Origin of the sequence: Rhodopseudomonas palustris, assembly GCF_003031265.1 — a bacterium.
Taxonomy (GTDB): Bacteria; Pseudomonadota; Alphaproteobacteria; order Rhizobiales; family Xanthobacteraceae; genus Rhodopseudomonas; species Rhodopseudomonas palustris_H.
Genome location: NZ_CP019966.1, coordinates 2,340,354 through 2,571,039, shown reverse-complemented (window position 1 = coordinate 2,571,039; position 230,686 = coordinate 2,340,354). Strand labels below are relative to the sequence as shown.

General features: G+C 65.1%; 202 protein-coding genes and 3 pseudogenes (1 of these 205 running past the window's edge). 87 read left to right on the top strand and 118 right to left on the bottom strand.

The genetic code is table 11. The annotated features are described in order from the left end of the window. Window positions 1–776: the 3' portion of an isopenicillin N synthase family dioxygenase gene (locus tag RPPS3_RS11840; RefSeq protein ID WP_107344282.1), read on the top strand. 271 nt of this gene lie to the left of the window's left edge; the window shows 776 of its 1,047 coding nt (coding positions 272–1,047); its start codon lies beyond the left edge, outside the window; it ends in the stop codon at window positions 774–776. A gap of 110 nt (window positions 777–886) precedes the next feature. On the opposite strand, the gene RPPS3_RS11835 is transcribed toward RPPS3_RS11840, so the two are convergent. Both RPPS3_RS11835 and RPPS3_RS11830 read right to left on the bottom strand, forming a co-directional pair. Then, entirely contained in the window at window positions 887–2,059 is a 1,173-nt protein-coding gene (locus RPPS3_RS11835) for a trans-sulfuration enzyme family protein (RefSeq protein WP_107344281.1), read from the bottom strand. Between the two features lies 1 nt (window position 2,060). Beyond that, the gene (locus tag RPPS3_RS11830) at window positions 2,061–3,458 is read right to left on the bottom strand and encodes a pyridoxal-phosphate dependent enzyme (protein ID WP_107344280.1); all 1,398 of its coding nucleotides are present in this window, start codon (window positions 3,456–3,458) and stop codon (window positions 2,061–2,063) included. A gap of 470 nt (window positions 3,459–3,928) precedes the next feature. Here RPPS3_RS11830 and RPPS3_RS11825 point away from each other — a divergent pair, with 470 nt between their 5' ends. From RPPS3_RS11825 to RPPS3_RS11805, 5 genes are all read left to right on the top strand, one after another. Continuing rightward, window positions 3,929–4,312 (top strand): NifB/NifX family molybdenum-iron cluster-binding protein, encoded by a 384-nt coding sequence (locus RPPS3_RS11825; RefSeq protein WP_107344279.1) that lies wholly within the window; start codon window positions 3,929–3,931, stop codon window positions 4,310–4,312. After that, on the top strand, window positions 4,309–5,232 hold the full coding sequence (locus RPPS3_RS11820; protein WP_107344278.1) for a radical SAM protein: 924 nt from the start codon (window positions 4,309–4,311) through the stop codon (window positions 5,230–5,232). Before RPPS3_RS11825 ends, RPPS3_RS11820 begins: the two co-directional genes overlap by 4 nt. 45 nt (window positions 5,233–5,277) lie before the next feature. Next, a complete protein-coding gene (locus tag RPPS3_RS11815) occupies window positions 5,278–6,153 on the top strand; it encodes an AAA family ATPase (protein ID WP_107344277.1) in 876 nt (291 codons plus the stop codon). 43 nt (window positions 6,154–6,196) lie between these two features. After that, the gene (locus RPPS3_RS11810) at window positions 6,197–6,694 is read left to right on the top strand and encodes a cupin domain-containing protein (RefSeq protein WP_107344276.1); all 498 of its coding nucleotides are present in this window, start codon (window positions 6,197–6,199) and stop codon (window positions 6,692–6,694) included. Window positions 6,695–6,974: 280 nt separating this feature from the next. Further along, complete coding sequence (locus tag RPPS3_RS11805; protein ID WP_107344275.1) at window positions 6,975–7,463, top strand: Lrp/AsnC family transcriptional regulator; 489 nt, start codon at window positions 6,975–6,977, stop codon at window positions 7,461–7,463. A gap of 164 nt (window positions 7,464–7,627) precedes the next feature. Here RPPS3_RS11805 and RPPS3_RS11800 read toward each other — a convergent pair whose 3' ends face one another. After that, window positions 7,628–8,929, bottom strand: a complete 1,302-nt coding sequence (locus tag RPPS3_RS11800; protein ID WP_107344274.1) for an O-acetylhomoserine aminocarboxypropyltransferase/cysteine synthase family protein — start codon at window positions 8,927–8,929, stop codon at window positions 7,628–7,630. Between the two features lie 273 nt (window positions 8,930–9,202). Here RPPS3_RS11800 and RPPS3_RS11795 point away from each other — a divergent pair, with 273 nt between their 5' ends. From RPPS3_RS11795 to RPPS3_RS11770, 6 genes are all read left to right on the top strand, one after another. Next, the gene (locus tag RPPS3_RS11795; protein WP_107344273.1) at window positions 9,203–10,396 is read left to right on the top strand and encodes a PLP-dependent transferase; all 1,194 of its coding nucleotides are present in this window, start codon (window positions 9,203–9,205) and stop codon (window positions 10,394–10,396) included. 224 nt (window positions 10,397–10,620) lie between these two features. Continuing rightward, window positions 10,621–12,156 carry a nitrogenase component 1 gene (locus RPPS3_RS11790; RefSeq protein WP_107344272.1) on the top strand — a complete coding sequence of 512 codons (1,536 nt, stop codon included), beginning with the start codon at window positions 10,621–10,623 and terminating at the stop codon, window positions 12,154–12,156. After that, window positions 12,156–13,547: a nitrogenase component 1 gene (locus RPPS3_RS11785; protein WP_107344271.1), complete on the top strand. Its 1,392-nt coding sequence runs from the start codon at window positions 12,156–12,158 to the stop codon at window positions 13,545–13,547. The genes RPPS3_RS11790 and RPPS3_RS11785 overlap by 1 nt, the downstream gene beginning before the upstream one ends. A gap of 20 nt (window positions 13,548–13,567) precedes the next feature. Beyond that, window positions 13,568–14,743 carry a YncE family protein gene (locus RPPS3_RS11780; protein WP_107344270.1) on the top strand — a complete coding sequence of 392 codons (1,176 nt, stop codon included), beginning with the start codon at window positions 13,568–13,570 and terminating at the stop codon, window positions 14,741–14,743. Window positions 14,744–14,985: 242 nt separating this feature from the next. Further along, entirely contained in the window at window positions 14,986–15,996 is a 1,011-nt protein-coding gene (locus RPPS3_RS11775) for a hypothetical protein (protein WP_107344269.1), read from the top strand. Next, entirely contained in the window at window positions 15,997–16,617 is a 621-nt protein-coding gene (locus RPPS3_RS11770; protein WP_107344268.1) for a dimethylsulfonioproprionate lyase family protein, read from the top strand. A gap of 81 nt (window positions 16,618–16,698) precedes the next feature. Here the strand turns inward: RPPS3_RS11770 and irrA are convergent, their stop codons facing one another. Further along, window positions 16,699–17,190: an iron response transcriptional regulator IrrA gene (gene irrA / locus RPPS3_RS11765; RefSeq protein ID WP_107346569.1), complete on the bottom strand. Its 492-nt coding sequence runs from the start codon at window positions 17,188–17,190 to the stop codon at window positions 16,699–16,701. 497 nt (window positions 17,191–17,687) lie between these two features. On the opposite strand from irrA, the gene RPPS3_RS11760 reads away from it, so the two are divergent. From RPPS3_RS11760 to RPPS3_RS11735, 6 genes are read left to right on the top strand one after another with little or no spacing between them, the layout of a single operon-like run. Then, the gene (locus RPPS3_RS11760) at window positions 17,688–18,188 is read left to right on the top strand and encodes a hypothetical protein (RefSeq protein WP_107344267.1); all 501 of its coding nucleotides are present in this window, start codon (window positions 17,688–17,690) and stop codon (window positions 18,186–18,188) included. Window positions 18,189–18,195: 7 nt separating this feature from the next. Beyond that, window positions 18,196–18,528 carry an HMA2 domain-containing protein gene (locus RPPS3_RS11755; protein ID WP_107344266.1) on the top strand — a complete coding sequence of 111 codons (333 nt, stop codon included), beginning with the start codon at window positions 18,196–18,198 and terminating at the stop codon, window positions 18,526–18,528. A 17-nt stretch (window positions 18,529–18,545) separates the two neighbouring features. Next, the gene (locus RPPS3_RS11750; protein ID WP_107344265.1) at window positions 18,546–18,869 is read left to right on the top strand and encodes a hypothetical protein; all 324 of its coding nucleotides are present in this window, start codon (window positions 18,546–18,548) and stop codon (window positions 18,867–18,869) included. Next, window positions 18,856–19,197, top strand: coding sequence for a hypothetical protein (locus RPPS3_RS11745; protein ID WP_107344264.1), 342 nt, complete (start codon window positions 18,856–18,858; stop codon window positions 19,195–19,197). The genes RPPS3_RS11750 and RPPS3_RS11745 overlap by 14 nt, the downstream gene beginning before the upstream one ends. Then, entirely contained in the window at window positions 19,190–19,528 is a 339-nt protein-coding gene (locus RPPS3_RS11740; RefSeq protein ID WP_107344263.1) for a hypothetical protein, read from the top strand. Before RPPS3_RS11745 ends, RPPS3_RS11740 begins: the two co-directional genes overlap by 8 nt. After that, window positions 19,525–21,627, top strand: a complete 2,103-nt coding sequence (locus RPPS3_RS11735; RefSeq protein ID WP_107344261.1) for a heavy metal translocating P-type ATPase — start codon at window positions 19,525–19,527, stop codon at window positions 21,625–21,627. The genes RPPS3_RS11740 and RPPS3_RS11735 overlap by 4 nt, the downstream gene beginning before the upstream one ends. Window positions 21,628–21,664: 37 nt before the next feature. On the opposite strand, the gene RPPS3_RS11730 is transcribed toward RPPS3_RS11735, so the two are convergent. From RPPS3_RS11730 to RPPS3_RS11680, 11 genes are all read right to left on the bottom strand, one after another. After that, complete coding sequence (locus tag RPPS3_RS11730; RefSeq protein ID WP_107344259.1) at window positions 21,665–22,741, bottom strand: thermonuclease family protein; 1,077 nt, start codon at window positions 22,739–22,741, stop codon at window positions 21,665–21,667. Between the two features lie 375 nt (window positions 22,742–23,116). Continuing rightward, window positions 23,117–24,694: a gamma-glutamyltransferase gene (gene ggt / locus RPPS3_RS11725; RefSeq protein ID WP_107344256.1), complete on the bottom strand. Its 1,578-nt coding sequence runs from the start codon at window positions 24,692–24,694 to the stop codon at window positions 23,117–23,119. 77 nt (window positions 24,695–24,771) lie between these two features. Further along, on the bottom strand, window positions 24,772–26,430 hold the full coding sequence (locus RPPS3_RS11720) for an ABC transporter ATP-binding protein (RefSeq protein ID WP_107344254.1): 1,659 nt from the start codon (window positions 26,428–26,430) through the stop codon (window positions 24,772–24,774). Then, window positions 26,427–27,266, bottom strand: coding sequence for an ABC transporter permease (locus tag RPPS3_RS11715; protein ID WP_107344251.1), 840 nt, complete (start codon window positions 27,264–27,266; stop codon window positions 26,427–26,429). The genes RPPS3_RS11720 and RPPS3_RS11715 overlap by 4 nt, the downstream gene beginning before the upstream one ends. A 12-nt stretch (window positions 27,267–27,278) precedes the next feature. Continuing rightward, entirely contained in the window at window positions 27,279–28,301 is a 1,023-nt protein-coding gene (locus RPPS3_RS11710) for an ABC transporter permease (RefSeq protein ID WP_107344249.1), read from the bottom strand. Next, entirely contained in the window at window positions 28,298–29,887 is a 1,590-nt protein-coding gene (locus RPPS3_RS11705) for an ABC transporter substrate-binding protein (RefSeq protein WP_107344247.1), read from the bottom strand. The genes RPPS3_RS11710 and RPPS3_RS11705 overlap by 4 nt, the downstream gene beginning before the upstream one ends. A gap of 78 nt (window positions 29,888–29,965) precedes the next feature. Further along, window positions 29,966–31,555: an acetolactate synthase large subunit gene (locus RPPS3_RS11700; RefSeq protein WP_107344245.1), complete on the bottom strand. Its 1,590-nt coding sequence runs from the start codon at window positions 31,553–31,555 to the stop codon at window positions 29,966–29,968. Then, a complete protein-coding gene (locus tag RPPS3_RS11695) occupies window positions 31,555–32,853 on the bottom strand; it encodes an ArgE/DapE family deacylase (RefSeq protein ID WP_107344243.1) in 1,299 nt (432 codons plus the stop codon). The genes RPPS3_RS11700 and RPPS3_RS11695 overlap by 1 nt, the downstream gene beginning before the upstream one ends. 49 nt (window positions 32,854–32,902) lie before the next feature. After that, on the bottom strand, window positions 32,903–34,354 hold the full coding sequence (locus tag RPPS3_RS11690) for an NAD-dependent succinate-semialdehyde dehydrogenase (RefSeq protein WP_107344241.1): 1,452 nt from the start codon (window positions 34,352–34,354) through the stop codon (window positions 32,903–32,905). 37 nt (window positions 34,355–34,391) lie between these two features. Further along, window positions 34,392–35,666, bottom strand: a complete 1,275-nt coding sequence (gabT, locus tag RPPS3_RS11685; RefSeq protein WP_107344239.1) for a 4-aminobutyrate--2-oxoglutarate transaminase — start codon at window positions 35,664–35,666, stop codon at window positions 34,392–34,394. 167 nt (window positions 35,667–35,833) lie between these two features. Then, window positions 35,834–36,727 (bottom strand): LysR substrate-binding domain-containing protein, encoded by an 894-nt coding sequence (locus RPPS3_RS11680; RefSeq protein ID WP_107344237.1) that lies wholly within the window; start codon window positions 36,725–36,727, stop codon window positions 35,834–35,836. Between the two features lie 800 nt (window positions 36,728–37,527). On the opposite strand from RPPS3_RS11680, the gene RPPS3_RS11675 reads away from it, so the two are divergent. From RPPS3_RS11675 to RPPS3_RS11650, 6 genes are all read left to right on the top strand, one after another. After that, window positions 37,528–38,004, top strand: a complete 477-nt coding sequence (locus RPPS3_RS11675) for a tripartite tricarboxylate transporter TctB family protein (protein ID WP_107344235.1) — start codon at window positions 37,528–37,530, stop codon at window positions 38,002–38,004. Then, complete coding sequence (locus RPPS3_RS11670) at window positions 38,004–39,506, top strand: tripartite tricarboxylate transporter permease (RefSeq protein ID WP_107344233.1); 1,503 nt, start codon at window positions 38,004–38,006, stop codon at window positions 39,504–39,506. Before RPPS3_RS11675 ends, RPPS3_RS11670 begins: the two co-directional genes overlap by 1 nt. A 79-nt stretch (window positions 39,507–39,585) precedes the next feature. Then, window positions 39,586–40,578: a tripartite tricarboxylate transporter substrate binding protein gene (locus RPPS3_RS11665; protein ID WP_107344231.1), complete on the top strand. Its 993-nt coding sequence runs from the start codon at window positions 39,586–39,588 to the stop codon at window positions 40,576–40,578. Between the two features lie 125 nt (window positions 40,579–40,703). Next, window positions 40,704–41,699, top strand: coding sequence for a CoA transferase subunit A (locus RPPS3_RS11660; RefSeq protein WP_107344230.1), 996 nt, complete (start codon window positions 40,704–40,706; stop codon window positions 41,697–41,699). After that, complete coding sequence (locus RPPS3_RS11655; protein WP_107344228.1) at window positions 41,696–42,490, top strand: CoA-transferase subunit beta; 795 nt, start codon at window positions 41,696–41,698, stop codon at window positions 42,488–42,490. The genes RPPS3_RS11660 and RPPS3_RS11655 overlap by 4 nt, the downstream gene beginning before the upstream one ends. Window positions 42,491–42,514: 24 nt before the next feature. Then, complete coding sequence (locus RPPS3_RS11650) at window positions 42,515–43,300, top strand: enoyl-CoA hydratase (RefSeq protein WP_107344227.1); 786 nt, start codon at window positions 42,515–42,517, stop codon at window positions 43,298–43,300. A gap of 29 nt (window positions 43,301–43,329) precedes the next feature. On the opposite strand, the gene RPPS3_RS11645 is transcribed toward RPPS3_RS11650, so the two are convergent. Further along, window positions 43,330–44,004: a cytochrome b/b6 domain-containing protein gene (locus tag RPPS3_RS11645; RefSeq protein WP_107344225.1), complete on the bottom strand. Its 675-nt coding sequence runs from the start codon at window positions 44,002–44,004 to the stop codon at window positions 43,330–43,332. Between the two features lie 3 nt (window positions 44,005–44,007). Beyond that, entirely contained in the window at window positions 44,008–44,448 is a 441-nt protein-coding gene (locus tag RPPS3_RS11640) for a c-type cytochrome (protein ID WP_107344224.1), read from the bottom strand. A gap of 598 nt (window positions 44,449–45,046) precedes the next feature. Here RPPS3_RS11640 and RPPS3_RS11635 point away from each other — a divergent pair. The 3 genes from RPPS3_RS11635 to RPPS3_RS11625 are packed head-to-tail and all read left to right on the top strand — an operon-like array spanning window position 45,047 to window position 46,818. Continuing rightward, entirely contained in the window at window positions 45,047–45,574 is a 528-nt protein-coding gene (locus RPPS3_RS11635; RefSeq protein WP_107344222.1) for a hypothetical protein, read from the top strand. Window positions 45,575–45,586: 12 nt separating this feature from the next. Then, on the top strand, window positions 45,587–46,192 hold the full coding sequence (locus tag RPPS3_RS11630) for a hypothetical protein (protein WP_107344220.1): 606 nt from the start codon (window positions 45,587–45,589) through the stop codon (window positions 46,190–46,192). Next, window positions 46,189–46,818, top strand: a complete 630-nt coding sequence (locus RPPS3_RS11625) for a hypothetical protein (RefSeq protein WP_107344219.1) — start codon at window positions 46,189–46,191, stop codon at window positions 46,816–46,818. The genes RPPS3_RS11630 and RPPS3_RS11625 overlap by 4 nt, the downstream gene beginning before the upstream one ends. On the opposite strand, the gene RPPS3_RS11620 is transcribed toward RPPS3_RS11625, so the two are convergent. Genes RPPS3_RS11620 through RPPS3_RS11610 form a run of 3 tightly spaced genes read right to left on the bottom strand, consistent with a single transcriptional unit; the run spans window position 46,813 to window position 49,732 of the window. Then, entirely contained in the window at window positions 46,813–47,583 is a 771-nt protein-coding gene (locus tag RPPS3_RS11620; RefSeq protein WP_107344218.1) for an ABC transporter ATP-binding protein, read from the bottom strand. The two genes, RPPS3_RS11625 and RPPS3_RS11620, sit on opposite strands and share 6 nt — an antisense overlap. Further along, window positions 47,580–48,671 carry a FecCD family ABC transporter permease gene (locus tag RPPS3_RS11615; RefSeq protein ID WP_107344217.1) on the bottom strand — a complete coding sequence of 364 codons (1,092 nt, stop codon included), beginning with the start codon at window positions 48,669–48,671 and terminating at the stop codon, window positions 47,580–47,582. The genes RPPS3_RS11620 and RPPS3_RS11615 overlap by 4 nt, the downstream gene beginning before the upstream one ends. Beyond that, window positions 48,668–49,732 (bottom strand): ABC transporter substrate-binding protein, encoded by a 1,065-nt coding sequence (locus RPPS3_RS11610; protein ID WP_234820189.1) that lies wholly within the window; start codon window positions 49,730–49,732, stop codon window positions 48,668–48,670. The genes RPPS3_RS11615 and RPPS3_RS11610 overlap by 4 nt, the downstream gene beginning before the upstream one ends. 524 nt (window positions 49,733–50,256) lie before the next feature. Here RPPS3_RS11610 and RPPS3_RS11605 point away from each other — a divergent pair. Continuing rightward, entirely contained in the window at window positions 50,257–52,410 is a 2,154-nt protein-coding gene (locus RPPS3_RS11605) for a TonB-dependent receptor (RefSeq protein ID WP_234820188.1), read from the top strand. A 69-nt stretch (window positions 52,411–52,479) separates the two neighbouring features. Here RPPS3_RS11605 and RPPS3_RS11600 read toward each other — a convergent pair whose 3' ends face one another. From RPPS3_RS11600 to RPPS3_RS11580, 5 genes are all read right to left on the bottom strand, one after another. Further along, window positions 52,480–53,028, bottom strand: coding sequence for a cytochrome b (locus RPPS3_RS11600; protein WP_107344213.1), 549 nt, complete (start codon window positions 53,026–53,028; stop codon window positions 52,480–52,482). A gap of 367 nt (window positions 53,029–53,395) precedes the next feature. Beyond that, window positions 53,396–54,523: an acyl-CoA dehydrogenase family protein gene (locus tag RPPS3_RS11595; RefSeq protein WP_107344211.1), complete on the bottom strand. Its 1,128-nt coding sequence runs from the start codon at window positions 54,521–54,523 to the stop codon at window positions 53,396–53,398. Window positions 54,524–54,530: 7 nt separating this feature from the next. Continuing rightward, entirely contained in the window at window positions 54,531–55,718 is a 1,188-nt protein-coding gene (locus RPPS3_RS11590) for an acetyl-CoA C-acetyltransferase (protein WP_107344210.1), read from the bottom strand. A 58-nt stretch (window positions 55,719–55,776) separates the two neighbouring features. Next, complete coding sequence (locus RPPS3_RS11585; protein WP_107344209.1) at window positions 55,777–56,544, bottom strand: 3-hydroxyacyl-CoA dehydrogenase; 768 nt, start codon at window positions 56,542–56,544, stop codon at window positions 55,777–55,779. 18 nt (window positions 56,545–56,562) lie between these two features. Continuing rightward, complete coding sequence (locus RPPS3_RS11580; protein ID WP_107344208.1) at window positions 56,563–58,254, bottom strand: acyl-CoA synthetase; 1,692 nt, start codon at window positions 58,252–58,254, stop codon at window positions 56,563–56,565. A gap of 153 nt (window positions 58,255–58,407) precedes the next feature. Between RPPS3_RS11580 and RPPS3_RS11575 the strand changes: the two genes are divergently transcribed. Continuing rightward, a complete protein-coding gene (locus RPPS3_RS11575) occupies window positions 58,408–59,400 on the top strand; it encodes an AraC family transcriptional regulator (protein WP_107344206.1) in 993 nt (330 codons plus the stop codon). A gap of 24 nt (window positions 59,401–59,424) precedes the next feature. Here RPPS3_RS11575 and RPPS3_RS11570 read toward each other — a convergent pair whose 3' ends face one another. The 7 genes from RPPS3_RS11570 to RPPS3_RS11540 all read right to left on the bottom strand — a co-directional run bounded on the left by RPPS3_RS11570 (window position 59,425) and on the right by RPPS3_RS11540 (window position 67,046). Then, window positions 59,425–60,069 carry a helix-turn-helix transcriptional regulator gene (locus RPPS3_RS11570; protein ID WP_234820187.1) on the bottom strand — a complete coding sequence of 215 codons (645 nt, stop codon included), beginning with the start codon at window positions 60,067–60,069 and terminating at the stop codon, window positions 59,425–59,427. Window positions 60,070–60,300: 231 nt separating this feature from the next. Next, window positions 60,301–61,047 carry a helix-turn-helix transcriptional regulator gene (locus tag RPPS3_RS11565; protein WP_107344204.1) on the bottom strand — a complete coding sequence of 249 codons (747 nt, stop codon included), beginning with the start codon at window positions 61,045–61,047 and terminating at the stop codon, window positions 60,301–60,303. A 129-nt stretch (window positions 61,048–61,176) separates the two neighbouring features. Next, window positions 61,177–61,731, bottom strand: coding sequence for a flagellar biosynthesis repressor FlbT (locus RPPS3_RS11560; protein WP_107344202.1), 555 nt, complete (start codon window positions 61,729–61,731; stop codon window positions 61,177–61,179). 68 nt (window positions 61,732–61,799) lie between these two features. Next, window positions 61,800–64,487 (bottom strand): DUF1522 domain-containing protein, encoded by a 2,688-nt coding sequence (locus RPPS3_RS11555; protein ID WP_107344201.1) that lies wholly within the window; start codon window positions 64,485–64,487, stop codon window positions 61,800–61,802. Between the two features lie 379 nt (window positions 64,488–64,866). Beyond that, window positions 64,867–65,343, bottom strand: a complete 477-nt coding sequence (locus RPPS3_RS11550; RefSeq protein ID WP_107344200.1) for a hypothetical protein — start codon at window positions 65,341–65,343, stop codon at window positions 64,867–64,869. Continuing rightward, on the bottom strand, window positions 65,340–65,990 hold the full coding sequence (locus RPPS3_RS11545) for a PepSY domain-containing protein (protein ID WP_107344198.1): 651 nt from the start codon (window positions 65,988–65,990) through the stop codon (window positions 65,340–65,342). The genes RPPS3_RS11550 and RPPS3_RS11545 overlap by 4 nt, the downstream gene beginning before the upstream one ends. A gap of 474 nt (window positions 65,991–66,464) precedes the next feature. Then, window positions 66,465–67,046 (bottom strand): TetR/AcrR family transcriptional regulator, encoded by a 582-nt coding sequence (locus RPPS3_RS11540; protein WP_234820186.1) that lies wholly within the window; start codon window positions 67,044–67,046, stop codon window positions 66,465–66,467. A 326-nt stretch (window positions 67,047–67,372) separates the two neighbouring features. On the opposite strand from RPPS3_RS11540, the gene RPPS3_RS11535 reads away from it, so the two are divergent. Then, complete coding sequence (locus RPPS3_RS11535) at window positions 67,373–67,963, top strand: hypothetical protein (RefSeq protein ID WP_107344196.1); 591 nt, start codon at window positions 67,373–67,375, stop codon at window positions 67,961–67,963. Between the two features lie 185 nt (window positions 67,964–68,148). Next, a complete protein-coding gene (locus tag RPPS3_RS11530) occupies window positions 68,149–69,567 on the top strand; it encodes a sensor histidine kinase (protein WP_107344195.1) in 1,419 nt (472 codons plus the stop codon). A gap of 14 nt (window positions 69,568–69,581) precedes the next feature. Here the strand turns inward: RPPS3_RS11530 and RPPS3_RS11525 are convergent, their stop codons facing one another. Further along, window positions 69,582–71,876: a CHASE2 domain-containing protein gene (locus RPPS3_RS11525; RefSeq protein WP_107344194.1), complete on the bottom strand. Its 2,295-nt coding sequence runs from the start codon at window positions 71,874–71,876 to the stop codon at window positions 69,582–69,584. Between the two features lie 171 nt (window positions 71,877–72,047). Between RPPS3_RS11525 and RPPS3_RS11520 the strand changes: the two genes are divergently transcribed. Beyond that, window positions 72,048–72,452: a hypothetical protein gene (locus tag RPPS3_RS11520; protein ID WP_107344192.1), complete on the top strand. Its 405-nt coding sequence runs from the start codon at window positions 72,048–72,050 to the stop codon at window positions 72,450–72,452. A gap of 14 nt (window positions 72,453–72,466) precedes the next feature. Here RPPS3_RS11520 and RPPS3_RS11515 read toward each other — a convergent pair whose 3' ends face one another. Further along, on the bottom strand, window positions 72,467–74,185 hold the full coding sequence (locus RPPS3_RS11515) for a FecR domain-containing protein (protein ID WP_107344191.1): 1,719 nt from the start codon (window positions 74,183–74,185) through the stop codon (window positions 72,467–72,469). Between the two features lie 11 nt (window positions 74,186–74,196). Beyond that, window positions 74,197–75,525 carry a tetratricopeptide repeat protein gene (locus RPPS3_RS11510; RefSeq protein ID WP_107344190.1) on the bottom strand — a complete coding sequence of 443 codons (1,329 nt, stop codon included), beginning with the start codon at window positions 75,523–75,525 and terminating at the stop codon, window positions 74,197–74,199. A 280-nt stretch (window positions 75,526–75,805) separates the two neighbouring features. Here RPPS3_RS11510 and RPPS3_RS11505 point away from each other — a divergent pair, with 280 nt between their 5' ends. Further along, window positions 75,806–76,267 (top strand): SRPBCC family protein, encoded by a 462-nt coding sequence (locus tag RPPS3_RS11505; protein ID WP_107344189.1) that lies wholly within the window; start codon window positions 75,806–75,808, stop codon window positions 76,265–76,267. A gap of 163 nt (window positions 76,268–76,430) precedes the next feature. Here RPPS3_RS11505 and RPPS3_RS11500 read toward each other — a convergent pair whose 3' ends face one another. Continuing rightward, on the bottom strand, window positions 76,431–77,315 hold the full coding sequence (locus tag RPPS3_RS11500) for a DUF4238 domain-containing protein (protein ID WP_107344188.1): 885 nt from the start codon (window positions 77,313–77,315) through the stop codon (window positions 76,431–76,433). Window positions 77,316–77,424: 109 nt separating this feature from the next. On the opposite strand from RPPS3_RS11500, the gene RPPS3_RS24495 reads away from it, so the two are divergent. Continuing rightward, complete coding sequence (locus RPPS3_RS24495) at window positions 77,425–78,153, top strand: hypothetical protein (protein ID WP_159060670.1); 729 nt, start codon at window positions 77,425–77,427, stop codon at window positions 78,151–78,153. 1,019 nt (window positions 78,154–79,172) lie between these two features. Here the strand turns inward: RPPS3_RS24495 and RPPS3_RS11490 are convergent. After that, window positions 79,173–80,798, bottom strand: coding sequence for a peptide chain release factor 3 (locus tag RPPS3_RS11490; RefSeq protein ID WP_107344186.1), 1,626 nt, complete (start codon window positions 80,796–80,798; stop codon window positions 79,173–79,175). Between the two features lie 229 nt (window positions 80,799–81,027). Between RPPS3_RS11490 and sugE the strand changes: the two genes are divergently transcribed. Further along, a complete protein-coding gene (gene sugE / locus RPPS3_RS11485) occupies window positions 81,028–81,342 on the top strand; it encodes a quaternary ammonium compound efflux SMR transporter SugE (protein ID WP_107344185.1) in 315 nt (104 codons plus the stop codon). Window positions 81,343–81,445: 103 nt separating this feature from the next. Here the strand turns inward: sugE and RPPS3_RS11480 are convergent, their stop codons facing one another. Both RPPS3_RS11480 and RPPS3_RS11475 read right to left on the bottom strand, forming a co-directional pair. Continuing rightward, window positions 81,446–82,456 carry an inorganic phosphate transporter gene (locus tag RPPS3_RS11480; protein WP_107344184.1) on the bottom strand — a complete coding sequence of 337 codons (1,011 nt, stop codon included), beginning with the start codon at window positions 82,454–82,456 and terminating at the stop codon, window positions 81,446–81,448. A 14-nt stretch (window positions 82,457–82,470) separates the two neighbouring features. Then, complete coding sequence (locus tag RPPS3_RS11475) at window positions 82,471–83,115, bottom strand: DUF47 domain-containing protein (protein ID WP_107344183.1); 645 nt, start codon at window positions 83,113–83,115, stop codon at window positions 82,471–82,473. Window positions 83,116–83,715: 600 nt separating this feature from the next. On the opposite strand from RPPS3_RS11475, the gene RPPS3_RS11470 reads away from it, so the two are divergent. Next, window positions 83,716–86,304, top strand: coding sequence for a DUF4407 domain-containing protein (locus RPPS3_RS11470; RefSeq protein WP_234820185.1), 2,589 nt, complete (start codon window positions 83,716–83,718; stop codon window positions 86,302–86,304). A 152-nt stretch (window positions 86,305–86,456) separates the two neighbouring features. Here the strand turns inward: RPPS3_RS11470 and RPPS3_RS11465 are convergent, their stop codons facing one another. The 6 genes from RPPS3_RS11465 to RPPS3_RS11440 form a co-directional block, all read right to left on the bottom strand. Further along, entirely contained in the window at window positions 86,457–87,428 is a 972-nt protein-coding gene (locus RPPS3_RS11465; RefSeq protein WP_107344181.1) for a branched-chain amino acid ABC transporter permease, read from the bottom strand. Window position 87,429: 1 nt separating this feature from the next. Continuing rightward, complete coding sequence (locus tag RPPS3_RS11460) at window positions 87,430–88,305, bottom strand: branched-chain amino acid ABC transporter permease (protein WP_107344180.1); 876 nt, start codon at window positions 88,303–88,305, stop codon at window positions 87,430–87,432. A gap of 39 nt (window positions 88,306–88,344) precedes the next feature. Then, window positions 88,345–89,091, bottom strand: a complete 747-nt coding sequence (locus RPPS3_RS11455) for an ABC transporter ATP-binding protein (protein ID WP_107344179.1) — start codon at window positions 89,089–89,091, stop codon at window positions 88,345–88,347. Then, the gene (locus tag RPPS3_RS11450) at window positions 89,084–89,839 is read right to left on the bottom strand and encodes an ABC transporter ATP-binding protein (RefSeq protein WP_107344178.1); all 756 of its coding nucleotides are present in this window, start codon (window positions 89,837–89,839) and stop codon (window positions 89,084–89,086) included. Before RPPS3_RS11450 ends, RPPS3_RS11455 begins: the two co-directional genes overlap by 8 nt. Window positions 89,840–90,025: 186 nt before the next feature. Next, the gene (locus RPPS3_RS11445) at window positions 90,026–90,673 is read right to left on the bottom strand and encodes a hypothetical protein (RefSeq protein WP_107344177.1); all 648 of its coding nucleotides are present in this window, start codon (window positions 90,671–90,673) and stop codon (window positions 90,026–90,028) included. Window positions 90,674–90,868: 195 nt separating this feature from the next. Beyond that, window positions 90,869–91,216 (bottom strand): ArsC family reductase, encoded by a 348-nt coding sequence (locus RPPS3_RS11440; RefSeq protein WP_107346568.1) that lies wholly within the window; start codon window positions 91,214–91,216, stop codon window positions 90,869–90,871. 218 nt (window positions 91,217–91,434) lie between these two features. Here RPPS3_RS11440 and RPPS3_RS11435 point away from each other — a divergent pair, with 218 nt between their 5' ends. The 5 genes from RPPS3_RS11435 (at window position 91,435) to RPPS3_RS11415 (ending at window position 96,749) form a co-directional block, all read left to right on the top strand. Next, the gene (locus tag RPPS3_RS11435; RefSeq protein WP_107346567.1) at window positions 91,435–92,913 is read left to right on the top strand and encodes a pyruvate kinase; all 1,479 of its coding nucleotides are present in this window, start codon (window positions 91,435–91,437) and stop codon (window positions 92,911–92,913) included. A gap of 110 nt (window positions 92,914–93,023) precedes the next feature. Next, window positions 93,024–93,995, top strand: coding sequence for a hypothetical protein (locus tag RPPS3_RS11430; protein ID WP_107344176.1), 972 nt, complete (start codon window positions 93,024–93,026; stop codon window positions 93,993–93,995). Window positions 93,996–94,183: 188 nt separating this feature from the next. Then, window positions 94,184–95,986 (top strand): NAD(P)/FAD-dependent oxidoreductase, encoded by a 1,803-nt coding sequence (locus tag RPPS3_RS11425; RefSeq protein WP_107344175.1) that lies wholly within the window; start codon window positions 94,184–94,186, stop codon window positions 95,984–95,986. 108 nt (window positions 95,987–96,094) lie between these two features. Then, entirely contained in the window at window positions 96,095–96,373 is a 279-nt protein-coding gene (locus RPPS3_RS11420) for an AbrB/MazE/SpoVT family DNA-binding domain-containing protein (protein WP_107344174.1), read from the top strand. Then, window positions 96,360–96,749: a type II toxin-antitoxin system VapC family toxin gene (locus RPPS3_RS11415; RefSeq protein ID WP_107344173.1), complete on the top strand. Its 390-nt coding sequence runs from the start codon at window positions 96,360–96,362 to the stop codon at window positions 96,747–96,749. The genes RPPS3_RS11420 and RPPS3_RS11415 overlap by 14 nt, the downstream gene beginning before the upstream one ends. A gap of 15 nt (window positions 96,750–96,764) precedes the next feature. Here RPPS3_RS11415 and RPPS3_RS11410 read toward each other — a convergent pair whose 3' ends face one another. The 3 genes from RPPS3_RS11410 to RPPS3_RS11400 form a co-directional block, all read right to left on the bottom strand. Next, window positions 96,765–97,322 carry a flavin reductase family protein gene (locus tag RPPS3_RS11410; RefSeq protein WP_107344172.1) on the bottom strand — a complete coding sequence of 186 codons (558 nt, stop codon included), beginning with the start codon at window positions 97,320–97,322 and terminating at the stop codon, window positions 96,765–96,767. A 65-nt stretch (window positions 97,323–97,387) separates the two neighbouring features. Continuing rightward, window positions 97,388–97,786, bottom strand: coding sequence for a hypothetical protein (locus RPPS3_RS11405; RefSeq protein ID WP_234820184.1), 399 nt, complete (start codon window positions 97,784–97,786; stop codon window positions 97,388–97,390). Window positions 97,787–98,043: 257 nt separating this feature from the next. Then, entirely contained in the window at window positions 98,044–98,688 is a 645-nt protein-coding gene (locus RPPS3_RS11400) for a glutathione S-transferase family protein (RefSeq protein WP_107344170.1), read from the bottom strand. An 85-nt stretch (window positions 98,689–98,773) separates the two neighbouring features. On the opposite strand from RPPS3_RS11400, the gene RPPS3_RS11395 reads away from it, so the two are divergent. Then, on the top strand, window positions 98,774–99,754 hold the full coding sequence (locus tag RPPS3_RS11395) for a helix-turn-helix transcriptional regulator (protein WP_107344169.1): 981 nt from the start codon (window positions 98,774–98,776) through the stop codon (window positions 99,752–99,754). Between the two features lie 91 nt (window positions 99,755–99,845). Here the strand turns inward: RPPS3_RS11395 and RPPS3_RS11390 are convergent, their stop codons facing one another. After that, window positions 99,846–100,745: a LysR family transcriptional regulator gene (locus tag RPPS3_RS11390; RefSeq protein WP_107346566.1), complete on the bottom strand. Its 900-nt coding sequence runs from the start codon at window positions 100,743–100,745 to the stop codon at window positions 99,846–99,848. 110 nt (window positions 100,746–100,855) lie between these two features. Between RPPS3_RS11390 and RPPS3_RS11385 the strand changes: the two genes are divergently transcribed. The 6 genes and pseudogenes from RPPS3_RS11385 to RPPS3_RS24755 all read left to right on the top strand — a co-directional run. Further along, window positions 100,856–101,488, top strand: coding sequence for a DsbA family protein (locus RPPS3_RS11385; protein WP_107346565.1), 633 nt, complete (start codon window positions 100,856–100,858; stop codon window positions 101,486–101,488). Between the two features lie 79 nt (window positions 101,489–101,567). Beyond that, window positions 101,568–102,467, top strand: a complete 900-nt coding sequence (locus tag RPPS3_RS11380; protein ID WP_199852225.1) for an MBL fold metallo-hydrolase — start codon at window positions 101,568–101,570, stop codon at window positions 102,465–102,467. Between the two features lies 1 nt (window position 102,468). Further along, entirely contained in the window at window positions 102,469–102,858 is a 390-nt protein-coding gene (locus RPPS3_RS11375; RefSeq protein WP_107344167.1) for a nuclear transport factor 2 family protein, read from the top strand. Window positions 102,859–103,278: 420 nt separating this feature from the next. Further along, the gene (gene gltS / locus RPPS3_RS11365) at window positions 103,279–104,475 is read left to right on the top strand and encodes a sodium/glutamate symporter (RefSeq protein WP_107344166.1); all 1,197 of its coding nucleotides are present in this window, start codon (window positions 103,279–103,281) and stop codon (window positions 104,473–104,475) included. A 160-nt stretch (window positions 104,476–104,635) separates the two neighbouring features. After that, window positions 104,636–104,779, top strand: a pseudogene (locus RPPS3_RS24760) (AAA family ATPase); the annotation flags it as partial. Then, window positions 104,776–104,952: pseudogene (locus RPPS3_RS24755) on the top strand (helix-turn-helix domain-containing protein); the annotation flags it as partial. The pseudogenes RPPS3_RS24760 and RPPS3_RS24755, both read left to right, overlap by 4 nt. Window positions 104,953–105,168: 216 nt before the next feature. Here the strand turns inward: RPPS3_RS24755 and RPPS3_RS11355 are convergent. The 8 genes from RPPS3_RS11355 to RPPS3_RS11315 form a co-directional block, all read right to left on the bottom strand. Further along, window positions 105,169–107,433, bottom strand: a complete 2,265-nt coding sequence (locus tag RPPS3_RS11355) for a S8 family serine peptidase (protein ID WP_107344164.1) — start codon at window positions 107,431–107,433, stop codon at window positions 105,169–105,171. Further along, on the bottom strand, window positions 107,426–108,505 hold the full coding sequence (locus RPPS3_RS11350) for an AAA family ATPase (protein ID WP_234820183.1): 1,080 nt from the start codon (window positions 108,503–108,505) through the stop codon (window positions 107,426–107,428). Before RPPS3_RS11350 ends, RPPS3_RS11355 begins: the two co-directional genes overlap by 8 nt. 554 nt (window positions 108,506–109,059) lie before the next feature. Next, window positions 109,060–110,052, bottom strand: coding sequence for a nucleotidyltransferase domain-containing protein (locus RPPS3_RS11340; RefSeq protein ID WP_159060669.1), 993 nt, complete (start codon window positions 110,050–110,052; stop codon window positions 109,060–109,062). A 574-nt stretch (window positions 110,053–110,626) separates the two neighbouring features. Continuing rightward, complete coding sequence (gene guaA, locus RPPS3_RS11335) at window positions 110,627–112,249, bottom strand: glutamine-hydrolyzing GMP synthase (RefSeq protein ID WP_107344161.1); 1,623 nt, start codon at window positions 112,247–112,249, stop codon at window positions 110,627–110,629. 299 nt (window positions 112,250–112,548) lie between these two features. After that, entirely contained in the window at window positions 112,549–113,850 is a 1,302-nt protein-coding gene (locus RPPS3_RS11330; RefSeq protein WP_107344160.1) for an RsmB/NOP family class I SAM-dependent RNA methyltransferase, read from the bottom strand. Between the two features lie 188 nt (window positions 113,851–114,038). Continuing rightward, window positions 114,039–115,064 carry an NADP-dependent oxidoreductase gene (locus tag RPPS3_RS11325; protein WP_107344159.1) on the bottom strand — a complete coding sequence of 342 codons (1,026 nt, stop codon included), beginning with the start codon at window positions 115,062–115,064 and terminating at the stop codon, window positions 114,039–114,041. Between the two features lie 262 nt (window positions 115,065–115,326). Then, window positions 115,327–116,823 carry an IMP dehydrogenase gene (guaB, locus tag RPPS3_RS11320; RefSeq protein ID WP_107344158.1) on the bottom strand — a complete coding sequence of 499 codons (1,497 nt, stop codon included), beginning with the start codon at window positions 116,821–116,823 and terminating at the stop codon, window positions 115,327–115,329. A gap of 352 nt (window positions 116,824–117,175) precedes the next feature. Beyond that, window positions 117,176–117,424, bottom strand: coding sequence for a hypothetical protein (locus RPPS3_RS11315; RefSeq protein WP_107346564.1), 249 nt, complete (start codon window positions 117,422–117,424; stop codon window positions 117,176–117,178). Between the two features lie 192 nt (window positions 117,425–117,616). Between RPPS3_RS11315 and RPPS3_RS11310 the strand changes: the two genes are divergently transcribed. Further along, on the top strand, window positions 117,617–119,092 hold the full coding sequence (locus RPPS3_RS11310) for an MFS transporter (protein ID WP_107344157.1): 1,476 nt from the start codon (window positions 117,617–117,619) through the stop codon (window positions 119,090–119,092). 15 nt (window positions 119,093–119,107) lie between these two features. On the opposite strand, the gene RPPS3_RS11305 is transcribed toward RPPS3_RS11310, so the two are convergent. Both RPPS3_RS11305 and RPPS3_RS11300 read right to left on the bottom strand, forming a co-directional pair. After that, window positions 119,108–119,287, bottom strand: coding sequence for a hypothetical protein (locus tag RPPS3_RS11305; RefSeq protein ID WP_107344156.1), 180 nt, complete (start codon window positions 119,285–119,287; stop codon window positions 119,108–119,110). Window positions 119,288–119,448: 161 nt separating this feature from the next. Next, the gene (locus RPPS3_RS11300; RefSeq protein ID WP_107344155.1) at window positions 119,449–120,162 is read right to left on the bottom strand and encodes an RlmE family RNA methyltransferase; all 714 of its coding nucleotides are present in this window, start codon (window positions 120,160–120,162) and stop codon (window positions 119,449–119,451) included. 197 nt (window positions 120,163–120,359) lie between these two features. Here RPPS3_RS11300 and RPPS3_RS11295 point away from each other — a divergent pair, with 197 nt between their 5' ends. Then, the gene (locus tag RPPS3_RS11295) at window positions 120,360–120,935 is read left to right on the top strand and encodes a hypothetical protein (RefSeq protein WP_107346563.1); all 576 of its coding nucleotides are present in this window, start codon (window positions 120,360–120,362) and stop codon (window positions 120,933–120,935) included. Between the two features lie 24 nt (window positions 120,936–120,959). Here RPPS3_RS11295 and RPPS3_RS11290 read toward each other — a convergent pair whose 3' ends face one another. Further along, window positions 120,960–122,027, bottom strand: coding sequence for a Ppx/GppA phosphatase family protein (locus RPPS3_RS11290; protein WP_107346562.1), 1,068 nt, complete (start codon window positions 122,025–122,027; stop codon window positions 120,960–120,962). 240 nt (window positions 122,028–122,267) lie between these two features. On the opposite strand from RPPS3_RS11290, the gene RPPS3_RS11285 reads away from it, so the two are divergent. Continuing rightward, window positions 122,268–124,649 carry a xanthine dehydrogenase family protein molybdopterin-binding subunit gene (locus tag RPPS3_RS11285; protein ID WP_107344154.1) on the top strand — a complete coding sequence of 794 codons (2,382 nt, stop codon included), beginning with the start codon at window positions 122,268–122,270 and terminating at the stop codon, window positions 124,647–124,649. Between the two features lie 329 nt (window positions 124,650–124,978). Here the strand turns inward: RPPS3_RS11285 and RPPS3_RS11280 are convergent, their stop codons facing one another. Both RPPS3_RS11280 and RPPS3_RS11275 read right to left on the bottom strand, forming a co-directional pair. Next, on the bottom strand, window positions 124,979–126,193 hold the full coding sequence (locus RPPS3_RS11280; RefSeq protein ID WP_107344153.1) for an ABC transporter substrate-binding protein: 1,215 nt from the start codon (window positions 126,191–126,193) through the stop codon (window positions 124,979–124,981). Window positions 126,194–126,388: 195 nt separating this feature from the next. Beyond that, window positions 126,389–127,189 carry a hypothetical protein gene (locus RPPS3_RS11275; protein WP_107344152.1) on the bottom strand — a complete coding sequence of 267 codons (801 nt, stop codon included), beginning with the start codon at window positions 127,187–127,189 and terminating at the stop codon, window positions 126,389–126,391. A gap of 101 nt (window positions 127,190–127,290) precedes the next feature. Between RPPS3_RS11275 and RPPS3_RS11270 the strand changes: the two genes are divergently transcribed. From RPPS3_RS11270 to RPPS3_RS11255, 4 genes are all read left to right on the top strand, one after another. After that, entirely contained in the window at window positions 127,291–127,767 is a 477-nt protein-coding gene (locus tag RPPS3_RS11270; RefSeq protein ID WP_107346561.1) for a YaiI/YqxD family protein, read from the top strand. Window positions 127,768–127,777: 10 nt separating this feature from the next. Further along, on the top strand, window positions 127,778–129,595 hold the full coding sequence (locus tag RPPS3_RS11265) for an ABC-F family ATP-binding cassette domain-containing protein (RefSeq protein ID WP_107344151.1): 1,818 nt from the start codon (window positions 127,778–127,780) through the stop codon (window positions 129,593–129,595). Between the two features lie 103 nt (window positions 129,596–129,698). Continuing rightward, window positions 129,699–130,355: a TetR/AcrR family transcriptional regulator gene (locus RPPS3_RS11260; protein ID WP_107344150.1), complete on the top strand. Its 657-nt coding sequence runs from the start codon at window positions 129,699–129,701 to the stop codon at window positions 130,353–130,355. Window positions 130,356–130,366: 11 nt separating this feature from the next. Beyond that, a complete protein-coding gene (locus RPPS3_RS11255; RefSeq protein ID WP_107346560.1) occupies window positions 130,367–130,669 on the top strand; it encodes a hypothetical protein in 303 nt (100 codons plus the stop codon). Between the two features lie 10 nt (window positions 130,670–130,679). Here the strand turns inward: RPPS3_RS11255 and RPPS3_RS11250 are convergent, their stop codons facing one another. The 6 genes from RPPS3_RS11250 to RPPS3_RS11225 form a co-directional block, all read right to left on the bottom strand. Next, window positions 130,680–131,915: an NAD(P)/FAD-dependent oxidoreductase gene (locus RPPS3_RS11250; protein WP_107344149.1), complete on the bottom strand. Its 1,236-nt coding sequence runs from the start codon at window positions 131,913–131,915 to the stop codon at window positions 130,680–130,682. A 231-nt stretch (window positions 131,916–132,146) separates the two neighbouring features. Continuing rightward, on the bottom strand, window positions 132,147–133,064 hold the full coding sequence (locus tag RPPS3_RS11245) for an SDR family NAD(P)-dependent oxidoreductase (RefSeq protein ID WP_012495736.1): 918 nt from the start codon (window positions 133,062–133,064) through the stop codon (window positions 132,147–132,149). An 18-nt stretch (window positions 133,065–133,082) separates the two neighbouring features. Further along, window positions 133,083–133,550: a MaoC family dehydratase gene (locus RPPS3_RS11240; RefSeq protein WP_107344148.1), complete on the bottom strand. Its 468-nt coding sequence runs from the start codon at window positions 133,548–133,550 to the stop codon at window positions 133,083–133,085. Between the two features lie 92 nt (window positions 133,551–133,642). Continuing rightward, complete coding sequence (locus RPPS3_RS11235) at window positions 133,643–134,617, bottom strand: NADPH:quinone oxidoreductase family protein (protein WP_107344147.1); 975 nt, start codon at window positions 134,615–134,617, stop codon at window positions 133,643–133,645. Then, window positions 134,617–135,237 (bottom strand): 2-hydroxychromene-2-carboxylate isomerase, encoded by a 621-nt coding sequence (locus RPPS3_RS11230; protein WP_107344146.1) that lies wholly within the window; start codon window positions 135,235–135,237, stop codon window positions 134,617–134,619. Before RPPS3_RS11230 ends, RPPS3_RS11235 begins: the two co-directional genes overlap by 1 nt. A 440-nt stretch (window positions 135,238–135,677) precedes the next feature. After that, window positions 135,678–136,397: a glutathione binding-like protein gene (locus RPPS3_RS11225; RefSeq protein WP_107344145.1), complete on the bottom strand. Its 720-nt coding sequence runs from the start codon at window positions 136,395–136,397 to the stop codon at window positions 135,678–135,680. A gap of 150 nt (window positions 136,398–136,547) precedes the next feature. On the opposite strand from RPPS3_RS11225, the gene RPPS3_RS11220 reads away from it, so the two are divergent. Beyond that, window positions 136,548–137,570 carry a methionine synthase gene (locus tag RPPS3_RS11220; RefSeq protein WP_107344144.1) on the top strand — a complete coding sequence of 341 codons (1,023 nt, stop codon included), beginning with the start codon at window positions 136,548–136,550 and terminating at the stop codon, window positions 137,568–137,570. A 191-nt stretch (window positions 137,571–137,761) separates the two neighbouring features. Here the strand turns inward: RPPS3_RS11220 and RPPS3_RS11215 are convergent, their stop codons facing one another. The 3 genes from RPPS3_RS11215 to RPPS3_RS11205 form a co-directional block, all read right to left on the bottom strand. Then, entirely contained in the window at window positions 137,762–138,436 is a 675-nt protein-coding gene (locus RPPS3_RS11215; protein WP_107344143.1) for a hypothetical protein, read from the bottom strand. Between the two features lie 106 nt (window positions 138,437–138,542). Beyond that, window positions 138,543–139,064, bottom strand: a complete 522-nt coding sequence (gene gpt, locus RPPS3_RS11210; RefSeq protein ID WP_107344142.1) for a xanthine phosphoribosyltransferase — start codon at window positions 139,062–139,064, stop codon at window positions 138,543–138,545. 159 nt (window positions 139,065–139,223) lie between these two features. Then, window positions 139,224–139,961: a competence/damage-inducible protein A gene (locus tag RPPS3_RS11205; protein ID WP_107344141.1), complete on the bottom strand. Its 738-nt coding sequence runs from the start codon at window positions 139,959–139,961 to the stop codon at window positions 139,224–139,226. Between the two features lie 222 nt (window positions 139,962–140,183). Between RPPS3_RS11205 and RPPS3_RS11200 the strand changes: the two genes are divergently transcribed. The 8 genes from RPPS3_RS11200 to RPPS3_RS11165 all read left to right on the top strand — a co-directional run bounded on the left by RPPS3_RS11200 (window position 140,184) and on the right by RPPS3_RS11165 (window position 147,610). Further along, complete coding sequence (locus RPPS3_RS11200; protein WP_107344140.1) at window positions 140,184–141,602, top strand: circularly permuted type 2 ATP-grasp protein; 1,419 nt, start codon at window positions 140,184–140,186, stop codon at window positions 141,600–141,602. 109 nt (window positions 141,603–141,711) lie between these two features. Next, window positions 141,712–142,656, top strand: a complete 945-nt coding sequence (locus RPPS3_RS11195) for an alpha-E domain-containing protein (RefSeq protein WP_107344139.1) — start codon at window positions 141,712–141,714, stop codon at window positions 142,654–142,656. A 51-nt stretch (window positions 142,657–142,707) separates the two neighbouring features. Then, a complete protein-coding gene (locus RPPS3_RS11190) occupies window positions 142,708–143,535 on the top strand; it encodes a transglutaminase family protein (protein ID WP_107344138.1) in 828 nt (275 codons plus the stop codon). 107 nt (window positions 143,536–143,642) lie between these two features. Further along, on the top strand, window positions 143,643–144,389 hold the full coding sequence (locus RPPS3_RS11185) for a peptidase (protein WP_107346559.1): 747 nt from the start codon (window positions 143,643–143,645) through the stop codon (window positions 144,387–144,389). Between the two features lie 18 nt (window positions 144,390–144,407). Then, window positions 144,408–144,917 (top strand): GNAT family N-acetyltransferase, encoded by a 510-nt coding sequence (locus tag RPPS3_RS11180; RefSeq protein WP_107346558.1) that lies wholly within the window; start codon window positions 144,408–144,410, stop codon window positions 144,915–144,917. 255 nt (window positions 144,918–145,172) lie between these two features. Continuing rightward, complete coding sequence (locus RPPS3_RS11175) at window positions 145,173–146,333, top strand: GNAT family N-acetyltransferase (protein WP_107344137.1); 1,161 nt, start codon at window positions 145,173–145,175, stop codon at window positions 146,331–146,333. 81 nt (window positions 146,334–146,414) lie between these two features. Continuing rightward, window positions 146,415–147,167: an SDR family oxidoreductase gene (locus tag RPPS3_RS11170; RefSeq protein WP_107344136.1), complete on the top strand. Its 753-nt coding sequence runs from the start codon at window positions 146,415–146,417 to the stop codon at window positions 147,165–147,167. Window positions 147,168–147,190: 23 nt separating this feature from the next. Next, window positions 147,191–147,610: a protease inhibitor I42 family protein gene (locus RPPS3_RS11165; RefSeq protein ID WP_107344135.1), complete on the top strand. Its 420-nt coding sequence runs from the start codon at window positions 147,191–147,193 to the stop codon at window positions 147,608–147,610. A 7-nt stretch (window positions 147,611–147,617) separates the two neighbouring features. Here RPPS3_RS11165 and RPPS3_RS11160 read toward each other — a convergent pair whose 3' ends face one another. Together RPPS3_RS11160 and RPPS3_RS11155 are read right to left on the bottom strand one after the other, a co-directional pair. Then, the gene (locus tag RPPS3_RS11160; RefSeq protein WP_107344134.1) at window positions 147,618–148,115 is read right to left on the bottom strand and encodes a cupin domain-containing protein; all 498 of its coding nucleotides are present in this window, start codon (window positions 148,113–148,115) and stop codon (window positions 147,618–147,620) included. Further along, window positions 148,105–149,205, bottom strand: a complete 1,101-nt coding sequence (locus RPPS3_RS11155) for a RuBisCO large subunit C-terminal-like domain-containing protein (RefSeq protein WP_107344133.1) — start codon at window positions 149,203–149,205, stop codon at window positions 148,105–148,107. The genes RPPS3_RS11160 and RPPS3_RS11155 overlap by 11 nt, the downstream gene beginning before the upstream one ends. A 180-nt stretch (window positions 149,206–149,385) precedes the next feature. Here RPPS3_RS11155 and RPPS3_RS11145 point away from each other — a divergent pair, with 180 nt between their 5' ends. Then, the gene (locus tag RPPS3_RS11145; protein ID WP_107344131.1) at window positions 149,386–150,636 is read left to right on the top strand and encodes a NupC/NupG family nucleoside CNT transporter; all 1,251 of its coding nucleotides are present in this window, start codon (window positions 149,386–149,388) and stop codon (window positions 150,634–150,636) included. Window positions 150,637–150,840: 204 nt separating this feature from the next. Here the strand turns inward: RPPS3_RS11145 and RPPS3_RS11140 are convergent, their stop codons facing one another. Next, window positions 150,841–151,125, bottom strand: a complete 285-nt coding sequence (locus tag RPPS3_RS11140) for an usg protein (RefSeq protein WP_107344130.1) — start codon at window positions 151,123–151,125, stop codon at window positions 150,841–150,843. Window positions 151,126–151,568: 443 nt separating this feature from the next. On the opposite strand from RPPS3_RS11140, the gene groES reads away from it, so the two are divergent. The 3 genes from groES (at window position 151,569) to RPPS3_RS11125 (ending at window position 154,696) form a co-directional block, all read left to right on the top strand. Next, the gene (gene groES, locus RPPS3_RS11135) at window positions 151,569–151,883 is read left to right on the top strand and encodes a co-chaperone GroES (RefSeq protein WP_013503045.1); all 315 of its coding nucleotides are present in this window, start codon (window positions 151,569–151,571) and stop codon (window positions 151,881–151,883) included. A 152-nt stretch (window positions 151,884–152,035) separates the two neighbouring features. Further along, window positions 152,036–153,676 carry a chaperonin GroEL gene (gene groL / locus RPPS3_RS11130; RefSeq protein ID WP_107344129.1) on the top strand — a complete coding sequence of 547 codons (1,641 nt, stop codon included), beginning with the start codon at window positions 152,036–152,038 and terminating at the stop codon, window positions 153,674–153,676. A 240-nt stretch (window positions 153,677–153,916) separates the two neighbouring features. Beyond that, the gene (locus RPPS3_RS11125; RefSeq protein ID WP_234820182.1) at window positions 153,917–154,696 is read left to right on the top strand and encodes a UPF0149 family protein; all 780 of its coding nucleotides are present in this window, start codon (window positions 153,917–153,919) and stop codon (window positions 154,694–154,696) included. A 57-nt stretch (window positions 154,697–154,753) separates the two neighbouring features. Here the strand turns inward: RPPS3_RS11125 and RPPS3_RS11120 are convergent, their stop codons facing one another. The 4 genes from RPPS3_RS11120 to RPPS3_RS11110 form a co-directional block, all read right to left on the bottom strand. Beyond that, entirely contained in the window at window positions 154,754–157,324 is a 2,571-nt protein-coding gene (locus RPPS3_RS11120) for an autotransporter outer membrane beta-barrel domain-containing protein (protein WP_234820181.1), read from the bottom strand. A 619-nt stretch (window positions 157,325–157,943) separates the two neighbouring features. Beyond that, on the bottom strand, window positions 157,944–160,715 hold the full coding sequence (locus RPPS3_RS11115) for an autotransporter outer membrane beta-barrel domain-containing protein (protein WP_107346556.1): 2,772 nt from the start codon (window positions 160,713–160,715) through the stop codon (window positions 157,944–157,946). A 256-nt stretch (window positions 160,716–160,971) separates the two neighbouring features. Beyond that, window positions 160,972–161,151, bottom strand: a complete 180-nt coding sequence (locus tag RPPS3_RS24490) for a hypothetical protein (RefSeq protein ID WP_159060668.1) — start codon at window positions 161,149–161,151, stop codon at window positions 160,972–160,974. Between the two features lie 292 nt (window positions 161,152–161,443). Then, entirely contained in the window at window positions 161,444–161,758 is a 315-nt protein-coding gene (locus RPPS3_RS11110) for an ArsR/SmtB family transcription factor (protein ID WP_107344127.1), read from the bottom strand. A 114-nt stretch (window positions 161,759–161,872) separates the two neighbouring features. On the opposite strand from RPPS3_RS11110, the gene RPPS3_RS11105 reads away from it, so the two are divergent. Both RPPS3_RS11105 and RPPS3_RS24745 read left to right on the top strand, forming a co-directional pair. Next, window positions 161,873–162,622 (top strand): SDR family NAD(P)-dependent oxidoreductase, encoded by a 750-nt coding sequence (locus tag RPPS3_RS11105; RefSeq protein WP_107344126.1) that lies wholly within the window; start codon window positions 161,873–161,875, stop codon window positions 162,620–162,622. A gap of 304 nt (window positions 162,623–162,926) precedes the next feature. Next, on the top strand, window positions 162,927–163,064 hold the full coding sequence (locus RPPS3_RS24745) for a hypothetical protein (RefSeq protein WP_234820180.1): 138 nt from the start codon (window positions 162,927–162,929) through the stop codon (window positions 163,062–163,064). Window positions 163,065–164,341: 1,277 nt separating this feature from the next. Here RPPS3_RS24745 and RPPS3_RS11090 read toward each other — a convergent pair. Together RPPS3_RS11090 and RPPS3_RS11085 are read right to left on the bottom strand one after the other, a co-directional pair. Further along, window positions 164,342–164,671, bottom strand: a complete 330-nt coding sequence (locus tag RPPS3_RS11090) for a hypothetical protein (RefSeq protein ID WP_107344123.1) — start codon at window positions 164,669–164,671, stop codon at window positions 164,342–164,344. 137 nt (window positions 164,672–164,808) lie between these two features. Further along, window positions 164,809–166,005 (bottom strand): DUF2778 domain-containing protein, encoded by a 1,197-nt coding sequence (locus tag RPPS3_RS11085; RefSeq protein ID WP_107344122.1) that lies wholly within the window; start codon window positions 166,003–166,005, stop codon window positions 164,809–164,811. 396 nt (window positions 166,006–166,401) lie between these two features. Here RPPS3_RS11085 and cowN point away from each other — a divergent pair, with 396 nt between their 5' ends. Continuing rightward, window positions 166,402–166,680: a N(2)-fixation sustaining protein CowN gene (gene cowN / locus RPPS3_RS11080; RefSeq protein ID WP_107344121.1), complete on the top strand. Its 279-nt coding sequence runs from the start codon at window positions 166,402–166,404 to the stop codon at window positions 166,678–166,680. Between the two features lie 36 nt (window positions 166,681–166,716). Here the strand turns inward: cowN and RPPS3_RS11075 are convergent. The 8 genes and pseudogenes from RPPS3_RS11075 to RPPS3_RS11040 all read right to left on the bottom strand — a co-directional run bounded on the left by RPPS3_RS11075 (window position 166,717) and on the right by RPPS3_RS11040 (window position 177,666). Beyond that, window positions 166,717–167,411, bottom strand: a pseudogene (locus tag RPPS3_RS11075) (DUF899 family protein). 89 nt (window positions 167,412–167,500) lie between these two features. Then, window positions 167,501–169,207 carry an IlvD/Edd family dehydratase gene (locus RPPS3_RS11070; protein WP_107344120.1) on the bottom strand — a complete coding sequence of 569 codons (1,707 nt, stop codon included), beginning with the start codon at window positions 169,205–169,207 and terminating at the stop codon, window positions 167,501–167,503. Between the two features lie 329 nt (window positions 169,208–169,536). Then, window positions 169,537–170,751 carry an acyltransferase family protein gene (locus RPPS3_RS11065; RefSeq protein WP_107344119.1) on the bottom strand — a complete coding sequence of 405 codons (1,215 nt, stop codon included), beginning with the start codon at window positions 170,749–170,751 and terminating at the stop codon, window positions 169,537–169,539. A gap of 108 nt (window positions 170,752–170,859) precedes the next feature. After that, window positions 170,860–172,290: an aldehyde dehydrogenase family protein gene (locus RPPS3_RS11060; protein WP_011157708.1), complete on the bottom strand. Its 1,431-nt coding sequence runs from the start codon at window positions 172,288–172,290 to the stop codon at window positions 170,860–170,862. A gap of 246 nt (window positions 172,291–172,536) precedes the next feature. Next, the gene (locus RPPS3_RS11055) at window positions 172,537–174,558 is read right to left on the bottom strand and encodes a putative bifunctional diguanylate cyclase/phosphodiesterase (RefSeq protein WP_107344118.1); all 2,022 of its coding nucleotides are present in this window, start codon (window positions 174,556–174,558) and stop codon (window positions 172,537–172,539) included. 202 nt (window positions 174,559–174,760) lie between these two features. Further along, window positions 174,761–175,705 carry a DMT family transporter gene (locus tag RPPS3_RS11050; protein ID WP_107344117.1) on the bottom strand — a complete coding sequence of 315 codons (945 nt, stop codon included), beginning with the start codon at window positions 175,703–175,705 and terminating at the stop codon, window positions 174,761–174,763. A gap of 191 nt (window positions 175,706–175,896) precedes the next feature. After that, window positions 175,897–176,730, bottom strand: coding sequence for an aldo/keto reductase (locus tag RPPS3_RS11045; protein ID WP_199852211.1), 834 nt, complete (start codon window positions 176,728–176,730; stop codon window positions 175,897–175,899). 30 nt (window positions 176,731–176,760) lie between these two features. Then, entirely contained in the window at window positions 176,761–177,666 is a 906-nt protein-coding gene (locus RPPS3_RS11040) for an intradiol ring-cleavage dioxygenase (RefSeq protein WP_107344116.1), read from the bottom strand. Between the two features lie 230 nt (window positions 177,667–177,896). Between RPPS3_RS11040 and RPPS3_RS11035 the strand changes: the two genes are divergently transcribed. Continuing rightward, window positions 177,897–179,165, top strand: coding sequence for a serine hydrolase domain-containing protein (locus RPPS3_RS11035; protein WP_107344115.1), 1,269 nt, complete (start codon window positions 177,897–177,899; stop codon window positions 179,163–179,165). A gap of 91 nt (window positions 179,166–179,256) precedes the next feature. Here the strand turns inward: RPPS3_RS11035 and RPPS3_RS11030 are convergent, their stop codons facing one another. From RPPS3_RS11030 to RPPS3_RS10975, 12 genes are all read right to left on the bottom strand, one after another. Continuing rightward, window positions 179,257–180,702 carry a hypothetical protein gene (locus RPPS3_RS11030; RefSeq protein WP_107344114.1) on the bottom strand — a complete coding sequence of 482 codons (1,446 nt, stop codon included), beginning with the start codon at window positions 180,700–180,702 and terminating at the stop codon, window positions 179,257–179,259. 104 nt (window positions 180,703–180,806) lie between these two features. Next, window positions 180,807–182,345, bottom strand: coding sequence for a class I adenylate-forming enzyme family protein (locus tag RPPS3_RS11025; RefSeq protein WP_107344113.1), 1,539 nt, complete (start codon window positions 182,343–182,345; stop codon window positions 180,807–180,809). Window positions 182,346–182,560: 215 nt separating this feature from the next. Further along, window positions 182,561–183,340 (bottom strand): enoyl-CoA hydratase/isomerase family protein, encoded by a 780-nt coding sequence (locus RPPS3_RS11020; protein WP_107344112.1) that lies wholly within the window; start codon window positions 183,338–183,340, stop codon window positions 182,561–182,563. 136 nt (window positions 183,341–183,476) lie between these two features. Beyond that, complete coding sequence (locus RPPS3_RS11015) at window positions 183,477–185,459, bottom strand: acetyl-CoA carboxylase biotin carboxylase subunit (RefSeq protein WP_283812316.1); 1,983 nt, start codon at window positions 185,457–185,459, stop codon at window positions 183,477–183,479. Beyond that, on the bottom strand, window positions 185,456–187,078 hold the full coding sequence (locus RPPS3_RS11010) for an acyl-CoA carboxylase subunit beta (RefSeq protein ID WP_107344110.1): 1,623 nt from the start codon (window positions 187,076–187,078) through the stop codon (window positions 185,456–185,458). Before RPPS3_RS11010 ends, RPPS3_RS11015 begins: the two co-directional genes overlap by 4 nt. A gap of 138 nt (window positions 187,079–187,216) precedes the next feature. Beyond that, the gene (locus RPPS3_RS11005) at window positions 187,217–188,821 is read right to left on the bottom strand and encodes an AMP-binding protein (protein ID WP_107344109.1); all 1,605 of its coding nucleotides are present in this window, start codon (window positions 188,819–188,821) and stop codon (window positions 187,217–187,219) included. Between the two features lie 165 nt (window positions 188,822–188,986). After that, window positions 188,987–189,853: a 3-keto-5-aminohexanoate cleavage protein gene (locus RPPS3_RS11000; protein WP_107344108.1), complete on the bottom strand. Its 867-nt coding sequence runs from the start codon at window positions 189,851–189,853 to the stop codon at window positions 188,987–188,989. A 120-nt stretch (window positions 189,854–189,973) separates the two neighbouring features. After that, a complete protein-coding gene (locus RPPS3_RS10995; protein ID WP_107344107.1) occupies window positions 189,974–190,798 on the bottom strand; it encodes a helix-turn-helix transcriptional regulator in 825 nt (274 codons plus the stop codon). Between the two features lie 163 nt (window positions 190,799–190,961). After that, window positions 190,962–191,612, bottom strand: a complete 651-nt coding sequence (locus tag RPPS3_RS10990) for a glutathione S-transferase family protein (protein WP_107344106.1) — start codon at window positions 191,610–191,612, stop codon at window positions 190,962–190,964. 120 nt (window positions 191,613–191,732) lie between these two features. After that, the gene (locus RPPS3_RS10985; protein WP_107344105.1) at window positions 191,733–192,887 is read right to left on the bottom strand and encodes an acyl-CoA dehydrogenase family protein; all 1,155 of its coding nucleotides are present in this window, start codon (window positions 192,885–192,887) and stop codon (window positions 191,733–191,735) included. A gap of 140 nt (window positions 192,888–193,027) precedes the next feature. Continuing rightward, on the bottom strand, window positions 193,028–194,167 hold the full coding sequence (locus RPPS3_RS10980; RefSeq protein ID WP_107344104.1) for an acyl-CoA dehydrogenase family protein: 1,140 nt from the start codon (window positions 194,165–194,167) through the stop codon (window positions 193,028–193,030). A gap of 102 nt (window positions 194,168–194,269) precedes the next feature. Next, window positions 194,270–194,584 carry a c-type cytochrome gene (locus RPPS3_RS10975; protein WP_107344103.1) on the bottom strand — a complete coding sequence of 105 codons (315 nt, stop codon included), beginning with the start codon at window positions 194,582–194,584 and terminating at the stop codon, window positions 194,270–194,272. Between the two features lie 209 nt (window positions 194,585–194,793). Between RPPS3_RS10975 and RPPS3_RS10970 the strand changes: the two genes are divergently transcribed. Further along, entirely contained in the window at window positions 194,794–196,917 is a 2,124-nt protein-coding gene (locus RPPS3_RS10970; RefSeq protein WP_107344102.1) for a hybrid sensor histidine kinase/response regulator, read from the top strand. Between the two features lie 49 nt (window positions 196,918–196,966). Here the strand turns inward: RPPS3_RS10970 and RPPS3_RS10965 are convergent, their stop codons facing one another. The 4 genes from RPPS3_RS10965 to RPPS3_RS10950 form a co-directional block, all read right to left on the bottom strand. After that, window positions 196,967–197,407 carry a hypothetical protein gene (locus RPPS3_RS10965; protein WP_107344101.1) on the bottom strand — a complete coding sequence of 147 codons (441 nt, stop codon included), beginning with the start codon at window positions 197,405–197,407 and terminating at the stop codon, window positions 196,967–196,969. Window positions 197,408–197,567: 160 nt separating this feature from the next. Further along, complete coding sequence (locus RPPS3_RS10960) at window positions 197,568–198,359, bottom strand: hypothetical protein (protein WP_107344100.1); 792 nt, start codon at window positions 198,357–198,359, stop codon at window positions 197,568–197,570. 4 nt (window positions 198,360–198,363) lie between these two features. After that, the gene (locus tag RPPS3_RS10955; protein ID WP_107344099.1) at window positions 198,364–199,731 is read right to left on the bottom strand and encodes a hypothetical protein; all 1,368 of its coding nucleotides are present in this window, start codon (window positions 199,729–199,731) and stop codon (window positions 198,364–198,366) included. A 127-nt stretch (window positions 199,732–199,858) separates the two neighbouring features. Beyond that, window positions 199,859–200,713: a transporter gene (locus RPPS3_RS10950; RefSeq protein ID WP_234820178.1), complete on the bottom strand. Its 855-nt coding sequence runs from the start codon at window positions 200,711–200,713 to the stop codon at window positions 199,859–199,861. Window positions 200,714–201,476: 763 nt separating this feature from the next. Here RPPS3_RS10950 and RPPS3_RS10945 point away from each other — a divergent pair. Continuing rightward, on the top strand, window positions 201,477–202,283 hold the full coding sequence (locus tag RPPS3_RS10945) for a sulfite exporter TauE/SafE family protein (RefSeq protein WP_107344097.1): 807 nt from the start codon (window positions 201,477–201,479) through the stop codon (window positions 202,281–202,283). A 165-nt stretch (window positions 202,284–202,448) separates the two neighbouring features. Beyond that, the gene (locus RPPS3_RS10940) at window positions 202,449–202,670 is read left to right on the top strand and encodes a hypothetical protein (protein ID WP_107344096.1); all 222 of its coding nucleotides are present in this window, start codon (window positions 202,449–202,451) and stop codon (window positions 202,668–202,670) included. A gap of 12 nt (window positions 202,671–202,682) precedes the next feature. Here the strand turns inward: RPPS3_RS10940 and RPPS3_RS24485 are convergent, their stop codons facing one another. The 9 genes from RPPS3_RS24485 to hutW all read right to left on the bottom strand — a co-directional run bounded on the left by RPPS3_RS24485 (window position 202,683) and on the right by hutW (window position 210,998). After that, window positions 202,683–202,967, bottom strand: coding sequence for a hypothetical protein (locus tag RPPS3_RS24485; protein ID WP_159060667.1), 285 nt, complete (start codon window positions 202,965–202,967; stop codon window positions 202,683–202,685). Between the two features lie 324 nt (window positions 202,968–203,291). Beyond that, window positions 203,292–204,146 (bottom strand): energy transducer TonB family protein, encoded by an 855-nt coding sequence (locus RPPS3_RS10930; RefSeq protein ID WP_107344094.1) that lies wholly within the window; start codon window positions 204,144–204,146, stop codon window positions 203,292–203,294. After that, window positions 204,143–204,580 carry a TonB system transport protein ExbD gene (exbD, locus tag RPPS3_RS10925; RefSeq protein WP_107344093.1) on the bottom strand — a complete coding sequence of 146 codons (438 nt, stop codon included), beginning with the start codon at window positions 204,578–204,580 and terminating at the stop codon, window positions 204,143–204,145. Before exbD ends, RPPS3_RS10930 begins: the two co-directional genes overlap by 4 nt. A gap of 5 nt (window positions 204,581–204,585) precedes the next feature. After that, the gene (gene exbB / locus RPPS3_RS10920; protein ID WP_107344092.1) at window positions 204,586–205,374 is read right to left on the bottom strand and encodes a tonB-system energizer ExbB; all 789 of its coding nucleotides are present in this window, start codon (window positions 205,372–205,374) and stop codon (window positions 204,586–204,588) included. Further along, window positions 205,367–205,903: a heme utilization cystosolic carrier protein HutX gene (gene hutX, locus RPPS3_RS10915; RefSeq protein ID WP_107344091.1), complete on the bottom strand. Its 537-nt coding sequence runs from the start codon at window positions 205,901–205,903 to the stop codon at window positions 205,367–205,369. Before hutX ends, exbB begins: the two co-directional genes overlap by 8 nt. Window positions 205,904–205,919: 16 nt before the next feature. Continuing rightward, window positions 205,920–206,252, bottom strand: coding sequence for an antibiotic biosynthesis monooxygenase family protein (locus RPPS3_RS10910; protein ID WP_107344090.1), 333 nt, complete (start codon window positions 206,250–206,252; stop codon window positions 205,920–205,922). A 77-nt stretch (window positions 206,253–206,329) separates the two neighbouring features. Continuing rightward, window positions 206,330–208,669 (bottom strand): TonB-dependent hemoglobin/transferrin/lactoferrin family receptor, encoded by a 2,340-nt coding sequence (locus RPPS3_RS10905; protein WP_107344089.1) that lies wholly within the window; start codon window positions 208,667–208,669, stop codon window positions 206,330–206,332. 218 nt (window positions 208,670–208,887) lie between these two features. Then, window positions 208,888–209,550, bottom strand: coding sequence for an SDR family oxidoreductase (locus RPPS3_RS10900; RefSeq protein WP_107344088.1), 663 nt, complete (start codon window positions 209,548–209,550; stop codon window positions 208,888–208,890). Beyond that, window positions 209,538–210,998, bottom strand: coding sequence for a heme anaerobic degradation radical SAM methyltransferase ChuW/HutW (hutW, locus tag RPPS3_RS10895; protein WP_107344087.1), 1,461 nt, complete (start codon window positions 210,996–210,998; stop codon window positions 209,538–209,540). The genes RPPS3_RS10900 and hutW overlap by 13 nt, the downstream gene beginning before the upstream one ends. Before the next feature lie 339 nt (window positions 210,999–211,337). On the opposite strand from hutW, the gene hemP reads away from it, so the two are divergent. From hemP to RPPS3_RS10865, 6 genes are all read left to right on the top strand, one after another. Then, window positions 211,338–211,541 (top strand): hemin uptake protein HemP, encoded by a 204-nt coding sequence (gene hemP / locus RPPS3_RS10890; RefSeq protein WP_107344086.1) that lies wholly within the window; start codon window positions 211,338–211,340, stop codon window positions 211,539–211,541. Further along, entirely contained in the window at window positions 211,538–212,509 is a 972-nt protein-coding gene (locus tag RPPS3_RS10885) for a heme/hemin ABC transporter substrate-binding protein (RefSeq protein WP_107344085.1), read from the top strand. Before hemP ends, RPPS3_RS10885 begins: the two co-directional genes overlap by 4 nt. Then, window positions 212,506–213,588 (top strand): FecCD family ABC transporter permease, encoded by a 1,083-nt coding sequence (locus RPPS3_RS10880; protein ID WP_107344084.1) that lies wholly within the window; start codon window positions 212,506–212,508, stop codon window positions 213,586–213,588. Before RPPS3_RS10885 ends, RPPS3_RS10880 begins: the two co-directional genes overlap by 4 nt. After that, the gene (locus RPPS3_RS10875; RefSeq protein ID WP_107344083.1) at window positions 213,585–214,391 is read left to right on the top strand and encodes a heme ABC transporter ATP-binding protein; all 807 of its coding nucleotides are present in this window, start codon (window positions 213,585–213,587) and stop codon (window positions 214,389–214,391) included. Before RPPS3_RS10880 ends, RPPS3_RS10875 begins: the two co-directional genes overlap by 4 nt. Before the next feature lie 198 nt (window positions 214,392–214,589). Further along, window positions 214,590–215,072: a flavodoxin FldA gene (gene fldA / locus RPPS3_RS10870; protein WP_107344082.1), complete on the top strand. Its 483-nt coding sequence runs from the start codon at window positions 214,590–214,592 to the stop codon at window positions 215,070–215,072. After that, window positions 215,051–215,467: a DUF2023 family protein gene (locus tag RPPS3_RS10865; RefSeq protein WP_011157671.1), complete on the top strand. Its 417-nt coding sequence runs from the start codon at window positions 215,051–215,053 to the stop codon at window positions 215,465–215,467. The genes fldA and RPPS3_RS10865 overlap by 22 nt, the downstream gene beginning before the upstream one ends. 255 nt (window positions 215,468–215,722) lie before the next feature. Here RPPS3_RS10865 and cynS read toward each other — a convergent pair whose 3' ends face one another. The 4 genes from cynS to RPPS3_RS10845 form a co-directional block, all read right to left on the bottom strand. Then, window positions 215,723–216,211: a cyanase gene (cynS, locus tag RPPS3_RS10860; protein WP_107344081.1), complete on the bottom strand. Its 489-nt coding sequence runs from the start codon at window positions 216,209–216,211 to the stop codon at window positions 215,723–215,725. Window positions 216,212–216,256: 45 nt separating this feature from the next. Continuing rightward, window positions 216,257–217,141, bottom strand: coding sequence for an ABC transporter ATP-binding protein (locus RPPS3_RS10855; RefSeq protein ID WP_107344080.1), 885 nt, complete (start codon window positions 217,139–217,141; stop codon window positions 216,257–216,259). A gap of 5 nt (window positions 217,142–217,146) precedes the next feature. Continuing rightward, window positions 217,147–217,986, bottom strand: a complete 840-nt coding sequence (gene ntrB / locus RPPS3_RS10850) for a nitrate ABC transporter permease (protein ID WP_107344079.1) — start codon at window positions 217,984–217,986, stop codon at window positions 217,147–217,149. Between the two features lie 149 nt (window positions 217,987–218,135). Continuing rightward, window positions 218,136–219,524: a CmpA/NrtA family ABC transporter substrate-binding protein gene (locus tag RPPS3_RS10845; RefSeq protein ID WP_107344078.1), complete on the bottom strand. Its 1,389-nt coding sequence runs from the start codon at window positions 219,522–219,524 to the stop codon at window positions 218,136–218,138. 161 nt (window positions 219,525–219,685) lie between these two features. Here RPPS3_RS10845 and RPPS3_RS10840 point away from each other — a divergent pair, with 161 nt between their 5' ends. Continuing rightward, window positions 219,686–221,611: a sigma 54-interacting transcriptional regulator gene (locus tag RPPS3_RS10840; protein WP_107344077.1), complete on the top strand. Its 1,926-nt coding sequence runs from the start codon at window positions 219,686–219,688 to the stop codon at window positions 221,609–221,611. A 19-nt stretch (window positions 221,612–221,630) separates the two neighbouring features. Here the strand turns inward: RPPS3_RS10840 and RPPS3_RS10835 are convergent, their stop codons facing one another. Beyond that, window positions 221,631–222,206: a helix-turn-helix domain-containing protein gene (locus tag RPPS3_RS10835; protein ID WP_234820177.1), complete on the bottom strand. Its 576-nt coding sequence runs from the start codon at window positions 222,204–222,206 to the stop codon at window positions 221,631–221,633. Between the two features lie 271 nt (window positions 222,207–222,477). Between RPPS3_RS10835 and RPPS3_RS10830 the strand changes: the two genes are divergently transcribed. The 5 genes from RPPS3_RS10830 (at window position 222,478) to RPPS3_RS10810 (ending at window position 230,626) form a co-directional block, all read left to right on the top strand. Beyond that, window positions 222,478–223,110: a response regulator transcription factor gene (locus RPPS3_RS10830; protein WP_107344075.1), complete on the top strand. Its 633-nt coding sequence runs from the start codon at window positions 222,478–222,480 to the stop codon at window positions 223,108–223,110. Between the two features lie 88 nt (window positions 223,111–223,198). After that, window positions 223,199–223,585 carry a response regulator transcription factor gene (locus RPPS3_RS10825; protein ID WP_107346554.1) on the top strand — a complete coding sequence of 129 codons (387 nt, stop codon included), beginning with the start codon at window positions 223,199–223,201 and terminating at the stop codon, window positions 223,583–223,585. Further along, on the top strand, window positions 223,572–228,710 hold the full coding sequence (locus RPPS3_RS10820; protein WP_107344074.1) for a trifunctional serine/threonine-protein kinase/ATP-binding protein/sensor histidine kinase: 5,139 nt from the start codon (window positions 223,572–223,574) through the stop codon (window positions 228,708–228,710). The genes RPPS3_RS10825 and RPPS3_RS10820 overlap by 14 nt, the downstream gene beginning before the upstream one ends. Window positions 228,711–228,872: 162 nt before the next feature. Further along, the gene (locus tag RPPS3_RS10815) at window positions 228,873–229,571 is read left to right on the top strand and encodes an alpha/beta fold hydrolase (RefSeq protein ID WP_107344073.1); all 699 of its coding nucleotides are present in this window, start codon (window positions 228,873–228,875) and stop codon (window positions 229,569–229,571) included. A 212-nt stretch (window positions 229,572–229,783) separates the two neighbouring features. Beyond that, window positions 229,784–230,626 (top strand): alpha/beta fold hydrolase, encoded by an 843-nt coding sequence (locus tag RPPS3_RS10810; RefSeq protein WP_011157660.1) that lies wholly within the window; start codon window positions 229,784–229,786, stop codon window positions 230,624–230,626. Window positions 230,627–230,686: the final 60 nt, after the last annotated feature.

The window sequence follows — 230,686 nt, the reverse complement described above, 5'->3', positions numbered from 1 at the left end:
TCACCCGCGGCCAGCCGGATTGGCGCGAACAGCTCGATGTTGGGGCCGAACGCGAGGCGTTCCCGCTCAGCCGGTCGGCGCCGGCCTGGACCCGGCTGCAGGGACCGAACCAATGGCCCGACTCACTGCCGGAGTTGAAGCCGCTGCTGCTACGGTATCAGCAGGAGGTGACGGAGCTGGCGATCAAAGTGCTGCGGGTGTTCGCGGCCGCGCTCGGACAATCCGAAGATGTGTTCGAGCCAATCTACGTGCCCTCGCCCAATCAGCTGATCAAGATCATCCGCTATCCCGGGCGAGCAGCGGACGAGAGCGACCAGGGCGTCGGCGCCCACAAGGATTCCGGCTTCGTCACGATCCTGCTGCAGGACACCGTGGCCGGCTTGCAGGTCGAAACCGCCGACGGCTGGATCGATGCGCCGCCGCTGCCGGGATCGTTCGTGGTCAATATCGGCGAGATCCTCGAGCTGGCCTCGAACGGTGCCCTGCGCGCCAATGTGCACCGGGTGGTATCTCCGCCGCCGGACACCGACCGGCTATCGGTCGCGTTTTTTCTCGGCGCACGGCTCGACGCCACCGTGCCGGTGCTGACGCTGCCGTCGGAGCTCGCCGACTACGCCCGCGGCGTCACGCAGGATCCGCAGAACCCGTTGTTCCGCGAGGTCGGACGCAACTATCTCAAGGGCCGTCTGCGCTCGCACCCGGACGTGGCCGAACGTCACCATGCCGATCTGCTGGAGGAATATGCGATCAAGCCCGGCCTCGCGGCGGCCTATTAGGCCGCCACGGTCGTTCCGCCTCACTGGATCGCCGATGACAACAGAGATGCTCGGCACATGCCGGGCATCTCTGATTTGCTTTGCTCAGATCTCGCTGTCCAGCGGGCCCGTCACAAGATGGACAGCGCCTGCTCGAGATCGTCGGTCAGATCTTCGACGTCTTCGATGCCGATCGACAGCCGGATCAGATTAGGTGTGATCTGGCGCGCCAGCCGATCGGCTTCCGGCAGCGAGCCGTGGCTCATGGTCCACGGCTGCCCGACCAGGCTCTCCACGGCGCCCAGACTTTCCGCCAGCGCGAACAGCCTGAATCGGCTCAGCACGTCGACGACCTGCTGTTCGTCGGCCTTCAGATAGGCTGCCACCATGCCACCGCCACCATCCATCTGGCGCACCGCGAGGGCGTGCTGCGGATGGCTGTTGAGCCCGGGATAGACCACCCGCTCGATCTTGGGATGGGCATCGAGCCAGCGCGCCACCGCCAGTGCATTCGAACTATGGCGGTGCACTCGCAGCGGCAACGTCTTGATGCCGCGCAGCGCCAGGAAGCTGGAGAACGGATCGAGGATGCCGCCGGTGGCGTTCTGCAGGAACTGCAGCTTCTGCGCCAGCTCCGGATCGCGAACGACGATCGCACCACCGACGATGTCGGAATGGCCGCCGATGTACTTGGTCACCGAATGCACCACGATGTCGATGCCGTGCTCCAGCGGGCGCTGTACCGCCGGCGACGCGAAGGTGTTGTCGACCACGGTGAGGACGCCGCGCTCGCGGCCGATCGCGGCGATCGCTTCCAGATCAGCCAAGCGCAGCGTCGGATTGCTGGGCGTCTCGATCCAGATGAAGGCGGTGTTCGGCTGGATGGCGTCGCGCAGCGCGTCGAGATTGGCGGGATCGACATGGGTAATGGTCAGCCCGGCCGAATGGCTGCGCACCCGATGGAACAGCCGCCAGCTTCCGCCATAGAGATCGTCCGACGCGACGATGTGGCTGCCCTGCCCGGCGATCTCCAACAGCGCCGCCTCGGCCGCAAGGCCCGAGGCAAAAGCGAAGCCGGCGTGGCCGCGCTCGGCGTCGGCGATCGCGGCCTCGAACGCGGCACGCGTCGGGTTCTGCGAGCGCGCGTATTCGTAGCCCTTGTGCACGCCCGGCGCCGACTGAACGAATGTCGACGTGGCGTAGATCGGCGTCGTCACCGCGCCGGTCGACGGATCGAAATGCTGGCCGCCGTGCACCGCACGGGTGTTGGCCCCGCGCTGCCGCAGGTTGGTGGTCTTGTCCATATCAGTGCACCTTGCTACGCAAATGATTGATCAGGTCGATCCGGGTGATCAGACCGAGGAAGCGCGAGCCGTCGACGACCACGACGACGTGGCCGCGGTCGAACACCGGCATCAGGCTTTCGAATGGTGCCGACGCCTCGACGGTCTCGACCCGCTTGCTCATCGCCGAATGCACCGGTTCGGCGAATTTGGCCGGATCGCCGATCGTCGCCATCAGCAGATCGGACTCGTCGATGATGCCGACGACGCGGTCGTCGACCAGCACCGGCAGTTGCGACACTTCGTAGAGCTTCATCCGCGAATAGGCGAAGTTCAGCGTATCCTCGGGAGCGACCGTGATCGAAGCGCCTTCGTCGTGGCGGCGTACGATCAGGTCGCGCAGATCGCCGTCGTGCCGACGCGGCACGAAGCCTTGATCGGCCATCCAGGTGTCGTTGAACATCTTCGACAAATATTTGTTGCCGCCGTCCGGCAGCAGCGTCACCACCCGCTTCGGCCTGGTCTGCTCGCGGCAATAGCGCAGCGCAGCCGCCAGCAGCGTGCCGGACGACGAGCCGGCGAGAATCCCCTCCCGTCGCAGCAGTTCACGCGCGGCGTGGAAGGATTCGGCATCGGTGACCGTGTAGCCACGCGCCACCAGCTTCAGCTCGGCATTGCTCGGTACGAAATCCTCGCCGATGCCTTCGACCAGCCAGCTTCCGACCGGGCCGGGTTCGCGCCCTTCGACAACGTCGACCAGCACCGAGCCTTTCGGATCGGCCAGAATGATCTCGGTCGTCGGCGAGGCGCGCTGAAAGAACCGCCCGATTCCGGTCAGCGTGCCACCGGATCCGATGCCGCACACCACCGCGTCGACGCGGCGATCCATCTGCTCCCAGATTTCCGGCGCGGTGCCGTATTCGTGGGCCAGCGGATTGGCCGGATTGGCGAACTGATTGACGAACACCGCGCCCGGGGTTTCCGCGGTGATCTTCTCGGCGAGATCCTGATAGTAAGCCGGGTGTCCCTTACCGACGTCGGAGCGGGTCATCACCACCTCGGCGCCCATCGCCTTCAGGTGCAGAACCTTTTCGCGGCTCATTTTGTCCGGGATGACCAGAACCAGACGATAGCCTTTGAGCGCGGCGATCAGCGCTAGGCCGAGGCCGGTGTTGCCGGCGGTGGCTTCGACCAGGGTCCCTCCCGGCCGCAGCTCGCCGCTGCGCTCGAACGCCTCGATCATCGCCAGCGCCGGGCGATCCTTGATCGACCCCCCTGGATTCTGGCCTTCGAGTTTGGCGAACAACCGGCACGGACCGGCATCCAGCCGGGTCAGTTGCACCAGGGGCGTGTTCCCAATCAGATCGATCAACGCCTTGGGCGAGCGATCCTTGGGTGTGGCAAGACGGGCCAGGCTCACGATGTATTCTCTCGATCTTCCGCGATTGCAGCTGCGGAACGACGTCACCGCCGCGGATGCAGATCAAAGTGGGCCGCACGACTCTGCGGCGTCAATATGGGCAACGCATTTCAGTAAGAACGCGATCCCCACCACAGCATCGGCAGCAAATTTGTATCGCTCAGCCGCGCTGACGGAGATCTTGATTTCCGTCTTGTGAGTGCGTCGCCCGCTCACATCAGCGCGGAACTGAGGCGGATCACGGTTCTGGAATCGATCACTCCTGCGGGATCGATCGGATGCCTGTGGCTGAAGGCAACGCCGTACCGGCCACGACGCGACGTAGCATCGATTTGATTGCCGGGTGATTTCGACAGAACGTGTATCATCTTCGGCGAGCGACAACGAAAGCCATTGCTCCGGCCGATCAGCTACGTAATCGATCATCCGCATTGCGCGCGGATATACGCTGACGAGCTGCGTGGGGCCATATGGGATCGCCATCATCGGAGTCCGAACCGATCAAGGTTGCAATTGCCACCGGGAACGGCGTCGGCGTCACCGAGCATTTCGGCTATGCGACCGACTTTCAGATCTGGGATGTCTCGACATCGACTCCCCGGCTGCTTGAGACCCGCCGCAACATCCCCGGCTGCGGTGCCGACCGCAGTGCGGCGCAGCAGCGCGATCCGCTCGACGTCTCGGTCGATCTCGTAGCCGACTGCCGTGCCGTCGTGGTCGCCAAGATCGGCGAATGCGGTGTCAATCGCCTTGCTGAACTCAACATCCTCGCGTTCGAGACCGACGACACCGTCGACAGCGTGGTGCGAGAACTGGCGGAGAGCAGCTTGCTGCGGGAGCGCTGCCCCGCATGACGATATCGTTGAACGCAAATGCCGATGCTTTGCAGCACGCGACACCTGCGTTCACGGCGTTGGAAGGCCGGCATCCATGTTTCAGCACCACGTCGGAAGGGCATGCCGCCGCGGAGCGGCTCCACCTTCCGGTCAGCCCCGGTTGCAATATCGACTGCTCATTCTGCAAACGCGACTTTAACCGCCACGATCACCGCTCGGGCGTCGCGACGCGGCTGTTGTCCCCGGAGGACGCCGAGGCAGTGGTCGAACGCGCGCTCGAACTCTGCCCCTCCCTTGCCGTGGTCGGGATCTCAGGCCCCGGCGAACCGCTGGCAACCGATCATGCGCTCGATACTTTCGTGCGAATTCGCGCCCGTTGGCCGCAACTGACGCTGTGCCTCTCGACCAACGGGCTGATGCTGCCATCACGGATCGAGGAGATCGCCGCGGTGGGGATCGAAACCCTCACGGTGACGGTCAACGCCGTCGATCCCGACATCCAGGCCACGATCACGCCCAAGATCGCGTGGCAACGACGACGCCTCGATGGCCGGGCCGCGGCCGAGCGTCTGATCGGCAACCAGCTCGAAGGCATCGCGCTTGCCGCCGCGCTCGGCCTCACCATCAAGGTGAACACCGTGCTGATCCCCACCGTCAACGAGGATCACATCGGGGACATCGCAGCCGAGGTCGCAGCCGCCGGCGCGCGGATGATCAACATCATCCCGCTGATCCCACAGCATCGCTTCTCCAATCTGCCGGCCCCGAGCCTGATGCGGCGCTACGTCGCCCGCGCCGACGCCGAGCGTCATTTGCGCGTGTTCCACGATTGCCACCCCTGCCGCACCGACGCCTGCGGCGCACTCGGGATCAGCGATTACACCGCCGCGCTTTACGGCGACGATCTCCTTGCCGAGCCGACCTTTTCGCACGGCTGACGCCGTCCCCCACACTCATTGGACAATTCTGGATAGGAACCGACCATGGCCAGCAAACTGAAGCAAATCGCCATCTACGGGAAAGGCGGGATCGGCAAGTCCACCACCACCTCCAACATCAGCGCGGCCCTGGCTGAAGCAGGCTACAAGGTGATGCAGTTCGGCGCCGACCCGAAGGCCGACTCCACCAACACGCTGCGCGGCGGCGCCTACATCCCGTCGGTGCTCGACCTGCTGGCGGAACGCCGCCGCGTCGATGCCTACGAGGCGATCTTTCAAGGCTTCGGCGGCATCTACTGCGTCGAGGCCGGCGGCCCGCAGCCAGGCGTCGGTTGTGCCGGCCGTGGCATCATCACCGCGGTCGAACTCCTGAAGCAGCAGCGGGTGTTTGAAGAACTCGACCTCGATTACGTGATCTACGACGTGCTGGGGGACGTTGTGTGCGGCGGCTTCGCCGTGCCGGTGCGCGAGGGCATCGCCGAACACGTGTTCACGGTGTCGTCGTCCGACTTCATGGCAGTCTATGCCGCCAACAATCTGTTCCGCGGCATCGAACGGTTCTCCAACTCGGGCGGCGCGCTGCTCGGCGGCATCATCGCCAATTCGATCAACACCGACTTCCAGCGCGACGTGATCGACGATTTCGCCGCGCGCACCGCGACGCCGATCGTGCAATACGTGCCACGCTCCCTGACCGTCACCCAGGCCGAACTCAGCGGCCGCACCACCATCGAGGCGGCGCCGCAATCGGCGCAAGCCGAGATCTATCGCCAGTTGGCGCACCGCATCGCAGAGCACACCGAGTCCAAGGTGCCGACGCCGCTCGATCCGCAGCAACTTCGCGAATGGTCGAGCAGCTGGGCGGATCGACTGGTCGCGGCGGAACGAGCCGAAGCCGAGCGCGACCGCGCGGTCGCCTGACGCACCCTCACTCCACCCCCTGGCAGCTTTGAAGAGGACAACGATGGCAACTCTCCTGTTCGCCGACGGACGCGAGGCGACCGCCGCGGAGATCGAAACAATCGCACGCGCGCATCGCATCGTGGTGGAGCATCACCCGGTGCCGACGGCACTGGCGGAAACACTGGGGCGACCGCTGCTCGACGACACCGCGGCCGCGACCGTGCTTGACGCACTGCCGCCGCGCCCGGAGTTTCCGTCGCGCGACCTGATCGTGCTGCATCCAGAGCGGCCGGATAACGAGCAGCTCGCCACCAAATTCGAAAACTGGCATCGCCACGCCGGCGACGAGATCCGCCACATTCTCGATGGGGCCGGCATCTTCGGCGTCATTGTTGACGGGCAGCGTGCCGATCTTCACGTTGGTCCAGGCGATTTCATCGTGGTCCCGGCGGGCCTCGAGCACAATTTCCGCCTCACCGCCGCCCGCCGGATCAAAGCCGTGCGCTATCTCAGCGATGCCGAGGGTTGGTCGGCCGAGTTCACCGGTCGAGCTGCCTGACTCGGAACGCGACGGACTTTCCGCCGGGGACGACCAACCGCCGGTAAGAACGATCGCTCCGGAGAACGCCACTCCGCGAGCGATTTGTTCTCCACCCAACTAATAGCGCAGCAGCTTCTTTCAAACTGTTTGGCGGATGTTGTGTTCGATCGGAGAACGTCCTTAGATCGCGGAGTAGTTCGTTCCGCCGAACACGTCACTGACGGCATTCGTCCGTTCGTCACGCCCGGCGCGCGAGCAGACCATCCTCGGATCAGGATCACTCCGTCGTCAGTTCGGTATGTCACGACCTCTCGATCATCTCGATATCAAGATCCTCCGGCTGCTGCAGGAGAACGCCACCCACTCGGTCGCGGACATCGCCTCCAAGGTGGGGCTGTCGTCGACTCCGTGCTGGAAGCGTATTCAGCGCCTGCAGATGGACGGGGTCATCACCGGCCGTGTCGCACTGGTTGATCAGGAAAAGATCGGGCTCGGCCTGTCGGTGTTCGTCTTCATCGAAGCCGGCGAACAGACCAAGGAATGGCAAGCCTCATTCGCCACAACGCTCCGCGGCATGCCCGAAGTGGTCGAAGTGTACCGGCTTGCTGGTGACTATGACTACGTCCTGCGCGTCGTTGTCGCCGACATGAAGTCGTTCGACCGGTTCTACCGCCGGCTGATCAAGACCGCCGAACTGAAGAACGTCACCTCGCGGTTTGCGATGGAAAAGATCAAGGCGATCACCGCGCTCCCGGTGGTCCCACCGCCGCCGCAAGCCTCGCCATAACGGCTAGCCACACTGGGACGTATCGCTCCCCGCCAAATGTCGTTCGCGGCCTTGCGAAGGGCAAAACGGCAAGGCGATCCAGAAGTCCCCGAACGCTTCGCCGCCTCCCAATCAAGTTGACCGAGTTCCAAGGGGCGCCAGGGCAGCCCCTTGGAACGACCGCATCATGCAGCGTCCAGCGCCTGCGCCAGGTCGGCCAGAATGTCGTCCGGATGCTCGATCCCGATCGATAGCCGGATGAAGCCCGGCGTCACGCCGGCCGCCAGCTGATCCTCCTCACTGAGCTGCGAATGAGTGGTGGCAGAGGGCTGGATCGCCAGCGACCGCGCGTCACCGATATTGGCGACGTGATAGAACAGCTTCAGCGCCTCGATGAAGCGCTGGCCGGCCGCCTGCCCGTCGCGCAATTCGAACCCGATCAGCGCGCCGTACCCTCCCCGCATCGACGCGTCGGCGCGACGGCGGAGCTCACCGCTCTGCAGGCCAGGGAAATGCACCGCCGCGACTTTCGGATGGTCCTTCAGATAGTCGGCGACAACAAGCGCATTGGCGTTGTGCTGCTCCATCCGGATGGGAAGCGTCTCCAGCCCCTGCAAGATCTGCGACGCGGCGAGCGGCGCCATGCCGGCGCCGAAATCACCGAGCAGCTTCAGCCGCACGCGGAGCGAAAACGCGATCGGGCCGAACGGCCGAGCAACATCAGTCCAGACGACTTGCGGATCGGCCGCATCGGGCGCCGTCAGCAGCGGAAACCGTTCGGCGTGCTGCTGCCAGGGGAAGTTGCCGCCGTCGATGATCGCGCCGCCGAGCGTGGTGCCATGACCGCCGATATATTTGGTGGTCGAGTACATCACGATCGCCGCGCCATGATCGAGCGGACGCACCACGCCGGGGACGGCGGTGTTGTCCATCACCAGCGGCACCCCGAGCGAACGACCGATCGCAGCCACTTCGCGGATCGGAAACACCTCCAGCTTCGGGTTGGGCAGCGTCTCCGCATAATACAGCCGCGTCCGCGCATCGGTCGCGCGTCGGAAGTTCTCCGGGTCGGACGGATCGACAAACCGCGCCTGGATGCCGAGCTCGCGCAACGTGTTGTCGAACAAGATCCAGGTGCCACCATAAAGCCCCGTGGAGGTGACGAAATTGTCGCCGGCTTGCGCCAGGTTCAGCACCGAGAATGTCGACGCCGCCTGCCCTGACGCGACCGCCAGCGCCGAAGCGCCACCTTCGAACGCGGCCAGCCTGCTCTCCAACTCGCGCAGCACCGGATGGCTCACCGCTCGATACCGCGCATCCAGCCTCTCGTTGCCGAAATGCAGCGGTGCGCTGCCCCCGTCATCACCGCGCGACGCAGGACGGCGACTCACCTCGGCACGGCCGCGCGCGCCGCGGAGAACGAATGTGCTGGGATGCAGCAGTTGGACAGCATGATTATCATCGACGGTTGAAGCTTGCGCGAACATTTCACTTTCCAGCACGATTACTTGACTTCACGTGCCAACCGTATTCTCTGCAGATGCTGTGAACAAGCCGCGTTCGAACACACTTGCTATTCAGTTGTCGGAAGTCTCACGCGTCGCGAAACTCCCAAACCGCGCCGTATGGTGTCGACGCAGCGCCGTGTCTTGCATGCGCCGCTTGACGGCGGCTGCAGCAGCACTGAGTGATCTATCCGTCGCTCGACATCCACTGATCAATCCATTCTCTTCACCTCTGTCGCCGAGGAGCGCACCGTCATGACCCAGCCACAGGCCGCCAATTTCGAAACGCTCGCGGTCCATGGTGGTTCGTTCCGCGCCGATCCGGTCACCGGCGCAGTGGTGCCTCCGATTTACCTGACGACCTCGTACCAATTTCAGGACACCGAGCACGCGCGCCGTATCTTCGCGCTCGAAGAGATCGGCTACACCTACACGCGCACCGTCAATCCCACCCGCGAGTTTCTAGAGCGCCGCGTAGCCGCACTCGAAGGCGGCGTCGGGGCCCTTGCGCTCGCCACCGGCGAGAGCGCATCGCTCTACGCACTACTCAACATCACTCACAGCGGTGACAACGTCGTGCTGTCGCCAGACATCGGGGCGGGACGCAATGCCGGCCTCGTCGCTTCGCTGCGCCAGTTCGGGATCGACGTCCGTTTCGCTGCCGAGACGGGATCGGCGGAGTCGTTCGCCGCGGCGACCGATGCACGTACCCGGGCGTATTATGTCGAAAGCCTCAGCGTGCCGCAGCTCCGCGCCTTCCCGCTCGCCGGTGCAGCGGAAGCGGCGCAGCAAGCCGGCGTACCGCTGATCGTCGACAATACCGCACTGCCGCTGTCGTTAAGGCCGTTCGAGCACGGCGCAGCGCTGGTGATCTATTCGGCGGCGGAATATCTCGGTGGCCATGATGGTGCCCAAGGCGGTCTGATCATCGATGGCGGCCGGTTTTCCTGGGAGGCTCATGCCACCCGGCTGCCGACCCTCAGCGACCCAGACGCGTCGTACCACGGCGTGGTTTGGACCGAGCTGGTGAAGAAATGGAACGCCAGTCCGTTCGTGGCGCGGACGCGGGCGCATCTGCTGCGCGATCTCGGCGCGGCGATCAATCCACTGGCGGTGTTCCAGATCATCCAGGGTGTCGAGACATTGCCGCTGCGGCTGCGCCGGCAGACCGCCAGCGCGCGCGAGGTCGCGACCTATCTGGGCGCGCATCCAAAGGTGTCCGGCCTCGCCACAGGCGCTGCGTTGATCGCCTTCGATCTGCCCAGCGCAGCCGCTGCGGCTCGGTTTACGGACGTACTGACACTGTTTGATCCTGCCGTGACCTACGGAGGCGTCCGCAGCGCCATCCTCGACCGGGCTGCGGCCTCACCGCGCGTGGTATTGTCGATCGGGCTCGAGCACGCCGGGGACCTCCTCGCTGATCTCGACTCCGCGCTCGCTGACGCCTGATCGTGACCGCGACGGACGGGTCATACCGCAAGCTGGTAGCCGAGCATCATCGCACGGCGCCTCATCGACACTGGATTGCTTCTCCTCGCACGACGCGGCGCAGTTAGTTCTTTCAAATCGCAAAGCACCGCGCTTTCGCGCTTGCGAACAGCGTTTCCTCATGGCCATCTTCCCGCGCAACTGATCATCCTCACAGTTTCGTTCTTTGAAGGCGTTGAGCGCCGATGGCCATTAATCTTCGTAGTCCGTCCGCCGAGACCCGCGAGCAGCGTCTTGGTACCATTACTTCATGGGATGGCCCCGCCTCCCGCCTTGCCAACGAGTCCGCGTTCTCCCGCGGCGATTGTGGCCCCGGCTGCGGCGGCAAGGGCCAGCGCATCTGCGAATTGGAGTCGCCGTTCTCGCAGGGCTCGACCTGCTCCGAGCAGATTGCTGAAAGCCAAGCCAGCAACGTTCGCGACGCAGTGCTGGTGCAGCATTCCCCGATCGGTTGCGCCGCCGGTCACATCAACAGCAATGCGTTCTTCCGCAACGGCCTGATGCGGCGCGGCCTGGCTCCGCGCAACGTCACCGGCCTGTCGAGCAACCTGATCGAGCGCGACATGATCTATGGCGGCGCCGAGAAGCTGCGCGCCACCATCAAGGCCGCGGTAGAGCGGCACCAGCCCAAAGCGGTGTTCGTCGCCACCTCCTGCGCCACCGGCATCATCGGCGACGACGTCGAGAGCGTGGTGCGCGACTGCGAGGACGAGCTCGGTGTCCCGGTGGTGGCGATGTATTGCGAGGGCTTCAAGTCCAAGCATTGGAGCTCGGGATTCGACGCGATCCAGCACGGCGTGCTGCGCCACGTCGTCAAGCCCAAGCCGGGCCCGCGGCAGGACAACCTCGTCAACATCATCGTGCTGTGGGGCAGCGACGTGTTCACGCCGATGCTGGCGGAGCTGGGCCTCGAAGCCAACAACATCCTCACCGTCGCGTCGGTCGACGAGATCGCCCGCGCCTCAGAAGCCGCCGCATCGGCCACCTTCTGCTATTCGGTCGGCGGTTATCTCGGCGCTGCGCTGGAGCAGCAATACGGCGTGCAGGAGATCAAGGCGCCGCAGCCTTATGGCTTCGCCGGCACCGACGCCTGGCTGCGCGCACTCGCGAAGGCCACCCACCGGGAGGAGCTGGCCGAAGCCTACATTGCCCGCGAGCACGCCCGCGTCCGCCCGCAGATCGAGCGGCTGCGCGAACGGCTCAAGGGCGTGCGCGGCTACGTGGCGATGGGTGCGGCCTATGCTCACGGCGTGATCGGCGTGCTGCGTGAGCTCGGCGTCGAGGTGCCCGGCTCGCTCGTGTTCCATCACGACCCGGTCTATGACAGCCACGACGTCCGCCAGGACTCGCTCGGTCACATGATCGACGCCTATGGCGACGTCGAGCACTTCAGCATTTCCAACCGCCAGCCGTATCAGTTCTACAATCTGCTGAAGCGGTCCGATCCGGACTTCATCATCATCCGCCATGGTGGTCTGGCCGGCCTCGCCTCGCGCCTCGGCGTGCCTGCGATCGCGCTCGGCGATGCTTCGACGGCCATCGGCTATCAGGGCATGATCGACCTCGGCGAAGAAATCGTCGATGCGCTGGCGCAGCGCAAATTCCATCAGGACCTCGCCGGCCACACCAGCCTGCCCTACAAGCATTGGTGGCTGGATCAGGCCGATCCCTATCTACTCGCCCGGCAGAACGCCCCGCAAGCCGCCGGAAGCCGCGTCTGATGACCATCACCCCGCTTCAAGTCCGTCGCTCCGGTCCTGTCCCTGTCGTTGCCGACGTCCCCGAAGAAGGCCCGATCGAGCAGGTTCGTTACGCCTGCGCGCTCGGTGCGATGCAGACCGTGGCGGCGATCCCGCGCGCGATTCCGATCACCCATTGCGGCCCGGGCTGCGCCGATAAGCAATGCGGCGCACTCGCCTTCAACAACGCTTACCAGGGCGGCGGCTGGGGCGGTCTCGGCGTCGCGCCGAGCACCAACGCCACCCAGCGCGAAGTGATCTTCGGCGGCGAAGAGCGGCTGCGCGAGCTGATCAGCCACACGCTGGAGCTGATGGAAGCCGATCTGTTCGTCGTGCTCACCGGCTGCATCCCGGATCTGATCGGCGACGACGTGCCGGCCGTGGTCAAGGAATTCCAGGCCAAGGGCGCGCCCGTGGTCTATGCCGGCACCGGCGGCTTCCGTGGCAACAACTACACCGGCCACGAGGTCGTCACCCGCGCCATCATCGACCAATTCGCCAGTGCGGATGCAGGGCCGCGTGAACACGGCCTCGTCAATCTGTGGGCACCGCTGCCGTATCAGGACCCGTTCTGGCGCGGCGATCTCGCCGAATTGAAGCGGCTACTGCAAGGCATCGGGCTGCGCGTCAACGTGCTGTTCGGGCCCGGCTCGGCCGGCGTATCGGAATGGCGTGCAATCCCGCGGGCGCAGTTCAATCTGGTGGCATCGCCCTGGCTCGGCCTCGCCACCGCGCAGCATCTGGAAAGCAAATACGGCCAGCCGTATCTTCACCTGCCCGTGCCGCCGATCGGCGGCCGGCAGACCTCCGAATTCCTCCGCCAGGTCGCCGCCTTTGCCGGCATTCCGGACTCGCAGGCCGGAGCTTTCATCGCTGCGGAAGAGCGCGACTACTACGGCTACATCGAGGCGTTCTCGGAGTTCTATTCGCAGTATCGCTGGGGCCTGCCGGCGCGGTTCGCCGCCGTCGGCGACGCCGCCACCACGCTGTCGCTGAGCAGTTTCGCGGTCCGTCAGCTCGGCCTGGTGCCGGCCTCGGTGGTGATCACCGACAACACCCCGCCCGAGCATCGCGACGCGATCCGCGCGGCGTTCGCCAAGCTCGACCACGACGTCGGCATCGAACCGGTGTTCGCCGAAGATAGCTACGCGGTGCATACCGCACTCCGCAGCGCCGATTTCGGCCGCAAGCCGCCGCTGATCTTCGGCACCACCTGGGAGCGCGATCTCGCCAAGGAACTGCGCGGCTTCATTCTCGAAGTCGGTTTCCCGGCCTCCTATGAAGTCGTGCTGTCGCGCGGCTACGCCGGCTATCGCGGCGCGCTCACTTTGATCGAGCGCATCTACACCACAGCGATCAGCCGTAGCGCCTGAGCACTTTCTGACGAGACATCGTGACGTTCAATTCCCACCCGCCATACGATCCAACGAAGCCCACCGGAGCACGCTCCAGTGCCGGCATCACCCGTCGGCGTCTTTTTGGAACAGCGCTGGTTGGCGCGGCAGCCCTGCTCGCCGCCGCCCCTGCTCGCGCCGAAACTTACCGCGACTACCGGCGCACGATCTTCGTCGCGCGGCGCGGCGTTGCCGCACTCGATGCGATCGATGTCGATTCCGAGACCGTGACCGGCACGCTCGAACTCGGTCTTGAACCGCGCGAGCTGCAGATCTCCCAGCGCGGCGGCCGCCTGGCCGCGATCGACCTGAGCAGTCCACGTCTCGTCAGTGTCGATCTGGCGACACAAAGCCGACGCGACGTACCGCTGCCATTTATCCCGTCGCGGCTGCGGATCAGCCCCGACGGCCAGCGGCTGGCGGCGTTCGACGATGCGCGCGGCACAATCGTGCTGCTCGACAGCACCGACGGCCGCGAACGCAGCCGGATCGACGGCCCGCGCGAGATCCGCGAGGCGATCTTCTCCGGCGATAGTTCATCCCTCCTGGTGGCAGCTGCGAGCGTCGGCGGTCTATCGACGTATGACATCGCGACCGCGCAGCCTGTTCCGCCGGTCGAAGGGCCGTCGCTCCACGCGCTGCTGCGCGCGCCGAACGGCCGCGAAGGCTTTGCGCTGACGGCCGAGACTCCGCGCCGCGTACTGCACCTCGATCTGCGCTCGCGACAGGTGCTGGCGAGCGTGCCCTCCTCCGATCATCCCGTTCTGTTCGCAACCGGCACCGGCATCCAGCTGCTGGCGATCGATCAGCATGCGGGCACGCTGTCGATCCTGCCGTCGGAGCCGCTGCAGCCGGGCGGCGTCACGCTGCCGGCCGCGGCATCGACAGCTTATGCAGCCTGGTTCGATACGGTGGCGTTCGTTCCGGCGCCCGCTGCGCGCAAGCTGCTGATCTTCGACCTCGAGCGCCGCAAGGCCGCGGGCTCGATCGCGCTCGACGGCGTGCCGGGTACCGGCGTGGTCACACCCGATGGCGACAAGCTGTACTTGCCGATCGAGGATCAGGGCACGGTCGCGGTGATCGACACCCATCTGCGCCAGCGCATGGCGTCGATCTCGATCGGCGCTGCGCCGGTCCAGGCGATCATCGCCGGCGGCTACGGCCTTTGCCATTGACGTCGCATCGGTGAGACTCGGGCCTCGGCCCGTTCTCGCGAGCCAGCAGCGAACGCACATGATCAACCATGCGCGCGTCGCGGAGGCGAATGGCATTCTCGCTTCGCTGCCGACAAGGAAAACTCCTGCTGGCAACCTTGACGTATGAGTGTTGCCATCATCGACGACCGTCAGTGGCGCATTGACGCCTTGCCTGAGTCATTCGATCGACACCGAATCCACAATCCGACTGCGAGTGACATATGGCGACGGCACTGAACACCGGCCGAACATCGGCCCCCGCACCCGAAGCAGCGCCCAAGCTGCGCTTCGATGCCCGCCGGTATCTCGGCACGACGCCCCTTCGGCGGATCAAGGACGAGGTCGAGATCGAACTCGCCGATCGTGCTTATCTGCCCGACCTGAACGACCTCAAGCGCGACTGGGTGGCGAGCGTCGCCGCACCGGCGTTCCGGGTCCTCGCGCGCAACCGCGCAACACCCCCACGCGCATTCGCCTCGATCGGCACCGGCTCCGGCGTCGATGCGCTGGCGGCGATCGAATTGCTCGGCGCCGAGATCGTCGGCATCACCGACCTGTTCGACGAGGTGGTCGCCACAGCGGCGCGCAACGTGCGCGGCAATGTTCGCCCCGACGCGGCCATCACGTTGCACGCGGGCGCCGGCGACCTGCTCATTCCGCTCGCTTCCGCGGGCGTGAAGTTCGACGTGATCTACGAGAACCTGCCCAATCTGCCGGTCGACGACAGCCGCAAGATCGAAGCCGACAAGACCAGCGCCGCTTTCCTCGCGCCGCGCAGCGAAGACATCCCGGCCTTCATCACCGACTGGCTGCTGACGATGCACTATCTCGCGCTGGTGCAGGCGCGTGACGCGCTGACGCCGGACGGCGTCGTGCTGTCGACGGTCGGCGCGCGGGTGCCGCTCGACATTCTGGCGCAGATGTCGCGCGCCGCCGGGCTGGTGCCGCGCGTCCTCACTTATGGCTGGAAAGTGCAGGCCGACGCCGACGACGTCATCTCCACCTACGCGAATTGGGAGCGCCAAGGCCTCGGCCCGTTTCGATTCTACGCCGCGGATGCGCTGGAGGCTGCGTTCGCAGATCTCGATCCCGGCGAGGCCGGCGCCAACGCCGCGACGATCGAGGCCAGCCTCGCCGGCGAACAGCTCGGCGCGGTGGCGGCGTGGGAGGCGCATCGCAACGGTCTGCGGATCGGCCACACCTACGTGGTGTTGCAATCGGGCCTGCGCTGAATGACCGCCTCTGATGAAGCCGGCCAGCTACGATCGCTGGTCGCAGCGCTGCGGCGTTCCTTCGCCGATCCGAACGGAGCCGATGACGCAGCCAGGGCCGAGATCCGCCGTGTCGAGGCGCTGCTCGCCGCGGCCCCTCTGGAGGCTGCAGTGCTGCAGCCGACGCATCATCCGTTGACCCGGCACCTGCCGGTGGTGCTCGATCTCGCCGAGGTCACGGCGCCAGAGGTGGCAGCCGCGCTGCGCCCGATCGCGCAGCAATTGCCATGGCGTTACGGCTACACGCCGCGCGATGATGCGCCGGGCCTCGAAGGCGCCATGGGCTGGGCCGAGCTGATCGGCCCGCTGGCGCCGATCGTCAGCCGCGAGGTCTGCTTCGGTCTCACCTTGATCGGCCCGCGGACCTACTACCCGCCCCACCGCCATCCCGCGGTCGAGCTGTATCGGATCGTGGTCGGCCATCCGCACTGGACCGTCGCCACCGACACCGCACCGCGCCGGCCGGGGGATGCCATCCTGCACGCCAGCGACGTCGTCCACGCGATGCGCGCCGACGACGAGCCGCTGCTGGCGATCTACTCATGGACCGGCGACGTCGACACCCCGTCGCGGTGGGTGTAACAGCTCGCAAGGCTGTCTTCTTCAGAAGGTCCGAACATCAGCCGCGGATGGGCGCTAATACGCCGGCAGAGGCAGGTGATCCTAGCCCCGCCCCTTCCGCCGGAGACGCACCACCAGATCGACGCGGCTGACCTCGTAGCCCTCGGGAATTTGAGGCAGCTCGCCGAGCTGAATCAGCGAGGCCGGGATGTCGATCAGCTCGTGCCGGTTTTCCAGATAGACGTGATGGTGGTCGCTGATGTTGGTGTCGAAATAGGTCTTGCTGCCATCGACGCTGACACGGCGCACCAAGCCGAGCTCGGCGAAGTGATTGAGGGTGTTGTACACCGTCGCGAGTGAGATCTGGACCGAAGCGCCGGACGCCTCCTCGTACAGCATTTCCGCCGTGACATGGCGGTCGCCGCTCCCGAACAGAAGCTGCGTCAGAACCAGGCGCTGAGCCGTTGGGCGCAGGCCGACCGTTTGCAGCAGGTCGACCGCACAGGGACGCGCCGGCTCCGGGGCAAGCTGATTGATGTCGACCGGCCGGATGTCGGCCGAGTCAAAGCGGCGGCTGTCGGGTCTGAAATTCACTCTGAGAATCCTCGTTTCGAAGATCACCATAGGGAACAATTCGCTTTTGCGAATTGACCGCAGTCAAATCTTGGAAACGGGTCGCATTCGCCGATGATGGCACCGTGCCGCCTCCCGCGGATCATCCCAGTACCAATTGTATTCGTCCGCTGGACCGCAGCACCTCCGCATTTGACGCGCATCAAGGAAACTGCCGACTTTTACGATCCAGACTAATAGTCACAAGCAACATATTCGCTACAGAAATACCGCACTACGCAACCTCATCGGCGCTTTTGCAGACTATCGAGGTTGGCAAACTCTAAACCTGGGTGACGCGAAGGAGCGCCTTTGACTGCCTGCTGTCGATCCGATTTGGCCTTCGATGGCCCCTGCGTCTCCGATTGCGCACGCGGCCAGAGCGGGCGCCCCTCTCGCCTCCCATCAATCGCACCAAACGCATTCTTACCGCGCCACACCGCAACCAAGCACGCCAGCCGGCAGGGTCTGGTGCGGCGATGACCCGCCCGAACGATCACACTTCTGCATTCGTCTCGGTCCTGCCGGGGCGGATTCGGTTGCGGCATCGGATGCTGCGAGACCGCTCCCGCTATGCCGCGATCGACGCACGATTGCGCGCGCTGGTGGCGGTCGATGGCGATCCAGCGGTCGGCTCGTTCCTGCTGCGCTACGATCCGGCCGACACAGCGATGGAGGCGCGAATCCGTGCCGAGGTCGCAGGGGTGTGGGCGACGATGGCGCCGGCCGGGCCACCGGATTCACCAACCGCCGATGTAGAGGCTGCAGCCACCTCCGACGACCCGATCGAGCGATTGCGGCGCCGGGCGCAGACCCGGTCGACGATCAATCGCGTCGCGAAAGTCGGCGCCCTCGCCGGCATGGCCGGCACCGTCGCGGCGCTCGGCGTCAGTCGCAAACTCCACGCTCAGATGGGCGTCGTCGCCATCGCGGCGACCCTCACCCACCTCGCGGTGCATTGGCGCCGCACATTCCGTTAGGTTCTCCGTGTCCGATCCTTCCGCCGCAGGCCTTCTGCGCTTCACGCATCATCTCGAGATTGCGCACCACCTGCCCGGTCGCATCCGCCTCAAACTGAAGGTCCCGCTCGACGGCGAACTGATCGCGATGGCGGACGAAGCGAAGCGGTTCGGCAAAGCGCTGGCGAAGATGGACGGCATCCGCTCGATCAGCCTGAACCCGCTCGCGCGATCCTGCGTGGTCGAATACGACCCGCACGGAATCCCGCCCGCCGCCTGGCGCGACTTCGTCTCCGGCGACGTGACGCCGGAGGGCGAAACGCTGCGCAACAATCTGCACGGCCTGCTGGCCAGCTCATAGTTCGGAAGGAATTCATCATGCTCCCACTTCTGCGATTTGCATCCGGTATCCTTGTCGGCATCGTCGGCGTGCATCTGCTGAAGCAGTCCAAAGCGCCGGAAGCCGTTAAGTCGTTCGCTCAGAAAGCCCGCAGCGGACTGGACAAGGCCGGCGAGGAACTCCGCGAGGCGACCGTCTCCGGCCTCAGCGCCGTCGAGAAATCCAGCGCCGCGCTCCGATCGAAACTGTCCACCACCGCGGATAGCGGCGAGGCAGCGACAGACGCTGCGCCGAACGCAGCGACAACCGACGCGGCACCAGCCCCGTCCGCCGACGAGACTGCCCCGAATGAAAAAGCGTAAAGCGAAGCAGCGCGCGGCGCCGCTCGCTGCCGGGGAAATCACCACAAACTTCACCCGTGGCCTCGTCGCCGCGGGCCTGCTCGCTGCGATCCAGGACAGCCGCACATCCGGCAAGCCTCATGGCCGCAAACTGCTGCGTCAGGCGTTGCAGGGCGGCGTCGCGCTGGCGGCCGGCGCGGCGGTTGCCGAAAGCATGCGCGATCAGGACTACTTCGGCGCGCTCAGCGCGCTCGCTGGCGGGGCGCTCGGCGCCCTGGCTCTGGAAACTCTCTTGGCGACCGAATTGGCGGTCGCGACCGAATCTTCCGAGGAGATTGGACTTGGCTAAGAAGAAGGGAAAGCGCGGCAAGGGCCTGAAGCGTCGCGAGATCGAGCAGTTGCTCGCCGGCCAACTCACCCTCGCCGGCAACCGCCCGCGGCAAGGCATGCTCGGCAATCTCGGCGGGCTGCTCCCCAAGGGCCGCAACGAGCAGTTTCTGCTCGGCCTGCTAATCGGCGGCCTCGCTGCCTACGTCCTCTCCGAAGAGGAACTACGTAGCAAGCTGTTCAAGGGCGCGATCAAGGCCTACGCCAACATGATGGGAAGCGTCGCCGAACTGAAGGAACAGTTTGCTGACCTCAGCGCGGAAGTCGAGGCCGAGCAGAGCGGCACCGTATGACCGATAACCGGTGGCTGTCGGCAGTCGAGATCGTTCACCGCCTGCCCGGCCGCATCCGCCTGCGCTATCAGCGCCGCTCCAAGACATCCGACCCTGCTCTCCTCGCCGGCGTCGCAAGACTGATCGACGGCGTGACCTCGGCGCGCGTTAATCCGCGCGCTGCGTCGCTGATCGTGTGTTTCGATCCGGCCCGCACCGACGCCGACACCATCGTCGCCACGATCGCGGGCCTTGAGGCGTCGGAGGCCGGCGCAAATCCGCGAAGTGACGACGGCAGTTCGGACGTCGCCGCGACGCTCGCCGTCCTGCTCGGGACGAGCACGCTGCCGATGCAGGCTCGCCTTCCGGTCAGCCTCGCCGCCGCGTTGCCGCTGCTGCGGCATGCGGCGGCCGATCTTCGAACCCATGGCGTCACCAGCCACGTGCTGGAGGCGATGGCGGTGTCGATCTCGTTGGCGCGCTCGGACTTCGTCGCCGCCAACACCACGACGTTCATCCTGGCGCTCGGCGAAGCGATCGAAGACTCCATCGCCCGCCGCTCCGACGATCTGCTCAAGCATCTGCTGCGCCCGACCGGCGACGGCGTCTGGGTTCTGCGCGACGGCGTCGAAGTGCAGATTTCCGCCGACGAGGTGACGGCCGGTGACGCCGTGGTGGTCGGCGCCGGTGCGGTCGTTCCGGTCGATGGCACCGTTCTGTCGGGCGAAGCCACCGTCAATGAGGCGGCGATGACCGGCGAGAGTGCGCCGGTCGTCAAGAGCCGCGGCTGCAAGGTTCTGTCCGGCACCATGCTGGAGGATGGCCGGCTGACGATCTATGCCGAGCAGGTCGGCCGCCGGACCGCCGCCGCGCGGATCGCCGACTATGTCGAACAGTCGCTGACGGCGAAGAGCGAGGCACAGATCGAGGCCGCCCGCCTCGCCGATCGACTGGTTCCCACCGTGCTGAAACTCGCGGGCTTCTCCGTGCTACTCACCGGCGACTGGCGCTCGGCCGCCTCGGTGCTGCAGGCGGACTATTCCTGTGCGCTGAAATTGGCGACGCCGGTCGCGTTCAAATCCGCGATGTATCATGCCGGCCGGATCGGCATTCTGGTCAAGGGTGCAAGCGCGCTCGAACGCCTCGCCCAGGCCGACACCTTTATCTTCGACAAAACCGGAACGCTCACCAGCGGCACTTTGGAGGTGACGGACTCGATCACCTTCGACTCCGCCTACAGCGCCGACGACCTGATTTGTCTCGCCGCCTCAGTCGAAGAACACTACTTTCATCCCCTCGCGCTCGCCGTCGTGAACGCCGCCAAGGCCCGGCACGGCCACCATTTCGACCATGCGGAGGTGGAGTTCATCGTGGCCCACGGCGTCGCCAGCGTGATCGCCGGCGAGCGCATCGTTGTCGGCTCGCGCCATTTCGTCGAAGAGGACGAAGGCATCGATATCTCGCTGCATCGAGATCCGATCGATCGTCTGTATCGCGAAGGCAAGACGCTGCTGTTCATCGGCTTCGGCGGCCGTCTGCTCGGCGTCCTCGGACTGAAAGACACCATCCGCCCGACCAGCGCCGCGACCATCGCACGCCTGCGCCGCGCCGGCGCCAAACGCATCCTGCTGCTGACCGGCGATCATCGCGACCGCGCGGCCGAAATGGCGCAAGAACTCGGGCTCGACGGCTTTCATGCCGAGTTGCTGCCGACCGACAAGGCCGCAATCATCGCCGACCTCAACGCCCAGGGCGCGAAGATCGCGTTCGTCGGCGACGGCATCAACGACGCTCCAGCGCTGGCCGGCGCCCATGTCGGCATCGCCATGCACAAGGGCGCGGACATCGCCCGGCTCACGGCGGACATCGCCCTGCTCGAAGACGGCGTCGATCGCGTCGCCGACGCCAAGGAACTTGCCAATCGCGCCATGGCGCGGATCGCCAGCAACTACAAACTGACGGTCGGCCTCAACACCACGATCCTCGGGCTGGCAGCGATGGGCGTGCTGGCCCCGATCACCACCGCCGTCCTGCACAACGGCACGACGATCGGAATTCTGCTGAACGCCCTCAGGAATACACTGCCGAGGGTTGCAGCGCCCCGAGTTGGCGACCGCTGAGCCCACAAACAAGACAACCCTACCGGTTAGGGACGGCTCACTTCTTGACCGCCCGGCACCCCGCCGTCTCAGCTTCCTTGACGCTGCAGAACCAGCGCTTGCTCGGGCCCATCTTCAGCTTCGCGTACAGTTGACTGCCTGGCTGCTGGTAAGTGCATTGGCCGCCCTTGGTAATCGTGCCTTTGATGGCACACTCCGGCGACGGCGCTTCGGCAACTGAGGCTGCGCCGCGCAGGATTTCCAGGGCGTTGCTCGGCACGTTGGCAGCCCCAACGATGGTGGTCTTCTGGTTTCGATTCCGCCAATCCGACGGCATGATGAACGCGCCTGACCACAGGCCGGATTGCGCGTCCCGGGCGATGACCTCGGAGGCCTCATAGGTGCGTGCCGAGCGGACGAGCGAGACGGCCCAGCCGGAGCGTACCATCCACTCTTCAACGCTCTCCGCATTCACCGCGCAGCTTCCGAGCGACCTGCCGTATTTGTCATGACCCGCGACCTGGCAGGTCCATGGCTTGTCCCCGAAACGCTTGGCGAGTTCATCGCGTGCGGCAAGGCCGCAGGTCCAGCCGGAGCCCTTCTCATCGACGCACAGCTGGTCGGTCTCCGGCGCGTCGATCCCTTGCAGCCGAATTTTCGTGCCGCTGATCTCGACCGTGTTGCCGTCGATCACCAGCGCCATGCCGGCGATCTCGATCGGCTCCTCGCCGGGCAGACAGACATACTGCGTCCCCCGCATGCCGAGGCACCGGGCTGAGCCAAGGGTGAAGTCGATCTTCACGCCGAGATCGCGCGGCTTGCCGTAGGGGCCGCGGTCGTTGACCCGAATGCTGCAGCTTCGGCCGTTTGCCGGGTTGGTGACCACGACGGTGGTGCCGAGCGGATATTCGTGGGAGGCTGCGGTCAAGCCGTCATGTTTCATTGGCTCGCCGCTGCTCGTCCGCGAACCGACCGTATACAGCGACGCCAGGACCTCTTTGCCCGCACCGCACTTGCCTGTCTTATGCACAAAGCGGTGCACGGTGTCCCAACCCCGCGCATACGCCCCACTGGAGGCGAGCGCGATCGTGGCTGCGGCCGCCATGCCGATCGTCATTTTCGAGAAGAATCGCATTCCAACCCATTCTCCGGTGGCGCGGCTTAGCATAGGCGCCCGGCGATTGAAGCCGCAGCACCCGATCAGGAGCCATGCCACCTCTGCTGCCGGGCGCAAACCGGCCTTGCCCGCGCCAGTGTCCGGGCAGAATTCGCCGCGCTTCTGGGCGAAAATTGGATCGAGGGGATTCTGGGCCTATCCGGCGGCTCGACGGGGCGGACATCGTCGGAGATGAAGGGCCAGCGCCTGGCGGCTGAGGCGCATCGCGCCACGGAACCTGGCGACCGCGGAATGCATGGACTGCTGTGCGCCGGGAGAACGCGAACCTTCGGCTCGGGGGATCGAGCTGGTGCCATCCGGCTCGATCCATCGTGCCTTCCGCGTTCGGCGGTCTTAGTAGCCGAGTGCCACGCCGTCCTTGCGGTGATCGGAAGCGCCGAGCAGGACGCCACGCGCACGATCGATCCGGATCGCCTGGCAACCGCCGATTGCTTCCTCGGTCCAACGCACGGTGTGGCCGCGGCGATGCATCTCATCGTGGATGTCCTGGCCGATCGTGGTCTCCAGCGACAGCGCGCCGTCGAAGCAGAAGCTGCGCGGGCGCTCGGCCGCAGCCTGGATGTCGAGGCCGAAGTCAAGCACGTTGGAGATGAAGTTGGCGTGCCCCGCCGCCTGATAGTGGCCGCCCATCACGCCGAACGGCATCACCGCCTGATCGCCCTGCATCAGCATGCCGGGAATGATCGTATGCATCGGCCGCTTGCTGGGCGCGAGCGAGTTGGGGTGGCCGGGCTTGGCGCGGAAGCTCCAGCCGCGATTGTGCAGCAGCACACCCGAGTTCGGCGCGTAGATGCCGCTGCCGAACGGCGAGAAGATCGAGTTGATCAGCGACACCGCGTTGAGATCGCGGTCGACCACGGTGACATAGACCGTGTCGCGATGTTCGGTATCGAGCCACGGCTGCGCCTCACCGGCGCGATGCATCCTGATGCTCTGACGGATCTTGCTAATCACCGCGTCCGACAAGAACCGCGCGGGCTCGAGCGGAGTGATCGCCGGATCGCAGAAATACGCATCACGGGTCGCATAAGCCGCCTTGGTCGCCTCTGCGAGCAGATGAATCCGGTCGGCGTCGTTCAACTTGCCGACGTCGAAGCCTTCGAGCACACGCAGGATCATCAACGCCGCGAGCCCCTGGCCGTTCGGCGGACATTCCATCACGGTGAAGCCGCGATAATCGGCTGAGATCGGCGTCACATGCTCGCAGCGATGCGCCGCGAAATCATCCATGCTGTGCGCGCCGCCGAGCTTCCTCAGCACCGCGACCATCTCTTCGGCAACTTCGCCCTCGTAGAAGCCGGCCCGCCCCTCGCTCGCGATCTTGCGCAGCGTCGCGCCGAGCCGCGGTTGGGCGCGAACATCGCCGATCTCAGGGACGCGGCCGCCGGGCAGAAACTGCGCCGCCGCGTTCGGATCGATTTCAATGCGCGCGCGAAACCGGCGCCAGTCGGAAGCAACGCGCGGCGTGACGCAGAAGCCCTGCTCCGCGGCTTCGATCGCCGGGCCCAGCACGTCTGCCAACGGCAGGCTGCCGTGGCGTTCGATCAACGTACACCACGCATCGATCGCGCCCGGAATGGTGACGGCCTCGGGCGACGTCGGCGGAATGTCCCGGGCCTCGCCGCCTGCATACTTCTCGGCATCGGTACCGGCCGGAGTACGGCCGGAGCCGTTCAGCGCGATCGGCCGGCCGCCGCCCAGCGCCACCAGCGCGAAGCAATCACCACCTATGCCGGTCATCTGCGGTTCGACCACACCCTGGATCGCGACCGCGGCGACGGCGGCATCGATCGCATTGCCGCCGCGGCGCAGAATGTCGATCGCCGCCAGGGTCGCGCGCGGATGCGATGTCGCCGCCATGCCGTTCTGCGCGACCGCGAGCGAGCGGCCGGTCTTGTGAAAATCGCGCATGCTTGGTTCCCTTTTGGATTCGTGATCGCGGTTTTGTCTGCCAGCAAGCTCCGCTGCCCGCAGACACAAACGCGCGATTATGCCGTCATCGCGTCCAGCGTCGCCGCCGCCTCGGGGCCCGCGAACAGGCTGCGGCCTGGAATGGCGTCCAGCAGCGCCCGAGTGTAGGGGTGCTGCGGCGAGGTGAACACCGATTTGGTATCACCTTGCTCGACGATTTCGCCGCGGCGCATCACCACGATGCGGTCGGCAATCTCCGCCGCGACCCGCAGATCGTGGGTGATGAACAGCATCGCAAGGTTCATTTCCTCGCGCAGCTCCGCCAGCAGGTCGAGGATTTGCGCCTGCACAGACACGTCGAGAGCCGACACAGCCTCGTCAGCGACCAGCACCATCGGCTTCAGCGCCAGGGCGCGCGCGATGCAGATGCGCTGGCGCTGACCGCCGGAGAACTCGTGCGGGTAGCGCCCGGCCGCGCTCGCCTCGAGGCCGACCCGCGCCAGCAGACGCTTGGCGTCGGCCATCGCCTCTGCCGGCGGCACGCCATAGGCCATCGGACCACGCGCAATCGCATCGCCGACCTTCTGGCGGGGATCGAGCGCCGCAAACGGATCTTGAAACACGATCTGCACCTTGCGGCGCATCGCGCGAAGCTGTTCGCCGCGAAGCTGCAGGAAATCCGCACCTGCGAATTCGATCGCGCCGGTGTCGGGCTCGATCAGGCGCATGATGATGCGGCCGAGCGTCGATTTGCCGGAGCCGGACTCGCCAACGACGGCGACGGTCTCGCGCGGCCGCAGACTGAGTGCGACGTCGCGCACCGCCACCACCGTTCGATCCGGCCGGAACATCCCCTGCCCGGTCACGAAGGTCTTGTTCAGTCCATGTGCGTCGAGCAGCGGCTCGCCTTCGATGCCGCGATCGCCGGCCGCGGCCGGACGCGAACCCGGCACCGCGGCGATCAGCGCCTTGGTGTAGTCGTCCTTCGGCCGCCGCAGCACCTCGTCGACGGTGCCCTGCTCGACGACGCGGCCGTTACGCATCACCACGACGCGGTCCGCGATATCGGCGACCACGCCGAAATCATGGGTGATGAACAACACGCCCATGCCGCGCTCGGCCTGCAGCCGCCGGATCAGGGCAAGGATCTGCTTCTGCGTGGTGACGTCCAGCGCGGTGGTCGGCTCGTCGGCGAGCAGCAGCGCCGGATTGTTGGCCATCGCCATCGCGATCATCACCCGCTGGCGCTGGCCACCGGAGAGCTGGAACGGATAGCTACGCACCAGGGTTGCGGGGTCCGGCAGGCCGACCGCGGCGATCAGCTCCAGCACCCGGGCATCGAGTTCGGAACGGCTCGGCCGCGGCGCGGCATGCACCAGGATCGCCTCGGCAATCTGATGACCGACCCGCGCCAGCGGATTGAGCGCGCTCAGCGGCTCCTGAAAGATCATCGAGATCGCACCGCCGCGCAGACGGCGCATCGTGTCCTCGTCCGCATGGGCGAGATCATCGCCGCAGAACCGGACGGCGCCGCCGCCGATCTCCAGGCTCGGCGGCAGCAACTGCAGCACCGCATGCGCGGTAATCGACTTGCCCGAGCCGGACTCCCCGACCAGACAGACGATCTCGTTGCGGCGGACGCTCAGCGATACGTCCGAGACGGCGTGGCTGCGATCGCCGCCATGCGGCAGCTCGACCGACAGATGCTCGACGGACAGCAGGATATCGTCGCTCATGCGTTGCGCACCTTTCGCGCGATGCGCGGGTTGAGCATGTCGTTGAGGCCTTCGCCGACCAGATTGATCGCCAGCACGGTGAGCAGGATGGCGATGCCGGGAAACACGCTCATCCACCACGCCTGACGGATCACCGTGCGCGAGGCGCCGATCATCAGGCCCCACGACATCAGGTTGGGATCGCCGAGCCCCATGAAGCTCAGCGCGCTCTCGATCAGGATCGCGGTGGCGATCGTCAGCGAGCCGGTGACGATGATCGGCGAGATCGCGTTGGGCAGGATGTGACGCAGCGCAACGATCAACGGTGCCTGTCCCTGACAGACGGCCGCCTGCACGAACTCGCGGCCGCGCAGCCGCATGAATTCGGCCCGCGTCAGCCGCGCCAGCGGAGGCCAGCTGACCGCCCCGATCGAGATGATGACGTTGGTCAGCGTCGGTCCGATCGTCGCCACCAGCAGGATGGCGAGAATGAAGCCGGGGATGGTCTGGAACAGCTCGGTCAGCCGCATCATGAAATCATCGACCCGGCCGCCGAAATAGCCGGCGATCGCGCCGATCGTGACGCCGATGCACAGTGCAGCCAGCGTCGAGGCAACGCCGATCGTCAGCGAAACCCGCGCGCCGTAAGCAATGCCCGCCGCGACGTTGCGTCCGAGCATGTCCGAGCCAAGCGGCAGTCCCTCGCTGGCCGGCGGCTGGAACGGCGCCGCAACCATCTCCCAAGGGTCGTCCGGAAACAGCATCGGCGCACAGATCGCCAGGATCACCACGGCGATCAGAATGATCAGCCCGATCACTCCGGTCGGGTGGCGCAGGAACGTCTTCAGCCTTTCCATCCCAACCTCCGCTTAGGCCGCTGCACGCAAGGAGACGCGCGGATCGACGATCCGGTAGATCGCGTCAGTGATCAGATTCAGCGAGATGACGATCACCGACATCACCAGGAAGATGCCGAGCATCAGCGGATAGTCCCGCTGCAGCACCGCATCGAAGGTGAGCCGGCCCAGACCTGGCCAGGCGAATACGGTTTCGATCACCACCGCGCCGCCGACCAGTGTACCGGCCTGCATGCCGGCGACGGTGACGACCGGCAGCACGGCATTGCGCAGCATGTGGCGAATGATGATCTGGCCGCGCTTCAGCCCCTTGGCACGCGCCGTCTTGATGAAATCCTGGTGCGCGACGTCGATCACCGCGGAGCGCATCAACCGCGCATAGATCGCTAGATGCACGGCGCCGAGCGAGACCACCGGCAGCACCAGGTGCGCGGCAATGTCCCGGATCCGTTCGAACGGCGTCATCTGCACGCCGATGGTGACGTAGCCGAACGCCGGCAGCCAATCGAGGTGCACCGAGAACAGCAGCACCAGCATCAGGCCGAGCCAGAACACCGGCATCGCGTACAGGAACAGCGACACCACGGTCAGCGCCGTGTCCGACCATTTGCCGGCGCGGACGCCGGCGAGTGTGCCGAGCGAAACACCGACCGCGAGCGACAGCAGGAACGCACTGCAGGTGAGCAGCAGCGTCGCCGGCAGGCGCTCGGCGATCAGCGACAGCACGGTGCGCTGCTGCCGATAGGAATAGCCGAGGTCCAGCGTCACGATCCGCTTCAGGTAGATCGCGAGCTGCACCGGATACGGCTGATCGAGGCCGTATTCGGCACGCAGCTTGGTCAGCATCTGCTCGTCGGCCGCCCCGCTCTGCCCGGCCATCACCTGCGCGGGGTCACCGGGCGCCGCATGCACCAGCATGAAGTTGAAGGTGGCGATCACCAGGACCACCGCCACGAAGCGGACGGCCCAGCGGACGACCGCCAAAGCGATCGCCACACCGCGGCTGCTGCCGATCGACTGCGCCAGCGCCATCATCCGAACGAAACCGTCCCGAAGGTGTCGTGCACGCCGATCGCCGACGTCACCACGTTCTTCAGCCGCTTGTCCATGAAGTTGGGATACTCGATCTCGAGCAGCCAGGCGACCGGCACCTCCTCGACCATGATCTTCTGGACCTGGCTGTACAGCTCCTGGCGCGTGTCGTCGGATGTCGCGGTCGCGGCTTCCTCGAACAGCCGGTCGACTTCCGGATTGGAATAGCCGCAGGTGTTGGAGAACAGGATGCCCTTACGGATGTTCGACGAGACGTAGCTCCGCGACACGCCGAGCGCCGGATCGCCGAACTGATAGACCGTCGTCGTGGTCATCGAGAAGTCCCAGTTGCTGAACTTCTCGGCCCAGCCGCCGACATCGATGCCCTGCAACTGCAGATCGATGCCGACGCGAGCGAGCGACTGCCGCAGGAATTCGGCGGTCCGCTGATGGGTTTCACCATAGGGCGACACCATGAAGGGAATCGTCACGCGCTTGCCGTCGGGGCCAGGCTTCAGCCCCATTTCGTCGAGCAATGCCTTCGCCTTCTCGGGCGAGAAGTCGTAGGCCTTGACGTTCTTTTCGTAGAACTTGGTCTTCGACGACACCGGGCCGGTGGCGACCTTGCCGAGGCCGAAATAGATCCGGTTCAGCAGCGCCTTGCGGTCGATCGCATACATCACCGCCTGCCGGAACCGCTTGTCGTTCATCGGCGCGATGCGGTTGTTGATCTCCAGCCAGGTATGCGGCGCGAAGAACTCGTAGCCTTTGGTGGTCATCGTCAGGTTGGGCAGCTTCGACAGCCGCGGCACCTCGAACAGTTCGACGTCGGTCCACTGCGTGAGCTGAACCGTCCCCTGCTCCAGCGCCACCGAGCGCGACGCGGAATCCGGGATCACCCGATAGATGATCTCGTCGAGGAACGGCTCTCCCGGACGATAATAGCCTTCGTGCCGGACCAGATGGACGTGCGAACCGCGCACCCATTCCTTCAGCTTGAACGGGCCGGAGCCGATCGCCTTCGCGTTGGCCGGGTTTTTGCGATAATCGGTGCCGTCATAGATGTGCTTCGGCACGATCGGCGCCGTGGTGCAATCGAACGCGGTGAGGAACGGCGCGAACGGCTTCTTCAGCGTAAAGACCACCGTGAGCGGGTCCGGCGCCTCGGCCTTGTCGATCCGCGAGAAGGTGTTGCGGGCGCGCGCGTGGTTCTCGATCAGGATCTTCATCACCGAGAACACCACGTCTTCCGACGTCAGCGGCGTGCCGTCGTGGAAGGTGATGTTCGGGAAGAGCTTGAACGTGTAGGTCAGCTTGTCTGGCGATACTTCCCAGGACTGCGCCAGGCCCGGCAGCGGTTTGAGGTCGAAATCGTAGCGCAGCAGGCTCTCGTAGATCTTGCCGCCCAGCGTCAGCGTCGGCTGCTGCTGGTTGAGCGCGGTGACCAGGATCGGCGGTTCCGGCTGAATGATGGTGTTGAGCGTGCCGCCGCGGGTTTGTCCCACAGCCCGCGTGATGCCGAGCGGGATGCCGCCGATGCCGAGTGCGCCGGCCATCAGGCCCAGTTTGGCGAATTCACGTCTGTTCATGCTAGCCCCCGCGTTACGAGATGTTGGACTGGTCGGTCGTCCAGGACGTTAATGATTGAGGCGAAGGTGGTCTGTGCATCAGACCATCGCCTCGATGAGATACGGACCACGGCGCGCCAGCGCCGTATCGAGCGCGCGCGAGAATTCCGACAACGTGGTCGCGCGGCTGGCCTCGACGCCGAGGCCCTGCGACATCTTCGTCCAATCGAGTTCGGGCTGGTCGAGCTGCAGCATCCGCTGCGCGTTACGGCCCGGTGTTTGCGCGCCGACCTTGCTCATCTCGCCCCACAGCGTGGCGTAGGAGCGGTTCGAGAACACGATGGTGACGACGTCGAGGTTTTCGCGGGCATGGGTCCAGAGGCCCTGCACCGTGTACATGCCGCTGCCGTCGGCCTGCAGGTTGATCACCTTGCGATCCGGACACGCCACCGCAGCGCCGGCTGCCATCGGGATGCCGATCCCGATCGCGCCGCCGGTGATCTGCAGATAATCGTGCGGTGCCGCGTCATACGAATAGTCAAAGAAGCCCGACGAGGTCAGCGCCTCATCGCAGACGATCGCCTGATCCGGCAGCCGAGCAGCGATCAGGCGGTTGACCATGTCGACGGTGAGAGCGGCATTGGCCCCCGCCGTCGGCGCCGGAACGGCGAACGGCGCAATCGCAACCGGCTCGTTCGGTGCATTGACTTCGTCGGCGAGCCATTCCAGCGCCTGCACCAGATCCTGATCGGGCCCGGCGAGCTGGACGATCTCGCAATTCGGCGGTGCCAGCCGGCCCGGCCGGTTCGGATAGGCGAAGAACGACACCGGCTCCTTGGCGCCGATCAGCACCACCATGTCGGCGCCGCGCAGCATCTCGAGACCGATCTCGTGAGTCATCGGCAGCTTGGCGATCGGCGCCCGGCCGCGGCCACGTGCGATCCGGCCATTGGCGCCCTGCGCGTAGATCTCCACCCCGGCGCTGCGGCGAATGTTGTCGGCGATCCGGAGCGGCCGCTCCCGCAGCGCTCCGCCGGACAGCATCAGCACTACCTTGCGTTTGGTGCGGATCGCGGCGCCGATGCGCACGACCGTCTCCTGCACCAGCGGCGTCTGCGGCAGACGCTTGCCGCGCACCGGCGGCGAACGATACCTGTGCTCATTCCACGCCATGTCGGCGGGCAGGATCAGCGTCGAGATACCTGGCGCCATGCTCTGCGACCACGCGTCCGCAACGTCCTGATCGATCCGCACCGGATCGGCGATCCGCTTGACCCATCGCGACATCGGCCGCGCCAGCGAGTCGATGTCGCTGGTCAGCGGCGCATCGAGCGGCAGATGCTCGACCGCATGATCGCCGACGATGTTGATCATCGGCGAATGCGCGCGTCGCGCGTTGTGCATGTTGGCGAGGCCGTTGGCGAGGCCGGGGCCGAGATGCAACAGCGTCACGGCCGGCCGGTCGGCCATCCGGGCGTAGCCATCGGCGGCGCCGGTGACGACGCCTTCGAACAGCCCGAGGATGCACTTCATCCGCGGCTGCCGGTCGAGCGCCGCCACGAAATGCATCTCCGACGTGCCGGGATTGGCGAAACAGACATCGACCTCGTGCGCCAGCAGCGCATCGCAGAGCCGGTCCGCTCCCGTCATCGATTGCACGGCGGACGCCGCCGGAGCCGCGACTGTCATCACAGCTTCCTCAGCCCGCACCACTCGGCGACGAACAGCGCAATGCTCAGCGTCGTCTTGCGCAGGCTTTCCAGATCGATGCGCTCATCGAACGCATGCGGCCCCTGGCCGTAAGGTCCGTAGCACAGCGCCGGAATGCCGTAGTCGACCGAGTAGTAGCGGGTATCGTTGACCGCGGTCGACAGCCGGGCGTCGAGCGGCGCGTTGAATGCGGCCTTGTGCGCAACGATGAGAACGTCTTCAGCCTCCCCGCCCGGCTCGCATACCGCCGGATCCGCCTGGAAGCCGCTCCAGATCAGTTCGGCCGGGTTCTCGGACAGGAAGCTGTCGGTCGCCTGCGCATCGGCCAGACACTTCTCGATGCCGCGCATCGCCTCCTGCGGCGTATCGCCGGTGAGCAGGCCGAGCCGGCAGTCGAGTTCGCACCAGGCAGCGGTCGAGCTCGCCCAATCGCCGCCCTTGATGATGCCGACGTTGAACTTGATCGGGTTCTTGACCTGGCCGAACCAGGGATCGCGCACCGCCTGGGCGTTCAGTTCCTTGGTGTATTCTTCGAACGCGCGGATCAAATGCATCGCCGACAGGATCGCGCTGGTGCCGGTCTCGGAATAAGCGACGTGAACCGGCGTGCCGCGAACGCGCAGCCGGAACCAGACCGCACCGACTTGGGCGCGCGTCAGGGTGTGGCCGGTCGGTTCGGGGATCAGGCAGGCGTCGGCACGATAACCGCGCATCAGGGTCGAGAGCGCGCCGTTGCCAGTGCTCTCCTCTTCGGTCACGGTCTGCACATGGACGCGCGCGTCGGGTGCGTATCCGGCGGTGCGGATCGCATCGAGCGCGAAGATCATCGCCGACACGCCGCCCTTCATGTCCTGCGCACCGCGTCCGATCATCCAGCCGTCGCGGACGGTCGCCGCATAGGGCGGATCGCTCCACAGATCGACCGGGCCTTCGGGCACCACGTCGATATGGCCCTGCAGGATCAGGCTGCGGCCCTTGCCGTCGCTGTCCGCGGTGGCGACGACCTGCATCGAGCCGGCGGGATCGATCGTGTCCATCGGCGCCGCCTTGGGATGGCTGGCGATATCGACGTCGGCGAGACTGAAGGTGTCGACCTTGTAGCCGCGATCGGCGAACTGCTGCGCCAGCCATGCCTGCTGCGGCGCCTCTTCGCCGCGCACGCTGCGGAACTGCACCATGCGCTGGAGAAACGCGACCTGGTCGTCGAAATTGCGATCGACCGCCGCCCGCAGGCTTTCTGTGATCGCATCCGATTTGGTCAATGTCTCAGTCGCCACGTCTCGGTCTCCCCTGGATCTGATAGTTGTCGTTACGCAGACGGCAGCATCAGCGATCGAGACCGCCGAGCAGGATGTACTTGGTCTCGACGTACTCCTCGATGCCGTGGCGCGAGCCTTCGCGGCCGAGGCCGGACTGTTTGACGCCACCGAACGGCACCACATCGGCGCCGAGCAGCGCCGAGTTGACGCCGACCATCCCGGACTCCAGCGCCTCGGCGACGCGGAATACGCGTCCGAGGTCGCGCGCGTAGAAGTAGGACGCCAGGCCGAACGGCGAGTCGTTGGCCTGCGCGATCACGTCGGCTTCGTCGGTGAAGCGATACACCGGCGCCACCGGACCGAAGGTCTCTTCGCGCGTGATCAGCATCGCGGTGGTGACGCCGGCCAGCACGGTCGGCTCGAAGAAGGTGCGCCCAAGCTTGTGCCGTTTGCCGCCGAGCACGACCTTGGCCCCCTTGGCGACCGCGTCGGACACATGACGCTCCACCTTGGCGATCGCCTCGGCCGTGATCAGCGGCCCCTGGGTCACACCGGCGTCGACACCGTTACCGACCTGCAGCGTCGCCACCTTGGCGGTGAGCTTCTCGACGAACGCGTCGTAGATCCCATCCTGCGCGTAGATGCGGTTGGCGCAGACGCAGGTCTGCCCCATGTTGCGGAACTTGGAGGCGATCACGCCTTCGACCGCGGCATCGAGATCGGCATCGTCGAACACGATGAACGGCGCATTGCCGCCGAGTTCGAGCGCAACCTTTTTCACAGTCGAGGCGGCCTGACGCATCAGGATCTTGCCGACCTCGGTCGAGCCGGTGAAGCTGATCGCCCGCACCGTCGGATGCTCGGTCCAGGCCTTGCCGATCGCCGGCGCATCGCCGGTGATGATGTTGAGCACGCCCGGCGGAAAGCCGGCGCGCTGCGCCAACACGCCGAGCGCCAGCGCGGTGAGCGGCGTTTCCGGCGCCGGCTTGATGACCACCGTGCAGCCGGCGGCGAGCGCCGGCGCGACCTTGCGGGTGATCATCGCGGCCGGGAAATTCCACGGCGTGATCGCCGCGACGACGCCGACCGGCTGACGGATCACCATCGTGCGAGCATCGGCGCGGTGCGACGGAATGGTCTCGCCGTAGATACGCCGCGCCTCCTCGGCGTAGAACTCGACGAACGAGGCCGCGTAGTCGATTTCACCGAGCGCTTCGGCGAGCGGCTTGCCCTGTTCGCGCGTCAGCAGCAGCGCCAGATCGTCGCGATTGGCAATGATCTGGTCGAACCACGCGCGCAGCATGGTGGCGCGCTGCTTGGCGAGCAGCTTCGACCACTGCCGGAACGCGATGTCGGCGGCGCGCACCGCCTCCTCGGCCTCGTCGGTGCCAAACCGCGGCACCGCGCCGATGCGCTCACCGGTCGCCGGATTGAACACGGCATCGACCGGCTCACCACACCACTTGCCGCCAACAAGGCAGCGCTCGGCCAACAGGCCGGGATCACTCGGCATCAGCATCTCGATCATTCCCGTCTCGGCGCGGACGCGCCCTGTGCTAAGCGGCGAGGCAGCGCTCCAGGATCGCCAATCCCTCGTCGACGATCGCATCGGAGGCCGTCAGCGGCACAAGGATGCGAATGGTGTTGGCGGCGGTGCCGCAAGACAGCAGGATCAGGCCGTTTTCGTACGCCAGCCGCGTCACCCGCTTGGTCGCCTCGGCATCCGGCTCATTGCTGCCGCGCTGCTTGAGAATGTCGAATGCCACCATCGCACCGGGCCCACGGGCGACCGAGGTCGGCACCAGCGTGTTCGACAGCGCGAAGCGATCGATCGCGCTGCGCAGCCGCTCGCCGATCTGGTTCGCGCGCGCGATCAGGTTCTCTTCCTCGAACACATCGAGCACTGCGAGCGCTGCGGCGCAGGCCAGCGGATTGCCCGCATAGGTACCACCGAGGCCGCCCGGCTCGGCCGCATCCATGATGGCGGCGCGGCCGATCACGCCCGACAGCGGCAAACCGCCGGCAAGGCTCTTGGCGACGCAGACGATGTCGGCCTGAACGTCGTAGTGCTCCATCGCGAACATCTTGCCGGTGCGACCGAAGCCGGTCTGCACTTCGTCAGCAATCAACACGATGCCGTTCTCGTCGCACAGCCTGCGCAGGCCGCGCATCAGCTCGGGCGGTGCCTGATGGAAGCCGCCCTCACCCTGCACCGGCTCGATGATGATCGCCGCCACCTGCGACGCATCGATATCGGCCTTGAACACGAACTGTACGCAGCGCAGCGCATCCTCGACCGAGACGTCGCCGCCAACGACCGGGAACGGCACATGCCAGACGCCCGGCAGCGGCGGACCGAGCGCCTTCTTGTAGGGGATGACCTTGCCGGTCATCGCCGAAGCAAATGCGGTGCGGCCGTGGAAACCACCGGTGAATGCGATCACGCCGCTGCGCCCCGTCGCGGCGCGCGCGATCTTGACCGCATTTTCGGTCGCTTCCGCGCCGGTGCTCAGCAGGATCGACTTCAGCGGCCCGTTGATCGGCGCCAACTGATTCAGCCGCTCGGCGAGCCGGATGTAGCCTTCATAAGGCGCGACTTGGAAACAAGTATGGGTGAAGCGATCGAGCTGCTCACGGATCGCCGCGACAATGCGCGGATGGCAATGGCCGGTGTTGAGCACGGCGATGCCGCCGGCGAAATCGACGTAACGCTTGCCCTCGACGTCCCAGATCTCGCTATTCAGCGCACGCTCTGCAAACACCGGCGTCGCTTGGCTGACGCCCCGCACGACAGCCGTCTGCCTGCGCGTCAGCAATTCACTATTCGTCATCAGCTCTCTCCTGAACTGATGACAACGCTAATGTGACGGTTCGGACAATCAATCAGCTTGTAAGTTCGGTCTGGTGACTTCCATGCACCAATCGAAAAATGCTGCACCATTACGAGCAGAGACTGGCGCATTGTTGAGCGATCCGCTCAACACGCAGCCACACGTCATCACTCGAGCTCTGCGAGCACCTGCTTCAGCCAATTGCGCAATGCAACGATCGCCGGATCGTCCCAGCGCTCTTTCAGCGCGACGAGCTGATAAGTCTCCATATAAACCGACGATGTGATCACCTCGACCAGCGCGCCGGAGCGCAGGTCTTCTTCGACCAGCACGTCGTTGGCGAGCGCGACGCCCTGTCCGAGCCGTGCCGCTTCTATCGCCAGATGGGCATGCCACAGCCGCTGGCCGCGCAGCGGCGGCAGATCGTCGAGGCCCGCGAGTTCAAACCAGCGGGTCCATTGCATGGTGGATTCTTCGTGGATCAGCGCAATCTGCGACAGATCTTCGAGGCTGGTGATTGCCGGATAGCGCGCCAGATAGGCCGGGCTGGCGACCGGGAAGACCCGCGGCCGCACCAGGATTTCCGACATCAGCGGCCCACGGGAATCGATCACGTCGGCATAGACGATCTCGGCGTCGGCCTCTGCCCGCGACAAATCCGGATGGGTGAGAGTCGGCTGCAGATTCACCTCCCAGTTGCGCGGAGGCCCAGTCAATTCCGGCAAGCGTGACAGCAGCAGGCGATTGGCGATGCCCGGAATGCACCAGATGTTCAGCGTCGGCAGCGACGACGGCCGCGCACTGGTGGTGGCGCGCGCGATGATGTCGAAAGCCTGCGAGATCTGTGCATGAAAGCTGACGCCGGCTTCGGTCAGCATCACGCCGCGGCCCTCGCCGCGGACCAGCGCAACGCCGAGAAATTTCTGCAGGTTCTGCAGATGGCGCGAGACGACGGTATGGCTGACGGCCAGTTCATCTCCGGCGGCGCGAACGCTGCCGGTGCGCCCGACGGCCTCGAAGGCGCGGAGCGCGATCAGCGAAGGCAAACGACGGCGCATCATGAGAGCCGTATCGCCGGATCGCTGTAACGACGCTTGGACATTGTAGACTTATCGCCTCCTCACACGCGCCGACCGAGATGATCACCCCCGATCGACCTCGATCTGCGGCAAAACTCTTCTCTCTTGTGGCACGGCGAAGCAACCGTCACAAATATCGCGCCGTCCTGTCGGACCGCATGCCTGCTGCCCGCCATGCACGTTCGCTCAATTTTGAACGATTCCAAGACGCTTCCCCCCGATCACGGCGAGCGCCCCCCAAAAGGACAGACCAGGGCACCATCACGCAACGACGGATGGAGCGCATCAAGAACCAGATCGCGGCCAGGAGTGGTCCAGTCGGACAACTGCAACCACGCCCGGCACATCCCGTCTTCGGCGATCTTGTGCGGAAGCGCGCAGCACGGCGACGCCATTGCTTGATCGGCCGTGTCTGAGCGCCCAACCGAAATTGCATTGAGGCGATCGCTCCTGACGTCGATTAGTTCGCGGACTCAAGCTCACCGAAAAGCAGGCCGTCTCCGCAGGACCTTCGCCGGCCTCACTCGGCGTATCCTCTGATTTGCGCTGAAAGATGACTCGCGAGGCCGGCGCGCATCGCGCGGCAGAGCCCGCAAAGATCTTCCACGCCAGCCCGACGACGCGACCAAAATCCTCCCGTCGCGGCCAAGTCTTTACAACAGCATTTCATTGCTGCTGGCACCGTTTGACGACACATTGCGGACCTCTCGGGCTGGAGGTTTGCGGTATCTATACCGCCGATCACCGGCGATTAGTTGACTGCGAACATTGTAGGAGCACCCATGTCGGTTCGGCGCCGCCTCGATCATCGCGATGGTGCCGCTGGAGCGGCGTTCTTTGTGTTCGGAATTGCATTCGCGGTTGTCGCGCTCAACTACCCGCTCGGCACGACGATGCGGATGGGTCCTGGGTATTTCCCGGTTGTGCTCGGCCTGATCCTGGCGTGCCTTGGCGTCGTCGTCGGCCTCGGCGCATTCCGCCGTCACTCGGTCGCGGAGCAAGCGGCAGGCTCCACCTCCCTTTCGATCCCGAAGCTGCGGCCGGCACTGCTGATCTCCGCCAGCGTTCTGGTGTTCGCGGTGGCGATTGAATCGGTTGGCCTCGCGCTCGCGACATTCGGCGTGGTCGCCGTCAGCAGCCTCGCCAATTCCAACGTACGCTGGCGTTCGGTCACGGCCTCCGGCCTCGTTCTGGCGTCGGCTTCGGTCGTGATCTTCGCCTATGGGCTGCGACTGCCGTTCAGGGTCACGCCGTTCTGATGGAGCTGTTCAGTCAACTCGGCCACGGCTTCGAAGCAGCGCTGACGCTCAGCAATCTCGGCTACTGCCTGCTCGGCGTGACGCTGGGCACGCTGGTCGGCGTGCTGCCGGGGCTCGGGCCCGTCGCCACCATCGCGATGCTGCTGCCCGCCACTTACGGCCAGCCGCCGCTGTCGGCGCTGATCATGCTCGCCGGCATCTATTATGGCGCGCAATACGGTGGCTCGACGTCGGCAATCCTGGTCAACCTGCCCGGCGAATCCTCCTCGGTCGTCACCTGCCTCGATGGTCACGCGATGGCACGCAAGGGCCGCGCCGGGGCCGCTCTCGGCATCGCGGCGCTCGGCTCGTTCTTCGCCGGCACCGTGGCAACGCTGCTGATCGCCGCGCTCGCCGAGCCGCTGTCGAACCTGGCGTTGAAGTTCGGCCCCGCCGAGTACTTCTCGCTGATGGTGCTCGGCCTGGTCGCGGCCGTGGTGCTGGCCAATGGCTCGCTCACCAAAGCGGTGGCGATGACCGTGCTCGGGCTGCTGCTCGGGCTGATCGGCACCGACGTCAATTCGGGCACCGAACGCTACAGCTTCGGCATCCCGGAATTGTCCGATGGCTTCGGCTTCGTCGTCGTGTCGATGGGATTGTTCGGCATCGCCGAGATCATCCACAATCTCGAAAAAGGCGTCGAGCGCAACGTGTTTGCGACCTCGGTCGGCGGCATCTGGCCGACCCGTGCGGACTTCAAGGCAGCCTGGAAGCCGGTGCTGCGCGGCACGTTTCTCGGCTCGCTGCTCGGCGTGCTGCCCGGCGGCGGCGCGATCCTGAGTTCGTTCGCCGCCTACACCATCGAGAAGAAGCTGGCGAAGGATCCGAGCCGGTTCGGCCAGGGCGCGATCGAAGGCGTCGCTGCGCCGGAATCCGCCAACAATGCCGGCGCGCAGACCTCGTTCATTCCGCTATTGACGCTCGGCATTCCGCCGAACGCGGTGATGGCGCTGATGGTCGGCGCGATGATGATCCACGGCATCGTGCCGGGCCCACAGGTGATGACGGAAAAGCCCGAACTGTTCTGGGGCCTGATCGCCTCGATGTGGATCGGCAATCTGCTGCTGGTGTTGCTCAACATGCCGTTGATCGGAATCTGGATCCGGCTGCTACGCGTCCCCTATCACGTGCTGTATCCGGCGATCCTGGTGTTCTGCTGCATCGGCATCTACAGCGTCAATCAAAGCACGATCGAAGTCGCGTTCGCGGTCGGCTTCGGCCTGCTCGGCTGGATGTTCATCAAGCTGCACTGCGAGCCGGCGCCGCTGCTGCTCGGCTTCGTGCTCGGCCCGCTGATGGAAGAAAACCTGCGGCGCGCGCTGCTGCTCGCGCACGGCAACCCGACCGTCTTCGTCACCCGCGGACTGAGCCTCGCGCTGCTGCTGATCGCGCTGGCGCTGATCGTCATCCTGGTGCTGCCGAGCGTCCGGAAGACGCGCGAGGTCGCCTTCCACGAAGACTGACCGACGCACCACGCCTCACGATGATCCGACGACGCCCTCCACCCTCTTCGATTTCTCCACCACGGAATGAAGGACGCCCATGACAGCCTCGACGGTCTCTCGCCGCATCCTGCTATGCGCAACGTTTGCCGCTTCTCTCGTCGCCGCCCTGCCCGCCGCGGCGCAGCCGGCTGACTGGCCGAACAAGCCGCTGAAGCTGATCGTGCCGTTCCCGCCCGGCGGCGCGGCCGATGCGGTCGGACGCGTCGTCGCGGAGAAGCTGAGCGAAGTGCTGAAGCAGCCGGTGGTGGTCGAGAACAAGGCCGGCGCCGGCACCGCGATCGCTGCCGACGCGGCGGCCAAGGCGGCGGCCGACGGCTACACGCTGTCGCTCGCGCCCGCCGGTCAGCTCACCATTCTGCCGCATCTGAACAAGTCGCTCTCTTACGATCCGTTCAAGAGCTTCGCGCCGGTGTCGCTGGTGGCGGAAGTGCCTTACGTGATCGGCGCCAGCGCCGACACGCCTGCCACCTCGCTGAAAGATCTGATCGCGGCGGCCAAGAAGGAGCCGGGCAAACTCACCTACTCGTCGTGCGGCAACGGCACGCTGTGTCATCTCAGCGGCGAGCTGTTCAAGAACCTCACCGGCACCGACCTGCTGCACGTGCCGTTCAAGGGCAGCGCGCCCGCGATCCAGGCCCTGCTCGGCGGCCAGGTCAATCTCTCGTTCGACACGCTGACCATCCTCGCGCCGCAGGTGAAATCCGGCAAGGTCAAGGGGCTGGTGATCACCAGCCGCACCCGTTCACCGCTGCTGCCCAACGTGCCAACCGCTGCGGAAGCCGGACTGCCGGAATTCGTGGTGTCGTCCTGGTTCGGCATCGTCGTTCCCGCCGGCACGCCGAAGGACATCGTGGCGCGGCTGAACACCGAGATCAACGCGCTGGCGAAATTGCCGGATGTCCGCGACCGTCTCGCCGCGCAAGGCCTCGACGCCATCCCCTCGACCCCGGAGGCCTTCACTAAGGTCATTCACGAAGACTATGCGCGCTGGGGCAAGGTCGTGGAAGCTTCGGGCGCCAAGCTCGATTGAGATGGCACTGAGCCGGCTGCGGCGGACGTCAAATCCGCCGCAGCTGCATGCCGTGGCGATGGCTTCCACCGACGACCCAACTGCGACATAACACCGGCAACGACACGAACCACATCGGGGAGCAGATGGCGCAGACAAGGCTGATCTCGCTGCAAGAGGCAGTGCGACGCTATAGCTGGGACGGGATGCAGTATGCCAGCGGCGCTGCGTTGCCGATCGGATCCGACGCCATCATCTTTGGACGCGAATTGCTGCGCCAGGGCCGGCGCGACCTGCACGCTATCTTTCACTGCAACAGCCAGCAATTGAACCTGCTGGCCGCCGCCGGTGTGGTCACCAAGGCGGAATGCGGCTTCTCGGCTCTGGAAGTGTTCGGCTTCGCAAACGGCCTGCGCCGCGCAGTCGAGAGCGGCCACATGGCGCTCGAAGACTACTCCAACCTCGGATTGCCGCTGCGGCTGCTCGGCGGCGCTTTGAACTGGCCGTTCGTCCCGGCTACCGTGAACATCGGCTCCGATCTGCAGTATCGCAGCGCCTTCGCGCCCGACGATTATCCGAGCAAGCACAAGATCCCGACCGTGGTCGATCCGTTCACCGGCCGCGAGATCGGCGCGTTCAGTCCGCTGAAGCCGGATCTGGCGGCGATCCACGTCACCCTCGCCGATCCGTACGGCAACTCGATCATGCTCGGCACCGAATGGAGCCGGGTCGAGCTGTCCCGCGCAGCCAAGAAGGTGATTATCATTGCGGATGCGATCGTCGACACCGATTGCATCCGCCAATATCCGAACCTGGTGCGGATTCCGGATCTCGTCGTCGAGGCTGTGGTGCATTGGCCGTTCGCGGCCTGGCCGCAAAGCTCGCCCGGCATGTACGACGTTGACGAAGCACACATGAAGTTCATGAACAAGGCGCTCGGCAGCGAAGACGGCACCGCCGCCTACATCCGGGACTTCGTCACCAGCTATCACGACATCGACAGCTATCTCGACATGATCGGCCGCGACAAGATCGCCGAACTACGCAACAGCACCACCAGCTTCCTGCTCGATCCGTATCGGCGCTGGATATTGCCGCCCGACGAGGTGGCCGCGTTGTCCGCCCAGGAGGTCGCAGCATGAGCGAGACACTGGACTATTCCCGCCAGGAGATGATGGCGATCGCCACGGGGCGCGAAGTGAAGGACGGCGAGCTGGCGATCTTCGGCGTCGGCCTGTCGATGCTGGCCGGTTACTTCGCCCAGGCCAATCATGCGCCGCATCTGCGGACGATGACCGAGGGCGGCGTCTATGGCGCGACGCCGGTCGGCGGCCTGCCCTGGGGCATCGAGTGCAATCGCATCTCGACCAACGCCACCAGCTTCACCTCGGCGATCGACGCGCTCGGCTTCCTGGTCGCCTCAGGACGATGCGACGTCGGCGTGATCGGCGCGGCGCAGGTCGACAAGTTCGGCAATGTCAACACCACCGGCATCTGGGACGACGAGATCGGCACGCACTATCGTCCGCCCAAGATCCGCCTGCCCGGCGCCGGCGGCGCCAACGACATCGCCTGCGGCGCCAAGCGCTTCATCATCATGGTGACGCACGAACCCAAGCGCTTTGCCGAGAAGGTCACCTATCTGAGTTCGCCAGGCTATCTCGACGGCGGCAACGCGCGCGAGCGGTTCGGCTTCGTCGGCGGCGGACCATCGGCGATCATCACCACGCTGGGAATTCTGCGGCCAGATCCGGAGACCAAGGAGTTTCAACTCGACGGCTGGTTCGCGTTCTCCAGCGTCGACGAGATCAAGGCCCACACCGGCTGGGACCTGAAGGTGTCGCCCACCGCCCACATGATCGCCGAGCCGACCGCCGAAGAGCTTGCGAACCTGCGCAAGGTCGATGAGACCGGCGCGCTGCGCAAGCACTAGCACGCCCGACAACGAGGACTTCCGATGACCGACACTCCTTACGTGCTGCGTGCCGACGATGATGGCGTCACCACGCTGACGTTGAACCGGCCGCAGGCGCGCAACGCGCTGTCGCAGGGGATGCTGGAGGCGCTACGCGCGGCGGTGGCCGACATCGCCGCCGACGCCAGCGTGCAGGTGCTGATCGTCGCGGGCTCCGGCCCGGCCTTCTGCGCCGGTCATGACCTGAAGGAGCTGCGCGCCGGCAACTACGACCCCGGCTATGTCGACAGCCTGTTCGCTGCCTGCGCCGAGGTGATGCAGACGATCGTTCATTTGCCGAAGCCGGTGATCGCGCGCGTCCATGGCGTCGCCACCGCCGCCGGCGCCCAGCTGGTCGCCAGCGCCGATCTCGCCTTCGCCGCTGACGATGCGCGGTTCGCAACGCCAGGCGTGAACATCGGGCTGTTCTGCTCGACCCCGATGGTGGCGCTGTCGCGCAATCTCACACGCAAGCACGCGATGCAGATGCTGCTGTCCGGCGATCTGATCGATGCTGAAACTGCGTTCCGGTTCGGCCTGATCAACGAGGTCGTTCCCGCCGCCGAGCTCGAGCAGCGCACCCTCGCGTTCGCGCGGCAGATCGCGAGCAAATCCCCGCTGACGCTGGCGATCGGCAAAGAGGCGTTCTACCGCCAGGCCGAATTGTCGCTGGCGGACGCCTACACTTACACCAGTCAGGTGATGGCGAAGAACCTTCAGGCCGAAGACGCCAAGGAAGGCATCGATGCCTTCCTCAGCAAACGCCCGCCGGTGTGGTGCGGACGGTGAGACCTCGCGGAGCTTAAGCTCCGCACGCGTTACAGCAGCCGTCCCGCGATCACGTAGATCGGTGCCAGCACCACGAACGCTGCCACCAGCAGGCAGGCGAATGCTCGGCCCCAGGGGCCGGGCTCGGCTGCCGGCATATCCGCATAGCTGTCGGCCGGCTTGCGGCCGGTGATCATCGCCTGGATCAGCGGCTCGCGGCTGGTGACCGCGTAGATCACGTTGGCGGCGACGTGGACCGCGACGAACACCTCGATCGCGGTGAATATCCGCCGGTGCCACAGCGCAGCGGTGTCGACGGTGGCATCAGCCACAGTCTTGGCGAGCGGGCCCTCGATGATCAGACGATCTTCATCGGCCGAGAACAGCCCGCTGATCGCCATCGCGAACACCAGAGCCAGCAGCGCCACCACCATCCATCCGCCGAGCGGATTGTGGCCGAGAAACTTCTTCTTGTCGGCGATATAGGCCAGCACCTTGCCCGGCATCGCCACGAAGCTGCCGAACCGTGCGGTCGAACCGCCGACGAAGCCCCACAGGATACGGAAGACGATCAGCACCAGCGCGGTGTAGCCGTTGAGCTTGTGCCAGGCAGGATAGGCCCCGCCATAGGTGTTGCTGATCCAGCCATCGAGGACGACGAAGACGAGCGCCCACTTGAAGACGCGCGTGGGCCCGTCCCAGGCGACGACGCTCGCTTCGTTCATGTCTTAGCTCTTCTTGGCGCGGAAGTCGTCGTGGCACGACTTGCAGTTGCCGAGCACGCCGCCGATGTTCGCCTTGAGCGAGGCTTCATCCTTGATCGTGCCCTGCGCCGCGGTGGCCGCAGCGGCCAGCTTGGCGAAAAGGTCGTCGAACTTCGCCTTGTCTTCCCAGATCTTCGGCAGCGCCGCGGTGTCGCCACCGGTCTTGGAATCGGCCGGGAACAGCGCCGGCAGCTTCTTCGAGTCGTCTGCAATCGCGGCCAGCGACTTCTGCACCACTGCCTGGTCGAACTTCGCCTCGCCCTTCAGCATCGCGGCGATCGGCTTGGTGGCCTCGCCCATCTGCTTCAAGATCGCCTTGCGCTGCGCGATGGCGTCGGTCTGCGCGATCGCGAAGCCGCTGCCCAGCACAACCAGTCCGGCGATAGTAGCAATTCTCAATTTCATCTTTGCAGGTCCTTTTGATCGTTCCGGTCGCCGCAGGCGCCGACCGGCAGCTTCACCCATCCTGGTGAGTCGCTTCCATCGCGGCTGTTCTCCCACAATCAACCTGACGTTGCGGTGACAACGTCACAGAGCCGGGAGTGCAGCGACCGCGATTCTCCTGCCCCCACCCGATCTCTTAGCCGATGCGACATCGCCGCCGCAAACGATCGGGAAGAACCAACTGCGAACACCTGCCCTGACATGGACGCAATGGCTAAAGATTGGGACAGCAGCCCACGTGATCAGACCAAGCAGATCGGGATCGATCTTTTGATCCGCTGATCACATGTGCGTCATTGTCGCAGGCATGCGCCGCTTGAGGCCGAGCACATTCACGCATTTGGTACGTAACGTACCAACACACGCCACTCTGCTCTCGGCACTTGCGAATTTCTGGCAATTCTAAATACGCCGAAGAGATGTGTTCGGCGAAGTAGTTAGGCTCATTCACAGGAGCCGCTGCACGCGGCGCGCGAGCGACAGCGATTGCCGCCCCTCGGGCGTTGTTGTTACGCGAAGCGATATCTCGCGTGACTTACGCCGGAGAAGACAGCTCATCATGACGACACCTGCCGAGATCCGCCCGATGCTGAGCATCGAAGGCGAAGAAGATCTCATCGACATTCACTTCGATATGCTCGCCGCGTATCACGGCCAGAGCGCACTGGCGATGCTCGCAGTGACGTTTCAGGCGCTCCGCCTGGTACTGCCGGCGCTGTCACCGCAGCGTCCGCTGCGACGCTCCGAGATCAGCGTGGTCAGCGGACATCCCGGTCCGGGCGTGCGCGACGCTTTCGAATTCGTCACCCGCGCGGTGACGCGCGGCGTCTACACCGTCGACCGCTCGCTGCCGCATGCGCGGCTGTGTCCGGGCGCCGACATGTCTTACAGCTGGCGGGTTTCGGTGGGTGAGCAGACTGTCGGCGTCGCGCTACGTCAGGGCGCGGTGCCGGAACGGTTCTTCGAGCTGATCGGGCGCGGTGCGGCACGGAGCGATGCAGAGAATGTGGAGCTCTCCGCGCTGAAGCGCAGCGTCGCCGATGCTGTGCTGGCCAAGTCGCCCGACGCGCTGTTCGACCGGCTGTAATCGGAGCACGCGATGAAAACCATCATCCGGTTCTCCTGCGGTCACAAGACCTCGTCGGCCGGCTGGGCCGAACGGCTCCAAGGCCTTCCCTGCACCATCCGCGATGTCGATCTCTACGCCCTCGACGCCGCGCTGCTCGACGGCGCTGATGCGCTGCTGATCGGCATGCACATGGACCAGCGCTTCCTGCAGGCCAACGCGGCACTGCTCGGCGATTACGTCGCGGCCGGCGGCATCGCCGTCGTCAGCGGCCATATCGCCCACCCGTTCCTGCCCGGCTTGTCGCCGGTGCAGCCGCTCGGCGGCGGCAGCCTCGGCGATCTGACCATCGCACGCGCGCAGGCGCATCCGATTTGGGATGGCGTCGCGCTCGAGGATCTCATCTTCCGGCGCGGCGTCGCCGGCTTCTACGGCCATGCTTGGCATAGCCCACCGGAGGGCGCGACCGTGATCCACACGATGGGACCGGAGGCGCGTCCGCTCGACTTCATCTATCACCACGGCCGCGGCGAGGTGCTGATGCACGGCGGCAATGATCTGTGGAGCTTCGGCGGCGACGACTCGAGCCGTCGCCTGCTGCCGCAGCTGATGTCCTGGCTGGTGGAGGCGCGCTCATGACCGTCGCAGTGCTCGATAGCGGCACGTACTATCATCACGAGACCATCTTCGGCGACCGTTTCCGCGATCGCTTCGATCGCGCGATTTACGCGCCGGCGCTCACCGCCGCCGATCTCGCTGAACCGACGCTGCTGATCATCCCCGATCGCACCAATCCCGATGTGATGCGCCGTCACCAGCCGCTGCTCACCGACTTTCTCGCCCGCGGTAACACGCTGGTGGTGCTCGGCGAGAGCGAAGCCGAGACCTGGGCGCCGGGCGTGCGCAGCGCCGGACGGCCGACCAACTTCTGGTGGTGGCTCGATCCCGCGCAAAAGCCGCCGCACCAGATCGTGGCGCCCGATCACGAGATCTTCAGCTACGTGCCGGCGGAGTCGACGATCTGGCACATTCACGGCGTGCTGTTTCCGCCGGACGGCGCGCAGGCGCTCGTCACCGTGCCGGACGATCGCGACGGCCGTGATCCCGGCGGCGCGCTGCTCTATGATGATCGCGTCACCACGCCGGGCCGGCTGATCGTCTCAACGCTTGACCCGTTCTATCACCACGGCAGCCGGTTCATGCCGGCGACGACGCGGTTTCTCGACGGCTTCCTGCGCTGGGCGCAAGCCACCGCGCGATCATAGCCGCGGAGGCGGCGCATCGACGCCCGTCAGCCGGTGCACCGGCACGGTCGCCTCGATGCGCTCGCCATCCGCCTCGATGGTGACACGGCGCACCGGCACGCCGTAAAGACGCGCCAGATTGGCCTCGTCGAGCACGCGATCGGCGGGACCGAACACCGGCTCGCCGGCCATCATCAGCACCTTGTCGGCAACCGCGAGCGCATGATCGGGATGATGCGTGGTGAATACCACGGTCATGCCGTCGTCGCGCACCAGGCGCCGGATCAGCCGCAGCACCACGCCCTGATTGGCAAGATCGAGCGCCGAGGCCGGCTCGTCGAGCAGCAGCACCCTGCAATCGCCGGCGAGCGCGCGGGCGAACAGCACGAGCTGGCGCTGGCCGCCGCTGAGCCGGTCGTAGCGCCGTTCGGCGAGATCGGCGATGCCGACCGCCTCGAGACAAGCTTCGGCGCGGGTGAGATCGCGCCGCCCCGGCGCGCCGAACCGGCCGAGATAGCGGCTGCGCCCGAGCAGCACCATGTCGATCACCCGATAGCCGACATCGCCGCGTAGCGCCTGCGGCACAACGCCGACGATGCCGTCGACGTTGATCCGGCCGTGCTTCAACGCCAACGTCGCCGCGAGCGCGCGCAGCAACGTGGTCTTGCCGCAGCCGTTCGGCCCAAGGATTGCGGCGGCCTCACCCTCGGCGATCGCGAATGACAGATCGCGAAACAGCCACTGCTCCGGGCGAAACCAATGCCCCGCCTGCTCCACTTGGATCATGCCGTCTGTCCTCTTGCATGCCGGCGCAGCAGCCACGCGAACACCGGCGTGCCGACGATCGCGGTGACGATGCCGACCGGAATTTCAGCCGCCGACAGATCCCGTGCCAGCGTGTCGGCCGCCATCAGGAAGGCGGCGCCCGCGACCGCCGACACCGGCAGCAGCCGGCGATGATCCGCCCCGACCACCATGCGCACTAGATTTGGGATCACCAGTCCGACCCAGCCGATCGTGCCGGAGACCGCGACCTGCGCCGAGATTGCAAGGCAGGTGGCGCCGAGCAGGATCACCCGGTCGCGTCCGGGCTCGACACCGAGCGTCCGGGCTTCTTCGTCGCCGAGCGACAGCACGTTGACGCGCCAGCGCATCGCCAGCATCACGCCGCCGCCCAGGATGGTACACGTCGCCAGCAGCGCCAGGTTCGGCCAGCTCGATGCCGCGAAGCTGCCGAGCAGCCAGAACACAATGCCGGGCAACTTCACCTCGGGATCGGCGATGAAGGTGACAAACCCGACCAGCGCGCTGCAAAACGCCCCGATCACCACGCCGGCGAGCACCAGCGTCAGCACCGGCGAGACGCCGTCGCCGCGGTGAACGATCAGCACTGCGGCGAGCGCGATCGCCGCGCCGGCGAACGCGCCGAGATGCACCGGCAGGCCGAAGCCGAACAACAGGATCGCAACCACGCCGCCGAGCGAGGCACCGGATGCGGCACCGATGGTTTGCGGGCCGACCAGCGGGTTGCGGAACATGCCCTGCAGCACCGCGCCGGACAGCGCCAGCCCGGCGCCGGCAATGCCGGCCATCAGCACCCGCGGCAATCGCACCGTCGTGACAACAATCCGCTCCGTCGGTGTCCAACTCGCAGCGCCCCACCCCGCCGGCAACCAGTTCGCTGCATCGAGACCGAACCGAGCAAACAGCTCGTGCAGCAAAATGCCGAACACATGCGCGGCCGGCACGTGGTAGCGGCCCGCCGACAGACAGAGCAGCGCCGTCACGATCGGCAGCAGAACGAGCGCGGCGGCTATCAAAGATGTCGCGGTAGGATGTCCGGGCCGCACGGCGGCAGTGTCGAGCGTACTCATCGCGCGACCGCAAACCGGGCGTAGCCGGCGGACGCGTCGTTCTGCGGCGTCTGCAGAATGGCATCGATCTCGGCATCGGCCAGCGCGTGATCGTAGAGGAAGCTGTACCAGTCCCGCATCTCGGTGCGCAGATCAGTCGTCAGCCGATCCGGATGCAGTAGTTTCGCGAGCCATGTCCATGCCAGCGCCGACTCGTGGCTCGGTGGGTCCCAGCGATACCCGCCGAGCGGCACGCGATACACACGGCGCTGCTTGATCGCCGCAATGCCCTGCAGCCGTGGATCGCGATAAAGATCAGCCGGCATCGCGCTGTCGAAATTGCCGAGCAGAATGACATCGGGATTCCACACCAGCAGTTGCTCGAGCGTGACCGTGCGACTACCGCCGATCTCGCCGGCCGCATTGCGTCCGCCGGCGGTGCGGATGACGAAGTCCGTGTAGGTGTCGCGACCAGCGACGGCAAACGAGTCCGAGGCGCGTGACAAATGCAGCACCCGCGGCCGCTCGGCCTCCGGCGTTGCTCTGAAGGTCGCCGCGAGCACGTCCTGCCGTTGCCGCTGCCGCTCGACGATCCTGCCCGCACGCGGCTCCTGCCCTGCGAGCCGCCCCATCATCAGGATCGCGCCCTCGACCTCGTCCTGGCCGCCGTAGCGCAGGCCCAGCACTGTGAGGCCGGCGCGATCGAGCATCGCGATCGGCTCGTCCCCGGAGGTCGCCCATTGCAGCACCGCGTCCGGATGCAGCGCCATGATCGCCTCGACATTCGGCACCACGCCGGCGCCGCGGGTGATCCCGGTCGGGATCTGATCGAACGACGGAAAGATCCGGCTTAGAATGCCGGCGCGCATCGCTGTGGCCGACGCCGGATTCATCCCGGCGACATGCGTGGCCGAACGATCGATCGCCATGTAGGTCGACGGCGCCGGCATCGGCAGGAGCACCACCCGCTGCGCCGGTGTGGTGACGGCAACGGTCCGTCCGCGCTGGTCGGTCAACTCAGCGGCCCGAGACGAACCGGCCATTGCCGAGACGCCGATCACCACGGCGATCGCCGGTCTCATCCATCGCAATGACGACAGCATCACGTTGACGACCTCACAGCGTTCCTCCTGATCTGCCTCTACACGGCATTGCCGTTCATAGGCGGCCGATCACAGAACGCAAAACCAAAACACCGCGATGACGCGCGCGACGACGTCCTCGAGACTAGAATCTCTCAAGATTGAGTTGGTACGGTTGCGCGCGTTACTAATCGCGCGCGTAACGAAACAGACATCCCATTTTGTAATGTGTCGAAGTTTGCCTGCACACGGTGGTAATCGTGCGCCACGCTAACGTGGGGATGGTGGTGATCGAAGTGACGACTCGATAAGGACCCGTTCACTAATCGTGAACTGGGGGACGCCACCAAATGATTCAACGGGCATTCACACGCGAATCCGCACGGAGCCGACTTCTTGCTTCCAGCTGCGGACTGAGCGTCGCACTGGCCTGCGCGATGACGGCGGGATCGAGCACCGCGACGCGGGCGCAGACCGCCGACGCATCGACACCGCGCGCGCGCCATGTGTTGCCGGAAGTGCGCGTGGAATCGGCGAATCCACCGAAGCCGCAGCGCGCAACACGGTCGAGCGATGGCCGCGGCGCCCGCCGCACCGCGGCGCAAGCTCCAAAGCCTGCGCCGGCTCAGCAGGCCGCAGTAGCGACCTCGGATAATTCGCTCAAGCCGATGGGTGGCAAGCTTCCGCAACCCGGAATTCCACACACCGCGCAGCAGAGCATCACCGTCGTCGATCGCGCGCAGATCGAACAGACCAGCCCGACCAGCCTGCTCGACATCCTGCAGAACGTTCCGGGCGTATCGATCGCGCGCGCCGGCGGCATCGGCGGCCAGATTTATCTGCGCGGCTTCTCGTCCAACAACTGGCGCTCGCCGATGTATATCGACGGCGACCGCTTCCGCGGTCGCAACACGCTGCAGCTCAATTACTTTGCCCCCGAAGAGATCGAGCGGGTCGAGGTGGTGCGCGGCCCCGCCTCAGTGGTGTACGGCTCCGAGGCGATGACCGGGCTCGTCAACGTCGTCACCCGCCGTCCCCAGGTCGATCCGTTCGGCCCGTGGCGCGTCACCCATGGCGGGTTCTCGGCCGGTTACAGCTCGGTCGACAACGGCTTCAGCACCTATGAATGGGCGCAGGCGGCCGGCATGGGCTTCGACGTGCTCGGCGGCGTCAGCTATCGCAAGGGCGGCAATTATCAGACGCCGAGCGGTCCTGCGCTCAACAGCGATTACGAGAGCATCGGCGGCAATCTGCGGCTCGGCTGGTCGCCGACCAGCAACCAGCGCTTTGAATTGACGCTGCGCGACTATTGGGAAGAAGACGGCCGCGCCGGCGGCGTCGGCGGCGCACCGGGCTGGCCTTATATGCAGGTGCGGCAGCAGCCGAACCAAGTGCACATGGCGAAGCTGTCCTATGCCGGCGACTTCACCGATCAGCTCGTCCAGCACGTCGAAGGCTCGTTCTACGCCAACTACTTCGACACCAAGCTCTCGACAGTGAACACCGCGACGCCGGGCGTCGTCACCTCCTCGGTCAGCCACGTCGGCGGCCCGCTGGTGATCGGCGGCCGGGTGCAAGGCGTGATTCCGTGGGATCCGGCGCCATGGGGCCTGCTCAAGACGACGTTCGGCTTCGACGGTTTCCAGGAATGGCGGCCGGGCAGCACGTCGTGGTCGGTTCGGCAGACCGCTGCCAGCTCGACGATCACGCCCGAGTTCAAGACCGGCCCAGACAACACCCAGGCCAATGCCGGCGCGTTCATGCTGCACGAGTGGAAGCCGATTGATCTGTTGACGCTGTCGGCCGGCGGCCGGTTCGACTGGTTCAACACCACATCGGAGCTATCTCCGGTGAGTTCGGCCCGCGCCCTCGCGGTGCTTCGGCAGAACAGCGACGTCACTGCCACCGCGCCGACCGGCAGCATCGGCGCCACCGTACACGTGACGCCGATCCTCGATCTGCTCGCCTCGGTCGGCACGTCTTATCGCTATCCGACCAATTCCGAGCTGTTCGCGTTCTCGGCGACCTCGATCCCAAATCCGGAGCTGAAGCCGGAGACCGGCCTCACCTACGAGGGCGGCTTCCAGCTCAACTTCCCGACCGCCACCTTCAAGCTGACGGCGTTCGACAGCCACTACGCGAATTTCCTGCAGTCGGTGTTCGTCACCTATAACGGCGCCTCGGTGACGCAGAGCCAAAACGTCGGCCATGCCACCGTGAACGGCGTCGAAGCCGAGTGGCGCTGGCAGGCGACGTCGTCGTTCAACCTGCACGGCAATGCCGCGTGGCTGCAGGCGACCAACACCGACACCGATGCGCCGCTGCCGTTCATCGCGCCGTGGAAAGGACGCGTCGGCGTGCAATACGCGCCGGTCGGCTCCGGCTATGCGGTCGGTGCCGCGGTGGATTGGGCGTCGGCCAAGACCCGCATCAACACAACGCAGGAATACCCGACCGGTGCCTATGCGGTCCCGAGCATCTACGCCTCGTTCGATCTCGGCGTGCTGGTCTCGCGCCGCCTCGGCGACACCAAGCTGCACCTCAGCCTGCAGAACATCTTCGACACCTCGTATGCGAGCGCGTCGACCTATGTGAACCGATCGTACAGCCAGTCGATGTACAACCCGCTGCTCGAGCCCGGCCGCAACTTCACTGCCCGGCTCACCCACACGTTCTGACGACAAGGCGCGTCTGATGGGAGACGGACCGTCCGGCGGCGTTGGACGGTCCGCCTCCGCTGCGGGTCCTCAGGGGCATCGGACCCACATTCGCCACAGCAGCCCATCCTTGTCGATGAAGTGATGCTTGAGCGCGAACAGCGTGTGCCCCGCGATCACCAGCGCCAGCGCCGATCCGAGAGCGAAGTGGATCGTGCCCCAGAGTTCGGCGAGATCCTCGCTCTTGGCGACCGGCGGCGGAATCGGCACGCCGAACAGCGAAGCCGGTCGACCATAAGCAGCGCTCATCACCCAGCCGCTGACCGGCACGGCGAGCATCAACACGTAAAGTGCAAAGTGCCCGAGATGGCTGGCGGTGCGGAGTAGCTGCGAATAGGCGGTCGGCAGCTCCGGCGGCGTATTGGCGGCGCGCCAGATGAAGCGTCCGAACAGCAGCAACACCGTCACGACACCGAGCGACTTGTGCAGCTCGTAGAGCGCATACTTTTCCGGCGAAGGCGGCAGCTGTCCCATGTAGAACCCAAGGCCGATCAGCCCGACGATGATTGCTGTCATGCCCCAGTGCAGAAAAATCGCCGGACGCGTGTAGCGCTCCTGCGCGGCTGCTGTCGTCTCCATCGCGGTCCTCAATCTCATCAGACAATATCAATACCGTACGTACGGTATTGATATTGTGTTTAGCGCGGGCCCGCGGGGGTGTCAATTCATGCTGTACGACTGGTTCAGTATTCAGGCTGCGTCCGGTGAACCGCCGAGCGCCACGACGCGGTGGTGTTGCGCACCCAGAAGACTGCGCTCCATTCCAAATGAACGCCGCGGCGTGTCCCGGCGGTCTTCCTCCCGGCCGCCTTCAGCCTGCCGAAACGAGAAGACGATCGCTCGCGCCGCACAATGCGAGAAGGCGCTTTGCGCCTCCTCCCCATGATGTTGAATCCGTGGCGGGTCTTCCGACGCCGCTCGCAATTCGGCAGAAGCAGAACTGCTTTTACAGATTGCGTGAGATCACGATGCGCTGGACGTCGCTGGTGCCTTCATAAATCTGGCAAACGCGCACGTCGCGATAGATCCGCTCGACCGGGAAGTCCTTCAAGTAACCGTAACCGCCGAGCGTCTGGATCGCCGACGAGCACACCGCCTCGGCAGTCTCGGAAGCGAACAGCTTGGCCATCGAGGCTTCGGTCAGGCACGGCAGCCCGGCTTCGCGCAGGCTGGCGGCGTGCAGCACCATCTGCCGCGCGGCGGCGATGCGCGTCGCCATGTCGGCGAGCCGGAACGCCACCGCCTGGTGCTCGACGATCGGTTTGCCGAAGGTGACGCGGTCGCGCGCGTAGTCGCGAGCCGCCTCGAACGCAGCGCGCGCCATCCCGACCGCCTGCGAGGCGATGCCGATCCGGCCGCCTTCGAGATTCGACAGCGCGATCTTGAGCCCCTCGCCTTCGGCGCCGAGCCGCAGGTCCGTGGGAATGCGCATATCATTGAAGGCGAGCTGGCAGGTATCGGACGAATGCTGGCCGAGCTTGTCCTCGACACGCACCACCTCGTAGCCGGGCGTATCGGTCGGCACGATGAAGGCGGTGATGCCCTTCTTGCCGGCCGACGGATCGGTGACGGCGAACAGGATGATCAGCTGGCCGTTCTGCCCCGAGGTGATGAACTGCTTGGCGCCGTTGATGACGTAGGCATCGCCGTCGCGGCGCGCGGTGGTGCGCAGGTTCGAGGCGTCCGAGCCGGCCTGCGGCTCGGTCAGCGCAAAGCCGCCGATCCATTCACCGCTGGCGAGCTTCGGCAGGAAGCGCTGCTTCTGCTCGTCGGTGCCGAATTTCAGGATCGGCATGCACGCCACCGAGGAATGCACGCTGACGATGGTCGAGCACGCGCCGTCGCCCGCCGCGATCTCTTCCAGCGCCAGGGTGTAGGCCACCATGCCGGTGTCGGAGCCGCCATAGGCTTCCGGCACCAGCATGCCGAGAAAGCCGAGCTGGCCCATCTCCGTCAGTTCGGCGCGCGGAAACGCGTGCGCGGCGTCGCGCGCCGCCGCGGTCGGGGCGAGCCGCTCACGCGCGAAGTCGCGGGCGGTGTCGCGGATCTGGGTCTGCAGTTCGTTGAGGATCATGATGCGCTCACGACAACCGCTCGACCGCCACGGCAGTCGCTTCGCCGCCGCCGATGCACAGCGAGGCGATGCCGCGCTTGAGATCGTACTTCTCCAGCGCTGCCAGCAGCGTCACCAGCACGCGCGCGCCGGAAGCGCCGATCGGATGACCGAGCGCGCAGGCGCCGCCATGGACGTTGACCTTGTCGTGCGGCAGGCCGAGATCGTGCATCGCCGCCAGCGCCACCACCGCGAACGCCTCGTTGACTTCGAACAGATCGACGTCGGCGAGATTCCAACCGGTGCGTTCGCTGAGCTTGCGGATCGCGCCGATCGGCGCGGTGGCGAACAGCGCCGGCTCGTGGGCGTGGGTGGAATGACCGACGATCGCCGCGAGCGGCTTCAGGCCGCGCTTGTCGGCTTCGGAAAGGCGCATCAGCACCAGCGCGGCGGCGCCGTCGGAAATCGACGACGAGTTCGCCGCTGTCACGGTGCCGCCGTCGCGAAACGCCGGCTTCAGCGTCGGGATCTTGTCGAGCTTGGCCTTCAGCGGCTGTTCGTCGGTGGTGACAGTGATGTCCGACTTGCCGGACTTCAGCGTCACCGGCGTGATCTCGCGCGCGAATGAGCCGTCCTTGATCGCGGCCTGGGCGCGGGTCAGCGAGGTGATGGCGAAGTTGTCCTGGGTCTCGCGGGTGAACTGATAGCTTTGCGCACAGTCCTCGGCGAAGGTGCCCATCAGCCGGCCTTTGTCGTAGGCGTCTTCCAAGCCGTCGAGAAACATGTGGTCGAGCACCCGGCCGTGGCCCATGCGATAGCCGCCGCGGGCGCGGTCGAGCAGATACGGCGCATTGGTCATGCTCTCCATGCCGCCCGCTACCGCGACGGTGGCACTGCCGGCGATCAACAGATCATGCGCGAGCATCGCCGCCTTCATGCCGGAGCCGCACATCTTGTTCACGGTGGTGCAGCCCGCCGACAGCGGCAGGCCGGCGCCGAGCGAAGCCTGCCGGGCGGGTGCCTGGCCCTGGCCGGCCGGCAGCACGCAGCCGAACACGACTTCATCGATCGCATCCGGCTTCAGCCCCGCGCGCTCGACCGCGGCCGAAATCGCGGCCGAGCCGAGCTGGGATGCGGTGGCGTCCTTCAGCTCGCCCTGAAAGCCGCCCATCGGGGTCCGCGCGGAGCCGACGATAACGATAGGATCGTGGGTCATGGGAGTTCTCCCTGCATCTTGGTTTGTTTGATCGAGACGATAGAGGAAACGCCGCGCCTCAGCGCGGCGCCATCCGCAGTGCGCCGTCGAGGCGGATCACCTCGCCGTTCAGCATCGTATTCTCGCAGATCGCCTTCACCAGCGCGGCGTATTCGGCCGGCCGGCCGAGCCGCGGCGGGAACGGCACGCTCTTGCCGAGCGCATCCTGCACCGGCTGCGGCATCCCGGCCATCATCGGGGTTTCGAAGATGCCGGGTGCGATCGTCACCACGCGAATGCCGTGCTGCGCCAGCTCGCGCGCAATCGGCAGTGTCATCGCGGCAACGCCGCCCTTGGAGGCCGAATAGGCCGCCTGCCCGATCTGGCCGTCGAACGCCGCGACCGAGGCGGTGTTGATGATCACCCCGCGCTCGCCTTCGGCGTCCGGCTGTTCCTTGCTCATCGCCTCGGCGGCGAGCCGGATCATGTTGAAGCTGCCGATCAGGTTGATGGTGATCGCCCGGGCGAAGCTGTCGAGCTTGTGCGGGCCGTTGCGGCCGAGCACCTTTTCGCCCGGCGCCACGCCGGCACAGTTCACCAGCCCGTTGACGTGGCCGAAGATGTCCTGGGCCAGCTTCACCGCCGCCTCAGCATCCTCGGCCTTGGTGACGTCGGTGGCGAGGAAGCGGAAGCTCGCACCGAGCTCCTGTTCGAGCTTAGCCCCGGCCTCGGCGTTGAGATCGAGGCCGACCACCTTGGCGCCGCCGGCGACCAGGGTGCGGGCGGTGGCAGCGCCGAGACCGGAGGCGGCGCCGGTGACCAGGAAAACGCGATCAGTAATGTTCATGACGATTTAATCCGTCTCTCAAGCTGCAGAAGAAGTGCCCTGGGCCGTGCCCGCCGGCTCGGTGTCGCGCTTGCGCAGAATGAAGCGCTGCAGCTTGCCGCTCGGCGTCTTCGGGAGTTGTTCCAGGAATTCGATCTCGCGCGGATAGGCGTGCGCCGAAAGCCGCTTCTTGACGTATTGGCGCAACTCCTCGGCCAGCGCCTCGCTCGGCGTCACGTCCTTGGCGAGCACCACATAGGCTTTGACAATCTCGGTGCGCTCGGGATCGGGCTTTCCGATCACCGCCGCCTCGATCACCGCCGCATGCTCGATCAGCGCGCTCTCGACGTCGAACGGACCGATGCGATAGCCCGACGAGGTGATGACGTCGTCGGCCCGGCCGACGAAGCTGATCGAGCCATCCGGCTCCAGCTCGACGGTGTCGCCGGTGCGGTAGTAACCGCCTTCGATCGCCGGCGTTTCCTGCTGCCAATAGCCGGAGAACCACATCAGCGGCGAGCGCTTCAGATCGACGCTCAGCACGCCCGGCACGTTCGGCGGCAGTTCGTTGCTCTGCTCGTCGAGCACCGCGACGCGGAAGCCCGGCATCGCCAGACCCGCGGAGCCCGGATGCACCGTGTGGCGCAGGCGGTGGTGATTGTTGACCACCATACCGAGCTCGGTCTGGCCGTAGTGATCGTGGATCGGCGCGGCGAGATGCTCGGCGAACCAGCGGATCACTTCCGGATTGAGCGGCTCGCCGGCGCTGCTGACAACGCGAAGCTGGCCCTTCACCGGCGCCGCAGCTTCCGGACCCGCCGCGATCAGCAACCGATACGCGGTCGGCGCACCGGCCAGATTGGTAATGCCGCGGCGCTTGATCAGGCTGTAGGTGCTCTCTGCTGTGAACGGACCGTCGTAGAAGGTGGTGGCGTGGCCGTGCAGTAGCGGACCGGTCACCGCGTAGTACAGGCCGTAGGCCCAGCCGGGATCGGCGATGTTCCAGAAGATGTCATCGGGGCGCAGGTCGACCGCGTCGCGGATGTACGAATAGAACGCCGGCAGCGCGTTGATCGGCACCGGCACGCCCTTCGGCAGGCCGGTGGTGCCGGAGGTCGACATCATCAGGAACAGGTCGGTGCCCTTGCGCAGCACAGGCGCGAATTCGGTCGATTGCGCCGCGATCTCGGCATGGAAATCGAGATCGCCGAGCGGCGCGGTCTCGCCCGGCCGCAGCACGATCGCCACGGTCGGGCAATCGGCGACGTCGGCGAGCTTGGCGCGGTTGGCCAGATCGGTGACCACGAGCTTGGCGGCGCTCATCTTGACGCGGTGCTCGATCGCCTTGGGACCGAACGCGGTGAACAGCGGCTGATACACCGCGCCGGCGCGCCAGGTGCCGAGGATCAGCGCCAGCAGCTCGGGCGTGCGCGGCAGCATGCCGGCGACGACGTCGCCGGGCTTCACGCCCTGCGCGACCAGCAGATTGGCCACCCGCGCCGCATAGTCCTTCATCTCGGCAAAGCTGAAGGAGGCGGTGCGGCCGTCCTGGCTTTCCCAATCCAGCGCCGTGCCGCCGCCGGCGACGTGACGGTCGCAGCATTCGATGCAGACGTTGATGCCGGTCGCGAAATTGCCGTCGAACAGGGCTTCGAGGTCCTCGCGGCGAAACCGCGCCAGGACGTCGGCATAATCTTCAGTGGCTGCGACCGCAGGATGGGCGTTGCTCATGGTGTTTCTTCCCCTGCCCTCGTTGTTGGCACGAGGGGCTGACGCGAATGGATTCACGGCCGCGGATTAAGCGGCGGAGCCCTGTGGCTTTCTAGGACCAAACTGACCTAGATTTGTGATCGGTTTTGCCACTTTCGAGGAAGGAGCGGACGAATGGAGCGGCGGACGATCGCGCCCCTGTTCGTGGAAGAGGTCGCCGACTGCCTGCGCCGGGCCGGCGTTGCGCCGGGACCGGTGTTCGCCGCTGCCGGCCTGCCCGAGGTGGTGCGGGAGCGCGTGTCCGCGGCGCAGTTCGGCGCGCTATGGCTGGCGGTCGCGGCTGCGATGGACGATGAGTTCTTCGGCCTCGGCGGGCGGCCGATGCGGCCGGGCTCGTTCACGCTGCTCTGCCACGCGGTGCTAAATGCCGGCACGCTGCGGCAGGCGCTGAACCGCGCGTTGCGGTTTCTGAAGGTGGCGCTCGACGATCCGTATGGCGAGCTGCGGGTCGAGGGCGACCTCGCCCGCATCGTGCTGCATGACAAAGCCACACCGCGTTCGGCCTTCGCCTATCGCACCTTCTGGATCGTGGTACATGGCATCGCGTGCTGGCTGGTCGGCCGCCGGCTGCCGCTGCGCCGGGTCGATTTCGCCTGCGGCCCGCCGGCGGTGGCTGCCGACTATCGCTCGTTCTTCGGCGCGCCGGTGCGGTTCGGTCAGCCGCAAAGCGCGCTGGCGTTCGATGCCAGCTATCTCGATCTCCCCACCACGCGCACCGAGCGGGCGCTGAAGGAGTTTCTACGGCTGGCGCCGGCCAACATCCTGGTGCGGTATCGCCACGACGCCACCCTCACCGCCGCCATCCGCACCACGCTGCGCGCCAAGCCTCCGACTGCGTGGCCGAACTTCGAGACCCTGGCGAAGCAGATGAAGATCCCAGCCTCGACGCTGCGCCGCCGGCTGCGCGCCGAGGGACAGACCTATCAGACCATCAAGGACGAGATCCGCCGCGCACTGGCGATCCGCTGGCTCGCTGAGAATGAAAAACCGGTGGGCGATATCGCAGCCGATCTCGGCTTTGCCGAGCCCAGCGCGTTTCATCGCGCATTCCGGAAATGGATGGCCCGCAGCCCCGGCGCCTTCCGCCGCGAAACCCGCGCCGGGTGAGAGATCGTCTAACTGGCGGACGAGTTAGCGGCGCGCGCGGGCGATGAATTCGACGAGGCCGGAGACACCGAGCTTGGCGTAGATCCGCTTGATCTGCGATCGGATCGTGCCGATCGACACGCCGCGAAGCTGCGCGATTTCGGCCGGCCGGCGGCCGCTAAGGAGTTCGGTTGCGACGTCGCGCTCCGCCGCGGTGAGTAGCACGGCGATGTCGGGCAGTAGCTCCACCGAATGCTGCACCGTCAAAGGCCGGATCACCGCCATCGCGGCAGCACCAGTCAAAGCCTGCTGGTCCGCGGCAGCGATCGACGTCAGCCGCAGATGGACGGCGGCATCGTGTGGGCCGGTGATCGAGATCGCGCAACTGCCGGAGCACGGCGCGCTGGCGTTCCGTCGCGTGACGCAGTCGATACACGGCTGCAGATCGTGGTCGATGTCGACGGCGCCACCGAGCCGCGGGCATTCGGCGACCGCGTTCGAGGTCTTGCTGCGGCGCAGCCGCTCCATCTGGACGGTGAGCGGTGATCCGTTCGACAGCAGCGTCTCGGCGCAGGGCGAGATGCTGATGCAGCGCCCATCGCCGCCAAGCACCACGGTGTGAACTGACACCGCGTCGAGCGTCTCGACCATGACGCGAACAGCGTCGTTGATCCGAGAAGCATCACTCACGATCGTCACCGCGTCCCCACTGCGCCAGACAGCGTCACCGACGCCTGCCCGCACTCCGCGGTTGAACAACATCTGATGCGATTGAAAATCAACCCGGACGATTTGCCACACCCAGGAATCGGCGTCGCATCATGCGAACTCGCCGACATCCGCAGCGACGATGTGTGCAAGAAGAATTGTACGACAACAGACGAAGAGCACTCCTCGCCTGCGCCTGTTGCGTCGCGCCGCTTAGGCGCGCCTGCGCATGCCGAGCGCTTCACTGTTGCGCATCGCCAGCAGCGCCGCCTGGGTCCGGTTGGCGACGTTGAGCTTCTGGATGATGCCGGCCACCTGCGACTTGATGGTGAACTCGCTCATGTCGCGTTCTTTGGCAATCTGGCGATTGCTCTTGCCGCTGGCGAGATAAGGCAGCAGCTCCAGTTGCGACGGCGTCAGCTCGCTGAACACGTCGTGCTCTTCGACCGGCGGCTTGGCAATGGTCAGTGTCGGCGTGCGGTCATGCGAGGCCGCGAGCGCCTCGACGATGGCACCGCGCACCGCCCCGATCATCGCAGCTTCGGCCTGCGCCGCGGCGGCAGCGCCCTGCCCGATCATCAGCGCCGACAGCTCCTGCCGGCCGCCGAGCAGCACCGACACGTCGATGTGCAGCACAACGATCGCGTCGGGATCATCTTCGCTCGGCGTCGCGACGATCAGAAAATGTTTCCGCTCGCCGGCTTCCTCGCGCCAGCTGACGGTCGAGAAGAAGTCGATGCTCTTCTCGGCGAGGCTCTTGAAGCCGCGGAGCAGCTCCAGCGAATGCCGATCCGGACGAATGCAAGCATCGAAATAGCTCTTGCCGAGCTTGCTCTTCGCCTTCGACGTGGCGGGCGCGCCGGTCTCTTCGCTGGACTCGAGAATCTTGCCGTCGCGATCAATCACAAGGGCGCTGATACCGACCCCTTTGATGATCTTCGAGAGCTGCGATCCCAACATGATGTGCGAATGTCTGACCGGATGTTGAAACGTCTCCGCGCACAACCGAATCGCGCGAGACCTCGTAAATTTACGGGAAGCTAGAGCGAGCCCGAGAGAGTCGTCATCCCCACTTTTGGTGATGCAGGGCTACCCTGCATGGCTGCGCGACTGCCCCGCGCGATAGCGACGACGATCGCGGACGAATTCGACCGAGGGCTGAACCTCGCGCGTGCCCTGCTTGATCGGAGCCGGTTCAGACTCGTCTGCCGACCAACCCGGATCGGTCTCGTCGAGCAGATCGCGATACACCTTCAGCGCGGCATAGAGCCGATCGTCAGCGATCGCCTTGCCAGCCTTGTCGACGGCCTGCGCAGCCGCCGGCATCTCCGCCAGCAGGCGCTCTGCCGCTTCTAAATAGGATTCGATGGTTGCGCCATCGCGGCGCAGATAAAGCTTCTGAAGCCGCAGATACACCTGCCTCAGAGCGGTGTCGGCGCGGTCTTCCTGAATCGTATTGGCCTGGCGCAGCACCGGCGCAATGCCCTCGATCGAGAACGTCGACGATTCCGTCCATCCGTTGACCAGCGTCAGACCGCCGATTTCGATCCGCTCGAACGGCTTCAACGTGATCTTCAGTCCGGATGACCCCTTCCGCCGCGGCGACTTGGCGGCGAGGATTTCGGTCATCTCGGTCAACGGCATCTGGTCTCTCCTCGATTTAGAAGAAGAACAGGCCGGCGACGTTTCCGCCGCCGGCCCGTTCGTTGTCGTTAGCGCAGCAACTGCAGGACGCCCTGCTGCGACTGGTTGGCCAGCGACAGCGCCGACACCGCGATCGACTGGCGGGTCGACAGCGCCTGGCTGTTCGCCGCTTCCTCGTTGGTGTCAGCCAGCGTCAGGTTGGCCGAGCCGGTCTGCAGCACGTTGATCAGGCTCTTCGAGAAGTCCTGACGCGCCTGCACCACCGACAGGTTCGAACCGAACGCCGAAGCCTGCGACCGCAGCGTGGTTGAGGCGGTGCTCAGCTTGCTCAGCACGGCGTTGGTGGCGTTGTTGTCGATGAAGTCGACGCCCGAGGCCAAATTCGACAGACCGAGGCCGGTCGGATCGAAGGTGACGCCCTGGATCGAGATCGTCGACTTGCCGGTTTCGTTGAACACCAGCTTCAGGTTGTCGCCGTTCAGCAGGTTGACGCCGTTGAACGAAGCATCCTGAGCCGTGGTCTTGATCTGGTTCAGGATGTCGTTGAACTGCTTGACCAGGCCCGCGCGGGTGTTCTGCGCGTTGACGTCCGCGACCGGCGCCTGAGGCGTCGTGAAGGTCAGCGTGGTCAGCGCAGTACCGCCGAGCACGCCACCTTCGTTGCCGCCCATGGTGTGGGAAGCGTAGTCGTTGGAGGTCGAGATCGTCAGCTTGCCGGTGGCGTTGTCGATCGACGCCGACATGTTGTTGGCGGCCAGCGCGACGTTGAGCTGGGCCAGCGACTTGACGGTGCCGTTGGTGCCATCACCGAAGGTGACGTTGACGCCCGCACCGCCGTTGAAGGAGGTGAAGCTCAGCGTCTTGCCGTTCAGGCTGCCGGCGCTCGCACCGCGGGTCGCGGAGAACGAGCTGTCGGTGCCGCTCGGGCCGGTCAGGCCGAGCGCTGACATCGCGTTGCCGGTGCCGGTGATGCTGAGGTCGGACTGCAGACCAGTCGAGAGCTTCAGCATGCCGCTGGTGATCGACGAGTTGGCCGCACCGCTCGCGGTGGAGATCACCGCGCCGGCATTGCCGAGGGTCGCCTTACGCACGCCGGTGGCGAGGTCGACCGCCTTCAGCACGTCGTCGAGGGTGCCCTTCTGCAGGTACACCGTCGAGTTGCCGTTGCCGTCGGTTTCGACGTTGCCGGAGATACCGGTGTGCGATGCAGAGGCGCTCGGCACCGCTGCGTTCTTGAACGTGATGGTGTGGCCGTTCACGTTCAGGGTCGAGCCGTCCGCGATCAGCGTACCCAGCGTGGTGCCGTCGGTGGTGCGCTGCTTGGTGAGGGTCAGCGGGCCAGAGCCGGTCGCAGTGGTCAGACCGAGGTTCTTGAGCAGATCGGTCGGACCGGTCAGATTGAGGTCGGCGCCCGACGAGCTGTTGATGGTGACGATGCCACCGGAGACAGACGACGGGGTCTGGCCGGCGCTGGTCGAGATCGTCGCCACGCCGTTCGAGATCGTGGCCGACTTCACGCCATTGGCGAGATCGATCGCAGTCAGAACGTCACCCACGGTCGCGTTGGTGAAGTTGCTCTGATCGCCGAGATAGATCGTCGAGTTGCCGTTGCCGTCGGTACCGATGCGGCCGAGAACGCCAGTGCCGGAGGCAATGTTGTTACCCTGCGGGGCATCGGAGGTCTTGAAGGTGATGGTCTTGCCGTTCACCGACAGCGTGGTGCCGTCAGCAATCGCCGTCGAGGACAGACCGCCGTGGCTGTTGAACAGCTGGGTCGAGCCCGAGATGTTCGCCGCCGCGCTGGTGGCTGCCGCGGTGTCGACCTTGAAAGTGGTCTTGTCAGTCTGATTGCCTAGTCCGAGCTTAGCAAGAACCGCACCGCCCGCATTGTCGCTGATGGTCAGCGGGCTGGTGGTGCCCGAATGCAGCTCCAGCTTGCCGGCGGTGACGGCCGACGCGTTGCTCGTGTTGTTGTTCATCGCATCGATGGTCTTGGTCAGGGCCGTCAGGTCCTGATCGAGGCCGATCGTGTAGTTGCCTTCGGAGTCCGCCTTCGCCGTACCAGCGGTGACGAAGGTGATGGTCTTGCCGTTGACGGTGATCGCATCGCCGGAAGCAGGTCCGGTCGCTGTGGCGGTCAGACCGTTGGTCAGATCGCTGATCTTGCTGGCGCCGGTCGCCGAGCCGCTGGCAGTGCCGATGGTCAGCGCACTGCCGAGTGCGGTGTTGTCGGCGGCACCGACGACGTTGACGGCGGTCGCCGCAGCGATGCTGACGGCAACGCCGCCCAGCAGGTCGGTGGCGGAGGCAGTGGTGGTGCCGCCGGCGGTGCCGTCGAACACCACGTTGCTGCTCGCAACGGCGTTGCTGAAGCTCTGGGTGCCGCGGAGGTCGTCAGCGGTAGCGCCGGAGATGGTCGCCGACACGTTCGACTTGGTGGCGTAGCCCGCGACGGTCTGCAGAGCCTGGTTGGCGATCGACTTGGCACTGTCCACCAGCTTGTTCAGCGAGGTGATACCGGTGTTGGCGGCCTGCAGGATCTGCACGCCGTTGCCGATGCCATCGAGGAGGTTGTTGATGTCGCTGGCGCGGCTGTCGAGCGAAGCAGCGGTGAAGAAGTTGGTCGGATTATCGAGCGCCGTGTTCACCTTCTTGCCGGACGAGAGACGGCTTTGGGTGGTGGCGAGCAAGTCAGCCGTGGCCTGGAGCGAAGAAAGATTTTGGCGGACGGCGTTGGAAAGAACGATACCGGACATGGACGTTTGCCTTTCTGGGCAATGGCGTGTCGTTGCGCCGAACTTTTCTGTCGGCCCTGCATCTTCAAATTCGCGCCGGAAAGGATCGTTGAACCGCCAAACGTCCAGATGGACCTCGCCTTCACCCATTCGGACGTGCAAGCGGTAAGCTGAGATTTACGGGTGACGCGCGGCTCGGACCAAGATGTCGGAAGCGCAAATGCGCAATCGGAAGCGAGCTTCGCGAAGAGCGGAAACGCTCATGACTGCGAAGCAACGCACAGCTTGTTCGGCGACGGTTGGGGCAATGGATGAAAGAGCGATGAGTTACGCGCCTGTGCGATGATCGCGGCGACGCGACAGTCTACCGAGATCGTCAGCTCGGGCTTTGCGTACCCAATCAGTACGCCGCGCGGGCCGTTCGGGTCGGCGGGCGCCGCGCTGGCGATGCAAGGAACAACTCTCGACGGCAGGCCTCGGCGAAGGGCTGCAGCAGATCGTATTTGTCGACGTCCAGCGTCTTGCGATCGTGCAGATCCAGCGGCGGCCGGAAGTAGATCTCGACGATCGCTTCGATCACCCGCTCCGCCTCCTGGATCGTGTCAGCCGCAGCGAACAGCCGCAGCTTGCCGATCACCGCGTAGATGCCGATCATCTTGGTCGGATCGTCGAGCGAGTGCACCAGCGCATCGACATAAAGCTTGGACGCCTGGTCGATGAACTCGCCGAAGATCCGTTCGCGGCGGGTGTTCTCCTGCGCGATCCGCGCGGTCTGCTCCTGATGGCTCTGCGTCAGCCACGCCGTGGCCAATGAGGCCAACCCGCCGATCGCCGAGCCGGCGAGCGCGGCCAGGGCTGAGATCGAGGCGCCAGTCATGACGGCTGCTTGGCTCCCGACGCGTGCGGTTGATCAGAGCTGCCCGGGCGGAGCGGCGCCGGCCGGCGCAACCGCGCTCCGGGCGGTTCGAGCACCACTTCTTTGAAGTCGTCCCCGGCTAGCACCACGATGACGAATTTGAGCCGACCCCGCTCGATCTGCAGCTCGCCGAGCACGGCCCGGCCGCGCGCCGAACGCTCGGCGACCGCAACCGCCTCGGACATTCCAGGTCCGACCGCGTCCAGCGTCGCCATCTCGGCCCGCTCATCTCCATCGGCGTCCTTCCGCGGCGGCGACGGATGGTCGCTGACGATCATGCCGGAATCGGCGGAGACCACGCTCTCCCACACTTGGCCATCGCGCGCGGCGCGAACCCGATAGATCAGCCCTTCGGCCGCGAGGTCGGTCTCGATCCGCAGGCTCTTGGTGCCAGGATGGCGCTGCTCCGCAATGCCGAGCGCCTGTCGCAGCGTCACCGGCGCGGCGCGCACCAGATCGAGCTTATGCCCGTCCTGCACCTCCTCGGAGGTTGCCTCGCCGGCTGCAGGACCGGCCGTCGGTGCGCTGGACGCTGCGGCCCAACCGGCCGCCGGCGGCTGTGCCAAGCACAGGATGAGACCAAACGCGGAGATCAACGCGGGACGCATGGAGTTCGGCTCCGGCCCTCAGGCCGTACAGGGAATGACGCCCGCCGGGACGAAAGAAAAACGCGACCGATCACATGGGGCGGCAGGTGATCGGTCGCGCGCGGCCGCTCGACGGCGGCGGGAGTACGGCCATCTTGCAAGCCACGAGGCGCTGGGGCGCCACAACGATACGGTACCAGTTCGTTTCGTTTTGTCAAACGCCGAACCGAGGAACGATGTGGATCAACTCACAAGATCAGCGTTTGTGAGACCGGCGCGATCGCCAAGATCGGCGGAGATTCGGCAGGCGATCTCAAGCGATTAGGTAGTTTGCAGAGACGGCGCCGGCCGATCATCGACCGCGCTCACACGTCCGCGTGATCACCGTCGCACAACGGCGAGCGCGGCAGCAGGAGCTTCCCTCGATGGTAATTCAGTATAGTTCGCGAGAGCGCTGCATCACCGCTCTTGAAGGACGTCGTGAACTTCGCAGCCTTACGGATCGACCGGCTTGATGCCGTTGACGAACAGTTTGACCGCGAGACGGAGCTGACGCTCGCGGTACTTCTCGTCGATCGGGATGCCGAACATCGTCAGCCGCGTCAGCGGACCCACCACGATGTTGAGGAACGTCTCGGCCGCCACCATGCTGTCGGGGACGCGAACGAGGCCCTGTTCGATCAGGTGGTCGAACAGGCGCGCCAGAGTCGCGACCGCCCGCCCCCACCCTTCCTCATGCGCAAGCCGCGCCAAATCAGGGAAATTCGCCGCCTGGAACGACAGCGTGCGCATGATCGCGATAACTTCCGGCCTGATGCCGATCTCCTGTACCTGGCGTCCGATGTTGAGGAACCAGTTCTCCAGCGATCCATTCGACGGATTGTTGCGACGCTCTTCGACACCATGCGACAGCGGCGCCATCCAGCGCTCGATCTCCCGCCGCAGCGCCGCTTCGAACAGGCCACGCTTGTCGGTGTAGCGCGAATAGACGGTGAGCTTGGAGACCCGCGCTTCCTCAGCGACGGCATCGATCGTGGTGGCATCGAACCCGCGTTCCATGAACAAGCGGGTGGCCACATCGAGCAGCCTGAGGTCGCGTTGGAGAGCGGCGGTGCGCGTCGGGCGCCCTCCGCGGGATTTGGTGGTGCGTTCCTTTGCAGCGGTGTTGTTCGCTGCGGACTTCAACATTGCTTGCGGTGCCTCCGGTGGCCTTGAATTGGGAACACTATAACCTGCTCCTGCCCTATATCTACACGACCATCGCCGCTTTGTCAGGAAACACCCTATCGACTTCCACAAAACAAAACGTTATCGTTCTATTAGGCGGTTTGAGGGAGTTCCGGCGCGGTCGCGGCTTGCCCGCCCGCGGTTGGACGTCTTCGTGAAGGTCGAAGGTCTGCAGCATGTCTATGAGCGCGAGCGAAAGCGACGAGGTCGTTTGGATCCGGCAAAAGCGCGACGAGATCGATCTGCTCGCCTCCTCGCTCGGGCGCTGGGCCGCCCACCTCGACCGTGACGGCCGCACCGATGCGCATCGGGCGGTCGCCGAGCTGCTGTCGATCCGCACCGTGTTCGCCGAACGTTTGGACGCGCTCTCGACCCATCCGACGATCCCGCCGCAGATCGCCGAAATCACCCTCGCGCGTCTGTCCGACGAATGGGCCAAGGCCGACGACGAGATCCGCTCGTTCCTGTTCGCCCGCTGCGGCACCTGCCCCGGCTCGGCCGAGCGTGACGACGACCGGGCTCAGCAGCGCGATGCCATCCAGGCATCGCTGGAACGGCTGCGTCAGGAATCGCGCGCTGCGATTGATCAAGCCAAGCGTGACCTCGACATCACCGTCAGCCGGATCGCCTCGGAGCAGGTCCGGCTCGGCACCTTCTCGACCACGAGTGACAAGGCGCTGAAAACCATCAAGGCGAGCTTCGAGCGGACCCGGACGCTGCACGACCAAACTTGGGAACGGGTCGCAGAACTGCTCAGCGAGCTATGAGCCCGATCCCCTCCTGATCAGCACCACCACCGGCAAAATACTTTCGTCTTTCGTCTAATTCAGGGTTATCAGCGACGAAATCGCACACCAGAACTGCGTCCCTAGACCAAATCTACAAGTCTGATGCGATTCAATCCGTGCCGGATTTGCTTTAGGGTATCCCGGTCGTGATTGCGTGAGTGCCGATGACTCGAAACTCGTTATCAAGAACATTTCTCGCGCCGTGGCTGCTCGGCGCGACCTTGCTGTTGTTCATCGTCATCGCCGGCGCGCTGGTGCTCAACCTGGTGCGGCTCCGGGACAGCTTCGCTTGGGTGCAACAAACCAACAAAGCTCTGCTGGCGATCTCCGCCATCCAGCAGGCCGTGCTCGAAGCTGAGACCAGCGAGCGCGGCTTCCTGCTCACCGGCATCGAGACCTATCGCGACAGTTACATCCGCGCCCGCGACGCCCTCGCCACCCGGCTCGATGGGTTGCGCGCGGTGCTCGCTGATAATCCCGAGCAGATCGCCCATATCGACGAACTCAGGCTGCTGACCGATATGCGCATGGCCCAGCTCGGCCGCGTGGTCGAACTCGGCCCCGACCGAATGCGGGAGGCGCTGGACATTCTGGAACAAGCGCGGGTCGACCGGCTGACCGAGCGGATCGAGACCAGCCTGTCGGTCCTGACGCGCGCCGAGCAGCTGCTGCTGATCCAGCGCCTCTCGAAGCACGACCGCGAAAGCCTCGCCGCGGCGCTGATCACCGCCTGTCTGCTGATCCTCGCGGTCGGGAGCGCGGCGATCGCCGCCTTCCTGCTCGAACATCAGCGCGCGGTGACGCGGCAGCAAGAGGCCGACCAGCGGCTGCAGGCGCTGCAGGCCGAGCTGCTGCGGGTCGCGCGGCTCAGCACCATGGGCGAAATGTCGAGCGCTCTGGCGCACGAACTCAATCAGCCGCTCGCCGCCGTCACCAACTACGTGCAGGGCTCGCGGCGACTGATCGAAGCCAGCAGCCATCCCGACAAGAGCAAGATCAGCACCGCGCTCGACAAGGCCGCGCAGCAGACGCTGCGCGCCGGGGCGGTGATCCAGCGGCTGCGCGAATTCGTCGGCCGCGGCGAGACCGACAAGACCATCGAAAGCCTGCGCGCGATCGCCGAGGACGCCCTTGCGCTGGCCTCGGTGCTGACCAGAGACCGGCCGGTCGATGTCGCGCTGTCGCTCGATCCTGCGTTCGACCGCGTGCTGGTCGACAAGGTCCAGGTGCAGCAGGTGTTTCTCAACCTGATCCGCAACGCATTCGAAGCGATGCGCGAACAGCGTGAGCGCAAGCTGACGATCGGCAGCCGCCTGGTCGAAGACGACATGGTCGAAGTCGTGGTCGCCGACAGCGGCCCGGGCCTCGACTCCCTGATTGCCGAGCGGATCTTCCAGCCGTTCGCCACCACCAAGCCGGACGGCATGGGCGTCGGCCTGTCGATCTCGCAGACCATCATCCAGGCGCATGGCGGCTCGATCAAGGCCGAGCCGGCGCCCGGCGGCGGCACGCTGTTCCGCTTCACCCTGCCCTGCGCCGACCCGATCCGCCAGCAGATCTCGTTCAGCCCGGCGGCGGAGTAATCGCCGTTTCGTTGCTAACCGCCGGCGCGGTCCAGCACCGGCCGAGCCACGTCGGCCAACGCCGCAGCGCGCCGGACGAAGTGATCGTATAAACCGGTCACCGCCGGAGGCGCTAGGGCGCGGCACGCGGCCACCGTCGTCTGCGCACGCGCTCCGTCACCAGCGGCGAGTGCATCGAGCAGATCGAGATGCAGCCGCTGCAGTTCGGTGAAGGCGTCCGATGCGGCGAACGCCTCGTCGCCGGCAAGCGCAAACAGCCGCGCCGGGTGCGACTTGCCTTTCAACCTGATCTCGCCGGCTTCGAGCAGCGCCAGCTTCGGCGCGGCGCGCGCCACCTCTTCGGACACCAACAGATCGGTGCCGAATTCCTTCGAGGCGCTCTCGATCCGCGCCGCGACGTTCACCACATCGCCCATCGCCGAGTAGTTGAAACGCCGCGACGAGCCCATGTTGCCGACGCAGGCCGCGCCGGTGTTGAGGCCGATGCCGATCCGCACCACCGGGTCGGCGAAGCCGCGGGCGGCAAACCCGAACGCATCGCTGTCGTTGAGCTGTTCGACGATGCTGCGCATCTTCAACGCGGCGTGGCAGGCGCGTAGCGCGTGATCCGGCACATCGACGGGCGCGTTCCAGAACGCCATGATCGAGTCGCCGATATACTTGTCGATGGTGCCGAGCTCGTCCTGGATCGCGTCCGACAGCGGCGACAGCAGCGTGTTGATGAAATCCACCAGCTCGGTCGCGCTCAGCGCCTCGGAAATCGGGGTGAAGCCGCGCACGTCCATGAACATCACGCTCAGCTCGCGCTGCTCGCCGCCGAGCCGCAGGCCGTCCGGCGTGCGTTCGAGCTGGGCCAGCAGATCCGGCGCCAGATACTGGCCGAACGCCTGGCGCACGAACTTCTTCTCGCGGTCCGATGCAGTGTGCAGCACCCGCTCGACCGCGATGTAGGTCAATAGCGTCGCCAGCGACGGATACACCGGATCGATCAGCAGCCGGAAGTGCGAGAACGCAATCCACGAGCCCCCGATCGCGCCGACGAACACCAGGGCGCAGGCGACCAGCGAGAACCGCGCGCCGGCGATCAGCACCAACGCTGCGACCAGCGAGCCGAGCAGCAGCGTCATCACGATCTCGAAGCCGTTCGCCCAGTCCGGCCGCTCGAGAAACTCCTGCGACACGATCTGCTCGATCATCTGCGCCTGGATCGCGACGCCCGGCATCACCTGCCCGATCGGCGTGGCGCGGACGTCGCCGAGACCGGATGCGGAGGTGCCGATCAGCACGATGGTGCCTTCGAGCCGGTCGCGCATCTGCTCGGTTTGGGCCGGATCGAGCACGTCCTTGGCCGACACGTAGCGGTCCGCGCGGTCGCGATTGAAATACAGCCAGGCTTCGCCGTCGTGGGTCAGCGGCAGCTTGAACTGGCCGATCCGCATATCCACCAGTGCGGCATCGCCGACATCGTCGTCGCCGGACGCGCCAGTACCGCGGATGATGACGCCCTTCTGGCCCTGTGCCACCCGCAGCGCCTCGACCGCGAGGCTCGGATACACCCGCGCGCCGTCGGACATCAGCATCGGCAGCCGCCGCACCACGCCGCCGCGATCGCTTGCCGACAGATTGATCGCGCCGATCCCGGCCGCGACGGCGTCGAGCTGCGGCAGATTGGAGACAGCGCCGCGGAACGGCGGCAGCACGTTGGCCGGCGCCACGCCGACAAATGCCAGGCCGGTCTTCACCGAGGGCCGCGTGTCGTTCGGGCGCTGGCTGGCGGCAAAGCCGAGCACGGTCGGCGTCTGCTGCATCGCTTCGGCGAAGCTGGTGTCGTGATCGGGCAGGCTCTTCAGCAGCGCCACGGCGCGATCGCGATCCGGCAGATCGGAGGCATTCAGATCGGCGATCAGCCGCTCAGGCGTGGTGCGGTCCGGTTCGGAGAAGATGATGTCGTAGGCGATCACGCCGGCGCCGAGTTCGCCGAGCCGCTTGGTCAGCGCCGCCAGCCGCGTGCGCGGCCATGGCCACTGGCCGAACGCGGCGAGTGACGCGTCGTCGATATCGACGATCCGCACCGGCAGGTCGTTGCCCGGCGGCCGCGGCGCCAGCCGCTGATACGCGTCGAAGGCCCGCTCCTTGGTTTCGGTGACGATGCGCGGCTCGTAGGTCCGCAGCGCCGTGAGCGCGATCAGTGTCGCCAGCGCGGCGAGCACCGCGCGCATGTACTTGCCGCGAAACAGCCGCCGCAGCCGAACCCAGCCGCGGACGGCGCGGCCGAACAGCGGATGCGTCCCCCGGCTCAGCAGCCGCACGGCATGGCCTCCCGCTCGGCAAACGAGCGGCTCGAACGGGACGGCGGCCACAGCACGGCCGGTGGAACGGGGAACTGGCGCATCACGCCGACGTTAGCAGATCGCAGGCCGGTTCGGGAGCACGCCCGTCCGGCCAGGAGGAGCGCCCCGATGGGACCGCACAGCTCTCGCATGCGCATCGCCACCCCGCTGGCAGTCTTGCTCGCCATTCCGGTCGGGCTTGGCGCCGTCTATGCCGTCCCGCTGATCCACCCCGCCGATCCGCCGCTGCAGCGGCTGGCCGACCAGGCCGCCCTGCAGGGCGTCACCGCGCTGGCGGCCAGCGCGGCCATTTCTCAGGAGCGCAGCACTGCCGTCTCGACCGCGGCCGTCCGCCGCTTTCTCGGTGACCGCGAAGCGACGGTGCAGGCCAGCAGACTGTCCGCGGACGAACTCGAAGTCTCGGTCGAGGTCGTCGATCCCTCAACCCAGCAGCGGGTGCGATCGAGCGCGCGCTACGTGCCGCCGAGCTCGGGCCGTATCGATCAACAGTCGGCAGCGATCGGCCGCCGCGCCGGCCCGCCTGGCCATATGTAGGCGATCATCGGCCGTTACTTCATCTTCGCCGCGAAGATGCCGGCGCCGAGATAGCCCGGGCCGCTGACCGCGAGGCTGCCGCCCATCTCGCCGACCGGGCTCGACACGCCGCGGAAGAACGATCCCACCAGCGCCATATTGCGCGAGCCGACGTCGCCGGCGAGCGATCCGGCGAAGCCTGTCGTTCCCGAGAGCAACGAAACCTGGCCAGCGTAGTTGGTGCCGTCGAGGCCGGTGACGCTCACCTGCCCGGTCCGCGCACCGAAATTGACCGTGTTGTTGAAGACGCCGGCCGCGTAATACGTGCTGCCGTCGTTCTGAATCGCTGCGACAGCATGGCCGACATAGCTCGCCTGCCCGCTGAGCGGCACCTCGCCGGCGGTGGGCGGCCGGCCGGCGACCCAGAAGCCATGAGCCCAATCGTAATAAGGCCCCTGGTTGCTGCCGCTGCTCCAGAATCCCCACTTGGTGTAGTCGCAATCGCACGGCTGGATGTTGCCGAAGCCCAAGGCCGAGCCGTATTGCTGTGCCATCTCGCGGGAGATCGTCACCATCGCGCCGGTCTGGTTGGTGATCGGCGCGTCGTCGATAGTCGAGACGATCGCGCCATTCCTGCGGATCGCCGGCCCGGCGGCAAAATTCGACTGGTCGTAGAAGCCACTTTGCGGGTCTTCACTCGGGTCGAGGAAGCCGAACTGATAGCTGAACGATCCCGGCAGATAATTGCCGTTCGCATCGTGCGCGACGGTGCCGTCGAAATTGGCCTGGACACGACGACGCACTGCATCGACACCGACCACCGCGGTGCCGGTGAATGGGCCGACCGTCCCATAGCCATAATTGCCGGAGGTCGGGCTCGAGGCGGTGAGCCACGTCGTCATCAAGCCGCCGATGAAGCCGAACAGCGTGCCTGAAGCCTGCTGCGTGGCGGTTTTTTCCACCGCGGTCTGCTGGGTCGAGGTTTGGATCGTCTGGTTCAGGGTCGAGGCGGCCTGATTGATCGGCGGCAGCGGCGTCGGCACCTGGGGCGTCAGCGAGCCGGCGACCGAGCCGTTGGGCGTGCCGGTCGCGCGGGCCTCGGCGCGCTGCACGTTGCCGCGCGAAGCGGTACCCTGCCCGGCGCCGCCGCTCTGACCGGGAGCGCTCTGGAACGACTGAATTAGATTCTGCACGAAGTTCGGCGGCGGCGGTCCCGGAGGTGACGGCGGCTGGCCGGCACCGGGGGTCTGGGTGAATTCACCGGCGCCGAGCGTCACCGTGCCGCCGGGCGTCGTCACCGTCGAAGAGCCGTAGCCCGCGAACACGAAGCCGGTTCCGATCATCGCGACGCCGCCGCGGATGCCGACGGTGGCGGCCGCGGTTTTGATTTCGGCATCGCCGGTGTGGCTGATCTGGCCGCCGACGAACCGCAGCGCGCCCTTGCCGAGCCGGGCCGCCAGCTTGCCGGTGCCGGAATTCGGATCATAGACGTATTCGTCGATCGTCAGATCGCTGTTCGGCCCGACCGTCATCGAGGTCTTGTCGATGAACAGGATCTGCACCGAGCCCTTGTCGGTGGTCTTGATCCGCTCCTTGTGGGCGATCGACTCGCCGATCGAAATCGTCCGCAAGTTTGCTGTCGCGGCGGGGTTCACCGCCGACGCCTTGCCGACCTCCTGCGCCACCGCGAGAGTTGCGCCGCTCCCGGCCGCGAGCAGTGCGGCAGCTCCGATCATCCATCCTGACAGACGCATCGCGAGCCTCCTCAGAAACGCACCGTCGGCCCGAGCGAGGCCGACAGGTTGTTGGTGCGATAGTTCGGCAGGTTGGAGTCGATCTTGGTGTAGAGCACCTGGGTGCGCACGCCGACATTGCCGGCGATCTGGGCATCGAGAATGGCGCCGTAGCGGTATTCGTCCTCGCGCCGCACCAGCGTCGGGTCGACGATGAAGTTCGGAGCGTCGTAGTTCGAGCGGCTGTAGCCGATGGTCGGCGCCACCACGAACTGATGCGGCTGGCCGAACACCGGCACCACGAATTCGACCGGGAACGCCATGTCGATCGAGTAGCGCTTGTAACTGTTGTAGTCCGCGACCGCCTTGTTGACGTCATAGCCACCGCGGGTGGTCCAGTGCACCGGACCAAACCGGAAGTCAGTGGTGATCGCCGCCGTGGTCAGATCGCCGGTCTGGGTGCCGGCGGTCGGGTAGTAGGTCGAGTCGGTGAACTTGCGATGCCGGGTCTCGACATAGCCTTCGATCTGGCCGTTGTCGCCGATCGTGGAGCGCGCTGACAGACCGCCGCCGAGCGCACCGAAATAGCTATAGTCGCCGAGCCAGACCTTGTCGCCGATCGCGTAGTATTTGAACGAGGCGTTCTGGCCGATCCCGACGCGGTGGCCGACCGTGCCTTCGAGCAGGCCGAGGTTGAACTGGCTTTGCGTGAACTGCCGCGAATTGTAGCCGAGGAAGGTGGTCTCGATCGCGTCGCCGCGCATGTTGAGCTTGTAGGCGTAGGCGGCGGTGATGCTCTGGAACGCGTTCCAGTCCGGCTTGCGGCCGAACCGCGGATCGAGGATCGCATCCTGGCCGAGCGCGCGTACCTGCAGCGAGTTCGGCCCGATATTGGCATTGGTCTGGTAGCGCATGCCTCCCTGCAGGAACACGCTGTACTCGTGCTTCGACAGCCGCCGGTCGATCTCAGCCAGATACGCCATCACCTGACCGCGGATTTCGTCCGGCACGTTGCCGCCCTTGATCGCGTCGAGCAGATAGCCGCGCGCGATCTCGTAGGAGGCGAGCTTGAAATACAGCACCCCGAGTTCGAGCTTCACCCGCGGCAGATCGGGATTGAAGAACAGCATCCGCTCCAGCGCGCCGATCGCGGCCTCGTAGTCGCCGCGCTCGACCGCCGCATGGGCGAATTTGAAGCTGACGTCGAGATTGGCCGGCTGCTGATACATCTGGTTGAACAGCGCGTCGTAGCCCTGCTGCACAACCGCGGCGGGAGTCGCCTTCTGCTCTTGCGCGGACGCGACCGAGCCGGCGATCACCGTCGCCGCCACAGCGCATAACCATGTCGCCTTCAATCGCACGCCGCACCCCGAAATGATCTGTCTGGAAACTGATTGCTCGTTGGCCGAGCTAATTGGTCGGGATTTTGCGGGAGGCGTTCGGCCAGCGGTATCCTTTTTTACGCGAAAGGTCCGCAATTGCACGCCGACGTGGCCTTTTTGTCACGCGGATCGTCCCGAAACAGAACGGAACCGGCAGTTCACGCAAGAACTGAGCTTCGCCGCTGGGGATACTGGCGCTGGAACCAATGGCCGCCCGTCCAACTGCGGCAACAGAGCAACACAGCAAGAGGGAATCTCCATGGCCGATGCAGCCGCCCGCAGCCCGACCTCGCCGTTCGAAATCCGCCATGCGGTGACGATCGCAGCGCCGCCCGAGGCCGTGTTCGACTACGTCACCAATCCGAAATCCTGGCCGGAATGGCTGCCCTCCTCACACGCGCTCGAATGCGACGACCGCCCGATGGGGTTCGGCGACACCTTCCACGAACACTGGTCGACACGCACCGGCCCGGTCGACCTCGACTGGCTGGTGATCGCCTGCGACCGCCCGCTGCTGTGGATCGGCCTCACCCAGACCAGCTTCATGGGTCCGGTGGTGGTGCACTACACGTTCGAGGCCGTGGCCGGCGGCACCCGCTTCACCCGCATCCTGCGCAATCCGGCACGGCCAAAACCGCCGACGCCGGAGATGGTCGAGCGGATGAGCGCGGAGGCGGAGCTGGGGTTGGGGAATATCAAGAAGATTGTGGAGCGGCGGTGAGCCGACCGGCGAAGCGGTGGCCAACAGGGTCGACACGACCTAATGGCCGCTATGGGCCAGAAGCAGACGTCAGTACACACCACTCCAAAAGGCCGACTATGGGCGCCACCGGACCTCACGAACAGTCCGACTAGGTCGTGAGGTGCAACAGTTCACACCCAGGCTAGTCTAATGGGCTAGACCAAACACACTTGCCGAGTCGGTTTGAAACGAATCTGTGTTGACTGTCATCGCCACCGAAAACAAACCTGCGGGCTTGCTGGGAGACTTGATTGTTCACCGCCTCGGCAAGTTCCTTTGAGTTCATTCCGACGAACTTCCGGAAAGTCTCCTCGGTCTTCGTCGCGATGAAAAGCTTGCGCGGAGAGATTGGCAGGACAAGGTGAGCGTCTGGCTGCCTGAGACCGTTCGTGATGATGATGGGACGATCGGAAGTGAGGAGCGGGTACTTTGCTGCGTTCACAGTCATCGTCTGCCATCTGAAAGACGCGAGCACGCTGACGACGCGCTTGCTCCTTACCAGTTCGGGCAGCACCCGGATTGCCGGTACTTCGACACGTTTCTGAAGGAATGCCGCCTTATATTCATCGAATTCTAGCGGGTCTCCGGGTCCTCGCAGGCGTGAGTAGTCGTCGCGAATATTTTCAATTACCTCTCCTGGATCCAACGTTGCCAACTTCTTCTCGATCCGCTCCAGATGCTCGGGGTTGCGGACGATGAGCGAATACAAGAATTGACACCAACCAAGAGCTGTTTGACCATCGAGCTTTCCAGGAACGGATCCCTCTATAAGCATCGACTGGAGTGCCTTTGAAGCCCAATTGTCGATCGACTGCATGAGCTTCGTTTCGATAATGTATTCTTCTCCTGGCAGCGCGTCGGGGAGTTTATACAGGCCTCGAACGTAGCCAGTGCCCCCGGGAAAGCTAGGTCGAGCAACTACGCCTTCATAGCGTCGGCAATACTCGACGAGCTTTCGGCTTGCAGGGTCGACCCATTGCCTCAGATAAAATTCCGGGATGTAATGGTGTTTTGGTTCTTTGGCCATTTATTGTACATATCAAATCTACCAATTACCGGACATATTCCGCGATAGTTAAACTGTAAAGCGAGGCGTTGAGGCGAATAGACAGACGCGATGACGGCGGGTTTGATAAGTGCCAAAGACCATTGACGAACTGACAACAGAGATCGGAGGGCGACTCGATGGCCTTGACGCCCGTCTTGTGGCACGCCTTGATGCGCGAGATCTCGGCACCAGATCGCAACTGCCATTTTATGCGCTCTACTGCCGCGAAGTATGGATGTGGCGCATGGTCGAACTGGCCCGCAACGCCTTCGATTGTTTTCAAAAGGAAGATTTAGTATCGGCCGTTGTGCTTACGCGCGCCGCGATGGAGACCACCGCAGCGCTTTGGACCTTAAAACGCAAGCTCGATGAGGCGCTCAAGCTAGGCAGCGTGGACATCAGCTCCATCGGCAGATATTTAGCGCGCTTGCGGCTTGGGCAAGGCAAACGCATTACCCAAACTGATGAGCCGAAAGTGGTCCATGTTAATGATCTCATTAGGGCTGTTGAAAAGGATTGCGAAGGCTTTGAGCACCAATACGACCGCCTGAGCGAATTTGCGCATCCCAATTGGTCAGGCGCTGCGGGGGTCTATTCGCGTTTCCATCATGATGAAGCACTGGTAGAATTTGGCCAAAATATCCGGGGCGAGGAAGGCACAAAGGGGATTGGGCTAACCAATCTAAGCGTTGCTCTGCTATTGTTCGAGGAAGTCTGCAATCACCTCGACGTTCAAATGCCGGCATTCATCAGACTATGCGAACGCACGTCTCTTGCGGCCAGCCCGCCGGAAAGACCAGGCGCAGTAAATGACTGACTACAAGGACTCCCGTTCGATGTGCGGCCAGAGACGGCGAGCGGTGAGGCACATGGCGGTGTGAATCGATTTGAAAGCGGACCTCGGTCGCATGGTCACGAAGGTCTGCTATGGGTCATTACCTGACATCAACTTAAGTACACTCTCCGGACCTGAAAGGTCGCGCTTCGCTGCTCGTATCGGCCTCTGATCGGCTGCGCGGCTTCGCCGATCGCCGATGCAGGTGCCGATCGTGCAGCTCGCCCGCGTCGTTTTCTTCGATCGCTGAGGTCCGCCAAATCTGCACGACCGGATTGACGCCCCCGCCGACATAGAATATATTCCTATTTGTCTCGTTCGCGAGGGGCGCTTCTCGAGGGCGCTTGCGAGGCGGAGCGGGATACGGCGTCCTGCGTGACGTGCCTCGCAAGCACGCGCCCGGGAGGTTGAGGGTCACCGTCCGCCGCTACTACGAGCGGCCGCCGCTTCAGAGGCTGGACGGGTCGAGTAGAGGCCGGGGAAAGCCCGCAAGCTCGCTCGGTCCCGGAAGAGCGGTCCTTCAGCCAAAAACCGCCGAGGTGGCGCGCCGCAAGGCGACGCGCGGTTCGCGATCTTCGCCCCTCGCGCGGGCGAAGGCCGGATCGCGACACTACCAACGCCGCGTCTTGCGGCGCGCCACCGCCCCTCACTTTGGGGCGGCTCTTCGGGCAAAGCTCGGGCGCATTGCGCCGCGAGGATGCGGAGGCGTGGCTGTTTGAAGGTGCTGGTTATTTGGAGCTCAGCGGCCCGGAGATCGCGGCCCGCGAGGGCGACGGGGCAAATGCGGATCGAGGCGACGTCCCTAAGCACGACGTCATCGCCCGACTTGATCGGGCGACCCAGTATTGCAGAGCGCTCGTGTGCGCCGGAGTCATCAATTATCGCTCTGGGATACTGGGTCCCCCGCATGCGCGGGGGATGACGGCCGAGTGAGGTGACAACGCGACTAACCAAGTCAGCTATCGGCAATGACGCATTGTGATGGCGCGTCGTACGTCGCCTCACACCACCTTCTTCACGTCCTTGATCTCCGAGAAGGTGATGCCCTCGGCGCGGTCGCGGGTGTAGCCGAGATAGAATTCGTTCTTGGCGAGGTACACCGGATCGCCGTCGACGTCGTCGGCGATCGACGAGCCGTTGTTGGCGATGAAGGTGTCGAGCTTTTTGCGGTCGTCGGACGAGATCCAGCGCGCGAGCTGGAATTCGGAGACTTCGAAATCGACCGGGAGTTGATACTCCGCTTCGAGCCGCGCCTTCAGCACGTCGAGCTGCAGCGGGCCGACGACGCCGACCAGCGCCGGCGCGCCGTCGCGCGGGCGGAACACCTGCACGACGCCCTCCTCCGACATCTGCTGCAGCGCCTCTTTCAGCTTCTTCGCCTTCATCGCGTCGCCGAGCCGGACGCGGCGGACGATTTCCGGCGCAAAGCTCGGCACGCCGACGAAGGTCACGTCCTCGCCCTCGGTCAGCGTATCGCCGATCCGCAGCGTGCCGTGGTTGGGAATGCCGACGACGTCGCCGGCGAACGCTTCGTCCGCAACCGAGCGGTCCTGCGCGAAGAAGAACTGCGGGCTCGACAGCGGCATCGCCTTGCCGGTGCGCACCAGCTTGGCCTTCATGCCGCGGGTCAGCTTGCCCGAGCACAGCCGCGCGAACGCAATCCGGTCGCGGTGGTTCGGATCCATATTGGCTTGGATCTTGAACACGAAGGCGCTCATCTTCGGCTCGTCGGCGGCGATCTTGCGCAGGTTGCTTTCCTGCGCGCGCGGCGGCGGCGCGTAGCGGCCGAGCCCCTGCAGCAGATCGCCGACGCCGAAATTGCGCAGCGCCGAGCCGAAATACACCGGCGTCAGGTGGCCTTCGCGGAACGCCTCGAGGTCGAACGGCTTGCAGGCCTCGGTGGCGAGCTCGAGCTCCTCCTTGACCGCGGCGACGTCGAGATTGGCGTGACGCTTGCCGAGTTCCTCGATGGTGATCTGCTCGGCCGCGCCGGTTTTGGCACCGCCGCCTTCGAGCAGGCGGACGCCGCCGTTCAGCACGTCGTAGGTGCCGAGGAAGTCGCGGCCGCGCCCGACCGGCCAGGTCATCGGCGTGGTGTCGAGCGCCAGCGTCTTCTCGATCTCATCGAGCAGATCGAAGGTGTCGCGGCTCTCACGGTCCATCTTGTTGATGAAGGTGATGATCGGAATGTCGCGCAGCCGGCAGACCTCGAACAGCTTGCGGGTGCGCGCCTCGATGCCCTTGGCGGCGTCGATCACCATCACGGCGGAGTCGACCGCGGTCAGCGTCCGGTAGGTGTCTTCCGAGAAGTCCTCGTGGCCCGGGGTGTCGAGCAGGTTGAACACCAGGCCATCGAACTCGAAGGTCATCACCGAGGTGACCACCGAGATGCCGCGGTCGCGCTCGATCTTCATCCAGTCCGACCGGGTGTTGCGGCGCTCGCCCTTGGCCTTGACCTGGCCGGCCAGATTGATGGCGCCGCCGAACAGCAGCAGCTTTTCGGTCAGCGTGGTCTTGCCGGCGTCAGGATGCGAAATGATCGCAAAAGTGCGCCGCCGCGCCACTTCATGGGCGAGCGAAAACGGGGTCGAGGACGGCGCTTCGGCCGGAACAGCGGTGTCGGACATTCATCAGCCTGTGGCAGGGAAAGCCGGCGCGATCAAGGGCTTCCGGCGGGTCGCAGCGCCAGCAGTTGCGCGGCGGAACGGCGTCCCTCATATAAGGGATCGAGGACGACCTCAAAATCACCTTTTCGGCCGGGACGACCCGGCCTCCTCAAGACCGCGCATTGCGCCGGCGCGCCATCCCGTTGGATGGCCTCATGAAATTTGCCCGGACGTGTGCAAGGAGGCCGCTATGGCTTGGTTCTATCTGTTCGTCGCCGGTCTGATGGAGATCGGCTGGGCGCTCGGCCTGAAATACACCGAAGGCTTTACCCGCCTGGTTCCGACGGCGCTGACCGTGTCGGCGATGGTCGCCAGCGTCGCACTGCTCGGGCTCGCGCTGAAGACGCTGCCGATCGGCACCGCCTATGCGGTGTGGAGCGGCATCGGCGCGGTCGGCACCGCGGCGCTCGGCATCGCGCTGTTCGGCGATCCGGCCACGGTCGGCCGCCTCGCCTGCATCGGCCTGATCGTCGCCGGCATCGTCGGGCTGAAGCTGGTGGCCTAAGGGGCGAGGCTTCTGCCTCATTGCGAGCGAAGCGAAGCAATCCAGCGCCTCGCGCGGCGCGATGGATTGCTTCGTCGCAGCGCTCCTCGCAATGACGTTATTCTTAAAACGCCGGCACCAGCCGCGTCGCCCAATACGCCAGCGCCGCGACGATCGCCGAGGCCGGGATCGTGATCACCCAGGCATAGACGATCGAGCTCGCCACGTTCCAGCGCACCGCCGACATTCGGCGCGCGGCGCCGACGCCGACGATCGCGCCGGTGATGGTGTGGGTGGTCGACACCGGCACGCCGAGGAAGGTCGCCATGAACAGCGTCGCGGCGCCGCCGGTTTCGGCGCAGAAGCCCTGCATCGGCGTCAGCTTGGTGATGCGCAGCCCCATGGTGCGGACGATCCGCCAGCCACCCATCAGCGTGCCGAGCGCCATCGCCGCCTGGCACGACAGCACCACCCAGAACGGCACCGAGAACTCGCCGCCGAGATAGCCCTGCGAGTACAAAAGTACCGCGATGATGCCCATGGTCTTCTGGGCGTCGTTGCCGCCGTGGCCGAGCGAATACAGCGATGCGGAGGCGAACTGCAGGATGCGGAAGGCGCGATCCACCGCGAACGGCGTCGACCGCACCGACGCCCACGACACGATTGCCACCAGCACCAGCGCCAGCAGAAAGCCGACCAGCGGCGACAACACGATCGCCAGCAGCGCCTTGGTCAGGCCGCCCCACACCGCAGCCGACAGTCCGGCCTTGGCGAGGCCGGCGCCGAGCAGGCCGCCGATCAGCGCGTGCGACGAGCTCGACGGGATGCCGAGCCCCCAGGTCACCAGGTTCCAGACGATCGCGCCGGTCAGCGCGGCGAAGATCACCGAGGCATCGATCACGCTGGGCTCGATGATGCCAGTTCCGATGGTGTTGGCGACGTGCAGGCCGAACACCATGAAGGCGATGAAATTGAACGAGGCCGCCCAGAACACCGCGTAATGCGGCCGTAGCACCCGGGTGGAGACGATGGTGGCGATCGAATTGGCGGCGTCGTGCAGGCCGTTCAAAAAGTCGAACAGCAGCGCGACGGCGATCAACCCGACCAGGATGGGCAGCCCGAGCGAAGCGTCCACGGCCGGCCCCTGCCCTAGACCTGCTCGATGACGATGGAATTGATCTCGTTGGCGACGTCGTCGAAACGGTCGGCGACCTTCTCGAGGTGGTCGTAGATCTCGGCGCCGACGATGTAATCCATGGTGTTGGCGTTACGGTGCTTGAGGAACAGTTCCTTCAGCCCGATGTCGTGGAGATCGTCGACCCGGCCTTCCAGCTTGGTGATCTCCTCGGTCATCGCCGTCAGCATCTGCAGGTTCGGCCCGATCGACTGCATCAATGGGACCGCGCGGCCGACCAGATTGGCGCTTTCGACCAACAGCGACCCGATCTCGCGCATCGGCGGCTCGAACTCGCGGACCTCGAACAGGATCACCGCCTTGGCGGTCTGCTGCATCTGGTCGATGGCGTCATCCATCGACGTGATCAGGTTCTTGATGTCGACCCGGTCGAACGGGGTGATGAAGGTCCGGCGCACCGCGGTCAGCACCTCACGGGTGATGCTGTCGGCCTCGGATTCGAAATGGCTGACGCGCTGGCAGTGCACCAGCGTCTCGTCGCCGCCGCGCAGCATGTCCTGCAGCGCCTGGGCTCCCTGCACGACCGTATGCGTGTGCTGGGCGAACAGGTCGAAGAACCTCTCTTCCTTGGGCAGAAAGGCTCGAAAGTATCGTAGCATCGGGAGCTATCCGGTTGACGTGACGCGGGTTCGTAGATCGGCCGTGGGAGGCCGGAGACGCCCGACCGCGTCACACCGGCGTCATAAAACACTTCAGAGGCTCACAGGCAACCGTCCATTCCGGACCGACGGGACGCGTGAGCCGCGGACTGGTCCCGTCCGCCATCGGACGCCACGAGATCGGGGCATTTCGGTGATCGCCGGGTCCCCTCGTCCACAGATTTTGTCCGGCCGCCGGGTTGCCGGCAGATGCCGTCGTCACGGCCCCAGCGCCTCTTGCTCGCGAATCACTTCAACGCGCTGATGTGAAATCGAGGGCCGTGAGGCCGCGTAGCAGTGGTAATCGAGGAATGGACGAGCGTGTCCGAACGGACCATCACGACAAAATATTGAGGATGGCGAAAGCGGCCTCACCGCCTCTTCAACTCAGCAAGTTTGCAATCGATCACGGCACCTTAGCAGCAACTGCTGAGACCAAATCGGAGCTCGTTGAATCGCCTACTAAACGTGGCCTCGTATTGAATTTGTTTACGCTCTGTTAGACTCGGCCGACCTGTCACAACCAAACCGCGGCGCATGTCACCGCAGAACTGGGCGGCCATGATTCAACGCGTTCTTGGCATCATCGCTGGCGTCGATCGCAAGACTCTTCAGAGCTGCCCGGCCTCCGACAAATTATGGGCCACGCATCTCGGCGCATCGCTCTGCCTGTCGTTCGTGGTCGTACTCGGCGTGTCGTTCCACGCCACCGGCTACATGATCGACAATATATGGACTCGGCTGCTGGTCTCGACGGTGATCGCGCTGACCGTGCTGATGTTCGACCGCGCGCTGTGCCAGTCCGACTGGTTCTATCAGGGCACGCTGTGGAATACCTCTGCGATCCAGTCGCGGGCCGAGGCCAAGCAGACCGCCTGGCGGTTCGTCCGCGTCGGCATCCGGCTGACGCTGTCGTTCGGGCTCGCCTGGGTGATCGCGATGTTCCTGGAACTCGCGATCTTCTCCTCGACCATCAACGAGAAGATCGAAGCCGACCGGGTCGCCGCCAACCAGCCGGTCTACGACAAGATCGCAGCTTTCGAAGCCGGACTGAACGCCGAAGCCAAGCGTCGGCTCGCCGATATCGAACAGCTCGAGGCGCTGCACCGCGACGCCCTCACCGAGCAGCCGAAGCCGGAGCCGACCACCCAGGCCCGCACCGAGGACATCGAGCAGCAGATCCGCGCGCTGGCGACCCGCGAAGCCGGCATCCGCGCCGACATTGCCGAGATCGACAAGACGATCCAGCGCTACATCGCCGACATGAACGCCGAAGAGTTCGGCCTGAAAGCCACGCCGAACAATTCCGGCCGCCCCGGCGCAGGTCCCCGCTACGAATTCGCCAGGAAGCAGCGCCAGGCCTTCCAGGCGCAGCGCGCCGAGCGTGAAGCTGAGATCGCCCAGCTCCACGTCCGCCGCGACGACCTCCGCGCCGCTCAGGCCAAGATCACCGCGGACGCGCTCGGCGCCCGCGAGCAGGAGCGCGTTGCGATCAAGGCGCGCGCCGACGCGCTGCAGCAGCGGATCGATGCGGCCCGCGCCGACCTGAAGCAGTTCGAAGTCGACAAGGCCGCAAGCGTCGCCGACTTCCGCAAGAAGGTGATGGCGGACTCCTATTACCAGGAGAAGAAAGACAAATTCGATCCGCTGACGCGGATCGCGGCGTATCAGGAATTGAAGAACGACCCGCGTGACGGCGCCACCATGACGCTGTTCTCGTGGATGACCCGCTGCTTCATCATCTTCCTGGAAATCGTTCCGGTCGTTGCAAAAATCTTCTTCTCGCCGCCGAGCGTCTATGCCGCGAAGATTCAGGCACAGGTCGAACGCGCGCGGCAGCGCATCGAGAACAACGAAGACCTCGAGGACGAAGCGCCGAAGCCCGCTCCCGCAGCTGCGGTGGCCGCGGTCGTCCAGCCAGCGGCGCCTGCTGCCGTCGCAGCCGCGATGGCACCGGCACAACCACCGAAGCCGCAACCGGCGGCACCCGAGCCGGTGCGCGCCGAAGAACCGCGCACTGCACCGCAGCGCCCTGCGGAGCGCCCGCGCAGCTTCGAGCATGCGTCCTATGATGACGAAGCCGAGTACGAGGAGATGCGCCGCCGCGACGATCGCCGCGCCTATGAATGGCGGCGCTACGGCGGTCGCGACAGCGATGGCGGCTATGACGAGTACGATCCGCGCGAGGTCGAACGCCGGGAGTTCGCTCGCCGCCACGACTACGACCGCTATGACGACCGGCCGCGCCGCGCCACAGCTCGGCGTGCCCAGCCGCAATTCGTCGCGCGGGACTATGCGGTGCGCGACTATGGCGGCCGCGACTTCGTCGAGCCGGACTATGAGGCCAGCGATCTCGACGTTCGCAACCTGATCATGCCGCGGCGCGGCTCAGCGCGGCGCGAAGCCTACGCGGTCGAGCCGACCGCGCGGGTTCGGGTGCCCGTCGATGACCGCACGATGGCCCGGAGCGCTGCCCTGGAGCCGGCCGCCGAACGCAGCCTGCGCTGGCCGGACGGCATCCCGGTCGACGACCTCAACACCCGCGAACTGGTTCGCCAGGTGCTGGCCGATGCCGGCTCAGCCGCCCGCGCCGAACCATTGCGCAGCGAACCGGTGCCGGCCGACACGCCGCGCGTCGAAGCCTTGCATCCGGTCGAGGCTCCCAGCCCCGAACCCGTCCCCAGCGAGCCGGCCGCCGTCGAGCCCGCGACGCCCGTGCCTGCCGCCGCAGAGACCGCTGCCGCAGCGCCCGTCGTCGTTGCGATGGCCGAACCGCCGGCGGCCACGATCCCGGCCGCAGAGCCGGCCATGACGGTTGCCGAAGCGCCGACCGTGCCGCCGCAGGCGCTGGAGCCGGATGTCCTGCCGAACGTGCTGGCGCACGCGCGACCCGCTCCGGTGGAGCAATCGACACCCGCACCGCAGGCGGCCGTTCTGAGCGACGCCGGGACGGCAAGTGCTGACCATGCCGAGGTGATCGGTCCGCTGCCGAAATACAGCGCCGACGTCGAGAAGCTGATGACCGAGGCGGTCGAGCAGTCCCGGCCGCGCAAGAAGGCTGCGCATCCCAAGCGAGAGCACCACGCCGAGGGCGAAGCCGAATTGCCGCTGGAGCACACCGCCCGGCCGGGGACGCCGCCGCAGGCGTAGCGCCAGCGGGCTCAGAACCAACCAAACGCAAAACCGCCGCGCGGCTCAGCCACGCGGCGGTTTTTGTTTTCTGACAGCGCTCTTCCGAGTCCCGCGAGCAGAAGACCAGCGCCCTTTGCGGCGCTTGCTTTCCCCTCTGCCGAGCCTCGCCGTTACAGCGAGCGTTTGAACAGATGCCCGATCTCGCCGACGATGCCGCGGCGGAAGGTCAGCACGCAGGCGACGAAGATCACGCCCTGGATCACAGTGACCCATTGGCCGAAGCCGGCGAGATATTGCTGCATGGCGATGATCACGAAGGCGCCGACCACAGGGCCGAACACCGTCCCGAGCCCGCCGACCAGCGTCATCAGCACGATTTCGCCGGACATCGACCAGTGCACGTCGGTCAGCGAGGCGTTCTGCGCCACGAACACTTTCAGCGCGCCGGCAAAGCCCGCGAGCGTGCCCGACAGGATGAACGCCAGCAGCTTGTACTGGTCGGTCTTGTAGCCGAGCGAGATCGCCCGCGGCTCGTTCTCGCGGATCGCCTTCAGCACTTCGCCGAACGGCGAGTTGATTGCCCGATAGATGATCAGGAAGCCGAGCAGGAAGCCGGCCAGCACCACGAAATACAGCGTGGTGGCGTTGGACAGGTCGATGAAGCCGAACAGCTTGCCCTGCGGAATGCCCTGGATGCCGTCTTCGCCATGGGTGAACGGCGCCTGCAGATAGATGAAGTACAACAGCTGCGACAGCGCCAGTGTGATCATCGCGAAATAGATGCCCTGGCGGCGGATTGCGATCAGCCCGGTCACCACAGCCAGCGCGAACGCTGCCCCGGTGCCGGCGATGATCGCCAGTTCCGGCGGCAGTCCCCACACCTTCAGCGCATGGCCGCTGACGTAGCCGGCGGTGCCAAGAAACATCGCGTGGCCGAACGACAGCAGGCCGCCATAGCCGATCAGCAGGTTAAAGGCGCAGGCGAGCAGCGCGAAGCACAGCCCTTGCATCACGAAGAACGGATAGACCCCGGTGAACGGCACCACGACCAGCAGCGCGGTCATGATGCCGAATGCGATCATCTCGTCGCGCACCGGGCGGCGGGTCGTGGTCGGGACGGAATTCTGCGTAATCGTGGTCATGTCAGGTTGCCCGTCCAGTCAGGCCCGAGGGTTTCACCAGCAGCACCAGCACCATCAGCACGAACACCACGGTGTTGGAGGCCTCGGGGTAGAAGTATTTGGTCAAGCCCTCGATCACGCCGAGGGTAAAGCCGGTGATGATCGAGCCCATGATCGAGCCCATGCCGCCGATCACCACCACCGCGAACACCACGATGATCAGATCGGCGCCCATCAGCGGGCGGACCTGGTTGATCGGCGCCGACAGCACGCCGGCGAGTGCTGCCAGCCCGACGCCGAGGCCGTAGGTCAGCGTGATCATCCGCGGCACATTGATGCCGAACGCCCGCACCAGGGTCGGGTTCTCGGTGGCGGCGCGCAGATAGGCGCCGAGCCGTGTGCGCTCGATCAGGAACCAGGTGAGCAGGCACACCACCAGCGAGAACACCACCACCCAGCCGCGATACACCGGCAGGTACATGAAGCCGAGATTGATCGCGCCGCGCAGCTGTTCGGGGATCGCATAAGGCAGGCCGGACGAGCCGAAATAGTTCTGGAACACGCCCTGGATGATCAGCGCGACGCCGAAGGTCAGCAGCAGGCCGTACAGGTGATCGAGCCCCGACAGCCATTGCAGCAGCGTGCGCTCCATCACCATGCCGAATAGGCCGACGATGATCGGCGACAGAATCAGCGCCCACCAATAGTTCAGGCCGAGCAGATTGAGCAGGAAATACGCGCAGAACGCGCCCATCATGTACAACGCGCCGTGCGCGAAGTTGATGATGTTGAGCATGCCGAAGATCACGGCGAGGCCGAGGCTGAGCAGCGCATAGAACGAGCCGTTGATCAGGCCGACCAGAAGCTGCGCCAACAGAGCGGGGACGTTGATATCCATCTTGCTCTCAGTCTTTCGTGGAGGTCACCGGTCCCGCCGTCAGACGCCGAGATAGGTGTGAAGCTTGTCCATGTTGGCTTCGAGCTCGGAATTGGCGAAGCCGTCGATGATCTTGCCGTGCTCGACCACGTAGTAGCGATCGGCCACCGTGGCGGCGAAACGGAAGTTCTGCTCAACCAAGAGAATGGTGAAGCCCTGCTTCTTGAGCCGCGCGATGGTGTGGCCGATCTGCTGGATGATCACCGGCGCCAGACCTTCGGTCGGCTCGTCCAGCATCAGGAACCGTGCCCCGGTGCGCAGGATGCGGGCGATCGCCAGCATCTGCTGTTCGCCGCCCGAGAGCTTGGTGCCCTGGCTCTTCAGCCGCTCGCGCAGGTTCGGGAACAGTTCGAAGATCTGATCGAGCGACAACCCGCCGGGGCGAACCTGCGGCGGCAGCATCAGGTTTTCGCGCACATCGAGGCTGGCGAAGATGCCGCGCTCCTCGGGACAGAACGCGATGCCGCGGCGGGCGATCTTGTCCGACGACGCCCGGCTGATGTCGGTGCCGTCGAACGTGATGGTGCCGCTGCGCTTGCCGACGATCCCCATCACCGCCTTCAGCGTGGTGGTCTTGCCGGCGCCGTTGCGGCCGAGAAGCGTCACCACCTCGCCTTCGCGGACGTCGAAATTCATGCCGTGCAGAATGTGGGACTCGCCGTACCACGCCTGCAGATCGCGCACGCTCAGCATCGCTGCGCCGGCAGCCGACGATGCGGGCCGCTCCATAGTGGTCGCCTCAACCATGACCCGCTCCGAGATAGGCTTCCTTGACCCGCTGATCCTGGGTCAGGTCAGTGTAGTTGCCTTCCGCCAGCACCTGACCGCGGGTCAACACGGTGATGACGTCCGACAGGTTGGCGACCACGCTCAAATTGTGCTCGACCATCAGGATCGTGTACTTGGCCGAGATTCGCTTGATCAGCGCCGCGATCTTGTCGATGTCCTCGTGCCCCATGCCGGCCATCGGCTCGTCGAGCAGCATCATCTCCGGATCGAGCGCCAGCGTGGTGGCGATCTCCAGCGCGCGCTTGCGGCCGTAAGCCATCTCGACCGCAGGCGTGTCGGCGAACTCGCTCAGCCCGACGTCATCGAGCAGTTCCCGCGCCCGGTGGTTGTACTTGTCGAGCACGCTCTTGGAGCGCCAGAAATCGAACGATGACCCGTGCTGCCGCTGCAGCGCGACCCGCACGTTCTCGAGTGCGGTCAGATGCGGGAACACCGCCGAGATCTGGAAGGAGCGCACCAGCCCGAGCCGCGCCACGTCGGCCGGCGCCATCGCGGTGATGTCCTGCCCGTTGTACAGGATCTGCCCGGCGGACGGCCGCAGGAACTTGGTGAGCAGATTGAAGCATGTGGTCTTGCCGGCCCCGTTCGGACCGATCAGTGCATGAATGTGACCACGGCGGACCCGCAGGTTGACGTCCCGCACGGCAAAGAAGCCGGCGAATTCCTTCGTCAATCCGTTGGTTTCGAGGATGATATCATCGGCCAAGCAACTTCCCCCCATCGAACGCATGCGGTGCCGGCGCAGACGTCCGATGTCTTCATTTTTTGGAGCCGGTGCTCGGAGCGCCGTTGGCGCCCGGCCCGTCTTTCTGGCCCGACTATGCCGCTATTCGCGAGCCTTGTGCAAGATGCAAAGCTGGGAAGCGAAAAAGACGGCCCCCACCACCGCGAGCTATCGGCCGGCGGCCGGCAGATCGACCTTCAGCCATTCGACTGCCAGGCTGACGAAGTCGGCGAAGGTCAATTCCGTAGGGTCGAGTTCGGCATGACGACAAACCTGCGGCACGGCCGTTTCGAACAACTGATACCTGCGAAACACCTCGGCGCCGCCGGGAAGAGTCCGGCCGGACGCCGTCCGCAACCAGTTCCGGACCGCCGCGATGGCGCGTTTCTGCTCGCCGCCATGAGCCTGGATATCTTGGCCGGCAATGTCGGACATGAACTTCTGGTAGCGATAGCGCTCGGTGTCGAGCACCAGGCACGTCTTCTGCCGCTGCACCCGTCCGCCGCACCGCTTCACACCTAGGAACATGCCGAGTTCGAGCGGCATGTTGAACCGCGGTAGTTGGGAGTGGTCGTCGAGCTCGGTTCGGGAAAGATCGTGAATTCCGAAACGGCAACGCTCGATGATCGAAAAGATCTTCTCGATCCGCGGCTGGCTGCCGTCATCGATCTCCAGGGCGCATCTTGCGCGAAATCCGCACAGGATGACGGTGAAGACGATCGCGTTGAAGAGAGGCTTGTACTGAGAATCGAACGGGCAGTTGACGAAGACGCTGTCTTCGTAGTCGGCGGGCTGCTTACTTGGCTTTCGCGCCATGCACTTCGCGCACCGCCTTGCGGATGTCCTTCAGGGAGGCGGAACTCGGTCGCTGCTTGGGCTGCAACAGGGTAACCTTCGTCGCCTCCTCGCGCGACCGTGCGGGAGGTACGTACCGAATGAAGCGCCCCGTCTCGGCGTGCCGTTTGCTCGTCATGCGATTAAGAATGCAACATCCCTGGTCAGGTTCAAGCCCTAATCGAACACCTCGGCATAGGCTTCCGGGCGGAAGCCGACCAGCAGCTTGTGGCCGTACTCCAGCACCGGGCGCTTGATCATCGACGGCTGTGCCAGCATTAGCGCGATGGCCTTGGGCTCGGTCAGCCCCTCTTTGTCCGCCTCGGGCAGCTTGCGGAAGGTGGTGCCGGCGCGATTGAGCAGCGTCTCCCAGCCGACCTGCTTAGCCCAGCGCTCGAGATGCTCCTGATCGATGCCCGCGGTCTTGTAGTCGTGGAACGTGTAGCTGACGCCGTGGCCATCGAGCCAGGTCCGCGCCTTCTTCATCGTGTCGCAGTTCTTGATGCCATAGAGGGTGGTGGGCACGCGCAGGCTCCGCAAGATTGAAAGCAATCGACTCGCATTCACGCCACCCACCCCTCAGCCGTCAAGCGCGATGGCCGCGCTGTGCATGAACCCGCGAAAGAAGCTGGGAAGAAAGTCTGAGGCTGCGGAACGGCGCCTGTCACATCGGTTTCATCCAGCGATCCTAGAGCGGGTGGAATGCGGTTCTCCACGCCGCCCAAACCCGCGAGATGCCTGCGATGTCGACCGAAATCCTCCGCCTCAAGCACAAGCTCGACACGCTGATCACGGAGATCGACGAGGGCAGCCGCGAGCGGCTGGCCGGCTGGGTGGATCAGATCCACCGTCCCGGCTTCGGCCCCAGCGCCGCCAACCTCGCCCACTATCTGGCGCTACGTCACCACGATCTGCGCCCGCTGCAGCACGCCCTGATGGCGCTGGGGCTGTCGTCGCTCGGCCGGCTCGAAAGTCGGGTGATGCCAACGCTGCTCGCGGTGCGCGCTACTTTGGCGGCGCTGGCGGGCGAGCCGGAAATGCTGCGGCCGTCGTCGAAGCAGTTCTTCGCCGGCGAGCACGATCTCGCCAGCCGCAGCGCCGAGCTGTTCGGACCGCTGTCGGGCGCCCGCCACTCCGCCCTGCTGGTCACCTGCCCGAGCGAAGCCGCCGACGATCCGACCTTCATGCTGCGGCTCGCCGAGCGCGGCGTCGAGGCGGTGCGGATCAACTGCGCCCACGACGATGCCGCCGCCTGGCAGCGGATGATCAATCACCTCCACGTCGCCGAGGAGGCCACCGGACGGCGGATGAAGGTGCTGATGGATATTGCCGGTCCGAAGATCCGCACCGGCGCCGCGCGGACGCCCGATGGCCGCGACCGCATCGTCACCGGCGACCTGGTGGCGATCGTGGCGCAGGGCGAATTCGAGCGGATCGATCTCGACGACGAGCATTTCGCAGTGGAATGCACCCTGCCCGATCCGCTGACCCGCGCCGCCGTCGGCGCCCGGGTGTTCGTCGATGACGGCAAGCTGTGCGTCCGCATCGAGCGGAAGACCGCCTGGGGTTTGCTCGGCCGCGTCACCGCCACGGCCGACACCGGCTTCCGGCTGAAGCCGGAGAAAGGCCTGAACTTCCCGGATACGCCGCTCGACATCCCGGCCCTCACCGCCAAGGACCGCGCCGACCTCGATTTCGTCGCCGCCCATGCCGACGGTGTCGAGTTCTCGTTCGTGCAGTCGGTCGGCGACGTGAAGATGCTGCAGGCCGCGCTCGCCGAACGCCGGCCCGACGACTGGCACAAGCTGTCGCTGGTGTTGAAGATCGAGACGCCGGATGCGGTCGCGCACCTGCCGGACATCCTGGTCCAGGCCGCCGGCCGCCAGCCGACCGCGGTGATGATCGCACGCGGCGATCTGGCGGTCGAGATCGGCTTCGCCCGGCTCGCCGAAATGCAGGAAGAGATCCTGTGGATCGGCGAAGCCGCCCATGTCCCGGTGATCTGGGCCACCCAGGTGCTCGAACATCTGGTGAAGAAAGGCACGCCCTCGCGCGGCGAAATGACCGACGCCGCGATGGCGGCGCGCGCCGAATGCGTGATGCTGAACAAGGGCCCCTATCTGTTCAAGGCGATCACCGAGCTCGATACACTGCTCGGCCGGATGGCCGACCATCAGCACAAGAAGACGCCGCAGCTCCGGCGGCTGCGTAGTTGGGGGTAAGCGCAATTACTTTCGGTATCAACCTAAGGTTGACTCCATAACACCTTCGTTCACTCTATGTTCCCATACGGGCAAAGCCGCTGTGCCGGCCAGAGTGAGCGGAGGAAATCATGAGGCAGCAGACGGCTCGATTTGCAGCCGCGATCACCCTGCTGATGACCTTGGGCACGACGGCCGCGCCCGGGCGCGCCGAAGAGACTGCGGTCGATCGGATCGACGCCGCGCTGCAGAACATCACCAGCATCGTCCGGGCCAAAAAGGTCGGCTACGCGACGATCTGGGACGGCAACAAATACATCCAGTGCCGCCGACTGCCGAGCCGCGAGATGCGCTGCGAAGCTGCCGGCCCGACGCTGCAACCCACGTTGAAGCACGTCCTGACGATCGAACGGCAAAATCGGCTTGCAGCGCTCGGCTGGACCACAGATCCCGCTTTCGGCAACTACGCGAAAGTATTTCCGGCCGACGCGCCGACCGGCCAGATCTCTGCAGACATCTTACGCACGCTGACTGATGCCTACGACATCAACCTTCAAGACCTCGAACTGAAAACCGACTGGGTGGTCGACATCCCCTGCCCGCCGCGGAACGGGCCGTCCCAGAATCTCGCCGGCATGGTCAGCGACGCACCGTCGATGCGTTCGACGGCGCTACTCACTTGCTCTTATACGGCGAAGCCGCGGCCGCAGCCCGCCGAAACTGCGGAAGCGCTGATCAAGCTGTACGGTCCGTCGGTCACAGCAGAGATTCAGCGACTGCGGGTGAACGCGGCACATCGGGTCTATGCGGTGTTCGACAGCGGCATCGGCTACATCCAGTGCATGCCGGAAACGCCGCCGGTGGCGCTGTATTGCGAGGCCGCGTCGGCCGAAAGCTGGGCGGCGTTGAGCGCCGTCCTGAATCCGGATCGCATCGCCCGTCTGACGGCCGCCGGCTACAAGGAGCCCGGCCGCGCGCCGAACTACAGCAAGAGCTATCCGCTGACGCTGACGGACGCCGCGATCGCCGCCGAAATCCTCACATTGCTGCACGACGTCTACAACTACACCGGCGCGCCCAAACTCGACGTCAAGACCGAATAGAGCCGCACACACGGGCATTGCAGACGCTGTCGCCATTGCGTGCATCGCAGCAACCGACTGATCACAACTTCACTAGCTGGCTCGCTTCGCTCTCCCCTCGGATCGACGCGATGGTATCATCGCGAAAAAACGACGTCGCATCGCGACGCAACAATGCTGTCAAAACAACAGCCCATGGGAGGACCAGCATGCTCGACACCGCACCGAACGGCAAAGTCACCACGCTCCTCGGACAACTCGACGACGCGCTGAGCGCCGGCGACATCGACCGCGCGGTCGATCTGTTTCAGACCGACTCCTACTGGCGCGACCTGATCGCCTTCACTTGGAACATCAAGACCATGGAAGGCAAGGATCAGGTCCGCGACATGCTGGGCGCGCGGCTCGCCGATACCAAGCCATCGCATTGGCGGATCGCCGACGGCGAATGCGCCGCCGAGACCGACGGCATCGTCGAGTGCTTCATCCAGTTCGACACCGCGCTCGCCCGCGGCGTCGGCCATCTCCGCATCAAGGACGGGCGGATCTGGACGCTGCTCACCACCATGGCCGAACTGAAAGGCTTCGAAGAGCCGCAAGGCTTTCAGCGCCCGATGGGCGTCAAGCACGGCGCCGATCCCAGCCGCAAGACCTGGAAGGAAGAGCGCGACGCCGAGGCCGCCGAGCTCGGCATCACCCGCCAGCCGTATTGCGTGATCATCGGCGGCGGCCAGGGCGGCATCGCGCTCGGCGCGCGGCTGCGCCAGCTCGGCGTGCCGACCATCATCATCGAGAAGAACGAGCGCCCGGGCGACAGCTGGCGCAAGCGCTACAAGTCGCTCTGCCTGCACGACCCGGTGTGGTACGACCACCTGCCCTATCTGCCGTTCCCGCCGAACTGGCCGGTGTTTGCGCCGAAAGACAAGATCGGCGACTGGCTGGAGATGTACACCAAGGTGATGGAGCTGAATTACTGGGGCTCCACCGTCTGCAAGCGCGCCACCTACGATGACGCCACCAAGGAATGGACCGTGGTGGTCGAGCGCGACGGCCAGGAGATCACGCTGAAGCCGAAGCAGCTGGTGCTCGCCACCGGCATGTCGGCCAAGCCGAACATGCCGAAATTCGAGGGCATGGACGTGTTCAAGGGCGATCAGCACCACTCCTCGCAGCATCCCGGACCGGATGCGTGGAAGGGCAAGAAAGCGGTGGTGATCGGCTCCAACAATTCGGCGCACGATATCTGCGCGGCGCTGTGGGAGGCCGGCGCCGACGTCACCATGGTGCAGCGTTCGTCGACCCACATCGTCAAGTCGAACTCGCTGATGGAGCTCGGGCTCGCCGGGCTCTACTCCGAGCAGGCAGTGCAGAACGGCATCACCACCGCCAAGGCCGACCTGATCTTCGCCTCGCTGCCGTATAAGATCCTGCACGAATTCCAGATCCCAATTTACAACGCCATCCGTGAGCGCGACGCCGAATTCTACAAGCGGCTGGAAGCGGCTGGCTTCATGCTCGACTACGGCGACGACGATTCCGGCCTGTTCATGAAGTATCTGCGCCGCGGCTCGGGCTACTACATCGACGTCGGCGCTTCCGAACTGGTCGCCGACGGCCGGATCAAGCTGAAGAGCGGCGTCGACGTTGCGCGCCTGACCGAACATTCGGTCATCCTCAGCGACGGCACCGAGCTGCCGGCCGATCTCGTCGTCTATGCCACCGGCTATGGCTCGATGAACGGCTGGGCCGCCGACCTGATTTCGAAAGAGGTCGCCGACAAGGTCGGCAAAGTCTGGGGCCTCGGCTCCAACACCCGCAAAGACCCCGGCCCGTGGGAAGGCGAGCAGCGCAACATGTGGAAGCCGACCCAACAGGAAGGCTTGTGGTTCCACGGCGGCAATCTGCACCAGTCGCGCCACTACTCGCAGTTCCTGGCGCTGCAGCTCAAGGCGAGGATGGAAGGCCTCCCCACCTCTGTCTACGGCCTGCAACAGGTGCATCACCTGGGCTGAGTGACCACCGCACCCTGGGGAGCGGCTACGGCCACCCTCCGGAATCGCTCTGGCTTGTCGACCGGCGAAGCCCGCCCTATCTTACGTTCGTCTTACAGGGCACGACCAATGGCAGTACCGGCCGACAAGCTGACGACGACAGTCTCGACCAAGGGGCAGGTCATCCTGCCCAAGGCGATCCGGCAGCGCCGGCAGTGGCCGGCCGGCACCCGACTGACCGTCGAAGAGACGCCTGACGGCGTGCTGCTGCGCCCTGCTCCGCTGTTCGCTTCGACCCGGCCGGACCAAGTTTACGCCTCGCTGCGCTTCGACGGGCCGCCGAAGTCGCTGGACGACATGGCCGCCGCGGTTGCCGCGGAAGCACGGCGTCGTCATGCGCGCGATTGATACCAATCTGATCGTCCGGTATCTGACCGGTGATCATCCCATGCAATCCGCCCGAGCCCGCGCCACCATCGATGGGGAGGAAGTCTTCGTCCCCACGACCGTGATGCTCGAGACAGAATGGGTGCTGCGCAGCGCCTACGGGCTCGATGGTTCCGCAGTATGTCACGCGCTCCGCAGCTTCGCCGGATTGCCCAGCGTCACGCTTGAGGACCCAGCGCTGGTCGCCGCCGCCCTCGACCGCGTCGAGGCCGGCATGGATTTCGCCGATGCCCTGCATCTCGGCTGCGCGGAAGCCTGCGATGGCTTCGTCACGTTCGATCAACGCTTAATCCGCGCCGCCAAGGCAGCTGGTCTCACAAACGTTTCGGCGCCCTGACTGGCGCGCCCGCACTCACAGCATCCCCGGACGGAATAGCGATTTCCTGCTGATGGTCTTGCCGGCGACCATGAATACGCCGTCGCCGGTGTAGTGCAGCGTTTGCGGATGTTTCGGCCGGGCTGCGACGTGCGCTTTGACGACTTCGAAGATGAAGAAATTGTATCGGTCGACCAGCGCATCGTCGTGCAGCCGGCATTCGAAGGCGGCGTGGCATTCGGCGATCAGCGGCGCCGTGACCGTCGTCGCCTTCTCCGCCGTCAGCCCGAAATGCGCGAACTTGTCGATCTCGGCGCCCGAGGTGTTGCCGATGCCGACGACGATATCGGTCAGCGCCGTGGTCGGCAGATTGACCACGCATTCGCCGGAGCCGCGGATCATCTCGAACGAGTGGTTGCCGCTCGAGATCATCAGGCCGATCAGCGACGGGGTGAATTCCAGTACGACGTGCCAGCCGAGCGTCATAACGTTGTCCGCGCCGCGCCAATGCGAGCTCACCAACACGATCGGCCCCGGCTCGAGATAGCGGCGCACGCCCGAAACCGGAAAGTCGGATTTGCGTGGATGCATCATCTTCCGCGTCCTGTCGGTCCGTCTGGGCAGCCGCTATCAGTAGCAAATCCCGGAAGAACGACGTCTCACACCGTCATGTTCACGCCGCGGACTTCGCCCTGAAACCGCTGCATGGTTTGCAGCGCGGTTTGCAGGCGGGCGAACAGGTTGGTGTCGTTGGTCTGCAACGCCCGCTCCATGCCGCTGCGCACCGATTGCATGAAATCGACTTTCTGAGTGCCATCGGGCGCCAAGGAGGAGCCGTCGACCGGCATGCTCACTGTCATGCTGACGAAGGTCGAGCTCTCGTCGAAACTCATCTCGCCGCTGGCGATCTTGCTGTTGATCCAGTCGAACAGCTGTTGATGGGTCATCTGGGTGAAGTCGGTCTTCTGCACACCGCCGCTACCCGACTTGGTCGCAGCCGCACTCTCCCCAGATACGGCCACGGCCGATGCGCCTGCGCTGCTGCGCGATGCGGCCACCAGTGAGGCCGCATATGACCCAACCCCAGAAATGTTCATGACGCGCCTTCAAACGTGCTTGGTCGAGCACACTCAAAAGCAACCGACATGCCATCCCGGCGGCGGCCGTTTTCGTCAACCGCCGCAGTGCATTGCGGCGCCAAGCGAGCGGCGCCGCGTGGCCGGATGGCGGCAAGTCTTGCCGCCCGCACGACGATCTTGCCGCCTCACGGCCGCCACTGGCGCTCGTCAATCGACCCGCCGACAGCGCGAGCCGTTCAACCACCGACCTTGGCAGCGTGCTCCGCCGCCATCGCGGCATCGGCCTGATCGACCTGCTGGAACGCCGGTCGCGCGGTGACCCGTTCGGTATAGCGCACGAACGCGTCTCTCTTCGGCACCAAGCCGAAACTCAGCGTCCAGTTGAGTGCAATCCCCCACAGCACGTCCGCGGCGGTGAAGCGGTCGCCGAGCAGATACGGTCCGGTCGCAAGCTGTGCTTCGAGCGCGCCGAGCATCGTATCGAAGTCGGCATAGGGCGACATCTCCGCCGGCCCGGAGTCGCGTTGCATGAACCTGTCGACCACCGCCGGCTCGAACGATGAACCGTAGTAAGCGATCCAGCGCAAGTAAGGACCGCGCAGCGGATCATTCAGCGCCGGCGCGAGGCCGCCCGGCGAGAACAAATCGGCCAGGTAGATCGTGATCGCGACCTGCTCGGTCACCAGCGCATCGCCATGACGAATGGCCGGCACTTTGCCGAGCGGATTGATGGCGAGATACGCCGGCTGGCGCTGCTCGCCGGCCTTCATGTTGAGGACGTGGAGATCGTACGGCGCTCCCATTTCTTCGAGCAGCACGCGCATGCCGGTGGCGCGGGTTTGCGGCGAATAGAACAGGGTGACGCGGTTCGGGCTGGTCATCGGGGGTTTCCCTCGGCTGGACGGCGATGACACCTGCTTACAGCCCCATACCTGACATCCTCTGTCAGGTATGGTTGAATGAAACATGCGCGCGAGCCGGATGCTGTCGATCCTCACCACTCTGCAGGCCAAGGGCCGCGTCACCGCACCGGAGCTGGCCGAGGCCTGCGAGGTGTCGGTGCGCACGATCTATCGCGACATCGACGAGCTCTCCGCGTCCGGCGTGCCGGTCTATGCCGATCGCGGCGCGGACGGCGGCTATCGGCTGCTCGACGGCTATCGCGTGCGGTTGAACGGGCTGTCGCAGAGCGAAGCCGGCGCGCTGTTCCTCACCGGCCTGCCCGGCCCCGCCGCCGCGCTCGGTCTCGATGCGGCGATGATCGCCGCGCAGAACAAGCTGATGGCCGCACTGCCGGCGAATGTGCGCGAAGACGCCGGACGGATGCAGGAGCGCTTTCACCTCGACGCACCCGGCTGGTTCGGCGAGGCCGAACAGCCGAAGCACTTACGCGCCGTTGCCGCCGCGGTGCTGCGCGGCACGCTGATCAAGATCCGCTACGAAAGCTGGCGCGGCCAGAAGCGCCGTCGCGTCGCCCCGCTCGGCCTCGTGCTGAAGGGAGGCAGCTGGTATCTCGCCGGACAGGTCGACGGCAGCGTCCGAACCTACCGGATCGCGCGCGTGCTCGACTGCACGCCGCTCGACGACCGCTTCACGCGACCGGCCGATTTCGATCTCGCCGCCTACTGGCAAAGCGCGACGCTGAGGATGGAAGCCGAGCTGCATCCCAACGTCGCGGTCGTCCGATTATCACCGTTCGGCGTCACGCTGCTCGACGCGCTGAGCCAGCCTTATGTCCGATCGCGCACCGAGCTCGACGCCATCGCCGACGCCGACGGCTGGCGCATCGCCAGGATCCCGATCGGCAAAACCTCCTGGCACGCGGCATCCGAACTGCTGCGGCTCGGGCCGGAGGCCGAAGTGCTGGAGCCGGCGGAGCTCCGCGCAACGATCGCCGAGATGACGCGGGCGATGGCGAAGCGATACGACACATCAATCTCTTCGTAGGCAGCAGTGAGTCCGGAAAAGACGACACCCCCGGAAGTCATCTATCCGGCGCGACATGTGCGTCTGATCAATACGCTTTCACGGAGCGGCCTCATGCGCCGTCGGCCCTGACCATGGCGGACAGCAGATCGACGAACGCTGTGACCTTGGGCGGACGAAACCGGGCGGCGGGATAGACCACATGGATCCCGCCCGATGGCAGCGACCAGTCCGGCAACAGCTCGACGAGCGCACCATTCTCCAGGGACTCGACGACCAAAAAATCCGGCAGCACCGCAAGCCCGCCACCGGCGATTGTCGCCGCCAGCACGGCCGGCGTGGTGTTGATGGTCATCGCCGATCGCATGCGGATGGTGCGGCGATCGACGTCGCCGCGCGAGAACTGCAACACCAGCGGCTCCCGCAACGCGCCGTTGGCGATGAACGGTTGCGGGGCGAGATCTTCAGGCACCTTGGCGGTGATCGTGCGCGCAAAGTCCGGCGCGGCGACAAGTAACTGCCGGAACGTGCCGATCCGGCGCGCCTGCTGGCTGGAATCATCGAGCCACCCGACGCGGATCGAAACGTCGATGTGATGGGTGATCAGGTCGATCCTGGCATCGGACAACACGAGATCGACCGTACAGGCCGGATAGGTCCGGCAGAATGTCGCCACCACGGGCGCAATCATCGACGTGCCGAAGTCGTTCGGTGCCGCCACCCGCAATGTCCCGATCGGGCTCGCAGTGACTTCGGCGACCTCTCCGAACGCATCCTCCGCGTCGCGCAAAATCATGACGGCCCGCGCATGCAGCAGCCGGCCCGCTTCGGTGGGCTCGACCCGGCGGGTCGTTCGCAGCAGGAGGCTGGTCCGCAGGTCAGCCTCCAGCCGGGCCACCTGCTGGCTGACGACGGTTTTGGTGATCCCGAGCCGTTCGGCGGCGCGGGTGAACGATCCCGCGTCGACCACCGCGACGAAGTAAGCGAGCCGGTTGAGATTGATCGCCTCCAGGTCCGCCTCCGTCATTGTCAGCCAAAAACATACAGTATGGATATTTCATCGCAATTATCAACCAAATCCCGATGACCTACTTTTGGCGGCAGACAACACAGGACACGGATATGCGGATCACCTATCTCTTCGATCCTCTGTGCGGCTGGTGCTATGGCGCTGGCCCCACGCTGGAGAAGCTGTCCCGGCTCGATGGTGCGACGCTCGACCTGGCGCCGACGGGCCTGTTTGCGGGCGAAGGGTCGCGGCCGATCGACCAGCGGTTTGCGGACTATGCCTGGCAGAATGATCAGCGCATTGCCCAGCTGACCGGGCAGATCTTTTCCGACCTCTATCGCGAGCGTGTGCTCGGTGCGGTGGGCAGCCGGTTCGACTCCGGGCCGGCCACCCTTGGGCTGGTCGCCGTCGGCCTCAGCGAGCCGGCGCGTGAACTCGACGCGCTGAAAAGCCTGCAGAACGCCCGCTATCGCGACGGCCGCGACAATTCCGACCTCGGCACCGTCGCCGAAACGCTGACGGCGGCCGGTTTCGTCGAGGCCGCCCGGCGGGTTCAGGTGCCTGACGAGCCGCTTCTCGCCGCCTATCAGAGCCGGATCGCAGCCGCGCGAGCCGACATGGCGCGCTTCGGCGTCCAGGGCGTGCCCGGCATTCTGCTCGGCTCCGGCGACCGCCGCCGCAAGATCGATAGCAGCCTTCTGTATGGGGATTTTGATCTGCTCGTCGCTGAACTTCGGCTGGCCTGATCGAACACTGCCCCCTTCCCCGACCATTCCCTCCGCACCACGCGCCGCGTCTCGGCGGCCGCAACAACAAGAGACAGCCATGTATTCAAGGAGAGACCTCATGAAGACGACCGTCGCTGCAGGCGCCGCCTTGGCCTTCGCGCCGGCGGGCGTCGGGCATGCAGCCGGATCGGCTTTGACTTGGAAACACTTTCCGGCAGGCCCGAACGGCTTCTTCCGCGCGCCGGTGCTCCTCACCGGCCGGACCGAAGCGCTCCTGATCGACGGCGGCTTCACCTATGCGGACGGCCGCGCACTGGTCGAGGCGATCAAGGCGACCGGCAAGCCGCTGACCACCATCTATGTCAGTCAGTCTGATCCGGACTATTATTTCAGCCTGAAGCCGGTGCGCGAGGCTTTCCCGGCCGCCAAGGTGATCGCGGCCTCCGACACGATCGCCGCCATCAAGGGCAACGTCGAAAAGAAGCTCGCCGTCTGGGGCCCGCAATTGAAGGAGAACGGCCCGCAAGCATTGACCGACATCGTGCTGCCTCAAGCTTTCGATGGCCAGGCGCTGGCGATCGATGGGGAGACGGTCGAGATCGTCAACGCCATCGGCCTCGCCAACCGGCGCTATCTCCACGTTCCCACGCTGGGCGCGGTGTTCGGCGGCGTACTGATTTTCTCCGGCGTCCATGTCTGGACCGCCGACACGCCGACCAAGGAGGCGCGGGCCGCATGGGTGGCAAACCTCGACAGGATCGCCGCATTGAAGCCGTCGATCGTCGTGCCTGGCCACCTCGATCCGAAGGCGGCGGCCGATCTGAGTGCCGTCGCGCACACCAAGGCCTATCTCCTCGCCTTCGACGAGGAATTGAGCAAGGCGGCCGACGCCGCCGCGCTGAAGGCCGCAATGGAGAGACGCTTCCCCGGCCTTGGTATGGGCGTCGCGCTGGATATCGGCTCCAAAGTGGCCAAGGGCGAAATGAAGTGGGGTTGAAATGACAAGTCATCTCGACCTCATCCGGAGGACCTATGAAGGATCCTCCGAAGAGAACGGCCGCAATCTATTGGCCGTCCTTCATCCCGACGTGGAGTGGACAGAGGCGGAAGGCTTCCCGTATGCCGGCACGTATGTCGGAGTCGACGCATTGATGGCGGGCGTATTCGCCCGCTTGGCCAGCGAGTGGATCGGCTATCGCGCCGAGGTCCACACCTACCTCGCCGATGGCGACCGCGTCGCCGCCTTCGGCGTGTACTCCGGCACGTACAAAGCCACCGGCAAAACGATGCGCGCCGCCTTCGCGCATCTTTATGAGATTCAGGACGGCAAAATCCGGCGCATGACTCAATATGTCGACACCGTCATGGTGGCAAAGGCGCTGTCCTGAGTCAGCGTCTATGGCGGCCAACGAACACGTCGGGGCAGCCCGAGCTCGCGGCCGCGCAACGCGCTGCCGTGGCGTGATCTCGCCGCGCTTCTGCGCCGCGCGATCGGAAACGCGATCGCCGATCATGCCGCGGCGGCCACTCGCGATCGCCGGATCTTCTTCGACCGCGGGCCTGGTCGATGCGGCAACGATCGCATCGTGCCACCAAATTGACAGTCGATGAGGCTGGCTGCATAAAACGGGCCAGTCACTAGGTGACGATCTGCCGGAAGGTCATATGCGCGCATGGCGCTGTCCCGCGCCGCACCTCCCGATGACTGCCAACCGCGCGCATTGAGCGAGCAGCCCTTTGAAGATCCTGTCCGCCGTGATGGCAAAACCGCTGTCACGGCCTGGTCATCCATTGGAATCCGGACACCTATGGAAATCGATGCCTTCTATACGTTCACGATCGCCGTCATCCTGCTTCTGACCGGCAAGATCGCGACACTGAACGCGCCGCTGCTGCGCAAATACTCCATTCCCGAGCCGGTTATCGGCGGCTTCCTCTGCACAGCGGTGGTTGCCCTGAGCTACACGCTTTTCGATCGGCCGGTCACCTTCGATCTCGCGATGCGCGACTTTCTGCTTCTGTTGTTTTTCGCGGGCATCGGACTGAAGGCCGAGGTCAAGATGCTTCTGGCCGGCGGCCGGCCGCTGGTCATCCTGCTGTCGCTCGCTATCGTCCTCATGCTGATCCAGAACTTCGCCGGCATGGGCATGGCTTCGCTGTTCGGACTCGAAGCCAAGGCCGGACTGATGGTGGGCTCGATCTCGCTGACCGGCGGCATCGGCACGACGCTCGCCTGGGCACCGACATTCACCGAGCGGCTCGGCATCAGCAACGCCATGGAATTGGGTGTTGCTGCCAACACGGTCGGGTTGATCGCGGCCTGCATGATCGGCGGCCCGGTGGCCGCCTTCCTGATGAAGCGTCACAGGGTCGCCCCCACCCAAGACCCCGAACTCGCCTTCGGCGTTTCCAATGACGGCCGTCAGCCGAAGCTCGACTACTTCTGCATCCTTTGGGCCGTGCTGGCTTTGAACCTCGCCATCATCCTCGGGCTCGGCATTCATGATGCGCTGACACGCACCGGCCTGAACCTGCCCGCCTTCGTGAGCTGCCTGATGGCCGGAATCCTGATCCGCAACCTCATGCCCATCGCCGTGAGCTCGCGCGTCCAGAAGCTTTGGCCCGGCGTGGACGACGGGCTGGCGCTCGTCTCCGATCTCGCCCTCGGCCTGTTCCTGACCATGGCGTTGATGGGGCTTCAGCTCTGGCAACTCAACGGCGTCTTCAGCTTCGTCGCCTCGGCCCTTGTCGTGCAGATCATCCTGGCGGTCATCTTCACCATATCGATCGTGTTCCGCTTCATGGGGAAGGACTACGAGGCTGTGGTGATCTCGGCGGGCTTCGGCGGAATAGCGCTGGGCTCGACAGCCACCGCCATTGCCAACATGACAGCGGTCACCCAGCAATACGGCGCCGCCCACCGCGCCTTCATCGTCGTGCCTCTGGTGTGCGGCTTCTTCATCGACATCGTCAACGCCCTGATCATCTCCGCCTTTGTCGGTTGAGAGAGCGGGGAATCATGCTTCGGTCATGCTTCGTGGATCTTTCGGCGACGATCCCTCCGCAGTCCGAAAGCGCAGCCGATCTCCTTCGGTCGATGCGAGACGGCGTTCCCTGCTGACGATTGACCTCAACATGCCTCTGATCGTCGGGGCGCCGAGGTAAAGCGCACTGCCGTGGCGCGAGCTCGCCGCGTTCCTGCGACTCGCGATGGCGAACGCGGACCATGCGGCGACGTCGAACACGGGCAGGAGGTCCATCGACCGCGGTCTGGTCGATGCGGCAGCGGCGCTGCAGACCCTGACCGGCTCCACGAGGCGAGGCTCATAAGCGCACGCCAGGAACGGTCGATAGCCGAGATCGCCGCGAGTGTCGGTTACGCAAGTCCGGCTGAGTTCAGCCGAGACTTCAAAAGGCGTTTCAAGCGCATGGCGTCGCAGGAAGCCGAATGGGTTGGCCAACACCTCGGCGAACCCATTTAGCGAGACGGAGCTGGAACGATATCAACGCAGCGTGCCTTGTCGGATAGCCTGCCGGATTAAGGACGATCCAAGCATTCACCATCGGATGCGAAGTGGCCGCCGCTGTGAGGGCGGTAATCGCGATCTCGACGGATTCGACGCGGCCGTCACGCTTGTCGATTCACTTGTGGTCCGAGGCGCGACGATAGACATCTTTGTTACTACTCCTGCTCGGAATCAAAGACCCCGATTGTCAACATCAATGTCGGCTTCGATAACCGCGGATTCGACAAAGGCGCCAAGCTGGTCGCGCAGTTCGTTGTAAACATCGTCATTCTCGTTGCCCGTGCCGAGCGAGAGGACGAACACGGTTTCCATTCCGGGGACTTCGTCGGCTCCAGTATAGCCATAGAGAAAGAGATCGCGCGCGTAGACTCGGGCATAGATGCGCAATGCGTCGCCGTCGAATCCGATGCTTTGGAAGTTGTTGCGATGATGGCGGATCGGACTCCATTTATGGTCGATTGCCCTCGCCTCCTGTTCCGTGATCTTCTCCGTTTCGAGGGACCCGAGGAGGTTGTGGAATTTCGGAGTCCCTTTTTTGGTGTAGCCGCGCTGATACTGAAGCGCGGTAGCGAGACGAACGCTGAAATAGTTGGGGCCGGCGTAATCCGTCACCATCGGGTGTGGGTTGAGAATCGCCGTAAGTGTACCGGCCCCTCGGAGCTTACCTATTTTCCGGAGGGATTGCGGAATGGGTAGCTCCCAATGAAAGGCTGCACCGGGCCGCAAGGACGCAGTCCATTGGAGAGTCACGAAGCCGGGCCGGCATTCCCAGGGCATAGTCTCAGCCATGGGGGTGCCGAACCCCAGCGACGGATCGAATATCTCTCCGTCAGAATTGTGTAGCAGAAGCGCCTTCACCAAGTCTGGCGACGGCTCGCGGACGCGCTGCATAGTATGCGCTGCCAAGGGCGAGGTCAGTGCCGTCGAAAAGCTTGATCCCGAAATCACAGTGCCGCCGAGGGCGCGCACATGGGAAAAATGTGAAAGGTCCGGCTTCAACATGTTCGCTGGCCCTGGCCCGGAGAGGCTAACCGGGCATTCGCCTGCCGGCGCACCGTTGTCACCATGCAGGCGGCCACCGACCGTCACGGCGGCCTCGCAATCCGCCGGAGGCTTTAAGCGAGCGCCGGGTTTGTTGCCGATTGAGATCACCGGCAACACTCGATGCTTGCGGGCCAAGAGGGCAATGTCATGCCCGAGTGGGCTGACAGAATCTAGCGCGCATGGCTCCGGCTGGTTGAGGGAGAAATTCCATACGCCCGTGCCAGGGTTCGCCGCCATGACACCATCGAGGTAGGCGATGAAATCCTGAGGATCAACGAAGGCGCGTGCACCCTTCCGCGCGACCGCCTGCACCGTCCCAACTTGGCAGTAGAGCGGCGGCAGAGTGAGATTGTTGTTCCAGTCGTGGCCCTGGACAATGAGCGAGGTGACGCGATTGCCGTGGGGCGCGTCGGCAACCCCATCGCGAATGAGCGGCGGCGCGCGCCAGGCCTCTGCCGCGCGGTAGGAAGCGGCTGTCATGCCGCCGTCAACCACCCCCACGATTGGAAACGCCGCCATCTGGGACGGCAGAGGGCGGTCGGGTTCCCGCCCCTGGCCCGGCGAGGTGGAGTTGATCGGCTGCACCGGCTCAATCCGGAAGACAGTACCGGAGGCGACGAGCTGCCGAAGAGCATCTCGCGTCGGAACGATGACAGTGGTGCGCGACCGCCGTCGCAGACGGTATTCGCGCACGGCCATATTGATCCGGTCCCCGCCCGCCGCCGCGCGCAGGCTGTGGCGCAGGGCCGCTGGCACGTCGGCATCAAGTTCGCCCACGACGGAATCCAGCAGAGGCGGCAGCGGCGCGATCACCCCGTCCCGTAAGGCCGCGAAAGTCTCAATCAACTCTTCCGCCGCCTCCCGGCCGCGCAGCGGCATCAGCCAGATGACGAAGGCGCGGCCGTCTTTTGATTGAGGCGCGGCTTCCCAGGCGGCATCGAGAGAACCGGCAGCATCCTCTTCGGCGAAGAGGCGCACCGATTCCACGCGTGAAATATCCACTTGGTCCTTGGCGAGGCTGGTGAGCTGTACGAGCCGCGCGTAGGTGGGGAGCTCGTCCGCCGCTATCTCTACGAGATAACCGGTGCGCCAGGGCGCGATCAGTCGGGCGTCACGCATCGCCTGAAACAGGTCGGAAGGAGTCCAGGTGGGCGCAAGGGAGTCGTCGAACATGGCGGCGTAGAGAACGACTCGGCCATCGAAACGCGGCCGCCGTACCGCCTCTGTCGCGAGGCCTGCAAATTGCGCGGCAAGCGCCTGCCGCTGTCGGTCTAGCCGCTCGACCTTTATACCACCCGCGCTCTTGCCGCCGCCGCTGATCCCTTCGGGCCTTGGGTCTTTTGTGAAACGCAGGACCGGATTCAACAGCGGACGGCGTGGGGTATCAGCCATCGTTGGTTTCCTTCAGATAGCGGTGAACCATCTGACGGCTCACGCCGACGATTCTGGCGATGTCGGCTTGGCTGATCCTGCCCTTGTCGTGCAGCAGCACGGTCAGCGCTTTCTTCTCTGCCGTATCCATTTCGCGATCATCGAGCAGTCGAGGACTGCCGGCGCGGGACGCACCGACAGCGGTCAGAATTTGTGCCAGGCTCGGCTCCCGATTGCCGAGGATGGAGCGCCGCCGCGCGGCGAGCGCGATATTCTCAATATCGGCCCCGTTTAGCCCGTCCGAGGCGCGAGCCAGCAGCCGCGCCTCGTCCTTATGCGCTTCCCCCCCCTGAAACAGGAAGTGCAGCCAGAGGCTGCTACGCACCTCCTCGTCGGGCAGCCCCAACTCGACCTTGTAGGGGAAGCGCCTCCAGATGGCGGGATCGAGAAGATGTGGATGGTTAGTGGCGCCAATCGTCACTACGTCGTCGGTGAGCGAGTCCAGCCCCTGGAGCACGGTGTTGACGACCCGCTTCAACTCCCCCAACTCGTGCCGGTCGTCGCGCAGCTTTGCAATGGCATCCATTTCGTCGAGAAACAGCACCGCATTGCGCGCAGGAACGAACTCAAAAATGCCCCGGATGTTCTTGGCAGTCTCGCCGAGACGCGAAGAGATCAGCGAGTCGAGCCGGGCGATGTAGAAGGGGCGCTTGAGGATGGCCGCAATATGGCCCGCCAGCAGGGTTTTCCCCGTGCCGGGTGGGCCGTAGACCAGCAGCCCCAGCCGGGCGGAAACCCCCTTCTCCGCTAGAAGGCCGATGTGGCGCGCGTCCTCAATGAATTGCGAAATCGTATGCCCTGCCTCACCGGCGAGCATGATCGGCGTCATCGGCCACTGGCCTTCCTCGACGAGCGGGAGACGCGACCCCGCGTCCCGCGGCAACGCCTCCGCATATCCCGAGGCCTGCAAGGGAACGCCCCGCTTACGGAGAAGGCTTTGGAGCGCCTTAGCGCCCTCAAGATCGTTCTGTTCGGCCAGACGCTTGGCGATCTGACCGCCAATCCGACGAACACCCGTGTAGTCTGCCGACATGGCGGACTCGACAAGCGCAGTTATGAGCGTTTTGTCAACTTCCATGCCTCGTCTGATACGTCCACACGACAACAATGTCAACCTGAAACGCAAAAATGTAAACAAACGTCACCAAAAATCTGAACTAAGAGCCGCCCCACGCAACGCAACACCGGCAAGCGCCGCCCCCCCCCCAACCTAAGCAACATTCATCCCGTAGCACTGCGAGCCTGATCGTCTACGACATGGAGGTCAGAGGCTAATTCCCAAGCCGCTTCTATCTCACGCCGCGAAGCGTGGTGTGGGATCTCGGCGAGGTGGAGGCTTGCCTGAGACAGCGCCGAGCGGACAGTGATGCCGACCGCGTCAGGAAGGCACCCTCGTCTGACGTCCGCTTGCACAAGACGCGCTCAGAGAAGGAAAGTTGAGGTTATCCGGCCTTGGCTGTCAAAGTGCGGATGCTGCCATGAGGCTCATGCGTTCCAAAAGGGGCGACCTGACCTCATCTAAGCTACACTGCGAAAATCTTACCAAGGAAATTGTGAGTAACCGCCATCAAATTGGTAACGTCTTAACTAATCCGGAATTTTTACGAGGTGCGTTATAACGCTAGGGCGAGTGTGGAGGAACGTGTAGTCGTTCTCGATCTGAAGAGCGTCGAAACTCGCGGCCTCCCTGTAGAAGATTAGCATCAGCAGGCAGCGGATGTTGCCGTTGCGGCGGTAGAAATGAGAGAGCCCTGCGAGGTCCTTCAGCACCTCTCGCTTCTTGGCCTCGGATTCGACGTGCTTGAATTCGACAATAATCCGTCCGTCCGCTAGAGCGAAATCGGCCTTCTTGTCCTGGTTTTGATAGTGAATGACGAAGGGTTCTTTCTCAAGCCCGGGCAACCATGGCTTCGCAACCGTCCAGAACAGGTTCTGGCAGTCGTACTCGTCTTTGATGTTAACGGTCCAACCGGCTCTCGCCTGACCATTGCCACCGAGGTCAGACTTTCGCATGACCATGCGCTTCGCGACCTCGGTGATCTGGGCGACAACCTTGTCAACCGTCTCGCCCATAAACGGCCGGACCGGTAGATGCTCGTCCTCGGTGCGCTTCAGAACCGCCTGCCAGCTTTCCTCGAAATAGGCCGAGTCCGGCAGGCTGCTGGCGGGGAACTTGCCGTATCTGGTGGTCTCAAAAACCCACTTGGCTTCGATGCTAAACTCAAAATCCGTAAACTCAGCAGTTTTTGACCACAGAAGGATCGCATCGAGCTTCTTGACTAGGTCGTCGAACGTGGGGGCCCCAACAGAGCTGTCATTGGAGCAACTGATCGCACGTCCGCCGATGGCTAGGAAGAAATCGATGGGAGGGCACTCCTCCATTGAATAGTCCCTCAGCGCCGAGCTCGGAACCCTGCCGGCATCGGATACGCGAACAAGAAGATCGCAATCTGACCGGAGGCTACCGGTCTTGTAGGCGCGGGAGCCGAACAGGTAGATCTCTGTAATGTCGGGAAATCGTTTTAGGACTTCCGTCAGGTGAGCCTTCAGGTTGTGTTTCTGTGGGCTTCGGACGTTCATTCGTCGCGTTTCCTCTTGCGCCTGCGTACTAGTGGGAGGCCGGGTTGTTGCCACCTCCCACCAGTCGCGACTGACATCGCGTTCACTCTTGGGGTCAGGGCTTGCTATCATCCGCCGGGTCGACATTCCACCATTCGTCAGTACCGCGAACGGGCCGGCCCATAACCTTCCGCCAGACCTTTTGCCTCTGGGATAGCAAGATCGTGCTCGAAAACGTCGGACGTTCACCGTTGCGTTTTTGCGAAGGGTCAGGCCAGCTTCTTACAGAAACAGATTGAGCGAGATCGAGTGATGAGGATGGAAGGGTGAATGTCCGGTCTTGGGTCCGGGAAATTTTGCCGAGGCGTCCGAAATGGCGGCGTAGAACAGACCCGCCTTTTTGCTCGCTATTCTACGCCAGAGCACTCCCACCCATCAAAGCTGCTTTACATCGCTCGCAGGATGCGCGCAGATCGGTTCGGCGAGAGCGGACAGAGTAGGAAAACGGCTCTATGGGGCTGAAAGACGGACGAGAGCGGCAACTAAGCGAAGGCGAAAATCGCCGCCGAAACTACGCTATTGCCGCCGATTACCCTCACTCCCACTCGATCGTCCCCGGCGGCTTGCTCGTGATGTCGTACACCACGCGATTCACCCCCTTGACCTCGTTGATGATCCGCGTCGCGGTGGCGCCGAGGAAGGACATTTCGAACTGATAGAAGTCGGCGGTCATGCCGTCGGTGGACGTCACGGCGCGCAGGCCGACGACGTACTCATAGGTGCGGCCGTCGCCCATCACGCCGACGGTGCGGACCGGGAGCAGAACGGCGAACGCCTGCCAGATGTCGTCGTAAAGGCCGGCCTTGCGGATCTGGTCGATATACACCGCGTCCGCGTTGCGCAGGATTTCGAGCTTCTCTTCGGTGATCTCGCCGGGGCAGCGGATCGCGAGGCCTGGGCCCGGGAACGGATGGCGGCCGACGAACACGTCGGGCAGCCCGAGCTCGCGGCCGAGCGCGCGGACTTCGTCCTTGAACAGTTCGCGCAAGGGCTCGACCAGCTTCATGTTCATGCGTGCGGGCAAGCCGCCGACGTTGTGATGCGACTTGATCGTCACCGACGGGCCACCGGTGAACGACACGCTCTCGATCACGTCCGGGTACAGCGTGCCCTGCGCCAGGAAATCGGCGCCGCCGACGCGTCTAGCCTCGGCTTCGAACACGTCGATGAACAGTTTGCCGATGGTCTTGCGCTTCTGCTCCGGATCGGTGACGCCCTTCAGCGCGCCGAGGAAGGTCTCCGACGCATCCACGTGCACCAGCGGGATGTTGTAGTGGTGGCGGAACAGGTCGACGACGGTCTTGCCCTCGTCCTTGCGCAGCAGGCCATGGTCGACGAACACGCAAGTGAGCTGATCGCCGATCGCCTCATGGATCAGCACCGCCGCCACCGCGCTATCGACGCCGCCGGACAGGCCGCAGATCACCTTGCCGCTGCCGACCTGGGTGCGGATCTTCTCGATCGCTTCCTCGCGGAACGCGCGCATCGTCCAGTCGCCGGTGAGGCCTGCGACCTTGCGGACGAAGTTGCGCAGCAGTTTCGCGCCGTCCGGCGTATGCACCACTTCGGGGTGGAACTGCATCGCGTAGAATTTGCGGGTGTCGTCGGCGATCACCGAGATCGGCGAACCCGGCGCCTGCGCCACCGCGCGGAAGCCGTCGGGCAGCTTGGTGACGCGGTCGCCATGGCTCATCCAGACGTCGTATTTGCCGCCCTTCTGCCAGACGCCGTCGAACAGCGCGCAGTCATCGGTGATCTCGATCTGGGCGCGGCCGAATTCGCGGTGGTGGCCGCCCTCGACGGTGCCGCCGAGCTGCTTGGCCAGCGTCTGTTCGCCGTAGCAGATGCCGAGCACCGGCACGCCGGCTTCCAGGATCGCCATCGGGGCGCTGGGGGCGTTGTCGTCCAGCACCGAGGCCGGGCCGCCGGACAGGATCACGGCTTTCGGCTTCATCTCGGCGAAGGCGGCCTCCGCCTTCTGGAACGGCACGATCTCGGAATACACGCCCTCCTCGCGGACGCGGCGGGCGATCAGCTGGGTGACCTGCGAACCGAAGTCGACGATCAGGATCTTCTCGTGGATCGCAGCGACGTGCGGCGAGGTGTCGGCGCCAGAGGGGACGACGGACGAAGCGGAGGATGTGCTGGGGGCTGTCATGGGCAGCAGATACGCGACCGCAGCCCGGCTCGCAACGGGGAAAAACGGCGATGGGGATAGCGAACGGGCGCAGGCGGTCCCTCACCTCGTGTCCGCGCTGTGGTCACCTCTCCCCGCGCGCGGGGAGAGGTCGGAAGTCACGCGCCACGGGATTTCCGGGTGAGGGGGCGCCTCCGCGGAGCCGAAACTCAGTGCTTGGGTCGCCCTCACCCCAGCCCTCTCCCGCGCGCGGGAGAGGGAGCGCGCCGTGCTTGGGGCGGTCCTGTACCTAAAAACGAAAGCGCTGCGCCCTGCCCGGTTCAGGCTTTGCGCTTCAGCACGCTGACGAAAAACCCGTCGGTGCCAGTGCGGCGCGGGGTCATCAGCAGGCCTTCGGGCGAGGTCCAGGCGGCGGCCAGGAACAGCTCGGTCTTGTCCCACAGCGCAGCCGCAACCTCGGCCGGCGGCACCACGGCGAACTCCGGATGGGCGGCGGTGAAGGCCTGGATCTGGCCGGTATTTTCGGGCGCCAGCACCGAGCAGGTGACATAGGCGATCCGCCCGCCCGGCTTCACCAGGCGCGCGGCGCGCGCCAGCACCTCGGCCTGATCCTTGAGCCGGATCTCCAGCGCGCCGGGGCGCATCCGCCATTTGGCGTCCGGGTTGCGGCGCCAGGTGCCGGTGCCGGTGCACGGCGCGTCGACCAGCACCAGATCGGCGCTGCCCTTGATGTCGGCCAGCGGATCGGCATCGCCCTTCGGCGCCCTCACCTCGGCGTTGTGGACGCCGGCGCGCGACAGCCGCTCGTGGATCGGGGCGAGCTGGCGCTTGTCGGCGTCGGTGGCGATCAGCCGGCCCTTGCCCTGCATCATCGCCGCCAGCGCCAGGGTCTTGCCGCCCGCCCCGGCGCACAGGTCGATCACCTGCTCGCCGGGCTTGGCTGCCGAAAACAGCGCCGCGAGTTGCGAGCCCTCGTCCTGGACCTCGACCGCGCCCTTGATGAAATCCGGCTCGGCTTGCACCCCGGGATTGCGGGCGTCGGCCGGTAATTCGATCCGCAGCCCCCAGGGCGACCACGGCGCCGGCTTGGCGCGCAGATGCGCCAGCGAGGCCAGCACCTTGTCGCGCGAGGCTTTCAGGGTATTGACGCGCAGGTCGAGCGGCGCCCGGCTGGCCATCGCGGCCGCCTCGGCGACGCGGGCCTCACCGAACATCTCGGCAAGCGCTCCGTCGAGCCATTCCGGGTAGTCGCCGGCGATGTGCGGCGGCGCGCCGTCCAGCGTCCGCGTCGACAGCGTGGCGTGTTCGGCGTCGCTCAGCGGCTCCGGCGCGAACCGGCTACCGTCGCACAGCGCCGCGATCGCCTCTGCCGTCATGCCGCGCTCCAGCTTCAGCATGCCCAGCACCCGCGCCCGGGCGGTATCGGAATCCATGATGAACGCGCTCGACGCCCGTCGGCGCAACACGTCCCACACCAGCCCGGCGATCGCAGATCGGTCACCGGAGCCGGCATAGCGATGCGCGGTGCCCCATTCCTTCAGCGCCTTGGCCGCGGGAATGCGCTGGCTGTCGATGGTTGCAATCAGGTCGATGGCTGCGGACAGCCGTGCGGCGGGGGTCATGCGGAGCTTTCAATCAGGGTCAGGGCGCGCAACGCGCCGAGCGGCGTCACAACAGGACGATACGCTCAAGGGCGGTATCGGTCCGACGCTTTCAGGCTCCCGCTATAGCTGCCGCCCCCGCCGATGACAATCGAACCACCGCAACGCAGAGTCCCGGCCACGCCGGGGCTCCGCTGCGGCGCTTGCGATCAGGCGCGCTCCGGCCCGACGCGGACCAGCTGCTTGCCGAAATTGGCGCCCTTGAGCAGGCCCATGAACGCCTCCGGTGCGTTCTGCAGCCCGTCGGTGACGTGCTCGCGGTACTTGACCTTGCCGTCCCGCACCCAGCCGGACATCTCGCGCAGAAACTCCTGACGCCGACCGGCGAAATCGCTGACGATGAAGCCGCGGATGGTGAGCCGCTTGGTCAGCACGTGGCGCATCAGCGCGGTCGCCCATTTCGGCGTCGGCGGGGTTTCGAACGCATTGTACTGCGCGATCAGTCCACACACCGGCATGCGGGCGAAGGCGTTAAACAGCGGAAACACCGCCTCGAACACTTCGCCGCCGACATTCTCGAAGTACACGTCGATGCCGTTTGGGCACGCCGCCTTCAGCTTCGCGGCGAGATCGGGATCGCGATGATCGAGGCAGTCGTCGAAGCCGAGCTCCTGCTTGACGTAGTCGCATTTATCCTTACCACCGGCGATGCCGATCGCGCGCGCGCCCTTCACCTTGGCGATCTGCCCCACAGCAGAGCCGACCGCGCCCGAGGCCGCCGCGACCACGACAGTCTCGCCTTCCTTCGGCTGGCCGATGTCGAGCAGGCCGGTGTAGGCGGTCATCCCCGGCATGCCGAGCACGCCGACCGCGGTCGAGATCGGGCCGAGCGACGGATCGATTTTGCGCAGCGGCTTGGCATCAGCGACCGCATGCGTCGCCCAGCCCGAATGCGCCAGCACGATGTCACCCTTGGCAAAGGCCGGGCTCTTGCTATCGATCACTTCACAAACCGTGCCGCCTTCCATCACGCCGCCAACCGGCACCGGTTGCGCGTAGGACGGACCATCACTCATTCGGCCGCGCATATAAGGATCGAGCGACAGCCAGATCGTGCGGAGCAATACCTGCCCCTCGCCGGGCGCTGGAACGTCGAACTCTTCGAGGCGGAAATTCTGCGGCGTCGGCTCGCCGACCGGACGCGACGCGAGCACGATACGCTGACCCTTGGACATTTCGTTTCCTTTTTGATGTTCGTTGTCGTCAGGGCCGCGACTGTAAGCGACACCACCGCATTCGCCAACTGCATCAGCCGTGCAGGCAGCCTTCATCGTCATTCCGGGGCGCGCGAAGCGCGGACCCGGAATCTCGCGGGTCGGGGCACCTCAGAGACTGCAACAATCTCCAGATTCCGGGTTCACGCGTTCACGCGCGCCCCGGAATGACTGTGAAGAGGTCGTTATTACGGTGGAGAGGTCGTTACTTAAGTCAGCCGCCTCACACCCCGCCCGGATAGTTCGGGCTCTCGCGGGTGATCGTGACGTCGTGGACGTGGCTTTCGCGCAGGCCCGCGCCGGTGATACGGACGAACTCGGCCTTGGTGTGGAATTCGCCAAGGTCCTTGGCGCCGACATAGCCCATCGCGGCGCGAAGGCCACCGGCGAGCTGATGCACGACGTTGCCGACCGGGCCCTTGTACGGCACTTGCCCCTCGATGCCTTCCGGCACCAGCTTCAGCGTGTCCTTGATGTCCTGCTGGAAGTAACGATCGGCCGAACCGCGCGCCATCGCGCCGACCGAGCCCATGCCGCGATACGCCTTGTAGGAGCGGCCCTGCCACAGGAACACTTCACCGGGAGTCTCGTCGGTGCCGGCGAGCAGCGAGCCGACCATGGCGATATCCGCGCCGGCAGCGAGCGCCTTGGCGAGGTCACCCGAGTACTTGATGCCGCCGTCGGCGATCACCGGCACGTCGGCCTTCTTACAAGCCTGGACCGCATCCATGATCGCGGTGAGCTGCGGCACGCCGACGCCGGCGACGATGCGGGTGGTGCAGATCGAGCCCGGGCCGATGCCGACCTTGACGGCATCCGCGCCGGAGTCGATCAGCGCCTGGGCGCCGTCGCGGGTGGCGATATTGCCGGCGATCACCTGGACCTCGTTGGAGATCCGTTTGATGCGGGTGACCGCGTCGAGCACGCGGGCCGAATGGCCGTGCGCGGTGTCGACCACCACGACGTCGACACCAGCTTCGATCAGCCGCTCGGTACGCTCATAACCACCCTCGCCGACCGTGGTTGCGGCGGCGACGCGAAGGCGACCCTGCGCGTCCTTGCTGGCGAGAGGATGCGCGACCGCCTTCTCCATATCCTTGACGGTGATCAGGCCGACGCAGCGATACTGATCATCGACCACCAGCAGCTTCTCGATGCGATGCTGATGCAGCAGCTTCTTGGCCTCGCCCTGGCTGACGCCCTCGCGCACGGTGACGAGGTTCTCGTGCGTCATCAGCTCCGAGACCTTCTGCGCCGGATCGGTGGCGAAGCGCACGTCGCGGTTAGTGAGGATGCCGACGAGCTTGCCGGGGCCGTGGCCCTGCGCGCCGGTGACCACCGGAATGCCGGAGAAGCCATACTGATTCATCAGCGCCAGCGCATCCGCCAGCTTGGCATCCGGGCTGATGGTGAGCGGGTTCACCACCATGCCGGATTCGAACTTCTTGACCTGACGGACCTGCGCGGCCTGCCCTTCGGGATCGAAGTTACGATGGATCACGCCGAGGCCGCCGGCCTGCGCCATCGCGATCGCCATCCGCGCTTCGGTGACGGTGTCCATCGCCGAGGCGATGATGGGAATGTTCAGCGGGATCGCACGGGTGATGCGCGAACGGATGTCGACCTCGGAGGGCAGCACGTCCGACAGGCCCGGCTTCAGCAGCACGTCGTCGAAGGTGAGGGCTTCGATAAATTGCGGGGATGCGCTCACTGACGCCATGGCCAACTCCGTTCAGCGGCGCCGAAGGCCGCGCTCGATTTTGCGGGGACGGGAGGCACGTTCGGCGCCACTGGGGGCGGCGCCGTCGAATCGAGCCCGTCGGTAGGGTTGGCGGTGGTCGATAGCATGGGGATATGACGAATCAAAGGGGCAAGGCTGACAGCCCCGCCCCGCTCCCCAAGCATCCCTCAACAAGCCATGCTGGCCGGAAATCACCGGGATTCCAGGGATTTCGTGGCGGTATCGCCGGCCGCGACAACACCAGCAGCCTTGGCCGGGCACCAAAAAGCTAGGTCGCCGGATGTTTTTTGGACGAATCCCGCTGCAGATCACCTCTGCATGAAGACGCCGGTCAGCGCCGGTAGGCCGGCGGCAGACCATGTTCGCGGATCGCCTCGACGACCTCGCGGTGCATCCGCTTTTCGCGCTCCATCCGCACGGCAATCAGCGCGTGCAGCGACGGAATCACCAGCAGCGGGTGGAAGATCAGCCCGAGCACGATGCAGAGCACCAGCAGCACGAGGTTGAAAACCGCCGACAGCGGCTGGCCGTTGAACAACAAACCGAGCGGCGGCAGGAACGCAGCGAGCAGATAGATCATCGGCCAGTCTCCGTCGCGGAACCGATCGAGGCGCCGCTCATCGTCATCACCGCAAGCACATCCGAAAGCGATTTCCGCCATAAGGAAGCTGTGCCGGTCACAGAGGATTTAGGTAACCGCGCAAGCTCCGCAATAGCCGGGGCCGCGACACGGTGCTACAGCCCAAGCGCCCTCCTCTGATCGAAATCTCCGATGAACAAAGATCGAGTTATTCCGCTGATCGTGGCTGCCGCGCTGTTCATGGAGAACATGGACGCGACCGTGATCGCGACTTCGCTGCCGGCGATCGCCGCCGACATCGGCACCTCGCCGCTGACGCTGAAGCTGGCGATCACCTCGTATCTGCTGTCGCTGGCGGTGTTCATTCCGGCGTCGGGCTGGACTGCGGACCGGTTCGGTGCGCGCACGGTGTTCTCGATCGCAATCGCGGTGTTCATGGTCGGCTCGATCGGCTGCGCGCTGTCGAGCTCGATCCATCACTTCGTCATCGCCCGCATTATCCAGGGGATCGGGGGGGCGATGATGACTCCTGTTGGGCGGTTGGTGCTGCTGCGCTCGATCGAAAAAAGCGCGCTGGTCGGGGCGATGGCCTGGGTGACGGTACCGGCGCTGATCGGGCCGGTGATCGGGCCACCGCTCGGCGGCTTCATCACCACCTACTTCTCCTGGCACTGGATCTTCCTGATCAACATCCCGATCGGGCTGATCGGGATCGCGATGGCGCAGCGTTTCATCGATCCCATCCAGGGCGAACGCCCAGAACGGTTCGACCTGATGGGCCTGGTCCTCGCCGGCATCGGCGTCGCCGGTATCGCCTTCGGCCTGTCGGTCGCCGGCCTCGGCCTGCTGCACTGGAGCGTGGTGGTCGGGCTGATCGGCGTCGGCGCGATCGCGATGACGCTGTACGTGTTCCACGCCCGCAGAGTGCCGGCGCCGGTGCTGGACTTCTCGCTGCTACGCCTGACGACGCTGCGCTCCAGCCTGATCGGCGGCTTTCTGTTTCGGCTCGGCATCGGCGCACTGCCGTTCCTACTACCGCTGCTGATGCAGATCGGCTTCGGGCTGTCGCCGTTTCAATCCGGCCTCGTCACCTTCGCTTCCGCAGCCGGCGCGATCGGGATGAAGACGCTGGCGGCGCGGATCATCCGCGCCTTCGGGTTCCGCAACATCATGACGGTGAACGCCGTGGTCAGCTCGGTGTTTCTCGCCGCCTGCGCGCTGTTCGCACCGGGCACGCCGCTGCTGCTGATCATGATCATCCTGGTGGTCGGCGGCTTCTTCCGATCGCTGCAGTTCACCTCGATCAACACCGTCGCATATGCCGAGGTCGAGCAGGCCCAGATGAGCCGCGCCACCACCCTGCTCAGCGTCGGCCAGCAGCTTGCGCTGTCGGCAGGTGTTGCAGTCGGTGCATTCTCGGTGGAAGCGACGATGGCGCTGCGCGGCGTCACCACGCTCGGCGCGGCCGACTTCGCCCCCGCCTTTATCGTGGTGGCGGTACCGGCTGCGCTGTCAGCGCTGTTCTTCTGGCAGATGCCGAGCGATGCCGGCCACGAGATTTCGGGGCGCAAGGCGATCGAGATTTCGAGCAAGAAGGCCGGCGCCAAAGCCGCGACCAAGGCTGCGTCCGAACAGACCCAGGACGCCCGCGACCAGCGGTTCGGCTAGGTAAGGTTCTGTCGATCAGCCGAAACGGTCGCCACCGGACTGGGCACCGTCGTCCTGGCGGACGGCCAGGCGCAGCACGTCGTTGCAGATCGGGCAGCGAAAATGCGGCACATCGAACGACGCGTTGGCATGCTCGATCTCGATCAGCTCCCGATCGACACCGCAGGCTCTGCACATCGGCGTAGGAATCTCCATTGGTCCCCCCGATTCGCCCGATGGATGCCGCTAAGCCTATGGGAACTACGAGGAAGTGCTCTGTAGAAAGCTACCTTTACCAACAATTAACCAGATGAATTCGCTGCTTTAAAGCGCGACTAAGTTGCACTCTCGCACGGCAAGGCGCCAAGCGAGCGGCGTCACCCCAGTTCGCCGCCAGCCGTTGCGTCACGCGCCGCACCGCCACGAAAGCCGGTCGCCAGCAAGTAGCGCTCAGACGAGTCCTTGCGGCTCGCCGCCGGCTTGACGTGCTTCACGCTGGCATAGTCGCGCTTCAGTTCGGCCATCAGCGCTGCATCGGCGCCGCTCTGAAACACCTTGGCGAGAAACGCCCCGCCCGGCTTCAACACCTCGGCCGCGAACATCGCCGCGGTCTCGACCAGGCCGACGATGCGGAGCTGGTCGGTCTTGCGGTGGCCGGTGGTGTTGGCGGCCATGTCGCTCATCACCAGATCGGCACCGCCGCCAAGCATTTCGCGCAACCGGTCCGGCGCCGAGGGATCGAGAAAATCGAGCTGCGCGAAGGTGACCCCGGGGACCTCGCCCATCTCCAACAAGTCGATCGCCACCACCTTACCGCGGCCGTCGGCGGCCCCGACCTTCTTGGCCGCAACCTGGCTCCAACCGCCGGGTGCGGCGCCGAGGTCGACCACCGCCATGCCGGGCTTGAGCAGCCGGAACTTGTCGTCGATCTCGGTGAGCTTGTAGGCGGCGCGCGAACGGTAGCCGTCGCGCTTGGCCTGCGCCACGTAAGGGTCGTTGAGCTGGCGCTCCAGCCACAGCTTGGACGACAGCTTCATCCGCCCGCCGCTTTTGACGGTGACGCGCATTCGTCCGGTGGTGTCCTTGGCCATGGCTTCGCTTACGATCGAGGGATAAGGCCGCTGCTTACCAGACGGGCCCGGAAAAACCAGTGCGGAACCGGCTCCATCCGGCCGCCATCGCGGATGCGTGCCAGGATGCCGCGGCGTTTCGAGGCTTGCGGCATGATCAAGATCAAGACATCGATGGCCGCAAGGAATACCTCCCGGAGGTCCAACAGGCTGGGATCATGTCATTAGCCGCTTTCGCCTCCGCCGTTCTGGCGCTGCTGCTGGCCCCGGGGCCGACCAACACCCTGATCGGCGTCGCCGGGGCACAGGGTGGGCTCGGCCGCGTCGCGCGGCTGCTGCCGGCCGAACTGCTCGGCTACCTGACGGCGATCCTGCCCCTCGCCTATCTCGGCGCCGACCTGATGGCGGAGCTGCCGGCCGCAGCTCTGATCGTGAAGGTCGCCGCGGCTGCCTGGGTGATGCTGCTGGCGGTGCGGCTGTGGCACCTGAACCCGTCCGGCGCGACCGGCGCCATCACGGCGCGGCGGGTGTATCTCACGACGTTGCTGAACCCGAAGGCGCTGATCTTCGCCCTGGTGCTGCTGCCTGCACCGAGCGAACCCGACTTTGCCGCCAGACTGATGATGTTCTGCCTGATGGTCTTCGCGGTGGCGCTGCTGTGGGGCTTTGCCGGCACGATGACGCAGATCGGAGCCGGCGGCGACGGCCGCCTGAGGCTGACGCAGCGGATCGCGTCGCTATGGCTGGCGCTGGTGTCGCTGTCGCTGATCGCCGGCGCGCTCACCACCGTTTGACCGCCAGCGGCGTCCTCGCGCGAACTACACCGGCCCGAGCACGCCGTCTTCGCGCATCATTTCGACCAGCATGCCCTCGCGCAGACCGCGATCGGCGACGCGCAGCCGCGGCAGCGGGAACGCCGCGCGGACTGCATCGAGGATGGCGCAGCCGGCCAGCACCAGATCGGCCCGCTCATTGCCGATGCAATGGTTATGGGCGCGGTCGTGATAACTCATACTGCGCAGCTTCTCGACCGTGGCGCTGAGTTCGGCGTCGCTCATCCAGATGCCATCGACCCGCCGCCGGTCGTAGCGGATCAGGTCGAGATACAGACCGGCCAACGTCGTCACCGTGCCCGAAGTGCCGAGCAAATGCATCCGGTCGAGATCGCCGCCATGCTGGGCGGCGAATGGCGCAACATGCTTGGCGACCTCGGCGACCATCGACGTGTAGGTCTCCGGCGTCACCACCTTGCCACCGAACGCTTCGGCCAGCGTGACCACGCCGAGCGGCACCGACATCCAGGCCTGAATTCGCGGCGGCACGTCGGGCCGATCCGGATCGCGGGCAATCCGCACCAATTCGCTGGAGCCGCCGCCGATATCGAACAGGATCGCACCGCGGCCGTTCGGATCGAGTAGCGGCGAGCAACCGGTCGCGGCGAGCCGCGCTTCGGTTTCGCGGCCGATGATCTCGAGCCGGATGCCGGTGGCGTGCGCGACCCTGTCACAAAACTCGTCGGCATTGCTGGCGGCGCGGCAGGCCTCGGTTGCAATCAGCCGCTGCCGCCTGGCTTTGCGTGCATCGATCTTCTCGCGGCACACCGCGAGCGCCGAGATCGCCCGTCCGATCGCCGCCTCGCTAATCCGGCCGGTGGTGGCAACGCCCTCGCCGAGCCGGATGATCCGCGAGAACGAGTCGATCACGCGAAAGCCGTCGCCCGCCGGCCGCGCGATCAGCAGCCGGCAGTTATTGGTGCCGAGGTCGAGCGCGGCGTAAACGCCGTCGCCGTGGGACGCGGTGGCGTGCTCCTCCTCGGCGATCGCAACGATCGCGTGCGGGTCCTCGCCAAGCAGCGAGCCCGGGCGAAGCCGCGTTTCGTCGTCCATCAAATTCGTCTTTCCGCAGCCGTGCACGGCCGACGTCGAAATCATCATTCACGGAAAGTTTAGCAGCGCACCGCCCCGGCGCAACCCACCTGCGGGCGAAGCATGCGGTTTCGTGCGTTGTGGCGTGTGGGCGGCTGCGCTATCCGTTAGGACTATCAGCACTGACATTCCCCGCGCAGAAACGCCGCCCCACGCGGCCTTTTCCCGTCCCGCGCGCCTCTCAAGCCGGAACTCAGCCTCATGCAGGACAGCCCCGCCAACGCGTCGCTCGACACCTCCCTCGCGCTGCACAAATTCGGCGTGGGCCAGCCGGTCCGGCGCAAGGAGGACGAGACGCTGCTGCGCGGCAAGGGCCGCTACACCGACGACTGCAATCTGCCGGGGCAGTTCTACGCCGTGATGGTGCGCAGTCCGCATCCGCACGGCATCATCCGCGGCATCGGCACCGAGGCCGCCAAGGCAATGCCCGGCGTCTGCGCGATCTACACCGGCGCCGACCTCGCCGTCGCCGGCTACGCGCCGTTCAGCTCCGGCCTGCCGCTCAAGAGCCGCGACGGCACGCCGCTGAAGCAAACCCATCACGGCGCGCTGGCCACCGACAAGGTGCGCTTCGTCGGCGAGCCCGTCGCGTTTGTGGTCGCCAAGACGCTGGCGCAGGCGCGCGATGCCGCCGAAGCGGTCGAACTCGACATCGACCCGCTCCCCGCCGTCACCGATGCAGAAGCCGCGATGCAGCCCGGCGCGCCCCAGCTCTACGATCACATCGAGAACAACGTCGCGCTCGACTATCACTTCGGCGACACCGCGGCGGTGAACGCAGCCTTCACCGCGGCCGCGCACGTCACCACGCTGGATATCGAGAACACCCGCGTTGCCGCGGTGCCGATGGAGCCGCGGGTCGGGCTCGCCTCCTACGATCAGCAGAACGGCCGCTACACCATCCAGCTGCCGACCCAGGGCGTCTCTGGCAACCGCAATACGCTGGCCAAACTGCTCGGCGTGCCGACCGACAAGGTGCGGGTGCTGACCGGCCAGGTCGGCGGCTCATTCGGGATGAAGAACATCTCTTACCCCGAGTACATCTGCATTCTGCACGCCGCCAAGGCACTCGGCCGCCCGGTGAAGTGGACCGACGAGCGTTCGACCAGCTTCCTCTCCGACAGCCAGGGCCGCGGCCAGCAGATCCGCGCCGAACTGGCGCTGGATGCCGGCGGACGCTTCCTGGCGATCCGCCTTTCCGGCACCGGCAATCTCGGCGCTCAGATCACCGGCGTCGCGCCGCTGCCGCTGTCGCTCAACACCGGCAAGAACATCGGCAGCGTGTACCGGACGCCGTTGCTTAGCGTCGATATCAAGTGCGTCGTCACCAACGTCACGCTGATGGGCGCCTATCGCGGCGCCGGCCGGCCCGAAGCCAACTACTTCCTGGAGCGGCTGATCGATCGCGCCGCCGACGAGATGGGGATCGACCGCCTCACCTTGCGCAAGCGCAACTTCATCAAGCCGACGCAGATGCCGTTCACCGCCTGCTCCGGCGTGACCTACGACAGCGGTGATTTCGCCGGCGTGTTCGGACAGGCGCTGGAACAGTCCGACTATGACGGCTTCGCCAAGCGCAAGAAGGACGCGCGCAAGGCCGGCAAGCTGCGCGGCATCGCGGTCGGCTCATATCTCGAAGTGACGGCGCCGCCGAACCCCGAACTCGGCAAGATCGTGTTCGAAGAAGGCGGCACGGTGCGGCTGATCACCGGCACGCTCGACTACGGCCAGGGCCACGCGACGCCGTTCGCACAGGTACTCAGCACGTTTCTCGGCGTGCCGTTCGAGCGCATCCGGCTCGAACAGGGCGACAGCGATATCGTCCACACCGGCAACGGCACCGGCGGATCGCGTTCGATCACTGCCAGCGGCATGGCGATCGTCGAGGCGTCGCAAAAGGTGATCGCCAAGGGCAAGAGCGCTGCGGCGCATCTCTTGGAAACCGCCGAAGCCGACATCGAATTTGCCGACGGCCGCTTCACCGTCGCCGGCACCGACCGCAGCATCGGCATCATGGACCTGGCGCAGCGGCTGCGCGGCGCCGAGCTGCCGGAGGGCGTCCCCTCCTCACTCGACGTCGATCACACCACCGAAGGCGTCCCCTCCGCCTTCCCCAACGGCTGCCATGTCGCCGAGGTCGAGATCGATCCGGAGACCGGCGTCACCCGCGTGGTGCGCTACACCGCGGTCAACGACTTCGGCACCGTGGTCAATCCGATGATCGTCGCCGGTCAGCTCCATGGCGGCGTCGCCCAAGGCATCGGCCAGGCGCTGATGGAGAAGGTCTCGTACAACGCCGACGGCCAGCCGATCACCGGCTCGCTGCAGGACTACGCGTTGCCGCGCGCCGAGGACATCCCGCTGATGACGGTCGGCGATCACCCGGTGCCGGCCAAGACCAATCCGCTCGGCACCAAGGGCTGCGGCGAAGCCGGCTGCGCCGGCTCCCTAGCCACCATCGTCAACGCCGCGCTCGATGCGCTCAAGGATTACGGCGTGACGACCCTCGACATGCCGCTGACGCCTGAGAAGGTGTGGCGCGCGATCCACGACGCCAAGGCGAAGACGAAGACAGCAGCGTAGTCCACCCAGTCATCGCCCGGCTTGACCGGGCGACCCAGTATTCCAGAGCGTCCCTCGAGGCTGAAGGGGCCGCACAAGTGGCACCTGGTCCAGCTCGCCGCAGGCGCTCTGGAATACTGGGTCCCCCGCATGCGCGGGGGATGACGCTGTGCTTGTGGCAATAATGCCTCTCCCTCACAACGTCATGCGCGGGCTTGACCCGCGCATCCATCGCGCGTGCAGCGCGCAAACGAGAGAGTCCCAACGAAGAAGATGGGTCGCCGGGTCGAGCCCGGCGACGACGTCTGTTGTGCTGCGAGGACGTTGCCTCGTCGTCAGAGCCCTACTCTCTACTCCGCCTTCACCAGCGGGCAGCCGCCGTCTTTCAGCGGGCGGAAGGCCTGGTCGCCGGGGACTTCGGCGAGGACCTTGTAGTAGTCCCACGGCGCCTTGGATTCTTCCGGCTTCTTGACCTCGAACAGGAACATCGAGTGCACCATGCGTCCGTCCTCGCGCAGGAAGCCGTGGTCGGTGAAGGCGTCGCGCACCGGCAGTTCGCGCATCTTCGCCAGCACCGTCTTGGTGTCCTTGCTGTTCGCCGCCTTCACCGCCTTCAAATAGTGCAGTGTCGCACTGTAGGTCGCGGCCTGGTTCATCGTCGGCATCCGCTTCATGCGTTCGAAGTACTTCTTGCCGAACTCGCGGGTGCGGTCATTGAGGTCCCAATAATACGCCTCGGTGATGATCAGGCCGTTGGCCATCTTCAGACCCAGGCTGTGGATGTCGGAGATGAACATCACGATGCCGGCGAGCTTCTGGCCGCCGGTGACGATGCCGAACTCGGCCGCCTGCTTGATGGTGTTGATGGTGTCGCCGCCGCCATTGGCCATACCGATGATCTTGGCCTTCGACGACTGCGCCTGCAGCAGGAACGAGGAGAAGTCGGCGTTGTTCAAGGGATGCCGCGCGCTGCCGAGCACCTTGCCGCCCGCCGCCTTCACCACCTCGCCGGTGTCGCGTTCGATCGAATGGCCGAACAGATAGTCCGCGGTGATGAAGAACCAGGTGTCGCCGCCGTTCTTGACGATCGCCGAGCCGACGGTGTGGGCGTTCGAATAGGTGTCGTAGGTCCAGTGCGCGGTAAAGGGCGAGCACGATTTGCCGGTGATGTCCGACGACGCCGCGTCGGTGACGATCATGATCTTCTCGAACTTCTTCGACATCTCCATCGCGGCAAGCGCGGTGGCCGAGGTCGGCAGATCGACGATCATGTCGACGTTTTCGTTCTCGTACCATTTGCGTGCCAGCGACGCGGCGATGTCGGGCTTGTTCTGCACGTCCGCCGAGATGAACTCGATCGGCTTGCCGAACATCGTGCCGCCCATCTCCTCGATCGCCATCTTGGCGGCTTCGACGTTGCCCTGGCCGCCGATGTCGGAATACACCGACTGGAAGTCGCCGAGCAGACCGATCTTGAGCGGAGCCTGTTGCTGCGCGAAGGCGGGTGCGCCGAGCAGCAGCGGCGCGGCCAGCATCATCGCTGCCGCCCGTTGAACGAGTGTCATGTTTCCTCCGGAATGATTTTTTGATTTGTTATCAGTTCGGCCGTATCGCCGGCTCCCGCGCATGAATTGATGTGCCCCCGCCCTCCCTGTTGCTAAGATCGTCGGCAAGCATTCTCGCTGCGCTCGCCCGCAAGGCGAGAGGGGCAGAACGTCGCATGACGTCGCCCGCCGTCCGTCTGACGGAATAAACGTCTGCTACGCGGCCGCCTGCTGCCGCGGGGCGAAGATCGCGACGTGGTGACAATGCGCCACCGGCCGGTCGCCATTCGCCACGATCAGCGCATCGAATTCGGCGAAGCGGTGGCCCTTCTTGTCGTAGTTGGCGACCACCCTCGCTCGCGCGGTGAGCACATCGTCGCCGCGCGCCGCGGCGAGCAACTGCATCTTCGATCCGACATGGATCCACGGCCCGAGCACGACATTGTCGACCAGCACGCGGTTCATGATCCGCTGCAGCGTCCCGGGATGGATCAGGTCATCGCTTTGGTAGATCGGATCGGTCTCGCGGATCTCGTCGAGATAGGCGCGCAGCTTCTCCCCGCCCCAACTCACCGGTGCGGTGCCGAACCAGTGACCTTGCGGAAACGACTGCGCGCCGACCGGCGGCCGGTTCGTCGCCGCGGCGGTCTCCGGATAGGCGGACAGATCGACCGCTGGCGCCTGCGCCGGCAGTGATGCGCTGCCGGTGGCACAGAGCTCGCCGCGGCTCTCGACCGCGAGCGTGATGGCCTCGCCCTGCTGCTCGCCCGTCACCGTCGCGGTCTCGCCGTCGTACACCGGCTTGACGAACCGCGCCTCGATCAGCCCGCGCTCCAGGAAATCCCGGCCCCAGCGGGCGACCGGCAGATGCATCATGTAGGCCATCACCTCGACCCCGGGCACCAGGCCGCCGGAAAAGCCGAAGCGGCGGGCCACGGTGTCGTCGTGCATCTTGTTTTCGGATTGTTTGGCGGTGTTGAAGGCGCTGACGCGCCAGGGCGCAAGCGATGCGGCCATGGTGTCTCCCGGTTTGCCCGATCTTGTTGGCGATCGTTGCCGGCGATGCTACGCCACTGCGCCGGCAACGCAAGGCCGCCCAGAGAACCGCACACCGCCCGATGACCGACGCCCTCACCCGCATCTATGTCGACGCCGACGCCTGTCCGGTGAAGGACGAGGTGTACAAGGTGGCCGAGCGTCACCATCTTCCGGTGACGGTGGTGGCCGGCGGCTTCATCCGGGTGCCGCAGCATCCGCTGATCGAGCGTGTCGCCGCCGGTTCCGGCATGGATGCGGCCGACGACTGGATTGCGGAGCGGATCAAACCGGGCGATATCGTCATCACCGCGGACATTCCGCTGGCGAGCCGCTGCGTCAAAGCGGGCGCCACCGCGATCGCTCCGAACGGCAAGCCGTTCACCGAGGAGTCGATCGGCATGACGCTGGCGGTGCGCAATCTGATGACCGATCTGCGCTCGACCGGCGAGATCACCGGCGGCCCGCGCGCGTTTTCGCCGCGCGACCGCTCCACCTTTCTTTCGGCGCTCGACAGCGCGATCCGCAGGATCGCGCGCCGCAGGGCCGCTCCGACCTGATGGACCGACCATGGCGCCGCCGCTGATCCAACTGAAAGACATCGCGCTGACCTTCGGCGGCGCCGCGCTGTTCGACGGCGTCGAGCTCGCCGTCTCAGCCGGCGACCGGCTGTGCCTGATCGGCCGCAACGGCTCCGGCAAATCGACGCTTTTGAAGATCGTCGCCGGCCTGATCGAGCCCGACCGCGGCAGCCGCTTCGTGCAGCCCGGTGCCACCGTGCGCTATCTGCCGCAGGAGCCGGATTTCGACGGCTTCGCCACCACGCTGGCTTATGTCGAGGCCGGGCTCGCGCCGGGCGACGATCACTATCAGGCCGCCTATCTGCTCGAACAGCTCGGCCTGCACGGCGATGAGAACCCGGCCAATCTCTCTGGCGGCGAGGCCCGGCGCGCGGCGCTGGCGCGGATTCTCGCGCCCGATCCCGACATCCTGCTGCTCGACGAGCCGACCAACCATCTCGACCTGACCACGATCGAATGGCTGGAGAACGATCTCGCCCAGCGCAGATGCGCGATCGTGATGATCAGCCACGACCGCCGCTTCCTCACCAACCTGTCGCGCGCCACCGCCTGGCTCGACCGCGGCGTGATCCGCCAGATCGACCGCGGCTTCTCGCAATTCGAAAGCTGGCGCGACGACGTGCTGGCGGAAGAAGAACGCGATCAGCACAAGCTCGACCGCAAGATCGTGATGGAAGAGCACTGGCTGCGCTACGGCGTCTCCGGCCGCCGCAAGCGCAACGTCAAGCGGCTCGCCGGCCTGCACGAGTTGCGCGCGCAGCGCCGCGACTATCGCGGCCCAACTGGCGCCGCCTCGCTCGCCGCGGCCGAGGCCGACAAGTCCGGCAAGCTGGTGATCGAAGCCAAGTCGATCAACAAGGCCTGGGGCGACCGGCCGATCGTCGACGGCTTCTCGATCCGGATCAATCGCGGCGACCGCGTCGGCATCGTCGGCCCGAACGGCGCCGGCAAGACCACGCTGATCAGCCTGCTGACCGGCGCGCTGGCCCCGGACAGCGGCACGGTGCGGCTCGGCACCAATCTGGAGATCGCCACGCTCGACCAGAGCCGCGACAGCCTGGACCCGAAATCGACGCTGAGCGACGCGCTGACCGGCGGCCGCGGCGACCAGGTGATGGTCGGCGGCAAGCCGCGCCACGTGATCGGCTACATGAAGGACTTCCTGTTCACCCAGGAGCAGGCGCGTACGCCGCTGGAGGCGCTGTCCGGCGGCGAACGCGGCCGGCTGATGCTGGCGCGCTCGCTGGCGAAACCGTCGAACCTTTTGGTGCTCGACGAGCCGACCAACGACCTCGATCTCGAAACCCTCGACGTGCTCGAGGAGATGCTCGGTGACTACGACGGCACGGTGATCCTGATCAGCCACGACCGCGACTTTCTCGACCGCGTCGTCACCTCGGTGATCGCGCCGGACGGCGGCGGCAAATGGATCGAATATGCCGGCGGCTACTCCGACATGCTGGCGCAGCGCGGCGCCGACCTGACCCGGCAGCCGGCCAAGGCCGCCGTGGCCGAGCCGACGGCCGCGAAGGCGGCGCCCTCGCCCGCCGCGGCGCCTGCGCCGAAGCGCAAGCTCAGCTTCAACGAGAAGCACGCGCTGGAAACGCTGCCGAAAACCATCGCCAAGCTGGAAGCCGAGATCACGAGTTTGCAGAAGCAGCTCGACGATCCGCAGCTCTATGCCAAGGACCGCGCCAAGTTCGACAAGGTCTCGGCCGCGATGGCCAAGGCGCACGACGAGCTGCACGCCGCCGAGCAGCGCTGGCTCGAGCTGGAGATGCTGCGCGAAGAGATCGAAAGCGCCTGACCCGGCCTTTTCCCAAGTTTTGAACGGCACTTAATCACCGCGTTGACCGAGCGGTTGACTTTGCACGTGCGTGAGTTTATATCTACATCTGTAGATATTAGCCATGACAGCCGCTCCGACCCCACCCCACCGCCCACGTGGCCGCCGCCCCTCCGGGGCGCCGAGCGGCCGTGCCGCCCTGCTCACCGCCGCGACCCGCGCCTTCGCCGAACTCGGCTTCGAGCGCGCGGATCTGCGCAGCATCGCCAAAGCCGCTGACGTCGATACCGGGCTGATCCGGATCCATTTCGGCGACAAGGCCGCACTGTGGCTCGCCTGCCTCGACGCGGTGACCCAGGAAGCCGCACCGATCATGGCGGTGATGACCAAGCTTTCCACGGAAGCCGATCGCCCGATCTACGACCGGCTGCGCGAAGCGATCGAGACCTTCGTGGCCTTCGGCATCGCCCATCCGGAAGTCCGCCAGTTCGTCGCGCAGCACCCTGCTGAGACGCCAGAACGCGCCGCGTTGCTGATCGATCGGCTCGCCCGGCCCGCTTATCTGTCGATCCGCGATCTGGTGCAGGCCGGCATCGATTGCGGCGTAGTGCGGACGCCGCATCCGGCGCTTTTCTTCCTGCTGCTCAGCAACTCGGTGCACCAGCCGCACTCGGTGCCGGTGCTGCTCAACGAGATCGCGCCGGACATCGCCCCCGCCGAAGCGCCATCCCTGCTGGCGCGCAGCATCGTCGCGACCTTTCTGCATTCCCCCACCTCGTGAAGGACCAGACCATGACTGCTTCAGCCGATCATTCCGCTCGCCGCTTCAGGCTCCGCATCGCCTCGCTCGCGGCCGCAGCGCTGTGCGTGACGGTGAACGCGGCGTCGGCGCAAGGCACACCGGAGGAACGCCGCGCCTGCAGGCCTGACGTGATGCGGCTGTGCCGCTCGGAAATCCCCGACGTGCCGGCCATCACCGCCTGCCTGATCGCCAAGCGCACCCAGCTCAGCCAGGCCTGCTCGCTGGTGATGTTCCCGAACCGTCACAGCGACGCGACGCATAGCCGGGCGAGCCGTCCGGTCGTGACGCAATAACCACGCGGCGTCAGGCGCGTTGCAGCCAGCGCAACGCGCCGCGGCCGGCCATCACACCAGTCGCAAAGCAGGCCGTGAGCAGATAGCCGCCGGTCGGCGCTTCCCAGTCGAGCATCTCGCCGGCGGCGAACACGCCGGGCAGTTTGCGCAGCATGTAGTCCGCGTCGATCTCACCCAGCGCAATGCCGCCCGCGGTCGAGATCGCCTTGGCGATCGGCGCGGTGGCAACTAAGCGCACCGGCACGGCATTGATCAGCGCGGCGAGCTGATCGGCCGGCAGCGTCGCCAGGGCAACGCCAGATCCATGCGCGGCTTCCTGCAGCAGACCGATGCCGGCCGGCGACAGCCCCGCGGCTTTGCGCAAATACGTCGACAGCGACTGCTTGCCCCTCGGCTTCGCTAATCGCGCCGCGAGATCGGCTATGCTGAGATCCGGCCGCAGCGCGATCGACAGCTTCGCTTCGCCCTCGGCCAGGATCGCATCGCGCAACGCTGCCGAGATCGCGTAGATCGCGCCGCCTTCGATGCCGTCGCGGGTGATCACCGCCTCGCCGCGTACGGTGCGCGGCCCGAACGACAGCGCGACGTTCTTCAGCGGCGCGCCCTGATACTTGTCCGCGAACAGTGCCGACCACTGCGCGACGAAGCCGCAATTCGCCGGCCGCAGCGTCGCGATCGCAATGTCCTTGGCGGCGAGCAGATCGCTCCAGCTTCCATCCGAACCGAGCCGCGGCCAGCTGGCGCCGCCGAGCGCCAGCACGGTCGCCCGCGCCGCGATGCTGCGCGGACCGTCCGCTGTGTCGAACGACAGACGCCCCTCGCCGTCGCATCCGGTCCAGCGATACTTCAGGCGGAGCTGCACGCCCAGCGCATCGAGCCGGCGCAGCCAGGCGCGCAGCAGCGGCGAAGCCTTCATCGCCACCGGAAACACCCGACCGCTGGAGCCGACGAAGGTCGGCTGCCCGAGATCATCGGCCCAGGCGCGCAGTTGCTCGGGGCCGAACGCCTCGAGCGCTGGAGTCAGCCGCGGCTGCGCCGCGCCGTAGCGCGACAGGAAGTCCGGCAGTGCTTCGCTGTGCGTGAGATTGAGGCCGCCGCGCCCGGCCAGCAGAAACTTCCGCGCCGGAGCACCCATGCCGTCGAACACGGTGACGCGCATGCCGCCAAGCGCGAGCTGCTCGGCCGCCATCAGTCCGGCCGGCCCGGCGCCGATCACGGCGGCGTCGATGTCGATGATGTCAGCCACGACGGCTGCCTGCGATGAAAATCATCCGGCGCTTATACACGAACCGGGATCGGCGTAGAGATTCCGGGTTCACGCCTTCGGCGTGCCCCGGAATGACTCGTGGAGAGGCTTCGCCCCAAGCACGTCGTTCCGGGGCGCTCGCGTCAGCGAGCGAACCCGGAACCTCGACAAGTTCTGCGACTCTAAGATTCCGGGTTCGCGCCTTCGGCGCGCCCCGGAATGACGACCGCATTACATCTTGATGCCGAGGCGCGCGGCGGCCTGCGCCACGTACTTCTGCGTCTGCTGGAACGCGCCTTCGAGCGCCTGGGCCTTGGAGTCGTCACTGATCTCGGCGAAGTGCGCGGCGATCGCGTCGGGGGTCCATTCGGATTCCGGCAGGTTGATGCCTTCGGTCTCAATGATCTTGATCTGCGCGAACGACCCGGCGCCGGCGCCGAGCGTGGTGCGGGTCGGCGCGTTCTCGCTGAGCAGGAACAGCACCGCGGGCGTGATCGCCTCCGGCTTCATCAGCTGCAGCGCCTGGGGCGGCAGCAGCTCTTCGGTCATGCGGGTCGCGGCGGTCGGCGACACAGTGTTGACTCGGATGTCGGTCTTGCGGCCTTCCTGCGCCAGCACGTTCATCAGCCCGACGATACCGGCCTTCGCGGCGCCGTAGTTGGCCTGGCCGAAGTTGCCGAACATGCCCGACGACGAGGTGGTCAGCACGATGCGGCCGTAGTTGCGCTCCTTCATGCCATCCCACACCGCCTTGCAGCAGTAGAAGGTGCCGGCGAGATGCACATCGATCACCTTCTGGAAATCGCTCAGCTCCATCTTGCCGAACGACTTGTCGCGCAGGATGCCGGCGTTGGCGACCAGCAGGTCGACGCTACCCCACTCCTTGGTCGCCTTCGCGACCATCGCCTGGACCTGTTCGTAGTTCGACACGTCGGCGCCGTCGGCCATCGCAGTGCCGCCGGCCTTCTTGATCTCTTCGACCACGGTCTCGGCGGCGGTCATCGAACCGCCGGTGCCGTCACGCGCGCCGCCGAAATCGTTCACCACCACCTTGGCGCCGAGCGCCGCGAGACCCAGCGCATGCGCGCGGCCGAGACCGTTGCCCGCGCCGGTGACGATGGCGACGCGTCCGTCGAACCTGATAGCCATGTGTGTTGCTTCCCCGGATTATTGTTCGAAGTAGATCAGGCCGAGCCAGTCAGCCACGAGGGCCGAGCGCTTCTCGCCCTCGATTTCGACGTTGACGCTGGTACGCGACAACAATTCGCCCGGCTTGCGCACAGTAGCTTCCGCCAGCATGAAGCGGCCGCGCACGCGCGATCCCGCCTTCACCGGCGAGATGAAGCGCAGCCGGTCGAAGCCGTAGTTGACGCCCATGGTGACGCCCTTGATCCTCGGCATCGCCTCGTAGGAGAACACGCTCAGCATCGACAGTGTCAGGAAGCCGTGAGCGATCGTCGTGCCGAACGGTGTCTCGCGCGCGGCGCGCTCGGGATCGACGTGGATGTACTGCCAATCCTCGGTGCAATCGGCGAACTGATCGATCCGCTTCTGATCGAGCACATGCCATTCCGACACGCCGATCTCGGTGCCGACGAGCTTGATATAGGCGTCGAGTTCCAGTTCAGTGCTCATTCCAACCTCGTTGTTCCGCGCTGCACATTCCACATCGCGAAACCCGCGCCAAGCGAAATCTTCGCTCGCCGCGGGCGCCTGAAAATTCCGTATTACGGGAGCAGCGCGACCCGGCCGATCGCCTTACGGTCGATCAGCAAACGCATCGCCGGAGCCCATTCCGACAACGGCAAGCGATGCGACACGTTGGGCCGAAGCAGGCCCTTGGCGGCAAGCTCGAGCAGCTTGGCGGTGCGCTGCTCGCCGCGCGCCGGATCGCGCCGCACCGCCTCGCCGGCACGGACGCCGATCACGCTCGCGCCCTTCATCAGGATCAGATTGGTGCGCGCGAGCCCAATGCCACCGGTAAAGCCGACCACCAGCAGCCGCGCGCCCCAATTGATACAGCGCACGCTGTCTTCGAAGATCTGGCCGCCGACCGGATCGAACACCACATCGGCACCGCGGCCCTCGGTGATGCGCTTTACCGCATCCTTGAACGGTTCGGCGCCATAGAGGATGCCGTGGTCGGCGCCGCGCTGCCGCGCCACCGCGAGCTTCTCTTCGCTCGACGCCGCCGCGATCACGGCGGCGCCGAGATACTTGCCCACCTCGACCGCCGCGAGCCCGACGCCGCCGCCGGCGCCATGCACCAGCAGAACTTCGCCGGGCTGCAGCTGGCCGCGTTCGACCAGCCCGTGCCAAGCGGTGCCGTGGCCGGCCAGATAGGTCGCAGCTTCGGCGAAATCGAAATTCGCGGGCGCCAGCGTGAGTTGCGAAGCCGCAGCCACCACCTCTTCGGCGTAGGCGCCGAACCGGAGCTTGACGATCACCCGATCGCCGAGCTTCACGTTTGCAACATCAGCGCCGAGTTCGATGATCTCGCCGGCCGCTTCCATGCCGGGAATGAACGGCAGCTCCGGCTTGAGCTGATACTCGCCGGCACACATCAGGATGTCGGGGAAGTTGATGCCGGCGGCGCGGATCGCAACCCGCACGTCGCCGGGCTTCAAGTCCTTGCGTTCGATCTCTTCCAGCCGCAGCGACTCGGGAGGTCCGAGTTCGCGGCACACCACAGCCTTCGGCATCAGGCGGCACCCGCCTTGCGACGCGCCAGCGCCTCGCGCACCAATGGCAGCCGGTCGTTACCAAAATACATGTCGGTCTTGTCCACAAAGATGGTCGGCGAGCCGAAGCCGCCGCGTGCCATCACCTCGTCGGTGTTGTCCTTAAGCTGGTCCTTGATGCTCTGCTCCGCGATCGCGGCGAAGAATGCCTGCGGGTCGAGGCCGCACCGGGCGCAGATGGCGGTCAGCACGTCGTCTTTGGAGATGTCCTGATCGTCGCCCCAATACGCTTCGAACACCGCGGTCGCAAACGGCACCATCGCGTCGGGCTTGTCGCGCAGCAACCAGAGACAGCCACGCATCGCCTTGACGCTGTTCACCGGAAACACGCTGGGCGGCATCTTGATCGGAAGGCCCGCCGAGCGCGCCCAATCCGACAGGTCCTTGACCATGTAGCGCGCCTTCAGCGGCACCGGCGTCTTGCGGGATTCGTACACACTCGGATTGACCGAGTTGAAGATGCCGCCGACCAGGATCGGCCGCCAGGTGATCTCCTCGCCCATGTCTTTCGCCAGCGGTTGGATGTTGTGAAAGGCGAGATACGTCCACGGACTGGAGCAGTCGAAGAAGAATTCGAGCATCGGCGTTTCCTTTTCTTGGTTGTTGTTGATTGTTACTTAGCTGGCCCACATGTCTGCGATCAAACTCTCGTTCGTCATTCCGGGGCGCGAGCGCAGCTCGCGAACCCGGAATCCATAACCCCTAATCCCTCGTTCGAGCAAAGCGCAACGGCCGCCCTGCTCCACCGCCGACGCTGCGGCGTATGGATTCCGGGCTCGCGCGGCTTCGCCGCGCGCCCGGAATGACGAACGCTGAGTTCGTGCACGACATCGCTACGCTACCACCGTCGTCCCCCGCGAAGGCGGGGGACCCAGTATTGCAGAGCGCCAACGTTCGACAACGGACGCTCTGGAATACTGGGTCGCCCGGACGAGCCGGGCGATGACGTCGATGATCGGGAATGCGCCAGAAGCTGATCGTGCGCCCATCCCTGTTTCGCGCCTTGCGTTGTGCCGCATCATCACTGCTGCTGCGCGCTCTGCGCCTGCACGTCCGCATGCGCGGGCTTGTCGACGCCGAACAGCAGCTTGCGGGCCTGCTCGTCCATCGGCTTCTTGTCCTCCTTGCCGAGGGCGAGACCGGCCTGCAGCTTGGGCCGAGCGCGCAACGTCGTGTACCAGCGCTTGATGTTGGGATAGTCGTCGAGCGTCAAGCCCTGCGCCTTGTGGGTCATAATCCAGGGAAAGCAGGCGATGTCGGCAATCGAGTAGTCGCCGGCGATATAGTCGCGGCCGGCCAGCCGCTGATCGAGCACGCCGTACAACCGCTTCGCTTCGCGGCTGTAGCGGTCGATCGCGTACGGGATCTTCTCCGGCGCATACAGCAGGAAGTGGCCGTTCTGCCCGAGCATCGGCCCGAGCCCGGCCATCTGCCACATCAGCCACTGCATCACCTCAAACCGCGCCCGCGTCCCGGTCGGCATCAGTTGCCCGGATTTCTCCGCCAGATAGATCAGGATCGCCCCGCTCTCGAACACCGACAGCGGCGCGCCGCCGCCAGTCGGCGCGTGATCGACGATCGCCGGCATGCGTCCGTTGGGGCTGAGTTTGAGGAATTCCGGCTGGTGCTGATCGCCGCGGCCGAGCTGCATCGGCACCACCTTGTAAGGCAGGCCGCACTCTTCCAGCATGATCGAGATCTTCCAGCCGTTCGGCGTCGGCGCGTAATACAGATCGATCATGGCGGCAGGGTCCTCTTGACGGGTTTGCGTCAATCCTAGCCCGGCTTCGGCCGGCTTGTCACCTCGGTCTCGCACTTCTGTACGCCCCGCCGCGGACGTGGCACAGAGGGCGTCAATCAGGCCCATGTCAGGCTGCAGGGAGAGAACACGATGCTGTTTCCGACCACGATCGCCGGCTCGTTGCCGAAACCGGAATGGCTGGCCGAGCCCAACAAGCTGTGGGCGCCGTGGAAGTCGACGGGCGCTGAGCTGCTCCGCGCCAAGCGCGACGCCACCATCCTGGCGCTGAAGCTGCAGGAAGACTCGGGGATCGACATCGTCACCGAGGGCGAACAGGCGCGGCAGCATTTCGTCCACGGCTTCCTCGAAGCTGTCGAGGGCATCGACTTCGCCCACAAGGTCGAGATGGGCATCCGCAACGATCGCTACAAAGCGATGGTGCCGCAGGTGGTGGCGCCGCTGCGGCTGAAGGGCCGCGTTCACGGCTTCGAAGGCCAGATCGCACGTGCGCATAGCACGCACAAGATCAAATTCACCCTGCCCGGCCCGATGACGATCATCGACACCATCGCCGATCGCTACTACGGCGACCGCGTCAAGATGGCATTCGCCTTCGCCGAGCTGCTCAACAAGGAAGCCAAGGCGCTGCAGGCCGACGGCATCGACATGATCCAGTTCGACGAGCCGGCGTTCAATGTCTACATGAGCGAGGCTGCGGACTGGGGTGTCAAGGCGCTGGAGCGCGCCGCGCAGGACCTGACCTGCGCCACCGCCGTCCACATCTGCTACGGCTACGGCATCAAGGCCAACACCGATTGGAAGGAAACGCTCGGCGCCGAGTGGCGGCAATACGAGGACATCTTCCCGGCGATCGACGCCAGCGCGATCCAGCAGGTCGCGGTCGAATGCCGCAATTCGAAAGTGCCGCTGGAACTGTTGTCGCTGCTGAAGGGCAAGATCGTCCAGGCCGGCGTCATCGATGTCGCCAGCGACGAGGTCGAGACGGCGGAAGACGTCTGCGCCACGATCGAAGCGGTGATGCAGCACGTGCCGAAGAGCAACATCATCGCCACCACCAACTGCGGCATGGCCCCGATGCGGCGGGAGATCGCCGAGGCGAAGCTATTTGCGCTCGGCGCGGGAGCGGAACTGGCACGGCAGCGGTTTGCGTAGTGAGCTTAACTCGCCGAGCGCAACGCATTATTGCCCGCTCTTTCGTCATTCCGGGGCGCGCGTAGCGCGAACCCGGAATCCATACCCCCAGTGAAAATGTAGCTCGAAGCCCGCGCCGCAGTGCTCAATCACATGCACAGGGGGTATGATTCCGGGCTCGCTCGCTGCGCGAGCGCCCCGGAATGACGTGGTTAGTTTGTGCGTGCACTTGGATGCAGTGCGGGTTGATAGCCGGCTTCGAGAGCCCTGAGCGTCGATGGTGGCGTGAGGAGGACGAGACGATCCTGCAAGCCTTCGAGCATCGCCGCTTCGACCGGCTGATAACCCTCAAATGACCACCGCAGCAGCCCACCCAGTGTGAACAGATAAGCAGTGCCGGTGCAGGCACCATCGCGGACGCCGGCATCGTCGTGCTTCAGGTCTGCCACCATCGCACCATTGGGCAACTCACCGAGCGGGCACCGCAGCGGATGCAGTCGCTTGGCGCGGCCGTCGAGCCGTTCACGATGCAATGTGGCGTCGATTTGTTTGGCGCTGACTTGCTCGAGCCCGTTGCCGCGCGCCCAGGCGGCGGCGAAGGCATGCGCGTCGGTGCGGCGGCAGTAGTAGCAAGGCCGATGCCCGGCCGCGAGCGCGGTCGCCTCGTCGATAAAGAACAACTCGGTCCAGCTCCGCGTCGCCATCACGTCGCGGCGGCGGCCGCGGAACTCGCAGGTGCAGGTGATCCAAGCGTGACTCGACCAGCGCCTGCTCAGCAGCGTCTTGGTCGCCGGATCATGGATGATGCCGCGATTGCCGGTGAACATCCCGCGGCTGGCTACCGCGACGATCTCGCCGAACGGCGTCACGCGGTTCTGCAGCGGCATGGCCCCTCCGCGCGTCATTACGAGGAGCGAAACGACGAAACAATCCAGACGGTTCGTGCTCGGAACTGGATTGCTTCGCTTCGCTCGCAATGACGGTGTGTTTGCTTCAGCCCGCCCCGTCCTTGAGCGGCGGCTGGAAGCTGAGCCCGGTGTCCCAGGGGAAGAAGATCCAGGTGTCCTGCGACACTTCGGTGATGAAGGTGTCGACCAAGGGACGGCCTTTCGGCTTGGCATAGACCGCGGCGAAATGCGCGTCGGGCAGCATCGACCGCACCATCCGGCCGGTCTTGCCGGTGTCGACCAGGTCGTCGATGATCAGCAGGCCCCTGCCGGTGCCGCCGCCCAGCGTGGCGGTCTGATCGGAGACGCCCTTGAGCACCTGAAGCTCGCCCTGCTTGTCGTGCTCGTAGCTGGCGATGCACACCGTGTCGATCACCCGCAGGCCGAGCTCCCGCGCGACGATCGCGGCGGGCACCAGACCGCCGCGGGTGATGGCGATCACCGCATGGAACGGCCCGAGTTCGTTGAGCCGCCAGCTCAGCGCCCGGCAATCACGATGAAACTGATCCCATGACACCGGAAACGGACGCCCTGCCCGTTTCTGTTCACTCGGTTCGCTTTGAGACATCCATTCACTCCGACTATTTCGTCATCGCAAGCCAGCCGGATCGGCGCATTGCGCCGTCCTGAGCACCAGCTCAGCGAAACAATCCGGAGCCACGGTGCACGCGGTTCTGGATGGCTTCGTCGTCCGCTCCTCGCGATGATGGGACCTACTTGTCCTGGTTCACTTTGCGGCCTGCAGGTCCGCCAGCATCTGCTTTACGGCGGCCATCGCCTGCTGCAGCTTTTCCGGATCGCGCGAGCGCACCACCAGATTGGTGTTCGGCTTGCGCTCCTCGTCGAGGAACGGATAGCTGCCGATCATCGTATCCGGATGTGCGGCGGCGATCTCGCGCAGTGGGCCGCCGATGTCGCCCTCGCGCGCGTTGGCCTTCACCGTCTCCGACAGCATCCGGACGCCGGACTTCAGCCGCGGCGCCACGATGTCCATCATCGCCTGCATGATCGACGGCACGCCGGCCATGACGATGACGTTGCCGATCTTGAAACCGGGCGCGATGATGGTCGCGCTCTGGATCAGCTCGGCGCCATCCGGGATCCGCGCCATCCGCAGCCGCGCTTCGTTGAGCTCGGCTTCGGAGAACCGTTCGCGGAACCGGGCCACCACCTCGGGGTGATAGCCGATCTCGACGCCGAACGCCTTGGCGACGCAGTCGGCCGTGATGTCGTCATGGGTCGGTCCGATGCCGCCGGTGGTGAACACGTAGGTGTAGCGGCTGCGTAACGCGTCCAGCGCCTCGATGATCGCGGCCTCGTCGTCGGCCACCACGCGCACCTCGCGCAAATCGATCGCGATATTGGTCAGGTACTCGGCGATGAAGCCGATGTTCTTGTCCTTGGTCCGGCCCGACAGAATCTCGTCGCCGATCACCAGGATACCCGCCGTAACGATCTCGCTCATGAATGCTTCCGTTTCCCCGCTGCTACCTGCCGGCGACAAGCTCTGCCCGTTCCGAAGACGCCTGCCGATGAATTGAGCAACACGCCGCCTGAATTGCGGGCAACATTGTGAACCCGCGGTCAAAAACCGTCCACTCCTTCCATATCGTGCTGGCCCGGCCCTTGCTACTGCTGTGTTCCATGCTGCACTCTACGCAGCATTGTGGGGAATCAGACTGGTTTCATGGCAGTTGCGTTTGATGAAATGAACGGCCCCGGCGGCGATGTTCGCGCGGCCTATCAGGAATTGTCCCGCTGGCTCGGCGAAACGCCGCCCGAAGCCCTCACCCATCGACGCCAGGAAGCCGAGCTGCTGTTTCGCCGCATCGGCATCACCTTCGCGGTGTATGGCGACGCGGAAGCGCAGGAGCGGCTGATCCCGTTCGACGTCATCCCTCGCATTCTGTCGGCGCAGGAATGGGCGCGGATGGAGCTCGGGCTGAAGCAGCGCGTCCGCGCGCTCAACATGTTCCTGCGCGACATCTATCACGGCCGCGACATCCTGCGCGCCGGAATCATCCCCGACGACCTGATCTTCCAGAACCCGGTGTTCCGCCCGGAGATGAACGGCCAGGCGGTGCCGCACGACGTCTACGTCCATATCGCCGGCATCGACATCGTCCGGGTCGACGACGAACATTTCTACGTGCTGGAGGACAATGCGCGAACGCCGTCGGGCGTCTCCTACATGCTGGAAAACCGCGAGATCATGATGCGGCTGTTTCCGGATTTGTTCGCGCGGCACCGCATCGCGCCGGTCGAGCGCTATCCGGACGAACTCCTGACCGCGCTGCGCTCGGTGGCTCCCGCACATTCGTCGTCGGAACCGACCGTGGCGCTGATGACGCCCGGCGTTTTCAATTCCGCCTATTACGAGCACTCGTTCCTCGCCGACAAGCTCGGCATCGAACTGGTCGAAGGCCGCGACCTCGTCGTCAAAAACGACGAGGTGTTCATGCGCACCACCGAAGGGCTGAAACGGGTCGACGTGATCTATCGCCGGGTCGACGACGACTTCATCGATCCTTTGACGTTCCGCCCGGATTCGGTGCTCGGCGTGCCCGGGCTGATGTCGGCCTATCGGGCCGGCAACGTCACGCTGGCCAACGCGGTCGGCACCGGCATCGCCGACGACAAGGCGGTGTACAGCTATATGCCGGACATCGTGAAATTCTATCTGGACGAAGAACCGATCCTGAAGAACGTCCCGACCTGGCGCTGCCGCGAGCCGAGCGACCTAGCCTACGTGCTCGACCATCTGTCCGAGCTGGTGGTCAAGGAAGTGCACGGCTCCGGCGGCTACGGTATGCTGATCGGCCCCACTGCCACCAAGGCGACGATCGAAGCGTTCCGCGAGAAGCTGAAGCGCGAGCCGGAGGGCTTCATCGCCCAACCGACGCTCGCGCTCTCCACCTGCCCCACCTGCACCGAAGCCGGCCTCGCCCCGCGCCACGTCGACCTGCGGCCGTTCGTGCTCACCGGCCGCGACCGCATCACCGTGGTGCCCGGCGGCCTGACCCGCGTCGCGCTGCAGGAAGGCTCGCTGGTGGTGAACTCCAGCCAAGGTGGCGGCACCAAGGACACCTGGGTGCTGGATGAGTAGGTTCACAACATCGGAGGCGTCATTGCGAGCGAAGCGAAGCAATCCATGGCGCCCGATCGGCAAGCTGGATTGCTTCGTCGCTCCGCTCCTCGCAATGACGGAATAAGCCATGCTGTCCCGTACCGCTGAAAACCTGTTCTGGCTGTCCCGTTACGTCGAGCGCGCCGAATATCTGGCGCGGACCATCGAGGCGACGCTGCGCGTCACCGCGCTGCCGAACACCTATTCGGGCCAGGGCAACGAATGGGATTCGGCACTGCTGACCGCCGGCGTCAGCGCCAGCTTCTATGCGCAGTACGACGAGGCCAACGAGCCCAACGTCGTCGATTTCCTGTCGATGTCGACCTCGAACCCGTCATCGATCCGCAATTGCATCGAGGCGGCGCGGCTGAACGCACGCTCGGTGCGAACCGCGCTGACGGGCGCGATGTGGGACACCATCAACTCGGCCTGGATCGAACTGCAAGAGAACTGGAGCAAGGGCGCCAAGACCCGCGAGCAGCTGACGCAGTTCCTGCGTTTCGTGCAGGAGACCTCGCTACGGTTCGACGGCTCGGCCTATCGCACCATGCTGCGCAACGACGCCTATTGGTTCTCGCGGCTCGGCGTGCATCTCGAACGCGCCGACAACACCGCGCGGATTCTCGACGTCAAATATCACCTGCTGCTGCCCGAAGAGGAGCACGTCGGCGGTCCGCTCGACTACTATCAATGGTCATCGATCCTGCGCTCGGTGTCGGCACTGACGGCGTATCACTGGGTGTATCGCGAGACTTTGAAACCGTGGCTGATCGCCGACCTGCTGATCCTCAACGACAGCCTGCCGCGGTCACTCGCCTCGTGCTACGGCAATCTGGTGCGCAACCTCGACCAAATCGGCGTCGCCTATGGCCGCCAGGGCCCCTCCCAGCGTCATGCCCGCGCCATCCGCAACCGGCTGGAACACTCCAACATGGACGACATTTTCCAGCGCGGCGTCCACGAATTCATCCAGGAATTCATCGCCGACAACAGCCGGCTCGGCGAAATCGTCGCCAAGCAGTATCTTATCTGATCGAGCACAGGCGCGCGCCCTGCCCGCCGCCGCAACCGGACTCTGGACGCCATGCGCCTGCGCATCACGCACACCACCAACTATCACTACGAGCCGCCCGCCACCGGCGTGATCCAGGTGCTGCGGATCACGCCGAGCAGCCACGACGGGCAGTACGTCGCCGAATGGCAGATCGACATCTCCTCCGACACCCGGCTGGACATGCATTACGACGCGTTCGGCAACATCACCCATGTGCTGACGGTCGGCGCCACTGAAGACCTCACCATCACAGCCGAGGGGCTGATCGAGACCTCCGACACCGGGGGCGTGCTGAAGGGCGCCGACGAGCGGTTTCCGCCGCAGCTGTTTCTGCGCCCGACCGAACTGACCGATCTGGCACCGCCGATGCAGGCGCTGGCGCGCGAGCTGCGCGGCGACGGCAGCGGCGATACGATCGGCTTCCTGCATGCGCTGATGACGGCGATCAACAAGCACATCACCTTCGACGACGACCCGACCCATTCCGGCACCACGGCGTCCGAAGCCTTCACGCTGCGCCGCGGCGTCTGCCAGGACTACGCGCATGTGTTCATCGCCTGCGCACGCGCCGGCGGCGTGCCGGCCCGGTTCGTCTCCGGACATTTCCTGCGCGCTGACGGCGTGGTGCACCAGCCCGCCGGCCACGCCTGGGCCGAAGCCTATGTGCCGGGTCTCGGCTGGGTCGGATTCGATCCGGCCAACGGCATCTGCACCACCGACGCCCATGCCCGCGTCGCGATCGGGCTCGACTATCTCGGCGCCGCCCCGGTGCGCGGCACCCGCTATGGTGGCGGCCTCGAGACGCTGACGGTGTCGGTGAAGGTCGATCAGGCCGGCCGGCAGTTTCAGTCGCAGTAGCTTACGCCCTTCGGGGGCTGGACCGCCGGCGCGGATGGGCTAGTGTCCCGCAGCCGGCCGCCTTCTGCGCGGCCGCGCTTTCCTTCAGACCGGTGTTCGAGGACGAGATGACCTATTGCTGTGGAGTTCTGGTGCGTGAAGGCCTGGTGATGGTGGCCGACACCCGCACCAATGCCGGGCTCGACAACATCTCGACCTTCCGCAAGCTGCACGTCTTCAGCAAGCCGGGCGACCGCATCATGGCGGTGGCGAGCGCCGGCAATCTGTCGATCAGCCAGTCGGTGCTGTCGACCCTCACCGAGGGCCTGGAGAACGCCGAGACCGGCGAGCGCGAGACTCTGATCAGCGCCTCCAGCATGTTTCAGGCGGCGCAGCTGATCGGCCGCGCGATCCGGCACGTCAACGCCACCGAGGCGCAGGCGCTCAAGGCGGAAGACATCAACTACGAAGTGTCGTTCCTGTTCGGCGGCCAGATCAAGGGCGAGCGGATGCGCCTGTTCATGATCTACCCGGCCGGCAATTTCATCGAATGCACCATCGACACGCCGTATTTGCAGATCGGCGAGCACAAATACGGCAAGCCGGTGCTCGATCGCGCGATTACTTACGACGTCGAACTGTACGAGGCGCTGAAGACCAGCCTGATCTCGATGGATTCGACGATGCGCTCCAATCTCGGCGTCGGGCTACCGATCGACGTGCTGGTGGTGCGCACCGATGTCTGCGATGCCGATCTCAACCACCGCATCGAGGCGGGCGAGCCCTACTTCCACGACCTCCGCTCGCGCTGGTCCGCCGCCCTTCGCGCCGCCCACAAAAACATCCCGCGCCCGCCCTATAAGGACCAGGCGTGAGGCATCGGGCGCGAGATGATGACCGTCAAGACTGCGACCTGGCGCCGCATGACGCCCGCCGATCTGTCCGCCGTCAACGCGATCGCCGCGGTGGTGCATGCGGCCTATCCTGAAGATGCAGCGGTGTTTGCCGAGCGGCTGGCGCTGCATCCAGGCGGCTGCTTCGTGCTCGAAACCGCAAGCGGCCTCGGCGGCTATCTGATCAGCCACCCGTGGCACTTTAAACAGCCGCCGGCGCTCAATGCGCTACTCGGCCTCATCCCCCAGCCAGCCTCGACCTATTATCTGCACGACATCGCCCTGCTTCCCGAAGCGCGTGGCGGCGGCGCGGCCGCAACCATTCTCTCAACGCTGGAACAGCATGCCGTCGAGACTGCGGACAACATCACGCTGGTCGCCGTTGGCGGCACCGTTCGGTTTTGGCAGCGACTGGGCTTCGAGCCAATCGACAGCAAAGAGCTCTCCCAAAAGCTCGCCAGCTACGGCGCCGACGCACGCTACATGGGCCGCCCGGCCAAACTCGGATGAATCGCGAGTCTTTTTGATACTAAGGAGCAACGGCGGTCGAAACGGGATGCAGGTCGATCGAGACCGAGCATAGCCGTCGTTCCGTACAGCTCGCGAATGCGCATCCTTGGAACGGTCAACAAGACATTCCGCCCCGATTAACTCTCCTTTCCATTCGTATCGTCCGGCGTTTTCAATCCGACTTCCCTCAATGATAGGTTGTCGACCGACATCACAAACATACTGAGTTGCGACACCACCTTGAGAGACGTGAGAATGATCAACGGCGAACGGCTGGAAATCGTGCAGACGGGCGAACGCCTGCAGGAAATCGGCCCTGCCTGGGAGGCGCTGTGGGACCACACCGGCGCCGTCGTGTTTCAGAGCCATGCTTGGATCGCGGCCTGGTGGCGTGCGCTTCCCGATCGGGAACGGCGGAACCTGTTTATCGTCCTTGCGTGGCGCGGCGACACTCTAGAGGCCGTCCTGCCGCTTGCGATCTGTCGCCAGCATGGCGTCCGCGTCCTCGAATGGGCTGCCAAGGACTATTCCGACTACTGCGATGCACTTCTGCACCCAACCGCCGACCCGTCGGTGCTCGAACGGATGTGGGACTACAGCCACGCGCACGGCGGCTTCGATGCTGTTTACCTCGGCCATCTCCTGCCAACAGCAGCGGTGAGGACACTCGCCAACGATAAAGCTGGATATCGCAGCGCGCTGCGCCCGCACTACCGGCAAGCCACCAGTCTCCGCGTCGTCGGCCCATGGGCCAGCAGTCAGGCGTGGTTCGATGCGCAGTCCGGAAATGCGCGTCGAAACTATCGCCGCTCGCTGAAAAGCCTGTCGGAAGGTGCAAAAGTCGAATTCCGCCTGCTGTCGCCCGAGGAGCCGATTGGCCCTGCAGTGCGGCGCTGTGCCGACCTGAAACGTGCCTGGTGCGAGCGGAACGGTCTGGTGGCGCCGCTGTTCGATGAGGGCTCGCCGATGCTGGAAACGCTTGCGCAAGTGCTCGCCGACAAAGGACTGCTTCGGGTGTTCGTGCTTGAGCGAGACGGAGTGATCGTCGCCATGACGATCAATCTGATGCAGCACGATACGATGATGGCTTACGTCACGACGTACGACGCCGCCTTCGATCGCAGCTCGCCCGGCTATATCCTGCTGTTCGACTACATCCGTTGGTCGATCGATCACGGCGCCACGACGATCGACTTTCTCTGTGGCGACGAGGATTACAAATATCGGTTTGCCAATCAGCAGGTGACCTTGGCGTCGTTTGTCGCCGGGCGGACTCTTCTCGGCGAGGCGGCGCTGCGATCGGACCGCGCTTGGCACACGCTGCAGACCTATCGAGGGCGGATGCAGAGCGGGCTGTCGAGGGCCAAACGATTCTTGGATAAAAGGCCGGCGAGCCAAGCTGCTGCCGATCGATAATCCGATTTGCTTGTTGCCCGAGCAGCCAACGTCTACGATCGCGGCGCCATCCAACAAGAAACAACATCGGGAAAGACGCCAATGCCCACCACCAAGATCGCCCTCGTCACCGGTGCAGGCACCGGTGTCGGCCGTGCCGCGGCGCTGGCGCTGATGCAGGCCGGATTCACCGTGGTGCTGGCCGGGCGTCGGCTGGAGCTGCTGCAGGAGACCCAGAAGCTCGGCGCCGAGTTCGGTGAGAGCCTTCCCGTTGTCGCCGACATGGCCGATCCGGCATCGATCGCCGCGCTGTTCGACACCATCGTGGGGCGCTACGGCCGTCTCGACGTGCTGTTCAACAACGCCGGCATCGGCGCCCCGCCGGTGCCGTTCGAAGATCTGCCGCTGGAGCAGTGGCAGGCGGTGGTGACGACCAACCTCACCGCGCCGTTCCTGTGCACCCAGCACGCGTTCCGGATTATGAAGGATCAGACCCCGCGCGGCGGCCGCATCATCAACAACGGCTCGATCTCGGCTCACGCGCCGCGGCCGTTCTCGGCCGCCTACACCGCCACCAAGCACGCGATCAGCGGCCTCACCAAGGCGAGCAATCTCGACGGCCGCGCCTACGACATCGCGGTCGGCCAGATCGACATCGGCAACGCCGCCACGCCGATGACCGATCGCATGGTGCAAGGCGTGCTGCAGCCCGACGGCCGCACCATCGCCGAGCCGCGGATGGATGCGAAGGCGGTTGGCGATGCGGTGGCCTACATGGCGGGCCTGCCGCTCGACGCCAACGTCCTGTTCATGACGGTGATGGCGACCAAGATGCCATTCGTCGGACGCGGCTGAGCCGCGTCTTTCCGGGGGCTAATATGCGGACTTCGTTCACGACCTTCCGACGACTGGGACTGCTCGGCATGCTGGCCGGCATAGCGCTGGTTGCGGGTGTCGCGCCACCGCGAGCCGACGACACCGCCGAGACATTGCGCCTCGCGGTCAGCGGCGAAGCCACGTTCAGCCTGAAAGAGAATCCGTCGACCGGCTATCGCTGGCATCTCGACACCAAAGCGAGCCGCAATCTCGACCTGATCGAGATTTCCGATGCCGGTTACCGCCAGGGCGGCGGCGATGTCGTGCACCAGCCGATGGTCGGCGTCCCCGGCACCCGGTCATTCCGCATCATCGCTCGCAAGGACGGCACCGCCACCGCGGTATTCGATTACTTGCGCGACTGGGAGAACCAGGCTCCGGCGCAGCGGCACACCGTCACGGTCGAGATCGCGCCACGCTGACGTGCAGCTACTCCCCGCCGATGCGAATGAAGTCGGCGATACGCTTGTTCTTACGCAGCTTCGCAACATCGTCCGCCGTCGGCAATTGCGGCCGGTCACGCGTGACATTGACGACGCAGAGAAAACCGAGGCAGTCGCCGCGATTGGCACGAAACTGATGCCAGGTCATCGGCGGGATGAATACCAAATCGCCCTGCCCGACATCGCTGATCGTGTCGCCGACCAGGCACTGCCCGCGACCGCGATGGATCATCACCGCATGCACATGGCCGTGACGCTCCAGCGTCGAATAACCGCCCTCGTCGACCTCGAAATAGCGCCACTCGCAGGCGAGATTCGGATCCGAGAATAGAAGCTGCCGCGAGATGTCCTGGAACGGCGCCTCGGCGGTCTGCTTGTACGGCGTCACCGCGACACCATCCCAGCGGCCCGGGGCAGTCTGCTCGCGGACACCAACTCGTTCGCCCGCCGCCGGATTTGGCGCTGCTGAATTGTCATTGGCCATGGCTTGCCACCTCCGCGGTGAACCGCGCCGCCTGCTCGGTCAGTTGCTCGCCTGTCGCCAGCAGGCTGCCGCCGATCAGTAGCATTACGTCGGAGCCGTAGAATGCCAGCAGGTCTTGGATGCGATCAATTGCGATACCGCCGGCCGGAACCGGGAGGCACGGCTTCAGATCGTACCAGTCGCGCCGCGCCGCATCCGCCAGCGCGCTACAGGTCTCCGGCGTGTAGGCGAACCGGCCGCCGTGATGCGGGAAGATCGTCGCATCCGCCCCAAGCAACCTGAACAGTTTGCCCAGCAGCAGATCGGGCGCGATCCGCTGCGCACCGGCCAGCGACGGATGCGCCAGCATGACCAACCCTTCCGCCTCTTTGGCAATCAGGTGGAAGTTGGCCAGCCCAACAATCATCGGCATCAGCATCACCGCGGACAGGCCTTCGCGGCGGACAAGGTCGAGCTGCCGCCGCATGTCGTCGAGCGAACCGGAGACATGCGGCGCGTACAGCGTCGCCGCGCCCCGAGAATCGCAGGCCTCGCGCACCGCGCGAGCCACCGCCGGCACCCGTGCCGAGAACGGACTGAACGCCTGATCGGCGATGCCGTGGTCGTCCTTGATCAGATCGACACCGCCGAGCGCCAGCCGGTGCGCGAGCCCCGCCAGCGCCTCCGGCGCCAGCCCCTGCGGCTTCAGCGCCGACGCGGTCAGCGCCCGCCGCGGCGCACCGAGCTTGGCGCGAAGACCGGCGATGCCGAGCCTCGGCCCGCCGAAGGCAGCCGGATAGGCCGGCGGCAATTCGACATCGGCCAGCGTCACGTCGGGCTGGATCGAACTGTTGCCGAACAGCATGTTGAGCAGCTGTCCGGCCTCGGCCGGCGCCGTCGCGCTCGCCAGGCTGACCTGCACCGAAAAGCGAGCCTCGCCGATCGGCCTGATCGCCTCAACCCGGCCGACGATCTCGTCCCGGATCCGCCGCTCCGTCACCGCCGCCAGCGGACACTCGACGCTCTGCTCGATCGCCAGCGCCTCGGCCCGAGCAGCGATCTCCCCCGGTGCCGAAGCGACCTGATAGGTGACGATAATCCGCTCGCTCATGTTCAATCCGATATCCGGAAGTCCGAGGTGTCGGCCCTGTCTAGCACACCCCGTTCGGCCGCACTGTCGCCGCCCACGACGAAGCCGCGATGACGGCCGCGCCCCAGCGGCCCGCGCTTTAGTCGACTTGCCAGCGCGCCCTGCCCTGGCCTACCCATCGGCTTCGGCTCGGGGGACGACATGCTTCAACTGCAATCCGGATTCGGCGTATTCGCGCTGCTGATGCTCGCGTGGGCATTCGGCGAGAATCGCGACCGCGTGTCGGTGCGGCAAGTCGCCATCGGGCTCGGCATCACGCTTTTGACCGCGGTGGCGATGCTGAAGCTGCCCGGCGCCGCTCGGGCGTTCGGGGCGATCAACGATGCAGTCGGCGTCATCTCGGCGGCGAGCCGGGCCGGCACCTCATTCGCGTTCGGCTACCTCGGCGGCGCGCCGGCGCCGTTCGACATCAAGGCGCCGGGGGCCGATTTCATCCTCGCGTTTCAGGCGCTGCCGGTGGTGCTGGTGATGAGCGTGCTGACCACGCTGTTGTTCTACTGGCGGATCCTGCCGCCGGTGGTGCGGGGCATGGCCTGGCTACTCAAGCGCACGCTCGGCGTCGGCGGTGCGGTCGGGCTATCGACCGCCGCCAATGTGTTTCTGGGCATGGTCGAAGCGCCGCTGTTCATCCGCCCCTATCTGGCGCAGCTCACCCGCAGCGAACTGTTTCTGGTGATGACCGGCGGCATGGCCGGCATCGCCGGCACCGTGCTGGTGCTATACGCCACGCTGCTGGCGCCGGTGCTGCCCGACGCCGCCGCGCACTTCGTCATCGCCTCGGTGCTCGGCGCGCCGGCCGCGATTCTGGTCAGCCTGATCATGGTGCCGGAGACCGAAGCGCGCGCCACCGGCGGCGAACTCGCCGACCCCGGCCAGATCGCTGTCAGCAGCATGGATGCGATCGTCAAGGGCACCGCGGCCGGCCTAGAGCTGCTGCTCAACATCATCGCGATGCTGATCGTGCTGGTGGCGCTGGTGTATCTCGGTAACGCCGTGCTTGGCCTGCTGCCGCATGTCGGCGGCGAGGCGATCACGCTGCAGCGGCTGCTCGGCTATCTGATGGCGCCGGTGTGCTGGCTGCTCGGCCTGCCATGGGATCAGGCGGTCACCGCCGGTTCGCTGATGGGGATCAAGACCGTCCTCAACGAGCTGATCGCTTATGTCGAGCTGGCAAAGCTGCCGCCCGATGCGCTCGACCCGCGCTCGAAGCTGATCATGCTGTACGCGATGTGCGGCTTCGCCAATTTCGGCAGCCTTGGCATCATGCTGGGCGGCCTCACCGCAATGGCCCCCGAGCGCCGCGAAGAGATCGCAGCCCTCGGCCTGCGGTCGATCGTGTCCGGCACACTGACCACTTGCCTGATGGGTGCAGTGGTAGGGCTAATGACGTAGTCTTGCGCACTGCGATCAGTTTTTCGACGCTCACCAACATAGGCACAACTACTCTCGGCCGCTGTGGAAACAGCGCCGTCGCCGTATCGCTATGACTGTCGCAATTGATCCCTGCTCATCCTGCCGCTACGACCGCGGCGCGCGGCAATGGTCGCCCTATCCGCTGCCGGCCGACGAAGGGACCGCCGACCGGCAATAACGAAGTCAGTGCAGTCTGAAGACACCGTCGACGGCGCGCAGCTCGGCCGGCTTGATCAGCTTGGAATGCGCGACGGTGACGGCGAACAGCGGCCCTTCGAGCTTCGCTTTCCAAAAACTGAGAAAGTCGTTCAGGGCGGGGAAATCGGGCGCCAGGTCGTAGTCCTGCCACGTGTAGCTCTGCAGCAGCCATTGCCGGTCGGGGCGGCGATAGAGAATTTCGGCGGTCGTCAGACCGTAGCCGAGCACCTGCTTCCTGAAGTCTTCAGAAACTGCACCTCGTTCGACCATAAATCCTCCTTTCCGAACCAGCATTCCGCAACAGTTCGCGACCGGGATTGCCTGGGAATGCCGTCCTTCCGTCTGCTGTCCCCGCGGTGCTGGGCTCCGGTCTTCACTTGCCCATCCCGCGCACCTGAAAATGTGACGCATCTGGACTGGGCATCTCAAGTCAAAAATCGACGGCAAATGCGGAAAAATGCAGCCTTAGCAGCGACTTAATACAAGTGCTAACAGAGACGCCAAGGGCCACGGGATAGTCGGGACTTGATTGTCGCCGCATCGTCGTTCACGGTGTTTGGCAGATGTTCCGCGCGAGTGCTAAAAATTTCGCGCGCAGCCCTTGTCTCCCGAAAAACCCTCGACTATCTCGTCCGTGTCGCGCTGGCACTCAATGTCCGCGACTGCCAATATTTCGATTTCTGAAACAAGTTCAGAAACTTAGGAGGACTTGCATGAACTTCCGTCCGCTTCACGACCGCGTCGTGGTCAAGCGCATCGACGCCGAAGAGAAGACCGCCGGCGGTATCATCATTCCTGACACGGCCAAGGAAAAGCCCTCGCAGGGCGAAGTCGTCGCCGTCGGCCCGGGTGGCCGCGACGAAGCCGGCAAGCTGATCCCGATCGACCTCAAGGTCGGTGACCGCGTGCTGTTCGGCAAGTGGAGCGGCACCGAGGTCAAGATCGACGGCAAAGAGCTGCTGATCATGAAGGAAAGCGACATTATGGGCGTCATCACCGACGCCGGCGCCAAGAAGAAGGCCGCCTGAGCCTTTGGAGGTCCCTCACCCTGAGGAGCGCCTGCAAGGCGCGTCTCGAAGGGTGAGCTCCACACGCTGAGACCGCTCATCCTTCGAGATGCGGACCTGCGGTCCGCTCCTCAGGATGAGGAGACAACGATCCAACCCAAGGGAAACCTCTTATGTCCGCTAAAGAAGTCAAATTCGGCGTCGACGCCCGCGACCGCATGCTGCGCGGCGTGGACATTCTCGCCAACGCCGTGAAGGTCACGCTGGGTCCGAAGGGCCGCAACGTCGTCCTCGACAAGTCGTTCGGCGCACCACGCATCACCAAGGACGGCGTCACCGTCGCCAAGGACATCGAGCTCGACGACAAGTTCGAGAACATGGGCGCGCAGATGGTGCGCGAAGTCGCCTCGAAGTCGGCCGACGCCGCCGGTGACGGCACCACCACCGCGACCGTACTGGCCCAGGCGATCGTGCGCGAAGGCGCCAAGGCCGTTGCCGCCGGCATGAACCCGATGGATCTGAAGCGCGGTATCGACCTGGCGGTGGAAGCCGTCGTCGCAGACCTCGTCAAGAACTCCAAGAAGGTCACGTCGAACGACGAGATCGCCCAGGTCGGCACCATCTCGGCCAACGGCGACTCGGAGATCGGCAAGTTCCTCGCCGACGCGATGAAGAAGGTCGGCAACGAGGGTGTCATCACCGTCGAGGAAGCCAAGTCGCTCGAGACCGAACTCGACGTCGTCGAGGGCATGCAGTTCGACCGCGGCTACATCTCGCCCTACTTCGTCACCAACGCCGACAAGATGCGCGTTGAATTCGACGACGCCTACATCCTGATCAACGAGAAGAAGCTCTCCAACCTCAACGAACTGCTGCCGCTGCTCGAAGCCGTGGTGCAGACCGGCAAGCCGCTGGTGATCGTCGCGGAAGACGTTGAAGGCGAAGCCCTCGCCACCCTCGTCGTCAACCGTCTGCGCGGCGGCCTCAAGGTCGCGGCCGTCAAGGCGCCGGGCTTCGGTGACCGCCGCAAGGCCATGCTGCAGGACATCGCGATCCTGACCGGCGGCCAGGCGATCTCGGAAGACCTCGGCATCAAGATGGAGAACGTCACCCTGCAGATGCTGGGTCGCGCCAAGAAGGTGATGATCGACAAGGAGAACACCACGATCGTCAACGGCGCCGGCAAGAAGGCCGACATCGAGGCCCGCGTCGCGCAGATCAAGGCGCAGATCGAGGAAACCACCTCGGACTACGACCGCGAGAAGCTGCAGGAGCGTCTGGCCAAGCTCGCCGGCGGCGTCGCGGTGATCCGCGTCGGTGGCGCGACCGAGGTCGAGGTGAAGGAGCGTAAGGATCGCGTTGATGACGCGATGCACGCCACCCGCGCTGCGGTCGAGGAAGGCATCGTTCCGGGCGGCGGCGTCGCTCTGCTGCGCGCCTCCGAGCAGCTCAAGGGTCTCAAGACCAAGAACGACGACCAGAAGACCGGCGTCGAGATCGTGCGTCGCGCCCTCTCCGCCCCGGCCCGTCAGATCGCCATCAACGCCGGCGAAGACGGCTCGGTGATCGTCGGCAAGGTGCTCGAAAAGGAGCAGTACGCGTTCGGCTTCGACTCGCAGTCGGGCGAATACGGCGACCTGGTCAAGAAGGGCATCATCGATCCGACCAAGGTGGTCCGTACCGCGATCCAGAACGCCGCCTCGGTGGCCGCGCTGCTGATCACCACCGAAGCGATGATCGCCGAACTGCCGAAGAAGAACGCCGGCGGCCCCGCGATGCCCCCGGGCGGCGGCATGGGCGGCATGGACTTCTAAGTCCAGCGACCTTCGCAAAGACAATGAAGCCCGGCGGAAACGCCGGGCTTTTTTGTTGGCGCAATCGGGTCCGCAACGCCTCTGTTTCGTCATTCCGGGGCGCGCGAAGCGCGAGCCCGGAATTCATATTCGTGGCACGCGCGATGATGCACGGGCAGCTCCGCCGTTCTCGGTCACGAAGCTCTGGAGATATTGGGGCCCGCGAGCTTTCGGCGCGTCCGGGAATGACGATCTCGAGGATTGGCGCATTTACTTCCAAGAGCGCGCACCATCGCGCGATCCGCGCTACAGAGGGCGCTCCCTCTCACCACCGCCCGAGCGAACCAGCCCATGGCCAAATCAGCAAATTATCTCGACAAGCTTGACGACGCATTGGAAGCGCTCGGCCCGGACGCCATGCTGGTCGAGGAACTCGACGGCTTCGTTGCCGGCCTGCTGCTGTGTCCCGAGCCGATCAAACCCGGCGACTGGCTGCCGGTCGTCTACGATGCCGGCGATGACCAGGCGTCGCCGTTCACCGATCTGACGCATGCCAACCGGGTGTTCGCGCTAATCGTGCAGTACTACAACTCCGTCGCCAAAACCCTGTCGGACCACCCCGAGCGCTACCAGCCGCTGCTGCCGGTCGATCCCGACAGCGGCGAATTGGTGTGGCAGGTCTGGATCGACGGCTTCGCGGCAGCGACCGACCTGCGGCCCGAGGCGTGGAGCTGCCTGGACGATGCCGACGAAGCGACGGCGGCCGCGTTCGACGGGCTGCTCGATCTGATCGAGATTGCCGACGCCGAGGCGCACGCCGACGCGGACAATCTGCCCAGCGATCGCCCCGCAATCACCGCGCCGAACTCCGACCAGATAGCCGGCTGGATCCTGACGCTGAACCGCTGGCGCATCGCCCATGACCCGGCGCCGCGCGAGATCGAATGGGGACCGCCCTCAGCGGCACGCAAAGTCGGCCGCAACGAGCCGTGCCCCTGCGGCTCGGGCAAGAAGTACAAACGCTGCTGCGGGAAGACCTGAAGCACCGAGTTGCGGCGGCCGCCGGACGATCGCTCATCCGGCAGCCACGTTGTCAGCTCAGAACGTGACGCGCAGGTTGGCGCGGACGCCGTGGTCGGAGATGCTGGAGCCGACCTGGCCGGAGTAGTTGACGCTGAGCGCCGTGCTCGGATTGAGCGCGGTGCCGAGGCCGGCTTCGAACACGGCGACGTCCTTCGCCAGCGGAAGACCCGACACCGTGAACGCATTGCCGGTCGCAAACGCGTTCGTGGCGGTCGGGATCACGCTGTTCATCGTGTGCCGCCAGCCGACCATCCCGTTCGCCGTCACGGCGGTGGTGCCGAGCGTCAGCGCACCGTTGGCACGCAGGCCGAGCGTCGAGAACGTGGCATCGACATTATCGCCAGCGCTGCGCAGCGCAGCCGCCCCGCCCCGCTCGGTGAAGCCCGAGGTGTCGAGGCTGACATAAGCAAGGCCGGCGAACGGCTGCAGTGCGGCACGGCCGAGTTCGACGGTGTAACCGACATCGCCATAGACCTGCGTGGTGCGGGCGTTGTAGTCCGCGGTCAGCCGGTCGGCGAAGCCGGTCAGCGCGATGGTGCGGGTCGAGGACAGATTGTGCCAGGCGTGATTGGCACCGAAGCTGAGCGCCAGCGCGTTCCAGGCCCGGCCGCCATAGACGCCGATGCTATAGGTGTCGCCCGACACCGAGCCGCGCCCACCGTCGAGATTGATCGAGGTCGACCCATAGCCGCCGACCACGCCGAGCCGCAGCGCGTTGAACAATTCGCCATCGGCACCGAACAGCACGCCGCCGGCATTGCGACGCACGTCTGCGGCATTGCCATTGCCATCAGCCCTCGCCCACGAGCCATACGCGCGCGCCCACACGGCCGTGTCAGGTCCGCGGAGCGCCGATTGCACCTGCTGCGAGGTCGCTTCGCGCACGAACCGGCTGTCGTCGAGCAGCGCGGTCTTGGCCGACGCGAAGGCCTCGCCGGAGAGCTGATCGAACGCCGCCCGTGCCGCAGTGTCGGTCGGCGACGCCGCGACGCCGGCACGAAGACCGCCGCCACTCCCCATCGCCTGCAACACGCCCGCGGTAGCGCGCTGATTGGCGGTCAGAGCCACCTCAGTGAAGCCGCGGGTCTGCACCGCCTCCAGATAGACGTTGTTCGGATCGTAGTTGGCGATCAGCGAATAGAATGCCGACACGCTGGTGTCGCCCGTCAGGACGTAGGTGCCGTTGACGCCGCCGGCGGCAGTCAGCACGGTGTAGCGGGCATCGAGCGCGTAAGGGGCGGTGCCGTATTTGGTGAGCTTCAGGCTCGCGCCGGGCGCAAGCGTCGCGGTGCCGCCGACCGCGATCCGGTCCGATACCGTGCTGCCCGGCACCAGTTCGGCATTGTAGGTCGCCCCGGCAGCCTGCTGATAATTGCCGGTCACCGTCAACGTGCCGGGGCTATTGCCCGGAGAGATGGTCGAACCAGACAGCATCTGGACCGCACCGACGATGCCCGAGCCCGAGAGCGCCGCCCCGCTATAGACCGTGACCGCGGACGTTGCGCTGGTGCTGTTGACCACCATCTGGCCGTCTTTGATCAGCATCGATCCGGTGAATCCGCCGCCGTTGCCGGACAGCGTCAGCGCACCAGCGCCGGTCTTCTCGATAAAGTTGAAATCGCGGAACTGCCCGGTCGCGCCCACGGACAGCATCGTCAGAGACGCCGACGTGCCGGTGTTGAGAACAAGATAGTTGTCGCCAGTGCCTCCCTGAACCACGCCTTGAATGTTGGACGTGGCGGCATCAAGCACCAGCCTGTTGGTGCCGTTGCCGAACTTGATCGCCGCGCCTCCGCCCGAATTGCTGATCGTGCCGGCATTGCTGATCGTGCTGTTGCCGTTGCCGGTGACGATCGCCGCATCGGTCGCCGAGTTCGTCGTGATCGTGCCCGAGTTGACCAGCGAATTGGTCGTGCCGTCGAGACTGACGCCGACGCCGGTCGCGGTGACGGCACCGCTATTGCTGACGTTGATAGCACCGTTCGCCGTGGAGGCGACAATGCCCTGGGCCGCCGTGATCGAACCAGACTGTGTGATGGTGATGCCGCCGCCCGCCGAGCTGGCGGAGATTCCGGCTTGATCCGCCTGGACAACCGCACCCTGCTGGTTATCGATCGTCGTCTGACCGAAAGTTCCGACCTTGGTATAGATGCCGTGATGCCCGCCGTCGCCGAGATCGGCGTGGCCGGTGTTGTCACGCGCGATGGCGGTGCCGCTGTTCACGATCGTGGTGTCGCCGCTCTCCGACCACGACAACAGGGCGGAATCGTCGTTGGCGGTCACAGTGCCGCTGTTTGTTATCGAGGCCGGGCCACTATTCGACCAAGCGACGAGACCTTGCCGATAGGTGCTCTCGACGGTGCCGGAGTTCTCGATCGATGCCAAGCCGTTGTAGGCGATCGCGCGCGCACCAGCGAGGGCCGAGCTCACCCAACCGGAATTGACGATGTTGACCGTCCGCGGGGTGGCGCCGCCGAAGTTGCCGTCGGCGTAAAGCCCCCGCGCCTGCGTCGAAGTGACATTACCGCGATTGATCAGGGTGACGGTGCCGTCATGTGTCGTCAGAGTGATGCCATCCTGGCCCACACCGTTGGCTATGACGGTGCCAGCGTTGTCGACGGAGAGGTTCCCTGACGTGGTGTTTCGCAGCCAGACCGCCCCCATATCCTGGTCGGACCGCAGCGTCACAGCCGATCCGATGAAAACTGACAAATTGGCATTACTCCGGTTCGTCTCCCACGCGAATGCCGGGTAGTTGGTTCGGTAGACATTAGTCGCGCCGAGCACATTGACCGTGACGTCCACAAGACCGGTAGCGCTCCCGGACGGATAGACGTCGATGCCGCCGGACGTCACCGAGTCGAGAGTGATGGACGACGCACCCGCGATCGGAGTCGCGGAGACGAGCGAATTGTCACACTGATTCAGAGTCACGTTTCCCGAGACGCTGCACGCGGCTTGAGCGGCGGACCAACTGGACATCGCGCCGATCACCAGCGGCGTGAGAGCGGTCGAGATCAGCAGACGGCGAGCCGGGGAAGCGGCGAGCCGTGCCTTCCACCAGATAGAATCGCGAGCCGCCATAGTACCTCCAGTCGATCTGCTTGTGGGTCATTTACCAGCCGGCCCATCGAAGCCCTGCTGTCGCCGATATGTTAGGAAGGCGGTGCCGAATGTCGGAAACGGCACCGCCTTTGATTGCTGATCAGAACGTGACGCGCAGGTTGGCGCGGACACCGTGGTCGGAGATGCTGGAGCCGACCTGGCCGGAGTAGTTGACGCTGAGCGCCGTGCTCGGATTGAGCGCGGTGCCGAGGCCGGCTTCGAACACGGCGACGTCCTTCGCCAGCGGAAGACCCGACACCGTGAACGCATTGCCGGTCGCAAACGCGTTCGTGGCGGTCGGGATCACGCTGTTCATCGTGTGCCGCCAGCCGACCATCCCGTTCGCCGTCACGGCGGTGGTGCCGAGCGTCAGCGCACCGTTGGCACGCAGGCCGAGCGTCGAGAACGTGGCATCGACATTGTCGCCAGCGCTGCGGAGCGCAGCCGCCCCGCCCCGCTCGGTGAAGCCGGAGGTGTCGAGGCTGACATAAGCAAGGCCGGCGAACGGCTGCAGCGCAGCGCGGCCGAGTTCGACGGTGTAACCGACATCGCCATAGACCTGCGTGGTGCGAGCGTTGTAGTCCGCGGTCAGCCGATCCGAGAAGCCGGTCAGCGCCACGGTGCGGGTCGAGGACAGATTATGCCAGGCGTGATTGGCGCCGAAGCTGACCGCCAGCGCGTTCCAGGCCCGGCCGCCGTAGATACCGACACTGTAGGTGTCGCCCGTCACCGAACCGCGGCCGCCGTCGAGATTGATCGAGGTCGACCCATAGCCGCCGACCACGCCGAGCCGCAGCGCGTTGAACAATTCGCCATCGGCACCGAACAGCACGCCGCCGGCATTGCGACGCACGTCTGCGGCATTGCCATTGCCATCAGCCTTCGCCCACGAGCCATACGCGCGCGCCCACACGGCCGTATCGGGACCGCGCAGCGCGGACTGCACCTGCTGCGAGGTCGCCTCGCGCACGAACCGGCTGTCGTCGAGCAGCGCTGTCTTGGCCGATGCGAAGGCCTCGCCGGAGAGCTGATCGAACGCCGCCCGTGCCGCAGGGTCGGTCGGCGACGCCGCGACCGCCGCACGCAAAGCGCCGCCGGCGCCAAGGCCCTGCAGCGCGCCCGCCGTGGAGCGCTGATTGGCGGTCAGCGCCACCTCTGTGAAGCCGCGGGTCTGCACCGCCTGCAGATAGACGTTGTTCGGATCGTAGTTGGCGATCAGCGAATAGAACGCCGACACGCTGGTGTCGCCGGTGAGGACGTAGGTGCCGTTGACGCCGCCGGCCGCAGTCAGCACGGTGTAGCGGGCATCGAGCGCGTAAGGCGCAGCGCCATACTTGGTGAGCTTCAGGATCGCACCGGGAGCCAACGTCGCGGTGCCGCCGACCGCGATCCGGTCCGATACCGTGCTGCCCGGCACCAGTTCGGCATTGTAGGTCGCCCCGGCAGCCTGCTGATAATTGCCGGTCACCGTGAGCGTGCCGGGGCTGTTGCCGGGCGCGACTGTTGCCCCGGCCTGGGCGTTGACGCCGCCGACCGTACCGGAACCGGTCAGCACCGCGCCGCTTTCCACCGCCATCACCGCGCCGATCACGCCAGTCATCGTCAGAATGCCGCCGCTCACCTGCATCGTGCCGGTGAACTGCGAGGAGTCGCCGGTCAGCGTGGTGCGGCCGGCGATCGCTTGAATCGAGCCATTGCCGATGATGTCGGATGCCAGTGTGTAGTTGGACGAGGTGTGGTTGAAGATGAGTTGACCGGTGCCGCTGCCGAACACAATACGAGACGCGGTGATCGTGCCAGGCGCAGCGGCCGCCTGCCCGCTCGCCGCACCGATCGCCAGCACGCCTTGGCCCTGGGTGTCGTAACCGATCCGAACCTCGTTGTCGGCCTTGAGCTCTGCGCCGTTCGACACCACCACGGTGCCGTTACCATTGTAGCCGGCATAGACATTGCCGAGAATGTTTTGGGCCGGATTGGCCTTCGCCCACAGCCGCGTGCCGCTGCCGGAGACATTGATGATGCCCTGCGACAGCGGGTCCATCCCGGTGCCAACGGTGCCCGAAGTCACCACCGCACCGTCGGTGACATTCAGCACGCCGTTGCCGTTCATCGGATCGACATTGCGGGACCCGTCCTGGCCTCCGACATAGATGCGCTGATCGGTGTCGACGACAGTGTTCCGTCCCGAGATATTCACGGTCGTGAGGTTGCTGCCCCCCGGCCCGACATAGATGCCGCTGGCATACAGATAAGCTCCGTTCAGAACATTGACGGTGCCACCCTCAGGACTGAGCCAGGCTCCTGCATTCCAGTTGGTCGGATCACCGATCTCGACATGGGTGCCGGCGTCTCGGATGGTGACCTCCGCGCCAGCGCCGGTGTAGATGCCGACACTGCGAATATAGGCGGCCGCACCGTTGGAAATCGTCAGGCTGCCGGTCGCGCCCGCGGTGCGCGCGATATCGATGCCGCCGGTGCTGGTCCACACCGTCTGCGGACCGGTCACGACCAGCGAGCCATTGCCGCCGCTGCCCGCTTGCCAGGTGGCGGTGGAAAGTCCCAGCCGACGGGTGGTCAGCGAGGCGCCGTTCGACACATTGATGCTGCCGACGCCGCCGTCGCGGCCGACGCTCACCTCGTTGGTGTCGGTCCAGTTCGCTCCCGCGCCGCTGAGGGTGACGCTGCCGTTGGCTCCGGCGCCGTCGCCGACCGTAACGGCCGTGCTCGGACTGGAGGAGATGCTGCCGCTGCTGCAAGTGAGGCCGGTCGTATTTCCAGAGATCGTGCAATCCGCCAGCGCCGGCGCACTGCCGAGCACACCCAACGCCAGAAGCGGCGCGAGCGACGTCGTGAGCAGCAGTTGTTTCTTCATCGTGACTTCCAAGAACAAGAGGGAGATCCGAGCGGAACGTCGCCGCGGGAGCAGCGGCTTCAACACGGCGTCGGGGACGACGCCGCCAGCAAACAGAATGGCTGCCGGTCGAGACCGGCCGCATTTGGACAAAGCTTCGCCGTTCAGACCGACACAGTCTGTTGAAGCCGGATATCGGAAGTGCGTTGGAGCGAACCGCTAAGCGTTTGTTCGACCGCGCAATGTATCGTTCGAGTCGAGGCCGGCCCGCGGCGAACTAATCGTTGCGGCTCACGATCGGCGCAGAAAACAGCGAAGCCTCGGTGCAACGAGCGAAAGCGCCATGCCGCGCTTCGGAAATGATCTTGTTGCCTGCCGCCATCTTGGCCCCCATCGACCGTTTCTTTTTGAACATTGCTTTTTGTTTAATTCGGCGGGTTCCATCACGCAACAACATACCTACCGCTTCAGACTGTCGCAGGGATTCTCTGCGGATTCTTGTGGATGTATGCCTCACGGCGCCGCGTGATGTGCCGCCGCGTGAAACGGCGCGGCGCAATCGTCGTCGCCTTGTTACGTTTCTCTGTCGCCGCTCGCGGTTCGTGCCTCGCACGTCGTCCGTTTTCGTACGATGATGTACCGACGTCGGATTGGAATTACTCGGCATTCGATGCGACGCGGAATCGATGACGACTTTGCAGCCGGCGCCGCCCTTTCGCCGACTCGCAACGATGAAGTCGATTGATCGCCTACTCGTCCGCGTGTTTCAGAATCGCCTTGAGCAGCCCGGGAAAGCGCGCGTTGATGTCGGCTTCGCGTACGACGTTGCGGTGCTCGACGCCCTTCTTGGTGGTGCGGATCAAACCGGCTTCGCGCAGCACGCGGAAGTGGTTCGACAACGTCGACTTCGGAATGTCAGGGCACGGTGCCGCCGCAACGCAGGACATGCAGTCGCCTTCCTGGAGCAGCGCTTTGACGATGCGCAGCCGCATCGGATCCGCCAGCGCGGCGAGCACGCCGGCGAGCGAGATGTCTTCGCGTGCGGGATGAACGAACTGCACCATGAAAAAGATATAGGCGCCCCCTTGATCTGGTTCAATAGTCCCATACTTCCGAACTACTGAACCGAAGGCCACACCTCAGCGGTGGCCGCACCTCCGATCAGGAACCGAACGATCATGACCAAGACACTGCAAGGCAAAGTGGCGCTGGTGACCGGCGCATCGAAGGGCATCGGCGCGGAGATCGCGCTGAAGCTCGCGGCCGAAGGCGCGGCAGTCGCCGTCAACTACGCGTCCAGCAAACAGGGCGCAGACGACGTCGTGCACAAGATCACTGCGCAGGGCGGCAAGGCGATCGCGGTCGGCGGCAGCGTCGCCGATCCCAAGGCTGCGCAGGCGATCGTCGACGCGACCGTGGCGGCGTTCGGCCCGATCGACGTGCTGGTCAACAATGCCGGCGTCTATGAATTCGGCGCGCTCGATGCGATCACGCCGGAGCACTTCCATCGCCAGTTCGACGTCAACGTGCTCGGCCTGCTGCTGGTGACGCAAGCGGCGGCGCGGCAGTTCAAGGACGGCGGCAGCGTCGTCAACATCTCCTCCGGCGTCTCCACGATCGCGATGCCGAACACTGCGGTGTACGGCGCCACCAAGGCGTCGGTGGATCTGATCACGGCGGTGCTGGCGAAGGAACTGGCGCCACGAAAGATCCGCGTCAACGCGGTCAATCCCGGCATGGTCGTCACCGAGGGCGTCAAAGCTGCGGGCTTCCACGACGGCGAGATGCGAAAGCAAGTCGAAGCGATTACCCCACTCGGCCGTGTCGGCGAAGCCGCAGAGATCGCTTCGGTGGTTGCCTTCCTCGCCTCCGACGGCGCCTCTTACGTGACGGGCGAGACGCTGCACGTCACCGGCGGCCTCAAGTAAGCGCGGGCAGCTACGCTCAAAGCTTTGGCGGCAGCGCCGGAGCTTACCCGCCGCGCGTCCTGCTCCGAGTTACGTCGGCTGTCGCACCGATCTGCGACGAGGCGCCGCGCCCGATGAACCAAACACTTTGCTCGTCGTTACTGCCGACCGGCCATCTTGGACATCGAGGCCGAAAAGGAGAACGCGTTTGAAGACAACCGCCTTTGCTGCCGCCGCTGCGCTATTTCTGAGTCTTGGAGCCCTCAGCGCTCCAGCCTCTGCCGCCACGCCCGCCCGGGCCTCGCAGCCGCTGGTCGCCGCTCCAATGACCGACGTTTCTGCGCAGCGCTACGTCGAGCGGCGGCGGGTGATCCGCCGTGGCCCGCACTGCACGATGCGGAAGGTCGTCACCCGCGGTCCGCACGGCCACCGCGTGGTTCGCACTACCCGCGTCTGCCGCTGATCGAAGCGGCTACGGCGTTAAAGCTCCGCAGCAAAACAAGAAGGGCGGATCTCGATCCCAGCCCCTAGCCTAAATGTGGAATTTTAACTCCACCTTCATCGGCATCCCTAATTCCTTGGGGAATTCGGGGTGCCGACCATGCCGGAGATTTCTTCGGGAGTGGCCAAAAGGCTTCGCCTCCCGCCCCTTTTCGAAGGGGCGAGGCAGGAGCAGACACAAGACAATCGAGCAATACCCCGACCTTCATCCCTTCAAAGCCTTCCTGACCTACTTCGTCGACAACAGCATCCTCGGGAAGTTGAACGGGCCTCGCCGAGGCTGGCCCTGCGGGAGCGGGAGATTGAGTACCCGTTCATTAAGAAGTCGGAGCCTGGCAAGACAGTCAGGCTCTACACCGACGACGGCAGCCGCACCGCAGTGGACATCGCCGGCATCCTCCAGGACGACACGTCTCTGCACCAGGTGGATCGCTTCTTCATGCAGGTCCGGCGAAGCATCGCTGGGATAGGGCGTCTACTCATAAATTTCGGTTCGCCAGCAAGCTCAGGCTATTTCTGCTATACGCGCAATGTAAACTGAAATCTGACACTCGGGGTCCCTTTCGCCAAACTCAGACATTTCCGGATTTTGGACCAACTTTCGCAATTTCGTTTAGTTCGCCCTTAGGTTGTCGATGATAGAGAGATTGCCGCATGGGAAAGCGATCCGCGATAGCGACCACCGATGAGGAAGTTGCAAAACTGACACTGCCGGAACTGAATGGCCAAATTTCGCTTTTGAAGTGGCGGGCGGATAGAAAAGGTGTTTCAGCTTCTCTACGCAGGTCCGCGTTCAGGAGCCTTGTTTGGTTGGAAGAGCGTCGGGAAACGCTACATGGTGTTAAAGCACCTGAGCGAAAATTCTAAACTGAGCAATTGGAGCCACCGACAAAAGCACAAGGCACTCGGGCCCATAGAACTCTCGCCCTACGAATTGACCCATTGAGCTCGCTGCAGCGGCACACAGGCACACCATCTCGAATTCGGTCCAAAAATGGTGTGCTTGGCTTATGGCCGACGCAAAATTAAATTTGTATTTGGCGCAAGCAGGCTCCCTCGATCATTTCGGTTTCGCGACCGATCTGAAACGTAAAATGGACACCAAGTCCCCACTGATCGAGGGATTCAATGCCCATTTTAATTTCGTGAAATCAACGACTTGCTGATTCCACACTTAATCTAGGGGCTGGGATCTCGATCCGCCCCCTCTTCGCATTTCAGAAGCTGACCTGCACCTTTTCACCAGCGATCGAAGTTGCGGCCGACACGGCTGTCGTCGTCGACCTGCTGGAAGTCCTGGGGAGCCTGACGGCGCACCGTGCGGAGCGGCCTCTGGTTGTTGGTTTTCGGCGGATTGAACACCACGTAGCACGCTGGACTCAGCCGCGGCCCTGCCTCACGCAGGCAGCTTTCGATTCGAGACGCGTCGGGAATGAACTGGCCGCAGAGACGGAAGGCGTCGGGCGTGCAGGCTTCGCGCTGCGCGGCCGTGCCTTGATCCTGCGCGACGGCGGAGCCGCCGGCGGCGACGGTGAACGCAAACACGGCAGCAGACAGGCGTGGGGTCATGGTCGATCTCCCTTTGATCGACCAAGTGCGAGCCCGGCCAACTGGTTCCGGCCGGAGCGTTCACGGATTGTGGAGAGAAGGCAGTTCGGGCGCGCCGCTCGCGGCGGCGCCCCGGGCTACGTGGTGGGTCAGCCTGATCAGGTCAGGCTGCCGACCACCACCAGGCGCTTGACCTCGCCGCGTTTGAACGCCTGCAGGAACGCGTTGTAGTCCTTGAACGAGACGCAGCCGTTGGAGTCGCCGCGCGGCCCGAGCATGTAGGTGTGAGCCAGCAGACCGGTGCGGCCGTAGATCACGTCCTCACCGCCGACCGGCGTGAGACGGATCGCGGCAACACCGTGGAACAGCTTCTCGCGCATCTTCAGGTCGTAGATGTGCGGCGGGGTGGCGCCCTGCATCTTCACGCTGACGTGGCGAGGATCGTCCATCCGGGCGCCGAGGCCGGAATGCGCCTCGAGCTTGGAGCCATCCGGCATGTACACCATCTTGGCGGTGATGTCGTAGACAGCGGTGTAGCGATCTTCGTCGGAGGGATTGAAGGCGCTGTCGCGAACCTGACCAACGTCCATGTCGCTGGTGTCGGCCGAGGCGTAAGCGAGCGCCGGGCTGTCGACCTTGCCGAACAGCTTCTCGAAGAAGCTGGACTTGTGGTTCTGCGCGGACATCAGGATCGCCGACTTGGCGCGGGCGACCAGGGCTTCGTGGCTGAAGGGGTTGCGCGACGGATTGCGCGGGGTGACGGCGGCGACCGACTTGGTGCGCTGCGGCGGCAGCGGCACGTTCATCGCTTCCTTCACCGGCGACGGCGGCGGCGCGACGCCGACCTTGGCGTCGTCCTCGGTCTCGGCCGCCGCGGGACGATTTTGTCCGGGCTGTTTGAACCGATCGGGCTGGAAGCCGAACGAATAGGAAGGATCGAGCAGAGCGTAATAGCGATGGCCGGTCTTGGCGGGCTCGGAGGCCTGGACGCTGGCGGTGACCGGAACGTCGGTCGGATCGGCGGACGCGACCTGGACGCCCTTGCTCTCTTGGCTCTTGAAGGCGGATTTCAGCGCCAGCGAAGCCATGAGTTGCGGCGCGGCCTCGGCAGCGGCGGCGAGCGGTTCGAACCGTGCGGAGAACGAGGTGCGTTCGATCGAGGAGCGCGTGCTCTGATCGTCACGCAACGAACCGACGGTCGGATAGATGCTGGCGCCGACGGTGTTGGCATAAACCGTCCAGACGCAACCGATCACCGGCAGCGCGATTCCGATCGCGCCGAGCGATTTCCGAAACCCCATGTAGCGGGCCCCACGTTGGTTGGACAGCGATCGCCGCCCCGTGCCGACTGTCATTCGCTCACTTCCCGACTTTCCCCATCGGTCAGCGGCGAACCAAGATACCGCATACAGATGTGGCAGAACAGAGGAGCGCGATTAAGGCGGGTTTTAGTTAAATGCAGTTTAAGCGGCCTCGATTGGGAACCATGCTCCGTTATAGTTAACGGATGGTTACGACCCTTCCGGGCTCATTTTTGATTTAATATCAACAGCTTAATTGAAAGCGCGCAGTGCTGGAGGCCGCAGCTCCTGCCCGCCAAGTCCGCGAAGTCCAACCCTCGTAGTATTACGCGGAGCCGGCCCCGGCCGGATTCCCCCGCTTCCGCGGCGCTTCGGCGCAGGACGGCACGACTCGCCGGCCATGGCATACCGGTTGCATCTGAGCCGCGTTCTTACGTTTTGAGGCCCAGAATGTCAGCTTCCTTCGATCGTTATGTCAGCTTCAAACACTGCGACTGGGAGGGTCGCTCCGAGCGGGTGATGCAGAGGCTCCAGCGCCACGTCGATGCCGGCGAAAACCCGTTCTGGGCGTACTTCGCCCAGAAGCGCGTCGAGCTTCGCGACAAGCAGGGTCTCGACGACCTGCGCATCCTCCACAATTATCTGCCGACGCTGCGCGAGCTGCTCGAAGACAATGGCGACCTCGAAACCCTCGAGATGCTGGAAGATCTCGAGGCCAACCTGATGTGAGCGGGTAAGCACCGCCGCAACGTTTCAGGTAGCGACTCAGGTGTAACGCAAGCGTGGATACCAATCGGTGCCCCGTCCCTCCGGGGTGACATCGAAGATAGTCCACAGCGGCATCAGGTCCGGGGCCCCACGCGGGTCCTGGCCCGGATCGGACGTCGTGCCGGTCATCTCGCCTCCCCAGAAGTGCCGGGTTCCGCCATCGCGCCGCGTGAAGACGTTGACGCCGGCACCTCGTCGCCGCTGGGCGTAATGGCGTGATAGTCGTTGCTGAACGCACCGGTCAGGTCAGTGAACAACGGCAGGTAATGCCAGCCGCGATGCCGCTTGAACGCCACCAAACGATCGATCGGCGACCGCGCGACGACCGCCAGCGCCACCCGCTGGGTGATGTCCGGCACCTCGCCGTCCCAGGCGCTCAGCAACGAGGTGCACATCGGGCACGGCTCGGCGCGCTGCGGCCCATACATGAAGTTGTAAACGACGAGGCTTTGCTTGCCGCCGAACAGACCGGCGAAGTCGGTCCGCCCGCCCTCGCCTTCGAAAGCGTAGGGCTTTGTCACCTCGCCGCCCGGCGGCAGCTGCCGGCGCTGCGCGGCAACGCGCTCGATGTGACGGCGCAGTTCGATCTCTTCGGCGAGCAGCGCCTCGCGCGCGCGGCGATACTCGGAACTCTCATTCGGATAGCGCACGCCGCTGGCACGGGCGAGTTCGATCGCAGGCTTCAGGGTCATGACGGCTCCTTCGGTCCATGGTGTCTCCATGGGACGAACGAGCGCACGCCGATCCGACAGCCGCCAAACAACCGCCGGTCGGGAACCGGCTAGGTCGAGCGACCGGACGCCGTGAGGAAATCGAAGTCGCAGCCCTCGTCGGCCTGCAACACCGCGTCGTGGAACAACTGCGCGTAGCCGCGTCCCGGGCGGGTCGCAGCAGTCACCGGCAGCGCGGCGCGGCGGCGGACGAGCTCGGCGTCATCGACCAGCAGGTCGATCCGGCGCGCGGCGACGTCGAGGGCGATCCGGTCGCCGGTCTGCACCAGCGCCAGCGGTCCGCCCTCGGCGCTTTCCGGCGTGATGTGCAGCACGATGGTGCCGAACGCCGTGCCGCTCATCCGTGCGTCCGAGATCCGGACCATGTCCTTCACCCCTGCCCGCGCCAGCTTCAGCGGGATCGGCAAATAGCCGGCCTCCGGCATCCCGGGCGCGCCCTTCGGTCCGGCATTGCGCAGTACCAGCACATCATCTGCCGTGACGTCGAGATCGGGATCGTCGATCCGCCGCGCCATGTCCTCCAGCGTTTCGAACACCACCGCGCGGCCGGTGTGCTGCAGCAAGCCGGGCGATGCCGCCGCGTGTTTGATCAGGGCGCCGCGCGGCGCCAGATTGCCGTGCAGCACCGCAAGCCCACCCTCGCCGCGGATCGGATTATCGCGCGAGCGGATCACGTCCTGCCCCGGCACGTCCTCGGCCTGCGCCACCACCTCACGCAGCGTCGCGCCGGTCACGGTGCTGGCGTCGAGTTCGATCAAATCACCGAGCTGCGCCATCAACTTCGGCACGCCGCCGGCGTGGTGGAAGTGCTCCATGTAGTGCGCGCCGGACGGCTTGAGATCGACCAGCACCGGCACCTCGCGGCCAATCGCGTCGAACTCGTCGAGATCGATCCGGTGCGGCACACGGCCGGCGATCGCGGTGAGATGGATCAGTCCGTTGGTCGATCCGCCGATCGCCTGCAGCACCATTTGCGCGTTACGAAACGCCGCCGGCGTCAGCAGCTCACTGGGGCGCGGCCCCTTGGCCTTGGCCATCGCGGCAGCGACGCGGCCGCTGGCCTCCGCCGAGCGGAAGCGCTCGGCATGCGGCGCCGGGATCGTCGCGCTCATCGGCAGCGACAGCCCCATCGCCTCGATCATGCAGGCCATCGTCGATGCAGTGCCCATCACCATGCAGGTGCCGACCGAAGGCGCCAGCCGGCCGTTGACCGCTTCGATCTCGGCATCGTCGATCTCGCCGGCGCGATATTTCGCCCACAACCGCCGGCAGTCGGTGCAGGCGCCAAGCACCTCGCCTTTGTGATGTCCGACCACCATCGGCCCCACCGGGATCACCACCGTCGGCAGATCGGCCGACACCGCGGCCATCACTTGCGCCGGCAGCGTCTTGTCGCAGCCTCCGATCACCACCACCGCGTCCATCGGCTGGGCGCGGATCATCTCCTCGGTGTCCATCGCCATCAGATTGCGCAAGTACATCGAGGTCGGATGCGCAAAACTCTCGGCGATCGAGATGGTCGGAAACACCATCGGCATCGCGCCGGCCAGCATCACGCCGCGCTTCACCGCCTCGATAATCTGCGGTGCGTTGCCGTGGCAGGGATTGTAGTCGCTGTGGGTGTTGGTGATGCCGACGATCGGCCGGTCGAGCGCGTCGTCCGAATAGCCCATCGCCTTGATGAAGGCTTTGCGCAGGAACAGCGAGAATCCTGAATCGCCGTAAGCTGTCAGTCCCTTGCGCAATCCGTCGGCCATGTTCCGTCCCGCAGCAGTTTCGCTGCACTTGAGGGACGGCGGCCGCCGATGTCAATCGCGGAGGGTCAGGTGATCACCTTGGCCACAACCAGCGCGATCAGAATCGCGACGCCGCTGAGGGCAATGGTCAGGAACTGGCGTCGATGGGAGACGGAAAGCAGCGGGTTCATCGGATCCTTCGCCCTCGTTCGGGCGAGTCGATCGCCCCGGAGCCGCGGCACTTAAGCTCCTTTTAACGACGGTAAGATGAACCAACTACTCGGACGACTACCGGACCACGCCCTCGGCGGTGCGGCCGTCCCTTGGCAGCAAAGACGGCGCGGCCGTCCCTAAGGTTGCTGCGACACCGGTCCCAGTGGAGCTGCGGCCGGTCGAGCTGCCGAAGCTGCCTTCTGGGCCCAACGGCCGAACAAACGTTGGCCGGGAATTTCGACCAGCCGTCTGGTTAGCGCCGAGAGGCCGATGACGATCCCGATGTAGGCCACGAAGATCGCGTCCAGCACGTAGACGTTCAGGTTGGCGATCACCTTGACCGGTTCGCCGTCGTGGATCTGTTCCACGAGCAAAGGGCGCCCGATCAATTTTTGCCCGATCGTCGCAGCGGTCATGATCATCAAAGCCACGAAGGCGTGCACCATGTAGATCGAATACGACAGCTCGCCGAGCTTGACGAACACCGGCCAGTTCAACATGCGCGAAACCAGCCCGCGCTCGTAAGCAAAGATCAGCACGGTCAAGCCGAATAGCAGAGGCGCAGCCAGCGACAGCGGCCCTCTTCCGGCGGCAATGACGAAACCACAGACCAATGCGACGATGCCGACCTCGATCGCTGTGCCGAAACGCCGGCTCGGTGCAGCCTTCGCGGTCCGGTAGATCAGGTAGGTCAGATGGCCCACCGTGAATCCGTACAGACAGCGAAACAATCCGAAGTCGTAGGTGGTTTCGATACCGTGCTTTGAAAACGACGCCACGACCGCAGCCGCAAGCAACCCGACCGCAGCCAGCACAAACGTCCGCCACCGCGGCACGGTGAGCGCGATCAGGCCGAAGACGAGGTAGGTCCAGTATTCGGCCCCGATGCTCCAGCTTGGGAAGTTCCACGTGAGCTTGTCTGAGACATTCACCGCCTGCAGCAGCAGCAGTTGCGCCGGAATCGCAACCAGCGGCCGATAGCCTTCTGCGGCGAACGGCGCGTGTCCGGTCTTGAAGCCGATCGCCATTGCCAGCGCGAAATTGACGGCTTCGGCCAGCACGAACGCCGCCAGCACGACGACGTGCAAAGGCCAGATCCGACCAAGCCGCTTGATCGCGAAGGCAGTGAACTCCGAGCCCGTGTTGAGGCGCCCGAGATACGCGTGGGTGATCACAAAGCCGCTGAGCACGAAGAAGAAGTCGACGAACAGAAATGCGTTTCTGATCAGCGGAACGTCGTGAATGTGGCCGAGCACACTGAGATGAAACAGCGCGACCAGGATCGCGCACAGGCCACGCCAACTGTCGAGCGCGCCGAAATGAATGGTGTCGGTTCGTAGCGTCACGGCCATTGGAGCAGCAATGGCAGGCGTTCGAACCTCGATCAATGCATGAGCGTATTAATCATTAACCCCGCGGCGATGCCGGAACCAGACGGTCCCGGCATCGCGCGATCGCAGTTACGCGGCGTTGAAGCCGGCGATTGCCTTGACCTCGAGATATTCTTCGAGACCGAACTTGCCCCACTCGCGGCCGTTGCCCGACTGCTTGTAGCCGCCGAACGGCGCGGTGCGTTCGTTGGGCACGCCCTGCAGGTTGACGTTGCCGGCGCGGATCTTGCGGCCGACCGCGCGGGCGCGGTCAACCGAGCCGGCCGAGACGTAACCGGCCAGACCATACGGCGTGTCGTTGGCAAGCTCGACCGCCTCGTTCTCGTCCTTGGCGCCCATGATCACCAACACCGGCCCGAAGATTTCTTCGCGCGCGATGGTCATGTCCTTGGTGACGTCGGCGAACACCGTCGGGCGCACATAGAAGCCCTTGTTGACGCCTTCCGGCAGGCCGGGACCGCCGGCGACGAGGGTGGCGCCCTCCTCGATGCCCTTGTTGATCAGCGTCTGGATCTTGTCCCACTGGATGCGGTTGACGACCGGACCGATGGTGGTGCCTTCGCCGCGCGGATCGCCCGCCTTGGTCTTCTCGGCGACGCCCTTGGCGATCGCCGCGACCTCCTTCATCTTCGACAGCGGAACGATCATCCGGCTTGGCGCGTTACACGACTGACCGGAGTTGTTGAACATATGCATCACGCCACCGGTCACCGCCTTGGTCAGGTCGGCGTCCTCAAGGATGACGTTCGGCGACTTGCCACCGAGCTCCTGGCTAACGCGCTTCACCGTCGGCGCCGCACGCTGGGCGACGTCGATGCCTGCGCGGGTCGAACCGGTGAACGAGATCATGTCGATGTCGGGATGTTCGCTCATCGCCGCGCCGACCTCTGGACCGAGGCCGTTGACGAGGTTGAACACACCCTTCGGCACGCCGGCTTCGTGGAGGATTTCGGCGAACAGCAGCGCCGAGGTCGGGGTGAATTCGCTCGGCTTCAGCACCATGGTGCAGCCGGCCGCGATCGCGGGCGCGACCTTGCAGGCGATCTGATTGAGCGGCCAGTTCCACGGCGTGATCATGCCGACCACGCCGATCGGCTCACGCACGATCATCGCCGAGCCGAGCGGCTCCTCGAACTGATAGTTCTTCAGCACGTCGAGCGTCGACATGATGTGACCAAGGCCGGCGCCGGCCTGCATCTTCTCAGCCATCGGCAACGGCGCGCCCATCTCGTCGGAGATCGCGGCACCGATTTCCTTCATCCGGCTCTTGTAGATCGCGACCACCTTCTCCAGTAGCGCGATGCGCTCTTCGCGGCTGGTCACCGAGAACGTCTCGAACGCACGTTTTGCGGCGGCGACCGCCTTGTCGACGTCAGCCTTGGAGCCGAGCGCAACCTCATACATCGCCTCTTCGGTGGCGGGATTGACGACCGGCGTCGACTTCTTGACGACGGGATCGACCCAGGCGCCATCGATATAGAACTGCATGCGGTTGACCATCGGAACCTCTTGCTTAATCGCGGGTGGTTGGTGGTGAGTGTGATCAGGATCGGCGCCGTCGCGCGAGGCCCTCGCCTCGGTACGAACGGTCCGAAAAATCGACCACCGCCATATGCGGGAACGGCATATAAAATCACCGACACGAGCGGAGCAAGGCATCCTCGCACAATTGCGCGTGTGTGGCGTGATCGAGAAAGATCTTCTACCACTGCACGGAAATTACGAGCATCCTGCTGCGGCGCAGCATCAAACCGCTTGCGCCAACGGTGTCGCGGCGACCGCTTCGCCGGTGGTCAGATCGCGGTAATGGGCGATCGGTTGCGGCCTGCCGATCAGATAGCCCTGCACCTCGTCGCAGCCGGCCTGAGCCAGGAACGCGAGCTGTTTCTCGGTCTCGACGCCCTCGGCGATCACCGGCAGTTTCAGCGTCCGTGCCAGGCTGAGGATCGCTTCGACGATCGCGGCCGATTCCGGATTGGTCTCGAGCTTCCGGGTGAAGGCCTGATCGATCTTGATCTTGTCGAACGGAAATGATTGCAGATACGACAGCGACGAGTAGCCGGCGCCGAAATCGTCCATCGCGACGCGCACGCCGAGATTCTTGATCTTGCGCAGAATCGCGATCGCCCCGGCGAAATCGTCGATCAGCACGCCTTCGGTGATCTCGATTTCGAGACGCGAGGCCTCCAGCCCGGTTTCCAGCAGGATCTGCAGGATCAGCGCCGGCACATCGAAGCGGCGGAAGTCGAGCGGCGAGAAGTTGACGGCGATCGCCAGCGGCTTGGCCCATGACGCTGCCTCGGCGCAGACGCTGCGCAGCACCCATTCGTCGATCGGGCCGATCTGGCCGGTCTCTTCCGCGAGCGGCACGAACAGCGCAGGCGACACCATGCCGCGCACCGGATGGCGCCAGCGCAGCAGCGCTTCGAAGCCGACGATCTCGCCGGATGTGCAGGCCTGCGGCTGGTAGTGGATTTCGAACTGGCGCTGCTCCAACGCAACCGCGAGCTCGCGCTGCAGCGCGCGCTTTTCGCGGATCTGCAGATCCATCGCCGGCTCGAACAGGCACACCGTGCCGCGTTGCTCGGTCTTGGCGCGATACAGCGCAACGTCCGCATGGGCGATCAGCGTGTCCGCGTCATCGCCGTCGCGTGGATAGACGCTGACACCCGCGGTCGCACCGACGCGGATGTGATGGCCATCGACTTCGAACTCGGTGTCGCACAGCTCGGCAAGCTGCCGGCAGACGTCCTGGATCGAGTCGTCCGCGGCATCAGGCGGAGTGACGATCGAAAACTCGTCGCCGCCCGGCCGTGCCAGGAAGCCCCAATGGCAGGTGTCTGCGAGACGACGCGCCATCTCGGCCAGCACCGCGTCTCCGACCGCCTGGCCGAACACGTCGTTGATCTCTTTGAAGCGATCGATGCCGAGCCGGATCACCGCAAAGCTGCCGTCGAAGCGGCGCGCCTGCTCGACGCTCTGGACGATTCGGTCGTTGAACGCGGCGCGGTTCGGCAGACCGGTGGCAACGTCGTGCAACGCCAGATAAGCAAAGCGCTGCTCGGCCTGTTTGTGGTCGGTGACATCGCTATGCTTGGCGATCCAGCCGCCGTTCGGCAGACGTCTCAGATCGATCCGGATATGCCGGCCGTCGCGCAGTTCGGCGACTAGGCTGGCCGGTCCACCCGAGGCGATCGCGGCACTCAGTTCGATCAGTTGCCGCTGGTCGCTGACGAAGTTGCCGGAATTCCGCATTACCGCCAGCGTGCGACGCAGGCAGTGACCGGCGATCTCGCGGCCCGGCGGGATCGCATAGATGTCGAGGAAGGCCTCGTTCCAAAGCTTCAGCCGCCCCTCAGCGTCGAACAGACAGAACCCGCGCGCCGCATCGTTGAGGATCGCGTCCAGCACCATGTCACGTTCGGCCAAGGTCAGTCGGGTGCGGCGACCTGCGATCGAACTTAGCCAAACCGCCAGGCTCGCAAAGCCGGTGGTCGCGATCACAGAGCCGATCATCAGCGCGAGCGCGATGGTCGGTGCAAGCGGCGCATCCGAGGCCGCGAGCAGCGCCAGCGCTGCAACAGACGCCACTGAACTGATCGAGGCAAAGCCGGTCGCGATGATCCAGTACCGGCGTCCCTTGCCCTCGCTGATCCGGACGCTGCGCAGCCCGCCATAAGCCGCCACGACGCCAAGTGCGCACAGCACGGCGGCCAGGGCGATCATTCCCCAACTGTGGGCGTCGGACGCGGAAGGAAGTTCAGCCATCTGCGATTGGAACCTGCTTTCGCTTCGCACTCTGGCATCGTGGTTTTGCCTAATGCTTAAAGCGATCGCCAAATTGACCGCAGCCGTCGCGGCGGAACGCCGCGCGACATCCGTTACTCATCATCGCTGGAATATTGCTACGTGTAGATAGAAGTCGACGACAACGAGAAGTCGTACGCACCGTCGTTCGCGCGCGGTTAGCTCACGGGCTCGGATACGGCTCTGAGGGCAGTTCCTGCTGCTTGCGGCGTAGCCGCTCGCGCTGTGCGGTGTAGATGCCGCTGCCGATGATCACCGCGGCGCCGACAAAGGTCCAGACGTCGGGCACCTCGCCGAACACGCCGAAGCCGAGAAACGCGACCCAGACAAGCTGGCTGTAGGTGAACGGCGCCAGCACCGAGGCGTCGGCATAGCGATAGGCCAGCACGACCACCCACTGCCCCATGGTCGAGGCGAGCCCGACCAGCAGGCCGATGCCGATGTCCTGCCAGGTCGGCGTCACCCAGACGAACGGCACCACCGCGCTGAGCGTGATGAAGCCGACCAACGCCGAGAACGACATCGTGACCACGGCGCGATCGGCACCGCTGATCATCCGCGTCAAGGTAAGCGTCAGCGCCCAGCCGAATGCCGACAGGATCGGCAGCAGCACCGCAGGATCGAACGCGGCCGAGCCGGGCCGGATCACGATCAGCACGCCGACGAGGCCGACCAGCGTCGCGATCCAGCGCCGGATGCCGACGTGCTCGGCGAGCAGCGGGATCGACAGCGCGGTGACAAACAGCGGTGCCACGAACGACGTCGCCGAGGCTTCCGCGATCGGCAGGAACTGCAGGCTGGTGATGAACAGCACCGAGGATGACACCAGCGCCAGCGCCCGCAGCACCTGCAGCTTCGGCCGCACCGAGCGCAGCGGCGATTCCTTGGAGGCGAGCGCCACCGGGATCATGATCAGCAGGAACACCAGAAACCGAATCCAGCCGATCTCGATCGGCGGCAGCGTGCGGCCGAGATACTTCGCCAGCGTATCCGAGCAGGCGAGAAACACCGTCGAGCCGACGATCAGCGCGATGCCGCGCAGCGGATGGTCGGCGTGGCGGTGAGTGAGCCGGCGCACGGCGTCGTTGCTTGGCGAGGTGACGGTCAAGGCTCGATAACGCTTTGGAGATGGCAGGGAGGCGGGACCCGTCCACGGGCGGAGATCCCTATCAACTAATAATCCGACAAAACGATGTTCGGCGCGCCGGCACAAGTGCCGAAATCGGGACTCGGTCATGCGACAGGTCCGGAAAAGCGCCTACGCGGTGGGCTTGTGTCGCCCTGCCCGCGCTTTTTCGCTTACAGCATCGGCAGGCTGGCGGGCTCCGGGCCGAGCGGGCAGGCCTGATCGATCGCGTCGATCTCCTCGTCGCTGAGCCGCAGCGCAAGGGCCGCCGCATTGTCCGCCGCGTGGGCCGGATTGCCGGCCTTCGGGATCGCAAACACCGACGGCCGCCGGGTCAGAAACGCCAGCGCCACTTGCCGAGGCGTCGCGCCATGGGCATCGGCGACGCTCTGCAGCAGCCGGCCCGCCGCGCTACGCGGCGCCGGAAATTCGTCGTGACCGAACGGCGAATATGCCGTCACCGCGACGCCATGAGCCTCGCACCACGGAATAACGGTGTGCTCGATCGCCCGTTCGAGCAGATGATACAGCACCTGATTGCAGGCGATCTTGCCGTCCCCGGCGATCCTGTGCAGCTCGCGCAGGTCGCCGGCGTCGAAATTGCTGACGCCCCAGGACAGAATCTTGCCGGCGGCGACCAGCTCCTCGAACGCGGCCACCGTCTCGCTGAGCTGATAATGCCCACGCCAATGCAGCAGGTAGCAGTCGAGCCGATCGGTGCGGAGCCGCGCCAGCGAGCGCTCGCAGGCCGCGACGGTGCCGCGGCGGGAGGCGTTGCTCGGTAACACTTTCGAAACCAAGAACACCTCGTCGCGCCGGCCGGCAATCGCTTCGGCGACCAAAGGCTCGGCGTCGCCATACATCTCGGCAGTGTCGATGTGCGTCAGGCCGAGATCGAGGCCGCGCCGCAGCGCGGCGAGCGCCGACGCGCGGTCACCCTGGTCGATATACCAGGTGCCCTGCCCGATCGGCGCAAGCTTCGGCCCCATCCGGCCGAATCTGCGCATGTCCCCAGTCACCATCCACTCCCATCACGATCACGCCGTGCTGGCCATCATCGGTCGCGGCGCGGCGCCTTGGCCCGGCTTCAGCCGGAACTCGTAAGTCATCAAATGCCACGGCCCCGAGGCTTCGCGACCGTCGGGCATCACCGCATCGTTGCGCAATTCAACGTTCGAAATCAGCTCGTCCTTGACCCCGAAGACGACGTCGGACTCCAGATATTTATCACCTTCGATGAAAACATGGGTGACCAGCGGCTCGAAGCCAGGGGCGCTGACCAGAAAATGCACATGGGCCGGCCGCATTGGGTGCCTGCGGGCCGCCAGGATCAGGTCACCGACCGGGCCGTCGATCGGGATCGGATAGCTGCACGGCAGGATGGTGCGGAACGCCACCCGTCCGTCCGCGTCGGTCGCGAACCGCGCCCGCAGCGACGCGCCCTGCTCGGCATATCCAGGTTTCTGGGAATCATAGAAGCCGTCATCGTCGGCGTGCCAGACATCGACCGCCGCATTGACGATCGGCGCGCCGTCGAGATCGGTGACGCGGGCCGCCACATACATCGGTTCGCCGTCAACGCCTTCGGCAATGTCGGCGCCGTGCGCCATCGGCTTGTGCTCGCCGACATAGAACGGGCCGAGCACCGTCGTCTGCGTCGCGCCGGCGCGGTCGCGGTGATTGACGGCATCGACCAGCATCGAGACCCCGAGTACGTCCGACAGCAGGATGAATTCCTGCCGGCTCGGCGTGCATTTCTGCCCCGTGCGGGTGAGGAAATCGATCGCCTTCTCCCATTCCTCGAAGGTCAGGCCGGTGCGGCGGACATAGTCGTGCAGCGAGCGCACCAGCTCGCGCATCAACAGCTTCATGCGCGGATCGGGGGTTTCGTCGAAGCTCTTGACGACCGCCTCGGTGAGGTCGGTCTCGTCGAATTGAGGCATGTCCCGCTCAATGGTCGTTGGAGAGGCGGCGACGGTACACCATGCTTCCTGCCGTGGTAAGCGCCGCCACGGAAGGCGGGCATGCATGGAAGCACAGACGTCGGCGCATCGCGCGCCGCATGGCGCCGATAGAACGCGTCACGGTTTTCCGATATCAAGGGCGCCCGAGCGAACCATCTCAGAATCCGGGACCGTCAACCGGACGATCCACGATCTTCAGGAGTGAAGCGATGCCGAGCCAAGCCGCAGTAGCCCAATCCTCGACGCCGACCATCGGATCGGCCGCCAGCGCCGGCATGTCCGAGGCCGCGCTGCGCCGGATCGACGATCATCTGCGGCGGCTGTATCTCGATTCCGGCAAGCTGCCCGGCACCCAGACACTGGTGTATCGTCGCGGCCAGATCGTGTACCAGTCCTCGCTCGGCTTCGCCGACGTCGAACGCAAAGTCGCGGTGCGCGACGACACCATCTTCCGCATCTATTCGATGACCAAGCCGATCACCTCTGTGGCATTGATGATGCTGTTCGAGGAAGGCCGGGTGCAGCTCGACGATCCGGTGGTGAAGTACATCCCGCAATGGGCCAGTCTCGGCGTGTTCCAGGCCGGCATCGCGCCGTATTTCCTGACCAAACCGCCGGCGCGGCCGATGCAGGTGGTCGACCTGCTGCGCCACACCTCGGGCCTGACCTATGGCTTCCAGAATCGCACCAATATCGACGCCGCCTATCGCGACAAAGGCATCGGCGCCTTCGAGAAGGCCGGCACGTTGGATTCCTGGATCGCCGATCTGGCGCAGATCCCGCTGGAGTTCTCGCCGGGCGACGCCTGGAACTACTCGGTGTCGACCGACATCGTCGGCTACATCGTGCAGAAGATCAGCGGCATGCCGTTCGAGCAGTTCGTCAAGCAGCGCATCCTTGATCCACTCGGCATGACCGACACCGACTTCCACGTGCCGGCCGCCAAGGCGCAGCGGCTCGCCGCCTGCTACACCGCCGACGGCAAGGGCGGCATGACGCTGTCGGACGATCCGGCAACCTCGAGCTTCCTCGCGCCGCCCGCGCTAATCTCCGGCGGCGGCGGGCTGGTCTCGACCACCGCAGACTATCTCACCTTCTGCCGCGCGCTTTTGAACGGCGGCGAACTCGGAGGCGTCCGGCTGATCGGGCCGAAGACGCTGAAGCTGATGACCAGCAATCATTTGCCCGGCAACCGCGACCTCACCCAGATGTCGCTGTCGATGTTCTCCGAAGCCACCAATGCCGGCATCGGCTTCGGGCTCGGCTTCGCCGTCAACATGAACCCGGCGCTGACGCTGTTGCCGGGCTCGGCCGGCGAATTCTATTGGGGCGGCGCGGCCTCGACCGCGTTCTGGATCGATCCGGCCGAAGAGCTGATCACGATCTTCATGACCCAGCTCATCCCCTCCAGCGCCTACCCGATCCGCCGCGAGCTGCGCACCCTGGTGTACAGCGCGATCACCGCGAGCAATCTTTAGATCGCAGCCTGGACTCTCGTCATTGAGCGAAAGCGACGAAGCAATCTAGCTCTGGACTCGAAACTGGATTGCTTCGCTCGGAATGACCGAGCTAATCGCGCACATGCACGACGGCGATGTCGTCGGCGTAGAGCCGGCGCCAGCCCGGCCGTTCGTCCATCTGCCGAACGGCAGGCGCGCTTGGCGGCAGCATCGTCGCATCGATGTCGTTGCCGGTCAGCATGCGGTCGAGCGCGACGGGATCGCGCCCAGCGGTAGCGCGGATCATGTCCATCACCCTCGCTTCGCCGTACAGCTCGGCACGGCCGTCGATGAACACCGGCACGTGGCGCGAGATCAGATAGCCGCCGAAGATGTAAGCGTTGAAGATCCGCTGGGCCCCGTGCGCCTGCACGGCGGCCAGTGCCCGCTCCGGCACCTGGGGCTCGTCGAAGCGATAATGCAGCCGCGGCGCCGCGGCGATCGTTGCCGCGATGATTGCGATCACCGCGACGACGCCGGCCCAGGCCGGCGGGGTGAGATCAGGCTTCGCCTCGGCCGACTTGCACCCGAGCCCGAGCTGCAGCGCCCACGGCCGCGCCGCGATCATCGGGACCAGGAGCGCGTAGTGTTCGATGCTGCGGACATGCGCGAGCGCCATATGCACCAGCCCGAGAACCAACAGCAGCCGCGGCCACGGCAGTGTCAGCCCGCGCGCCAGGGCGATGCCGAGCAATGCCAGCAGGCTGGCTTCGAAGGTGCCGAACTTAGAGAAATCCGACGACGCCCACTCGCCGAGCGTCGACAGCACTTCACCGAGGCTGAGGATCTTGGTGGCTGCCAGCAGCGTGCCCCAGCCGTAAGGCGTGGCGCAACAGGCGGCGACGGCGGCAAGACCGAACGCGGCCCAGCGCAGCGCCAGCGCCCATCGCCGCTGCGGCTCGGCCTGACGCAGCGCCTCCACTCCCAACGGGCCGATCAGCATCAGCCCGAACACGAAACCGCCATGCAGATTGGCCCACAGCACCATCACCAGCAGCAGCGCCCAGGGCGGCGCAGCTTTCCGATCGGCTGCATCGATCAGGCCGATGAACCACGCCATCATGACGGGAAGCGTCAGCATGTGCGGCCGTGCCAGCACGTGCGGCATGATCAGCACCATCACGGCGAGCGCCAGCGTCGCCGTCACCAAAGCGGAGGCGTAGCGTTCGAGGTAAGCGGTGAACATCGCCAGCGCCGCCGCGACCGCGAGTGCGGTGACGATCACCGGACCGGCCCAGCCAGCCTGCATCGCCAGCGCGAAGATCACCTGCGCCAGCCACGAGCTCGACTGCCAGGGCTCGCCGGCCTTGCTGAACGAGAAGCTGTCGACCGTCGGCACCGTGCCGTGCGCCAAAATCCAGCGGCCGGTTTCGATCTGCCAGTAGCTGTCGGAATCCTGCAGCAGGCTGTCGCCGAACAACAGCAGGAAGACGAGTACGCCGGTCCCGACCAGCAGCGGCAGCACGAAGCTGCGCGTGCCGGCGGTTTCGGTCAAATGGATCGCCGGAACGGTCAAGGAGCGGCTCTTTCCGATCGGAAGCAACGTTCCGGAAATCGAACCACAACCGCCGATAATATCCGGTAAAGCTACAGGCCCCGGTGTTCAGATCTTGTTAACCCTCAGATCTTGCGTTCGCGGCCCTGCCAGAAGGGATCGCGCACCGCGCGGCGCAGCAGCTTGCCGACCGGGCTCTTCGGTACCTCGTCGATGAACCGCACCTGCTTCGGCACCTTGTAGCTCGCCACCCGCTCGCGCGCGAAAGCGATCAGCTCGGCCTCCTCGGCACTGGCGCCGGTGCGCAGTGCCACGAAGGCCGCGACGCTCTCGCCCCATTTGTCGTCGGGTAGCCCGACCACTACCACCTCGCGCACCGCCGGATGCGCCGCAAGTGCGTCCTCGACCTCGCGCGGATAGACGTTGTAGCCGCCCGACACGATCATGTCGGAGGTGCGGTCGACCAAATACAGATAGCCGTCCTCATCGAAGCGGCCGACGTCGCGGGTGCGCAGCCAGCCGTCGGGCAGGAACATCTGCGCGTTCAGCTCGGGCGCGTTGTAATAACCCTTCATCGCAAACGGCGTCCGCAACGCGATCTCACCGGCCTCACCCGGCGCGACCTCCTCGCCGGCTTCATCGACCAGTTTGACCTCGCAATCGATCGACGGCCGGCCGCAGGAGGCGAGCCGCTGCTCGGCCTTCGGGCCGACGTGATCCTGCTGGGTCAGATGGGTGATGAAGATCGGCGCTTCGGACTGGCCGTAATACTGCGCGAACCGCGGGCCCCACAGCTTGAGCGCCCGCTGCATCACCGGCCGCGGCATCGGCGAGGCGCCGTAGATGATGCGCTTGACGCTCGAAAAGTCGGCCTGCTCGATGCCTGGATGATCGAGCAGCATGCCGATCATGGTCGGCACCAGATTGAGCGCAGTCGGCTTCCAGCGCTCGACCGCGTCCAGATAGCTTGCCGGCGTGAAGCCGGGCAGCACCGCGGCGACGCCGCCGCGCAGCCAATGCGGCACGATGAAACAGCCCGAGGCGTGGATCATCGAGGCGGCGTGCAGCATCACGTCGCCCTCGCCGACCTCCATATTGATCAGCACATTGGTGGCCATCGCGGCCCAGCTCGCCTGGGTGTGCTCGACGGCCTTGAGCTTGCCGGTCGTGCCCGAGGTGAAGATGGTGATGACGATGTCATCGGGCTCACAGCGCCGCGCCGGTGGCGCATCGGACTGCGCCTTGGCCAGCTGCAGCAGGTCGTCCGCCTCCGCGCTGCCGATGCTGATCAGCTTCAGGCGCTGCATCGCCTGCGCCAGTTCGCGGGCGCGGTCGGTCAAGTCGGTGCCGTGGATCAGGATATCGACGCCGGCACCTTCCAGCATCTGCTGCTGTTCGACCAGCGACAGACGGGAATTCAGCGGCACCCGCGACAGCCGCGATTTGACGAAGCCGAAATCGATCGGCAGCGTGTAGATCGAATTGTTCAGCAGCATCCCGACCCGGCTGCCGACATCGAGCTTGAAGGTGTTGATGAAGACGTTGGCGATGCGGTTCGACAGCAGATCGACCTCGGTGAAGGTCATGCGCTGATCGCCGAACATCACCGCCGTCTTCGGCCCGTGATATACCGCGCCGCGCCGGATCATCTCGGATGCCAGCATCGTCGTTTCTCCCTGGTCACGCCCGCCGCTTGGGTGCAGCGTGGCTGCTAGGTCATCACACCATCCGCTTGTCATTCCGGGGCGCGTGCGCAGCTCGCGAACCCGGAATCTCGATATTCAGGGCACCGCCGAGATTCCGGGTTCGCTGACTTCGTGAGCGCCCCGGAATGACTCTGGAGAGGTTGTGCGCGCCCGGGAATGACCGCCTGCGGCGGTCACTTCCCCGGCCACACCGGCTTGCGCTTTTCGGCGAACGCCTTGAGGCCTTCCTTGGCGTCCTCGGTCATCGCTAAGAGTGCGATCTGGCTTTCGGTATAGGCGATGCTTTCGTCGAACGACATCGAGGCGATGGCGCGCATGGCGTATTTGCCGCGGCGGATTGCGGTCGGTGACTTGTCGGTCAGCCGCTTCGCCAGCCACTCGACCTTGGCGTCGAGTTCGGCGGCCGGCACCACGTAGTTCAGCAATCCGGCCTCTCGCGCCGTCGCCGCATCGAACGGCTCGCCGGTCAGCGACCATTCGGCGATCAGACGCCGGGGCGCGATGTCCTGTAGCAGGCTCATGACCTGCATCGGGAACACGCCGACCTTCACCTCCGGAAGCCCAAACTGCACGTTGTCGGCCGCCACCGCCATGTCGGTCATGCACAGCAGACCCATGCCGCCGGCCATGCAGGTGCCGTTGACGCGAGCGATCGAGGGCTTGGTCGCGTTCTGCGCCAATCGCAACAGATCGGCGTAGTCGACATTTGGCTTTGAAAAATCGAACGAGAACGCTGCCCCGGTCGATTGCAGGTCGGCGCCGGCGCAGAACGCCTTGTCGCCCGCGCCGGTGAGCACGATCACCCGCACCTCGGCGTCGTCATGCGCTTGTTTCCAACCGCGGGTGATGCCCTCGACTACGCCGGCATTGATGGCGTTGCGTTTGTCGGGACGATTGATGGTGATCCACAGCGCGCTTTCGCGCTTCTCGATGATCACGACGTCGTTGCTCATGGTCGTATGTCCTTAAGCCGTCATTGCGAGGAGCGAAGCGACGAAGCTATCCAGCTCCGAGCACGGAGCCTGGATTGCCTCGCTTCGCTCGCAATGACGGGGCATGTTTAATGACGGGCATGTTCTGTGCTCAAACTCACGTCGCCGCTTCGATCTCGGCGACGATGCGGCCGGCGGTGACCTGCTCGCCCTCCGCGACATCAATCGTGATGATGCCAGAGCCAGGCGCTGTGTGCACGTGCTCCATCTTCATCGCTTCCAGCGTCAGCACCGGTTGGCCCGCCTCGACGCGGTCGCCGGCTTTGACCAGCACCGCGACGACGCGGCCATTGAGCGCCGCGCGCAGCTTGCCGTCGCCGCCACCGCGCGCCGCACTTTGCGGCGCCGCGCGGGTCAGGTCGACGATGCTGTTCTGAACGCCGAGTCGCTGCACGAATAGCCGGTCGCCGTCGCGGTGGAACACCGCGGACTCGCCGAGGCCCTTGGCCTGGAAGCGGATGCCGCCAGCCGACAGCTCCTCGATCACAAAGCTGATCGATTGCCCCTCCTGGCTCACGACGTAGCTGCCGTCGCGCTCACGCACCACCTCGCAAGCCTGCTCCGCGCCGTCGAGCTCGAACTTGAGCCGGGTCGGAAACACCGCCGCGAGCGACCGGCCGGGCCGATGCGGTGGCGCGTAGCGATCGGTGACGTAGAGCAACAGCGCCGCGACCGCAGTGGCCGGTACTGCATCATCTGCCAGCGACCGCACCAATTCGCCGCGATGCTGTGCGATGAACGCCGTGGTCGCCTCCCCGGCGGCGAATACCTTGTGGCGCAGGCAGGCTGCGAGGAAGCCGCGATTGGTGGTGACGCCGAATGCGATGGTGCCGTCGAGGCCGTGGATCAGCTTGCGCCGCGCTTCGTCGCGGCTGGCGCCGACCGCGATCACCTTGGCGATCATCGAGTCGTAATACGGTGGGATCTCCGCACCCGATTGCAGCGCGTGCTCGACACGCAGTTCGCCCGGCATCCGCCACAGCGCCATCCGCCCCGATTGAGGCATGAAGTCGTGGTCGGCATCCTCCGAACACAGCCGTACTTCAATGGCGTGACCCTTGAAGGTCACGTCGTCCTGGCGCAACGGCAGCGGTTCGCCGGCGGCGATCCGCAGCTGCAGCTCGACCAGATCGAGCCCGGTGATCGCTTCGGTCACCGGATGCTCGACCTGCAGCCGGGTGTTCATCTCCATGAAGTAAAAGTTGCCTTCGCCGTCGAGCAGAAACTCCAGCGTGCCGGCACCTTCGTAGCCGATCGCCTTGACGGCATTCACGGCAACAGTGCCCATCTGCTCGCGCAAAGCTTCCGACACCGCCGGCGACGGCGCCTCCTCGATCAGCTTCTGGTGCCGGCGCTGCACCGAGCAGTCGCGCTCGCCGAGATGGATCGCGCCGCCGTAGCGATCGCCGAACACCTGGATCTCGATGTGGCGCGGCTGCAGGATCGCGCGCTCCAGGATCACGGTTGGGTCACCGAACGCGCTTTGCGCTTCCGAGCGTGCACTGCGCAGCGCGTCGGGCAGCGCCGCGGCGTCCGTCACCAGCCGCATGCCGCGGCCACCGCCGCCCGCCACCGCCTTGATCATGATCGGAAAGCCGATCCGCTCGGCTTCGCGGATCATCGCAGCATCGCTTTGATCTTCGCCCTGATAGCCCGGCACGCATGGCACACCTGCCTTCATCATGATCGCCTTGGCACCGGCTTTGTTGCCCATCGCGGCAATCGATTCCGCCGACGGTCCGATAAAGACCAGCCCCGCATCGCGGCAGGCTGCGGCGAAGTCTTCATTTTCAGCGAGGAAGCCGTAGCCGGGATGCACCGCGTCGGCGCCTGCCGTCTTCGCTGCTTGGATGATCGCCGGAATGTTGAGATACGACTGCGACGGCTGCGCACCGCCGATCGCCACCGCTTCATCCGCGGCGCGGACATGCGCGGCGTCGGCATCGGCGTCGGAATACACCGCGACCACGCCATAGCCGAGCCGGCGGGCACTACGCATCACCCGCAGCGCGATCTCGCCGCGGTTGGCGATCAGGATCTTGGAGAAAGGCGTCAGCTTCAACATACGAGTCACACTCATGGCCGGGACACCGCGAACTGCATGCGCTGCGGCTCGCGCGCTTCGCTCTCGCGGCAGATCGCCAGCACTTCGGCGAGCACAGCGCGGGTGTCGCGCGGATCGATCACGCCGTCATCGAGCATCCGGGCCGAGGTCGCGAACACGTCCATCTGGCCGTTGAACACCGCGGTGATGCCGGCCTTCATCTGATCCAGCTTGTCGCGATCGACCGGCACGCCCTTCCGCGCCGCGCCGGCTTCGGCGACGATCGCCATGGTCTCGGCGGCCTGCTCGCCGCCCATCACGGCGGTCTTGGCGTTCGGCCACGAGAAGCAGAACCGCGGATGGAAGCCGCGGCCGCACATGCCGTAATTGCCGGCGCCGAACGAGGCTCCGCAATAGATCGTGATCTGCGGCACGGTGGCCGAGGTCACCGCCTGGATCATCTTCGAGCCGTGCTTGATCATGCCGGCTTCTTCGTAGGCGCGGCCGACGATATAGCCGGTGGTGTTGTTGAGATACAGGATCGGCGTCTTCGACTGGCAGCACGCCTGGATGAAGTGCGTCGCCTTATTGGCACCGGCCGGATCGAGCGGGCCGTTATTGGTGATGATACCGATCGCCATGCCGGCGATCCGCGCCTGGCCAACCACCGTGGCGGGACCATAGTTCGGCGACATTTCGGTGAAGTCGGAGTTGTCGACAATCCGCGCGATCACCTGGCGCATATCGACCGGGCGCTTGTGATCCATCGGCATGATGCCGAGCAGTTCCTCGGGATCGTACAGCGGCGGTTGATAGGTCGCAGGATCCGGCCCTGGTCCGGAGCGATCCCACGGCAGCCCGGCCATGATGTCGCGCGCAATCCGCAGCGCGTCGCGATCGTCTTCGGCGAGGTAATCGCCAAGGCCGGAGATCGAGGTGTGCATCTCGGCGCCGCCAAGTTCTTCCTCGGTGGCGATCTCTCCGGTCGCAGCCTTGAGCAGCGGCGGGCCTGCGAGAAACGCCCGGGTCCTGCCGCGCACCATCACGATGTAGTCAGACAGGCCAGTCTGATACGCACCGCCCGCCGTGGACGAGCCGTGCGTCACCGTCACCACCGGCAGCCCGGCGGCGGACATCCGCGCCAGATTGCGGAAGATGTTGCCGCCGCGAACGAAGTCCTCGACGCGGTAGCGCAGCAGATTGGCCCCGGCGCTTTCGACCAGCTGCACGAACGGCAGCCTGTTCTCCAGCGCCAATTCCTGTATCCGCAGCGTCTTGTCGAGGCCGAACGGCTGCAGCGCGCCGGCGTCGATTCCGGAATCGTTGGCGCTGATCATGCAGCGGATGCCGGCAACATAGCCGATGCCGCCGATCACGCCGCCGCCCGGCACGCTCTTGTCGGCGTTGGCGGTGTCGAACATGTAGCCGGCGAGCGTCGACAGTTCGAGGAACGGCGTACCGGGATCGAGCACCAGCGCGACGCGCTCGCGTGGCAGCAATTGCCCGCGCTTGTGGAAGCGCTCGGCGGAGGCGGAGGACAGCGTCCGCGCCCTCGCCTCCAGCATCCGCATCCGCTCGATCAGCGCCAGCATGCCGTCGCGATTGGCCCTGAAGCCCTCACTCCCCGGCGCTACGGTGGATTCGATGATTGCCATTCACGCTTCCCTTAGTCGTTTCCGTCATTCCGGGGCGCGACAGCAGGTCGCGAACCCGGAATCTCGATGTGCCCTGAACGTCTGGATTCCGGGTTCACGCCGTTTTGCGACGTGCCCCGGAATGACCGTGCTTGGGGTTCACCCCGTCTTTTCCATCATGAAGTAATCGGTGAACGCATTGCGCAGCTCGACCTTGCGCAGCTTGCCGGTCGCGGTCATCGGCATTTCGTCGACGATGCGCAGCAGCTTCGGCACCTGGAAGCCGCCGAGATGCTTCTTGCAGTGCTCGATGATCTCGGCCTCGGTCGCAGCCGCACCGGGCTTGAGCTTGACGAAACCCGACACCGCCTCGCCCCATTGCGGATGCGGCAGTCCGACCACCGCTGCGTTCATCACCGCCGGATGCGCCAACAGCGTCTCCTCGATCTTGATCGACGCAACGTTCTCGCCGCCGGACTTGATCATGTCCTTCTTGCGGTCGAGGAACAGCACCTCGCCGTGCTCGTCGATCAGCGCCAAATCGCCGGTGTGGTGCCAGCCGAATTTGCGCGCCGCTTCGGTGGCATCGGGATCCTTGTAGTAGCCGAGCATCACGTTGGGACCGCGATGTACGATCTCGCCGACCTCACCGACGCCTAGCAGATTGCCGGAATCGTCCATGATCGCGGTTTCATTGACGATCGTGGATTCGCCCCAGTAATTGCCAAATCGCGCGAGCTGGCGGTCCGGCTGCGACATCGTCGTGGCCGGATACATCTCGGTCTGCCCCGAGGGTTGGACGAAAGTCGGGCACAGCTCGGCGATGGCGCGCTCGAGCAGTGGCCGCGGCATCGGCGCCATGGTGTAGATGCAGCAGCGCAGGCTCGAGAGATCGAACTCCTTGCGCCGAGGATGATCGAGGATCACCTGATACATCAGCGGCAGGCCGATGAACACGGTGAGCTTGTCGCGCTGGATCGCCTCCATGCAGGCGACCGGATCGAAGCCGCGCATGATCGCCATCTTGCCGCCGACGATCAGATAACTCAGCAGCAGCACGTGGGCGGCGCAGTGGAACAGCGGAAACTGCCCGGTGATGCCGTCCTTGCGGGACAGCTGCATCTCGATCGCGTTGCTCATCACCGCCATGGTGACCGCAAGATGGCAGTGCATCGCGCCCTTCGGCCGCGAGGTGGTGCCCGAGGTGTAGATGATCATCGCCAGATCGCGATCATCGAACGCCACGTCCGGCTCAATCTCGGATTGGCCCTCGATCAGTTGGTCGAACACTGGCAGGCCGGTGTCGGCGGCCTTGCCGGCCAGGTTGATCGCGATCAGATCGATGCCGCGCGCTTCCAGGGCAGCGCGGCGCTCCGGCTGGCCGTGCAGATTGTCGTCGATCACCGCGACCTTCACACCGGCGTGGTCGAGGATGTAGCCCATGTCGTCGGGGCCGAGCATGGTGTTGATCGGCACCCAGACCAGACCGGCGCGGTGAATGCCGAACAGCGCTTTGACGAACTCGATCGAGTTGTTGCACACCGTCGAGATCTTGGCGCCCGGCTTCAGCCCGCGCGCCACCAGCGCGTTGGCAAAGCGGTTGGCATCGCGTTCGAGCTCGGTGTAGGTGACGCTGCGGCCACCGTCGGTGAGCGCGACGCGGTCCGGAAACCGCCGCGCCGATTTACGCAAGATGTCGCCGATCGCCACGCGGCCGATCCGCCCCGGTCCCGGCACGCCGCCGGTCGCTTCAAGACTGGTCATGGTTCACTCCCTCGAGGTGAGGCAGCTCTTCCGGCTGCTTGATGTGCGATGCTTATCGGTTGTCATTCCGGGGCGCCGCGCAGCGGCGAACCCGGAATCTCGACGGTGGCAGAACATCTCGGGATTCCGGGTTCGCGCTTACGCGCGCCCCGGAATCACTCGTGATTAGTGCAGCACACCAAAGATCTTGCGCGCCTCTTCGGGCGAGGCAATCTCACGCCCGGCCCGGCGGGCGCAGCCGGCGATCTCTTCGATCAGCTGGCCGTTCGAAGTCACCTTCTCGCCGTTAGCCAGATAGAACGTATCCTCGAGCCCGGTCCGCAGATGACCGCCGAGATCGGCGCAGGCCTGATGCAGCGGCCAGATTTCGGCACGGCCGATCGCGGTGACCTGCCAATGCGCCTCGGGGCGCTTCAGCTTGAGCAGGATCGGCAGCAGTTCGGGATCGGCCGGCATGCCGGAGGCGACGCCCATCACGAAGTTGTATTCGAGCGGACCGGAGTACATCCCGGTCTGCACATACATGCCGACGCAGCGCACGATGCCGACGTCGAAGCACTCGAATTCCGGGATGGTGCCGGCGTCCTTCATCGCATCGAGGAAGTCCTGCACCTTCTCGACCGCGTTATCGAACATCATCGGTGGCCAGGCCCAGCTGTTGTCGGCCTTGACCTTGAGATAGTTGAGCGAACCGGCGTTGCAGGCGGCGATCTCCGGCTTGGTCTCGCGGATACAGGCGAGCGGGCCCTGGTAGTTCGGTCCCGAGGTGCCGGAGGTGTGATTGATGATGATGCCCGGGCAGGCTTCGCGGATCGCCTGCTGGATCTCGCGCGAGACGTTGACGTCCCAGCTCGGCAGATGGCCCTTGTCGGGGCGCTGATCGCGCAGATGGATGTGAACGATCGCGGCGCCGGCGTCGTAAGCCGCCTTGGCCTCGCGGGCCATCTGTTCCGGCGTCACCGGCACATGGTGCTGCTTCGGATCTGTCAGCACGCCGTTCAGCGAGCAGGTGATCACCGCCTTGTCGCTCATTCGTTTCCAGCCCTTTCAGGTTGCTGTAGCGCCGCATGCGATTGCGACGCGAACCATGTTGGGCAGAATGATGCTGAGCGCGCGTCGGCGTATCTTGCGCCGACGCGCTGAGTGCGCTGATCAGGTGCGGCCGTGCCGCAGTTCAGCGACGCGCATGCTCTGCGGATCGCTGCGCCAAATCGCCAGATCGCGCGAGCCGGAGAAGATCGCGCGCGGCTGCAAACCGTAGAACCGCCGGATCGAATGGCTGAAGTGCGTCGAGTCCGGATAGCCGATGTCCTGCGCCAGATGCGCGAGGTTGATGTCGGAGTTGACGAAGTGCAGCAGATGCCGCGCCCGCTTCCAGGCGCGGAAGGCGCGGAACGACACCCCGGTCTCGTCCTTGAACAGATGCAGGAAGCGCGACTGCGACAGGTTGGCGGCGCTGGCGCAATCCTCGGCCGTGACCGTGTCGGTGCCGACGTCGTTGAGGCGGGCGATCGCGCGAGCAACGCGGCGATCAATCGCACGGGCAGCCAGCGGCTCGCCGAAAAACAGATTGTCGAATTCGGTGGTGGTGAAGCCGTTGCGGCGCCCGACCGCAACCAGCGCTCCATAGGCCTGCCGGATCCGGCTCGCCAGCGCCATCGCGCCCGCTCCGCCGATCCGCACGCCGAGTGCCGCCATCGGCCCCGGCAGCACCGTTTCGGGCTCGATGATCAGGCTGATGATGCAGCGCGAATCCGATTCGACATTATGCGGCAGATAAGGCGGCACGAACGCCACCGCGCCGACCTGTTCGGGGCGGCCTTCGATCGTCACCCGCAAGGTGCCCTGCATCGAGACATAGATCGCGTAACCGCCGCTGGTGCGGCGTCGCGGGCGGCCCAGCAGGCCGGCATAAAACACCCGTTCCGGGCTGATCAGCATCAGATGCCCGGATTCCGGACAGGCGTCGTTCGTCATCGTTCCTCCCGGGGCGGGTTGTCGCCCGTTGCCGCATGGTTCTGCGGGTGCCCTCTTCGCGGAGCACCTAGACAATACAGCAACCCGGGACGTTGTCACCGGGCGAGATGACGCGGAGTTCCAGCTCCGGCGGGAAACTGCGCCGGAGCTTAAGTGAATGATTTCACGCCCGTTTGGGCACCTGCTGGGCCTCGCCGGCGCGGGTTTCGGCCTCCAGCGCCCGCTGATAGCCTTCACGTTGCTGCAACCGGGCCCAATAGGCGGTGACGTTTGGGCCGAAATCCTTGGCCAGGCCGAGATTGCTGGCGAGCCGCAGGGCATAGCCGTTGACCACGTCGGCGGCAGTAAACCGGCCGGCACAGAGATAGTCGCCGTGCCCCGCCGCGGCCTCGACCGCGCGCAGCCGGCCCAAGAACCATTTGGCATAGTCCTCGACCACCTGCGGCTGACGCCGCTCGTTCGGCTCCAGCGTGCCGTAGCGCAGCACCAGCGTCTGCGGGAAGGTCAGCGTCGCGTCGGAGAAGAACATCCAGTTGAGATACGCGCCATAGGCCGGATCGTCGACAGCAACCACCAGCGGCGTCGGACCGTGGCGCGTGCCGAGATACTGACAGATGCCGGACGACTCCGTCATCTTGGTGTCGCCGTCGATCATGAACGGGATGGTGCCGAGCGGATTGATCGCCAGATACTCCTTGGCGAACACCCGCGGCGGAAACGGCAGCATCTTCAGCTCGTATGCGAGCCCCATCTCCTCCAGCATCCACAACGGCCGAAACGACCGCGCGCCATGGCAGTGATACAGCGTGATCATGGTGTTCGCTCCCTTTGCAGTGTCAGTGCGAGGAGCAAGGCGACGAAACAATCCACTTCAGTGCACGAGACTGGATTGCTTCGCTTCGCTCGCAATGACGACGGTTTATCTCGACCTAGTCTAGGCCTTCCCCGGCAGCGTGCCGTTCATCTTGCACAGAATGCCGAGCATCACCTCGTCGGCGCCGCCGCCGATCGCGGTCAGGCGGCTGTCGCGATATGAGCGGCTTACCAGGGTTTCGTTCATGAAGCCCATGCCGCCCCAGAACTGCAGGCAGGCGTCGGGAATCTCGCGGCCCAAACGGCCGGCCTTCAGCTTGGCCATGGTGGCAAGCTGGGTGACGTCTTCGCCGGCGACCAGCGCCTCGGCGGCGCGATACACCAGCGAGCGCAGCAGTTCCACCTCGGTCTGCAGCTCGGCGAGACGGAAGTGGATCACCTGGTTATCGAGCAGCGGCTTGCCGAACGCCTTGCGGCCGCGGGTGTATTCGATGGTGTTCTGGATCGTCTTCTCGTGGGCCTTGAGGCAAGCCGCCGCGCCCCACAGCCGCTCCTCCTGGAACTGCACCATCTGATAGGTGAAGCCCTTACCCTCCTCGCCGATCCGGTTGCGCTTCGGCACCCGCACCTCGTCGAAGTAAATCTGAGCGGTGTCGGACGAGCGCATGCCGAGCTTGTCGAGCTTGCGTGCGATGGTGACGCCCTTGGTCTTCATCGGCACACAGATCAGCGACTTGTTGCGATGCACCGGCCCCTCACCAGTGTTGCACAGCAGGCAAATCCAGTCGGCCTGGGTGCCGTTGGTGATCCACATCTTGCCGCCGGAGATCACGTAGTCGTCGCCATCAGATTTCGCCGTGGTCTTGATCGAGGCGACGTCCGAGCCCGCACCCGGCTCCGACACGCCGATGCAGGCGACGTAGTCACCGGCGATCGACGGGGCCAGAAACTCCTTGCGCAGCTCGTCAGAGCCGAACCGGGCCAGCGCCGGCGTCGCCATGTCGGTCTGCACGCCGATCGCCATCGGCACGCCGCCGCAATTGATTGCGCCGAGCTCCTCCGCCATCATCAGCGCGTAAGAGTAATCCAGCCCCTGCCCGCCATATTCGACCGGCTTGTTGAGCCCGAGGAAGCCGAGATCGCCGAGCTTTTTGAACAAGTCGTGCGCCGGGAAGATGCCGGCGTTCTCCCACTCGTCGACGTGGGGATTGATATCGCTCTGAATAAATTTCTGCAGAATGCGGCGCGGTTCGTCGTGGTCGGCAGTGAACAACATCTGGTTTCTTCCCTGGTTATTCCGGGGCCCACGCCGCAGGCGCGGGGCGAACCCGGAATCTCGCTCGTTATTTTCGTTTATCGTTGTCACCTCGGGATTCCGGGGTCGCGCTCCGCGCGGCCCGGAATGACGATGTGAGGCTAAAGCCCCATCTGCCGGCTGGCGAGGTCCTTCATGATTTCCTCGGTGCCGCCGCCGATGGCGTTGACTTTGACGTCGCGATAGATCCGCTCGACCTTGACGCCGCGCATATAGCCGGCGCCGCCGAAGATCTGCACCGCTTCCGAGGCGCAGAACGCCATCGTCTGCGTCGCCTGGTTCTTCAGCATGCAGATTTCGGCGATCGGGCTCTCGCCCTGATCGACGCGCCATGCGAGCAGTTCGAGCATCGCCTGCGAGGCGGCGATCTTCTGGGCCATATCGACCAGCTTGTGGCGGATCACCTGATGCTTCACCAGCGGCTTGCCGAAGGTGACGCGCTGCTTGGCGTAAGCTGTCGCCTCGTCGAGGCAGACTTTTGAGGCGGCGATGCAGCCCGCCGCCATCGTCAGCCGCTCGCTATTGAAGTTCATCATGATGATCATGAAGCCGGCGCCTTCGGTGCCGAGCAGATTGGCGGCCGGCACGCGGCAATTGTCGAAGTGCAGCGTCGCGGTGTCGGACGCCCACCACCCCATCTTCTTCAGCGGCGTCCGGGTCAGCCCGGGCGTATCGCCGGGGATCAGCAGCAGACTGACGCCGCCCGGCCCGTCGCCGCCGGTGCGCACTGCGGTGGTGATGTAGTCGGCGCGCATGCCGGAGGTGATGAAGGTCTTCTCGCCATTGACGACGTAGTGATCGCCGTCCCGCACCGCGCGGGTGCGCAGGTTGGCGACGTCGGAGCCGCCGGAGGGTTCAGTGATCGCCAGCGCCGAGATCTTCTTGCCAGAGAGAATTTCGGGCAGCACCCGCGCCTTCAATTCAGGAGAACCTGCGCGTGCGATCGGTGGCGCGCCGATCGAATGGCTGTTGAGGCTGGCGCTGACGCCGCCGGCCGCCGCCCGCGCTAATTCCTGGGTGGCAACGATCCACATGAACTGATCACACGGCGTACCGCCGTATTCTTCCGGAAAGCCGAGGCCCAGCAGCCCGATCGCCGCGGCCTTCTCGTACAGTTCGCGGGGGAAACCACCGGCCTCGTCCCATTCGGTGGCGAACGGTTCGATTTCATTCTGGACGAAACGCCGGATCACGTCGCGAAACGCGATGTGGTCGGCATTGTAGAATGGTGAGTTGGTCAATCCTCGCACCCGCGGTCAGCCCATGCTGACGGCGAGGATGCCGGGAAAGCCCTGAACCGCCTTGCGTCGAGGCGCTGACCGCTGCGCGCGGCGAACGGCGGGTCAGTGGTGGTGCTTCTGCTGCGCGATATAGGCCGCCAGATCCTTGGTCTCGTCGCGGCTCAGCGCCATGTTGGACATCTTCGGATGCGGCTCGAGCAGGAAGAACGCCAGCTTCTCTTCGTTGAAGTTGGCCTGCGAGGCGATCGCCGCGAACGACGGCGCCATGTCGGTGCCCTTGCGCTGCTGGTCGGAGACGACGTGGCAGCTGGTGCACCAGCGCTTGGCCAGCGTCTCACCATTTTCGGCATCGGCCGCAAGCGCGCGTCCGGCGCCGGCGATCAGCAGCAACGACAGGCCCAAAGTGACAGCGCGCATCGGCAATCCCTTGTGTTCTGCCAGGCGGCGCCGCCGCCGAGGCAAATCAGAAAGTTCCGCTGTTTACTTCAAGCGGCGGTGGGGCGATAGATGGCCGATCGGCGGGTATCCTGAGAGTTCCCGCATCGCCTGTCATTGCGGCAGTTTCCCTTGGTCCCGAAAGGTGCATAATCCAGCGCTCATGGCCCTGCTTCGGACCTCCCCTGCCCATGCTGACCGCACAACGTGATTCGCTGCGGTTGCTCCGCGCGATCCTGGTCGCATCCGTTGTGCTGCCGATCGCGCTGTTCAGCTACGCCTCCTGGCTGTCGTATCGCACCAACGAAGCCAATGCCGATCGCCAGATCGACAAGACGCGCGACATCATCACCGAACATGCGCTGAAGATCTTCGAGTCGGTGCAGCGTTCGATCGCCGAGACGTCGGAGATCGTGCGCGGCATGTCGGACGAGGAGATCCGTGCGAACGAAGCCACACTGCACGCTCGCTTGAACCGTCTGATCGGCGGTTCCGAGCAGATCAAGTCGATGTGGATCTTCGACAAGACCGGACGGCCGCTGATCAACACCATGCAGTTCCCGTCGCCGAGGTCGGACCTGTCCGACCGCGATTATTTCCGGGTGCATGTCGACAAAGACATCGGCCTTTATGTCGGCCGAGTGCTGCAGCCGCGGCCTCCTTTCGACGGCGCACTGTTCTTCAGCGTCAGCCGGCGCCGCAACGCGCCGGATGGCAGCTTCGCCGGCGTCATTCAGACCTCGGTGCTGCCGGATTATTTCGAAGGCTTTTACGCCAAGGTCGGCCGCGATGAAGGCAGCTTCGCCTCGCTGGTGCGCGACGACGGCGCGATCCTCGCCCGGATGCCCGAAATCGATGGCACCGACACCGCCGTGAAGCCGGACGGGATCGTCGGCCAGGCAATCCGCGAAGGCCACAGCGAGGGCCGGATGACCACGGTGTCGTCGATCGACGGCGTCGAGCGACGCGTCGCATTCCGCAAGCTGCCCAATTTGCCGGTCTATGTGTTCGCCGGCCTGGAGACGAGCGCGATCCGCGCGGCGTGGCAGGCGCAGATGGGCGCCTATCTGCTGGTCGGCCTGCCGGCCACCGCAGCCCTGATCGCGATCGTGCTGCTGGCAATGCGGCGAACGCAGAAGCTGTACGAAGAAGCCGACCGCCGCCATATCGCCGAGAATGCGCTGAAGCAGTCGCAGCGGCTGGAGTCGCTCGGGCGCCTCACCGGCGGCGTCGCGCACGACTTCAACAACCTGCTGATGGTGGTCGGCGGCTCGGTGCAGAAGCTGCGGCGACGGCACAGCGATCTGCAGGACATCCGCAGCTTCGACATGATCGACTCGGCGGTCGCCAAGGGCACCGCCCTGACTCGGCAATTGCTGTCGTTCTCGCGCCGCCACAACGTCGCCGCCAAGGCGGTCGACCTCGGCGACGCCGTGACCAAGTTCGCCGATGTGCTGCGGCAATCGGTTCGCAGCGACATCGGAATCGTGATCGATCCTCCGCACGAACCGGTGGTGGTGATGATCGACCCCAACGAGTTCGAGATCGCGCTGCTCAATCTCGCCCTGAACGCGCGCGACGCGATGCCCGACGGCGGCCGGATCACCATCTCGATCCGCACCGAGACGCTGAAGAACTTCGGTCCACGCCGGCTCAGCGGAAACTACGCCATTCTGTCGTTTGCCGACACCGGCGTCGGCATCCCGGACGACATCCGCGAGCGGATCTTCGAGCCGTTCTTCACCACCAAGCCGGTCGACCGCGGCACCGGCCTCGGCCTCAGCCAGATCTACGGCTTCGTGCAGCAATCGAGCGGCGCGATCACGGTCGACAGCGAACTCGGCCGCGGCACGCGGTTCGATCTGTTCCTGCCGCTCTCGACGGAGGCCCTCGGCAGCGACGATCCGCTACCGACCCTTGCCGTGCCGCGATCCGGCAAGCCTAAGACGCTATTGCTGGTGGAAGATCACCCCGACGTGGCGTCGGTGGCGGCGGACTACGCCGTGCAGTGCGGCTTCACCGTGGTGCCGGCGAACTGTGCCGAGGCGGCGATCGAGGTGCTCAATCGCCGGCGCGACATCGATCTGGTGTTCAGCGATATCGTGATGCCCGGCATGAGCGGGCTCGAGCTGGCGCGGCTGATCCGGGAGCATCATCCCGAGACGCCGGTCGTGCTGGCGTCCGGCTACAGCGACCGCTCGGCATCGGCTCTGAGCGAAGGTTTCGCCCTGCTGCAAAAGCCGTACGCGCTGGAGGACATGCGAGCGGCGCTCACCCAGGCGCTGCAAGGCGTCCCGGGCACGGCGCCTGTGTGAACCCGCCGCTGCGCGGAGCCAATCACCCCGCGCAGCTCAAAACGCACGCTCACCAATGACGGTGGTGATGCCAGTGGCGATGGCCGCCCCAGCCGGGACCGAAACCGGCTCGGATCACGGGCCCGCCGTAGGCGCCATAGGCGCGATACGGCCGGTAGTAAGAGCGGTAGCCGTAATACACCGGACGCGGCCGGTAGTAGTAGCGTGGGCCGCCCCAACCCCAGCCGCCGCCGTAATAGGCCGGACCACCGTAGTAGCCGACGTAACGCGGGCCGTAGCCATAGCCACCGTAGTACGGACCGCCGCCATAGTAGCCGTAGCCCGGACCATAAGCGTAGGCATTGGTCGCCACGCCTGCGATCAGCGCGCCGGCGGCGAGACCGCCGATGAACGGACCGATGCCGCCACGCGCTTCAGCCGGAGCCGGAGCCGCGACGGTCGCGGCGGCAAGGGTGGCGACGGTACCTAGAACCAACGCAGTCTTTGTCATGGAGCACATCCTCTGAGCCGTTGATGTGGCGGATAACCGCAGCGTTTTGCAAAAGTTGCGGGAACCCTGCCCTCCGAAGCCCCAGCACACGCAGAATCTATGTACGCCAGGAAGCGGAAGCCGGAACCCGACGAAAAGTCGCAGTGGCTAAGGTCCGAGGCTATGACTTGGCGGGCGCTGCGGCGACGGTGACGATGCCGTATTTGGTCAGCTCGTCCGGCTTGAACACGAACAACCGATCCTTCGGCGTTTCCATCGCACGGGTCCAGACTTCGAGGTCGATGCCCATGTCGCGCAGATAGCGCAGGCAGCGCGCCGAGATGCGCTGGGCGTCACTCATCTGGTCGCGCGGCGCAGCGACCTCGGTACTCTTCACCGCGAACACCTGATGAACGCCGACCGCTGCCTTGGCGCCAACCCGGCGCTCGGTGCCGCCAAACAGCACCAGCGGGCAGGAAGACGCGCACGTCTTACCGGCTTCGACCTCAGTGGCGAGCTTGCGGTCGCGGATCAGACGGCCCATCGCCAGCGCATCGGACACCGAGCCGCCAGGCGAATTCAGCACCACGGTCTTGATGTACTCGCCGTAGCGGGCGAGTTCCTTGCCGAACGCCTCGGCGCTGCCCGGCGCGATCGTGCCGCTGGCCTGGAGGCGGCCACCGCTGCCGAGTTCGAACGTCATCGGCCGGCTGAGCTCCCCGCCGGGTTGCGGCAACGGCGTCAGCCGGTCGCCGTCGGGCAGCCATGGCGACAGCACTGCAGGCAGTGACGGCAGACTGAAAGGCGCGGTCTCCTGGCTCGTGTCGCTGTCTCGGCCGGCTTGCGTGCCGGCGAGATCGTAGCCGAGCGCCGCAATCGTGGTGACGATCAGGAGCCGAAAGATCAGGCGCAGCACCGCATCTTCCGGATTGCCGGACAGCCAGAGGTGAACGCGCTGCGACAGCGTGGCCATGCGGCTACTTGACGTGACGCGCCGAGGCCAGCGCGGTGACGTTCTCGTCGGTCGCAGCCGCAGGTTCGACGACTGGCGCAGGCTGATCCGTCACGATCGGAGTGGCCGGGTCAGCAGCCGCACGGCTCGCCTGCTCCACTTCGCGCGCCATCCTCAGCGCCGCCATCAGTTCGGCCGCTGTCATGGTGGATGCGTGCGAGGCGGGCAGCCCTTCGCGGCGGATCGCGCTGTGCACGACGCAGAGGATCAACACCAGCACGGCGGGCATCAGGTCGATCGAGATCGCGCCGGCCCAGCTCGGGATGAAGTCACCGGCATAGCGCAACACCGCCTCGGCCGGAGACATCGCCTGGAATCGTGCCGGCTCGATCTTCGGTCGGTCGAGGATCGCATCGGCCGCCGCCGCGAGTGACGTAGCCTGCGCCGCCACGGCGCCTTCCACCTTGCCGACCACCGCCGTCTGCCGATCGGCAAGATCGAGGCTACGGCCGCTCGCGGCCGGGGCGATGAACGATGATGACAGCGAGGTCGCAGCCCGCTTCACCGCCGGCGCCACCGAGGTCTGCTGAAGATTGGCGATCACGCCCATCAAAGCCAGGGACTCGGTCGCGAAGCCGTCGCTGCGCTCGCCGATCGGGCCGCGGTCGGACACCAGCTCTCGCATCTTGGCGAGGTGCCTGCCGCCCTCTTCGAACAGCGTCGAGACGCGCTTGCCGGAGGCTTCAACCTCCTTGCCGAGACTGTCGAGCTGGCTCGACATCTGGGTCATTAACTGCACCACAGTGCCGGAGCCGGAGGTCCCGGTGAGCGATCCGGTGCGCTCGGCTTCCGCCAGCTTGGCAAAGCGCGATGCGGCGATCTGGATATCGGGCAGCAGCCCTTGCGCAGCGATGGCGTTGGTGTTGGCGGCATCGAGATCGCGGGTGTAGTCCTGCACGGTGATCGCCAGATGCTGCCGGATCGCCGCAGCGCCGGCCAGCGCCGACGCATTCAGCCAAGACGACATCGCCACGATCATCAGCGAGCCGAGCAGCATGCATCCGAACATCAGCCAGCGACCGGCGCGATCGACGACGTGTGGCATGAACTGCATCAGGAACACCCAGAAGGCGTAGATGCCGACCGACACTGCGACTGAATAGATCAGCGCGGCGAAGAACACCGTGGTGGCACTGCCGTTCAGCAGGTCGCGCACCCCGAGATAGGTATAGACGCCGGCGGCCAGCGCCAGGATCGCAGTGGTTAGCTTCAGCATCACTTCGAGCCGAACCACGCCGCGCGACAGCAACAGCGATGCGGGGACGAGAGATGATGCGGGTGAAGAGGACGAGAGCGAGGGGGAACTTGCGGCCGGAGGAGCGGCTTCGGGCATCTGGACATCCACAATGTGCGCATGCTGCGCACGGCCAACGCCCCCGCGTTTCACCTGCGACTGTTAGTTATGGAGTTGGACCAGATTATGGTGACCGACCGCGCGCGCCTGATCACGAGCTAAGTGTTCAGAAGTGCGCGTTCAGCCGCAGCATCGCCTGGTGACGTTCGAAGTGATCGAGGTTCAAAGGCCGGATGTCGCCGAGCGATTGGCCTGAGACCTGCACCTGCCAGGTTCCAGAGACACCTAGCGTCGGCGTGATCGCATAGGAAAAGGTCGGGCCGACGAAGACGGCATCGCCGGCGAAGCGATCGAGCCCGCCGCCATCATAGGCGCGCAGATAACGCAGCCCGACGCCGGCGACGAAGCCAGGAGCGAAGGCATAAGACAGCGCGCCGTGAAGCTGCAGTTCGGAATCATGGCCCCACGCGCCGGTCGAAAGCTGACGTGTGGCGCCGGTGCCGTACCAGACGTTGAAGGCGGCAAACAGCCGGTCCTTGATCAGTTCGCGGTCGAGCAGTGCGGCAAATTCCGCGCCGTATTGCTCGATCCGCACGCCGCTCGCTTCATCGACGCGGCTCCAGCCGGGCTGCGCGTGCAGCGTCAGGCCAAAGGGCGCAACCTCACGGTCGATCAGCTTGTAGCGGATTTCGAAACCGGCACCGTTGAACGATAGATGGCGGCGGTCGTCATAGCCGGGAACCGCATCGATGCGCTGGGCACCGAGCGCCAAGCCGGGCGCGATGCGGAGACGATCGTTCACTGTGTATTTGACCTGGGTAAGCGTCGCCAAGGTGGCGTAGCTGCCGCCGCGCTTGCCGAAGCCAGCGACATTCTCGAGCTCGACCTCGATTTCGCCGGGCTGGCCGATATCCGAGCCCATGGTGAAACCGAAGATGTGTTCGGTGTCGACACCCTCGGCATGATGACTGCCCGGCACGGTCTCCGGCTTGTCGGTGACTGCGTGAGAGAGCGATGGCAACCACGAGGGTGCGTGGCCCCGCCAGCTTTGCGCCTCCTCGGCGGCGACCGGCATGGTCCCGGCTAGCAGTGCTGCGAACGAGCGCGCGGCATGTCCGCGGCCTCGGCGTGACGCAAAGCTGTCAGCCTTCCGCCCTCGCCTCACCGCTGCCCGCCCGCTCGCCATCGCCGTTTCTCTCTGGTGCCCAAATCCCATTCGCTCAGTGATCCCGGCCCGCAGCTTGCGTCATTGATGTGTCTCGGCGAAAGCGGGTCGAGGCTGCGGCAAGGTCCAATGCCTGATGAAACTTGCCCAGCATGAGCAGGTTGACTTATTTGCAATTGCAAATCAATTGCAAATAATGAGCGGGGCGTTTCTAGGCTCGGTGGTTTTGCACAGACAGGTCGGCCCCGGGGCTGGCGGGGGAGCCCCGAGGCCAGTCATCGCCAACCGGGGAGGTCTCGGCGGTGACGGCAGGATCCGCGGGCCGATGGCTGGCCGACGTGGAGGGTCCTGTCTGACAAATCCCTTGCATGCCCTGGTCGGCGAGCGAAAGCGCCATCGCTTCAAGTGGTTCCAGGCTTACTAACCGATCGTGCGCGATCGCACCGAGAAAATTAGGCCGAAATCAACACCCAGGTATAAATACCGACACTCCCTACCCCGCCATCTTTCGATGACCATCATGTACTTCGGCGTACAGACGGAACCGGGATAGCGCGTTGCCGCTGCACAGGCGGACCGCGTAAAACTGAGGCCGCGCGATTCACCGGGCGCAGGAGGCGTGGAACTGACGGGTTTTGAAGGGATCACGATCGATCCGAACTACGCACTTGCAGGCGCGGTGACCGGTTTCGTCGTCGGCCTCACCGGGGTTGGGGGCGGCGCGCTGATGACGCCGCTGTTGCTGCTGATCTTCGGCATCGCCCCGCATGTCGCAATCGCCACCGATCTGTGGTTCGCGGCGATCACCAAGCTGATCGGTGCCGCCGTACATAATCGCCGAGGTCACATCGATTGGGGCATCGTTACCCGGCTATGGGCCGGCAGCCTGCCTGCGGCCGGCCTCGTCGTTGCGATCGTCGCCTTGTCCGATCCGGTCGGGCGCACGCAGTGGCTCACCAAGACCATCGGCGTGGTGGTGATCCTCACTGCACTCGGCATCGTGTTCGCACCACGGCTGATCGCAGCCTTGAATCCGGCGACATCCGATATCGAGCGGCCGGCCCCGAACCGGACGTCGCTGACCATCCTGGCCGGAGCCGTGCTTGGCGCGCTGGTTGCACTGACCTCGATCGGTGCCGGCGCGCTTGGCACCGTGCTGCTGCTGTATCTCTATCCGCGACGGCTGCTGCCGCATCGGCTGGTGGCGACCGACCTCGCCCACGCCATCCCGCTCGCGATGGTCGCAGGCGCAGGTTACCTGGCCGCCGGCATGGTCGATTGGCACATTCTTGTTAGCCTGCTGGCCGGTTCCATTCCCGCAGTGATCGCCGGCGGATTGTCCGCCGGCAAGCTGTCGGGACGAAAACTGCAGATCGCGCTGGCAGCCGTTCTGTTCGCTGCGGGACTGAAAAGCCTGCTGTTCTGAGACCAACGCGTTGAAGCGCCGCATCGCCGCGCAAATTGCGGAACGTTTGGGCAGGCACCGCGTTGCGAAGCGTCACGATTGAACAGCCACGCGTTCGATCGCGCCGCATTCCACCGCCGCGCGATCGAGACTACAGGAAGGCACCGGAAATTCCGGTGAGATGCAATGTCCGACGCCTGCGTCATCGAAGTCCGCGCCCGCACCGCCGGGATCCTGGTCCGCGAAGGAGACAGCTACTGCTTCTTCGCAGCGCACCGCGACTTCCACGCGCTGGAGCGTCAATCGTTCGATTCGCTGATCGCCGCGCAGACCGCCGCGAGCCGCTGCGCCAATGGCGCTTCAGAGATTCGCGTCGATCCAACACGGACCGCGTCGCAGCGGGCTTAGTTTGCGCAGCGTTCAGCCACGACGGCGTGCACGCTCCGAACCCATGCCGAGGCGGCCGCTTTCCGCCAGTTCACGCAGGCGATGCCGGGCCCACACCCGCATCGCCACGCCTGACGGTTCGGACTGTGCGCCGGCCGCTTCGGACGTTTCCATCTGTTTGGATTCGTGCTCCGGATCGAAATTCATCATCATCAGCTCCGCATGACTTCGTAACATGTTCGGCAGCCCGAACCCGCCGAGCCCCGTGCGCGCAACTACATGCATAGTTCGCGCAATCCACGGCGGTAGTTTTGTCATCAAGGCAGCCTGAATAGTTCCAATCTGCAAGCATCCGGCGCAAATTCCGACAACTGTCATCTGCCGCGTTTAGCAGCATGAGCTGTGATTAGAATTGCTCTGTTGTTGATCAAAATCAGTACTGCGATTGCCCGTGCTCACAACAGCCTCATGATGACGAGGCGCGACGAACCGTCCTAGATCATGTGCTGCAGGATGCTGCGGCTTCTCATCCTTCAAGACGCTCCGGCTTTTAGATGAGGGGCCGTACCTTGGCGAAGGCAGCGCTCTTCACTCGACCTGTGAAGCGCCCATCGAGCGGTGATTGATCGCTCCCGCGACGAACTACCTGACGGAGAAGTTGACCGGCACGCTGAAATTCAGCGAAGCCTGGGTGATCTCCGGCGGGAATGGCGGCAGCGGCTGGGCACGGCTGACCATCGCCAGCGTTTCGGCATCGAGCGCAGGGTGGCCGGAGGAGCGCGCGAGCCTTGCACTCAGCACTTGCCCGCCGCGGCCGACGGTGAAGCTCAAGGTCGCAGTGCCCTGCACGCCGCTGGCGCGGGCCTCGGTCGGATAGCGCTTGAAGCGCTGCAGATGAGCCGCGAGGCGCTGACGATAGCTCGGCAGCATCGCGGCTGCCGCCTGGGCGCCGGCAAGCGCCGCCATCGCGTCGGCGGCGCGGCGTTCGGCACGTTGCGGCGCGCTGGTTCGCGGCGCCGGCGGACGGTCCGACGAATTCTGTTTGACGACGCGCTCGCGCTTCTCCGGCTTTGGCCGCTCCGGCTTCGGCTTCGCCGGCTCGGGCTTTTCGAGCTTCACCGCTTCGGGCTTGTCCGGGAGTGACGGCTTCGCCTCCGGCGGCAGCGGCACCTCGGCGTTCTGTTGGATCGGGGTTGGTGCGATTTCGGGCACTGCGGCGGTGTGCTGCACCGGCTCGGGTTCCGACTGCGGCGCCTCCGCCTCCTGCATCTCCGGGCCCGGTGGCAGATCGAGCGGGCTCGGCTGCGGCGATGCCGTCATCGGCGCAAGATCGATCATGATTGCAGCCAGCGGTTCGCCCGGCGGCGGCACTTGCGCGTAGTACGCCAACGCGGCTGCCACCGCCACCGCGTGCACGCCGACGATCACCGCCGCCGACAGCAGCCACCGCGACGCGCCCTGCGCCGCCGCGCTGTCGTGCAGCGCGCGGGCGTTCACGGCTGAACGGCGCGGCCGTCGAGTCCGACCAGCGCCACCTTCAGATAGCCCGCATCGCGCAGCAGATTCATCGCCGCCATCAGATCGCCGTAGCTCACCGCCTTGTCGGCGCGCAGGAAGATCCGCTCGTCCTTGTTACCGCCGGTCGCGGTGTCGAGCGCCGAGGTCAGTCCCTCACGCGGCACCATCTCCTCCCCCAGCGCCAGCGACAGATCGGGCCTCAGCGACACGAAGACCGGTTTCTCCGGCCGCGGCTGCGGCGCGGCCGTGCTGGCCGGCAGATCGACGCCGACATCGACGGTCGCCAGCGGCGCCGCCACCATGAAGACGATCAGCAGCACCAGCATCACATCGATGAATGGCGTGACGTTGATCTCGTGCGCCTCGACCATGTCGTCTTCGCCGCCGCGGCGGCTCGCAAGCTTGACGGCCATCGGGTTCACCTCACCACGCGAGCGCGCTGCGGCGGACGCGCCGCCTCGCGGCTGATCATCAGCAGCAATTGGGTGGACGCGTCGCCGAGCAGCGCGCGATATGCCGTCACCCGCCGCGTCAGATGATTGTAGATCACCACTGCCGGGATCGCGGCGACGAGCCCGAGCGCGGTGGCGAGCAGCGCCTCGGCGATGCCCGGCGCCACCACCGCAAGATTGGTGGTGTTGGCTTTCGAGATGCCGATGAACGCGTTCATGATCCCCCAGACCGTGCCGAACAGTCCGACGAACGGAGCCACCGCGCCGATGCTTGCGAGCAGACCGGTGCCGATCGCGGCGCGGCGGGCTTCCGCCGCCTCGACCCGCTCGAGCCGCAGCGCCACGCGCTCGCGAAAACCTTCGTCATGGGTACCGCCCGACAGGCTGGCCTCGCGATCGACGGTCTGGATCATTTGGGCCACTGCGTCATGCTGATCGGCGGTCTCCGCCGCGGCCTGCTGCAGCGTGATCTCGCTCTCCAGCCGGTCGAGACCCCGCTGCGCCACCGCAACGCTGCGGCGCAGTTCGATCGACTTGGCGAGCCACACCGTCCAGGCCGCCAGTGACGCGAGCGCCAGCCCGACCATCACGGTCTTCACCGCCGCGTCGGCGCCGAGGAACATCCCCCACGGCGACAGGTCGCGCGGCAGCGTCGCCAGATCGGCAGCCGCCCACGCATCCCCCGGCAGCGCCACGGCGATGACGGCGAGCGCCGCGCCCGCCCACCCTGCCGCGGCGCCTTCGGAGTTACGCACCGCGTTCCTCGCTGAATTGCTTGGCGAGCGCATGGAAGCGGACGAGCTGATCGACGCGCAGCTCGCGATTGGCGTCACGGCCGACAAACACCTTGAACATGATGCCGCCGTCTTGGTTGAGGAACGCCACGAAGGCACTCGCTTTGCCCATGAACGGGCGCTCGACGAACGCCAGCGCGCCGCAACGATCGTGACGCAAGTGGCCGTGAAGGCCCTTCGGCTGCATCAGGTTGAAATAGCCGCGGCTGATCTCACCGCGCGGCACCTCGCCGGTGAATTCGAAGATCGCGTCCTCGGTGTGCACGATCAGCGTCACCTCGCCCCAGGTGGCGATGTCCTTCATCGCAGCAACGAAGCCGTCACCGGGACCGAGCCGCGCCATGCCGTCCGGCAGCGCCGCGATCACCGCATGCGGCGACACGTTCCACTGTTTGGCGACCTCCTCGATCACAGCGGCCGGGTTGGCAGCCATATAGGCACGAAGATCGCCGGTCTCGGAGGACACCACCGATGCCGCTGCAGTCGCCATCACTTCTCTCCTTATCTCAGGCCGCAGCGGCGTTGCGCTCGCTACGGATCACTTCAAACCCTTCGAACCGCGGATGCCCGAGATACAGGCTCTGCCCGGTGTCGTTGCCGGCCCGCGCATGCGAACGGCGGAACTGGTCGGACGTGGTCCATGCCTCGAACGCCGCCTTGCTGGCCCACATGGTGTGGGTCGCATACAGGGTGTGGTCGTCCGCGACCGGCCCTTTGAGCAGATGAAACTCCACGAAACCGTCCATCTCGCTGAGATAGGATTCCCGCGTCGCCCAGATCTCCTCGAAGGTCTGCTCGGCGCCGCGTTTCACTTGAAACCGATTCATCGCGATGAACATCTTCTCTCCTTGCTGGCTTGTTGTTTGCTGGCTTGTTGTTCTGGCGCGCCGTTCAGGCTTCGATTGGAGCCGGACCGTCACGCTCCTCCAAAGTGCACCTTGATCCCACCCTTATAGACGATGCCCGGGCCAGGGCTGCTGAACAGAATGTCGTTCTGCGAAGAGCCGTCGGCCGACGAGCCTGGGATCGCATACGGACGATAGTAGTTGTTGAGCAGGTTATCGATCGAGAAGTTCAGCGTGACGTCCGCGGTCGGCCGATAGGCGACGTTGAGATTGACGAGATCGTAGGAGGTTCCCGGCAGATAGCCGGTCGGCAGATTGGTGTTGGCCGCGTAGGATGCCCATTGCGCCGCGATCGTCAGCTGGCGGTCGAGCAGCCGCAGACCGCCGGTGGTCACCACCTTGCGGGCTGGTACCGAGACTAAGCCGAGTCCGGTGTCCGGATTGGTGCCGCGGATCACCGCGGCATTGACGCCGACGAACCAAATTCCGGCATCGTAATTGGTCTCAACCTCGACGCCCTCGATCCGAGCGCGCGGGATGTTCTGGTACTGATAGTATTTGCTGTACAGCCCGTATGCCGGGCCGAGCTGCGACACTTGCGGGGAGGAGCCGACCAGCTCGATATAGTTGTCGACGTCGTTGCGGAAGGCGTTGACCTTGCCGCGGAAGCTATCGCTGGCGCTGAAGATGCCATCGTACTTCAGGTTGATGCCGACTTCCTTGTTCTTGCCGACCTCTGGCCGCAGCGCGGTGTTGGGGATCAGGCAGAACAGGCCCGTGGTGCCATCGCCGCAGGTGAACAGCGCCGGACCGCCGCCGGTGACGTGGGCGCCGGCTATTAGGGTCTCGGTGATCGACGGCGCGCGATAGCCTTCCGCATAGGCGACATAGGGGGTGAAGCCGGCGATCGGCGTCAGGCCGAGCGTCACCTTCGGCGACAGTCGGCTGCCGCTGGCGGTCGACGAATTGGAATTCAGCTCATAGTGGTCGTAGCGCGCGGCGCCGATCACCTCGAGCCAGTGCGCGTAATTGTTCTTCACCTGGATGAAGCCGCCCGACACCGTGCGCTCGCCGCCAGGGGTGGTGATGTTGGAATTGCCGCGCGAATCCCAGGTCGTCACCTTGTCGTTAAAGGCGTCAACGCCGTAGGTCACCGCGGTTCGCCAGTTGCCATATTCGAACCGTGAGGTGTTGTTGGCGTCGATGCCGATGGTGTCGAGGTTGTAGCCGCGCTTGTCGCCGATGCAGCCGGAGATGTTGTTGCCGTAATTGCCGGCGCCGCAATAGCCTGAACCGCTCGTCGAATAGTGATAGGTCTTGGTCTGGTCGCTGTTGGTGCGATTGCCATACAGGTTCACGCTCCAATCGAACCAGGTGTCGTCCGGCTGTGAATATTTCCAGCTCAGGGTTCCGGTATAGTTCTGCAGGCTGGTGCCGTACACCGAGGAGCCCTGATACAGCGCGCGTTGCGCCGCGCTCAGCACCGGACCGCGGTTGAACTGGCCAACGTCGTAATTGAAGTCCTGGAAGATACCGCCGATCTTGACCTCGTGGCCGTCGGCCGGGCGCACCGTGAACTTCATCAAACCGGCGGCGAGATCGTTGCCGGTGTTGCCGATTTCGGTGCCGGCGCCGTCCTTGTAATTGCCCTGCGTGCGATACACCGCGCCGCCGAACACATCGACGCTGGGATCGACACGCACGCCGCCGAACACCGAACCAAGCCCGCGCGCATTGTTGCTGCCGTAGGAGCCGCTAAGGTCGACGCCCCAACGCTCGCCGGCGCGCACAACGTCGTCGATATCCTTGGTGCGGAACGACACCACGCCGCCGATCGCGCCGGAGCCGTAGATATTGGCGCTCGGCCCGCGCACCACGTCGATGCCGCCGATCAGTTCCGGATCAAGGAAGAACGAGCCCTGCGCGCCGTGGCCGGAACGCTGATAGTTCTGCCGCGCGCCATCGACCACCACGGCGACGCGACCGAAGTCCTGCAGACCGCGAATGTTGATCGAGGTCGACGGTTCGTCGCCGCGATCCTGGAACGACACGCCGGGTGTAGCGACGAACACATCCTGCAGCCGGCTCGGCGGAAACTGCTGAATCTGCTGCAGCGTGATCGCGCTGGCCGGCGCCAGCGCGTCGATCGCCTTCTCCTCGTTCTTGGTCGCCACCACGGTGATGGCGTCGAGCGATTGGGTCGAGGCAGCCGCCTGTGCGTTGGCGTTGCGCAGATCGGCAGCGGGCGCCGCCGGCTGCGCCGTACGTGCCGCACGGTCGCGCTTCACGTGTGTCTGGGCCGAGGATGATGAGCTACTGGTCGCGGTTTGCGCCGATGCCGGCGCGTTCGTCAGCGCGACGACGGATACAGAAAGCAGTAGCGCGTAGGCGCGCGAGTTAAGCCCCACCATGACAGCCCCAAGTGTTATGAGTTGACGCAGGCTGGCGGGCTCGCACGAGGCGGCTGGCTGGCAATCCGCCGTCAGCACAACTGCTAACGGCTTGCAATTTTGGTAACCGAGCCAAAGTTCCGGGTCAACCGGACTTGGCCATTGATTAAAGCAATTATAACTTGTCCGTGCGCGCAGCTAATTCAAACGTCATCTGCGTGTAGTAACGCTACGCGCGCTCACACCGCTGCGGCGAGCTCGAATTCGGCGATATCGGCCGGCTCAGCCGGCAGCGTGGTGCGATCGACCGCCGATAGCACGCGGCCGATACTGGCAGGCGTCGCCAGCGCGCCGAGCAGAAGCGTGGCGAGATCAGCCCGCGCGATCCGGCCATGGACCCGTGGATCGTCGTACAGCGCCCCCTGCCCGGTCGGCTGGCCGTCGGTCAGTCCGCCCGGCCGCACGATCGTCCAGTCGAGCGCGGCGTTGCGCAGATGGTCTTCCGCACGAGTCTTGGCGTCGAGCACCGGCCCGATCGCGGCGATGATTCGTTCCGACGCATAGGCGCGGCTGTCGCCGCAGGCGAGCGACGAGACCTGCAGCACCCGCCGCACTCCGCAAGCCACCGCAGCATCGGTGATGGCGTTGTTGCCGACTTCGTCGATCAGCAGTGCGTCAGGTCCGGCGCCGCCGATTGTCGAGATGATCGCCTGCGGTTTCAATCCGTTCAGCGCCCCCGCGACCGAGCTGGCGTCCACTACATCGACGCTCGCAACGCCTGCGAGTTCGTTCAATCGCGCCAGATCGCGCCCGGCGACGAACACCGTCCAGCCGCGCGCGCCGCCTTGCGTCACCAGATGGCGCCCGGTGCGGCCGGTAGCGCCGAAAATCAGAACCCGCATCCTGCCTCGCCCGCTGTCGCCGCGGCCGTCAGTCCCGCCGTCAGTCCGCTGGTCAGATTGCTGATCCAGAACGATCCGGCAAGGCTCGGCGAAAACCCATCGCCGCGCAATTCTCCCAATCCCGCAGCGGTCCAGTTGGCGAGCAGCGGCGTGACCGCGACGCGAAAGCCCGGCCGCAGCGCTTCGACCGCGGCCAGATCGAGCCGCCCGGTCTCCAGCCCCGCCGCGATCATCGCGTGCGCGGCATGATCGGATGGCACCAGCGCCAGCCCTTCGATCGGCGCCAAATTCTGCGCCACCATCTCGCGGCGGCGCGCGATGTCGATGACGTTGCGCCAGCGGTGGCCATGCGCCTGCCCCCCGGCCCCGGCGCCAAACGGCAGGCATGCCACGCCACGCTTGATCGACGCATTGTAGCGGTTACGTTCGCGCAGCGACCGGACCAGATGCGACTGCGACACCTGCAGCCAGCCGTTCTCCGTCAGCCGCTCCACCCCTTCGGCATAGAGGCGCGCCTGCGCGGCCGGAGTCGCTGGCTGCGGCAATTTGCCGTTCTCTACCGCGCGAGCCATCGGCCCGCCGGGAAACATATTGAGTGCATACAGCGTGACGCCATCGAGACCGATGCGCCGAACCGTGTCGATATCACGCCGCCAATCGGCGTCGCTCTGCCCCGGCAGCCCATAGATCAGGTCGCACACCACAGAGGTGCGGCCCTGCGCCATCAGCTCGGAAAGAAATTCCGCAACCTCTTCACCGGTGCGCTTACGACCGAGCCGCCGCCGCACCTCGGTTGAAAAGCTCTGCACGCCGATCGAGAGCCGATTGACTCCGGCATCGGCCAGCCTCTTGGCCTTGGCGAGATCGAAGCCATACGACCGCCCCTCCAGGGTGATCTCACAGTCGGCGCTGAGCGGCAGATAGCGGTGCAGCGCCGCGATCAGTCGCGTCAGATCGTCTGCATCAAGCGCCGACGGAGTGCCACCGCCAATATAGATTGCATCGATCGGCGCACTCGCGATCAGCGGCGTACGCGACTTGGCGGCGAGTTCCGCGATCAGGTCGTCGACATAGGCCGGGCCGGCTTCTGGCCGCCAGACGTTCTCAAAGAAACCGCAAAACAGGCAATGGTTTTGGCAATACGGCACGTGCAAGTAAGCCACCGCCGTCTCGCTGCGCGGCGTCGCGAACACCCGCTCCATTACTGCCTGGGCATTGTCCTCATCCACCGGCCGGCTGCCGCGCCACGGCGGCGAAAACGCGCGCTTGCCGAACGCCTCGGTGAGCGGATCGCAGCCGACGCGCACCAGGTAATCGCCGATCGATGCCGGCTTGACCGACATCGGATGACCGGTGCCATGCCCCCGATGACCACCGTGCCCGTGAATAGTCCCGTGCCCGCTATGCACCGGTGCGGTGACCCGATCGCCCTGCTTCACCTCAGCCATTCTCACCGCCCGCGCTCCATCATCAAACGGGCAGCAATGCCAACCGCGCGCGACGCACGGTCAGTCAGCCGACACATGCGCGCGCGAATAACTGGCCAGCCCGACCATCCGATCACACTCGTTATTTGCAAACAGGGGCTGGCGGGCGCTGCAAAACGCAGGGAGCTGGCTGGCACAGCGCAAGGCACAATTCGACCTCGCGTATCGTGAAGTTACGACGCACCGCGGCGCAAGCTCAAGCGCCGATCGCGCCGTTTATAGTAATTATAAGACACATTTTCGGATCACCGCTTATAACCAAGCGCTCACGTCGATGTCAGCAACAACACCAGAAGCGGAATGATGACAGCATCCGATCGATTGGGCGCAGATCCTACGCAAGCCGGGGCGAGCCCGAGTGGTGTGCGCGCCGTCAGCATCGTCGGCAATCAGATCGACAGCCGCGACCTATTCACGATGGATCGGGAAATCGTGATCGCGCATGGCGACGATCGCTACCGCCTCCGCCTCACCTCGCAAAACAAGCTGATCCTGACCAAATGACCGCGAACGCTCACATCAAACGCCATCGCGCCGCTGTGTTCGCCGCGACGTTGCTCGCAGGCTCCTTGTCTCTGCAGGCGACCGCAGCCGAGATCAAAGTGCGCGATGCGCACGGCCGTGACGTCACTGTTGCTGATTCCTCGTGCACGCTGTCGATAGGCGGCGCGATCACCGAGGTATTGGCCGATCTCGGCCTGGCGCAGCGGATTGCGGGCGTCGATTCCACCAGCGTGTATCCGCCCGAAGCGGTCGCCGGAAAACCTAACGTCGGCTACTTGCGCCAATTGTCCTCGGAAGGCGTGATCGGACTGAACCCGACCCTGATCCTTGCGATGGATTCGGCCGGTCCGAAGCAGACGATCGATGCGGTCACTTCGGCCGGCATTCCACTGGTGTCCGTGCCGGAGGCGTATTCCGAACAGGGCTTGCTCGACAAGATCGCGCTGATCGGCCACGCCATGGGCGCCGACAAGGCCGCGACCTGTCTCGCCTCCGCGGTCGGCGACGACTTCACCAGGCTGCGCAAACTGCGCGCCGCGATCACCAAGCCGGTTCGCGTGATGTTCGTGATGTCGCTGGTCAACGGCCAGGCGATGGCGGCCGGACGGAACACCGCGGCGGATTCGATCATTGCGCTGGCCGGCGGCGTCAACGCGATCGATGGTTACGACGGCTACAAGGCGATCAACGACGAGGCGATCGTCGCGGCACGTCCCGATGTCGTGCTGACGATCAAGCGCAGCCGCGATTCCTTCGAGGCCGACGCGTTCTATGCACATCCGGCGTTTGCGCTGACGCCGGCCGGCCAGCACCGCGCCTTCCTGGCGATGGACGGACTGTATCTGCTCGGCTTCGGGCCGCGCACGCCGGCGGCTGCAGTCGAGGTCGCATCGAAGCTGTATCCGCAGCTCGCAGCCGAGGCCGCCGGCTTCAAACCGAAGGCCACCACGGTCGATTGTCGCTCATGAGCGTGTTGGCGCTTCCCCGTCGCAGCCGCGCCGGCGCGCCGCGCCCCGGCGCCGCGATCACGCTCGCCGTGCTCGGCGGGTTGCTGATCGCCGCAATGGCACTGGCGATGACGGTGGGCGCCGCCGGCATTCCGCTCTCCCGCCTGCCCGCAGCGCTCGGACTGACCGGCACCGCGGGCGATGCAGCGACGACGCGTGATCAGCTGGTGCTGTGGTCGATCCGGATGCCGCGGATTCTCACCGCTGCGATCGTCGGCAGCCTGCTCGCGGCAGCGGGCGCGCTGATGCAGGGCCTGTTCCGCAATCCGCTGGCCGACCCGGCGCTGGTCGGCGTCGCGAGCGGCGGTGCCTTTGGTGCGGCCGCCTCGATCGTTCTGGTCGAGCATCTGCTCGGCCCGCATCTCCGCGTCCTGCAGGAGTATCTGCTCGCGTTCGCTGCCTTCGGCGGCTCGCTGATCACCACCATCGTGCTGTACCGGATTGCGAGCCGATCGGGCCGCACCTCCATCGCGCTGTTCCTGCTCGCGGGTCTTGCGATCGCGGCGATCGCTAACGCCGGCCTCGGCGTTCTGGTGTTCGTGGCCGACGATCGCCAGCTCCGCGATATCACCTTCTGGATGCTCGGCTCGCTCAGCGGCGCCAACTGGGCCAAGGCCGCCTCCACCGGTTCTGTCCTGTTGATCGCGCTCTTGGTGCTGTTGCGGATTGCAGGACGGCTGGATCTGCTTGTCCTCGGCGAGACCGAGGCGTTTCACAGTGGCGTCGATGTCGAGCGGCTGAAGCGGACTTCGATCCTGTTGGTGTCGGCAATGGCCGGGGTTGCGGTCGCGGTCACCGGCGTGGTCGGCTTCGTCGGCATCGTCGTGCCGCATCTGTTGCGGCTGGTGATCGGCCCGTCGCATCGGCTGCTGCTGCCCGCCTCCGCCGTTCTCGGCGCGGTGATGTTGGTCGTCGCCGACACGGTGGCGCGCACCGTCGTCGCGCCGGCCGAGATGCCGATCGGCATTCTCACCGCAGCGATCGGTGCACCGTTCTTCCTCGCCATCCTGCTACGACAGCGCAAGTTGGTGGGGCCATGAGCGGTGTGCTGAAAGCCGAAGCGGCCTCCTTCGCGCTCCCCGGCGCCACACTGGTCGATCGCGTCGATCTCACCATCAGCCAGGGTGAACTGGTGGCAATCGTCGGCCCCAACGGCGCCGGCAAGTCCACCCTGCTGCGGATGCTGTCCGGCGATCTACGGCCGACCTCCGGCACCGTCACGCTCGACGGCCGCGCGCTCTCCGACTATCCGCCGCGCGCGCTTGCCACCAGGCGCGCGATGCTGGCGCAGCACACCAAGGTGTCGTTCCCGTTCTCGGTCGAGGAGATCGTGGCGATGGGCGCGGACATCGATCCGCGTAAGGCGGCGCCGCTGTTCGACGCCGCGCTCCGTGACGTCGGCCTCGACCATTTCCGCCACCGCGATATCACCACGCTGTCGGGCGGCGAGCAGCAGCGCGCCCATTTCGCCCGGATCCTGGTGCAATTGTGGAGCGGCGAAGCCGACGCCGGCCCCGGGCTCCTGCTGCTCGACGAGCCGACCTCCAGCCTCGACATCCGCCACCAGCTCGATCTCGCCGAGACCGCGCGGCGCTGCGCCCGTCGCGGCACCACCGTGATCGCGATCCTGCACGATCTCAACCTCGCTGCCCGATTCGCCGATCGCATCATCGTGCTCAGTGGCGGCCGGATCGCCGCCGACGGAACGCCTGCCGCTGTCTTGCGGCACGAGCTGATCGCCGACGTGTTCGATGTCGCCCTCACCGTCAACACCGACCTCGCGGGCCGGCCCTTCGTGCTGCCGGAGCTCGCCGACGATCGCCACGCCGCCGCCCACGCCTGAGCGCGCGCCGTCTCTGCGTACCACATCACAGACATTCTAAGTAATAGCCGCCTCGACGTGGACGGTTTTGGACCGGTTCAATTTGTTGGTCCGCAACCGAGCGCTTAGTCTTGCTCGGTGATGCGAACGCATCTGCGTCGCACGGCCGACACCCGACAATTATCAGTTTCATCGTTTGCAGCGAAAGACCCTTCGTCAATGAGCGTCAATGTGATTTTCGGCTCCGATGCCGGCGCGACCCGTGCCGTTGCCTCCCGGATCGCCAAGCGGCTGCAGGGCCGCGCCGTCGATATCAAGTCCGCATCAGCCGCCGATTTCGAGGGCTGCAGCCTTCTTATTCTCGGCGCGCCGACTTACGGCTTCGGCGATCTGCAGACCGACTGGGAAGCCAACATCGACAAGCTCACCTCCGCCAATCTGACAGGCAAGAAGGTGGCGCTGTTCGGCACCGGAGACCAGACCAACTATCCGGACAGCTTCGTCGACGCGATGGGGCTGCTGTACGACCACGTCGTCGAGCGCGGAGCCACTGTGGTCGGCTTCACCGAAACTGCAGGCTACGACTACACCGCCTCCAAAGCCGAACGTGACGGCCGCTTCGTCGGACTCGCGCTCGACGAGGACGGCCAATCATCCAAGACCGAAAAGAGGATCACCGAATGGATCAGTCGTCTCACATGAGCGCAGCGACCTTGCAGATCTTCCAGCACCACCTCTACGAGCTGTCGAAGGGGCTCCGCCCGCTCGCGATGATGACGCTTCCGTCGGTCGAGGCCACCTCGATCGTGGCGCGGCTGCGCACCGCTGGTATCGCCCACCACGTCCACGAAGCGTGCCAGCATCGCATCAACGTGGTGTTCGGCGTCGCCTCCGCGGTCCGCACGGTGCAAGGCTTCATGACCGGCCCGCTGTGCAACCTGTCAGCCGAGCACGACTTCATGCTGGGCATCCTGCTCGGCTACGACCGCGAAATGCAGTGCCACCGTTTTCTGTCGCGTGCCGGCGGCAACACGGTCGAGGCGGTCGCCGAACCGACCCACACCGTGGCGCCGAGCGAGCCGGTGCTGATCCACTGACGGTCCGCGGCGCCCGACATTCCTGCGGACACGGTCCGTAAGCGCTATCCGTAAGGGGAAGGGTCACCCCACCCTTCACGTCATCGCCCGCGAAGGCGGGCGATCCAGTATCCCAGAGCGCTGGTTGATACGTCCTGCGCTCACGAGCAACTCGCTGCAATACTGGGTCCCCCGCCTGCGCGGGGGACGACGATGATATTTGGGCCATTCATTTTCCGACGGCGACGTCGCTGCGGATTGCGCAGCGGACGTGCTTCACTCCTCCTTGAAGCCGTATTCGGCGTTGTTGCCGGTGGCGCCGTAGTATTTGTACGGCAGGAATTTGCCCGACATCGTGATCTTGACGCGGTCGCCCTTCGGGTTCGGCAGCCGTTCCATCACCATGTCGAAATCGATCGCCGACATGATGCCGTCGCCGAATTCCTCCTCGATCAGCGCCTTCCAGGCCGGGCCGTTGATCATCACCAGCTCATAGAAACGGTAGATCAACGGGTCACGCGGCGGCATGGTGATGCCCTCGCCGCGCATCGGGACCTCGTTGAGCATCGCGGTCTCGACTGCCGACAGTCCGAACAGCTCAGCCGCCTTCGCCGCCAGCGGCTTGGTCAGCTTCATCTGGCCGAGGATCGCACCGACCACCAGCACCTCGGAATGGCCGCCGATGGTTTCGCAGATGTACTTCCAGGTCCAGCCCTTCTCGCGCTTGATGTCGAGCAGCTTCTCGGTCAGTTCGGCTCGCTTCATGGTCGGTCTCCTTGAGTGAGGTGGGGAATCGGTGGGTGATCGGGATCAGCGGGCGTTCGCCTGCAGCGGCACGAGCGCAGCGTCCTCGACGCCGGGCCGGACGACTGGCACGTGCAGCGGATCGTGGTGCGGATTGGTGCTGGTGAAGGTCTTGCTACGCGTCACCAGGAAGTCGACGATGTGGTTGCGCAGCCCGTAGTAGTAAGGATGCCGGTGCAGATCGATCCTGGCGCGATCCTTCGGCAACGGGTTCTCGACGATCTCGGCGATCACCGCGCCGGGGCCGTTGGTCATGAGATAGATCTTGTCTGCGAGATACATCGCCTCGTCGACATCGTGGGTGATCATGAAGGTGGTTTGCCCGGTCTCCAGACAAATCCGCCGCACCTCGTCCTGCAGCGAGCCGCGGGTCAGCGCGTCGAGCGCCGAGAACGGCTCGTCCATCAGCATGATCTTCGGCGTGATCGACAGCGCCCGGGCGATGCCGACGCGCTGCTTCATGCCGCCGGACAGTTCGGATGGACGCTTGTGCTCGGAGCCGGTCAGGCCAACGAGATCAATGAAGCGCTGCGCATGGGCACGGACCTTGGCCTTGTCCCAGTCCCGCCACTTCGACGACACCGCATAGGCGACGTTGCCCATCACGGTGCGCCACGGCAGCAGCGCGTGGCTTTGGAAGATCACCGCGCGGTCGAGGCTGGTGCCTTCGATCGCCTGGCCGTCGACGATCACCGCGCCTTCGGTCGGCTGGTCGAGGCCGGCGAGGATGTTGAGCACGGTGGTCTTGCCGCAGCCGGAGTGGCCGATTACGCAGCCAAATTCGCCGCGCGGCAGCGACAGCCAAAGGTTCTCGAAGATCGTGGTCTGTCCCCCGCCCGCGGCCGGATAGCGCTTGGCGATCGCTTCGACGGAAATGAACTTGTCGGTCATGGGGCTCACTCCGGAAACGTGACCATGCGGGTGAACCGCGCCAGCACTTGGTCGAGCAGCATCCCGACCACGCCGATCAGCAGGATCGCGATGATGACGTTGACGATCGACAGGTTATTCCATTCGTTCCAGACGAAGTAACCGATACCGGTCCCGCCGACGAGCATCTCGGCGGCGACGATCACCAGCCAGGCGATGCCGATCGAAATCCGCATGCCGGTGAGAATGGTCGGCGCCGCGGCCGGCAGGATCACCGTGAAAGCCCGGCGAACGGTGCCGACTTCGAGCGTGCGGGCGACGTTGATCCACTCCTTGCGGACTGAGGCGACACCGAACGCCGTATTCAGCAGCATCGGCCACACAGAGCAGATGAAGATCACGAAAATCGCCGACAGGCTGGAGTCCTTAATGGTGTAGAGCGCCAGCGGCATCCAGGCGAGCGGCGAAATCGGCTTCAGCACCTGGATGAACGGATCGAGTGCCTTGTTCATCAGCGGTGACATGCCGATCAGAAAGCCGAGCGGGATTGCGACAGCCACGGCCAACAGATAGCCGGTCATCACCCGCGCAATCGAATAGCCGAGCTGAATGCCGAGCCCCTTGTCGTTCGGGCCGTTGTCGTAGAAGGGACGCTTGATGTGCTCCCACAGCTTGGCTCCGACCTCGAACGGCCCGGGCATCGCCGATTTGCCCTGCGTCGCCGTGGCGCCCATCAGCGCCGCATATTCCGGGCTCATCTTGGCGACTTCACCGCTGCTGCGCGTCGCCAGATGCCAGCTGGCGATAAAGCCGCCAAACAGCAGCAGTGAAACCACCGCGGCGCGGAGGCGTAGTGATTTGGTCATGACGTCACCCGTCGTGTCAGTGCGGGACCTGGAGGCCGGTGGCTGCGGCTTACGGGAGCCACCGGCGGCGCTGTTGCGACGCTCGTCGTTCGGGAGGTGCAGGCCGGCAGCGGCGGAGGTCCAAACATACTGCCGCCGTCCCTCTTCCCTTACGAGGCCTTCTTGATCTTGAAGCTGGCGAGATACTGATCCGGGTTGGAGCCGTCGAACGGCTTGCCCATCACCGAGAACGACCGCGAGGTGGTGTCGGGCGCTGCGAGACCGGCCTCCTTCATCAGCTTCGCTGTGTCGGTCGCGAGATAGACCTGCTCGGCGATCGTCTTGTAGTCGACGTCGCCCTTGATCTGCCCCCAGCGCTTCATCTGGGTCATGATCCAGATCGCAAACGACTGCCACGGGAACGGATCGAAATCGATCCGGTTCGGCTGCTTGACAACGTTGCCGAGGCCATCCGCATAAGTGCCGGTGAGGATCTGCTCCAGCACGATGGCCGGCTGGTTCAGATAGTTGGCCGGCGAGATCGCCTGCGCGATTTCCTTGCGGTTCTCCGGCTTATGCGCGTAGGCGGTCGCCTCGATGATCGACTTGAGCAGCGCGCCGTAGGTGTTCGGCATCGTGGTGACGAATTCCTTCGACGCGGCGAAGGCACAACACGGGTGGCCGTCCCAGATTTCCTTGGTCAGGATGTGGATGAAGCCGACGCCATCATAGACAGCGCGCTGGTTCATCGGATCGGGAGCGAGATAGCCGTCGATATTGTCGGCACGCAGGTTGGCGACCATCTCCGGCGGCGGCACGGCGCGGATCTGGACGTCGACGTCGGGGTCGAGACCATGTTCGGCCAGATAGTAGCGCAGCAGGTAATTGTGCATCGAATAGTCGAAAGGAACGGCGAATTTGAAGCCCTTCCAATCCTTCGGATTGCGACGATCCTTGTGCTTCATCGCCAGGGTGATCGCCTGGCCGTTGATGTTCTCGACCGCCGGCATGGTGTACGGGATCGGATTGGAGCCGACGCCCATCGTGATCGCCAGCGGCATCGGCGACAGCATGTGCGCCGCGTCGTATTCCTTGTTCAGAGTCTTGTCACGGATCACCGCCCAGCCGGCGGTCTTGATGACTTCGACGTTGAGGCCGTACTTCGCATAGAAGCCCATCGGATGCGCCATGATGATCGGCGTGGCGCAGGTGATCGGAATAAAGCCGACCTTGAGGTCGGTCTTTTCTAGCGGGCCGCCCGAGGCGAACACATCGGTCGCGGTCTGCAGCGGGAAGAACTGAGACACCGCGGCGAGCGCGGTAGCGGCACCGACCGACTTCAGAAAGGCTCGCCGCGAGGCATCCTGCGGAAACATTGCGCGCATCACCGCGGACGCGACAACGCCTTCGAACCGTTTCTCCTCACCCTGCGTCACGGCGCTCTGTAGCGCAGCAGCCTGCTCGGCAGCATGCTCGGCCTCGGTAGCATGACGACCACAACTACAACCCGTGGTGTGCAGCCGGCGATTGGGATCGAACGGATTGTCGAACGTAGACATGGGACCTCCTGCGTGACGTCGAGGTCCTGATCGCAAGGAGCGTGCCAAACACCGGATGGCCGCCAGATGCGACGATATGGGCGGTTTCGGCAGATTGCTGGATACGAAATCTCGTAATATACGGGATTTCGTAGTCGAGTTACGAAAATTCGGAGTGTCCAATGGACCTCTCGTCGCCCCCTTCGCTCGCCGCCCCGATCAATGCGCCGCTGCGCGCCGCCGTGTTCGACAGCGCCGTCGAGGCCGTGCTGCTGGTCGACCCGACCCTCGACCAGATCGTCGATGCCAACGGTGCCGCCAGTGCCCTGCTCGGCCACGACCGTGACGTTCTGCTGCAGACCCGGTTCAGCGCGCTGCACGGCGCGCAGCTTCCTGCGCTCGTGGTGTTTACCCAGGCCGTGTTCGCCAAAGGCACCTATTGGACTCACGCGCTGACGCCGGTGCACGCCGACGGCACGCAGCTTCGATTGGAATACGCCGGCAAGCTGCTGCCGTATCGCGGCCGCTCGCTGCTGCTCTTGACGATGAGCGATCTGGAGCAACGCCGGCGGCGCTATGTCGACGCCGTCGCCGACGACTACATGCGCGACGGACTGCCGGCGTGGCAGCGCGTCGAGCGCGTGTTTCAAGACATCGAGCGCGAGAACCAGCTTATCCTGCGGGCGGCCGGCGAAGGGATCTACGGTGTCAACGCCGAGGGAAAGACCACCTTCGTCAATCCGGCCGCGGAGCGGATGCTGGGCTGGTCGGCCGAAGAGCTGGTCGGCAAAGAGATGCACGCCATGGTGCATCACAGCCACCATGACGGGCGGCACTATCCCGGCCAGCAATGCCCGATCTACGCGGCGTTTCGCGACGGAGCGGTACATACCGTCGACGGCGAAGTGTTCTGGCACAAGGACGGAACGCCGGTCTGGGTGGAGTACACTTCGACGCCGATCCACGACCGCAGCGGCGGCGTGGTCGGCGCGGTGGTGGTGTTTCGCGACGTCAGCCAGCGCCACGAGGCCGACGAAAAGCTGCACGCCGCGCTGGCCGAAGTCGACCGCCTGCGCGAACGGCTGCAGCTCGAAAATGATTATCTGCAAGAAGAAATCCGGATCGAGACCAATCCGCGCGGCATCATCGGGCAGAGCGAGGCGATTCAGACCACGCTGCGCCAGGTCAAGCTGGTCGCACCCACTGCCGCCACCGTGCTGATCACCGGCGAATCCGGCACCGGCAAGGAACTGATCGCGCGCGCGATCCACGAAGCCAGCACGCGCCGTGACCGGCCGCTGATCAGGGTCAACTGCGCTGCAATCCCGCGTGAACTCTTCGAGAGCGAGTTCTTCGGGCACGCCCGCGGCGCCTTCACCGGCGCGGTGCGCGATCGCATCGGCCGGTTTGAGCTCGCCGACGGCGGCACCCTGTTCCTCGACGAGGTCGGCGAGATCCCGCTGGAGCTGCAGAGCAAACTGCTGCGCGTGCTGCAGGAAGGCAATTTCGAGCGCGTCGGCGAGGAGCGCACCCGCAACGTCGACGTCCGCCTGATCGCCGCGACCAATCGCGACCTGAAGCGGGAGGTGCAGCGCGGCCACTTCCGCGAGGACCTGTATTTCCGGCTCAGCGTGTTTCCGATCGAGTCGGTGCCGCTGCGCGATCGCCGCGAGGACATTCCACTGCTGGCGCAACACTTCCTCGCCAATGAAGCACGCGAACTGAAAACCGAGCTACGGCTGTCGCAGGGCGATGTCCGCCGCCTGATGCGCTACGACTGGCCCGGCAATGTCCGCGAACTGCAGAACGTGATCGAACGAGCCACCATCCTGGCGCAGAACGGCCGGCTGCGGCTCGACCTGCCGGAAACGGCCGGCGGCCATGCCTCGGCCGCCAGCGGCCGTCAGAAGCCGGACGCGCGCCCCGCGGTGATGACCGCGGCCGACCTCCGCAGTCTGGAGCGCGACAACATCATCGCAGCGCTGCGCGCCTGCAAAGGCAAGGTGTTCGGCGACGACGGCGCGGCGGCAATGCTCGACATGAAGCCGACAACGCTGGCGTCGCGGATCAAGGCGCTGGGCATCGCCTCGCCGCGCGCTCAGGCGTGACTGCATCAACTGTGCGAGGTTACAACGACGCCACTCGAGGCTCGTTGTCGCGCCGCCCGGCGGAGCTGGGCCGGTCGTGCCATTCGCGGCGCCAGGCGTTCGGCGTATTCCCGGTGTAGCGGCGGAAGATGCGCGATAGATGTGCCTGATCGCTCAATCCGCAGGCAAGCGCGATCTCCGAAAGCGGGAGATCCGTCGTCCGCATCAGTTGCTTGGCGCGTGCGACCCGGCGCTCGAGCACGAAACCGCGCGGCGCCACACCGGTGCTGCGGCGAAACGCGCGGGCAAAATGGCCGGGGCTAAGACCGATCAGTTGCGCCAGATCGCGGATCAGCAGGCTCTCTCCGAGATGCTGATCGACATGCAGCAGCACCCGATTGAGCTGCCAGCGCGCCAGCCCCAGTGCCTGCGCCTGATCGGGACGTTCCACGGACGCCTCGGGCGCATGACGGGCCTGGACCTCGCGCAGCAGCATCGTGGCCCGGGCCAGGCATGTCCGAGCGGCGAACGGATCGTCCTCGACAGCGTCGGATGCCTCCTGCAGCATCTCCGCCAGACACGCAAAGGCCTCGCTTGGGCTGGCTAACCGGGACATGGCTTCGGCTCTGGGTGCGGTGCTCGCTGTCATTGCCGCTGATTGAAGGACAATTCGGCGACACGCTGAAGTCGGACCAAGGTGCGCTGCGGTGCTGCATTGGTTTCGCCGAGAGCAAACCAAGGTTTACATTGCGCTTTCGGCACGAAACCGAGTAGCCGGCCGCCTTCAGCCGCCGCCCAAGCCGTCGTCGACGCTGAAAACTGGATTGTCCGCCGAAGCTTGATTAGATTTCGGCGGTGCGGAATCGCAGAGGACGCAGACCCCTTTCATGGCTTCCCTCCCCAGTCCCCTGATCGTGGTCGTCGATGACGACGCCGGCATCAGAGAAGCGCTGGAAGGCCTGTTCAGGTCTGTGGGGCATCGGGTGGCGCTGTTCGGATCCGCGCAGGATCTGCTGACGACCGGTGTTCCGCCCGATGCCAACTGCCTGATCCTCGATGTCCGCCTGCCCGGCACCAGCGGGCTGGACCTGCAGGACATGCTGTCCCGTCTGGAAGTCCGGATCCCAATCATCTTCATGACTGGCTACGGCGATGTGCCGATGACGGTGCGCGGGATGAAGGCCGGTGCCGTTGACTTCCTGACCAAGCCGTTCCGCGATCAGGAGATGCTGGACGCAGTATCCGCCGCTATCGAGCTCGATCGGCGTCGCCGCGAATCCGAACGCAAGCGCAACGAGATCGCCCAACGCTTCGACGCTCTTACCCCCCGCGAGAAACAGATCTTCGAAATGGTTTCCGCAGGATCGATGAACAAGAACGTCGCCGCCGATCTCGGACTGAGCGAAATCACTGTGAAGATTCATCGCGGCCGCGTGATGAAGAAGATGCGTGCCCGATCACTCGCCGATCTGGTGCGAATGGCCGAAGTTCTCGCGCCGCACGCTGGGGAAGCAACGTAAAACCATCGTATGACTTATATTGCAGGAACGGGTGCCCCAGAGTCCCTCGACGTCGGCTCGTGCTGCATCACTCTTGAGGATGGCAGAAATGACCATCGGCAAGATCGTTACGGTGATAGACGACGACGAAAACGTCCGGATCGCCATCGAAGGATTGATCCGCTCGCTCGGACACACGGCGCGCGGCTTTGGATCCGCGCCGCAATTCCTGGCCTCCGACGCCCGCTCGACGACCTCTTGCCTGATCACAGACGTGCAGATGGCCGAAGTCAGCGGCCTCGACCTGCACGCTCGTTTGACCGCCGAAGGTGGCGCGCCTCCGGTAATCTACATTACCGCGTTCCCGGACGAGAGGATCGAAGCTAGAGCCCGCGCCCTCGGCGCGATCGGATTCCTGAGCAAGCCTTTCGACGCGGAAACTCTGGTACACTGCATTCAGCGCGCGCTGGCATCCGGCCCTGATGGCCGGGCCTGATTGGCAGGCCGAGCGCCACAACTGGATCGGTGCCGTGAAACAGATCGACGCCCCGATGGAGTTGGTGCGGCGCGAAGGCGGCTTGAGCGTCTTTCGGCGCCAAGCCGACAGCATGGCTCCACCGAACCTGGTGGTGATGGCCGATCTCGACGATCCGCCAGCGGCACAGCAGCTTGCCCGTGAATTCGCCCTCACCCGCGATCTCGATGCTGATTACGTCCTCCGCCCGAGCGAACTGGTGACGATCGACGGCCGCGCCGCGCTGATCATCGATGACCACGACGCCCAGCCTTTGTCCGAGAAGCTTGGGCAGCCGCTGCCGGTGGCGCGGCTGTTACGTTGGGGCATCGGCATCGCGCAGGCGCTCGGACACATTCACGGCCAAGGCCTGATCCACCGCAATCTGAATCCGGCCGCGGTCTGGATCGACCAATCCGATCGGGTTTGGCTGACATGTCTCGCCTGCGCCTCGCGGCTCAACCGCGAACGTCCCGATATCGCTGGGAGTGAGATCGGATCGCCGACCTACATGTCGCCGGAACAAACCGGGCGGCTCAATCGCTCGATCGATGCGCGGAGCGATCTCTATGTTTTCGGCATTCTGCTCTACCAGATGCTGGCCTCGGGCAGCCTACCGTTCTTCGCCTCCAGCCCGGGCCAGTGGATCCACTATCACATCGCCCGCCGACCGAACCCGCTGCCGAATGCTTCCGCGGCCACCATCGCGATCGAACGGATTGCATTTCGGCTGCTCGAAAAATCAGCGGATGACCGCTATCAGACCGCGCTCGCCGTCGAGCGCGATCTGCGGGCCTGCCTCGCGGCGTGGGAGACCAACGGCACAACGGCCGGCGTCCGTCTGACCGAGCACGACGCCGCCGGCATCGTCCGAATGCCGGAGAAGCTGTACGGCCGCGAGGCCGAGATCAACGTGATCCTGTCCGCCTATCATCGCGCCGCCTCGACCGGCACCACCGAATGGGTCCTGATCTCTGGATATTCCGGCGCCGGCAAATCATCGGTGGTCAACGAACTGCGCAAGAGCCTTGCGCCGACCAATGGCTGGTTCATCGCCGGCAAGTTTGATCAGTACAAGCGCGACATCCCATTCGCCACCCTGGCCCAAGCCTTTCGCTCCCTGGTGCGCCAGATCCTCGGCCTCGACTCCGCGACGCTCGACCATTGGCGCATCACGCTGCAGGACGCGGTCGGCGAGCACGGCGAGCTGATGGTCGATCTGGTCCCGGACCTCGCCTTGGTGATCGGCGATCAGCCGCCGCTGCCGGAGTTGCCGCCGCAGGAGAGCAAGAGCCTGTTCGAAGCTGTGCTGGCCCGCCTCCTCGCCGCGATCGCACGTGCCGAGCATCCGCTGGTGCTGTTCCTCGACGACCTGCAATGGCTAGACAAGGCGACCTCGGAATTTCTGGCGCGGCTCGCGCAAAACATCGACACCCGTCATCTTCTCGTCGTCGGTGCCTACCGCGATAATGAAGTGGACGACAGCCATCCGCTCTCATGCGCGCTGGCGGAGATCCGGCGCAGCGTGTCGCATATCGAGGAGATCCGCCTCGCTTCGCTCAGCGCAGACGACATCTGCGCGCTGGTCGCCGACGTGCTGCGCGCCGAGGCCGACCATGTCGTCCCGCTGGCAGAACTGATCCATCGCAAGACGGGCGGCAATCCATTCTTCGCGATTCAGTTCTTTTCGTCCCTGGTCGACGAGCAGCTCGTGAGCTTCCATCTGCTGCATCACGAGTGGATCTGGAACATCGATCTGATCGACCAGAAGGGCTTCACCGACAACGTCGTCGATCTGATGAGCCGCAAGCTCCACCGGCTCCCGTCCCGCACCCGAGACGTGCTGCAGACGTTCTCCGCTCTCGGTATGAACGCCGAAGCCTGCCTGCTGGCGCAGCTCCGCGACATCACCGTGGAGGAAGTCCACAGCGCGCTGCAGGACCTCGTCGCCAACGAACTGCTGCTGCGTACCGAGAACGATTACCGGTTCGTGCATGACCGCGTGCGCGAAGCCGCCTATCGGCTGATCGATCCTTCGGATTTGCCGGCCGAGCATCTGGCGATCGCCAGACACCTTGCCAATTCCGTTCCGAGCTCGTCCGACGCCTTGTTCAGCATCGCCAATCACTACAATCTCGGGGCGTCGCTGCTGTCGTCCCGCTCCGAGATGGTGCTGGCCGCCGGCTACAATCTGAAAGCCGGCCGCGCCGCCAAGAAGGCGATCGCCTACAGTTCGGCGCGGGTCTACCTCGCGGCAGCGCTCACCCTGCTCGGCGAGAATCGATGGGCCGAGCAACCCGATCTGGCCTACGACGTCGAATATCAGCTCGCCGAATGCGAGTTTCTGACCGGCGCCCTGACGGAAGCAGAAGAGCGGTTGCGCGATCTCGTCACCAAGGCACGTGGCGAAATCGCAATTGCTGCCGTGGTCGCGCTGCAGATCACGCTCTATACCGCGATGGATCGCAGCGATCTCGCAATCGAGGCGTGTCTCGCCTATTTGCGCGACGTCGGCATCGTCTGGTCGCGGCATCCGGACCGCGAGGAGGCGAGCGCCGAATACCAACTGCTGAACCAGCGCCTCGGCGGCCGCAGTATCGACTCCCTGCTCGATCTTCCGATTTCGAGCGACCGTCCTCGATCGGCTGCGCTGTCGGTGATGACGGCGGCGCTGGCGCCGGCGTTCTTTACCGATCTCAATCTGGTATGCCTGCTGCTGTGCCGAATGGCCAATCTCAGCATTCAGCACGGCAACACGGATGCTTCCGCCCTCGCCTATGCGTATCTCGGCATGGTCGTCGGCCCCTGCTTCGGCGACTACGCCGCCGCTCTCCAATTTGGCGACCTCGGGCTACGCCTGGTCGAAACCCGCGGCTTCGGCCAATACAAGGCGCGCGTCCACCTGACCTACGGCGCCCATGTGTTGCCTTGGGCTCGCCCCCTGCACGAGGCACAACCCTATCTGCGGCGCGCTTTCGAGGAGGCCAACGAGACCGGCGATCTGACCTATGCGGGCTTCTCGTCGTGCACCCTGATCACCAACCGGCTGTCGGCCGGCGATCCGCTCGACGAAGTCGAAGTCGAGGCCTCCGCCCGGCTTGCGCTGATGAAGCGGGCGAAGTTCGGCCTGATTGTCCACATCATCACCACGCAGCTGCAGTTCCTGCGATCGCTGCGCGGCGAGACCGCAGCATTCGGCTCGCTCAGCAGTGAGGGCTTCGACGAAGAGCAATTCGCCCGCGAGCTGGCGGCGAACCGTAGCCTAGACATCGCGTTGTGCTGGTTCTGGATCCGCAAGATGCAGGCGCTGTATTTCGCCGGTGATTACGTCGCGGCATTCGCAGCGCTGCGCAAGGCTCAGCCGCTGCTGTGGAGCACCGTCGGCCACCACGAATATTCAATCTACTATTTCTATGTCGGCGTGATCAGCGCCGCCAACATGGACTCGCCTACGCCGCCCGCGCCGTATGCCGAACTCGCCGAACTGTTGGCCGACGCACATCGGCAAATGGCCACCTGGGAAATCCATAATCCCGAGAACTACAAAGGAGCGCGGGCGCTGCTGGAAGCCGAAGTCGCGCGGCTGCAGCAACGCCCGTTCGAAGCGCTGCGGCTATATCAGCAGGCGATCTCGTCGTCGCACCGCGGCCGGGTCTCGCAGGTCGAAGCCATCGCCCACGAACTGGCCGCATGCTTCTGCCGGCAACAGGGCCTCGACACCGCCTACCACGCCCATCTCGCCAAGGCGCGCGACGGCTATCAGCAATGGGGGGCGTTCGCCAAGGCCGCCCAGATCGATCGCCTGTATCCGGACGTCGTCGCCGCGCTTTCCGCATCGGCTCAAGTTCCTTCAAGCATCGCCGAGAGCTTCGACCTCGCCGCCGTGCTGCGCACCTCCGAGGCAGTCTCCAACGAATCCGGCGTGCCGAGGCTGATGGAAACTCTGATGACCTTGGTGCTCGAGCACGCGGGCGCGCAGCGAGGCCTGCTGATCCTGCCACAGGATGACGAACTGTCGATCCGGGCCGAAGCCAGGACCGCCGAATCCGGGATCGAGGTCGTCCTGCGCGACGACATCGCATCGACAGACGAACTGCCTCGATCGATCGTCAACTTCGTCGCCCGCACCGGCGAGGCCATCACCATCGACGACGCTCTTGTCAGCCGGTTTGCTGATGACCCTTATGTGGCCCGGCTGAAGGCGCGATCAGTCCTGTGCCTCCCGCTGATGAAGCGCAGCAAGCTGATCGGACTCATCTTTCTGGAGAACAATCTCGCTGCCGGCGTGTTCACGCCCGGCAAACTGTCGGTGCTCAAGCTGCTGTCCTCGCAGGCGGCAATGTCGCTGAAGAACGCCTTCCTAGAAGAGAAGGACGCACTGGTCGACGCGTTGCAAAAATCGCAGTCCGAATTGATGCGGATGTCGCGCCTGACTGCCATCGGCGAACTGGTGATCTCGATCGCCCATGAGATCAACCAGCCCCTCACCGCGATCATCACAAATGCCGACGTCTGCCTGCGCTGGCTCAACAACGAACAGCCGTCGATCGACGAGGCCAAGAACGCGGCGAGCCGGGTGATCGAAAACGGCCGGCGTGCCGCGGACGTGGTTCAGACCATCCGCGGGCTTGCAGTGAAAGCGTCGCCACAAATGGCTCCGCTCGACATCAACGACGTGGCCCGGGAGATTCTGTCGATCATCCAGAGCGAGCTGCGCCATCACAGCATTCATCTCGAGTTCCGGCTCGGTGGTGGTGACGCGGTCGTGCTCGGCAACAGAGTTCAGCTCCAGCAGGTGCTGCTCAACCTCGCGATGAATGCAATCGAGTCGATGGCGACGATCGAAGGCCGCCGAGTGCTGACGGTCGCCAGCGCCACCAGCGATCCGGGCAGCGTCACCGTCAGCGTCACGGATAACGGTCTCGGCTTCGATGAGGACCGGATTGATCAGTTGTTCGAAGCGCTGGTGACGACCAAGCCGCAAGGCATGGGGATGGGCCTATCGATCAGCAAATCGATCGTCGAAGCCCATGGCGGGCGGCTGCTCGCCACCTCGCTGAAACCGCACGGCGCGCGTTTTCAGTTCACGCTCCCGCGATCAGCTTAAGTCCGGTTGCACGGCTCGCTTTCGCCGCAGCAAGTGCCTGCCGGACGACGCCGCGCGTCCATCATCCGAACATCCAAGTTCTCGTGCGAACCGACAAGAGCCGCCGGCACATACGCCTTAGATCAAGGTCGCCGAGATACGGTCTCAACGAGGAGTCACGCGATGCCAAATTCGTCCTCTCCCACAGTGGTGCTGGTGCATGGCGCCTGGGCCGATGGTTCAAGCTGGCGGCTCGTGATCCCTTATCTCCTCAGCCAGGGCATCCCGGTGGTCGCGGTACAGAATCCGACCACATCCCTCGCCGCGGACGTCGAAGCCACCAGGATCGTGCTCGACAGCATTCAGGGCGACGTCGTGCTCGTGGGCCATAGCTGGGGCGGCGCGGTGATTACCCAGGCCGGAAACGACCCGAAGGTCAAAGCCTTGGTATTCGTCGCCGCCCTGCCGCCGAAGGTCGGCGAATCCGTCGGCGATCTCGTCGGCTCGCATCCGTCGCCGCCGGGCCTGAGCCAGATCGTCGATGACGGCCACGGCCATCTCAAGCTCAGCGAAGCAGGATGGGTCAACGACGTCGCGCAGGATCTTTCGGAAGACGAAGCGCGCGTGCTTGCGGTGCTGCAGCCGCCGCTGCCGACCACCACCTTCGCCGACAGGATCAGCAAGGCTGCGTGGGAAACCCGGCCGAACTGGTACATCGTCTCGACCGACGACCGCATCGTCAGCGTCGAGCTCGAACGCGAACTCGCCGTCCGCCTGAAGGCCAAGACCACCGAGCTGAAGGCGAGCCATCTGTCCATTTTGTCGCAGCCGCAGGCCGTCGCTGACGTGATCCTCGACGCCGTACGCACCGTGGCGGGCTAAGCCATACGCTGCCAAGCCCCTCAACCTGGAGACCACCGATGAGCACTCCTGATCACGAGAATGTGCCGGGATCGTCACGAGCGCTGCACCCCAGCGCTCTCCACATCACCCGGCGTGACGCGATCGTGGGTGCCGCCTGCGTCGCTCTTCTTCCCAGCACCGCCATCGCACAGCCGGCCCACCCTCAGCGACCTTCACAAGGAGACCAACGAATGAGCAGCGGATTCGTCAAGACCAAGGACGGCGTCGACATCTTCTACAAGGATTGGGGCCCGAAGCAGGCCCAGCCGATCGTGTTTCATCACGGCTGGCCGCTGTCGTCCGACGATTGGGACGCACAGATGCTGTTCTTCCTGGCCAACGGTTATCGCGTGGTCGCTCATGATCGCCGTGGCCATGGCCGCTCGTCTCAAGTCGACACCGGCCACGACATGGATCACTACGCGGCCGACGCATCCGCAGTCGCCGAGCATCTCGACCTGAAGAAGGCCGTGCACATCGGTCACTCGACCGGCGGCGGTGAAGTCGCGCGTTACGTCGCCAAGTTCGGTGAGCCGCAGGGCCGGGTCGCCAAGGCCGTGCTGGTCTCTGCCGTGCCACCGCTGATGCTGAAGACCGAGAAGAACCCCGGCGGCCTGCCGATCGAGGTGTTCGACGGCTTCCGCAAGGCGCTCGCGGGCAATCGTGCGCAGTTCTTCCTCGACGTCCCGGCCGGGCCTTTCTACGGCTTCAACCGACCTGATGCGAAGACGATGCCGGGCGTCGTCAACAACTGGTGGCGCCAGGGCATGATGGGTAGCGCCAAGGCCCACTATGACGGCATCAAGGCGTTCTCCGAGACCGACCAGACCGACGACCTGAAGGCCATCACCGTGCCGACGCTGGTTCTGCACGGCGAGGACGACCAAATCGTGCCGATCGAGGACTCCGCGAAGCTGTCGGTCAAGCTACTGAAGAACGGCAAGCTGAAAACCTATCCGGGCTATCCGCACGGCATGCTCACCACCCATGCCGACGTGCTGAACGCCGACCTGCTGGCGTTCGTGAAGGAATAAGGCCCCACGCCAACCAAGCAGCGGCCCGGCCCGACCCATCGTCGCGCCGGGCCGTTGCGT

Coding starts and splice junctions, on each gene's coding strand:
- RPPS3_RS11835 (WP_107344281.1), bottom strand. CDS start 2,059: ATGGACAAGACCACCAACCTGCGGCAGCGCGGGGCCAACACCCGTGCG.
- RPPS3_RS11825 (WP_107344279.1), top strand. CDS start 3,929: ATGGGATCGCCATCATCGGAGTCCGAACCGATCAAGGTTGCAATTGCC.
- RPPS3_RS11820 (WP_107344278.1), top strand. CDS start 4,309: ATGACGATATCGTTGAACGCAAATGCCGATGCTTTGCAGCACGCGACA.
- RPPS3_RS11815 (WP_107344277.1), top strand. CDS start 5,278: ATGGCCAGCAAACTGAAGCAAATCGCCATCTACGGGAAAGGCGGGATC.
- RPPS3_RS11810 (WP_107344276.1), top strand. CDS start 6,197: ATGGCAACTCTCCTGTTCGCCGACGGACGCGAGGCGACCGCCGCGGAG.
- RPPS3_RS11805 (WP_107344275.1), top strand. CDS start 6,975: ATGTCACGACCTCTCGATCATCTCGATATCAAGATCCTCCGGCTGCTG.
- RPPS3_RS11800 (WP_107344274.1), bottom strand. CDS start 8,929: ATGTTCGCGCAAGCTTCAACCGTCGATGATAATCATGCTGTCCAACTG.
- RPPS3_RS11795 (WP_107344273.1), top strand. CDS start 9,203: ATGACCCAGCCACAGGCCGCCAATTTCGAAACGCTCGCGGTCCATGGT.
- RPPS3_RS11790 (WP_107344272.1), top strand. CDS start 10,621: ATGGCCATTAATCTTCGTAGTCCGTCCGCCGAGACCCGCGAGCAGCGT.
- RPPS3_RS11785 (WP_107344271.1), top strand. CDS start 12,156: ATGACCATCACCCCGCTTCAAGTCCGTCGCTCCGGTCCTGTCCCTGTC.
- RPPS3_RS11775 (WP_107344269.1), top strand. CDS start 14,986: ATGGCGACGGCACTGAACACCGGCCGAACATCGGCCCCCGCACCCGAA.
- RPPS3_RS11770 (WP_107344268.1), top strand. CDS start 15,997: ATGACCGCCTCTGATGAAGCCGGCCAGCTACGATCGCTGGTCGCAGCG.
- RPPS3_RS11760 (WP_107344267.1), top strand. CDS start 17,688: ATGACCCGCCCGAACGATCACACTTCTGCATTCGTCTCGGTCCTGCCG.
- RPPS3_RS11750 (WP_107344265.1), top strand. CDS start 18,546: ATGCTCCCACTTCTGCGATTTGCATCCGGTATCCTTGTCGGCATCGTC.
- RPPS3_RS11745 (WP_107344264.1), top strand. CDS start 18,856: ATGAAAAAGCGTAAAGCGAAGCAGCGCGCGGCGCCGCTCGCTGCCGGG.
- RPPS3_RS11735 (WP_107344261.1), top strand. CDS start 19,525: ATGACCGATAACCGGTGGCTGTCGGCAGTCGAGATCGTTCACCGCCTG.
- RPPS3_RS11730 (WP_107344259.1), bottom strand. CDS start 22,741: ATGCGATTCTTCTCGAAAATGACGATCGGCATGGCGGCCGCAGCCACG.
- ggt (WP_107344256.1), bottom strand. CDS start 24,694: ATGCGCGATTTTCACAAGACCGGCCGCTCGCTCGCGGTCGCGCAGAAC.
- RPPS3_RS11720 (WP_107344254.1), bottom strand. CDS start 26,430: ATGAGCGACGATATCCTGCTGTCCGTCGAGCATCTGTCGGTCGAGCTG.
- RPPS3_RS11715 (WP_107344251.1), bottom strand. CDS start 27,266: ATGGAAAGGCTGAAGACGTTCCTGCGCCACCCGACCGGAGTGATCGGG.
- RPPS3_RS11710 (WP_107344249.1), bottom strand. CDS start 28,301: ATGATGGCGCTGGCGCAGTCGATCGGCAGCAGCCGCGGTGTGGCGATC.
- RPPS3_RS11705 (WP_107344247.1), bottom strand. CDS start 29,887: ATGAACAGACGTGAATTCGCCAAACTGGGCCTGATGGCCGGCGCACTC.
- RPPS3_RS11700 (WP_107344245.1), bottom strand. CDS start 31,555: ATGACAGTCGCGGCTCCGGCGGCGTCCGCCGTGCAATCGATGACGGGA.
- RPPS3_RS11690 (WP_107344241.1), bottom strand. CDS start 34,354: ATGCTGATGCCGAGTGATCCCGGCCTGTTGGCCGAGCGCTGCCTTGTT.
- gabT (WP_107344239.1), bottom strand. CDS start 35,666: ATGACGAATAGTGAATTGCTGACGCGCAGGCAGACGGCTGTCGTGCGG.
- RPPS3_RS11680 (WP_107344237.1), bottom strand. CDS start 36,727: ATGATGCGCCGTCGTTTGCCTTCGCTGATCGCGCTCCGCGCCTTCGAG.
- RPPS3_RS11675 (WP_107344235.1), top strand. CDS start 37,528: ATGTCGGTTCGGCGCCGCCTCGATCATCGCGATGGTGCCGCTGGAGCG.
- RPPS3_RS11670 (WP_107344233.1), top strand. CDS start 38,004: ATGGAGCTGTTCAGTCAACTCGGCCACGGCTTCGAAGCAGCGCTGACG.
- RPPS3_RS11665 (WP_107344231.1), top strand. CDS start 39,586: ATGACAGCCTCGACGGTCTCTCGCCGCATCCTGCTATGCGCAACGTTT.
- RPPS3_RS11660 (WP_107344230.1), top strand. CDS start 40,704: ATGGCGCAGACAAGGCTGATCTCGCTGCAAGAGGCAGTGCGACGCTAT.
- RPPS3_RS11655 (WP_107344228.1), top strand. CDS start 41,696: ATGAGCGAGACACTGGACTATTCCCGCCAGGAGATGATGGCGATCGCC.
- RPPS3_RS11650 (WP_107344227.1), top strand. CDS start 42,515: ATGACCGACACTCCTTACGTGCTGCGTGCCGACGATGATGGCGTCACC.
- RPPS3_RS11645 (WP_107344225.1), bottom strand. CDS start 44,004: ATGAACGAAGCGAGCGTCGTCGCCTGGGACGGGCCCACGCGCGTCTTC.
- RPPS3_RS11640 (WP_107344224.1), bottom strand. CDS start 44,448: ATGAAATTGAGAATTGCTACTATCGCCGGACTGGTTGTGCTGGGCAGC.
- RPPS3_RS11635 (WP_107344222.1), top strand. CDS start 45,047: ATGACGACACCTGCCGAGATCCGCCCGATGCTGAGCATCGAAGGCGAA.
- RPPS3_RS11630 (WP_107344220.1), top strand. CDS start 45,587: ATGAAAACCATCATCCGGTTCTCCTGCGGTCACAAGACCTCGTCGGCC.
- RPPS3_RS11625 (WP_107344219.1), top strand. CDS start 46,189: ATGACCGTCGCAGTGCTCGATAGCGGCACGTACTATCATCACGAGACC.
- RPPS3_RS11620 (WP_107344218.1), bottom strand. CDS start 47,583: ATGATCCAAGTGGAGCAGGCGGGGCATTGGTTTCGCCCGGAGCAGTGG.
- RPPS3_RS11615 (WP_107344217.1), bottom strand. CDS start 48,671: ATGAGTACGCTCGACACTGCCGCCGTGCGGCCCGGACATCCTACCGCG.
- RPPS3_RS11610 (WP_234820189.1), bottom strand. CDS start 49,732: ATGAGACCGGCGATCGCCGTGGTGATCGGCGTCTCGGCAATGGCCGGT.
- RPPS3_RS11600 (WP_107344213.1), bottom strand. CDS start 53,028: ATGGAGACGACAGCAGCCGCGCAGGAGCGCTACACGCGTCCGGCGATT.
- RPPS3_RS11595 (WP_107344211.1), bottom strand. CDS start 54,523: ATGATCCTCAACGAACTGCAGACCCAGATCCGCGACACCGCCCGCGAC.
- RPPS3_RS11590 (WP_107344210.1), bottom strand. CDS start 55,718: ATGACCCACGATCCTATCGTTATCGTCGGCTCCGCGCGGACCCCGATG.
- RPPS3_RS11585 (WP_107344209.1), bottom strand. CDS start 56,544: ATGAACATTACTGATCGCGTTTTCCTGGTCACCGGCGCCGCCTCCGGT.
- RPPS3_RS11580 (WP_107344208.1), bottom strand. CDS start 58,254: ATGAGCAACGCCCATCCTGCGGTCGCAGCCACTGAAGATTATGCCGAC.
- RPPS3_RS11575 (WP_107344206.1), top strand. CDS start 58,408: ATGGAGCGGCGGACGATCGCGCCCCTGTTCGTGGAAGAGGTCGCCGAC.
- RPPS3_RS11565 (WP_107344204.1), bottom strand. CDS start 61,047: ATGTTGGGATCGCAGCTCTCGAAGATCATCAAAGGGGTCGGTATCAGC.
- RPPS3_RS11560 (WP_107344202.1), bottom strand. CDS start 61,731: ATGCCGTTGACCGAGATGACCGAAATCCTCGCCGCCAAGTCGCCGCGG.
- RPPS3_RS11555 (WP_107344201.1), bottom strand. CDS start 64,487: ATGTCCGGTATCGTTCTTTCCAACGCCGTCCGCCAAAATCTTTCTTCG.
- RPPS3_RS11550 (WP_107344200.1), bottom strand. CDS start 65,343: ATGACTGGCGCCTCGATCTCAGCCCTGGCCGCGCTCGCCGGCTCGGCG.
- RPPS3_RS11545 (WP_107344198.1), bottom strand. CDS start 65,990: ATGCGTCCCGCGTTGATCTCCGCGTTTGGTCTCATCCTGTGCTTGGCA.
- RPPS3_RS11535 (WP_107344196.1), top strand. CDS start 67,373: ATGTCTATGAGCGCGAGCGAAAGCGACGAGGTCGTTTGGATCCGGCAA.
- RPPS3_RS11530 (WP_107344195.1), top strand. CDS start 68,149: ATGACTCGAAACTCGTTATCAAGAACATTTCTCGCGCCGTGGCTGCTC.
- RPPS3_RS11520 (WP_107344192.1), top strand. CDS start 72,048: ATGCGCATCGCCACCCCGCTGGCAGTCTTGCTCGCCATTCCGGTCGGG.
- RPPS3_RS11515 (WP_107344191.1), bottom strand. CDS start 74,185: ATGCGTCTGTCAGGATGGATGATCGGAGCTGCCGCACTGCTCGCGGCC.
- RPPS3_RS11505 (WP_107344189.1), top strand. CDS start 75,806: ATGGCCGATGCAGCCGCCCGCAGCCCGACCTCGCCGTTCGAAATCCGC.
- RPPS3_RS11500 (WP_107344188.1), bottom strand. CDS start 77,315: ATGGCCAAAGAACCAAAACACCATTACATCCCGGAATTTTATCTGAGG.
- RPPS3_RS11490 (WP_107344186.1), bottom strand. CDS start 80,798: ATGTCCGACACCGCTGTTCCGGCCGAAGCGCCGTCCTCGACCCCGTTT.
- sugE (WP_107344185.1), top strand. CDS start 81,028: ATGGCTTGGTTCTATCTGTTCGTCGCCGGTCTGATGGAGATCGGCTGG.
- RPPS3_RS11475 (WP_107344183.1), bottom strand. CDS start 83,115: ATGCTACGATACTTTCGAGCCTTTCTGCCCAAGGAAGAGAGGTTCTTC.
- RPPS3_RS11470 (WP_234820185.1), top strand. CDS start 83,716: ATGATTCAACGCGTTCTTGGCATCATCGCTGGCGTCGATCGCAAGACT.
- RPPS3_RS11465 (WP_107344181.1), bottom strand. CDS start 87,428: ATGACCACGATTACGCAGAATTCCGTCCCGACCACGACCCGCCGCCCG.
- RPPS3_RS11460 (WP_107344180.1), bottom strand. CDS start 88,305: ATGGATATCAACGTCCCCGCTCTGTTGGCGCAGCTTCTGGTCGGCCTG.
- RPPS3_RS11455 (WP_107344179.1), bottom strand. CDS start 89,091: ATGGTTGAGGCGACCACTATGGAGCGGCCCGCATCGTCGGCTGCCGGC.
- RPPS3_RS11445 (WP_107344177.1), bottom strand. CDS start 90,673: ATGGCGCGAAAGCCAAGTAAGCAGCCCGCCGACTACGAAGACAGCGTC.
- RPPS3_RS11435 (WP_107346567.1), top strand. CDS start 91,435: ATGTCGACCGAAATCCTCCGCCTCAAGCACAAGCTCGACACGCTGATC.
- RPPS3_RS11430 (WP_107344176.1), top strand. CDS start 93,024: ATGAGGCAGCAGACGGCTCGATTTGCAGCCGCGATCACCCTGCTGATG.
- RPPS3_RS11425 (WP_107344175.1), top strand. CDS start 94,184: ATGCTCGACACCGCACCGAACGGCAAAGTCACCACGCTCCTCGGACAA.
- RPPS3_RS11420 (WP_107344174.1), top strand. CDS start 96,095: ATGGCAGTACCGGCCGACAAGCTGACGACGACAGTCTCGACCAAGGGG.
- RPPS3_RS11415 (WP_107344173.1), top strand. CDS start 96,360: ATGCGCGCGATTGATACCAATCTGATCGTCCGGTATCTGACCGGTGAT.
- RPPS3_RS11410 (WP_107344172.1), bottom strand. CDS start 97,322: ATGATGCATCCACGCAAATCCGACTTTCCGGTTTCGGGCGTGCGCCGC.
- RPPS3_RS11400 (WP_107344170.1), bottom strand. CDS start 98,688: ATGACCAGCCCGAACCGCGTCACCCTGTTCTATTCGCCGCAAACCCGC.
- RPPS3_RS11395 (WP_107344169.1), top strand. CDS start 98,774: ATGCGCGCGAGCCGGATGCTGTCGATCCTCACCACTCTGCAGGCCAAG.
- RPPS3_RS11385 (WP_107346565.1), top strand. CDS start 100,856: ATGCGGATCACCTATCTCTTCGATCCTCTGTGCGGCTGGTGCTATGGC.
- RPPS3_RS11380 (WP_199852225.1), top strand. CDS start 101,568: ATGTATTCAAGGAGAGACCTCATGAAGACGACCGTCGCTGCAGGCGCC.
- RPPS3_RS11375 (WP_107344167.1), top strand. CDS start 102,469: ATGACAAGTCATCTCGACCTCATCCGGAGGACCTATGAAGGATCCTCC.
- gltS (WP_107344166.1), top strand. CDS start 103,279: ATGGAAATCGATGCCTTCTATACGTTCACGATCGCCGTCATCCTGCTT.
- RPPS3_RS11355 (WP_107344164.1), bottom strand. CDS start 107,433: ATGGCTGATACCCCACGCCGTCCGCTGTTGAATCCGGTCCTGCGTTTC.
- RPPS3_RS11350 (WP_234820183.1), bottom strand. CDS start 108,505: ATGTCGGCAGACTACACGGGTGTTCGTCGGATTGGCGGTCAGATCGCC.
- RPPS3_RS11340 (WP_159060669.1), bottom strand. CDS start 110,052: ATGAACGTCCGAAGCCCACAGAAACACAACCTGAAGGCTCACCTGACG.
- guaA (WP_107344161.1), bottom strand. CDS start 112,249: ATGACAGCCCCCAGCACATCCTCCGCTTCGTCCGTCGTCCCCTCTGGC.
- RPPS3_RS11330 (WP_107344160.1), bottom strand. CDS start 113,850: ATGACCCCCGCCGCACGGCTGTCCGCAGCCATCGACCTGATTGCAACC.
- RPPS3_RS11325 (WP_107344159.1), bottom strand. CDS start 115,064: ATGTCCAAGGGTCAGCGTATCGTGCTCGCGTCGCGTCCGGTCGGCGAG.
- guaB (WP_107344158.1), bottom strand. CDS start 116,823: ATGGCGTCAGTGAGCGCATCCCCGCAATTTATCGAAGCCCTCACCTTC.
- RPPS3_RS11315 (WP_107346564.1), bottom strand. CDS start 117,424: ATGATCTATCTGCTCGCTGCGTTCCTGCCGCCGCTCGGTTTGTTGTTC.
- RPPS3_RS11310 (WP_107344157.1), top strand. CDS start 117,617: ATGAACAAAGATCGAGTTATTCCGCTGATCGTGGCTGCCGCGCTGTTC.
- RPPS3_RS11305 (WP_107344156.1), bottom strand. CDS start 119,287: ATGGAGATTCCTACGCCGATGTGCAGAGCCTGCGGTGTCGATCGGGAG.
- RPPS3_RS11300 (WP_107344155.1), bottom strand. CDS start 120,162: ATGGCCAAGGACACCACCGGACGAATGCGCGTCACCGTCAAAAGCGGC.
- RPPS3_RS11295 (WP_107346563.1), top strand. CDS start 120,360: ATGTCATTAGCCGCTTTCGCCTCCGCCGTTCTGGCGCTGCTGCTGGCC.
- RPPS3_RS11290 (WP_107346562.1), bottom strand. CDS start 122,027: ATGGACGACGAAACGCGGCTTCGCCCGGGCTCGCTGCTTGGCGAGGAC.
- RPPS3_RS11285 (WP_107344154.1), top strand. CDS start 122,268: ATGCAGGACAGCCCCGCCAACGCGTCGCTCGACACCTCCCTCGCGCTG.
- RPPS3_RS11280 (WP_107344153.1), bottom strand. CDS start 126,193: ATGACACTCGTTCAACGGGCGGCAGCGATGATGCTGGCCGCGCCGCTG.
- RPPS3_RS11275 (WP_107344152.1), bottom strand. CDS start 127,189: ATGGCCGCATCGCTTGCGCCCTGGCGCGTCAGCGCCTTCAACACCGCC.
- RPPS3_RS11270 (WP_107346561.1), top strand. CDS start 127,291: ATGACCGACGCCCTCACCCGCATCTATGTCGACGCCGACGCCTGTCCG.
- RPPS3_RS11265 (WP_107344151.1), top strand. CDS start 127,778: ATGGCGCCGCCGCTGATCCAACTGAAAGACATCGCGCTGACCTTCGGC.
- RPPS3_RS11260 (WP_107344150.1), top strand. CDS start 129,699: ATGACAGCCGCTCCGACCCCACCCCACCGCCCACGTGGCCGCCGCCCC.
- RPPS3_RS11255 (WP_107346560.1), top strand. CDS start 130,367: ATGACTGCTTCAGCCGATCATTCCGCTCGCCGCTTCAGGCTCCGCATC.
- RPPS3_RS11245 (WP_012495736.1), bottom strand. CDS start 133,064: ATGGCTATCAGGTTCGACGGACGCGTCGCCATCGTCACCGGCGCGGGC.
- RPPS3_RS11240 (WP_107344148.1), bottom strand. CDS start 133,550: ATGAGCACTGAACTGGAACTCGACGCCTATATCAAGCTCGTCGGCACC.
- RPPS3_RS11235 (WP_107344147.1), bottom strand. CDS start 134,617: ATGCCGAAGGCTGTGGTGTGCCGCGAACTCGGACCTCCCGAGTCGCTG.
- RPPS3_RS11230 (WP_107344146.1), bottom strand. CDS start 135,237: ATGCTCGAATTCTTCTTCGACTGCTCCAGTCCGTGGACGTATCTCGCC.
- RPPS3_RS11225 (WP_107344145.1), bottom strand. CDS start 136,397: ATGATCGATCTGTATTACGCGCCGACGCCGAACGGCTGGAAGATCTCG.
- RPPS3_RS11220 (WP_107344144.1), top strand. CDS start 136,548: ATGCTGTTTCCGACCACGATCGCCGGCTCGTTGCCGAAACCGGAATGG.
- RPPS3_RS11215 (WP_107344143.1), bottom strand. CDS start 138,436: ATGCCGCTGCAGAACCGCGTGACGCCGTTCGGCGAGATCGTCGCGGTA.
- gpt (WP_107344142.1), bottom strand. CDS start 139,064: ATGTCTCAAAGCGAACCGAGTGAACAGAAACGGGCAGGGCGTCCGTTT.
- RPPS3_RS11205 (WP_107344141.1), bottom strand. CDS start 139,961: ATGAGCGAGATCGTTACGGCGGGTATCCTGGTGATCGGCGACGAGATT.
- RPPS3_RS11200 (WP_107344140.1), top strand. CDS start 140,184: ATGGCAGTTGCGTTTGATGAAATGAACGGCCCCGGCGGCGATGTTCGC.
- RPPS3_RS11195 (WP_107344139.1), top strand. CDS start 141,712: ATGCTGTCCCGTACCGCTGAAAACCTGTTCTGGCTGTCCCGTTACGTC.
- RPPS3_RS11190 (WP_107344138.1), top strand. CDS start 142,708: ATGCGCCTGCGCATCACGCACACCACCAACTATCACTACGAGCCGCCC.
- RPPS3_RS11185 (WP_107346559.1), top strand. CDS start 143,643: ATGACCTATTGCTGTGGAGTTCTGGTGCGTGAAGGCCTGGTGATGGTG.
- RPPS3_RS11180 (WP_107346558.1), top strand. CDS start 144,408: ATGACCGTCAAGACTGCGACCTGGCGCCGCATGACGCCCGCCGATCTG.
- RPPS3_RS11175 (WP_107344137.1), top strand. CDS start 145,173: ATGATCAACGGCGAACGGCTGGAAATCGTGCAGACGGGCGAACGCCTG.
- RPPS3_RS11170 (WP_107344136.1), top strand. CDS start 146,415: ATGCCCACCACCAAGATCGCCCTCGTCACCGGTGCAGGCACCGGTGTC.
- RPPS3_RS11165 (WP_107344135.1), top strand. CDS start 147,191: ATGCGGACTTCGTTCACGACCTTCCGACGACTGGGACTGCTCGGCATG.
- RPPS3_RS11160 (WP_107344134.1), bottom strand. CDS start 148,115: ATGGCCAATGACAATTCAGCAGCGCCAAATCCGGCGGCGGGCGAACGA.
- RPPS3_RS11155 (WP_107344133.1), bottom strand. CDS start 149,205: ATGAGCGAGCGGATTATCGTCACCTATCAGGTCGCTTCGGCACCGGGG.
- RPPS3_RS11145 (WP_107344131.1), top strand. CDS start 149,386: ATGCTTCAACTGCAATCCGGATTCGGCGTATTCGCGCTGCTGATGCTC.
- RPPS3_RS11140 (WP_107344130.1), bottom strand. CDS start 151,125: ATGGTCGAACGAGGTGCAGTTTCTGAAGACTTCAGGAAGCAGGTGCTC.
- groES (WP_013503045.1), top strand. CDS start 151,569: ATGAACTTCCGTCCGCTTCACGACCGCGTCGTGGTCAAGCGCATCGAC.
- groL (WP_107344129.1), top strand. CDS start 152,036: ATGTCCGCTAAAGAAGTCAAATTCGGCGTCGACGCCCGCGACCGCATG.
- RPPS3_RS11115 (WP_107346556.1), bottom strand. CDS start 160,715: ATGAAGAAACAACTGCTGCTCACGACGTCGCTCGCGCCGCTTCTGGCG.
- RPPS3_RS24490 (WP_159060668.1), bottom strand. CDS start 161,151: ATGTTGTTGCGTGATGGAACCCGCCGAATTAAACAAAAAGCAATGTTC.
- RPPS3_RS11110 (WP_107344127.1), bottom strand. CDS start 161,758: ATGGTGCAGTTCGTTCATCCCGCACGCGAAGACATCTCGCTCGCCGGC.
- RPPS3_RS11105 (WP_107344126.1), top strand. CDS start 161,873: ATGACCAAGACACTGCAAGGCAAAGTGGCGCTGGTGACCGGCGCATCG.
- RPPS3_RS24745 (WP_234820180.1), top strand. CDS start 162,927: ATGACCGACGTTTCTGCGCAGCGCTACGTCGAGCGGCGGCGGGTGATC.
- RPPS3_RS11090 (WP_107344123.1), bottom strand. CDS start 164,671: ATGACCCCACGCCTGTCTGCTGCCGTGTTTGCGTTCACCGTCGCCGCC.
- RPPS3_RS11085 (WP_107344122.1), bottom strand. CDS start 166,005: ATGACAGTCGGCACGGGGCGGCGATCGCTGTCCAACCAACGTGGGGCC.
- cowN (WP_107344121.1), top strand. CDS start 166,402: ATGTCAGCTTCCTTCGATCGTTATGTCAGCTTCAAACACTGCGACTGG.
- RPPS3_RS11070 (WP_107344120.1), bottom strand. CDS start 169,207: ATGGCCGACGGATTGCGCAAGGGACTGACAGCTTACGGCGATTCAGGA.
- RPPS3_RS11065 (WP_107344119.1), bottom strand. CDS start 170,751: ATGGCCGTGACGCTACGAACCGACACCATTCATTTCGGCGCGCTCGAC.
- RPPS3_RS11060 (WP_011157708.1), bottom strand. CDS start 172,290: ATGGTCAACCGCATGCAGTTCTATATCGATGGCGCCTGGGTCGATCCC.
- RPPS3_RS11055 (WP_107344118.1), bottom strand. CDS start 174,558: ATGGCTGAACTTCCTTCCGCGTCCGACGCCCACAGTTGGGGAATGATC.
- RPPS3_RS11045 (WP_199852211.1), bottom strand. CDS start 176,730: ATGCGCAGATTCGGCCGGATGGGGCCGAAGCTTGCGCCGATCGGGCAG.
- RPPS3_RS11040 (WP_107344116.1), bottom strand. CDS start 177,666: ATGCCTCAATTCGACGAGACCGACCTCACCGAGGCGGTCGTCAAGAGC.
- RPPS3_RS11035 (WP_107344115.1), top strand. CDS start 177,897: ATGCCGAGCCAAGCCGCAGTAGCCCAATCCTCGACGCCGACCATCGGA.
- RPPS3_RS11025 (WP_107344113.1), bottom strand. CDS start 182,345: ATGCTGGCATCCGAGATGATCCGGCGCGGCGCGGTATATCACGGGCCG.
- RPPS3_RS11020 (WP_107344112.1), bottom strand. CDS start 183,340: ATGAGCAACGACGTCGTGATCATCGAGAAGCGCGAAAGCGCGCTGTGG.
- RPPS3_RS11015 (WP_283812316.1), bottom strand. CDS start 185,459: ATGAGTGTGACTCGTATGTTGAAGCTGACGCCTTTCTCCAAGATCCTG.
- RPPS3_RS11010 (WP_107344110.1), bottom strand. CDS start 187,078: ATGGCAATCATCGAATCCACCGTAGCGCCGGGGAGTGAGGGCTTCAGG.
- RPPS3_RS11005 (WP_107344109.1), bottom strand. CDS start 188,821: ATGACCAGTCTTGAAGCGACCGGCGGCGTGCCGGGACCGGGGCGGATC.
- RPPS3_RS11000 (WP_107344108.1), bottom strand. CDS start 189,853: ATGAGCGACAAGGCGGTGATCACCTGCTCGCTGAACGGCGTGCTGACA.
- RPPS3_RS10995 (WP_107344107.1), bottom strand. CDS start 190,798: ATGACGAACGACGCCTGTCCGGAATCCGGGCATCTGATGCTGATCAGC.
- RPPS3_RS10990 (WP_107344106.1), bottom strand. CDS start 191,612: ATGATCACGCTGTATCACTGCCATGGCGCGCGGTCGTTTCGGCCGTTG.
- RPPS3_RS10985 (WP_107344105.1), bottom strand. CDS start 192,887: ATGTTGTTCACTGCCGACCACGACGAACCGCGCCGCATTCTGCAGAAA.
- RPPS3_RS10975 (WP_107344103.1), bottom strand. CDS start 194,584: ATGCGCGCTGTCACTTTGGGCCTGTCGTTGCTGCTGATCGCCGGCGCC.
- RPPS3_RS10970 (WP_107344102.1), top strand. CDS start 194,794: ATGCTGACCGCACAACGTGATTCGCTGCGGTTGCTCCGCGCGATCCTG.
- RPPS3_RS10965 (WP_107344101.1), bottom strand. CDS start 197,407: ATGACAAAGACTGCGTTGGTTCTAGGTACCGTCGCCACCCTTGCCGCC.
- RPPS3_RS10960 (WP_107344100.1), bottom strand. CDS start 198,359: ATGGCCACGCTGTCGCAGCGCGTTCACCTCTGGCTGTCCGGCAATCCG.
- RPPS3_RS10955 (WP_107344099.1), bottom strand. CDS start 199,731: ATGCCCGAAGCCGCTCCTCCGGCCGCAAGTTCCCCCTCGCTCTCGTCC.
- RPPS3_RS10940 (WP_107344096.1), top strand. CDS start 202,449: ATGTCCGACGCCTGCGTCATCGAAGTCCGCGCCCGCACCGCCGGGATC.
- RPPS3_RS24485 (WP_159060667.1), bottom strand. CDS start 202,967: ATGACAAAACTACCGCCGTGGATTGCGCGAACTATGCATGTAGTTGCG.
- exbD (WP_107344093.1), bottom strand. CDS start 204,580: ATGGCCGTCAAGCTTGCGAGCCGCCGCGGCGGCGAAGACGACATGGTC.
- hutX (WP_107344091.1), bottom strand. CDS start 205,903: ATGGCGACTGCAGCGGCATCGGTGGTGTCCTCCGAGACCGGCGATCTT.
- RPPS3_RS10910 (WP_107344090.1), bottom strand. CDS start 206,252: ATGTTCATCGCGATGAATCGGTTTCAAGTGAAACGCGGCGCCGAGCAG.
- RPPS3_RS10905 (WP_107344089.1), bottom strand. CDS start 208,669: ATGGTGGGGCTTAACTCGCGCGCCTACGCGCTACTGCTTTCTGTATCC.
- RPPS3_RS10900 (WP_107344088.1), bottom strand. CDS start 209,550: ATGCGGGTTCTGATTTTCGGCGCTACCGGCCGCACCGGGCGCCATCTG.
- hutW (WP_107344087.1), bottom strand. CDS start 210,998: ATGGCTGAGGTGAAGCAGGGCGATCGGGTCACCGCACCGGTGCATAGC.
- hemP (WP_107344086.1), top strand. CDS start 211,338: ATGATGACAGCATCCGATCGATTGGGCGCAGATCCTACGCAAGCCGGG.
- RPPS3_RS10885 (WP_107344085.1), top strand. CDS start 211,538: ATGACCGCGAACGCTCACATCAAACGCCATCGCGCCGCTGTGTTCGCC.
- RPPS3_RS10880 (WP_107344084.1), top strand. CDS start 212,506: ATGAGCGTGTTGGCGCTTCCCCGTCGCAGCCGCGCCGGCGCGCCGCGC.
- RPPS3_RS10875 (WP_107344083.1), top strand. CDS start 213,585: ATGAGCGGTGTGCTGAAAGCCGAAGCGGCCTCCTTCGCGCTCCCCGGC.
- fldA (WP_107344082.1), top strand. CDS start 214,590: ATGAGCGTCAATGTGATTTTCGGCTCCGATGCCGGCGCGACCCGTGCC.
- RPPS3_RS10865 (WP_011157671.1), top strand. CDS start 215,051: ATGGATCAGTCGTCTCACATGAGCGCAGCGACCTTGCAGATCTTCCAG.
- cynS (WP_107344081.1), bottom strand. CDS start 216,211: ATGAAGCGAGCCGAACTGACCGAGAAGCTGCTCGACATCAAGCGCGAG.
- RPPS3_RS10855 (WP_107344080.1), bottom strand. CDS start 217,141: ATGACCGACAAGTTCATTTCCGTCGAAGCGATCGCCAAGCGCTATCCG.
- ntrB (WP_107344079.1), bottom strand. CDS start 217,986: ATGACCAAATCACTACGCCTCCGCGCCGCGGTGGTTTCACTGCTGCTG.
- RPPS3_RS10845 (WP_107344078.1), bottom strand. CDS start 219,524: ATGTCTACGTTCGACAATCCGTTCGATCCCAATCGCCGGCTGCACACC.
- RPPS3_RS10840 (WP_107344077.1), top strand. CDS start 219,686: ATGGACCTCTCGTCGCCCCCTTCGCTCGCCGCCCCGATCAATGCGCCG.
- RPPS3_RS10835 (WP_234820177.1), bottom strand. CDS start 222,206: ATGTCCCGGTTAGCCAGCCCAAGCGAGGCCTTTGCGTGTCTGGCGGAG.
- RPPS3_RS10830 (WP_107344075.1), top strand. CDS start 222,478: ATGGCTTCCCTCCCCAGTCCCCTGATCGTGGTCGTCGATGACGACGCC.
- RPPS3_RS10825 (WP_107346554.1), top strand. CDS start 223,199: ATGACCATCGGCAAGATCGTTACGGTGATAGACGACGACGAAAACGTC.
- RPPS3_RS10820 (WP_107344074.1), top strand. CDS start 223,572: ATGGCCGGGCCTGATTGGCAGGCCGAGCGCCACAACTGGATCGGTGCC.
- RPPS3_RS10815 (WP_107344073.1), top strand. CDS start 228,873: ATGCCAAATTCGTCCTCTCCCACAGTGGTGCTGGTGCATGGCGCCTGG.
- RPPS3_RS10810 (WP_011157660.1), top strand. CDS start 229,784: ATGAGCAGCGGATTCGTCAAGACCAAGGACGGCGTCGACATCTTCTAC.